General features: G+C 65.5%; 211 protein-coding genes and 4 tRNA genes (1 of these 215 cut by a window edge). 99 read left to right on the top strand and 116 right to left on the bottom strand.

Annotation, left to right across the window (positions count from 1 at the left end):
* A protein-coding gene (gene gyrA, locus ACGHN1_RS13890) for a DNA gyrase subunit A (protein WP_390551458.1) crosses the window boundary here: on the bottom strand, positions 1–645 show its start. It extends 2,199 nt beyond the left edge of the window; the window shows 645 of its 2,844 coding nt (coding positions 1–645); it begins with the start codon at positions 643–645; its stop codon lies beyond the left edge, outside the window.
* 371 nt (positions 646–1,016) lie between these two features.
* On the opposite strand from gyrA, the gene ACGHN1_RS13885 reads away from it, so the two are divergent.
* Positions 1,017–2,225, top strand: coding sequence for a hypothetical protein (locus tag ACGHN1_RS13885; RefSeq protein WP_390551457.1), 1,209 nt, complete (start codon positions 1,017–1,019; stop codon positions 2,223–2,225).
* A 63-nt stretch (positions 2,226–2,288) separates the two neighbouring features.
* Here the strand turns inward: ACGHN1_RS13885 and ACGHN1_RS13880 are convergent, their stop codons facing one another.
* Positions 2,289–3,005, bottom strand: coding sequence for an NYN domain-containing protein (locus tag ACGHN1_RS13880; protein ID WP_390551456.1), 717 nt, complete (start codon positions 3,003–3,005; stop codon positions 2,289–2,291).
* A gap of 36 nt (positions 3,006–3,041) precedes the next feature.
* On the bottom strand, positions 3,042–3,692 hold the full coding sequence (locus ACGHN1_RS13875; RefSeq protein ID WP_390551455.1) for a carbonic anhydrase: 651 nt from the start codon (positions 3,690–3,692) through the stop codon (positions 3,042–3,044).
* A gap of 61 nt (positions 3,693–3,753) precedes the next feature.
* Here ACGHN1_RS13875 and lipA point away from each other — a divergent pair, with 61 nt between their 5' ends.
* Together lipA and ACGHN1_RS13865 are read left to right on the top strand one after the other, a co-directional pair.
* Positions 3,754–4,698 carry a lipoyl synthase gene (lipA, locus tag ACGHN1_RS13870; protein ID WP_390551454.1) on the top strand — a complete coding sequence of 315 codons (945 nt, stop codon included), beginning with the start codon at positions 3,754–3,756 and terminating at the stop codon, positions 4,696–4,698.
* Entirely contained in the window at positions 4,698–5,165 is a 468-nt protein-coding gene (locus tag ACGHN1_RS13865; protein WP_390551453.1) for a type II toxin-antitoxin system RatA family toxin, read from the top strand. Before lipA ends, ACGHN1_RS13865 begins: the two co-directional genes overlap by 1 nt.
* Here the strand turns inward: ACGHN1_RS13865 and ACGHN1_RS13860 are convergent.
* Positions 5,120–5,683 (bottom strand): CinA family protein, encoded by a 564-nt coding sequence (locus ACGHN1_RS13860; RefSeq protein ID WP_390551452.1) that lies wholly within the window; start codon positions 5,681–5,683, stop codon positions 5,120–5,122. The genes ACGHN1_RS13865 and ACGHN1_RS13860 overlap by 46 nt on opposite strands.
* Entirely contained in the window at positions 5,680–6,828 is a 1,149-nt protein-coding gene (locus ACGHN1_RS13855) for a bifunctional 2-C-methyl-D-erythritol 4-phosphate cytidylyltransferase/2-C-methyl-D-erythritol 2,4-cyclodiphosphate synthase (protein ID WP_390551451.1), read from the bottom strand. The genes ACGHN1_RS13860 and ACGHN1_RS13855 overlap by 4 nt, the downstream gene beginning before the upstream one ends.
* Positions 6,829–6,901: 73 nt before the next feature.
* Between ACGHN1_RS13855 and dusB the strand changes: the two genes are divergently transcribed.
* From dusB to hflX, 7 genes are all read left to right on the top strand, one after another.
* Positions 6,902–7,921: a tRNA dihydrouridine synthase DusB gene (dusB, locus tag ACGHN1_RS13850; protein ID WP_390551450.1), complete on the top strand. Its 1,020-nt coding sequence runs from the start codon at positions 6,902–6,904 to the stop codon at positions 7,919–7,921.
* On the top strand, positions 7,918–8,988 hold the full coding sequence (locus ACGHN1_RS13845; RefSeq protein ID WP_390551449.1) for a nitrogen regulation protein NR(II): 1,071 nt from the start codon (positions 7,918–7,920) through the stop codon (positions 8,986–8,988). The genes dusB and ACGHN1_RS13845 overlap by 4 nt, the downstream gene beginning before the upstream one ends.
* Positions 8,985–10,397 carry a sigma-54-dependent transcriptional regulator gene (locus tag ACGHN1_RS13840; RefSeq protein ID WP_390551448.1) on the top strand — a complete coding sequence of 471 codons (1,413 nt, stop codon included), beginning with the start codon at positions 8,985–8,987 and terminating at the stop codon, positions 10,395–10,397. The genes ACGHN1_RS13845 and ACGHN1_RS13840 overlap by 4 nt, the downstream gene beginning before the upstream one ends.
* 61 nt (positions 10,398–10,458) lie before the next feature.
* A complete protein-coding gene (locus ACGHN1_RS13835) occupies positions 10,459–12,699 on the top strand; it encodes an ATP-binding protein (protein ID WP_390551447.1) in 2,241 nt (746 codons plus the stop codon).
* A 9-nt stretch (positions 12,700–12,708) separates the two neighbouring features.
* Complete coding sequence (locus ACGHN1_RS13830; RefSeq protein ID WP_390551446.1) at positions 12,709–14,094, top strand: sigma-54-dependent transcriptional regulator; 1,386 nt, start codon at positions 12,709–12,711, stop codon at positions 14,092–14,094.
* Between the two features lie 153 nt (positions 14,095–14,247).
* Positions 14,248–14,811: an RNA chaperone Hfq gene (hfq, locus tag ACGHN1_RS13825; RefSeq protein ID WP_390551445.1), complete on the top strand. Its 564-nt coding sequence runs from the start codon at positions 14,248–14,250 to the stop codon at positions 14,809–14,811.
* On the top strand, positions 14,796–16,139 hold the full coding sequence (gene hflX, locus ACGHN1_RS13820) for a GTPase HflX (RefSeq protein WP_390551444.1): 1,344 nt from the start codon (positions 14,796–14,798) through the stop codon (positions 16,137–16,139). The genes hfq and hflX overlap by 16 nt, the downstream gene beginning before the upstream one ends.
* A 9-nt stretch (positions 16,140–16,148) precedes the next feature.
* On the opposite strand, the gene mazG is transcribed toward hflX, so the two are convergent.
* From mazG to ACGHN1_RS13770, 10 genes are all read right to left on the bottom strand, one after another.
* Positions 16,149–16,919 (bottom strand): nucleoside triphosphate pyrophosphohydrolase, encoded by a 771-nt coding sequence (mazG, locus tag ACGHN1_RS13815; protein ID WP_390551443.1) that lies wholly within the window; start codon positions 16,917–16,919, stop codon positions 16,149–16,151.
* A gap of 64 nt (positions 16,920–16,983) precedes the next feature.
* Positions 16,984–17,154 carry a hypothetical protein gene (locus tag ACGHN1_RS13810; RefSeq protein ID WP_390551442.1) on the bottom strand — a complete coding sequence of 57 codons (171 nt, stop codon included), beginning with the start codon at positions 17,152–17,154 and terminating at the stop codon, positions 16,984–16,986.
* Positions 17,151–17,918 (bottom strand): MBL fold metallo-hydrolase, encoded by a 768-nt coding sequence (locus ACGHN1_RS13805; RefSeq protein ID WP_390551441.1) that lies wholly within the window; start codon positions 17,916–17,918, stop codon positions 17,151–17,153. Before ACGHN1_RS13805 ends, ACGHN1_RS13810 begins: the two co-directional genes overlap by 4 nt.
* Positions 17,915–18,691 carry a TatD family hydrolase gene (locus ACGHN1_RS13800; protein ID WP_390551440.1) on the bottom strand — a complete coding sequence of 259 codons (777 nt, stop codon included), beginning with the start codon at positions 18,689–18,691 and terminating at the stop codon, positions 17,915–17,917. The genes ACGHN1_RS13805 and ACGHN1_RS13800 overlap by 4 nt, the downstream gene beginning before the upstream one ends.
* Entirely contained in the window at positions 18,691–20,250 is a 1,560-nt protein-coding gene (metG, locus tag ACGHN1_RS13795; RefSeq protein WP_390551439.1) for a methionine--tRNA ligase, read from the bottom strand. Before metG ends, ACGHN1_RS13800 begins: the two co-directional genes overlap by 1 nt.
* Complete coding sequence (locus tag ACGHN1_RS13790) at positions 20,243–21,196, bottom strand: DNA polymerase III subunit delta' (protein WP_390551438.1); 954 nt, start codon at positions 21,194–21,196, stop codon at positions 20,243–20,245. Before ACGHN1_RS13790 ends, metG begins: the two co-directional genes overlap by 8 nt.
* Complete coding sequence (gene tmk, locus ACGHN1_RS13785) at positions 21,193–21,831, bottom strand: dTMP kinase (protein ID WP_390551437.1); 639 nt, start codon at positions 21,829–21,831, stop codon at positions 21,193–21,195. Before tmk ends, ACGHN1_RS13790 begins: the two co-directional genes overlap by 4 nt.
* Positions 21,828–23,003, bottom strand: coding sequence for a D-alanyl-D-alanine carboxypeptidase family protein (locus ACGHN1_RS13780; protein ID WP_390551436.1), 1,176 nt, complete (start codon positions 23,001–23,003; stop codon positions 21,828–21,830). Before ACGHN1_RS13780 ends, tmk begins: the two co-directional genes overlap by 4 nt.
* Before the next feature lie 33 nt (positions 23,004–23,036).
* Positions 23,037–23,975: an SPOR domain-containing protein gene (locus ACGHN1_RS13775; protein WP_390551435.1), complete on the bottom strand. Its 939-nt coding sequence runs from the start codon at positions 23,973–23,975 to the stop codon at positions 23,037–23,039.
* Positions 23,976–24,051: 76 nt separating this feature from the next.
* A complete protein-coding gene (locus ACGHN1_RS13770; protein WP_390551434.1) occupies positions 24,052–25,074 on the bottom strand; it encodes a lytic transglycosylase domain-containing protein in 1,023 nt (340 codons plus the stop codon).
* Positions 25,075–25,185: 111 nt separating this feature from the next.
* Between ACGHN1_RS13770 and ACGHN1_RS13765 the strand changes: the two genes are divergently transcribed.
* A tRNA-Ser gene (locus ACGHN1_RS13765) sits at positions 25,186–25,275 on the top strand.
* 4 nt (positions 25,276–25,279) lie between these two features.
* Here the strand turns inward: ACGHN1_RS13765 and ACGHN1_RS13760 are convergent.
* The 6 genes from ACGHN1_RS13760 to ACGHN1_RS13735 all read right to left on the bottom strand — a co-directional run bounded on the left by ACGHN1_RS13760 (position 25,280) and on the right by ACGHN1_RS13735 (position 31,220).
* Positions 25,280–25,462, bottom strand: a complete 183-nt coding sequence (locus ACGHN1_RS13760; RefSeq protein WP_390551433.1) for a hypothetical protein — start codon at positions 25,460–25,462, stop codon at positions 25,280–25,282.
* Between the two features lie 91 nt (positions 25,463–25,553).
* Positions 25,554–27,413 (bottom strand): cation:proton antiporter, encoded by a 1,860-nt coding sequence (locus ACGHN1_RS13755; protein ID WP_390551432.1) that lies wholly within the window; start codon positions 27,411–27,413, stop codon positions 25,554–25,556.
* 30 nt (positions 27,414–27,443) lie between these two features.
* Positions 27,444–28,871 carry a dihydrolipoyl dehydrogenase gene (lpdA, locus tag ACGHN1_RS13750; protein WP_390551431.1) on the bottom strand — a complete coding sequence of 476 codons (1,428 nt, stop codon included), beginning with the start codon at positions 28,869–28,871 and terminating at the stop codon, positions 27,444–27,446.
* Between the two features lie 165 nt (positions 28,872–29,036).
* A complete protein-coding gene (locus ACGHN1_RS13745) occupies positions 29,037–29,450 on the bottom strand; it encodes an acyl-CoA thioesterase (protein ID WP_390551430.1) in 414 nt (137 codons plus the stop codon).
* The gene (locus ACGHN1_RS13740; protein WP_390551429.1) at positions 29,443–29,895 is read right to left on the bottom strand and encodes a hypothetical protein; all 453 of its coding nucleotides are present in this window, start codon (positions 29,893–29,895) and stop codon (positions 29,443–29,445) included. Before ACGHN1_RS13740 ends, ACGHN1_RS13745 begins: the two co-directional genes overlap by 8 nt.
* Positions 29,892–31,220 (bottom strand): pyruvate dehydrogenase complex dihydrolipoamide acetyltransferase, encoded by a 1,329-nt coding sequence (locus ACGHN1_RS13735; RefSeq protein ID WP_390551428.1) that lies wholly within the window; start codon positions 31,218–31,220, stop codon positions 29,892–29,894. The genes ACGHN1_RS13740 and ACGHN1_RS13735 overlap by 4 nt, the downstream gene beginning before the upstream one ends.
* A 132-nt stretch (positions 31,221–31,352) precedes the next feature.
* Between ACGHN1_RS13735 and ACGHN1_RS13730 the strand changes: the two genes are divergently transcribed.
* The gene (locus ACGHN1_RS13730; protein WP_390551427.1) at positions 31,353–31,826 is read left to right on the top strand and encodes a universal stress protein; all 474 of its coding nucleotides are present in this window, start codon (positions 31,353–31,355) and stop codon (positions 31,824–31,826) included.
* On the opposite strand, the gene rnr is transcribed toward ACGHN1_RS13730, so the two are convergent.
* The 8 genes from rnr to radA all read right to left on the bottom strand — a co-directional run bounded on the left by rnr (position 31,823) and on the right by radA (position 41,669).
* Positions 31,823–34,186: a ribonuclease R gene (gene rnr / locus ACGHN1_RS13725; protein WP_390551426.1), complete on the bottom strand. Its 2,364-nt coding sequence runs from the start codon at positions 34,184–34,186 to the stop codon at positions 31,823–31,825. The two genes, ACGHN1_RS13730 and rnr, sit on opposite strands and share 4 nt — an antisense overlap.
* 46 nt (positions 34,187–34,232) lie before the next feature.
* The gene (gene proS, locus ACGHN1_RS13720; protein WP_390551425.1) at positions 34,233–35,774 is read right to left on the bottom strand and encodes a proline--tRNA ligase; all 1,542 of its coding nucleotides are present in this window, start codon (positions 35,772–35,774) and stop codon (positions 34,233–34,235) included.
* Between the two features lie 158 nt (positions 35,775–35,932).
* Positions 35,933–36,511, bottom strand: a complete 579-nt coding sequence (phaR, locus tag ACGHN1_RS13715; protein ID WP_390551424.1) for a polyhydroxyalkanoate synthesis repressor PhaR — start codon at positions 36,509–36,511, stop codon at positions 35,933–35,935.
* A 63-nt stretch (positions 36,512–36,574) separates the two neighbouring features.
* Positions 36,575–37,609, bottom strand: coding sequence for an alanine racemase (alr, locus tag ACGHN1_RS13710; RefSeq protein ID WP_390551423.1), 1,035 nt, complete (start codon positions 37,607–37,609; stop codon positions 36,575–36,577).
* A gap of 19 nt (positions 37,610–37,628) precedes the next feature.
* Positions 37,629–39,278: an MFS transporter gene (locus ACGHN1_RS13705; RefSeq protein ID WP_390551422.1), complete on the bottom strand. Its 1,650-nt coding sequence runs from the start codon at positions 39,276–39,278 to the stop codon at positions 37,629–37,631.
* Between the two features lie 34 nt (positions 39,279–39,312).
* Positions 39,313–39,753, bottom strand: a complete 441-nt coding sequence (locus ACGHN1_RS13700) for an iron-sulfur cluster assembly scaffold protein (protein ID WP_390551421.1) — start codon at positions 39,751–39,753, stop codon at positions 39,313–39,315.
* Positions 39,750–40,286: a CvpA family protein gene (locus ACGHN1_RS13695; RefSeq protein WP_390551420.1), complete on the bottom strand. Its 537-nt coding sequence runs from the start codon at positions 40,284–40,286 to the stop codon at positions 39,750–39,752. The genes ACGHN1_RS13700 and ACGHN1_RS13695 overlap by 4 nt, the downstream gene beginning before the upstream one ends.
* Before the next feature lie 15 nt (positions 40,287–40,301).
* On the bottom strand, positions 40,302–41,669 hold the full coding sequence (radA, locus tag ACGHN1_RS13690) for a DNA repair protein RadA (protein ID WP_390551419.1): 1,368 nt from the start codon (positions 41,667–41,669) through the stop codon (positions 40,302–40,304).
* Between the two features lie 71 nt (positions 41,670–41,740).
* Here radA and ACGHN1_RS13685 point away from each other — a divergent pair, with 71 nt between their 5' ends.
* Positions 41,741–44,059, top strand: coding sequence for a patatin-like protein (locus ACGHN1_RS13685; RefSeq protein WP_390551418.1), 2,319 nt, complete (start codon positions 41,741–41,743; stop codon positions 44,057–44,059).
* Here the strand turns inward: ACGHN1_RS13685 and dnaJ are convergent, their stop codons facing one another.
* Together dnaJ and dnaK are read right to left on the bottom strand one after the other, a co-directional pair.
* Positions 44,060–45,175, bottom strand: coding sequence for a molecular chaperone DnaJ (gene dnaJ, locus ACGHN1_RS13680; protein ID WP_390551417.1), 1,116 nt, complete (start codon positions 45,173–45,175; stop codon positions 44,060–44,062).
* A gap of 74 nt (positions 45,176–45,249) precedes the next feature.
* Entirely contained in the window at positions 45,250–47,181 is a 1,932-nt protein-coding gene (gene dnaK / locus ACGHN1_RS13675; RefSeq protein WP_390551416.1) for a molecular chaperone DnaK, read from the bottom strand.
* Between the two features lie 167 nt (positions 47,182–47,348).
* Between dnaK and ACGHN1_RS13670 the strand changes: the two genes are divergently transcribed.
* Positions 47,349–47,831, top strand: a complete 483-nt coding sequence (locus ACGHN1_RS13670) for a copper chaperone PCu(A)C (RefSeq protein ID WP_390551415.1) — start codon at positions 47,349–47,351, stop codon at positions 47,829–47,831.
* A gap of 73 nt (positions 47,832–47,904) precedes the next feature.
* Positions 47,905–48,357: a vgr related protein gene (locus ACGHN1_RS13665; RefSeq protein WP_390551573.1), complete on the top strand. Its 453-nt coding sequence runs from the start codon at positions 47,905–47,907 to the stop codon at positions 48,355–48,357.
* 111 nt (positions 48,358–48,468) lie between these two features.
* Here ACGHN1_RS13665 and ACGHN1_RS13660 read toward each other — a convergent pair whose 3' ends face one another.
* The 3 genes from ACGHN1_RS13660 to hrcA all read right to left on the bottom strand — a co-directional run bounded on the left by ACGHN1_RS13660 (position 48,469) and on the right by hrcA (position 50,488).
* Positions 48,469–48,759 (bottom strand): hypothetical protein, encoded by a 291-nt coding sequence (locus ACGHN1_RS13660; protein WP_390551414.1) that lies wholly within the window; start codon positions 48,757–48,759, stop codon positions 48,469–48,471.
* A gap of 74 nt (positions 48,760–48,833) precedes the next feature.
* Positions 48,834–49,418, bottom strand: coding sequence for a nucleotide exchange factor GrpE (locus tag ACGHN1_RS13655; protein WP_390551413.1), 585 nt, complete (start codon positions 49,416–49,418; stop codon positions 48,834–48,836).
* Positions 49,415–50,488 (bottom strand): heat-inducible transcriptional repressor HrcA, encoded by a 1,074-nt coding sequence (gene hrcA / locus ACGHN1_RS13650; protein ID WP_390551412.1) that lies wholly within the window; start codon positions 50,486–50,488, stop codon positions 49,415–49,417. Before hrcA ends, ACGHN1_RS13655 begins: the two co-directional genes overlap by 4 nt.
* Before the next feature lie 80 nt (positions 50,489–50,568).
* Here hrcA and rph point away from each other — a divergent pair, with 80 nt between their 5' ends.
* Positions 50,569–51,285, top strand: a complete 717-nt coding sequence (gene rph / locus ACGHN1_RS13645; protein WP_390551411.1) for a ribonuclease PH — start codon at positions 50,569–50,571, stop codon at positions 51,283–51,285.
* The gene (gene rdgB, locus ACGHN1_RS13640; RefSeq protein WP_390551410.1) at positions 51,282–51,920 is read left to right on the top strand and encodes an RdgB/HAM1 family non-canonical purine NTP pyrophosphatase; all 639 of its coding nucleotides are present in this window, start codon (positions 51,282–51,284) and stop codon (positions 51,918–51,920) included. The genes rph and rdgB overlap by 4 nt, the downstream gene beginning before the upstream one ends.
* Positions 51,921–51,923: 3 nt before the next feature.
* Here the strand turns inward: rdgB and ACGHN1_RS13635 are convergent, their stop codons facing one another.
* A complete protein-coding gene (locus ACGHN1_RS13635; RefSeq protein ID WP_390551409.1) occupies positions 51,924–52,427 on the bottom strand; it encodes a CAP domain-containing protein in 504 nt (167 codons plus the stop codon).
* Positions 52,428–52,539: 112 nt separating this feature from the next.
* Here ACGHN1_RS13635 and hemW point away from each other — a divergent pair, with 112 nt between their 5' ends.
* Together hemW and ACGHN1_RS13625 are read left to right on the top strand one after the other, a co-directional pair.
* Positions 52,540–53,691 carry a radical SAM family heme chaperone HemW gene (gene hemW / locus ACGHN1_RS13630; protein WP_390551408.1) on the top strand — a complete coding sequence of 384 codons (1,152 nt, stop codon included), beginning with the start codon at positions 52,540–52,542 and terminating at the stop codon, positions 53,689–53,691.
* Positions 53,688–54,581 carry a tyrosine recombinase XerC gene (locus ACGHN1_RS13625; protein ID WP_390551407.1) on the top strand — a complete coding sequence of 298 codons (894 nt, stop codon included), beginning with the start codon at positions 53,688–53,690 and terminating at the stop codon, positions 54,579–54,581. Before hemW ends, ACGHN1_RS13625 begins: the two co-directional genes overlap by 4 nt.
* On the opposite strand, the gene ACGHN1_RS13620 is transcribed toward ACGHN1_RS13625, so the two are convergent.
* Genes ACGHN1_RS13620 through rsmI form a run of 4 tightly spaced genes read right to left on the bottom strand, consistent with a single transcriptional unit; the run spans position 54,578 to position 57,403 of the window.
* Positions 54,578–55,183, bottom strand: a complete 606-nt coding sequence (locus ACGHN1_RS13620) for a DedA family protein (protein ID WP_390551406.1) — start codon at positions 55,181–55,183, stop codon at positions 54,578–54,580. The genes ACGHN1_RS13625 and ACGHN1_RS13620 overlap by 4 nt on opposite strands.
* Before the next feature lie 22 nt (positions 55,184–55,205).
* Positions 55,206–56,174, bottom strand: a complete 969-nt coding sequence (gshB, locus tag ACGHN1_RS13615; protein ID WP_390551405.1) for a glutathione synthase — start codon at positions 56,172–56,174, stop codon at positions 55,206–55,208.
* A 30-nt stretch (positions 56,175–56,204) separates the two neighbouring features.
* A complete protein-coding gene (locus ACGHN1_RS13610; protein ID WP_390551404.1) occupies positions 56,205–56,555 on the bottom strand; it encodes a YraN family protein in 351 nt (116 codons plus the stop codon).
* Positions 56,552–57,403 carry a 16S rRNA (cytidine(1402)-2'-O)-methyltransferase gene (rsmI, locus tag ACGHN1_RS13605; protein ID WP_390551403.1) on the bottom strand — a complete coding sequence of 284 codons (852 nt, stop codon included), beginning with the start codon at positions 57,401–57,403 and terminating at the stop codon, positions 56,552–56,554. The genes ACGHN1_RS13610 and rsmI overlap by 4 nt, the downstream gene beginning before the upstream one ends.
* A gap of 38 nt (positions 57,404–57,441) precedes the next feature.
* Here rsmI and ACGHN1_RS13600 point away from each other — a divergent pair, with 38 nt between their 5' ends.
* Genes ACGHN1_RS13600 through ACGHN1_RS13580 form a run of 5 tightly spaced genes read left to right on the top strand, consistent with a single transcriptional unit; the run spans position 57,442 to position 63,826 of the window.
* A complete protein-coding gene (locus tag ACGHN1_RS13600; RefSeq protein WP_390551402.1) occupies positions 57,442–58,620 on the top strand; it encodes a penicillin-binding protein activator in 1,179 nt (392 codons plus the stop codon).
* A 56-nt stretch (positions 58,621–58,676) separates the two neighbouring features.
* Positions 58,677–60,656: a DNA topoisomerase IV subunit B gene (gene parE, locus ACGHN1_RS13595; RefSeq protein ID WP_390551401.1), complete on the top strand. Its 1,980-nt coding sequence runs from the start codon at positions 58,677–58,679 to the stop codon at positions 60,654–60,656.
* A complete protein-coding gene (locus ACGHN1_RS13590) occupies positions 60,649–62,334 on the top strand; it encodes an ATP-binding protein (protein WP_390551400.1) in 1,686 nt (561 codons plus the stop codon). Before parE ends, ACGHN1_RS13590 begins: the two co-directional genes overlap by 8 nt.
* Entirely contained in the window at positions 62,331–62,774 is a 444-nt protein-coding gene (locus ACGHN1_RS13585; RefSeq protein ID WP_390551399.1) for a response regulator, read from the top strand. The genes ACGHN1_RS13590 and ACGHN1_RS13585 overlap by 4 nt, the downstream gene beginning before the upstream one ends.
* The gene (locus tag ACGHN1_RS13580; RefSeq protein WP_390551398.1) at positions 62,663–63,826 is read left to right on the top strand and encodes a sensor histidine kinase; all 1,164 of its coding nucleotides are present in this window, start codon (positions 62,663–62,665) and stop codon (positions 63,824–63,826) included. The genes ACGHN1_RS13585 and ACGHN1_RS13580 overlap by 112 nt, the downstream gene beginning before the upstream one ends.
* Here the strand turns inward: ACGHN1_RS13580 and ACGHN1_RS13575 are convergent.
* Positions 63,792–65,024, bottom strand: a complete 1,233-nt coding sequence (locus tag ACGHN1_RS13575; protein ID WP_390551397.1) for an alpha/beta fold hydrolase — start codon at positions 65,022–65,024, stop codon at positions 63,792–63,794. The two genes, ACGHN1_RS13580 and ACGHN1_RS13575, sit on opposite strands and share 35 nt — an antisense overlap.
* Before the next feature lie 90 nt (positions 65,025–65,114).
* Here ACGHN1_RS13575 and ACGHN1_RS13570 point away from each other — a divergent pair, with 90 nt between their 5' ends.
* Positions 65,115–65,993: an AAA family ATPase gene (locus ACGHN1_RS13570; protein WP_390551396.1), complete on the top strand. Its 879-nt coding sequence runs from the start codon at positions 65,115–65,117 to the stop codon at positions 65,991–65,993.
* Between the two features lie 15 nt (positions 65,994–66,008).
* Here the strand turns inward: ACGHN1_RS13570 and ACGHN1_RS13565 are convergent, their stop codons facing one another.
* Positions 66,009–67,403, bottom strand: coding sequence for a methyl-accepting chemotaxis protein (locus tag ACGHN1_RS13565; protein WP_390551395.1), 1,395 nt, complete (start codon positions 67,401–67,403; stop codon positions 66,009–66,011).
* Positions 67,404–67,539: 136 nt separating this feature from the next.
* On the opposite strand from ACGHN1_RS13565, the gene ACGHN1_RS13560 reads away from it, so the two are divergent.
* Entirely contained in the window at positions 67,540–68,721 is a 1,182-nt protein-coding gene (locus tag ACGHN1_RS13560) for a VWA domain-containing protein (RefSeq protein WP_390551394.1), read from the top strand.
* A gap of 26 nt (positions 68,722–68,747) precedes the next feature.
* A complete protein-coding gene (locus ACGHN1_RS13555; RefSeq protein WP_390551393.1) occupies positions 68,748–69,122 on the top strand; it encodes a hypothetical protein in 375 nt (124 codons plus the stop codon).
* 9 nt (positions 69,123–69,131) lie between these two features.
* Here the strand turns inward: ACGHN1_RS13555 and ACGHN1_RS13550 are convergent, their stop codons facing one another.
* A complete protein-coding gene (locus ACGHN1_RS13550; protein WP_390551392.1) occupies positions 69,132–70,328 on the bottom strand; it encodes an exo-beta-N-acetylmuramidase NamZ domain-containing protein in 1,197 nt (398 codons plus the stop codon).
* A complete protein-coding gene (locus ACGHN1_RS13545; RefSeq protein WP_390551391.1) occupies positions 70,325–70,870 on the bottom strand; it encodes a DOMON-like domain-containing protein in 546 nt (181 codons plus the stop codon). The genes ACGHN1_RS13550 and ACGHN1_RS13545 overlap by 4 nt, the downstream gene beginning before the upstream one ends.
* Positions 70,871–70,902: 32 nt before the next feature.
* On the opposite strand from ACGHN1_RS13545, the gene tyrS reads away from it, so the two are divergent.
* From tyrS to cysK, 4 genes are all read left to right on the top strand, one after another.
* Complete coding sequence (tyrS, locus tag ACGHN1_RS13540; RefSeq protein WP_390551390.1) at positions 70,903–72,129, top strand: tyrosine--tRNA ligase; 1,227 nt, start codon at positions 70,903–70,905, stop codon at positions 72,127–72,129.
* 110 nt (positions 72,130–72,239) lie between these two features.
* Positions 72,240–72,578 (top strand): PilZ domain-containing protein, encoded by a 339-nt coding sequence (locus ACGHN1_RS13535; RefSeq protein ID WP_390551389.1) that lies wholly within the window; start codon positions 72,240–72,242, stop codon positions 72,576–72,578.
* Positions 72,579–72,638: 60 nt separating this feature from the next.
* A complete protein-coding gene (locus ACGHN1_RS13530; RefSeq protein WP_390551388.1) occupies positions 72,639–73,961 on the top strand; it encodes an MFS transporter in 1,323 nt (440 codons plus the stop codon).
* Complete coding sequence (gene cysK / locus ACGHN1_RS13525; protein WP_390551387.1) at positions 73,958–74,878, top strand: cysteine synthase A; 921 nt, start codon at positions 73,958–73,960, stop codon at positions 74,876–74,878. Before ACGHN1_RS13530 ends, cysK begins: the two co-directional genes overlap by 4 nt.
* Before the next feature lie 64 nt (positions 74,879–74,942).
* On the opposite strand, the gene ACGHN1_RS13520 is transcribed toward cysK, so the two are convergent.
* From ACGHN1_RS13520 to ACGHN1_RS13505, 4 genes are all read right to left on the bottom strand, one after another.
* Entirely contained in the window at positions 74,943–76,748 is a 1,806-nt protein-coding gene (locus ACGHN1_RS13520) for an acyl-CoA dehydrogenase C-terminal domain-containing protein (protein WP_390551386.1), read from the bottom strand.
* A 22-nt stretch (positions 76,749–76,770) separates the two neighbouring features.
* Positions 76,771–77,220, bottom strand: coding sequence for a MerR family DNA-binding transcriptional regulator (locus tag ACGHN1_RS13515; protein ID WP_390551385.1), 450 nt, complete (start codon positions 77,218–77,220; stop codon positions 76,771–76,773).
* A 31-nt stretch (positions 77,221–77,251) separates the two neighbouring features.
* The gene (gene hisI, locus ACGHN1_RS13510) at positions 77,252–77,623 is read right to left on the bottom strand and encodes a phosphoribosyl-AMP cyclohydrolase (RefSeq protein WP_390551384.1); all 372 of its coding nucleotides are present in this window, start codon (positions 77,621–77,623) and stop codon (positions 77,252–77,254) included.
* A gap of 328 nt (positions 77,624–77,951) precedes the next feature.
* On the bottom strand, positions 77,952–78,725 hold the full coding sequence (locus ACGHN1_RS13505) for a double zinc ribbon domain-containing protein (RefSeq protein ID WP_390551383.1): 774 nt from the start codon (positions 78,723–78,725) through the stop codon (positions 77,952–77,954).
* A 47-nt stretch (positions 78,726–78,772) separates the two neighbouring features.
* Between ACGHN1_RS13505 and ACGHN1_RS13500 the strand changes: the two genes are divergently transcribed.
* On the top strand, positions 78,773–79,525 hold the full coding sequence (locus ACGHN1_RS13500; RefSeq protein ID WP_390551382.1) for a methyltransferase: 753 nt from the start codon (positions 78,773–78,775) through the stop codon (positions 79,523–79,525).
* Here the strand turns inward: ACGHN1_RS13500 and ppdK are convergent.
* Genes ppdK through ACGHN1_RS13485 form a run of 3 tightly spaced genes read right to left on the bottom strand, consistent with a single transcriptional unit; the run spans position 79,522 to position 85,252 of the window.
* Positions 79,522–82,179: a pyruvate, phosphate dikinase gene (gene ppdK / locus ACGHN1_RS13495; protein WP_390551381.1), complete on the bottom strand. Its 2,658-nt coding sequence runs from the start codon at positions 82,177–82,179 to the stop codon at positions 79,522–79,524. The genes ACGHN1_RS13500 and ppdK overlap by 4 nt on opposite strands.
* 59 nt (positions 82,180–82,238) lie before the next feature.
* Positions 82,239–84,350 carry a glycine--tRNA ligase subunit beta gene (glyS, locus tag ACGHN1_RS13490; RefSeq protein WP_390551380.1) on the bottom strand — a complete coding sequence of 704 codons (2,112 nt, stop codon included), beginning with the start codon at positions 84,348–84,350 and terminating at the stop codon, positions 82,239–82,241.
* On the bottom strand, positions 84,350–85,252 hold the full coding sequence (locus ACGHN1_RS13485; RefSeq protein WP_390551379.1) for a glycine--tRNA ligase subunit alpha: 903 nt from the start codon (positions 85,250–85,252) through the stop codon (positions 84,350–84,352). The genes glyS and ACGHN1_RS13485 overlap by 1 nt, the downstream gene beginning before the upstream one ends.
* 141 nt (positions 85,253–85,393) lie before the next feature.
* Between ACGHN1_RS13485 and ACGHN1_RS13480 the strand changes: the two genes are divergently transcribed.
* From ACGHN1_RS13480 to pth, 4 genes are all read left to right on the top strand, one after another.
* Entirely contained in the window at positions 85,394–86,329 is a 936-nt protein-coding gene (locus ACGHN1_RS13480) for a TraB/GumN family protein (RefSeq protein WP_390551378.1), read from the top strand.
* Positions 86,330–86,398: 69 nt separating this feature from the next.
* Positions 86,399–87,280 carry a TraB/GumN family protein gene (locus ACGHN1_RS13475; RefSeq protein ID WP_390551377.1) on the top strand — a complete coding sequence of 294 codons (882 nt, stop codon included), beginning with the start codon at positions 86,399–86,401 and terminating at the stop codon, positions 87,278–87,280.
* Positions 87,281–87,400: 120 nt separating this feature from the next.
* Positions 87,401–88,099 (top strand): 50S ribosomal protein L25/general stress protein Ctc, encoded by a 699-nt coding sequence (locus ACGHN1_RS13470; protein ID WP_390551376.1) that lies wholly within the window; start codon positions 87,401–87,403, stop codon positions 88,097–88,099.
* A gap of 90 nt (positions 88,100–88,189) precedes the next feature.
* Entirely contained in the window at positions 88,190–88,759 is a 570-nt protein-coding gene (gene pth, locus ACGHN1_RS13465) for an aminoacyl-tRNA hydrolase (RefSeq protein ID WP_390551375.1), read from the top strand.
* Here the strand turns inward: pth and ACGHN1_RS13460 are convergent.
* Together ACGHN1_RS13460 and ACGHN1_RS13455 are read right to left on the bottom strand one after the other, a co-directional pair.
* Positions 88,756–88,971 (bottom strand): hypothetical protein, encoded by a 216-nt coding sequence (locus ACGHN1_RS13460; protein WP_390551374.1) that lies wholly within the window; start codon positions 88,969–88,971, stop codon positions 88,756–88,758. The two genes, pth and ACGHN1_RS13460, sit on opposite strands and share 4 nt — an antisense overlap.
* 29 nt (positions 88,972–89,000) lie before the next feature.
* Entirely contained in the window at positions 89,001–90,035 is a 1,035-nt protein-coding gene (locus ACGHN1_RS13455; protein ID WP_390551373.1) for a magnesium transporter, read from the bottom strand.
* 145 nt (positions 90,036–90,180) lie between these two features.
* On the opposite strand from ACGHN1_RS13455, the gene ACGHN1_RS13450 reads away from it, so the two are divergent.
* Positions 90,181–91,182 (top strand): SDR family oxidoreductase, encoded by a 1,002-nt coding sequence (locus ACGHN1_RS13450; protein WP_390551372.1) that lies wholly within the window; start codon positions 90,181–90,183, stop codon positions 91,180–91,182.
* 9 nt (positions 91,183–91,191) lie between these two features.
* Here the strand turns inward: ACGHN1_RS13450 and ACGHN1_RS13445 are convergent, their stop codons facing one another.
* Positions 91,192–93,540, bottom strand: a complete 2,349-nt coding sequence (locus ACGHN1_RS13445; protein ID WP_390551572.1) for a zinc-dependent metalloprotease — start codon at positions 93,538–93,540, stop codon at positions 91,192–91,194.
* Between the two features lie 131 nt (positions 93,541–93,671).
* On the opposite strand from ACGHN1_RS13445, the gene ychF reads away from it, so the two are divergent.
* From ychF to ACGHN1_RS13425, 4 genes are all read left to right on the top strand, one after another.
* Complete coding sequence (ychF, locus tag ACGHN1_RS13440) at positions 93,672–94,772, top strand: redox-regulated ATPase YchF (protein ID WP_390551371.1); 1,101 nt, start codon at positions 93,672–93,674, stop codon at positions 94,770–94,772.
* A 70-nt stretch (positions 94,773–94,842) separates the two neighbouring features.
* Positions 94,843–95,640 (top strand): DUF1206 domain-containing protein, encoded by a 798-nt coding sequence (locus ACGHN1_RS13435; RefSeq protein WP_390551370.1) that lies wholly within the window; start codon positions 94,843–94,845, stop codon positions 95,638–95,640.
* Positions 95,637–96,413 (top strand): MauE/DoxX family redox-associated membrane protein, encoded by a 777-nt coding sequence (locus tag ACGHN1_RS13430; RefSeq protein WP_390551369.1) that lies wholly within the window; start codon positions 95,637–95,639, stop codon positions 96,411–96,413. Before ACGHN1_RS13435 ends, ACGHN1_RS13430 begins: the two co-directional genes overlap by 4 nt.
* 14 nt (positions 96,414–96,427) lie before the next feature.
* Complete coding sequence (locus ACGHN1_RS13425; RefSeq protein WP_390551368.1) at positions 96,428–96,904, top strand: MaoC family dehydratase; 477 nt, start codon at positions 96,428–96,430, stop codon at positions 96,902–96,904.
* Between the two features lie 42 nt (positions 96,905–96,946).
* Here ACGHN1_RS13425 and ACGHN1_RS13420 read toward each other — a convergent pair whose 3' ends face one another.
* On the bottom strand, positions 96,947–97,444 hold the full coding sequence (locus tag ACGHN1_RS13420) for a hypothetical protein (RefSeq protein ID WP_390551367.1): 498 nt from the start codon (positions 97,442–97,444) through the stop codon (positions 96,947–96,949).
* Positions 97,444–99,270, bottom strand: coding sequence for a DNA mismatch repair endonuclease MutL (mutL, locus tag ACGHN1_RS13415; RefSeq protein WP_390551366.1), 1,827 nt, complete (start codon positions 99,268–99,270; stop codon positions 97,444–97,446). The genes ACGHN1_RS13420 and mutL overlap by 1 nt, the downstream gene beginning before the upstream one ends.
* A gap of 197 nt (positions 99,271–99,467) precedes the next feature.
* On the opposite strand from mutL, the gene ACGHN1_RS13410 reads away from it, so the two are divergent.
* From ACGHN1_RS13410 to ribH, 8 genes are all read left to right on the top strand, one after another.
* The gene (locus tag ACGHN1_RS13410; RefSeq protein WP_390551365.1) at positions 99,468–100,511 is read left to right on the top strand and encodes a rod shape-determining protein; all 1,044 of its coding nucleotides are present in this window, start codon (positions 99,468–99,470) and stop codon (positions 100,509–100,511) included.
* Positions 100,512–100,533: 22 nt separating this feature from the next.
* Complete coding sequence (gene mreC, locus ACGHN1_RS13405) at positions 100,534–101,469, top strand: rod shape-determining protein MreC (protein ID WP_390551364.1); 936 nt, start codon at positions 100,534–100,536, stop codon at positions 101,467–101,469.
* Positions 101,470–102,024 (top strand): rod shape-determining protein MreD, encoded by a 555-nt coding sequence (gene mreD, locus ACGHN1_RS13400; protein WP_390551363.1) that lies wholly within the window; start codon positions 101,470–101,472, stop codon positions 102,022–102,024.
* An 8-nt stretch (positions 102,025–102,032) separates the two neighbouring features.
* On the top strand, positions 102,033–104,171 hold the full coding sequence (gene mrdA / locus ACGHN1_RS13395) for a penicillin-binding protein 2 (protein ID WP_390551362.1): 2,139 nt from the start codon (positions 102,033–102,035) through the stop codon (positions 104,169–104,171).
* Complete coding sequence (rodA, locus tag ACGHN1_RS13390) at positions 104,168–105,283, top strand: rod shape-determining protein RodA (RefSeq protein ID WP_390551361.1); 1,116 nt, start codon at positions 104,168–104,170, stop codon at positions 105,281–105,283. The genes mrdA and rodA overlap by 4 nt, the downstream gene beginning before the upstream one ends.
* Positions 105,284–105,393: 110 nt before the next feature.
* A tRNA-Lys gene (locus ACGHN1_RS13385) sits at positions 105,394–105,469 on the top strand.
* A gap of 81 nt (positions 105,470–105,550) precedes the next feature.
* Entirely contained in the window at positions 105,551–106,792 is a 1,242-nt protein-coding gene (gene ribB, locus ACGHN1_RS13380) for a 3,4-dihydroxy-2-butanone-4-phosphate synthase (protein WP_390551360.1), read from the top strand.
* Positions 106,793–106,796: 4 nt separating this feature from the next.
* Positions 106,797–107,216, top strand: coding sequence for a 6,7-dimethyl-8-ribityllumazine synthase (ribH, locus tag ACGHN1_RS13375; protein WP_390551359.1), 420 nt, complete (start codon positions 106,797–106,799; stop codon positions 107,214–107,216).
* Positions 107,217–107,219: 3 nt separating this feature from the next.
* Here the strand turns inward: ribH and ACGHN1_RS13370 are convergent, their stop codons facing one another.
* Together ACGHN1_RS13370 and ACGHN1_RS13365 are read right to left on the bottom strand one after the other, a co-directional pair.
* Entirely contained in the window at positions 107,220–108,305 is a 1,086-nt protein-coding gene (locus tag ACGHN1_RS13370) for a hypothetical protein (RefSeq protein ID WP_390551358.1), read from the bottom strand.
* A complete protein-coding gene (locus ACGHN1_RS13365; RefSeq protein WP_390551357.1) occupies positions 108,299–109,360 on the bottom strand; it encodes a phosphotransferase family protein in 1,062 nt (353 codons plus the stop codon). Before ACGHN1_RS13365 ends, ACGHN1_RS13370 begins: the two co-directional genes overlap by 7 nt.
* 79 nt (positions 109,361–109,439) lie before the next feature.
* Here ACGHN1_RS13365 and ACGHN1_RS13360 point away from each other — a divergent pair, with 79 nt between their 5' ends.
* Positions 109,440–109,694 carry a hypothetical protein gene (locus ACGHN1_RS13360; RefSeq protein WP_390551356.1) on the top strand — a complete coding sequence of 85 codons (255 nt, stop codon included), beginning with the start codon at positions 109,440–109,442 and terminating at the stop codon, positions 109,692–109,694.
* A 1-nt stretch (position 109,695) separates the two neighbouring features.
* On the opposite strand, the gene eno is transcribed toward ACGHN1_RS13360, so the two are convergent.
* Positions 109,696–110,982, bottom strand: a complete 1,287-nt coding sequence (eno, locus tag ACGHN1_RS13355) for a phosphopyruvate hydratase (protein WP_390551355.1) — start codon at positions 110,980–110,982, stop codon at positions 109,696–109,698.
* Between the two features lie 176 nt (positions 110,983–111,158).
* Between eno and ACGHN1_RS13350 the strand changes: the two genes are divergently transcribed.
* The 6 genes from ACGHN1_RS13350 to ACGHN1_RS13325 all read left to right on the top strand — a co-directional run bounded on the left by ACGHN1_RS13350 (position 111,159) and on the right by ACGHN1_RS13325 (position 113,962).
* Complete coding sequence (locus tag ACGHN1_RS13350) at positions 111,159–111,785, top strand: hypothetical protein (RefSeq protein WP_390551354.1); 627 nt, start codon at positions 111,159–111,161, stop codon at positions 111,783–111,785.
* Positions 111,685–112,248 carry a phage holin family protein gene (locus ACGHN1_RS13345; RefSeq protein ID WP_390551353.1) on the top strand — a complete coding sequence of 188 codons (564 nt, stop codon included), beginning with the start codon at positions 111,685–111,687 and terminating at the stop codon, positions 112,246–112,248. Before ACGHN1_RS13350 ends, ACGHN1_RS13345 begins: the two co-directional genes overlap by 101 nt.
* Positions 112,245–112,547: a hypothetical protein gene (locus ACGHN1_RS13340; protein WP_390551352.1), complete on the top strand. Its 303-nt coding sequence runs from the start codon at positions 112,245–112,247 to the stop codon at positions 112,545–112,547. The genes ACGHN1_RS13345 and ACGHN1_RS13340 overlap by 4 nt, the downstream gene beginning before the upstream one ends.
* A gap of 59 nt (positions 112,548–112,606) precedes the next feature.
* Entirely contained in the window at positions 112,607–113,125 is a 519-nt protein-coding gene (locus ACGHN1_RS13335) for a hypothetical protein (protein WP_390551351.1), read from the top strand.
* Positions 113,126–113,246: 121 nt separating this feature from the next.
* Positions 113,247–113,477 carry a DUF4170 domain-containing protein gene (locus ACGHN1_RS13330; RefSeq protein ID WP_390551350.1) on the top strand — a complete coding sequence of 77 codons (231 nt, stop codon included), beginning with the start codon at positions 113,247–113,249 and terminating at the stop codon, positions 113,475–113,477.
* Positions 113,474–113,962 carry a GNAT family N-acetyltransferase gene (locus tag ACGHN1_RS13325; protein ID WP_390551349.1) on the top strand — a complete coding sequence of 163 codons (489 nt, stop codon included), beginning with the start codon at positions 113,474–113,476 and terminating at the stop codon, positions 113,960–113,962. The genes ACGHN1_RS13330 and ACGHN1_RS13325 overlap by 4 nt, the downstream gene beginning before the upstream one ends.
* On the opposite strand, the gene greA is transcribed toward ACGHN1_RS13325, so the two are convergent.
* The 4 genes from greA to carA form a co-directional block, all read right to left on the bottom strand.
* Positions 113,955–114,422, bottom strand: a complete 468-nt coding sequence (gene greA / locus ACGHN1_RS13320) for a transcription elongation factor GreA (RefSeq protein ID WP_390551348.1) — start codon at positions 114,420–114,422, stop codon at positions 113,955–113,957. The two genes, ACGHN1_RS13325 and greA, sit on opposite strands and share 8 nt — an antisense overlap.
* A 103-nt stretch (positions 114,423–114,525) precedes the next feature.
* Entirely contained in the window at positions 114,526–117,849 is a 3,324-nt protein-coding gene (carB, locus tag ACGHN1_RS13315; RefSeq protein ID WP_390551347.1) for a carbamoyl-phosphate synthase large subunit, read from the bottom strand.
* Complete coding sequence (locus ACGHN1_RS13310; RefSeq protein WP_390551346.1) at positions 117,849–118,229, bottom strand: hypothetical protein; 381 nt, start codon at positions 118,227–118,229, stop codon at positions 117,849–117,851. The genes carB and ACGHN1_RS13310 overlap by 1 nt, the downstream gene beginning before the upstream one ends.
* The gene (carA, locus tag ACGHN1_RS13305) at positions 118,226–119,404 is read right to left on the bottom strand and encodes a glutamine-hydrolyzing carbamoyl-phosphate synthase small subunit (protein ID WP_390551345.1); all 1,179 of its coding nucleotides are present in this window, start codon (positions 119,402–119,404) and stop codon (positions 118,226–118,228) included. The genes ACGHN1_RS13310 and carA overlap by 4 nt, the downstream gene beginning before the upstream one ends.
* A gap of 176 nt (positions 119,405–119,580) precedes the next feature.
* On the opposite strand from carA, the gene ACGHN1_RS13300 reads away from it, so the two are divergent.
* From ACGHN1_RS13300 to rpoD, 4 genes are read left to right on the top strand one after another with little or no spacing between them, the layout of a single operon-like run.
* Positions 119,581–120,033: a GatB/YqeY domain-containing protein gene (locus ACGHN1_RS13300; protein ID WP_390551344.1), complete on the top strand. Its 453-nt coding sequence runs from the start codon at positions 119,581–119,583 to the stop codon at positions 120,031–120,033.
* A complete protein-coding gene (locus tag ACGHN1_RS13295) occupies positions 120,030–120,725 on the top strand; it encodes a hypothetical protein (RefSeq protein WP_390551343.1) in 696 nt (231 codons plus the stop codon). The genes ACGHN1_RS13300 and ACGHN1_RS13295 overlap by 4 nt, the downstream gene beginning before the upstream one ends.
* 33 nt (positions 120,726–120,758) lie before the next feature.
* Complete coding sequence (dnaG, locus tag ACGHN1_RS13290) at positions 120,759–122,630, top strand: DNA primase (protein WP_390551342.1); 1,872 nt, start codon at positions 120,759–120,761, stop codon at positions 122,628–122,630.
* 18 nt (positions 122,631–122,648) lie between these two features.
* Positions 122,649–124,685 carry an RNA polymerase sigma factor RpoD gene (gene rpoD / locus ACGHN1_RS13285; RefSeq protein ID WP_390551341.1) on the top strand — a complete coding sequence of 679 codons (2,037 nt, stop codon included), beginning with the start codon at positions 122,649–122,651 and terminating at the stop codon, positions 124,683–124,685.
* A 102-nt stretch (positions 124,686–124,787) separates the two neighbouring features.
* Here rpoD and ACGHN1_RS13280 read toward each other — a convergent pair whose 3' ends face one another.
* Positions 124,788–126,452, bottom strand: a complete 1,665-nt coding sequence (locus ACGHN1_RS13280; RefSeq protein ID WP_390551340.1) for a hypothetical protein — start codon at positions 126,450–126,452, stop codon at positions 124,788–124,790.
* Positions 126,453–126,665: 213 nt separating this feature from the next.
* Between ACGHN1_RS13280 and rpiB the strand changes: the two genes are divergently transcribed.
* Genes rpiB through ACGHN1_RS13255 form a run of 5 tightly spaced genes read left to right on the top strand, consistent with a single transcriptional unit; the run spans position 126,666 to position 129,877 of the window.
* The gene (gene rpiB, locus ACGHN1_RS13275) at positions 126,666–127,130 is read left to right on the top strand and encodes a ribose 5-phosphate isomerase B (RefSeq protein ID WP_390551339.1); all 465 of its coding nucleotides are present in this window, start codon (positions 126,666–126,668) and stop codon (positions 127,128–127,130) included.
* A gap of 39 nt (positions 127,131–127,169) precedes the next feature.
* Positions 127,170–128,447, top strand: a complete 1,278-nt coding sequence (glyA, locus tag ACGHN1_RS13270) for a serine hydroxymethyltransferase (RefSeq protein ID WP_390551338.1) — start codon at positions 127,170–127,172, stop codon at positions 128,445–128,447.
* Positions 128,448–128,460: 13 nt separating this feature from the next.
* The gene (locus tag ACGHN1_RS13265) at positions 128,461–128,679 is read left to right on the top strand and encodes a hypothetical protein (RefSeq protein ID WP_390551337.1); all 219 of its coding nucleotides are present in this window, start codon (positions 128,461–128,463) and stop codon (positions 128,677–128,679) included.
* 8 nt (positions 128,680–128,687) lie between these two features.
* Positions 128,688–129,152, top strand: coding sequence for a transcriptional regulator NrdR (gene nrdR, locus ACGHN1_RS13260; RefSeq protein ID WP_390551336.1), 465 nt, complete (start codon positions 128,688–128,690; stop codon positions 129,150–129,152).
* The gene (locus ACGHN1_RS13255; RefSeq protein ID WP_390551335.1) at positions 129,149–129,877 is read left to right on the top strand and encodes an RNA methyltransferase; all 729 of its coding nucleotides are present in this window, start codon (positions 129,149–129,151) and stop codon (positions 129,875–129,877) included. Before nrdR ends, ACGHN1_RS13255 begins: the two co-directional genes overlap by 4 nt.
* Here the strand turns inward: ACGHN1_RS13255 and ACGHN1_RS13250 are convergent.
* Entirely contained in the window at positions 129,867–130,178 is a 312-nt protein-coding gene (locus ACGHN1_RS13250; protein WP_390551334.1) for a chorismate mutase, read from the bottom strand. The two genes, ACGHN1_RS13255 and ACGHN1_RS13250, sit on opposite strands and share 11 nt — an antisense overlap.
* Positions 130,179–130,386: 208 nt before the next feature.
* On the opposite strand from ACGHN1_RS13250, the gene rpsD reads away from it, so the two are divergent.
* On the top strand, positions 130,387–131,001 hold the full coding sequence (gene rpsD / locus ACGHN1_RS13245) for a 30S ribosomal protein S4 (RefSeq protein ID WP_390551333.1): 615 nt from the start codon (positions 130,387–130,389) through the stop codon (positions 130,999–131,001).
* A 74-nt stretch (positions 131,002–131,075) separates the two neighbouring features.
* Here the strand turns inward: rpsD and ACGHN1_RS13240 are convergent, their stop codons facing one another.
* From ACGHN1_RS13240 to ACGHN1_RS13195, 10 genes are all read right to left on the bottom strand, one after another.
* On the bottom strand, positions 131,076–133,055 hold the full coding sequence (locus ACGHN1_RS13240; protein ID WP_390551332.1) for an alpha/beta fold hydrolase: 1,980 nt from the start codon (positions 133,053–133,055) through the stop codon (positions 131,076–131,078).
* A gap of 89 nt (positions 133,056–133,144) precedes the next feature.
* Entirely contained in the window at positions 133,145–134,323 is a 1,179-nt protein-coding gene (gene tgt, locus ACGHN1_RS13235) for a tRNA guanosine(34) transglycosylase Tgt (RefSeq protein ID WP_390551331.1), read from the bottom strand.
* Positions 134,320–135,264, bottom strand: coding sequence for a YdiY family protein (locus ACGHN1_RS13230; RefSeq protein ID WP_390551330.1), 945 nt, complete (start codon positions 135,262–135,264; stop codon positions 134,320–134,322). Before ACGHN1_RS13230 ends, tgt begins: the two co-directional genes overlap by 4 nt.
* Positions 135,265–135,281: 17 nt before the next feature.
* Positions 135,282–136,046 carry an ABC transporter permease gene (locus ACGHN1_RS13225; protein WP_390551329.1) on the bottom strand — a complete coding sequence of 255 codons (765 nt, stop codon included), beginning with the start codon at positions 136,044–136,046 and terminating at the stop codon, positions 135,282–135,284.
* On the bottom strand, positions 136,043–137,023 hold the full coding sequence (locus ACGHN1_RS13220) for an ABC transporter ATP-binding protein (RefSeq protein ID WP_390551328.1): 981 nt from the start codon (positions 137,021–137,023) through the stop codon (positions 136,043–136,045). The genes ACGHN1_RS13225 and ACGHN1_RS13220 overlap by 4 nt, the downstream gene beginning before the upstream one ends.
* A complete protein-coding gene (queA, locus tag ACGHN1_RS13215) occupies positions 136,995–138,023 on the bottom strand; it encodes a tRNA preQ1(34) S-adenosylmethionine ribosyltransferase-isomerase QueA (RefSeq protein ID WP_390551327.1) in 1,029 nt (342 codons plus the stop codon). The genes ACGHN1_RS13220 and queA overlap by 29 nt, the downstream gene beginning before the upstream one ends.
* Before the next feature lie 53 nt (positions 138,024–138,076).
* Positions 138,077–138,745 carry a peptidylprolyl isomerase gene (locus ACGHN1_RS13210; protein ID WP_390551326.1) on the bottom strand — a complete coding sequence of 223 codons (669 nt, stop codon included), beginning with the start codon at positions 138,743–138,745 and terminating at the stop codon, positions 138,077–138,079.
* Between the two features lie 88 nt (positions 138,746–138,833).
* A complete protein-coding gene (gene coaD / locus ACGHN1_RS13205; protein ID WP_390551325.1) occupies positions 138,834–139,346 on the bottom strand; it encodes a pantetheine-phosphate adenylyltransferase in 513 nt (170 codons plus the stop codon).
* The gene (locus ACGHN1_RS13200; protein WP_390551324.1) at positions 139,343–140,251 is read right to left on the bottom strand and encodes a polyprenyl synthetase family protein; all 909 of its coding nucleotides are present in this window, start codon (positions 140,249–140,251) and stop codon (positions 139,343–139,345) included. Before ACGHN1_RS13200 ends, coaD begins: the two co-directional genes overlap by 4 nt.
* A gap of 4 nt (positions 140,252–140,255) precedes the next feature.
* The gene (locus tag ACGHN1_RS13195) at positions 140,256–140,519 is read right to left on the bottom strand and encodes an exodeoxyribonuclease VII small subunit (protein ID WP_390551323.1); all 264 of its coding nucleotides are present in this window, start codon (positions 140,517–140,519) and stop codon (positions 140,256–140,258) included.
* 65 nt (positions 140,520–140,584) lie between these two features.
* Here ACGHN1_RS13195 and ACGHN1_RS13190 point away from each other — a divergent pair, with 65 nt between their 5' ends.
* The 3 genes from ACGHN1_RS13190 to purL are packed head-to-tail and all read left to right on the top strand — an operon-like array spanning position 140,585 to position 143,947.
* Positions 140,585–140,986: a DUF2177 family protein gene (locus tag ACGHN1_RS13190; protein WP_390551322.1), complete on the top strand. Its 402-nt coding sequence runs from the start codon at positions 140,585–140,587 to the stop codon at positions 140,984–140,986.
* A gap of 7 nt (positions 140,987–140,993) precedes the next feature.
* Complete coding sequence (locus tag ACGHN1_RS13185) at positions 140,994–141,674, top strand: hypothetical protein (protein WP_390551321.1); 681 nt, start codon at positions 140,994–140,996, stop codon at positions 141,672–141,674.
* 11 nt (positions 141,675–141,685) lie between these two features.
* Complete coding sequence (gene purL, locus ACGHN1_RS13180) at positions 141,686–143,947, top strand: phosphoribosylformylglycinamidine synthase subunit PurL (protein ID WP_390551320.1); 2,262 nt, start codon at positions 141,686–141,688, stop codon at positions 143,945–143,947.
* Positions 143,948–143,974: 27 nt separating this feature from the next.
* Here the strand turns inward: purL and ACGHN1_RS13175 are convergent, their stop codons facing one another.
* Both ACGHN1_RS13175 and serB read right to left on the bottom strand, forming a co-directional pair.
* Entirely contained in the window at positions 143,975–144,808 is an 834-nt protein-coding gene (locus ACGHN1_RS13175) for a Coq4 family protein (RefSeq protein ID WP_390551319.1), read from the bottom strand.
* Between the two features lie 57 nt (positions 144,809–144,865).
* Positions 144,866–145,750 carry a phosphoserine phosphatase SerB gene (serB, locus tag ACGHN1_RS13170; protein ID WP_390551318.1) on the bottom strand — a complete coding sequence of 295 codons (885 nt, stop codon included), beginning with the start codon at positions 145,748–145,750 and terminating at the stop codon, positions 144,866–144,868.
* On the opposite strand from serB, the gene miaA reads away from it, so the two are divergent.
* The 4 genes from miaA (at position 145,743) to ACGHN1_RS13150 (ending at position 149,330) form a co-directional block, all read left to right on the top strand.
* Positions 145,743–146,687, top strand: coding sequence for a tRNA (adenosine(37)-N6)-dimethylallyltransferase MiaA (gene miaA, locus ACGHN1_RS13165; protein WP_390551317.1), 945 nt, complete (start codon positions 145,743–145,745; stop codon positions 146,685–146,687). The two genes, serB and miaA, sit on opposite strands and share 8 nt — an antisense overlap.
* Before the next feature lie 59 nt (positions 146,688–146,746).
* Entirely contained in the window at positions 146,747–147,187 is a 441-nt protein-coding gene (locus tag ACGHN1_RS13160; protein ID WP_390551316.1) for a hypothetical protein, read from the top strand.
* A 67-nt stretch (positions 147,188–147,254) separates the two neighbouring features.
* On the top strand, positions 147,255–148,298 hold the full coding sequence (locus tag ACGHN1_RS13155; protein ID WP_390551315.1) for an amidohydrolase family protein: 1,044 nt from the start codon (positions 147,255–147,257) through the stop codon (positions 148,296–148,298).
* A gap of 63 nt (positions 148,299–148,361) precedes the next feature.
* Positions 148,362–149,330, top strand: coding sequence for an NAD(P)H-dependent flavin oxidoreductase (locus ACGHN1_RS13150; protein WP_390551314.1), 969 nt, complete (start codon positions 148,362–148,364; stop codon positions 149,328–149,330).
* 36 nt (positions 149,331–149,366) lie between these two features.
* Here the strand turns inward: ACGHN1_RS13150 and ACGHN1_RS13145 are convergent, their stop codons facing one another.
* Positions 149,367–149,852, bottom strand: coding sequence for a flavodoxin family protein (locus tag ACGHN1_RS13145; RefSeq protein ID WP_390551313.1), 486 nt, complete (start codon positions 149,850–149,852; stop codon positions 149,367–149,369).
* An 83-nt stretch (positions 149,853–149,935) separates the two neighbouring features.
* Here ACGHN1_RS13145 and recJ point away from each other — a divergent pair, with 83 nt between their 5' ends.
* The 10 genes from recJ (at position 149,936) to phoB (ending at position 159,258) form a co-directional block, all read left to right on the top strand.
* Positions 149,936–151,720, top strand: coding sequence for a single-stranded-DNA-specific exonuclease RecJ (gene recJ, locus ACGHN1_RS13140; protein ID WP_390551312.1), 1,785 nt, complete (start codon positions 149,936–149,938; stop codon positions 151,718–151,720).
* Between the two features lie 92 nt (positions 151,721–151,812).
* Positions 151,813–151,887: transfer RNA gene (locus ACGHN1_RS13135), tRNA-Glu, on the top strand.
* A gap of 40 nt (positions 151,888–151,927) precedes the next feature.
* A tRNA-Glu gene (locus tag ACGHN1_RS13130) sits at positions 151,928–152,002 on the top strand.
* Positions 152,003–152,068: 66 nt separating this feature from the next.
* Positions 152,069–153,244 (top strand): ATP-binding protein, encoded by a 1,176-nt coding sequence (locus ACGHN1_RS13125; protein ID WP_390551311.1) that lies wholly within the window; start codon positions 152,069–152,071, stop codon positions 153,242–153,244.
* Positions 153,245–153,341: 97 nt separating this feature from the next.
* Positions 153,342–154,388: a substrate-binding domain-containing protein gene (locus ACGHN1_RS13120; protein WP_390551310.1), complete on the top strand. Its 1,047-nt coding sequence runs from the start codon at positions 153,342–153,344 to the stop codon at positions 154,386–154,388.
* 16 nt (positions 154,389–154,404) lie between these two features.
* Positions 154,405–155,787 (top strand): phosphate ABC transporter permease subunit PstC, encoded by a 1,383-nt coding sequence (pstC, locus tag ACGHN1_RS13115; protein ID WP_390551309.1) that lies wholly within the window; start codon positions 154,405–154,407, stop codon positions 155,785–155,787.
* On the top strand, positions 155,780–157,042 hold the full coding sequence (gene pstA / locus ACGHN1_RS13110) for a phosphate ABC transporter permease PstA (RefSeq protein ID WP_390551308.1): 1,263 nt from the start codon (positions 155,780–155,782) through the stop codon (positions 157,040–157,042). Before pstC ends, pstA begins: the two co-directional genes overlap by 8 nt.
* 38 nt (positions 157,043–157,080) lie before the next feature.
* Positions 157,081–157,827 (top strand): phosphate ABC transporter ATP-binding protein PstB, encoded by a 747-nt coding sequence (gene pstB / locus ACGHN1_RS13105; protein WP_390551571.1) that lies wholly within the window; start codon positions 157,081–157,083, stop codon positions 157,825–157,827.
* Complete coding sequence (gene phoU / locus ACGHN1_RS13100; RefSeq protein WP_390551570.1) at positions 157,824–158,501, top strand: phosphate signaling complex protein PhoU; 678 nt, start codon at positions 157,824–157,826, stop codon at positions 158,499–158,501. The genes pstB and phoU overlap by 4 nt, the downstream gene beginning before the upstream one ends.
* Positions 158,502–158,571: 70 nt before the next feature.
* The gene (gene phoB, locus ACGHN1_RS13095; RefSeq protein WP_390551569.1) at positions 158,572–159,258 is read left to right on the top strand and encodes a phosphate regulon transcriptional regulator PhoB; all 687 of its coding nucleotides are present in this window, start codon (positions 158,572–158,574) and stop codon (positions 159,256–159,258) included.
* 13 nt (positions 159,259–159,271) lie between these two features.
* Here the strand turns inward: phoB and ACGHN1_RS13090 are convergent, their stop codons facing one another.
* The 6 genes from ACGHN1_RS13090 to ACGHN1_RS13065 form a co-directional block, all read right to left on the bottom strand.
* On the bottom strand, positions 159,272–160,006 hold the full coding sequence (locus ACGHN1_RS13090; RefSeq protein WP_390551307.1) for an extensin family protein: 735 nt from the start codon (positions 160,004–160,006) through the stop codon (positions 159,272–159,274).
* Positions 160,007–160,008: 2 nt separating this feature from the next.
* Entirely contained in the window at positions 160,009–163,860 is a 3,852-nt protein-coding gene (locus ACGHN1_RS13085; RefSeq protein WP_390551306.1) for an error-prone DNA polymerase, read from the bottom strand.
* 1 nt (position 163,861) lies between these two features.
* On the bottom strand, positions 163,862–165,304 hold the full coding sequence (locus tag ACGHN1_RS13080) for a UdgX family uracil-DNA binding protein (RefSeq protein ID WP_390551305.1): 1,443 nt from the start codon (positions 165,302–165,304) through the stop codon (positions 163,862–163,864).
* On the bottom strand, positions 165,301–166,548 hold the full coding sequence (locus ACGHN1_RS13075; RefSeq protein WP_390551304.1) for a putative DNA modification/repair radical SAM protein: 1,248 nt from the start codon (positions 166,546–166,548) through the stop codon (positions 165,301–165,303). Before ACGHN1_RS13075 ends, ACGHN1_RS13080 begins: the two co-directional genes overlap by 4 nt.
* 72 nt (positions 166,549–166,620) lie before the next feature.
* Positions 166,621–168,144, bottom strand: coding sequence for a DUF6504 family protein (locus tag ACGHN1_RS13070; protein WP_390551568.1), 1,524 nt, complete (start codon positions 168,142–168,144; stop codon positions 166,621–166,623).
* Positions 168,145–168,190: 46 nt separating this feature from the next.
* Positions 168,191–168,952, bottom strand: a complete 762-nt coding sequence (locus tag ACGHN1_RS13065; protein ID WP_390551303.1) for an ImuA family protein — start codon at positions 168,950–168,952, stop codon at positions 168,191–168,193.
* A gap of 116 nt (positions 168,953–169,068) precedes the next feature.
* Between ACGHN1_RS13065 and ACGHN1_RS13060 the strand changes: the two genes are divergently transcribed.
* Positions 169,069–169,554 (top strand): pyridoxamine 5'-phosphate oxidase family protein, encoded by a 486-nt coding sequence (locus ACGHN1_RS13060; protein ID WP_390551302.1) that lies wholly within the window; start codon positions 169,069–169,071, stop codon positions 169,552–169,554.
* 61 nt (positions 169,555–169,615) lie between these two features.
* On the opposite strand, the gene ACGHN1_RS13055 is transcribed toward ACGHN1_RS13060, so the two are convergent.
* Together ACGHN1_RS13055 and ACGHN1_RS13050 are read right to left on the bottom strand one after the other, a co-directional pair.
* Positions 169,616–171,196 (bottom strand): amino acid permease, encoded by a 1,581-nt coding sequence (locus tag ACGHN1_RS13055; protein WP_390551301.1) that lies wholly within the window; start codon positions 171,194–171,196, stop codon positions 169,616–169,618.
* A gap of 96 nt (positions 171,197–171,292) precedes the next feature.
* Positions 171,293–172,723, bottom strand: coding sequence for a sodium-dependent transporter (locus ACGHN1_RS13050; RefSeq protein ID WP_390551300.1), 1,431 nt, complete (start codon positions 172,721–172,723; stop codon positions 171,293–171,295).
* 131 nt (positions 172,724–172,854) lie between these two features.
* Between ACGHN1_RS13050 and panB the strand changes: the two genes are divergently transcribed.
* On the top strand, positions 172,855–173,724 hold the full coding sequence (gene panB, locus ACGHN1_RS13045; protein WP_390551299.1) for a 3-methyl-2-oxobutanoate hydroxymethyltransferase: 870 nt from the start codon (positions 172,855–172,857) through the stop codon (positions 173,722–173,724).
* A 7-nt stretch (positions 173,725–173,731) separates the two neighbouring features.
* Positions 173,732–174,808: a DUF475 domain-containing protein gene (locus ACGHN1_RS13040; protein WP_390551298.1), complete on the top strand. Its 1,077-nt coding sequence runs from the start codon at positions 173,732–173,734 to the stop codon at positions 174,806–174,808.
* Here ACGHN1_RS13040 and ACGHN1_RS13035 read toward each other — a convergent pair.
* The 7 genes from ACGHN1_RS13035 to ACGHN1_RS13005 all read right to left on the bottom strand — a co-directional run bounded on the left by ACGHN1_RS13035 (position 174,756) and on the right by ACGHN1_RS13005 (position 184,180).
* Entirely contained in the window at positions 174,756–175,757 is a 1,002-nt protein-coding gene (locus tag ACGHN1_RS13035) for a bile acid:sodium symporter family protein (RefSeq protein ID WP_390551297.1), read from the bottom strand. The genes ACGHN1_RS13040 and ACGHN1_RS13035 overlap by 53 nt on opposite strands.
* 38 nt (positions 175,758–175,795) lie before the next feature.
* Positions 175,796–177,400 carry a tetratricopeptide repeat protein gene (locus ACGHN1_RS13030; RefSeq protein ID WP_390551296.1) on the bottom strand — a complete coding sequence of 535 codons (1,605 nt, stop codon included), beginning with the start codon at positions 177,398–177,400 and terminating at the stop codon, positions 175,796–175,798.
* A complete protein-coding gene (prsR, locus tag ACGHN1_RS13025) occupies positions 177,384–178,760 on the bottom strand; it encodes a PEP-CTERM-box response regulator transcription factor (RefSeq protein WP_390551567.1) in 1,377 nt (458 codons plus the stop codon). The genes ACGHN1_RS13030 and prsR overlap by 17 nt, the downstream gene beginning before the upstream one ends.
* Positions 178,760–180,868, bottom strand: a complete 2,109-nt coding sequence (gene prsK / locus ACGHN1_RS13020) for an XrtA/PEP-CTERM system histidine kinase PrsK (RefSeq protein ID WP_390551295.1) — start codon at positions 180,866–180,868, stop codon at positions 178,760–178,762. Before prsK ends, prsR begins: the two co-directional genes overlap by 1 nt.
* A 4-nt stretch (positions 180,869–180,872) precedes the next feature.
* Complete coding sequence (locus ACGHN1_RS13015; protein WP_390551294.1) at positions 180,873–182,258, bottom strand: TIGR03013 family XrtA/PEP-CTERM system glycosyltransferase; 1,386 nt, start codon at positions 182,256–182,258, stop codon at positions 180,873–180,875.
* A 157-nt stretch (positions 182,259–182,415) separates the two neighbouring features.
* A complete protein-coding gene (locus ACGHN1_RS13010; protein ID WP_390551293.1) occupies positions 182,416–182,715 on the bottom strand; it encodes a hypothetical protein in 300 nt (99 codons plus the stop codon).
* A gap of 70 nt (positions 182,716–182,785) precedes the next feature.
* Positions 182,786–184,180, bottom strand: coding sequence for a short-chain fatty acyl-CoA regulator family protein (locus ACGHN1_RS13005; protein ID WP_390551292.1), 1,395 nt, complete (start codon positions 184,178–184,180; stop codon positions 182,786–182,788).
* Between the two features lie 145 nt (positions 184,181–184,325).
* On the opposite strand from ACGHN1_RS13005, the gene ACGHN1_RS13000 reads away from it, so the two are divergent.
* Both ACGHN1_RS13000 and ACGHN1_RS12995 read left to right on the top strand, forming a co-directional pair.
* Positions 184,326–185,924, top strand: a complete 1,599-nt coding sequence (locus ACGHN1_RS13000) for an isocitrate lyase (protein WP_390551291.1) — start codon at positions 184,326–184,328, stop codon at positions 185,922–185,924.
* A gap of 20 nt (positions 185,925–185,944) precedes the next feature.
* Complete coding sequence (locus ACGHN1_RS12995) at positions 185,945–186,127, top strand: hypothetical protein (RefSeq protein WP_390551290.1); 183 nt, start codon at positions 185,945–185,947, stop codon at positions 186,125–186,127.
* 106 nt (positions 186,128–186,233) lie between these two features.
* On the opposite strand, the gene ACGHN1_RS12990 is transcribed toward ACGHN1_RS12995, so the two are convergent.
* The 3 genes from ACGHN1_RS12990 to ACGHN1_RS12980 form a co-directional block, all read right to left on the bottom strand.
* A complete protein-coding gene (locus ACGHN1_RS12990) occupies positions 186,234–186,860 on the bottom strand; it encodes a hypothetical protein (RefSeq protein WP_390551289.1) in 627 nt (208 codons plus the stop codon).
* 100 nt (positions 186,861–186,960) lie between these two features.
* Entirely contained in the window at positions 186,961–187,995 is a 1,035-nt protein-coding gene (locus ACGHN1_RS12985) for a 2-oxoacid:ferredoxin oxidoreductase subunit beta (RefSeq protein ID WP_390551288.1), read from the bottom strand.
* On the bottom strand, positions 187,992–189,977 hold the full coding sequence (locus ACGHN1_RS12980; RefSeq protein ID WP_390551287.1) for a 2-oxoacid:acceptor oxidoreductase subunit alpha: 1,986 nt from the start codon (positions 189,975–189,977) through the stop codon (positions 187,992–187,994). Before ACGHN1_RS12980 ends, ACGHN1_RS12985 begins: the two co-directional genes overlap by 4 nt.
* Before the next feature lie 200 nt (positions 189,978–190,177).
* On the opposite strand from ACGHN1_RS12980, the gene ACGHN1_RS12975 reads away from it, so the two are divergent.
* Together ACGHN1_RS12975 and ACGHN1_RS12970 are read left to right on the top strand one after the other, a co-directional pair.
* Entirely contained in the window at positions 190,178–191,131 is a 954-nt protein-coding gene (locus ACGHN1_RS12975; RefSeq protein WP_390551286.1) for an alpha/beta hydrolase, read from the top strand.
* Positions 191,132–191,175: 44 nt separating this feature from the next.
* Positions 191,176–191,613, top strand: coding sequence for an RNA pyrophosphohydrolase (locus ACGHN1_RS12970; protein ID WP_390551566.1), 438 nt, complete (start codon positions 191,176–191,178; stop codon positions 191,611–191,613).
* Between the two features lies 1 nt (position 191,614).
* Here the strand turns inward: ACGHN1_RS12970 and ACGHN1_RS12965 are convergent, their stop codons facing one another.
* From ACGHN1_RS12965 to ACGHN1_RS12945, 5 genes are all read right to left on the bottom strand, one after another.
* Positions 191,615–192,121 carry a tetratricopeptide repeat protein gene (locus ACGHN1_RS12965; protein WP_390551285.1) on the bottom strand — a complete coding sequence of 169 codons (507 nt, stop codon included), beginning with the start codon at positions 192,119–192,121 and terminating at the stop codon, positions 191,615–191,617.
* A gap of 59 nt (positions 192,122–192,180) precedes the next feature.
* Entirely contained in the window at positions 192,181–193,362 is a 1,182-nt protein-coding gene (locus tag ACGHN1_RS12960; protein ID WP_390551284.1) for an RsmB/NOP family class I SAM-dependent RNA methyltransferase, read from the bottom strand.
* A 6-nt stretch (positions 193,363–193,368) separates the two neighbouring features.
* Complete coding sequence (gene guaB / locus ACGHN1_RS12955) at positions 193,369–194,844, bottom strand: IMP dehydrogenase (protein ID WP_390551283.1); 1,476 nt, start codon at positions 194,842–194,844, stop codon at positions 193,369–193,371.
* Positions 194,845–194,905: 61 nt separating this feature from the next.
* A complete protein-coding gene (locus ACGHN1_RS12950; RefSeq protein ID WP_390551282.1) occupies positions 194,906–195,274 on the bottom strand; it encodes a hypothetical protein in 369 nt (122 codons plus the stop codon).
* Positions 195,271–196,026 carry a 3-hydroxybutyrate dehydrogenase gene (locus tag ACGHN1_RS12945; protein ID WP_390551565.1) on the bottom strand — a complete coding sequence of 252 codons (756 nt, stop codon included), beginning with the start codon at positions 196,024–196,026 and terminating at the stop codon, positions 195,271–195,273. The genes ACGHN1_RS12950 and ACGHN1_RS12945 overlap by 4 nt, the downstream gene beginning before the upstream one ends.
* An 80-nt stretch (positions 196,027–196,106) precedes the next feature.
* Here ACGHN1_RS12945 and ACGHN1_RS12940 point away from each other — a divergent pair, with 80 nt between their 5' ends.
* Positions 196,107–196,961 (top strand): neutral zinc metallopeptidase, encoded by an 855-nt coding sequence (locus ACGHN1_RS12940; RefSeq protein ID WP_390551281.1) that lies wholly within the window; start codon positions 196,107–196,109, stop codon positions 196,959–196,961.
* A gap of 6 nt (positions 196,962–196,967) precedes the next feature.
* On the opposite strand, the gene ACGHN1_RS12935 is transcribed toward ACGHN1_RS12940, so the two are convergent.
* Complete coding sequence (locus ACGHN1_RS12935; RefSeq protein ID WP_390551280.1) at positions 196,968–198,668, bottom strand: M56 family metallopeptidase; 1,701 nt, start codon at positions 198,666–198,668, stop codon at positions 196,968–196,970.
* On the bottom strand, positions 198,665–199,054 hold the full coding sequence (locus ACGHN1_RS12930) for a BlaI/MecI/CopY family transcriptional regulator (protein WP_390551279.1): 390 nt from the start codon (positions 199,052–199,054) through the stop codon (positions 198,665–198,667). Before ACGHN1_RS12930 ends, ACGHN1_RS12935 begins: the two co-directional genes overlap by 4 nt.
* Before the next feature lie 144 nt (positions 199,055–199,198).
* Between ACGHN1_RS12930 and ACGHN1_RS12925 the strand changes: the two genes are divergently transcribed.
* The gene (locus tag ACGHN1_RS12925; protein ID WP_390551278.1) at positions 199,199–199,765 is read left to right on the top strand and encodes an ATP-dependent Clp protease proteolytic subunit; all 567 of its coding nucleotides are present in this window, start codon (positions 199,199–199,201) and stop codon (positions 199,763–199,765) included.
* Positions 199,766–199,796: 31 nt separating this feature from the next.
* Here ACGHN1_RS12925 and sdhA read toward each other — a convergent pair whose 3' ends face one another.
* The 3 genes from sdhA to sdhC are packed head-to-tail and all read right to left on the bottom strand — an operon-like array spanning position 199,797 to position 202,526.
* Positions 199,797–201,719, bottom strand: a complete 1,923-nt coding sequence (gene sdhA, locus ACGHN1_RS12920) for a succinate dehydrogenase flavoprotein subunit (protein ID WP_390551277.1) — start codon at positions 201,717–201,719, stop codon at positions 199,797–199,799.
* Positions 201,719–202,138 (bottom strand): succinate dehydrogenase, hydrophobic membrane anchor protein, encoded by a 420-nt coding sequence (gene sdhD / locus ACGHN1_RS12915; protein WP_390551276.1) that lies wholly within the window; start codon positions 202,136–202,138, stop codon positions 201,719–201,721. The genes sdhA and sdhD overlap by 1 nt, the downstream gene beginning before the upstream one ends.
* Positions 202,139–202,145: 7 nt before the next feature.
* Positions 202,146–202,526, bottom strand: a complete 381-nt coding sequence (gene sdhC, locus ACGHN1_RS12910; RefSeq protein ID WP_390551275.1) for a succinate dehydrogenase, cytochrome b556 subunit — start codon at positions 202,524–202,526, stop codon at positions 202,146–202,148.
* Between the two features lie 103 nt (positions 202,527–202,629).
* On the opposite strand from sdhC, the gene ACGHN1_RS12905 reads away from it, so the two are divergent.
* Genes ACGHN1_RS12905 through ACGHN1_RS12895 form a run of 3 tightly spaced genes read left to right on the top strand, consistent with a single transcriptional unit; the run spans position 202,630 to position 204,891 of the window.
* Entirely contained in the window at positions 202,630–203,340 is a 711-nt protein-coding gene (locus tag ACGHN1_RS12905; RefSeq protein ID WP_390551274.1) for an SDR family NAD(P)-dependent oxidoreductase, read from the top strand.
* Positions 203,330–204,238: a 50S ribosomal protein L11 methyltransferase gene (locus ACGHN1_RS12900; RefSeq protein WP_390551273.1), complete on the top strand. Its 909-nt coding sequence runs from the start codon at positions 203,330–203,332 to the stop codon at positions 204,236–204,238. Before ACGHN1_RS12905 ends, ACGHN1_RS12900 begins: the two co-directional genes overlap by 11 nt.
* Entirely contained in the window at positions 204,211–204,891 is a 681-nt protein-coding gene (locus ACGHN1_RS12895; protein ID WP_390551272.1) for a DUF2459 domain-containing protein, read from the top strand. Before ACGHN1_RS12900 ends, ACGHN1_RS12895 begins: the two co-directional genes overlap by 28 nt.
* 44 nt (positions 204,892–204,935) lie before the next feature.
* Here the strand turns inward: ACGHN1_RS12895 and ACGHN1_RS12890 are convergent, their stop codons facing one another.
* Positions 204,936–206,030, bottom strand: a complete 1,095-nt coding sequence (locus tag ACGHN1_RS12890) for a serine hydrolase (protein ID WP_390551271.1) — start codon at positions 206,028–206,030, stop codon at positions 204,936–204,938.
* Positions 206,031–206,128: 98 nt separating this feature from the next.
* On the opposite strand from ACGHN1_RS12890, the gene ACGHN1_RS12885 reads away from it, so the two are divergent.
* The gene (locus ACGHN1_RS12885) at positions 206,129–206,935 is read left to right on the top strand and encodes a sterol desaturase family protein (RefSeq protein ID WP_390551270.1); all 807 of its coding nucleotides are present in this window, start codon (positions 206,129–206,131) and stop codon (positions 206,933–206,935) included.
* On the opposite strand, the gene ligA is transcribed toward ACGHN1_RS12885, so the two are convergent.
* Genes ligA through ACGHN1_RS12850 form a run of 7 tightly spaced genes read right to left on the bottom strand, consistent with a single transcriptional unit; the run spans position 206,932 to position 215,146 of the window.
* Complete coding sequence (gene ligA, locus ACGHN1_RS12880) at positions 206,932–208,950, bottom strand: NAD-dependent DNA ligase LigA (protein WP_390551564.1); 2,019 nt, start codon at positions 208,948–208,950, stop codon at positions 206,932–206,934. The two genes, ACGHN1_RS12885 and ligA, sit on opposite strands and share 4 nt — an antisense overlap.
* 42 nt (positions 208,951–208,992) lie before the next feature.
* Complete coding sequence (recN, locus tag ACGHN1_RS12875) at positions 208,993–210,657, bottom strand: DNA repair protein RecN (RefSeq protein WP_390551269.1); 1,665 nt, start codon at positions 210,655–210,657, stop codon at positions 208,993–208,995.
* Between the two features lie 60 nt (positions 210,658–210,717).
* Positions 210,718–211,518, bottom strand: coding sequence for an outer membrane protein assembly factor BamD (locus ACGHN1_RS12870; protein ID WP_390551268.1), 801 nt, complete (start codon positions 211,516–211,518; stop codon positions 210,718–210,720).
* A gap of 57 nt (positions 211,519–211,575) precedes the next feature.
* On the bottom strand, positions 211,576–211,899 hold the full coding sequence (locus ACGHN1_RS12865) for a hypothetical protein (RefSeq protein WP_390551267.1): 324 nt from the start codon (positions 211,897–211,899) through the stop codon (positions 211,576–211,578).
* 30 nt (positions 211,900–211,929) lie between these two features.
* Entirely contained in the window at positions 211,930–212,544 is a 615-nt protein-coding gene (locus ACGHN1_RS12860) for a TadE/TadG family type IV pilus assembly protein (protein ID WP_390551266.1), read from the bottom strand.
* A gap of 32 nt (positions 212,545–212,576) precedes the next feature.
* Positions 212,577–213,185 carry a TadE/TadG family type IV pilus assembly protein gene (locus tag ACGHN1_RS12855; RefSeq protein ID WP_390551265.1) on the bottom strand — a complete coding sequence of 203 codons (609 nt, stop codon included), beginning with the start codon at positions 213,183–213,185 and terminating at the stop codon, positions 212,577–212,579.
* Entirely contained in the window at positions 213,182–215,146 is a 1,965-nt protein-coding gene (locus tag ACGHN1_RS12850) for a pilus assembly protein TadG-related protein (protein WP_390551264.1), read from the bottom strand. The genes ACGHN1_RS12855 and ACGHN1_RS12850 overlap by 4 nt, the downstream gene beginning before the upstream one ends.
* A 163-nt stretch (positions 215,147–215,309) precedes the next feature.
* Here ACGHN1_RS12850 and ACGHN1_RS12845 point away from each other — a divergent pair, with 163 nt between their 5' ends.
* The 3 genes from ACGHN1_RS12845 (at position 215,310) to ACGHN1_RS12835 (ending at position 219,311) form a co-directional block, all read left to right on the top strand.
* Positions 215,310–216,131, top strand: a complete 822-nt coding sequence (locus tag ACGHN1_RS12845; RefSeq protein WP_390551263.1) for a hypothetical protein — start codon at positions 215,310–215,312, stop codon at positions 216,129–216,131.
* 75 nt (positions 216,132–216,206) lie between these two features.
* Complete coding sequence (locus tag ACGHN1_RS12840) at positions 216,207–217,349, top strand: N-6 DNA methylase (RefSeq protein ID WP_390551262.1); 1,143 nt, start codon at positions 216,207–216,209, stop codon at positions 217,347–217,349.
* Between the two features lie 96 nt (positions 217,350–217,445).
* A complete protein-coding gene (locus tag ACGHN1_RS12835) occupies positions 217,446–219,311 on the top strand; it encodes a type ISP restriction/modification enzyme (RefSeq protein ID WP_390551261.1) in 1,866 nt (621 codons plus the stop codon).
* 194 nt (positions 219,312–219,505) lie between these two features.
* Here the strand turns inward: ACGHN1_RS12835 and lepA are convergent, their stop codons facing one another.
* The 3 genes from lepA to ACGHN1_RS12820 all read right to left on the bottom strand — a co-directional run.
* Positions 219,506–221,341, bottom strand: coding sequence for a translation elongation factor 4 (gene lepA / locus ACGHN1_RS12830; RefSeq protein WP_390551260.1), 1,836 nt, complete (start codon positions 221,339–221,341; stop codon positions 219,506–219,508).
* A gap of 76 nt (positions 221,342–221,417) precedes the next feature.
* Positions 221,418–223,628, bottom strand: coding sequence for a putative bifunctional diguanylate cyclase/phosphodiesterase (locus tag ACGHN1_RS12825; RefSeq protein ID WP_390551259.1), 2,211 nt, complete (start codon positions 223,626–223,628; stop codon positions 221,418–221,420).
* A gap of 73 nt (positions 223,629–223,701) precedes the next feature.
* A partial coding sequence (locus ACGHN1_RS12820) for a putative bifunctional diguanylate cyclase/phosphodiesterase (RefSeq protein ID WP_390551258.1) occupies positions 223,702–224,956 on the bottom strand: 1,255 nt, incomplete at its 5' end.

The raw sequence follows: 224,956 nt of genomic DNA, 5'->3' as shown, positions 1-224,956 counted from the left end.
TTCCGAACTGATCGCGGGATTTTCGATGTAGGCCAGGCATCCATCGATGACTTCGCCCAAGTTGTGCGGCGGGATATTGGTCGCCATGCCGACCGCGATACCGCCGGCGCCGTTGACGAGCAGGTTCGGAAACCGGGCCGGGAGAACCGTGGGCTCGCGGCGCGACCCGTCGTAATTGTCGGCGAAGTCGACGGTGTCCTTGTCGAGATCGTCGAGCAGGGAATTGGCGACCCGGGCGAGCCGTGCCTCGGTGTAACGCATGGAGGCCGGGGGATCGGGATCCATGCTGCCGAAATTGCCCTGGCCATCGACCAGCGGTACGCGCAGAGACCAGTCCTGGGTCATCCTCGCGAGCGCGTCGTAAATCGCGGAATCGCCGTGCGGATGGTAATTGCCCATCACGTCGCCGACGATCTTGGCGCTCTTGCGATAGGGCCTGCCGGCGACGAAGCCGCCTTCCTGGCTGGCGAAGAGGATACGGCGATGAACTGGCTTCAATCCGTCGCGCACGTCGGGCAGGGCGCGGCTCACGATCACGCTCATTGCGTAATCGAGGTAGCTCGTCTTCATTTCCTCGACGATGTCGATACGGTTGTAGTCGTCGCCGGGCGCGGGGCGGTTCAGCAATTCGGTGTCGTCGCTCAAAACGTCGGTCTTTTCTCGATAGCGGGCAGGGGCCCTTACCAGCCCGCAATGTAGGAGCGACTTGTCGCAAAAGCCACCGAGGCGGGGAACCCGAGGGCGGCTTCGCGCACTCTTTTCCACATATCGCGCCGATTGCCTTGCCGAACCCTGCCAGGTCGGCAAGGAACGGCATTCAATGGCGGTTCAGCGACAGTAGTCTAGAAAGTCGGACATATCCAAATTCAAAAGCACATTCATCGGCAAGCGGTTTCGTTGCTTGAGAGTGGCCGGTCGTCAGCCTTTATGGGAGATCACACATGATTTTTGCGCGTTTCAAACCTCACCGCGGCAGCGTGTCTGCCTTGGCGACTGCGATTGCCCTCATGGGCGGTATGGCTCTGGCAGCAACCGCGCTGGAAGCACCTGCGTACGCGCAGAAAAAGGACGGCGAGGCGGCGGCCAAGAATTACTCGAAGGGGTTCATCGCGGCATACAACCCGGTCAAGGAACTGCAGGATGCGGCGACCCCCGACACCGCTGCGCTCACCGCTGCCGTGCCTTCACTCGTCGCGGCGATTGAGACCGAGGACGATCGCTTCGTCGCAGGCAATACGATCTTCTCGATCGGACGCACCACGGAAAACCCCGAACTGCAGTATCAGGGCGTGACCATGATGTTGCAGAGCGGCAGGGTTCCAGCCGAAAATCTGGGACAATACAATATGGTCGCTGGCCAGCTGGCCTATAACAGCAAAAATTTTGCGGACGCCCGCACATATTTGCAGGCTGCCTATGACGCGGGCGAGACGGATCCCGACCCGCGGATGCTGATAGCGGAATCCTATTTCGCGAACGATCAGTACGCCGAAGGGCTCGCCATTCTCGATGGCGCGATAGAAGAGCGCAAGGCGGCCGGGCTGCCGGTCGAAGAATCGTGGCTGAAGCGCGGTCTCACGATAGGCTATCAGAACGATCGGGCGGCCGATGCGATGCGCTATGCCACCTGGTATGCGCAGGACTATCCGAGCCAGGCGGTATGGTCCGATGTGGTCGCCGTCGCCCTCAACATGAGCGACTATCAGGCACCTGAAGTGCTCGATTTGCTGCGCCTTGCACTTCGGCTCGACGCGATCCAGCAACCGCAGTTGTATCACGAATACATCGAGGCGGCCGATCCGCGGCGGCTTCCCGGCGAAGTCGTCGCCGTGATCGATCGGGGCTGGAATTCCGGTGTGCTCGAGCGCGACAATACCTTCGTGACCACCTCGCGCGCGGAAGCGGCGGCACGTGTCGATGCTGATCGTGCCGACCTCCCGGCGATTGCCAGCGAAGCGCGCGCGGCCGATGCATCGCTTACGACCGTTCTCGCTGCTGGCGACGCTTTTCTCAGCTACGATCAATCGGCCGAGGCCGAAGAATTCTATGCCAAGGCGCTGGGAATGGCCGGGGCTGACAAGTCTATGGTCCTGACCCGCCTGGGAATAGCTCAGCTGAATCAGGGAAAGACCGCCGAGGCAAAGGCTAACTTCGCTCAGGTGGAAGGTCAGCGGCAGCCGATCGCGCGCTTGTGGAGTGTCTACGCCGACCAGCAGGGCGTTTGATACCCTCGCCGGTCCATTTGGAGACAGAGGCGCGGAGCGAAGAACTCCGCGCCTCTTTTCGTTTCAGCGCAACCGTTTGACGTAGATCTGGTTGTCGTCGCGCCGTTCCAGCTTGAAATTGTCGAGCGAACGGAAGAGGTCGCTGAGGCTCTTGAAACCGTAGTTGCGCACGTCGAAGCTCGACCGGTTCCCTGCGATCTGGCCGACCTGCTGGAGCTTGGCGAACCCCTCGTCATCGCGCTTCGCTTCCTTGTAGGCGGCGCCGATGAGATCGGTGAGATCGGCGTCCAACGTACGCGCGCTCTGGCTGGAGCCGCCGCTGTCTTCCTCGGCGGCGTTGGAGATCAGCTGGTTGATGTCGATGAACCGCGTGCAGACCGATTTGAACGCCTGCGGTGTCTTGGACTCGCCGAAGCCGTAGACCACGATGCCGTCCTGCCGCAGCCGGGTCACGAGTGGCGTGAAGTCGCTGTCGGACGTCATGATCCCGAAGCCGTCGACTTTGCCTTGGTAGAGAAGATCGATCGCATCGATCGTCATCGCCATGTCGGTGGCGTTCTTGCCCTTCGACACGTCGAACTGCTGTTGCGGCCGAATGCCGAACTTGTTGGTGATCTTGTCCCAGCGCGCCAGATTGTCCTTGGCGAAATTGCCGTAGGCACGGCGGATGTTGACCTGGCCCAGTTCGGCCATGACGGTCAGCACCGGATCGATCCCCTGCGGCGTGGTGTTGTCCGCATCGATCAGCAGGGCGATGTTCTTGAGTGTCAGGTCGGTCATCGCGGAACCATGACCTGCCCGACCGGCCGGGGCAAGTCAGGAGACTGGGGCGAACTCTCCGGTTGCTTCGTCCAGCAGGTGGAGCAGGCCGTCGGATATGGCGAAATAGGCTCCCCTAAGAGTAACTTCGCCTGACGGTTCCTTGTCCTTGATACAGGGAAAGGTCCGCAGATTGGCGAGGCTCACCTTGACCGCGGCAAGCTCCATAGCCCGTTCCGCTTCGCGCCCCGTGGTGCCGAGGCTTTCGGCGATCGCATCGCGCACCGGGTCGAGCATGTCGATCCAATTGGCGACGAAGCCGCCTTTGCCGAGTGGGTTGCCGTGCAGATCCTGCGTCAGCGCGGCCTGGCAGCCACCGCACATGCCGTGGCCCATGACCACCACCTCGCGCACCTTGAGAAACTGGACGGCGAATTCGAGCGCCGCCGAGACACCATGCTGGCCTGGTGTCGTCTCGTAGGGTGGAACCAGCGCGGCGACATTGCGGACCACGAAGAGTTCGCCCGGCGCGACGTCGAAGATCTGCGCCGGATCCACCCGGCTGTCGGAACAGGAAATGACCATGGTCTGCGGCGACTGGCCTTCGCTCAGCGCGCTCCAGCGTTCGCGCTCTTCCTGCCAGTGTCCTTCGCGAAAGCGCCGATATCCGTCGATCAGCGTGTCGAGGGCGGGGGAGGGTTTCTGCATGGGGTTGCTCTGCCGCGCGGCATTGCCACTGGCAAGGGGCATCCCTAAGTGGTGGACAGCAATGAACGATCTATCTTCCGCACCATCGCCCCAGGACAGCCGTCGCGAACCGCGCCAGCGCAAACCCGACTGGATCCGGGTCAAGGCGCCCGTCAGCAAAGGCTATCACGAAACGCGCAAGCTGATGCGCGAGCTCAATCTCAACACTGTCTGCGAGGAAGCGGCCTGCCCCAACATCGGCGAATGCTGGGACAAGAAACACGCCACCGTGATGATCCTGGGCGATGTCTGCACCCGCGCTTGCGCCTTTTGCAACGTGAAGACCGGCATGCCCCGCATTGTCGATCCGCTGGAGCCGGACAATGTCGCCGTGGCCGCGGGCGAGATGGGGTTGAAGCACATCGTGATCACCAGCGTCGACCGGGACGATTTGCCCGACGGCGGCGCGGGCCAGTTCGTCAAGGTGATCAAGGCGCTGCGGCGTGAGACCCCCGAGACGACGATCGAGATTCTGACACCCGACTTTCGCGGGAAGATGCGCGCCGCGGTCGAGGCGATCTGTGAGGCGGGGCCCGATGTCTACAACCACAATCTCGAGACCGTTCCACGGCTCTATCCGACGATCCGGCCCGGTGCGCGATATTACGCCTCCCTGCGGCTACTGGAGGAGGTGAAAAGCCACGATCCGATGATCTTCACCAAGTCCGGCATCATGTTAGGGCTCGGCGAACAGCGGCTCGAGGTTCATCAGGTGATGGACGACATGCGCAGCGCCGATGTCGATTTCATCACCATGGGGCAGTATCTCCAGCCAACCCCCAAGCACGCGGCGGTCGAAGACTTCGTCACGCCCAAGGCCTTCGCGGCCTTCGGGTCGATCGCACGCGCCAAAGGCTTCCTGCAGGTGGCCTCAAGCCCGCTGACCCGGTCGAGCTATCACGCGGGCGACGATTTCGCCGAAATGCGCGCCGCGCGGGAGGCAAAGCTGGCGAAGCAGGCCCGCTGATGCCCGGCATCCGCGAGACGCGCAAGCTCCCCTACAGCTGCGAGCAGATGTTCGATCTGGTCGCCGATGTCGGTCGCTACGGCGAATTCCTGCCCTGGGTCGTTGCGACGCGGGTACGCTCGGAGAGCGAGACCGAATTGGTTGCCGACATGCTCGTCGGATTCAAGGCGATCCGGGAGAAATTCACATCGCGCGTGGCGAAGGATCGGCCGCGTCAGATCGACGTCCACTATGTCGACGGGCCGCTGCGCGATCTCGACAACAATTGGACCTTTTCCCCGACCGCGGACGGTGGGTGCGAGATCGACTTCTGTGTCGACTTCACCTTTCGCAACGCGGTGTTCGAGGCGTTGGCGGGGCAGTATTTTGACCGTGCCTTCCGCAAGATGGTCGCCGCCTTCGAGCAGCGGGCGCACGATCTCTACGGGTTGGAATCGGCGCCCGGTGCGTCATCCGAAGCGACTTGATCCGGCAGTAGCAGTTCAAGAGCGCACAGCGTCGCCTGCCGCCGTATCGCGGCCCGCGATCCGCCGTCGAAATGCCGAAGCTCGCCGTCGGGCTTGCTGCCGTCGCCGCGCTCCACCTTGGCGAAGACCACCGTGCCGACAGGTTTCAGCGCCGTGCCGCCCTCGGGTCCCGCCACGCCGCTGATCGCCACCGCGACATCGGCGCCGCTTCGATCGAGGGCGCCTTTGGCCATAGCCCAGACGCAGGCGATCGAGACCGCGCCGAAGGTCTCGATGATCTCGCTCGATACCCCCAGGCATTCCATCTTTGCACCGTTCGAATAGGTGACGTAGCCGCGGTCCAGCACCGCCGAGGAACCGGGGATTTCGGTCAGTGCCGCTGCAACCAGCCCGCCGGTGCAGCTTTCGGCCAGCGCGATTGTGCGACCGGCAGCGCGGTTTTCTTCCACCACCCTGAGGGCGAGAGCCTCGATCTCGTCGGGCAGGAGAGCGCCTTGCTCCATGGGGGCCTCCGTCATTTGCGGACCACCGTGGCGACGGCCTGGGCGGCGATCCCTTCTCCACGACCGGTGAACCCGAGCCGCTCGGTGGTGGTGGCCTTCACGCTCACCGCGGCTATGTCAACGCCGAGCAGCTCGGCGATCCTTGCGCGCATCGCGTCGCGGTGGGGGCCGATCTTGGGTGCTTCGCAGATGATCGTGAGATCGATATTGCCGATCCGGTATCCCGCCTTTGCCACGAGTTGGACGGCATGGACGAGGAAGCGATCCGATCCCGCCCCCTTCCATTGCGGGTCGGACGGGGGGAAATGGGTTCCGATGTCACCAGCGCCGACCGCACCGAGCAAAGCGTCGACCAGCGCATGGAGTGCAACGTCCGCGTCGCTGTGCCCGGCGAGCCCCTTGTCGTGATCGATGCGGATTCCGCCGAGCCACAACTCCTCGCCGGTAGCGAGGCGGTGCACGTCGAACCCCGTCCCGGTGCGTATGGCAGGCAGATCGTCCATGAAATCCTCCGCGAAAGTCAGTTTCTTGAGCCGTTCGTCGCCCGAGACAAGCGCGACCGTCCCGCCAGCCGCAATGAGAACCTGGGCGTCGTCTCCCGCTGTGAAGCTACCTACCCATACGCGGTGGGCGTCGAGGATGGCGTCGAAGCGGAAAGCCTGGGGGGTCTGTACGCGACGCAGTTCGTCGCGCTCGGCCTTGCCCTGCATCAACCCGTCCCGCGCTACCGCCAGACTATCGACGACGGGCAGCACCGGGATCGCCCCTTCGGCATCCTCAAGGGCGTAGAGCAGCTTTTCGACGACCTCTCGTGAAAGATCGGGCCGAGCTGCATCGTGGATCAGCACGAATTCATGCTCCTGCGCCGTCAGAGCAGCGAGCGCGTTCCGAACCGAGGCTTGCCGCGTGTCGCCCCCCCCGACGAGAACGATGCGCGGATCGGTACCGGCCGCGGAGATGGCCGTGTCCACCATCCCTGGCGGCGCCGCGACCACGACTGTCCGAGCGCCGTATTCGAGCAGCGCATCGACCGAATGGCGCAGGACCGGCTTTCCCCGCCAGTTCGCGAATTGCTTCGGCACGCCCCGGCCGGCGCGCTCGCCCTTCCCGGCGGCGACGACGATGGCTGCGAACGGGGGCAGGGGAGGGGCCTCGGCCATGGCGTCGCGGGCTAGCGGCTTGCCCGAATTGCTGCAATGCACTAAGTGCCTGCCCAATTCTTAGGCAACCAAGATGACCCAGCCTCCGCGCCCTCCCATGCCGCCGAAGCCTATCGCCGTCGGCCCGGTCACGATCGACACGCCGGTGATCCTGGCGCCGATGACCGGCGTTACCGATCTGCCGTTCCGGCGGATGGTGCGGCGCTATGGCTCCGGCCTCAACGTCACCGAGATGATCGCCAGTGAGGCTGCGATCCGCGAGACGCGGATCAGCATTCAGAAGGCCGAATGGGACCCGATCGAGGAGCCGGTGTCGATGCAGCTGGTCGGCTGCGATCCCGCCAGCATGGCGGAGGCTGCCAAAATCCAGCAGGGCAAGGGCGCGGCGATCATCGACATCAATTTCGGCTGCCCGGTTCGCAAGGTGGTCGGCCAGCTGGCGGGCTCCGCCCTGATGCGTGAAGTCCCGCTGGCAACGAAGCTGATGGAAGCGACCGTCAAGGCGGTGGACGTGCCGGTAACGGTCAAGATGCGGATGGGCTGGGACCACGCCGATCTCAACGCGCCCGAACTCGCACGGATTGCCGAGGATCTCGGCGTAAAGATGGTCACCGTCCACGGCCGCACGCGCAACCAGATGTACAAGGGCTCGGCCGACTGGGCCTTCGTTCGCAAGGTCAAGGATGCGGTGTCCATCCCTGTGATCGCCAATGGCGACATCTGCACCGTCACGGACGCGGCGAAGGCGCTCGATCAATCGGGTGCGGACGGGCTGATGATCGGGCGCGGGGCCTACGGCAAGCCGTGGCTGCTCGGACAGGTGATGCATTGGTGGCGCACCGGCGAGACGCTCGATAGTCCGGACTTCGACGAGCAATACGCCACCCTGATCGAACACTACCGCGACATGCTCGAACTTTACGGCCCAGAGGTCGGGACCAAGATCGCGCGCAAGCATCTGGGCTGGTACACCAAGGGCCTGCACGGATCGGCAGAGTTTCGCAATCGCGTGAACTTCATCGACGATCCGCTTGAAGTCGTCGGTGAACTCGAACGCTTCTACGAGCCGTTCCTGCGTCGGCGAGCCGCGTGATCTCCCCGATCCAACCGCCCGATGCGGCGGTGCAGATCGCGGCGCTGATCTTTGCCGTATTGCTGGTCGACGAAGAGCTCACGGTGCGCGAGGCCAATCCGGCCGCGGAAGACATGTTCGGTCGAAGTGCTGCCCGGCTGGCCGGCGTACCGCTGTTCGACCTCTGCCACTCGGGCGACACCCGGATCGTCGAAAGCCTGAAAGAGGCCGAAGGGCAGTTCATCGCGCGCGGCACGACGCTTTCGTGCTCCGGCCGCGACATCTTCGTCAATCTTACTGCCTCACCGATCGCGTCCCACCCCGGATGGCGCGTCATAACCATGTCGGAAGTCGGTTCGGCCCAGGCGCACGAAGAAATTGTCGGCAGCGAGACCGGGGCGCCATCGATCCTTGCGCACGAGATCAAGAATCCGCTGTCGGCGATACGGGGCGCCAGCCAGCTTCTGGCGCGGCGGTCCGAACCGCAAAACCTGCCTTTGGCCGAGTTGATCGGTTCCGAGGTCGATCGAATCGCGGGCCTCGTCGATCGCATGCAACAGCTCGGCCGCCGCACCGTCGAGCCACTCGGTCCGGTCAATCTGCACCAGGCCGTGCGCAACGCCATGGCGACGGTCAGGGCCGGGCGGCCCGAGGGGCCGGCGCTGACCGAGGAATTCGATCCCTCGCTTCCCGCGGTTCTCGCCAACCGGGAGGTGCTGGAACAGGTACTGATCAATCTGCTCGCCAATGCCTGCGACGCAGCGGGCGCGGGCGAGGGCGCGGTGGTCCAGGTACGCACCCGTTTCGTCAGCGACCTGGTGATCAAGGCGATGACCTTCGGACGGGCACTGCGCCTCCCGATCGAGATCACGGTGAGCGACAACGGCGCAGGTATCCCCGCCGAACTTCGCGATCATCTGTTCCGGCCGTTCGTGACCAACAAGCCGCAAGGACAGGGCCTCGGGCTCGCCTTGGTGCGCAAGCTCGTGAGCGACATGGGTGGGCGGATTGCCCACCGACGCGACGATGCGGCGGGGCTTACGCAATTCCGCATCAATCTGGCCGCAGCGACGGAGGAGACGACATGAGCGGACGGGTGCTTCTGGTCGAGGACGATGTCGGGATCGCCACCGTGATTCGCGAGGCTCTGCAGGACGAAAAATTCGAAGTCGTCGCCTGCGACAGCATCAAGACGCGCGACGCGCTGCTGGCACGCGAACGTTTCGACGTCATGCTGACCGACGTGGTCCTGACCGATGGCGACGGTCTGGAAACCATCGCGGCCGTGCGGGACGCGGCGCCGGACATGCCGGTGATCGTGTTGTCGGCGCAGAACACGCTCGATACCGCCGTGCGTGCGAGCGATACCGAGGCTTACGAATATTTTCCCAAGCCCTTCGATCTCGACGAGCTGGCCCGCGCGGTCTTGCAGGCGACGTCCAGCCGGGCTGGTCCGTCGGAGGAAGTGCAAGAGGATGGCGATGGGCTTCCCTTCATCGGCCGCAGCATGGCGATGCAGGGCGTCTATCGGATGATCACCCGCGTCCTGCGCAACGATCTGACCGTGCTGGTTACGGGCGAATCCGGTACGGGAAAGGAACTGGTGGCCGAGGCAATCCATCAGCTGGGGTCGCGTAAGACCGGACCGCTAATTGCCGTGAACGCGGCCGCCATCCCGCGGGACCTGGTCGAGAGCGAGCTGTTCGGCCATGAAAAGGGGGCCTTCACCGGCGCGGTTTCGCAAGCGATCGGGAAATTCGAACAGGCCCATGGCGGAACGCTGTTCCTCGACGAAATCGGGGACATGCCGGCCGAGGCCCAGACGCGATTGCTGCGCGCACTGCAGACGGGAAAGATACGCCGTATCGGCGGGCGGCAGGAAATCGCCGTCGATGTCCGCATCATCGCCGCCACCAACCACGCGCTCGAACCCTTGATCGCAAACGGCAGCTTCCGCGAGGATCTCTATTATCGCCTTGCCGTCGTGCCGATCCATCTACCGCCCCTGCGCGATCGCAAGGAAGACATCGGTGCTCTTGCGCATCATTTCCTGGAAGAGGCGCAGCGGGTAGGTCTGCCCCGCCACACGATCGACCGGGCCGCGATCGAGGCGCTGGCCAGGCATCGCTGGCCGGGCAATGTTCGCGAATTGCGCAACGTGATCTTCCGGCTCGCATTGGTGGCGCGGGCCGACGCCATAAGCGCGCGCACGGCAGAAACGATGCTGGAAGGCGACCCAAGGCCCGAGACCGTCGCATCCCAGGACGGTTTCGAGCGGGCGCTACGCGAATGGCTGGAGGGCCGTTCGGTCTCCCAAGGTTCGCTCTATCAGGAAGCATCGGCGGCGTTCGAGAAACCGCTTTTCGAGCATGCCCTCCGCTCGACCGACGGTAATCAACTTCGTGCAGCACACCTGCTCGGCATCAACCGCAACACGTTACGCAAGCGTCTGGGGGAGCTGGAGATCAACCCAGGCGATTTCACCAGCCGGGGATAAAGGGCAACTCGTCGAATAAATACTTGCACGAAAGCAACACGAGCGTTGTAAGTGTGCCACGATGGCGACCCAGACGCAGTCAGGAGAGCAACGAGATCAACCGGCGCAGACTCCGCGCTGGTTGCGGCGCTTCGTGGTGACGTCGCGGCGGTCGAACATTTTTTTGTGGTTGGAGATCAGCGCGGCTGTCGCGTTCCTGTTGATGGTCGGCAGCACCTATGCGGCTTTCACGACCGCTCCGCCGGACGGGCAGTTGCTTCCGTCGGGCCAAGTCGCCACCCTTCTGGTCGGCACCCTGGTTCCCGCGATGGCTTTGCTGGTCCTGCTTGGGCGCCGACTGGCCTTGCGCCGCGCGGCGGGGAGCACCGCGCGACTCCATGTCCGCCTCGTCTTCCTCTTTTCGCTTATCGCGGCGGTTCCCACTCTGATGGTGGCGGCCTTCGCGGCCTTTCTTTTCCAGTCGGGGGCGGATTTCTGGTTTTCCGACGCGTCCCGCGGGCTGATGGAGAATGCCAACGAACTCGCGGAGAGCTATTACGAGCAGAACCAGGTCGATGTCGGCGACAACACCATCGCGATGGCAGGAGATCTCCGGTTCTACCTCGAGCGGGGCGAATCCCTGGTCAGCGAGAACTGGCCCTCGCTCTACCGCTATCAGGCCGAGCCGCGCGACATCACCGAAAGTGCAATCCTCCAGGCGATGCCCGACGGCAGTCTGCGCACCGCCTTTCTTTACGGCATCAGCGAAGGCAACGATCCGACGCGGTTCGTCGAACAGTCGCTTGGCGCGCTCGATAGCGGTCAGCTGGTGGCGATCCGGGGCGGGCCGGTGCGGATCGAGGCGGTCGCGCCGATCGACCGGGCAAGCGGAATTTTTCTCTACAACGCGCGGAGTTCGGAGGCGGAATCGTTTCGCAGTTGGGAAAGCGCCAAGTCGATATCTTCGGCCTACGACGTGTTGACCCGCCGGGCTCGCGCGCTGCAGCTGCGTTTCAATCTCGCACTGTTCGTGGTCAGCCTGGCCCTCGTCGGGCTCGCGGTGTGGTTCGCTTTGCGCTTCGCCGACCGGCAGGTCGAGCCTCTTACCGACCTCGTCGCCGCCGCGCGCAAGGTGGGTGCCGGCAATTTCGCACTGCGGGTCGAGGGGCGCACGGGAGGCGACGAGATCGGCCTGCTCAACCGCGCATTCAACCGCATGACGGCGCAGCTCGAGAAGCAGACGGATGCGCTGGTGACCGCCAACAGGCAGATCGAAGAGCGGCGCAGTTTCATTGAAGCCGTGCTTGAATCGGTCAGCGCCGGCGTCGTCTCGATCGACAGGGACGGCCGCATTCTGCTGATGAACGGCCCGGCCCAGGCGCTTCTCATTGCCGATGGGGAAGGGCAGGGAGCTTACCCGCATCTTTCGGACCTCGTTCCGCAAATCGCGGCGATGGTCGAAGCCGGCCTGCCGCAGGGGGTGGTCAGCTATTCGAAGGGAGGCGATCTGCTGACCCTCGCCGTCAAGATCGGGGCGGAGCGCGATGGGTACGTCATCACCTTCGAGGATATCACCCGACAGCTGCTCGACCAGCGGCAGGCTGCCTGGTCCGATGTCGCGCGGCGGATTGCCCACGAGATCAAGAACCCGCTTACTCCGATCCAGCTCGCTACCGAGCGGCTCAAACGCCGCTACCGCAAGCAGATCGAGCAGGACGGCGAGCTGTTCGACGAACTGACGAACACCATCGTGCGGCAGGTCGGTGATCTCAGGAAGATGGTTGACGAATTCTCCAGCTTCGCTCGCCTGCCCAAGCCCGTTTTTAGGACCGAGGACCTGCTCGACCTCGTGCGCCAGTCGCTGTTCCTTCAGGAAGTGGGGCATCCGGGGATCGACTATCGTCTGGCGGGAGAAACCGACGCGGCGATCAGGGTGAATTGCGATCGCCACCAGGTCGGACAGGCGATCACCAACGTGCTCAAGAACGCCGCCGAGGCGGTCGAGGCCCGCGCGCGCAGCGCGGAGCCCGATTATCGCGGACGCATTACCCTGACAGTCGAAAACGACGACAATCAGACCAGGGTCAGCGTCGAGGACAACGGCATCGGCCTTCCGGCCGACCGCGAGCGGATCGTGGAGCCCTATGTAACCACTCGCGAGAAGGGGACCGGCCTCGGCCTCGCGATCGTCAACAAGATCGTCGAGGAACATGGGGGCGAAATGACCTTCGGCTCGCTGGAAGAGGGGGGCACGCGGGTTACCCTGTCCTTCGCCCACGATCCGCTGCTCCGCGGTAGCAACAACGCCAAGCGCAACATCTGAGGTAGGACGATGGCACTCGATATCCTGATCGTCGACGACGAACGCGACATCCGCGAACTGGTGAGCGGGGTCTTGAGCGACGAAGGCTACGAATGTCGGACCGCCGGCGGCAGCGTGGAGGCGCTGGAGCTTGTCGATGCAAAGCGGCCCAGCCTCGTCCTGCTCGACGTCTGGCTACACGGCAGCCCCATGGACGGGCTCGAGATCCTCGACGCGATCAAGGCTCGCGAACCCAACCTGCCCGTCATCATCTTTTCGGGGCATGGCAATATCGACACCGCGGTGTCGGCGGTCGGGCGCGGAGCGATGGACTTCATCGAAAAGCCTTTCGAGGCCGAACGCTTGCTGCACCTGGTCGAGCGCGCCACGGAGACCGAGCGGCTGCGGCGGGAGAACTCCCGGCTGAAGAGCGACGTGTCGGCGGGCGAGGAATTCACCGGAAATTCGGCTGCAATTACCGCCGTCCGGGCAACGTTGAAGCGGGTGGCGAACACTGGCAGCAGGGTGTTGATTTCAGGACCGGCGGGGGCGGGCAAGGAAGTTGCGGCCCGCCTCCTTCATGCATGGAGCCCGCGTGCCGACAAGCCCTTCGTCATCGTCAACTCGGCACGAATAACCGCAGAGCGCTTCGAACACGAATTGTTCGGCGAAGAGGCGGAAGGCAAGCTGGTCCGCGCAGGGCTTCTCGAAATGGCCGACGGGGGCACGCTTTATCTGGACGAAGTCGCCGACATGCCGCTCTCGACCCAGGCACGCATTCTCAGGGTTCTGACCGAACAAAGCTTCGTGCGGGTCGGGGGCACGCGACAGGTCGGGGTCGATGTCCGGGTGGTCTCCTCCACGGCGCGCGACCTCCAGGCACAGATGGAAGAGCAGCAATTTCGCGAGGACCTCTTCTACCGCCTGAATGTGGTCCCCGTGACCATTCCCTCGCTGGCCGAGCGGCGCGACGATATCCCGGCGCTCGCAGAACATTTTTTCACTCGCTATGCCGCCGAACAGGGGTTGCCGGCGCCGACCATCGGCGAGGAAGCGATGGCTGCGCTTCAGGCCTACGATTGGCCCGGCAACGTCCGCCAGCTGCGCAACGTGGTCGAACGCACCATCATCCTCACTCCGCGCGAGGAGCTCGAGACCATCGAGGTCGACATGCTGTCGGGAGAGGTCACCGGTGGCAAATTGGGCGGTGGAAGTGCCATGACCACGCTGATGGGCGCTCCCTTGCGCGAAGCGCGGGAAAATTTCGAGCGCGAGTATCTCTCGGTGCAGATCCGCCGCTTCTCCGGGAATATTTCGAAGACCGCGAGTTTCATCGGCATGGAACGATCGGCACTGCACCGTAAGCTCAAGCTGCTCGGCATGGTGGAACGCAAGGCCGGGCAGAGCAAGAATTGAGAGAATGACCTGCGGAACGCTACGCCGGGCAGCACGTTTGACGCTCGGGGAAACAATCCACATCCCTGGCTTCAACCGGAAATGCGCAGGGCGCCTGCCGTTTCCAGACCGCGGAACTCGGCGACAATCCGCCAACAATCGGGAGGCAGTTCAATGCCTGGTGAAAGAACGCTAACGGCGCGGCCCAAGCCGCCGAAGCCCGAAGCGAGCGAGCAGCCCCAAAGCAAGGGCGGGGGCAAGGGCGGGGGCAAGCCCCCGAGCCTGCAGGATGCATTTCTCAACCTGCTGCGCAAGAACAAGGCGCCGGTGACCATGTTCCTCGTCAAGGGCGTGAAGCTGCAGGGCATCGTCACCTGGTTCGACAATTTCTCGATCCTGCTGCGGCGGGATGGGCAGTCGCAGCTGGTCTACAAGCATGCGATCTCGACGATCATGCCGGGTTCGCCGGTCGATGCGAGCCAGTTCGCGAGCCAAACGCAGAATTCCAAACAGCGGCTGCTGCAGGACGTTTTCCTGACTCGCGTCAGCGAGGCGGAGGCTCAGGTCACCATGTTTCTGGTCAATGGTGTCATGCTGCAGGGCAAGATCGCGGCATTCGATCTCTTCTGCATGCTTCTCGAGCGCGAAGGCTTCGTGCAGCTGGCCTACAAGCACGCGGTTTCGACAATCCAGCCCGAAACCGCGGTCGATCTGTCCGACGATTGGGAAGGCGATTAAAGCTGAGTTTCGACCAAGACGATCTGCTGGGTGAGGTCACCCGCGGCGCGCGGGCGGTGGTCGTGTGTCCGCATATTCGAGCCGTACGCACCGATCTGGGGATCGATGCGCGTCTCGAAGAGGCGCGCGGGCTTGCGCTGGCGATTGGAATCATCGTCGCGGACAGCTTCGCGCTGCCGATCCGGGACGTTCGACCGAATACGCTGTTCGGCGCCGGACAGGTCGAGAAGATCGGTACGGCGTGCGAACTGTCGGATGCCGAACTGGTCATCGTCGACGGGGCCCTCAGTCCCATCCAGCAGCGCAATCTCGAAGAAAAGCTCGGCCGAAAGGTCATCGACCGGACCGGTCTGATCCTAGAAATCTTCGGCGAGCGCGCGGCGACGGCGGAAGGTCGACTGCAGGTCGAGCTCGCCCATCTCGACTACCAGCAGAGCCGCCTCGTGCGCAGCTGGACCCACCTCGAGCGGCAGCGCGGCGGATTCGGCTTCCTCGGCGGGCCGGGCGAGACCCAAATCGAGGCCGACCGGCGGATGATCCGTCAGCGCATGGCCCGGCTGCGCAAGGAATTGGAACAAGTGCGCAAAACCCGCGCGTTGCATCGCGAACGGCGGGGCCGGGCCCCTTGGCCGGTGGTTGCCCTGGTTGGCTACACCAACGCCGGCAAATCCACCCTGTTCAACCGGCTCACGGGGGCCGAAGTGATGGCAGAGGACTTGCTGTTCGCCACGCTCGACCCGACGATGCGGGCGATCTCTCTGCCGGGGGTGGAAAAGGCGATCCTTTCCGACACGGTCGGTTTCATATCCGATCTGCCGACCCAGCTCGTCGCCGCTTTCCGCGCGACGCTCGAGGAAGTGACCGCCGCCGACGTCATTCTCCATGTCCGCGACATGAGCAACCCGGACGCTGCGGCGCAGAAGGCGGAGGTGCTGGACATCCTTCGCGATCTCGAAATCGTCGACGAGGAAGAGAGCCGCATCCCGATTGTCGAGGTCTGGAACAAATGGGACGCCCTGTCGGCGGAGCAGCGAAACGAGCTCGCACCATCGCCTCGCGATGCAAAATCGACCGTGGCCTTGTCGGCCCTGACCGGGGAAGGGGTGGAGGAGCTGACGACATTGCTGGGAGAGCTGCTCACCGAAGAGGCGGAAACGCACGAATTCTCGATCCCGGCATCGCAGGGCCGCCGGATCGCGTGGCTGTATTCGCACGGCGAGGTCCTCGACGACGAGGATGGCGGGGTGGGCGAGGACGGACCGCTGCGAGCCATCAGCGTGCGGCTGAACCCCAAGGAGCTCGGCCAGTTCGAGACGATGGAGGGGTAAGCTGCCCGCTCAGGCCTCGTCTCGTTTCACCCTCTGCCAATAGTCTTCCTGGTCCTCGAGCGAGAGGTCCGCAAAATCCAGTCCATCCGCCTGGGCCAGTTCTTCCATGCGGCGGAAACGTCGTTCGAACTTGTCGTTGGAAGCCCGCAATGCCTGTTCGGCATCGACGCCGTAGCGCCGGACGATGTTGACCGTGACGAACAGCACGTCGCCCGCTTCGATCAACTGTTCCTCGGGCGTGCTGGCGGCGTCGAGTTCCGCGAGTTCCTCTTTCAGCTTTTCGAGCGGACCGGCCGTATCTTGCCATTCGAACCCCACCCGTGCGGCGCGCTTCTGCAGCTTTTCGGAACGGAGCAAGGCCGGGAGTGCTCTGGCGACGCCGTCCATCGCGCCGCTGCTGCCTTTCGAAGCGCGCTCTTCCGCCTTAAGCGTTTCCCAGCGCGCAATGTTCATCGTACCGGTTTCCGAGCCGAAGATGTGCGGATGGCGGGCTTCCATCTTGTCGGCGATCGACCGGACGACGTCGTCGAAATCGAAATGGCCGGCTTCCTCGGCCATGCGGGCGTGGAAAACGACCTGGAGCAGGAGATCGCCGAGCTCGCCGCGTAGTTCGGCCATATCATCGCGCTCGATCGCGTCTGCGACCTCGTATGCCTCCTCGATCGTATACGGCGCGATGCTGGCAAAATCTTGTGCAATGTCCCACTCGCACCCGCTTCGGGGGTCGCGCAGCCGGGCCATGATGGAGAGGAGGCGGTCGATGGGCGAAACGTCGGTCATGTCAGAATGATAATATATATTATGTTAAATAATGGGTCGTGAAGATGGTCGTTCGTGCGCGGCATCATGTGCCGACCGCATCGATGAACAACACGACCATTGCGAAGATCGCTCCCCACGCGAGCGCCGTAACGAGACCCTTTTTCAGCGACAGTCGGTGCGCGGACAGCGCGCTCACGGCCAGGACCAGGAAGCCCAGCAGAGAAATGATCGAGACTATCGAATATTCGGTCACAGCGCGATCTCCAGGCCGTCGAAGCCTACGGTCACGTGGTCGGGAACCTCGGACGCCAGAGCCCGGTAGTCCATGCTCTTGTCGAGATGGGTCAGAACTATGCGTTCGGCAGCGCACCGATCGCCAAGATCGAGCGCCATCGCAAGATGCGCATGGGTCGGATGCGGCTTGCGACGAAGGCAGTCGCAAACCAGCAGGTCGACGCCCTCGAAGCAGTCTACCATTTCCGACGTTATTTCGCTGAAATCCGTAGCATAGACCAGACTCTTGCCATCCGCCTCCAGCCGGAAGGCAGTCGAAACAGCCGGCCCGTGCGGCATTTCGACACTGTCGATCCCAAAGCCGGCTGTCATCCGCACGCTTTCGACGGGTCTGATCTCGACCAGTGTCGGATAGCCGAATTGACCGGCGAAAATGTAATCGAAGCGTCGCTTCAATCGAGTCATCGTGGCTTCGCTGGCAAAACCGGGAAGCGGATTGCTGCGGTCGTATCGCATGACCCTGAGATCATCGATGCCATGGCAGTGATCGGCATGATCGTGGGTCCACAGGACCGCATCGACCCGGTCGATCCTGTTGGCGAGCAGCTGCTGTCTGAGGTCGGTCGAGGTGTCGATGAGAATCCGGCTGCCGGAATCGCTTTGCACCACGATCGAAACGCGGGTCCGCCGGTTGCGCGGCTCGTCGGGATCGCATTCGCCCCAATCGTCCCCGATGCGCGGGACCCCCGTCGAGGTGCCCGAGCCGAGCATGATAAGCTTCACGCCGCCGCTTTCGCGAACAGCGCGTAGAAGTTGCTGGTCGTGGCTTCGGCCAACTGCGCAGGATCGACACCGCGCAATTCGGCCACGAACCGCGCTGTGTCGCTGACGAAGGCGGGTTCGCAAGGTTTCCCGCGGTGCGGCACCGGCGCGAGGAAGGGGCTGTCCGTTTCGACCAGCAGGCGGTCCGCCGGCACCGTCCTGGCGAATTCCTGGAGGTCCTTGGCGTTCTTGAACGTCACGATCCCCGAGAGCGACACCGACAGACCGAGATCGAGCACCGCTTCGCCGAATTCGGCCGAGGCGGTGAAGCAATGGATCAGCGCGGGGAACGCGCCCTTCTCCATCTCCTCGGCAAGGATCGCGAGCGTATCCTCCTCCGCGTCGCGGGTGTGGATGATGATCGGCAGGCGGGTCTTCCGCGCAACCGCGATGTGCCGGCGGAACAGGCGCTGCTGCACCTCGCGATCGGAATGATCGTAATAATAGTCCAGCCCCGTCTCGCCGATTCCGATCACGCGCGGGTCGCCGGTGGCCTCGAGCAGCTCGTCCTCGGTCAGATCGACATGATCGTCGGCATTGTGCGGATGGATGCCCACGCTGGCGAAGACGTCGGGCTCGCGATTGGCGGTGGCGACCACTTGCTTCCACTCGGAGCGTTTGGTCGAGATGTTGAGCATCGCCCCCACCCCTGCCCCCCTGGCGCGATCGAGCACCGCTGCCTGATCCTCGACCAAGCCTTCGTATTCGAGGTGACAATGGCTATCGACCAGCATCACTTTGGCTCCGCTTCGGGCAGTTCGAGGCGCGGAAACACAGGGGTCGGCGCCGCAATCCGATGGCCCTTGGCGGCCAGCTCCCCGAACCAGCCTTCGTCCGCGAAATGGGCATAGCTGCGCCGCTCGGTGTCCAGGCCCAACCGATCGAGCACGGCGGCTGCTTTCTCCGGAATGACGGGCTGAATGGCGACGGCGAGGTCCCGGATGGCGATGAACAGCGTCAGCAGCACCGCCCGCATCCGCGGCTCGTCGGTCTTGCGGAGCGCCCAGGGCGCCTGTTCATCGATATAGGCGTTGCAGGCCCAGACCGCCTCGATCCATGCTTCGATCCCCTGGCTGAAAGCCAGCGCCTCGAACTCGCGCGGCAGGTCGTCTCGGCATGCGGTCTGAACTCCGGACAGCAGCGCCTTGTCATCACCATTAGGCTCGAACGCCTCGATCTCGCCGTTCATGTTCTTGGCGATCATCGAAAGCGAGCGCTGGACGAGGTTGCCGAAACTGTTGGCGAGTTCCGAATTGCACCGGTTTACAATTGCTTCGGGTGAATAGCTCCCATCCTGCCCGAAAGCGACCTCGCGCATCAGGAAGTAGCGCAGATTGTCCACCCCGAAAGTCTCGGCGAGCAGCAGCGGGTCGGTGACGTTGCCCAGCGACTTCGATTCCTTCTCCCCGCGATTGAGGATGAAGCCGTGGCCGAACACCTTCTTCGGTACCGGGAGTCCGGCGCTCATCAGGAAGGCTGGCCAGTAGACCGTGTGGAAGCGGACGATGTCCTTGCCGATCAGGTGAAGGTCGGCGGGCCAGAATTTGCGCCATTCCTCGGTATCGTCGGGGTAGCCGAGCCCGGTGATGTAATTGGTCAGCGCATCGACCCAGACATACATCACGTGGCTGTCGCTGCTGGGGACCTTCACGCCCCAGTCGAAGCTGGTCCGGCTGACCGAAAGATCGCGCAGCCCCGATGAGACGAAGGCGATCATCTCGTTGCGGCGGCTCTGCGGTTCGAGAAAGCCGGGGGTCTCCAGCAATTCGAGCAACCGGTCCTGATAGTTCGACAGGCGGAAGAACCAACTCTCTTCCACCGTCCATTCGACCGGCGTGCCCTGGGGGGAAAGCCGCTCCTCCCCTTGCCCGGCGACCAGTTCGCTCTCGTCGTAATAGGCTTCGTCGCGGACGGAATACCAGCCCTCGTAGCGATCGAGATAAAGATCCCCATTGGCCTCCATCGCCCGCCAGATCGCCTGGCTGGCGCGATGATGGTCCTCGTCGACGGTCCGGATGAACCGGTCGAAGGAGATGTTGAGGGCCTCGTCCATCGCTCGGAACCGGCCCGACATCTCGTCTGCCAGTTCGCGCGGGGTCTTGCCCTGCTCCTCGGCCTTGCGCGCCATCTTGAGCCCGTGTTCGTCGGTCCCGGTCTGGAAGCGCACTTCGCGCCCGCGCAGGCGCTGGAATCGCGCGATGACGTCCGCGGCGATCGCCTCGTAAGCATGGCCGATATGGGGCGGACCGTTGGGATAGTTGATCGCCGTGGTGATGTAGAAAGGCTCAGGCATCGGCGCGCTCGCTAGCCGCGCCGGCGCGGGCAAGCAAGGTGCCCACTTCCATCACCAGCAGGCCGGGATCGTAATTGTAGGTCGGCATCTCGCCGGTCAGCCTGACCAGCGCCTGATGGGCGTCTATTCGCGCTGGAAGGCGATCGCGCGGACAATCGTCAAGCTCGGTCGCGAGAGTCCCGCGGGCAAGGTCGAGCATGGCGCGCAGGCGTTCGCGATCGGGACGGTTGCCGATCGCGGTCGCTAGCCGGCCACGAAGGACGAAAGTGGGGTCCCCTTCCCTCACGATCTGCCCCATCAGTTCGGACAGCGGGCCGAGGTCCTGATCGATGAAGGCAAGCGCCGCGCCTGGCGATCCACCGGCGGCACGCACGGCCGCGCGGCGCTCGTCGGCACCGGTCGAGGGTGCCCGGTCGACGAGGATCGCCTCGATCTCGGCATCGCCGAGCGAGGGGAACCGCAGCATCCGGCAGCGCGAACGGATCGTCGGCAGGAGCCGTGCCGGCCGGTGGCTCACCAGCAGGAACACGGTGCCGCGCGGCGGTTCTTCCAGGCTCTTAAGCAGCGCGTTGGCGGCGTTGCGCTCCATGTCGTCGGCCGGGTCGATGATCACCGCGCGCCGCTCGCCCAGCGAAGGCCGCGTGGTCAGCCGCCGCTGCATGGTCCGCACCTGGTCGATGCGGATGCTGCGGGCCAGCTCGAAGGCTTTGCCGTCGGCGCGCTTGCGGTCCTCCTTGTCGTCCTTCGGCCCGTAGGTCAGCACCATGATGTCGGGATGATCGGACATCGCAGGGTCGGCACCGACGAGTTCGCGCGCGGCCGCGAGGGCGAAATGCATCTTTCCCAGCCCGGCCTTGCCGGCGAGCAGCCAGGCGTGGTGCATCCGCTCGCCTGAAAGGGCAGCGTTCCACGCCGCGCTGGCTGACTCGTGACCGAAGAGTTTCATCCGCGCAGACCCAGCCGATCAGTGACCGCTTCGACGATGCGCGCGTGCACTTCCGCCGGGGTCGCATCGCTGGCGATAACGACGAAACGATCCGGATCTTCTCGGGCGATCGTGCGGAAGGCGGCGTTGACGCGGGCGTGGTAATCGCCGTCGCGGCCGCCGATGGCATCGGCGGTCCCTCCGTCCCGCCGCGCGAGCCGTTCGGCAATGCGTTCGGCGGGTGCTTCCAGGACAATCGTGAGGTCGGGCCTCAGCCCCTCGCTTCCGAGTTCGTGGAGTGTACGGATCGCATCGTCGCCGAGCCCTCCGGCAAACCCCTGATAGGCCCGGCTCGAATCGATGAAGCGGTCCGATACGACCCAGTCCCCGCGTTCGAGGCCTGGACGGACCAGTCGCTCGACATGGTCGCTGCGAGCCGCCGCGAAGAGCAGGGCTTCGGCTCGCGCGCCCCAGCCCTCCCCCGGCGGATCGAGCAGCAACGTACGGATCGCCTCGGCGCCGTCCGTACCTCCGGGCTCGCGGGTCAGGAGAACGGTCTTGCCCTCGGCTTCGAGGGCTTCGGCCAGCAGCCTGGCCTGGGTCGATTTTCCCACGCCCTCCCCGCCTTCGAAGGCGATGAAACGTCCCAGTGTCACGACACCCAGCCCGCCATGCCGTTGAACACCCGTTGCAGCACGGTCGCCTCGAGAACCGGGTGCCGCGCGACCAGGGGCACGGTGTTGATCGCCCGCCCGTCGATCGAAACAACCAATTGCGCAACCCTGGCGCCTTCCTGGATCGGTGCCTTGAGCGGCCCTTCGTAGCGGATCGCAAGATCGATGCGCGGTTTCGCCCCTGCGGGAAGCGCGATGCGCACGGGGGATTTTGCCACCAGCGGGACCCGAGGCAGCGACCCGTCCTGCACCTCGGCATATCCGATGGGCTCGTTGGCGTTGAACAGGATCCGGTCGTCGAACGCGGCGAAACCCCATTCCATCAGTGCCCGCGCCGCATCGTTGCGGGCGCTGCCGGTCGGGCTCGCGGCGACCACCATCACGAGGCGGCGTCCGTTCCGCTGGGCGCTGCCGAGAAAGCCGTAGCCAGCCTGGTTCGTGAAGCCGGTCTTGATCCCGTCCGCCCCCTCGACGACGCCGGAGATCGGGTCGTGATTGCGCTGGACGATACCGTTGTATTCGAGCCCTTCGGCACCGATGAAATGGCGGTACTTGCCGGGATGCCGCGTGATCATTGCTTGCGCCAGCGTGGCAAGATCATGCGCGGTGACGAAGGTCCGCCCCTCGTCCATCCAGCCGTTGGGGGTGCCGTAGTGGCTTTCGTGCATGCCGATCTCGCGCGCCTTGGCATTCATCGCCGCCAGCCAGTCCGGAACCGATCCCGCCGCACCTTCGGCCAGCACCACCGAGGCATCGTTCGCCGAAACCGTGGTGATACCGTGGATCAGCTCGTCCGCCGTGACTCGGGCATCGGCGGGAAGGTACATGGTCGAGCCGACCGCGTGCCATTTGCGAAAGGTCTCGGGCCTGATGGTGAAGACCTGCTGGGGGAACAGCCGACCCTCCTCCATCCACTCGAAGGCGAGGAAAGTGGTCATGACCTTGGTGATCGATGCCGGCATGAAACGCCGGTTTTCCTGCCGCGCGAACAGGGTCTGGCCGGTCGACAGATCCACGAGCAGGGCGATCGGCGCGTCCTCCCGCGAGGGAATGGCCGGCTCGATCGCCGGTCCCGAGGTGCGCGCGGAGAGAGCCGGGCAGATGGCGACGCAAAGCGCCGCCAAACCCACCAGCCAATTCGGAACTTTCGTCAATTGCGCTCCCGTGCGGCGGGAGTGCCCGGCCGCCTAACGTATCGGATAGACCTGTGCAGCCCTATAGCCCGCTCCGCGTACCTTGGCGAGCGCGGCATCGGCCTGTCCACGGGTGGCATAGGGTCCGCTGCGAACTCGCCAGAGACGACCGACGGGCTCGACGAAACCGCCGATTTCCCGGGCGATACGCTCGGCGGTGGATTTCGCCGAGAATGCGCCGGCCTGGACGATCCAGTCGCCGGCGCTCGTATTCGGGATCGCATCGGCAGCGGACGCGGGTTCGGCTGAAGGTTCAGCGGCGGGTTCGGGTACTGGGTCAGGTTGCGCGGACACGGACGGCTGAGGTTCGGCGTCGGACAGCGTGACCCCATCGTCGAGCGCAAAATCGGTCGCGGCTTGGCCAGTGTCGGGATCGACCGAGGCGATGGCGTCGGATTTTCCGACATCGGCGGTTCCGTTCTCGCGAGACGCGGCGAGCGATGCGGACCCGACGGCCGGCAGGTTGCGGCGCAGAACCGCCAGCAGGCCTTCGGGTGTTTCCATGCGCAGCGGCGCTTCGGCATCGGCGCGCAGTTCCGCCCGCTGATCTTCCGGCGGATTGACCCGCCGCACCCGAACGGGGGTCCCCTCACGCGCCCCGAGTTGTGTCAGCGCGGCGGGCGAAAGCGCCACGAGTCGCGCATTCGTCATCGGCCCGCGTCGCTCGACACGGGCGAGGATCGTCCGGCCGCTCTCGAGATCGGTGATCTCGACATAGCTCGGCAGGGGCAGGGTTCGGTGCGACACGGTGATACCCGTCGCGCCGTCCTCGTCGAGGGTCGCATAGCCGACCTCGTCGTAATTCATCGAATCGCTGGGCGTGTAGGTGATGCCGTCGACGGTGAACGGTTCGCCGATGACGACGGGATAATCGGCCTCGGGTCCGTTGGGGATGGTGCGCGCCGAGCCGCCGCCTCCGCTCGCACTGGCCACGCCCCCGGAATAGGGAGCCGGCGCGCAGGACGCCGCGGCGAAGCCCAGGGCAATCGCAAAAAACGTCCGGTTGTGCCTAACGGGCAATCTCATCGGCCAGCAGCCCCACACTCATCGCGTAATAGTTCGAACAGTTATATTCGAGGATAACCCGATAATTTGTGGTTAACAGCCATGCCGGGGTGCCCGGACCGTCGGGCTGGAAAAGCGAGACGAGGGTGTCGTCGGCGAGCGGAGTCTGCGGTTGAACACCCAGTTCGCGCCACTCGCGCGCGGTCTTGAACTGGCTGTGCCGCTCGTGGACCCTGCTGCAGACCGGCGAGTCGAGCTTGCTGGCATAGCGCGCGGCCGTAAAGCCGCCCGGGACATAGGCGCGCACGCCCCAGGGCTCGCCGCTGCGCCAGCCGGCATCGCGGAAGTAGTTAGCGATCGAGGCGAGCGTATCGGCGCGGTTGGTGAAGATGTTGGCCCGGCCATCGCCGTCGCCGTCCGTGGCGAGGCGCAGGTAGACGCTGGGCAGGAACTGCGGATTGCCGAAGGCGCCGGCCCAGCTGCCCTTGAGCTCGGAGCGCGCATATCCCTTGTCGGCGACCTTCATCAGCGCGACGAACTCGTCGGAGAAGAGCTCCCGCCGCCGTCCTTCCCAGGCCAGGGTCGCAAGTGCCTGGGAAAGGTCGAAGCTGCCCCGCACGGCTCCATAGGCGGTCTCGTGACCCCAGATCGCGGTCAGGATCTCGCCGGGCACCCCATAGTCGCGCTCTATGCGGCCAAGCTCGCCCTGCGCCGCATTGAACACCCGTCGACCGCCGTTGATCCGGGCATCGTCGACATGGGTTGCGATGTAGGGTGCGAGCGGGGGAAACCCGCTTCCGCTCGAGGACCCGCCCGGCTGGCCGCGATCGAGTTCGACCACGCGCGAACTCGCAGTAAGCCCGGACGTCATGCGATTGATCGTATTCTCGCTGACCCCTTCGGCGCGGGCGCGGGAGATCAGGATCTGCAAATAGCTGTCGAACGACATATCCTGCGCGGAGGCAGGAACGCTGGGGGCGGAAAGGGCGATGGCTGCGACGGCAGCGAGGAGTTGTCGCTTGAACATGGGGGCCTTGTGTCACACCATGTTTGAACCACAAGTGACTTTGTATCCGACCCCGCACGCAAGAGGCAAAGCGTGACAGGGTTGCGATACGCGGCTAATCGCCGGGCGCGCGGACAGGTGGCAGAGCGGTTGAATGCACCGGTCTTGAAAACCGGCAAGGGTGCAAGCCCTTCGTGGGTTCGAATCCCACCCTGTCCGCCACAAATCAGTCGTTCGCCGCTTCTACCTCGGTCAGTCTCTGAGCCCGACGTTCTTCGGCCGGATAGTCGCCCGGCTGGACCGACGACTGGTTGCGCAAAGCGCGGTGGTCGGCGACCACGCCGCCATCCCGGTCGCCTTCGTGTTCGTCCCAGGAGCCCTGCGGATCGTCGCGAATTTCGAATTCCATGGCACATCTCCTCGATGGGAGAACGCGCGGCGTGGAAAATGGCGTTCCGCATGTCGACCAAGCGATTGATTTTCGCGCCGATCCGCCGGCTTCAGCGCCGCGCGATCTCGTCCATCGCATCGCGCAGCTTCGGGTCCCATTCGGCCCGCAGCTCGCGGATCTTGGCGAGCAGTTCCTCGTTCTCGTGCGCCGGAATGTCGAGCCGGTAGACGTCGGCGATCGCGCGCATGGAAGTGCGGTCCATTTCCTCCCAGGCGCTGGCCATGGCGACGGCGGCCTGGCGGTCGTGACCCAGCGCCTCGTAGACCGAGCGCCCCATCCGGATCGCGGCGTCGTAGGTCTCGCGCACGATGTCGCGGCAGCCCATTGCCCACAGGTGGAACACGTGGTCGCGGTCCTTGGCCCGCGCGACGACATGGAGATCGGGAAAATTGGCGCAGGCATAGCGGACCAGACGGTCGATCTGCTCGCGATCGTCCAGCGCCACCACCAGGATCCTCGCGCGGGCGATACCGGCGCTCGCCAGCAGGTCGGGACGGGTGGCATCGCCGAAGTAGGTCTTGATGCCGAACTTCTTGAGATTCTCGAGGTGCTCGCTGTTGTAGTCGATCACCGTCGCGCGATGTCCCGCGGCATCGAGCATCCGGTCGACGATCCCGCCCACCCTTCCGCGCCCGGCGATGATGATGGGGTTCTCCTCGGGGATCGGATCGGGCTCGCGCTCGGCCTGGCCTTCGCAATAGGCACGGGCGATGACGCGGTCGTAGAGGATGAACAGCAGCGGGGTCACCAGCATGGTCAGCGCCACCACCAGCAACAGCAGATCCGCCATCGTCTGGTCGAACACCGCATTGCCGAGCGCGAAGGCGATCAGCACGAAGGCGAATTCGCCCGCCTGCGGCAGGCTCAGCGCGAACAGCCACAGGGCCTGGCGCCGCAGCCCGTAGAGCCGGCCGACGATCAGCAGCACCGCGAGTTTGGCGAGGATCACGACCACCGCCCAGAACACCACCTCGCCCAGGATCGCGCCGGCGATGCCGAAGTCGATCCCCGCGCCGACGGTGATGAAAAACAGGCCGAGGAGCAGGCCCTTGAACGGGTCGATGTCGCTGGCCAGTTCGTGGCGGTATTCGCTGGTCGCCAGCACGACGCCGGCGATGAAGGCGCCGAGCGCGGGCGACAGACCGACCAGGCTCATCAGCAGCGCGATGCCGATCACCACCAGCAGGCCCGCGGCGGTGAACAGCTCGCGCAGGTGCACCGCGGCGATGTAGCGGAACAGCGGGCGGATCAGGTAGATGCCGATCGCGACAACGGCGGCCACCGCGCCGATGCGGGCAAGACCGGCGAGCCACAGCGGCATCGCGGCGGTCAGGTCGATTCCGCCATGCGCACCCTCCGCGCCATGCGCCGCGCCGACTGACGCGCCGTGGAGTTCCGGCATGGCGAGCAGCGGCAGCAGCGCCAGGATCGGGATGACGGCGACGTCCTGCACCAGCAGGACCGAGAAGCTCGCCTCCCCGCCCTCGCTCTTCATCAGGTTCTTCTCGGCCAGCGACTGGGCGACGATGGCGGTGGAGGAGAGCGCCAGTACCATGCCGATGGCGAGCGCGGTCTGCCAGGGATTGCCGGCCAGGAGGCCGAGGGCGAAGATCGCCAGCGTGGTCAGCAGCACCTGCCCGCCACCCAGCCCGACGAGCTTGCCGCGCATCTCCCACAGCCGCGCAGGTTCCATCTCCAGCCCGATGACGAAGAGCATCATCACCACGCCGAATTCTGCGAAGACCTGGAGCGATTCGACATCGACGTTCAGCGCCGCCAGCATCGGGCTGATCGCCATGCCCGCCAGAAGGTAGCCGAGCACCGAGCCGAGCCCGAAACGGCTCGCCAGCGGCACCGCCACCACCCCGGCGACGAGGATCAGGAAGGCGAGGATCAGGAAGCCGGTCATCTCGTCCTGTCCTCCGTTGCCCGCCCGGGATCAGATATGCAGCGCGCGCCCGTAGCTAGCAAGCACGCTCTCGTGCATCGATTCGCTGATGGTGGGGTGCGGAAAGACCGCCTGCATCAGTTCGGCCTCGGTCGTTTCCAGGGTCTTGCCGACGACGAAGCCCTGGATCATCTCTGTCACTTCGGCCCCGACCATGTGCGCACCGAGCAGTTCGCCGGTCTTGGCGTCGAACACGGTCTTGCAGAAGCCCTCGGCCTCGCCCAGCGCGATGGCCTTGCCGTTGCCGATGAAGGGGAAGGTGCCCGCCTTGACCTCGTGCCCCGCTTCCTTCGCCTTCGCCTCGGTCAGCCCGACGCTGGCGATCTGCGGGTGGCAATAGGTGCAGCCGGGGATGTTGGCGCGGTCGAGCGGGTGCGGGTGGACATCTGTGTTGCCCAGTTCCTTCGCAATGGCCTCGGCGGTGGTGACGCCTTCGTGGCTCGCCTTGTGCGCCAGCCAGGGGCCGGGCGTGCAGTCGCCGATAGCCCACAGGCCCTTCGATTTGGTGCGCCCGTAATCGTCGATCTGGATGAAGCCGCGGTCCAGTTCGGCCAGCTTGTCGATCCCGATGTCTTCGGTGTTCGGCACGATGCCGATGGCGACGATGCAGTGCGAGAACTCGCTCTCCGAAACCTTGCCGTCCTTGGCCTTGATCTTCGCCGTGACGCCCTTGTCGGAGACCTTGAGGTCCTCGACGCCTGCGCCGGTCATGATCGTCATGCCCTGCTTGGTCAGGCTCTTCTCGAGGAAGGTGGAGACGTCCTTGTCCTCCACCGGCACGATGCGGTCGAGCATCTCGACCACCGTCACCTCGCAGCCCATGTCGTTGTAGAAGCTGGCGAACTCGATCCCGATCGCGCCGCTGCCGATCACCAGCAGCTTCTTCGGCATTTCGGGCGGGGTCATCGCGTGGCGATAGGTCCACACGCGCTTGCCGTCGGCCTTGGCGAAGGGCAGGTCGCGCGCCCGGGCGCCGGTGGCGACGATGACGTGTTTGGCGGTGAGCTTCTCTTCGCCGTTGTCGGACTTCACCGTCAGCGAGGTCGGGCCGGTCAACCGCCCCTCCCCCATATGCACCGCGATCTTGTTCTTCTTCATCAGGTGCGTGACGCCCTGATTGAGCTGTTTTGCGACGCCGCGGCTGCGCTTCACCACCGCCTCCAGATCGGCCTCGATCGCGCCGGCGATCTTGAGCCCGTAATCCTTGGCGTGCTGCGCGTAGTGGAGGATCTCCGCCGAGCGAAGCAGCGCCTTGGTCGGAATGCAGCCCCAGTTGAGGCAGATGCCGCCGAGCAGCTCGCGCTCGACGATCGCGGTCTTCAGCCCCAGCTGCGCGCAGCGGATCGCCGCGACATAGCCACCGGGGCCGGAGCCGAGCACGATGACGTCGTATCGGGAGGCGTTGTTCGATTGTGGCATTCAGTTTGAGCCTTTCCAGCCTGAACAAGTGTTACAGGTGTTACACGGTCCAAGGGCAAAATGTCCCGCTCGCTTTTGAGAGGTGCGCGATCGCCGCGGCATGGGGTCGAGGGGACTGTTCATCCCGCGATATTGCCACGGGACCGGCGCTGTAGGACAGCGCGATCACGCATCGTTTTCCGGCACCTGCACCGGCGCCGCCACCTCCGCCGCGATCCGCACCGGGCGCGGCCGGTCGTCGTCGCCGAGCATGACGAACTTGAACGTGCCGCGCGCGACCTGTGTGGTGGTCTCGCCATTGCGCTCGCGCGCGATGGCCTCCGCGGCGATAGTCAGCGAGGTGGTGCCGGTTTCGGCGACGTCGCAATAGACCGACAGTTCGTCCCCCACCGCCATCGCGCCGGGGAAGGCGAAATCGGTGGCCGAGACGACCACCGCCTTGCCCTGCCCCACCCGGCTCGCCAGCGCCCCCGCGCCGAGCGCCATCTGGCTCATCAGCCAGCCGCCGAAGACGCCGCCATAAGGGTTGGTGTCCGCCGGCATGGCAGTAGCGCGAATGAGGGGTGAGCGGTCAGGCATTGTCGAATGCAAAGCGAGCAAGTTCTCGGCGGACTACGAAAACCCAAGCCACGGCAAAACCAACACCGACTGTCGGACCTGACCAGAAATCGCCCGGTCCACCGCGCAGATCAAAAAAGTTCAATAGAAATCCGAATGCGGCTCCGAGCAATGAGCAAATTACGGCGGCCAATGCAGGGTAGGAAATCGTCAAGCGGCGGAACGGCCAGCTGAGAATCGCCGCAACGGGGAAGACGAGGCTTCCGACCACTGTAACGGCAATCAGAATTACAAAGAAGATAGCTCCGTCACCGATGGCACTAGATGTCCCTGCGCCTCCGGGCGCGATGATCGAAATTGCAACGTGCAAACAGAGCGCGGAAAAAACACTTCCGACCAAAAACGCCTTGAAAAGCGTTGGTCCGAAATGCGGCGGAAGCCTCTTCGTCGATATTTGCGCTGTCAAACCACCAGCCCCATCGGGTTCTCGACCAGCTGCTTGAACGCTTCCATCAGCTGCGCGCCGTCGGCGCCGTCGATGGCGCGGTGGTCGAAGCTGCCGCTCGCCGTCATCACCGTTGCCACCTGCAGCGCGCCGTCCACCACATAGGGCCGCTGCTCGCCCGCGCCGACGGCCATGATCATTCCCTGCGGCGGGTTGATCACCGCGTCGAACTGCTTGATCCCGAACATGCCGAGGTTGGAGAGGCTGGCGGTGCCGCCCTGGTATTCGTGCGGCTGCAGCTTGCCGTCGCGCGCCTTGCCGGCGAGGTCCTTCATCATGGTGGAGATGCTGGCGAGACCGCGCGTGTTCGCCTCGGTGATGATCGGGGTGATCAGCCCGCTGGGGGCGGCGACCGCCACCGACACGTCGGCGCGCTTGTAGCGGTGGATCGTGTCGCCCTGGTAGCTGACGTTGCACTGCGGCACCCGCATCAGGGCGCGGGCGAGCGCCTTGATCAGCAGGTCGTTGACGCTGAGCTTGACCCCGTCCGCCTCGAGGCTGGCGTTGAGCTGCTTCCTCAAATCCAGCATCGCATCGAGCCGGACATCGACCGCGAGATAGTAATGCGGGACCTGCTGCTTGCTCTCGGTCAGGCGCCGGGCGATGACCTTGCGGACATTCGAGAGCTTCTCCTCCTCGTAGGGCGCGCCGAATTCGCTCTCCGCCGGGGTCTTGGCGGGCTTGCGCGGCTCGGCCATCTCGGCGTCCGGCTTGGCGGAGGGCGCGCCTTCGGCACCCTCGACATCCGCCTTCACGATACGGCCGTTGGGGCCGGAGCCTTTGATACCGGACAGATCGATCCCCTTCTGCTCGGCGATCCGCTTTGCCAGCGGGGAGGCGATGATGCGGTCGCCCGTTCCGACTTCATGCGTCACCCCAGCGGAAGCCGGGGTCTCTTTCGGCCTGGTGGAAGCGCTCGAACTGCCAGAGGTCCCAGCTTGCGCTGGGACGACGTCTTGCCTTCCAGGCCTTGGCGTCTCGTCCTTCGCCGGTTTCTCATCATCCGCAGCCGGAGCCGCCTTGGCCGCCTCCTCGACATCCTCGCCTTCCTCGACAAGCATGGCGATCACGGTGCCGACCTTGACGCCCGCGGCGCCCTCCTCGACCTCGATCGAGGCGATGGTGCCTTCGTCCACCGCTTCGAACTCCATCGTCGCCTTGTCGGTCTCGATCTCGGCCATGATGTCGCCCGAGCTGACCGTGTCGCCGACCTTCACCAGCCATTTGGCGAGCGTCCCCTCTTCCATGGTGGGCGACAGGGCGGGCATCTTGATCGGCGTGGGCATGGGTGTTCCGTAGCGTCCTCGCTGGGAGAGAAGTGGCTCGCACCTCTGGCCAATATGGGACGTACAGGCAAGGTCCCTTGCGCCCGCCGCGCTTTGCCGGGATAATCGCCGCCTGCAACCAGGGGGTCAGGCTTGCGAATTTATCTTGTGGTGATGGACGAGACCGAGGAGGCGAAGAAGGCGCTGCGCTTCGCCTCGGTCCGCGCGCGGGAGACCGGGGGCGCGGTGCATATCCTGGCGCTGGTGCCGATGCAGAACTTCAACGCCTTCGCCGGCGTGCAGGCCACGATCGAGCAGGAAGCGCGCGAACGCGCCGAGGTGATGGCCAATGCCGCGGCCGGCAACATCTTCGCCGAAAGCGGCAAGATGCCGACGATCGCGGTTCGGCCCGGCAAACCGACCGAGGTGATCCGCGAATATATCGCGCAGCACGAGGGCATCGCCGCGCTGGTGCTGGGCGCGGGCGAGGACGGGGGGCCGGGGCCGCTGGTCAACCATTTCGCCAGCGGGGCGCATGCCCTGCCCTGCCCGCTCTACGTCATACCCGGCAAGCTCGACCAGGATCAGCTCGACGATCTCGCCGGCGTAGGCGGCACCGAGGGCTAGCGCTTCTTGCCGCGCCCCTGGTGGCGGATGTTCTTCGGCCGCCCGCGCTGCCCGGCCTCGTGCTGCTGCCGCGGCGCTCCGGTGCCTTTCTTGAGGCCTTTCGGAGGCCCCTTCTTCTGGTGCGAGCGTTTCCTGGGCGGCGGCCGGTCGCCGCGCTTCTCGATCCCCTTGCCGTCGCTGTCGGGCACCTCGAACTTGAGCGCGCCGGTCAGCGCATTGGCCTCGGCGAGTTTCAGTTTCAGCCGGTCGCCGACCGCATATTCGGTGCCGCTGCTTTCGCCGACCAGCTTGCGCGCAGCCTCGTCGTAGCGGAAATATTCGCGCCCCAGCGTGCTCACCGGCACCAGCCCGTCGCCGCCGAGCTTGTCGATCGTTGCGAAGAAACCGAAGCCCTGGACCCCGGTGATCCGGGTGTCGAAGGTCTCGCCCACGCGACCCGATAGCCAGGCGGCGACATAGCGGTCGATCGTGTCGCGCTCCGCCTCCATCGCCCGGCGTTCGGTCTGGCTGATGGCGTCGGTGATGTTTTCGAGCGCCGATTTGTCCCGGTCGGAGAGGCCGGTGCCGTCGGGCAGGTCGCGCCCCGTCTTCGGCCCTTTTGATTTTTTGGGGGTCTGCTCCAGATGGTAGGCATCGACCAGCGCGCGGTGGACAAGCAGGTCGGCATAGCGGCGGATCGGCGAGGTGAAATGCGCGTAGCTGCCGAGCGCCAGGCCGAAGTGCCCGGCGTTGGCGGGCCCGTAATACGCCTGTGTCTGGCTGCGCAGCACCGCCTCCATGATCAGCGCCTTTTCCGCCGGGTCGGAAATGTCCTTGAGCATCCTGTTGAACAGACCTGGCGTGATCACCTGCCCCATGGCGAATCTGCGGCCCTGGCTGGCGAGATATTCCTTGAAGGCGAGCAGCTTCTCGCGGCTCGGGGTCTCGTGGATGCGGTAGACGACCGGGGCGGTCTTGGCTTCGAGCGCCTTGGCCGCGGCGACGTTGGCGGCGATCATGAAATCCTCGACCACGCGGTGCGCGTCGAGCCGTTCGCGCACGGCGATCTCCTCGATCACGCCTTCGTCATTGAGGCGGACCTGCCGCTCGGGCAATTCGAGATCGAGCGGATCGCGGGCCTCGCGCGCCTTGTGGAGCAGCGCCCAGGCCCCCCACAGATGCTTGAGGTGATCGGGCGCGGAGCCATCGTCGATCTGCGCCTGCGCGTCCTCGTAGGCGATGTTCTGCGCAAGGCGGACTGTCGCGCGGGTGAAGCGCCAGTCGGCGATCTTGCCGTTCTTGTCGATGCGCATGTGACAGGCCATCGCCGCGCGGTCCGCGCCTTCGACCAGCGAACACACGTCGGCGCTGAGGATTTCCGGCAGCATCGGAACGACGCGGTCGGGGAAATAGACGGAGTTGCCGCGCTTCCTCGCCTCGCGGTCGAGCGCGCCGCCCGGGCGGACGTAATAGGAGACATCGGCGATGGCGACGATGGCCTTGTAGCCGTCCTTCCCGTCGGGTTCGGCCCAGATCGCATCGTCGTGATCGCGTGCGTCGGCGGGATCGATCGCGACGATGGGCACATCGCGCAGGTCCTCGCGCTTCTCCTCGCTCAGCGGCAGGTCGGCGGCTCTCCGCGCTTCCTCGAGCGCCTCGGGCGGAAAGACGTGCGGGATGCCGTGCTTGGCGATGGCGATCAGGCTGAAGGCCTTGGGGGCCAGCGGGTCGCCGATCACCTCGACCACCTTGACGCCCGAACGGTCGGACTTGCCGGTGCGTTCGGCGAGGACCAGTTCGCCCTCCTTGGCCTCGCCGACATCGGAGATCGGCGCGGAATTGCGCACCCGCTTGTCGACCGGGGCGAGCCAGGGTTTGCCGGCGCGATCGAACTCGACGACACCCATCAGCCCCTCCGTGCGTGCGGGCAGCTTCTTCATCGGCGTGGCGCGCCAGCCGCGCTCGGTCTCCTCGTTGCGCGCGAGAATGCGGTCGCCGCGTTTCAGCGCCGACATCTTCTTCGATTCACGCACCAGCAGGCGCGGCGGTTTCTCGTCACCGTCGGGCGACCAGTTCTCGGGCTCGGCGAAGACCTCGCCGTCGTCGATCGCGACCACCTTGAGCACCGTGACCTTGGGCATCCCGCCCATGCGGTGATAGGCGGTGCGCCGGCCGTCGATCAGGCCTTCCTCGGCCATGTCCTTGAGACGCTTCTTGAGCGCGATCTTTTCCTGGCCTTTGAGGCCGAACGCCTTGCCGATTTCCCGCTTGCCCGCGGGGCCATCGGCGGTCTGGATAAATTCGAGTATCTGTTCCTTGGAAGGCAGGCCCTGAAACGCTTTTTTCGAGGGCCGCTTCTGCTTCGTTTTCTTGTTTTGCATGGCCCGCCATATCGTGACGGCGGGCCTGCCTATCAATAGGCGGCGCTCAATAGGCCTTGGCCAGCAGGACCCGTTCGGTCGCCGGTTCGCCGGTGAAGATGCAGGACCCATCGACCGGGGCAGCGTCCATCGGTACGTTGCGGATGGTGAGGCGGTGCGCCTTGAGCCGCTCGACCACATCGTCCAGCGCCGCCCCGGTCGGCTTCGACCATTGCACCTCGACCCAGCCGGGATAGCGCGATGCCGCGAAGTGCCTTTCGACCTCGGCGAAATCGGCGAGGCCGCGGGTGATGTTCGCATCGCGCCGCTCGCGGGCCTGGGCCAGCAGCGCGGCCTGCATGTCGGCGAGGATGTCGGGCACCGTCTGGCCGGCGACTTCGCGCAACGGCGTCTCGAAGGCGGGCTTTCCGGTCGCCGTGTCCCACAGCCGATCGCGGCGCAGCAGGCTGACGACGCCGTTCTCCATGTCGCGCCCGCCGACCTCGATGATCACCGGCGCGCCCTTGCGCACCCAGTCCCAGCGCTTGGCCGCGGCCTTGCCCGGCCTCGTATCGAGCTGCACCCGCAGCGGTTCGCCGAGCGCCGACTGGCCGGCAAGCGTCGCGCGCAACGTCTCGCAATAGTCGATCAGCGCCTCGTCCTCCGGCTTGTCGCGGAGCATCGGCAGGATGACGACCTGCCAGGGTGCGACCCTGGGCGGGACGCGCAGCCCGTCGTCGTCGCCATGGGTCATGATCACCCCGCCGACCATGCGGGTGGACAGGCCCCAGCTGGTGGTGTGGGCCAGAGCCTGCTGCCCCTCGCGGTCCTGATAGCGGATGCCGCTCGCCTCGGCGAAATTGGTGCCGAGATAATGGCTGGTGCCGGCCTGGAGGGCCTTGCCGTCCTGCATCATCGCCTCGATCGACCATGTCTCCACCGCACCCGGGAAGCGCTCGTTTTCCGGCTTCTCGCCCGCGACCACCGCCAGCGAGAGGTCCTCGTCGGCGAAGGCGCGATAGACCTCGAGCATCCGCAAGGTATGCTCCTTGGCCTCCGCGGCATCGACGTGGGCCGTGTGGCCTTCCTGCCAGAGGAATTCGCTGGTGCGGAGAAACATGCGGGTGCGCATTTCCCAGCGCACGACATTGGCCCACTGGTTGAGCTTCAGCGGCAGGTCGCGCCAGCTCTGCACCCAGCGCGCCATGGCATCGCCGATGATCGTTTCCGAGGTCGGCCGCACGACCAGCGGCTCTTCCAGCCTGGCTTCGGGATCGGGGACGAGACCGCCGTCCTCCCCGGCGATCAGCCTGTGGTGGGTGACGACCGCCATTTCCTTGGCGAAGCCTTCGACGTGCTCTGCCTCGCGGGCGAAATTGGACAGCGGGATGAAGATCGGGAAATAGGCATTGTCGTGGCCTGTCGCCTTGATCCGGTCGTCGAGCAGCCGCTGCATCCGCTCCCAGATGCCGTAGCCCCAGGGCTTGATGACCATGCAGCCGCGCACGCCCGATTCCTCGGCCATGTCGGCGGCGGTGATCACCTCCTGGTACCAGGCGGCGAAATCGTCTTCGCGTTTGATTTGCAGGGCGTGGCGGATGGTGGACATTGTCTTGGAAAGCCTCAATCGTCGCGCGAACGCTGGACACGAACCCGGATACGCCGGGCATTTCGAAGCACCGATCTGCTTCGCGATCAGGCCCTAATGCGAAGGGCGACCCTTCGACAAGCTCGGTGCTGAAGGTCGCAAAAAATCTGTCGCGAAGATCAGTCGCCGAGCGTGTCGAGCTTCTTCTGCATCGCGGCCATCTGCTCGCGCAAGGCGGCTATCTCGTCGTCTTTGCGCGCTTCCGGGCGCGCTTCCGGGCGCCCTTCCGAACTCGCCTCCGGCTTTCTTCCGGCACCGGGTATGAACGCCTCGGTGGCGGCGCGCATCATGGCCATGTTGGTCTCGGCGATCCTGGCCAGCGGATTTCCCGCCATTCCCTGCTGGAAGGCGCTCGCGAGCTCCTCGCGGTTCTTGCGGAAATTGGCCATGCTGGTTTCCAGATAGGTCGGCATCAGCGCCTGCATCGAATTGCCGTACATGCCGATGAGATCGCGCAGGAAGCTGACCGGAAGCATCTGCTTGCCGCCCGAATTCTCGCGCTCCATGATAATCTGGGTGAGGATCTGGTGCGTGATGTCCTCGCCGGTCTTGGCGTCGACGACTTCGAACTCCTTGTTGTCGCGGACCATGGTGGCGATCGCGTCGAGCGTGATGTAGCTCGAACTCTCCGTGTTGTAGAGACGGCGATTGGCGTATTTCTTGATGACGATCGGTTCGCCGGGGGCGCGTTTGGCCATGTTCGACACTCCTCATGCTGCGCAGCATTCGCGCTTAGCACCTGCACAATGTGCGGCGCAACATCAGCCGAAGCGATGGCCGAGAACCGTCAGGAGTTCGTATTGCGACAGGCCGGTGTGCGCTGCGGCTTCCGGCAGGCGATAGGGAAGCGAGACCCAGTCCCCCTCGCGCAATTCGTCTGCAGCGGTCAGATCGACCACGATCATGTCCATCGAGACCTTGCCCAGGATGGGGAGCGCTCGCCCGCCGTGCTCGAAATGCCCGCCCGCCCATGCGCGCAAGATGCCGTCGGCGTAGCCCAGCGACACCGTACCGACCTTCAACGCGTTCGGCGCGGTGAAGCCGGCGTTGTAGCCCACGCTCTCCCCGGCGGGGATCGTCTTTACGGACATCAGCGCGGCCTCGGGATAGGCGACCTGGCGGATGTGCTCCGCCAGTTCGGCGCGCGCAATCCCGCCGTAGACCGCGAGGCCGGGCCGGGTGCAATCGAAATGGAAGTCGGACCCCAGTGCAATGCCGGCGCTGTTTGCCAGGCTGGCCTCGCGATGGGGGATCATCGGGAGAATTTCGCGAAAGGCCCGCAGCTGCCTTTCGTTCATCGGGCTGTCCTCGTCGGCGCATGCGAGGTGGCTCATAAGCAGCGCGACGTCCAGTGCCTGCACCGCCGGGTCGCCTGCTTCTTCAGGGAGAATGCCGAGCCGGTTGATGCCCGTGTCGACCATCAGGTGGCACGGCCCGGCGCCGGATTCGGTCCAGACTTTGGCCTGACGAAGCGAATCGATCACCGGTCGCGCGCCGACCGCGCGGGCGTAGTCCGCTTCCTCGTGGGTCAGAGGCCCGTGGAGAACGGCGATCCGTTCGGCCGGCACATGCGCTGCGAGGCCGGCGACTTCGGACCAGTGCGCCACGAAGAAGTCGCGGCATCCTGCATCGCGCAGGACCGGGACGCAGTCATCGACCCCGAGCCCATAGCAATCGGCCTTCGCCGCGGCGCCGGCGCGCGCCCGGCCGCTCAGCCGGTCGAGCGCGCGCCAGTTGCCGGCGAGTGCGTCGCGGTCGATCGCCAGGCGCAGATTGGGCGGCGGGGGAGTGATCATCCGGTCGGGGAGATGCCGGTCATGGCAGGGACGGCGCCACCGGCGGCTGCTCGCCCTCCCTGGCGGAAAAATCGCGCGGCGGGCCGTTCGGAATGCCCCACCAGCAGATCAGCAGGCCGATGGCGACCACCGCCCAGGTGTACCACAGCCCGGCGAAGGGATTGCCGGTCATCGCGATGATGTAGGCGGCGATCAGCGGCAGGAAACCGCCGAGATAGCCCGCGCCGATATGGTAGGGGATCGACATCGAGCTGTAGCGGATCTGCGGCGGAAAAAGTTCGGCGAGCAGCGCCGCGACCGAGCCGTAGGTCAGCGCCGAGAGCGCACCCATCGCGACCACCAGCGCCACGATCCCGAAGATAGTCGTGGCCGAGGGCTCTTGCGTGCCCAAATCGTAGCCGTTGTTCGCCAGCAGTGCGCGCACGGCTTCTGCCCGCTCGTCGTCGGGCATTCCGGAATAGTCGAGCACTTCGGTTCCGACGGCGATCGTCGAACCGGCGACGTTCGCCTCGCCCCCGCGAAGATCGTAGGTTACGCCGAGCCCGGTGAGATTGGCGATCAACCGACCGCATTCGGTGTCCTGCGCTTCGGCGAAGGGATCGTAGGCACACCCCTCGCCCGAAACGACCACGGGCGCGGTGCGCGCGGCCTCGCTCAATCCCGGATTGGCGAGCGCGCCCAGCCCCCAGAAGATCGGGAACATCAGCGCCAGCGTCAGCCCGCCGCCGAGGATGATCGGGAGCTTGCGCCCGACCCTGTCGGACCATGCGCCGACCAGCGGGTAGAAGATCATCGAGATCGCGCCGCCCGCCAGCATGATCCACTCGACCGTGCTCTCGTCCACCCGCATCGGACCGCGCAGGAAGCTCAGCGCCGAGAAGAAGGCGGTGTACCAGATCGTCGTCAGCACGCCGGTCACCCCGAAAGCGGTCAGGATGCGTCGCTTGTTCCCGGGATAGGTGAAGCTCTCGACGAAGGGATTGCCCGCGGTCTGGCCCGCCGCCTTCATCTGCTGGAACACCGGGCTCTCGTTGAGCTTCAGCCGCATCCATAGCGAGATCGCGAGCAGGACGATGCTGAGCAGGAAGGGCACGCGCCAGCCCCAGGCGACGAAATCCTCCGGAGGAATCAGCGCGCGGCAGGCCAAGACCACCAGGATCGACATGACGAAACCGCCGACCACGCTCGCCTGGATGAAGCCGGTGTAGAAGCCGCGCTTTTCCGGCGGGGCGTGCTCCGCGACATAGATCGCCGCGCCGCCATACTCGCCGCCGAGGGCGAGCCCCTGGAAGATGCGCAGCAGGAGGACGATGGCGGGCGCGGCAAGGCCGATGGTTTCGGCGCTCGGAACCAGTCCCACTCCGGCGGTGGCGACCCCCATCAGGGTCACGGTGACGAGGAAGGTGTATTTGCGCCCCAGCCGGTCGCCGAGGAAGCCGAACAGGATCGCACCCAGAGGTCGGAAGCCGAAACCGACTGCGAAACCGGCCCAGACCAGCAGTACCTCGAGGGTCTCGTTGTCGCTGGGGAAGAAGGCGGCGCCGATCAGCGCGGCGAGCGTGCCGTAGATGAAGAAATCGTACCACTCGAAAATCGTGCCGGCACTGCTCGCGGCGATGACCAGACGGATTTCCCGTGCGCTCGGTTCGCGCTGGATCGCTTCTGCCATTTCCGGCCTCTCCCTCCCGAATGGAGAACGCGGTCTAGCGCGGGGTACCGGTGTTGGAAAGCGCGTCCAGTGCCGCTCTCCACGGGAGGAGGATCGCCTCGTGACGCCCCGAATAGGCCAGCGCCGGCGCGAGAAATTCGAGCCGCCGCCAGCCGGGCTGCATGCCCTGTCCGGCAAGCCAGTTTTCGAGCCCGTCGAGAGTCTCGCCGATGTCCGCGTGGTTGCGACCATGCGCATCGCCAGCGAAGATCGCGGCTGCGGCTTGTCCGACCGCGCAGGCCGATACCCGCATGCCCACCCCCACTACGCGACGATCCTCGTCGATCCGGAGGCCGAGGCGCAGGGTGCTGCCGCAGGTCCGGCTGCGCAGTTCCGCCTCACTTCGCATGTCGTCCGCGAGCGGATGCTCTGCAAGCTCGACGGCGAGCGCCAGCATCTGCGGCGTGTAGAGCGGCGCGGCGCGAACGGCGGTCATTCGGCCGGGGATGCCGGGTCCTCCGACCCCTCGCCGCGCAGGACCGCGCGCCGCTCGGCGATCATCTCGACCAGGCTGCGCGAACTTGCATCGATCAGGTCGTAGCTGCGCGCCTGGGTGATCCAGTCGGGACGGCCCTTGAAGCCCCACACCGTGTCGTACCCCAGCACCAGCAGCGAGAAGGCAAGGACCACGATGACCATGCCCTTCAGCGCGCCGAATCCGAAGCCGAGCACCCGGTCGATCGGGCCGAGCACCGAGTTTCGCGAAGCCTGCCCGACATTGTTGGCGATGAGCTTCATTGCCGCATAGGGAATAAGCAGCAGCAGGGCGAAAGCGAAAACGGCGGTGGCGATGCCGTAACCGATCTGTTCCTGAAGCGCGCCGGTCAGCGGGGTATGGAGATAGCGGATGGCGAAGACCGCGAGCATCCATGCCGCGAGCGACAAGATTTCCTGCACGAAACCGCGCAGGAAACCGCCGACGGCGGCGACCCCGACAACGCCGAGGACGATGAGATCGAAGCCCGTCATGACCCGGAGCGAGGATTATTCGCTCGCCATTACCCGGTCAACGAGATTGCTCAATTGTCCCACACCGCTGAATTTCAGCGCGGACGGATCGCTCTTGGTGTCCGATGGACCATATCCGCGCGTGAAACCGAGCTTTGCCGCCTCGCGCAGGCGCAGGCCGGCGTGGGCCACCGGACGCACTTCACCGGCCAGCGAAACCTCCCCGAGCCACACGCTGCGATCGGGCAAAGGCCTGTCCGCCAATGCGCTGACCAGCGCCGCACCCACCGCGAGGTCCGCGGCCGGATCGGCAAGGCGATAGCCGCCGGCAACATTGAGATAGACCTCCGCCGCGCTGAAGTTGAGCCCGCAGCGCGATTCGAGCACGGCGAGCAGCATGGCGAGACGTCCGCTATCCCACCCCACCACTGCACGGCGCGGGGTCGCACCGGACTGGAGGCGGACGATCAGCGCCTGAATTTCGACGAGCACCGGCCGGGTTCCCTCCATCGCCGGGAACACCGCGCTTCCGGCAAGAGGTTGATCGCGGCCGGAGAGGAACAGCATCGACGGATTCTCGACCTCCTCCAGACCTTCCGAGGCCATCGAGAAGACGCCGATCTCGTCGACCGCGCCGAAACGGTTCTTGAGCGCGCGCAGGATGCGGTACTGATGGCTGCGTTCACCCTCGAAGCTCATCACCACGTCGACCATGTGTTCGAGCACGCGCGGTCCGGCGATGCTGCCATCCTTGGTGACGTGGCCGACCAGCACCAGCGCGACGCCGTTCTCCTTGGCATAGCGAATCAGTTCGAACGCGCAGCCGCGGACCTGGCTTACGGTGCCGGGCGCGCCTTCGATCGTGTCGGAATGCATGGTCTGGATCGAATCGACCACCAGCAGGTCTGGCGCGTCCATGCTCCCCAGCGTGGTGAGGATGTCGCGCACGCCCGTCGCCGCCGCCAGTTTCACCGGTGCGTCGGCTAGTCCGAGCCGGGCCGCGCGCATCCGCACCTGCGCGGTTGCCTCCTCGCCGCTGACATAGACCGCGGACCGGCCCGCGCGGGCCAGCCGCGCCGAGGCCTGGAGCAGCAGGGTCGACTTGCCGATACCCGGATCGCCGCCCATCAGGATCGCCGAGCCGGGGACCAGTCCGCCGCCCAGCGCCCGGTCGAATTCGGCGAGACCCGTCGTCCGGCGGGCCGGCAGTTCGCCCGGTTTGTCGAGCGAGACGAATTCGACGGCCCTGCCGCCGCTCGACAGATCGTGTTTCTGCGAGAACACCGTCGCCGGGGCATCCTCGACCAGCGTGTTCCACTCGGCGCAATCGGCGCATTGCCCCTGCCAGCGATGGGCGACGCTGCCGCAGGCCTGGCAGACATATCGGCGTTTGGGCTTGGCCATCCCCGGGCGATAGACAGAACATTTGTGGAACGCAATTGCCTTCCGGTTGCACCTGCGCCACTGTCGTGGTCATGCGGCAGAAGGAGCTCAGGATCGCGCTGGTCTGCTATGGCGGAGTCAGCCTGGCGGTCTACATGCACGGGGTCACCAAGGAACTGTGGCATCTTGCCCGGGCAAGCCGCGATGTCCACGCCGGGCGAGATCCTGCGGGACCGGTCCAGCGGGCCTATGCACAGATATTCGACGCCATTCGCGAGGATCGCGGGCTCAGGCTGCGCGTCCTGCCGGACATACTCTCGGGTGCCAGCGCCGGCGGGATCAACGCGGTCTTCCTCGCCCAGGCTGTCCATTCGGGTCATTCGCTCGAGCCGCTGACCAAGCTCTGGCTGGACAAGGCCGATGTCGACGAGCTGACCGATCCCGATGCGCGGCCGCTGTGGCGGTTCGCGAAGATCTGGGCGCAGCCGCTGGCCGGCTGGCTGCTCGACCGGCCCGGCAACATGGTCGACGAGAGCGTCGCCCCGGAAACCCGCGAGGAAGTGCGTCGCAAGGTCTCGCGCCTCGTGCGCGGCCGGTGGTTCGCGCCCCCGTTTTCGGGCAGCAATTTCTCGGCCTTGCTCGAAAAGGCCTTCGCGGCGATGGCGCAAACCCCTGCCGAGCCGCCGCTGCTCCCCGCCGGACACCCGCTCGACCTGTTCGTCACCGCGACCGATTTCCGCGGCTACCTCTCGCTGCTGCGGATCAACAGCCCGCCGGTGGTCGAGGAGAGCGAGCATCGCATGCCCATCGCCTTTCGCGAACGCACACCGGGTGCCGCGGGCAAGGATCTCGCCGACCCGCTCGAACTGGTCTTCGCCGCGCGCGCGACCGCGAGTTTTCCCGGCGCCTTCCCCCCGATGCGGCTCGACGAGATCGATCGTCTGGCCGACAGGACCGGGCGCAATTGGCCGGGGCGGGAGGCGTTCCTGAAGCGCATCATGCCCATCCATCTCAAGCACGAGACATCGCAGGAGGTTTCGCTGATCGACGGATCGGTGCTGGTCAACAAGCCGTTCGAGGGTGCGATGGACGCGCTGCGCGGGCGGCCCGCCCAGCGCGAGGTCGACCGGCGTTTCATCTATATCGATCCGCGCCCGGACCGCACCACCGCGCTGCGCGAGCGGGATGCCGAACCGGTGGGTTTCTTCGGTGCCATCTTCGGTTCGCTCTCGACGATCCCGCGCGAACAGCCGATCCGCGACAATCTCGAGACGCTGGAGCAGCAGAGCCGCGAGGCGCGGCGGCTGAGCGAAATCGTCAATCGGCTGCGTCCCGAAGTGGAGGACGCGGTCGACCGTCTGTTCGGGCGCACGCTGTTCCTCGACCGGCCGACACCCCGGAGGCTCAAGAACTGGCGACAACGCGCACAGCAGGCCGCGGCCGAGCAGGCGGGCTATGCCTTTCAGGCCTATGCCCAGGCCAAGCTGGCCGGCATTCTGGTCCGCCTGGCGCGCCTCGCGCATGAAGCCGCGCCGCAACTCGGCCTGCCCGACGAGATTTCCATCGAAGCATCCCTGCGCGAGGAAATCGGGCGGCGGGGTCTGGACACGCTGTCCGCTCCTTCCGGCGGAGCGCATTTAGAGGCGATCTCCTTCTTCCGCTCGCACGACATCGGTTTTCGCATTCGCCGGCTACGGTTGCTCGCCCGCCGACTGGCGCGCGACTGGGAAGCCGATCCGGACATCTCCGAAACCGCGCTCGAAGCGGCGCGGGACGCGGTCTACGACATTCTCTCGCTTTATTTTGAGCGCGAGGGCCTTGCCAATCTCGGCGCGGACTTCGCGGACGCCGCGGGCGACGTGCTTTCCGATCCCGGCACCATGCTCGATCTGCTGGCCGAGAAGCGCGGACTGCCCGAAGCCGACGAGGCAGCCGAGGAGATGCTGGCCCAGGCCCTCGAAGCGATGCCGAAGAACCTCAAGCGGCGAATGCTGCTGACCTATCTCGGCTTTCCCTATTACGACGTCGCCACGCTGGCGCTGCTGCGCAACGAGGGGCTGACCGAATTCGACCCGGTCAAGGTCGACCGCATCTCTCCCGAGGACGCCAGGAGCATCCGCGAAGGCGGCACTCAGGCAACGCTGAGGGGAACGGAGTTCTACAATTTTGGCGCCTTCTTCAGCCGCGCCTATCGCGAAAACGACTATCTATGGGGCCGGCTGCACGGAGCCGAACGGATGGTCGACCTGGTCTGCTCGACCGTGGAAGAGGGGATCGAAGATACCCGCAGTCGGGCATTCAAGCGCCAGCTGTTCCTTGCGATACTCGAGGAGGAGCAGGAGGCGGGTCGCTGCAACGGCGGCTTGCTCGACCGGCTGCGAGAGGAGGTCGAGGCCCGGCTGGGCGCCTGATCAGGACGCGAAGGCGGTCTTCAATTTTTCGAAGAAGCCGCGGCTTTCGGGGCACTCCTCGCCCGTTTCGGTGTCGCGGAACTGCTGGAGCAGCGCTTTTTGTTCCTTGCTGAGCTTGGTCGGCGTTTCGACCGCGATCTCGACCACCAGATCCCCGCGGCCCCGGCCCTGGAGCACCGGCATGCCGCTGCCGCGCTGGCGCAATTGCCGGCCCGATTGGAGGCCTGCCGGAACCGACAGGGTGACCGGTTCGCCCGCGAGATCGCGCAACTCGATCTCTCCGCCGAGCGCGGCGGTGGTGAAGCTCACCGGGACCCGCGTCGCCAGAGTGGTCCCTTCGCGCTGGAAGATCGGGTGCGGCTTGAGATGGACGAAAATGTAGAGATCGCCGGAAGGTGCGCCGCGCGGCCCGGCCTCGCCCTTGCCCGACAAGCGGATGCGGGTGCCGGTGTCGACACCGGGCGGAATCTCGACATCGATCCGCTGTTCCTTGTCGACCCGCCCTTCCCCGCGGCAGTCGCGGCAGGGCGAGGTGATGACTTCGCCGCGCCCGTGGCAATTGGGGCATGGCCGCTCGACCACGAAGAAGCCCTGCTTGGCGCGGACCTTGCCGTGGCCGGCGCATAGGTTGCAGGTGCGCGCGCTGGTCCCGGGCGTCGCTCCGGAGCCGTGGCAGGTGTCGCAGGTCTCGCTGACCTCGATCGCGATCTCGGTCGATTTGCCGTGGAAGGCATCCTCGAGCGTGATCTCCATGTCGTAACGCAAGTCGGCGCCGCGGCGCGGACGTGCGCGTCCGCCGCCACCGAAGGCTTGGCCGAAGATGGTCTCGAAGATATCGCCGATATCGCCGAAGTCCTGCGGGCCGCCACCGCCGCCCGCGCCCTGCATGAAGGCCTGGTGGCCGTAACGGTCGTAGGCTGCACGCTTCTGCGGGTCCTTGAGGCAATCGTAGGCGACGCTGATCGCCTTGAAGGTCGCCTCGCTCTCGCTGCATCCCGGGTTGCGGTCCGGATGATGCTTCATCGCGAGCTTGCGATAGGCGGACTTGATAGTCCCCCCGTCCGCATCGCGCGACACGCCGAGAAGCTCGTAGAAATCGATATCCATTGCCGACATGATGTTCGTATCGCCCGAACGCTAGCCGCCACCGGAGCTATAATGCACCGGCGGCGGGCAGCGTTTCATCGGGCTCAACCCTTGTTGTCTTCGTCGACTTCGGAGAATTCGGCGTCGACCACGTCGTCGTCGGCAGGCTTTCCATCCGTGCCGGAATCGCCGTCCGGAGCGGCGTCGGCGCCCTTGGCCTGCTCCTGTTCGTAGATCTGCTGACCCATCTTCATCGCGACGTCGGTCAGTTCCTTGGCCTTCGCCTCGATGGCTTCGGCATCGTCGCCCTCGAGCGCGGTCTTGACCTCGGCGATCTTGGCTTCGACCTCGGACTTGAGGCCGGCGTCGATCTTGTCGCCATGCTCCTCGATCTGCTTCTCGGTCGCGTGGACCAGGCTGTCCGCTTGGTTGCGAGCTTCGGCCGAGGCGCGCCGCTTCTTGTCCTCCTCGGCGAATTTCTCGGCGTCCTGGACCATCTGGTCGATGTCGCTGTCGGATAGGCCACCCGAGGCCTGGATGCGGATCTGCTGTTCCTTGCCGGTGCCCTTGTCCTTGGCACTGACGTTGACGATCCCGTTGGCGTCGATGTCGAAAGTGACCTCGATCTGCGGGACGCCGCGCGGCGCGGCGGGAATGCCGACCAGATCGAACTGGCCGAGCATCTTGTTGTCCGCCGCCATCTCGCGCTCGCCCTGGAACACGCGGATCGTCACCGCCTGCTGATTGTCCTCGGCGGTGGAGTAGGTCTGCGTCTTCTTGGTCGGGATCGTGGTGTTGCGGTCGATCATCCGGGTGAACACGCCGCCCAGCGTCTCGATACCGAGCGAGAGCGGGGTCACGTCGAGCAGCAGCACGTCCTTGACGTCGCCCTGCAGCACGCCCGCCTGGATCGCCGCACCCATGGCGACGACCTCGTCCGGATTGACGCCGGTGTGCGGCTTGGAGCCGAAGAACTCCTCGACCACCTGTCGCACCTTGGGCATGCGGGTCATGCCGCCGACGAGGATCACCTCGTCGATGCCGTCCTTTGTGACGCCGGCATCCTCGAGCGCCTTCTTGCAAGGCTCGAGCGTACGCTTGATCAGGTCGCCGACCATCTTTTCGAGATCGGAGCGGCTGATCGTTTCGACGAGGTGCAGCGGCGTGGAGCTGCCGCCTTCCATGCGGGCGGTAATGAAGGGCAGGTTGACCTCGGTGGTCTGCGAGCTCGACAGCTCGATCTTCGCCTTCTCGGCCGCTTCCTTGAGACGCTGCAGCGCGAGCTTGTCGCTCCGCAGGTCCATGTTTTCCTTCTTCTTGAACTGGTCGGCGAGATATTCGACGATCGCCTGGTCGAAATCCTCGCCGCCCAGGAAGGTGTCGCCATTGGTCGACTTCACCTCGAAGACGCCGTCGCCGATTTCCAGCACGGACACGTCGAAGGTGCCGCCGCCGAGGTCGTAGACCGCGATCGTCTTGCCGTCTTCCTTGTCCATTCCGTAGGCGAGCGCGGCCGCGGTCGGCTCGTTGATGATGCGCAGAACCTCGAGACCGGCGATCTGGCCGGCATCCTTGGTCGCCTGGCGCTGGGCGTCGTTGAAATAGGCGGGCACGGTGATCACGGCCTGCTTCACGTCCTCGCCGAGATAGCTCTCGGCGGTTTCCTTCATCTTCTGGAGAATGAAGGCGGAAACCTGGCTGGGGGAGTAATGCTCGCCACCGGCCTCGACCCAAGCGTCGCCGTTCTTGCCCTTGACGATGTCATAGGGGACGAGGTCCATGTCCTTCTTGGTCATCGGATCGTCGAAGCGGCGGCCGATCAGGCGCTTGATCGCGAACAGGGTGTTGTCGGGGTTGGTGACCGCCTGGCGCTTGGCCGGCTGGCCGATGAGCCGCTCTCCATCCTTGGTGAAGGCGACGATGGAAGGCGTGGTGCGCGCGCCTTCGGAATTCTCGATGACCTTGGGTTTGCCCCCATCCATGACGGCCACGCAGCTGTTGGTGGTGCCGAGGTCGATACCGATTACTTTTGCCATGGTTTCCCCATCTCGTTCAGTTCGTTGGACGCCGCACTTTCGGTCTCCCGTCCTTGGCAAGATCGGTCGGCGGCTCGGTTGACGCAGGGGATATAGGAGCGCATTTCCTTGGCACAAGGGACGCCAGCGGGTAGAAAATCGCCCGCAGAGAAGAGGGGCCAGCAACCATGTCGAAACAGTTTTCCATCGCCGCCGCACTATCGCTTTCGTGTCTCGCCATCGCCGCCTGTTCGAGCGAACCGGAGGAGACGGCGGTCTCGGCGGAAGAGGGAATTCCGGGCCTCTCCATCAGCAATGCCCGGCTGATGCTGCCGCCGGTGGCGGGCAATCCGGCGGCGATCTACATGGACATCGCCTACGACGGGGAGCGCGGGGTCGCGATCCGCAGCGTCGATGTCGCGGATGCCGCACGGGCCGAGCTTCACGACGTGATGGAATATGATTTCGAGATGACGATGATGGAGATGCCGGGCCTTACGCTCCAGCCCGGCGATCGGGTCAGCTTCGAACCCGGCGGCAAGCACGTGATGGCGTTCGAACTTTCGCCCGAACTTCAGGCCGGGGGCACCACGGAGGTGACCTTCACCATCGCCGGCGGCGACAAGCAGAGCTTCGATGTCCCGGTGATGGCCGCCGGCGAAGAGCGCTGAACGAGCCTTGAGCCCGGCTCTCGGCGCCGAGGACGAGACGCCCCCGCCCTGCCCCGTCGGCGGCGAGCGGGCGATGACGGCGGGCGAGATCGCGCTCGCCCGCGGCGTCTTCGGTACGGCCATCGATTACGACCGCGTCGCCCTGCGTCGGCGCAAATGGGCGTTCTTCCAGCCGCGCAAGGTCACCATGGCCCCGCGCGGCCACCTTCACTTCCACCCGCGCGGCGAGAGCTATTGCGACGATTTCGCGCGCGAGAGCGTTATTCGCCAAGGCTTGCTGATACATGAGCTCACCCATGTCTGGCAGGTCCAGAACCGCGGGGACTGGTACCTGGTGCTCAACCGAATGCCGTGGGCGCGGTACGACTACAGCCTCAAGCCCGGATGGCCGCTCACCCGCTACGGCATCGAGCAGCAGGCCGAGATCGTGAAGCATGCCTTCTGGTTGAGAAACGGCATCAGGCTGGCCGGCGCGCCGGACGTTTCCGCCTACGACATGCTGGTGCGATTTCCCGGAGCGAGGTGAAAGGGAAGGTTCGCTCGCAAATCGGCATTGCGGGGGCGCGTGCTTTGGCTTCCGCACGAAAAAGGCCGCCCGAAACCACGGACGGCCCTTGTCGTTTCTAGCGCCGAAGGCTTACCAGTAACGGGCGTAGCGATCGTCGTAACGGCAGTCGTCGTCGACATACCGGCCGTTGTCGTAATATCCGTCGCAGCGATCGTTCTTGTCGGTGGCGTAACCCACCACGCCGCCGATCGCGGCACCGGCGAGCGCGTAGGTTTCGAAATCACCTCCGGTGATGGCGGCAAGACCGGCACCGGCGGCGGCACCCAGACCAGCGCCCTCGACGGCGTAATTTTCGGCGCAGGCACCAAGGCCCAGCGTGGACATGGCGAGCGCGGGGGCGAGCAAGAGTTTCGTTTTCATCGATGTTCTCCGAAGTGGTCCCTGATCCCAGGACTACGGACGGAATCGGCCGATGTTCCCGCGTCCCGCTTTGATCAGCCGGGCTTCTTCGCCACGCCGACCATGGCCGGGCGCAGCAGCCGGTCCTTGATCATGTAACCGGCCTGCATTTCCTGGACCACCGTGCCGGGCTCGTGCTCGTCGGTCGGAATCTCGATCATCGCCTGATGCTGGTTGGGATCGAGCGGCATGCCTCTGGCGGCGATGCGGGTGATGCCGTGCTGGCCGAAGACCTTGTCGAGCTCGCGCTGGGTGGCCTCGATCCCGGCGATGAACCCCTTCATCTTGTCGTCCTTGCGGAATTCGGCCGGGACCGATTCGACCGCGCGGGCGAGATTGTCGGCAACGCTCAGGATATCGCGCGCAAATCCCGTGGCGGCGTAATTGCGCGCGTCCTGCACGTCCTTTTCCAGCCGCCGGCGCACGTTCTGCGTTTCGGCGCGGGCATAGAGCACGTCCTGCTTGGCGGTTTCCAGATCGCCGCGCAGCGCAGCCAGCGCATCGTCCAGCGCGCCGTCGGCGTCATCGTCGCTTTCCTCGTCCTCGAGCATGTCCTCGGGGACGCCTTCGAGTTCCTTTTCCGCCGCTTCGTCACGCGGCTGTCCGTTTCCGTCGATCACGATTGTTCCAGTTTTCCGATACGCTTGCCCAGCTGGCGGGCGGTGAAATCAACCATGGGGACGACACGCGCGTAATTCAACCGAGTCGGCCCGATCACGCCAAGGACACCGACCACCCGTCCCTCGCGATCCCGATAGGGCGCGGCGATGACCGAGGAGCCGGAGAGCGAGAACAGCCGGTTCTCGCTGCCGATGAAGATGCGCGTCGCCTCCGCCTTGCGTGCGCGTTCGAGCAGCGAGGCGAGCGATTCTTTCGATTCGAGATCGTCGAGCAGGGACCGGACCCGCTCGATGTCGGTCAGTGCGGCATCGTCGAGCAGCTTGGCTTGGCCGCGCACGATCAGGACCGGCCGCTTGGCCGTGTCCTCTGTCCAGGTGGCGATGCCCCGGGCAACCAGGTCGCGGCTCGCCTCGTCGAGCGCATTGCGTTCGCTGGAAATCTCTTCCGCCACCGCCTTCGCCGCTTCGGCGAGCGTGCGCCCACGCGCGCGGGCGGTGAGGAAATTGCTGGCCTGTTCCAGCGAAGTGCCGACCGCTTCGGCGGGAAGCGCAAGGATGCGGTTTTCCACCTGCCCATCCTCCGACACCAGAACTGCCAGCACGCGCTGGGCATCGAGCGCGGTCAGCGAGACTTGCGCAAGGCGCGGCTCGCGGCCTGGCACCATGACCATCCCGGCAGCGCCCGAGAGGTCGGACAGCAGCGCGCTCGTTTCCTCCAGCGCCTGTTCGATCGGACCCGGTTCGCCCAGCCGCTGCTCGATAGCAGCGCGTTCCTCCGCCGTGGGTTCCGCCACCTGCATCATCGCATCGACGAACAGCCGCAACCCGCTTTCCGTCGGCATCCGCCCGGCGCTGGTATGCGGCGCGGCGAGCAGGCCACGCTGTTCGAGCTCGGCGAGGACCGAGCGGATCGAGGCGGGCGACAGGTTGAGCCCGCCCCCGCCCTCCGTGCGCGATCCCGCCAATGCCTTGGAGCCGACCGGCTGACCGCTGGCGAGATAGCCTTCCACCACCAGGCGGAAGATGTCGCGCGCCCGGTCGGTCAGTTCGGTGAGAGGAGGAGAGGCCATGCGCTTTATCTAGACCATCCCCTTGCCGCCTCAACCCTCCCGCGCCTATCGCGCGCCACGACACCATCGCGGAGACCGAAATGAGACCTTCCGGACGTGCGCCCGACGAAATGCGCGCCATCACCATCGAGACCGGCTTCACCAAGCATGCCGAGGGATCGTGCCTGATCAGCTTCGGCGAGACTAAGGTGCTGTGCAACGCCAGCATCGAAGAGCGCATCCCGCCGTGGCTGCGCGGCAAGGGCGAAGGCTGGGTGACCGGCGAATACTCGATGCTTCCGCGCTCCACCCACACCCGCGGCATGCGCGAGGCGGTGAAGGGCAAGCAGGGCGGCCGGACGCAGGAAATCCAGCGGCTGATCGGCCGGTCGCTGCGCGCCGTGGTCGATCTGAAAAAGCTCGGCGAGCGCCAGATCACACTCGATTGCGACGTGCTTCAGGCCGACGGCGGCACGCGGACCGCGTCGATTTCAGGCGCCTGGGTCGCGCTGCGTCTCGCGGTGAACGGGCTCCTGGAGCAGGGTCTGATCGCCGAGGATCCGATCTCCTCCAAGGTCGCGGCCATCTCCTGCGGGATCTACAAGGGCACGCCGGTGCTGGACCTCGATTATCCGGAGGATTCCAATGCCGAGGCGGATGCCAATTTCGTGCTGATGGAAGGCGGCAAGATCGCCGAGGCGCAGGCGACGGCGGAAGGCGCGCCCTATGACGAGGAAGCGCTGCTGCGCCTGCTCCGCCTCGCAAGAATGGGCTGCGACCGCATCTTCGCCGCGCAGGAGGAGGCGGTCTCGAAATGACCCCCCAAAACGCGGGACGCCTCGGCTCCGGCTCGCTGGTGATCGCCACGCACAATGCGGGCAAGCTCAAGGAGATTTCCGCGCTGCTGGAACCGTACGGGGTCAAGTGCCTCTCCGCCGGATCGCTGGGCCTGCCAGAACCGGCGGAAACGGGCACGACTTTCGTCCAGAACGCGATGATCAAGGCGCGGGCCGCGGCGGAGGCGGCTGGCCTCCCCGCGCTGGCGGACGACAGCGGGCTGTCGGTCGAAGCGCTCGACGGACGTCCGGGGGTCTATACCGCCGACTGGGCGGAGCGGCAGTGGTTCGAAGGCGATCCGGGCCGGGACTGGTACATGGCGATGGGCAAGGTCGAGGGGATGTTGCAGGCCAAGGGACCCGACACGCCGCGCGGCTGCGCCTTCCATTGCGTGCTCGCGGTCGCCTGGCCCGACGGGGACAGCGCGGTCTACGAAGGCAAGGCGCCCGGCACGCTGACCTGGCCCCCGCGCGGAGAGATGGGCTTCGGTTACGATCCGGTCTTCGTGCCCGAGGGCATGGACAAGACCTTCGCCGAGATCGACCCGGCGGAAAAGCACCGCATCAGCCACCGCGCCGATGCCTTCGCCAAGCTCGTTGCCGAACAGTTCGGCTAGGCGTCAATAGGCGCGCGCGCCCCAGACGTTGCCGGCCGGCCAGTAACGACAGACAAGCACGTCGTTGCCGCGTTCGGTGTGGACCGCGCAGCCGACCTCCCTGGTGTCACGCCAGACGATCTGGGTGTAATGGCCGACATCGGCCCAATTGCCGGTGCGCGAGATCTCGGGAAAATTGTCGTGGCGGTAATGGCGGCGCTCATCGAGGAACATGCCGACCATGCGCTCGACGTCCCAGACGCCGGCGGTTCCCATCCACAAATTCTCGCCGGTCCCGTTGCGGACATCGCGGGAAGCATGTTCGAGCGTGCCGCGACGGCTCAGTTCGCGGGCCCATTCGGCGGCCTCGCTCTGCAGATGGCGGTTCCATTTCAGCGGCTCCAGCCCGAGCCGTGCGCGTTCGCCATTGTGCGAGGCGAGGAGGCGGCGCTCGATCGAGGCGTTCGCGTGGGTGTGAATTACCGGAGGTGCCGGCTCGCGCGCACCTGCGCTTGCGGCATGCGGCAAACCCGTGGCAAACAGACACCCGAACGCGCTCGCAAGGCATGCGCCCCTCTCGATCCATCCCTTCATGCATTCAGGTTTGTGCCAATTTTCCTTAACGAATTCTTAAGCCGGTATGGTTGACGCCCTCTACATCCACTGGCCCTTCTGCCTGGCCAAATGCCCTTATTGCGACTTCAACAGCCATGTCCGGGAGCGCACCGACACTTCGGCGTGGGAAGCGGCGCTGCTGGCCGACCTGCGCCACGAAGCGGGCTTGGTCGAAGCCCGGCCGCTGCGGAGCGTGTTCTTCGGCGGCGGCACGCCGAGCCTGATGCCGCCCTCGCTGGTCGCCGCCCTGCTGCGCGAGGCCGAAGCGCTGTTCGGTTTCGCCGACGACGTCGAGGTGACGCTGGAAGCCAATCCGTCCTCGGTCGAGGCGGAGAAATTCGCCGATCTCGCTGCGGTCGGTATCAACAGGGTTTCGCTCGGAGTGCAGTCTCTCGACGATGCGGCGTTGCGTTTCCTCGGGCGGCTGCACGGAGCCGAAGAAGCGCTGCAGGCCGTCGAGATCGCGCAAAGCCATTTCGCCCGCGTGTCGATCGACCTCATCTACGCCCGCCCCGATCAAGCCGAGGACGCCTGGAGCGACGAACTCGCCCGGGCGCTGGCGCTTGGGACCGATCACCTCTCGCTCTACCAGCTCACCATCGAACCCAACACGCGCTTCGCCACCGATGTCCGTCGGCGCCTGTTCGATCCGCTGGCCGACGATCCGGCGGCCGACCTCTTCGCCCTCACCCGGCAGATGACCGCGGCGGCGGGGCGTCCGGCCTACGAGATCAGCAACCATGCGGTGCCTGGGCAGGAGAGCCGCCACAACCTCGCCTACTGGCGCTACCGCGACTATCTCGGCATCGGTCCCGGGGCACACGGACGCCGCGGCGGCGTGGCGACGACCCGGCTCAAGAAGCCCGAGAACTACCTCGCACGGATCGCGGAAAGCGGCCACGGCATCGCCGAGGAGCGCACACTCGGGCACCGCGAGCAGGCGGCCGAGGCGCTGCTGATGGGGCTGCGGCTGACCGAGGGAATCGATCTCGGCGCGATCGAGACCCGCTTCGGGATCCGGCACGACCATCTGGTCGATGCCGACAGGACCAGGCGCTACGCCGATGCCGGGCTGGTCTGGCGGGACGGCGACCGGCTCAGCGTTACCGAGGCGGGGATGCCCCTGCTCGACGCGTTGCTCGGCGAGATCGTCGCCGACGAGCTGGTCGCAGCGTGAGCACTGCCGATCTGCTGGAGGAATGGCGGGCGTATCTCGAAACCGGACGGCGCCGTTCGCCGCACACCGTGCGCGCTTATTGCGGCGCGGCACGGCGGCTCTTCGCCGTTCACGATCCGCAAGGTTGGCATGACATCGCCGCGCTCGGGACCGCGGAGTTGCGCGCGCAGCTCGCCCGGCGCCGCGCGGAGGGCCTGTCCAACGCCTCGGCCGCGCGCGAGCTGTCGGCGCTGAAAGCGCTGCTCGGCTTCGCGCGCGACCGGACCGGGCGCGACGGCGAGGCGTCGCGGCTGCGCGGCCCGCGGCTGAAGAAAGGCCTGCCCCGCCCCGTCACCCCCGACGATGCCCGCAGCCTGGCCGAAGAAGTCGCGGAGCAGGCGAGCGAGGAATGGATCGGCGCGCGCGACCGGGCGGTGCTGCTTTTGCTCTATGGCTGCGGCTTGCGGATCGCCGAGGCTCTGTCGCTGACCGGCGGCGATCTGCCGCTGGGCGAGCGGATCACCGTTACCGGCAAGGGCGGCAAGCAGCGGGTGGTGCCGATCATCCCGCTGGTGCGCGAGGCGGTGGCGGATTACGCCGCGCACTGCCCCTGGCCGATCGAGCGCGATGGCCCGCTGTTCTGCGGGGCCAAGGGCGGCCCGTTGTCGCAGGGCATGGTGCAAAAGGCGACCGCGCGGGCGCGCGCCGCGCTCGGCCTGCCCGCCACCGCGACCCCCCACGCGCTGCGCCACAGCTTCGCCACCCACCTGCTCGGTGCGGGGGCGGACCTCAGGAGCCTGCAGGAACTGCTGGGCCATGCGAGCCTGGGCTCGACGCAGATCTACACCAAGGTCGATGCTGCGGCCTTGCTGGAAACCTATCGCACCGCCCATCCGCGGGAGCAGGACTAGCCCTCCCCGCGCGGTTTCCAGGTGACGACGCGGTAGACGTACCAGATCACCCCCACCGCGATCAGCCCGCCGACCGCCCAGGTCGCTGCCGCCTCGTATTCGGTGATCAGCCCGGCGAGCATCTGTCCCCCGAACAGCAGCGCACCGTTCCAGATCAGCGATCCCAGGAAGGTGAACAGCAGGAACCGCCACAGCTTCATCCTCGCGAGGCCGGCGGGGAGCGAGATGATCGTTCGCAGGAAAGGCGAGAAGCGCAGGGTGAAGACGATCCACTCCCCGTGCCGGCGGAACACCTTGCGGGCGCGCTGGAAATCGTCCCAGTCCATCGTCAGCCAACGGCCGCGCCGCTCGACGAAGCGCTGGACCTGCGCCTCGCTCCAGCGCACGCCGAGCCAGTACCAGAAGAGATTGCCGGTCACCGTGCCGAGCGTGCCGATCGCCAGCACCGGCCAGAAGTCCATCTGGCCGCGCGCGACCAGCACGCCGGCGAAGCCCATGATGACTTCTGACGGCATCGGCGGGAAGATGTTCTCCAGCGCCATCAGTACGAAGATGCCGAGCAGCCCGCCCTGCCGGATCGCCTCGATGATGAATTCGTTCATGTCCGCCCAACGCGCGGAAGCGCTATCGGTTCGAAAGCCGCCGCTCGATCGCATCCCAGATCAGCGCGCCGGTGTCGGTGCCGTTGAACCGGTCGATGGCGACGATGCCGGTCGGGCTGGTGACGTTGATCTCGGTCAGCCACTTTCCGCCGATCACGTCGATGCCGACGAAGACGAGGCCGCGCCGTTTGAGCTCCGGACCCATGGCGGCGCAGATTTCCTCCTCGCGCGCGGTCAGGCCGGCGGCTTCGGCATGGCCGCCCTGCGCGAGATTGGAGCGGAACTCCCCCTCGCCCGGAAAGCGGTTGATCGCGCCGGTGACCTCGCCGTCGACCAGCACGATCCGCTTGTCGCCCTCGCTGACTTCGGGGAGGAAGGGCTGGACCATGTGCGGTTCGGGCCAGATTCGGTTGAACACCTCGAACAGCGCCGAAAGGTTGGTGCCATCCGCCTCGATCCGGAAGATCGCCTTGCCGCCGTTGCCGTGCAGCGGCTTGACCACCACCGCGCCGTGGGTGCGCTGGAAGGTGCGCACTTCGTCCAGCGAGCGCGCGATCAGCGTGGGCGGCATGAAATGCGCGTAATCCAGCACGAACATCTTTTCGGGCGCGTTCACCACCTCGCGCGGATCGTTGACCACCAGCGTCTCGCCCCGCAGCCGGTCGAGGATGAAGGCGGCGCTTATATAGCCGAGGTCGAAAGGCGGGTCCTGCCGCATCAGGACGACATCGATGTCGCGCGCCAGGTCGATGCGGCGCGCTTCTTCGGCAGTAAAGTGGTCGCCCTCAACGCGCCGCACCGTGACGGGGGTACCCTTTGCAGTGATGCGGCCGCGCGGGCTGCCGTCGCTTTCCCAGGCGAGCGTGCCGACATCGTAGTGGAACAGCGAGTGCCCCCTCGCCTGCGCCGATTCCATCAGCGCAAAGGTCGAATCGCCGGCGATCCTGATCGATTCCATCGGGTCCATCTGGACGGCGACGCGGAGGGTCATGGGCGTTCCTTGCTTACTGAGGCGGCAGTCTCAGGGCTGCCAGGCGTTGGCGATGTGGCGGGGGAAGGCTCCCGGCGCAAGGAGGAGCACGTCGATCCGTATGTCCTCGCCCTGTTCGGCATAGCGGTGCGCAACCGCTTCCGCTGCGGCCGCCACCCGCGAAAGGCGGTATTCGTCGATCGCATGGTCGAGGTCCTGCTTGCGCCGCCGCCACTTGACCTCGACGAAGGCGACGATGCCGCCGCGTCTGGCGACGAGGTCGATCTCGCCCGCAGGCGTCTTCACGCGGGTGTCGAGCACCTGCCAACCTTTCGCTTTCAGCCAGAAGGCCGCGCGTCTTTCGCCCTCGCGCCCGCTCTTCTCGGCGAGCTGCCGCTTCATTTCTCGCGCAGTTCCAGCGCCCGGCCATAGAGCGCGGATCGCTCGCGGCCCGTTTGCTTGGCGACGAGCGCCGCGGCGCGGGAGGGCTTTTCCGACTGCATGGCGTCGAGCAGCAGGCGGTCGACATCGTCCCCGCTGGCCGTCGTTTCCGGCGGCGGCCCGACCAGCAGGACGATCTCGCCCTTGGGCGGATGCGCCTCGAACCAGGCGATCAGACCCGCCGCCAGCCCGCGCCGGCATTCCTCGTGCATCTTGGTCAGCTCGCGCGCGACGGCGATGTCGCGATTGGGGAGGCTCTGCTCGATCTGCGCGAGCGATTTGAGCAGGCGCGGCGCGGTCTCGTAGAACACCAGCGTCGCGTCGATGCCGGCGAGTTCCTCCAGCGTTTCGCGCCGCGCCTTGTCCTTTCCCGGTAGAAATCCCGCGAACAGGAAACGGTCGTTGGGCATTCCGCTCACCGTAAGTCCGGCAATCGCCGCACTCGCGCCGGGAATCACGGTCACCGGCACGCCCTGCGCGCGCGCATCGTTGACGAGGCGATAGCCGGGGTCGCTCACCAGCGGGGTGCCCGCATCGCTGACCAGCGCCACCGAACGGGTCGCCATCGAATCGACCAGCCGTTCGCGGTCGCGGGGCTCGCTGTGATCGTCGTAGCGCCACAGCGGGCGCGATATGCCGAGATGCTTGAGGAGCTTTCCGGTGACGCGCGTGTCCTCGCAGGCTACCCCGTCGCAGCGCCGCAGAATATCGATTGCCCGCAATGTGATATCGCCCAAATTGCCAATCGGGGTGGCAACGATATAGAGACCGGGAGACAGGGGTTCGGGATCGGGTGCGGGCGCGCTCACTCCGCATCCATGAACGCGAACAGAGGGACGGGGCAAGCATGAAGCGATTTTCGATCACCCATTCGATCACCAGAAGGGGCCTGGCGATCGGCGGAATGGCCGCGCTGCTCGGCGCCTGTTCGGTGATTCCGCGCGGGGCCGAACCCGCGAGCCGGCCGGTCGAACCCGCGCCCACCCCGACCCCGAGCGCCAGCGACCTGCCAGAGGACCAGACGCGTCACCGTGTCGCGCTGCTGGTGCCGATGTCGGGCAGCAACGGCGCGGTCGGGCAGGCGATCGCCAATGCGACGACCATGGCGATCCTCGACACCAGCGCCGACAATCTGCGCATCACCGCCTACGACACCGCGGCCGGAGCCCGCGATGCGGCGCGGCGCGCGGTGGCCGATGGCAACAAGCTCATCCTGGGGCCGCTTATGGGCGAGAACGTCGGACCGATCCTGGCCGAGGCGCGGCCGGCCGACGTGCCGCTGATCTCCTTTTCCAACAACGCCTCGGTCGCCTCGCCCGACGTCTTCGTCATGGGCCAAATACCCGAACAGTCGATCGCGCGCTCGGTCCGCTATGCCAACGCGCAGGAGGGAGCGAACAACTTTGCCGTGCTCGCGCCGGATGGCGAATACGGTCGGCGCGCCGAAGCTGCCTTGCAGCAGACCCTCGCCGGCTTCGGCGGGCGCCTCGTCGGGAGCGAATTCTACGACCGCGGCAACACCTCGATCACCAGTGCCGCGCAAAGGCTCGCCGATCGCGGGATCTACGACGCTGTGATCGTCGCGGACGGCGCGCGGCTTGCCGCCCAGGGGGCCGCGGCATTGCGATCGGGGCCGCAAAAGCCGCTCATCGTCGGCACCGAACTGTGGAGCGGCGAGGCCTCGGTGACCCGCTCGGCCGCGCTCGAGGGCGCGATCTTCTCGGCGGTGTCCGACAGCCGCTACAAGCGCTTCGTCGACAGCTACGAGGCGCGCTTCGGCAGCCAGCCCTATCGCATCGCGACGCTTGGCTACGACGCCGTGCTCCTCACCCTGCGGATCGCGCGCGACTGGCGTGTCGGGACCGACTTTCCGACGAGCGAACTCTACGATACCGGCGGCTTCCTCGGGCTCGACGGGGCGTTCCGCTTCGGTCGCGACGGCGTGGTTCAGAGAGCGATGGAGGTACGCGAGGTTCGCGGCGATCAGGTGGTCATCGTCCAGCCCGCGCCGCAAGCCTTCGACTGAGGACAATAATCCGCGAGCGCTTGCCGCCGTGGAATCGCGCGCGATATAGCCGGGCAATGTCCGACGACCTGTTCGAAAACGCGCCCGCCACCTCCGGCGGCGACTACGATGCCTCATCGATCGAGGTGCTCGAGGGGCTCGAGCCCGTCCGTCGCCGGCCCGGCATGTATATCGGCGGGACCGACGACCGGGCGCTGCACCACCTCGTTGCCGAAGTGCTCGACAATGCAATGGACGAGGCAGTGGCGGGGCACGCCAACCGCATCGAGCTGAGGCTGGAAGAGGGCAACCGCGTGACCGTCAGCGACAACGGCCGCGGCATCCCGGTGGCCGAGCATCCGAAATATCCGGGCAAGTCCACGCTCGAAGTGATCATGACCACGCTCCATTCGGGCGGCAAATTCTCGGGCAAGGCCTATGCCACCAGCGGGGGGCTGCATGGCGTCGGGGTGAGCGTGGTCAACGCGCTGTCCAGCCATACGCGGGTCGAGGTGGCGCGCGACAAGCAGCTGTGGGCGCAGGAATTCGCGCAGGGCCATCCGACCGGCGGGATTGATGGACCCGAACCCACCCCCAACCGCCGCGGCACCACCGTTTCCTTCACGCCCGACCCGGAAATCTTCGGCGAGCGGAGTTTCAATCCCAAGCGGCTGTTCAAGCTCGCGCGGTCCAAGGCCTACCTCTTCGCCGGGGTCGAGATCCGCTGGAAATGCGATTCCGCGCTCGCGAGCGACGATGTGCCCGAGGAAGCTTCGTTCAAATTCCCTGGCGGTCTGGCCGATCACCTTGCCGAACAAGTGGGTGAACGAGAATGCGTGACCGCCCAGCCCTTTACCGGAAGGCAGGACTTTTCGGAGGAGATGGGCCGGGTCGAATGGGCAATCGCCTGGCCGCTCTATTCGGACGGCTCGACCAGCTGGTACTGCAACACCGTCCCCACGCCCGACGGCGGCACCCACGAACAGGGGCTGCGCGCGGCGCTGACCAAGGGGCTTCGCGCCTTCGGCGAGCTCACCGGCACGAAGAAGGCGAAGGACATTTCCGCCGACGACGTGATGACCGGAGCCGAGGTGATGCTGTCGGTCTTCATCCGCGATCCGCAATTCCAGTCGCAGACCAAGGACCGGCTCACCTCGCCCGAGGCGGCGCGCCTGGTCGAGAATGCGGTGCGCGACCATTTCGACCATTTCCTCTCCGACAACATGGACCGCGGCAAGGCGCTGCTCGGCGAGGTCATGGAGCGCATGGACGAGCGGCTCCGGCGCAAGCAGGAACGCGAGGTCAAGCGCAAGACCGCGACCAACGCCAAGAAGCTGCGCCTGCCCGGCAAGCTCACCGATTGTTCGGGCGAGACCGATGCTGAAACCGAGCTTTTCATCGTCGAGGGCGATTCCGCCGGAGGCAGTGCCAAGCAGGCGCGAGACCGCAAGACCCAGGCGATCCTCCCGATCCGCGGCAAGATCCTCAACGTCGCCAGCGCCACGGCGGACAAGATCCGCGCCAATTCCGAGATCGCCGACCTGATCCTCGCCATGGGCTGCGGCACGCGCAAGGACTGCGATCCGGAAAGCCTTCGCTACGACCGCATCATCATCATGACCGATGCCGATGTCGACGGTGCGCATATCGCGACGCTGCTGATGACCTTCTTCTTCCAGGAAATGCCCGAGATCGTCCGCAAGGGGCATCTGTTCCTGGCCCAGCCCCCGCTCTATCGCCTGACCGCGGGCAAGGAGAGCCGCTACGCCCGCGACGATGCCCACCGGGCGGAACTCGAAACGACGGTGTTCAAGGGCAGGAAGGTCGAGGTCGGACGATTCAAGGGTCTGGGCGAGATGAATCCGGCGCAGCTGCGCGAAACCACGATGAATCCCGAAAGCCGCAGCCTTATTCGCATTACCCTGCCCCAGGAATTCGAGCAGCGCGCGGTGGTCAAGGAACTGGTCGACCAGCTGATGGGGCGCAATCCCGAACACCGCTTCAACTTCATCCAGAACAATGCGGGCGAATTCGACCGCGAGCTGATCGATGCCTGACCGCCGGGCGTCGCGCTGGCGGTCGCTTTACGAGAACCGGGGCCGCCAGCTGTTCGCTGCCGGACTGATCGTGGGCGCGGTGCTGCTGGTGATCGCCATCACCGCAGCGACGATGACGCTCGGCCGGATCACCGAAGAGACGGAGATGGTCGAAAACACCCTGCGCCGCCAGACCGCGCTCAACCGGCTATCGACCTTCAACGAGCAGATCGAGAACGGACGCCGCGGCTTCCTGATCCAGCCGGACCCCGTCTTCGCGCGGGTGATCCGCGAGGCGACCACGGGTTTCGATCGCGAGCTGAATGGGCTCCGGTCGCTCTTTGCCAGCGACTACGAAGGGAGGGAATCGCTCGATCGCATCGCCGAACTCCAGGCCGACCGAATCGACCTGATCGACGAGACCTTCGCCGATCCCCGTCGGGTCGCGGCGCGCCTCCTGATCCCCGATCGGCCACCGACAGAGCCCACCGGGTCCGAAGGCGGCGAAACCCGAGATTTCAACCCCTTCGAACTCGACTCTCCTGGCAGCGAGCCGCTCGACGACAACCCCCCCTCTGTCAGTGAAACGGCCGATCCTTCCGACGAAGCTGCGGATACCGCCCCGGCATTGCCCGAACTCGACCTCGATGCCGATCCCGGCGTGCTGATCCTTCGAGAGATCCGCGCCATCACCGGGAGCCTCGCGCAGGGGCAGGAAGAGCAATTGCGCGTGCGCAACCGCAACCAGCTCGATTCGCTGGTGCAATTCTATGTCGTCGGCGGCCTCGCCTTCTTCGTCCTGTTGGCACTCATGGGCACGGTGATCGTCCTGGTGCTGCGCTACAACCGCGACCTCACCGCTGCGCAGGTCGGCCTGCGTCGTGCCAACGACACGCTGGAAAGCACGGTCGCCGCACGGACCGCAGCGCTGAGCCGCGCCAACGAGGAAATCCAGCGCTTCGCCTATATCGTCAGCCACGATCTGCGCTCGCCGCTGGTCAACGTGCTGGGCTTCACCGCCGAGCTCGACGAGGCACGCAAGCTCATTCACGCCCATCTCGAAGAGATCTATCGCGATCATCCGGAGCTGCGCGACGAAGGTGCCTGGCTGGCGGTCGATGAAGACCTTCCCGAAGCACTCGGCTTCATTCGCACCTCGACCGAGAAGATGGACCGGCTGATCAATTCGATCCTCGAACTGTCGCGCCAAGGCCGGCGCACGCTCAAGCCCGAGCAGCTCGAGATGGAAGCGCTGGTCGAGGGCATCGTCGCGTCGCTGCAGCAGCGGATCGAGGAGGCCGGGGCGCAGGTGACGGTAGGCCGCATTCCCGATCTCGAAAGCGACAGGATCGCGATCGAGCAGATCCTTCAGAACCTGATCGAGAATGCCCTCAAATACCTCAGCCCCAAGCGCGCCGGCGAGGTGACCATCGAGGGTAGCCGCAGTTCGGGGATGGTGCGGATCGACGTGACCGACAACGGACGCGGGATCGCACCCGACGACCACCAACGCATTTTCGACCTGTTCCGGCGCGCAGGCGCGCAGGACCAGAAGGGTGAAGGCATCGGCCTCGCCAACGTCCGCGCCCTTGCCTACCGGCTCGGCGGAACGGTCGAGGTCGAATCCGAACTTGACCAGGGGGCCCGTTTCAGGCTTTTGCTCCCCGCCGATTTCTCTCCCCAGGAAAGCGCCACATGAACAACCAGATGACCGTCAACATCGTCATGATCGAGGATGACGAGGGGCACGCGCGCCTCATCGAGAAGAACATCCGCCGCGCTGGCATTTCCAACGACATCAAGCATTTCGCCGAAGGAACCAGCGCGCTCGACTATCTGTTCAACGATCCGGAAGGCCCGGCCAGGAATGGCCCCGCACTGGTGCTGCTCGATCTCAACCTGCCGGACATGTCGGGGACGTCGATCCTGGAGAAGATCAAGGGCGACGAGCGCCTGCACGCCACTCCGGTGGTCGTCCTCACCACAACCGACGACAAGGTCGAGATCCAGCGCTGCTACGATCTGGGTTGCAACGTCTACATCACCAAGCCGGTCAATTACGAAAGCTTCGCCGATGCGATCCGGCAGCTCGGCCTGTTTCTGTCGGTGATCCAGGTTCCCGAGGTTCCCCGGCAATAGCCGACCCGCGCATCCTTTATGTCGACGACGACGACGGCCTGCGCCGTCTGGTTCAGCGTGCGCTGAAGCGGCGCGGCTTTGCGGTCGAGACCGCTGCCAGCGCCGAAGAAGGTCTCGCCGCGCTCGCCAGCGGCGATTTCGCTTTGGTCGCGATCGATCACTACATGCCGGGCAAGAACGGGCGCGAGATGCTGGACGAAATCGTCTCCCGCGCCGACCATCCGCCCGTCGTGTTCGTGACCGGGAACGACGACACTGCGGTGGCTGTCGAGGCGATCCACGCCGGGGCCTCGGATTTCGTGGTCAAGACGGTGGGCGAGAGCTTCTTCGATCTTCTCGCCGGCCGGTTCCGCCAGGCGCTTGCGCGCAATGCTCTCGAACTCGAGAAGCGGCGGATGGAGCTCGATCTTCGCGCGGCCAACGAACGGCTCGAAATGCTCATTCGCGAAGTCCATCACCGGGTATCCAACAGCCTGCAGATGGTCCTCAGCTTCGTCGGCATGCAGGCCAACCAGACCGAGGTTGCCGAGGCGCGCGACATCCTCGCGTCGACGCAGAACCGCATCAAGGCGATCAGCAAGGTTCATCAGAACCTCTACACCCGCGGCGACATCCAGACGATGGATCTCGACGAATACCTCGCCAGCCTGATTGCCGAGCTGCGCGGCAGCATTTCCGAAGGCAGCACTGCGATCGCGATGACCTTCGCCGCAGACCCGGTCGAAGTCTCACCAGACGAGGCGGTGTCGATCGGCGTCGTGGTCAACGAACTGGTGACCAATGCCGCCAAATACGCTTTCGCCGATCGTACGGAAGGGACCATCGCCGTGTCGCTGACCGACGAGGGAGAAGGGAGCTACACCGTTACCGTCGCCGACGACGGGGCGGGAATGGGCGATGCTCCGGAGCCGCAGGGAACCGGGCTCGGCATGCGCATTGTCGCGGCGATTTCCCGCAGTCTCGACAGCGAACTCGATCGGGTGCCGTGCGAGAACGGAACCGCGCAGCGCCTGCGGGTCAGGAAGAGACAGGCGGCTTCCCCCGCTTCGTGATCACTTCGATGTGACCCTCGAGGGTCCGGTGTACCGGACAGCGATCGGCCATTTCGACGAGCTTCGCGATCTGTTCTTCGCTCAGGTCGGGGCCATCCACCGCGATCTCGCGCACCAGCGCCTGCGCGGCCATGCCGGTTTCCTCCAGGCAATCCTTGCAATCGGTCACGTGATCGCGCTCGTGCGTCAGGTGGATGGTCGTGCCTTCCAAGGGCCAGCCCTTGCGTTCGGCATACATCCGCATGGTCATCGCCGTGCAGGTCCCCAGCGCCGCGAGCAATAGGTCGTAGGGCGTCGGACCGCTATCGTCGCCGCCGTAGCTGCGCGGTTCGTCGGCAAGGAAGCGGTGACTGCCGGTGTGGACCTCGGTGCCGAACTTGCCGTGGCCGGTCTTCACGACGACGCCCTTCTCCGGCATCGGCCAGTCGTCGCGCAGCGGCAGGTAGCGGTGCGCCCAGGCGGCGATCACTCCCGCGGTGAATTCGGCGTCGGCGGGGTCCAGCAGGAGGTGATCGGCATGATCGAGGCTGACGAAGCTCTTGGGATGTTTGGCCGCCTCGAACAGCGCGCCGGCATTCTCGATCCCCACCACGCGGTCGGTGGGCGAATGGAGGAACAGCAGCGGCTTGCGCAGCTTCTCGACCTCGGCAAGCAGGTCGACCGCCTCGACCCGTTCGAGGAATTCCCGGCCGAGCTGGAAGCTGCGCCCGCCGATGCTCACCTCGCCCTGCCCCGACTTGCGGATCGCCGGGAGGTCGCCATCGATGTTCTCGAGCACATGAGGCACGTTCGAGGGCGCGCCGATGGTGGCGATTGCGGCGACCTTCGCGTCACCCAGATCGTCGGCCGCGGCGAGCACCGCCGCCCCGCCGAGGCTGTGACCGACGAGGAGCAGCGGCTGCCCGAACCGTTCGACCAGATGCTCTCCAGCCGCGACGAGATCGCCGACGTCGGCGGCGAAGCCGGCCCGACCGAATTCGCCCTCGCTCTCCCCCAGGCCGGTAAAATCGAACCGCAGGGTCGCAATGCCCTCGCGCGCCAGCGCCCGAGTCACCTCCACCGCCGCCCGGCTCTGCTTGGTGCAGGTGAAGCAATGAGCGAATAGCGCCGCCCCGCGGACCAGCCCGGTCGGCAGTTCGAGCGCGCCGGAAAGCGTATATCCTGCGGCGGTTTCGATCGAAATATCCTGGGTCGGCATTCGCCCTCCTGAGTGTCTGGTCTGACAACGCCCCCTTGCACGCCTCGTGCCCGCACCCTAACGCCGGGCACGAGTTTCAAGGGAAAACCCATGTCCGAAAAGACGCCAGAGAAGACCTCCGAGCCGACCCGTTTCGAGGGCACCCGGTCCTACATCGCTACCGAAGACCTCAAGGTCGCGGTGAATGCGGCGGTGTTGTTGCGCCGTCCCCTGCTGGTCAAGGGCGAGCCGGGGACCGGCAAGACCGTGCTGGCGCACGAAATCGCCAAGGCGATCGGCGCGCCGCTGATCGAATGGAACGTCAAGTCGACGACCAAGGCGCAGCAGGGGCTCTACGAATACGACGCGGTGGCGCGGCTGCGCGACGGTCAGCTTGGCGACGAGCGGGTCCACGACATTTCGAACTACATCAAGAAGGGCAAGCTGTGGGAGGCCTTCAGCGCCCCCGAACTGCCCGTGCTGCTAATCGACGAGATCGACAAGGCCGACATCGAGTTTCCCAACGATCTGCTCCAGGAACTCGATCGGATGAGTTTCGACGTCTACGAAACGCATACCCGGATCGAAGCCAGGGAACGCCCGATCGTGGTCATCACCTCGAACAACGAGAAGGAACTGCCCGACGCCTTTCTGCGCCGCTGCTTCTTCCATTACATCAAGTTTCCCGACCGGGAGACGATGCGCGAGATCATCGAGGTCCACTTCCCGGACATCCAGAAAAGCCTCGTCACCAAGGCAATGGAGATCTTCTACGAGTTGCGCGAGGTTCCGGGTCTGAAGAAGAAGCCGAGCACCAGTGAACTGCTCGACTGGCTCAAGCTGCTCCTCAACGAGGACATGCCCATCGAGGTGCTGCAGGACACGAACCCGAACAGCGCCATCCCGCCGCTCCACGGTGCGCTGCTCAAGAACGAGCAGGACGTGATGATGTTCGAACGCCTAGCCTTCATGGCCCGCCGACAGAGCTAGGCAAGCGACCGCGCTTCAGTCGAACGAATAGGCCAGTTCGAAATCGCCCCAGCGTCGTCCGGCGACGAACAGGGGGATGTAGACGTTGCGGACCACCCGGTAGGTCTTGCCGTCGCCCTCCTGGCGATAGACGGCCATCATGTACGGTGCCTCGCTCGCCTTGGCCTTGCGGTCGACCGGCGCGAAGATGATGCGGCCGTTGCGGCAGAATTGCGTGTCGTAGGCGATGTCCCCGGTCGGGGCCTGCGAATGCTTGGTCAGATGGGTGGGCAGGTACCCGTTGCGATCGGTGCAGGCCGCAGCCATCACCGGGCCGATTTCGGCAGCGGCGGCATCGAGCAGCGGGCGCCAGTGCGTGTGCGCCCAGTCGGTCAGTTTGGTGCGGTAGCGCTCCGGATTGGAACCGGGGATCGGTTCGTAGGCCGTATCGAAGATTTGGGATGCGTCCAACGCTCTCGCGGCGATCGCGGCTTCGATCGCATCGCATGCCTCCCGCGCGCGGTTCTGGGCCTCCTCGACCATGGCGCTGTCCTGCGGCGACAGCCCGGCCTTGACCAGTTGGTCGAACATTTCGCTGGCGGTGAGTTCGAGACCCTGCATCCTATCCTGCGCGGTCTCGAGGCTGGTTTCGTTGGCGCGGACCGCATCGTCGAAACCGCCGAGCACGCCCCGGACCTTGTCGACATGGGTGGAAATCGTGGCGGTGTTACGGGCAATCTGCTCCTGCTGCTGGTCGACCTCGCCGATCAGTCCGGAGACGCCGTCGAGCGTGTCCTGGATGGTGGCGACCTGAAGCTTGGCGCGGCCGCTCGCGGCGCTGCCGGTTTCGATCTTCTCGATGACCATCTGGGCCTCGCCGCCCAGCGTGTCGATCGTGCGGCCTATCTCCTCGGTCGCCCGGCGGGTGTCGCCAGCCAGAGATTTGACCTCGTTGGCGACCACCGCGAAGGTCCGTCCCTGCTCGCCGGCGCGCATGGCTTCGATGGTGGCGTTGAGCGCAAGGATGTTGGTGGTCTCGGCGATCCGGTCGATCTCCTGTGCCGACCGGCGCACCTGGTCCATCGCTGCCGCGAAGCCGGTGACATGCGCAGACAGCGTCTCGACGAGATCGATGAGATTGCCGATCTCGGCCAGCGAGGATTCGATCATCTCGGTCCCGTCGGCCAGCCGGGCGATCGCCCGTTGCGACAACAGGCGCGCTTCCTCGCTCGCTTCCAGAACGCGGTCCTGATCCGAATTGAGGGCTTCGACCGTGCCCTGCAGCTCGACATGTTCGGCGCGCAGGCGGCCGAAGGAATTGATCACCTTCTGCACCAGGCCGGCCACGTCCGAACAGCCGACGGTCACCTTGCCGATGGCTTCCGGGATACCGTCAATCGCCGTGGCATCCCGAGATTGGATCTTTGCCATTTCCATAAATTTGCACAGCCCCCTGTCGCGTTCGACGCCTAATCCCGAATGGTTAGCGGCAGCTTAAACGCCCCATCTGTAGGACCGTCCTAGTCGGGGCTGGAACTCCCGGTCGGGCGCGCGTAGGTAAGCCCACATGTTCTTCCAGTTCGTCGACGAGTTGCGCGCCGCCGGTATCCCAGCGAGCCTCAAGGAGCACCTCACCCTGCTCGAGGCGCTCGACCGCGATGTCATCGAACAGTCGCCCGAAGCCTTCTACTATCTCAGCCGCGCGACCTTCGTAAAGGACGAAGGCCTGCTCGACCGTTTCGATCAGGTCTTCTCCAAGGTCTTCAAGGGCATTCTCACCGATTACGGACAGAACCCGGTGGAAGTGCCCGAGGACTGGCTGAAGGCGGTTGCCGAGAAGTTCCTCAGCCCCGAGGAGATGGAGCAGATCAAGAGCCTGGGCGACTGGGACGAGATCATGGAGACGCTCAAGAAACGTCTGGAGGAGCAGAAGGAGCGGCACGAGGGCGGGAGCAAGTGGATCGGCACCGGGGGCACCTCGCCCTTCGGCCATTCGGGCTACAACCCGGAAGGCGTGCGGATCGGCGGCGAGAGCAAGCACAAGCGCGCGATCAAGGTGTGGGACAAGCGCGAGTTCAAGAACCTCGACAACACCAGGGAGCTCGGCACGCGCAACATCAAGATGGCGCTGCGCCGGCTACGCCGGTTCGCGCGCGAAGGCGCGGCGGACGAGCTCGACATCGACGCGACGATCGAAGGCACCGCCAAGCAGGGCTGGCTCGACATTCACATGCGGCCGGAGCGACACAATGCGGTCAAGTTGCTGCTTTTCCTCGATGTCGGCGGGTCGATGGATCCGTTCATCAAGCTGGTCGAGGAGCTGTTCAGCGCCGCCACCGCGGAGTTCAAGAACCTCGAATTCTTCTACTTCCATAATTGTCTCTACGAGGGCGTGTGGAAGGACAATCGCCGTCGCTGGACCGAGCGCACCAAGACCTGGGACGTGCTCCACAAATACGGTCACGACTACAAGGTGATCTTCGTCGGCGATGCGGCGATGAGCCCCTACGAGATCACTCATCCGGGGGGCAGCGTCGAGCATATGAACGAGGAAGCGGGGACGACCTGGATGGAGCGGGTGACCAACACCTATCCGGCGACAGTCTGGCTCAATCCGGTTCCGGAAAAGCAATGGAATTATTCTCAATCGACCAAGGTGATGAAGCATCTGGTCAACGACCGGATGTATCCGCTCACTCTCGACGGGCTGGACGACGCGATGCGCGAATTGAGCCGCAAGCAGGGTTAGGGTAGCTTCCCGCCAAGGAGAGCAACATGCCGACTTCGATCACCATCGCCGGATTGCTAACCTTCGCCACGGCCGCGGTTGCGAGCATCGTTCCGCCGGGGCCCGCTCCGCTGGCGCTCGACCAGCCCGCCTACGAGCGACCTGCCGCGCAGTGGCGCGATATCGAGGACGCCAATTCCAGAAAGCGCCACTGCCGCGATGCTGTCCGTCGCGTGCGTGCCGAAAGCGGACTGCCGGACCTCGACCGTCGCCCGGCAAGCCCCGAGGAGCCGTTGTTCGTCAAGGCGGTCGATCAGCGGATCGAGGGGTGTCCGGCGCTGGTGATGGCGCGCGATACCAGCGATGTCCGCCCGGTGCCCGAGATCGAACAAAACCCGGCACTGCTGATCCCGGCTAACTGATCGCAGTGTTCAGTAAAGCAACAGGTTACGGGTTTCCTCCCGCCAGCGGTTCTCGCCGGCGGTCGCAACACGATCAAGGTCGGCGGGCTTTGCCGCGGCATCGTCGACCCACTCGCGCAGCGACGATCCTCCGTTGATCACATCGATCGCGAGACGCTCAAGCTCGTATTCGTAGGGAAAGTCGCGCCACAGATCGTAATCGGGATAAAGCCGGCGGATCGCCTTGAGGGCCAGGGCCTGAAGCCGCCAAGGGCGGAAGGCATCGTGCCGATAGAACGGCCCTTCGGCATGGATCATCAGCGCGCTGCACAGCGTACCCGCATGCTTGTGGAAGGTCGGCTCGAACCAGCATTCGCGCAGAGCGCAGCCTGACAGCCAGTCGGGTGCAACGCGGTCCATTTCCGCCAGCACCGCCTTCGCGTCGAGATCGGGCGCGCCGAACAGGACTTCGAGTGGGCGAGTGGTCCCCCTGCCCTCGCTCAGCGTGGTTCCCTCGAGCATCACCGTCCCGGCGTAGGCGCGGGCCATATTTACGTTGGCAGCGTTGGGGCTCGGGTTGATCCATACCCGGTCGCTCGGCCAGCCATGCCCGGGGCCCTCCGGCTGCCAGCCCTCCATCTGGATCACGCGGTAATCGACGTCGAGGCCGAAATGGCCGACAAACCAGTGCCCCATCTCGCCCAGGGTCAGGCCATGGCGCATGGGCATGGGTGCCGCACCTACGAAGCTTTCCTGCCCCGGTTCGAGCAATGTCCCCTCGACTGGGCGGCCCGCGGGGTTGGGGCGATCCAACACCCAGACCGCCTTGCCGTGCTTCGCCGCTTCCTCGAGCAGGTAGAGCAGTGTGGTGACGAAGGTGTAGATGCGGCAGCCCAGATCCTGCAGGTCGAACAGAAATATGTCCGCGCTGGACATCATTTGTCCGCTCGGGCGGCGGACCTCGCCGTAGAGGCTGAACACCGGGATGCCGTATTGCGGATCGGTCTCGTCCGCAGTCTCGACCATGTTGTCCTGCTTGTCGCCCTTGAGCCCGTGCTGCGGGCCAAAAGCGCTGGCAACGTTGACCCCGGCCGCGATCAGCGCGTCGAGGCTATGGGTCAAATCTGCCGTCACCGATGCGGGATGCGCGACCAGTGCGATCCTTTTGCCCTCGAGCGGTCTGCGAAGTTCCGGGTCTGCGAGGAGCCGGTCGATGCCGAATTTCATGGGCCCCGGGGTGCCTCAAGCTTGGCCGCGAAGCAAGATTGGTCGTGGAAATCGGGCTTTTCGGCATCGGGATGGGACAGCGCCCAATAGCTCAGCCGTCCGCCCTCTTCCTCGATCACGGCGGCGAGGTTCATCGCCGCCACGCCCGTGGGAACGCCGGCTGCGGGGATGGCGACGTCGAAGATCGCCATCGCCTGGCCGAGCCGGATGACGCAGTCGGGCTCGCGCGGCATCGCGCGTTCGCGCATCCCCTCGCGCACGGCGTCGAAATCGTAAGCCGCCCAGCGTTCGGACGGGCTGAAATTGAACTCGCAATAGGCCTCGGCGCCCCGCGGCCGCAGGAAAAGCTCGAAACAGGTCGTCCGCCACAGACCGTCCTGACGGCCCTTGCCGGCGAACTGGGGCACGACGAGCTTGCCGACCCCGTCGATCCGCCACCTCACGCGCAGCCATTGATGATTGCGGCCGATCACTTTCGCCTCGACCCGGCGAATCGCGACCGGCGGATGCGCCGGATGCGCGAGCAACTCATGCGTTTGCACGCTCGTTCCCTCATGCTAGCGGCGCTCCCATCATGAGCGCCTATAAATCAGAGCTGCTGCGCGTGCTGGAAACGCGCGGCTATGTCCATCAGGCAACCGACGCGGAGGGACTGGACGCCCTTGCCGCGCGCCAGATCGTTCCCGGATACATCGGTTTCGATGCCACCGCCCCCAGCCTCCACGTTGGGAGCCTGGTCCAGATCATGATGCTGCGGCGGCTGCAACAGGCCGGGCACAAGCCGATCGTGGTGATGGGCGGGGGCACGACCAAGGTCGGCGATCCCAGCGGGCGCGACGAAAGCCGCAGGATGCTGACCGATGCCGACATCGCCGCCAACATCGCCTCGATCAGGACGGTGTTCGAGCGGTTGCTGCGCTTCGACGACAGCGAGACCGGCGCGGTGATGATCGACAACGACGAATGGCTCTCCGGGCTCGGCTACATCGAGCTGCTTCGCACCGTCGGGCCGCATTTCACCGTCAACCGGATGCTGACCTTCGATTCGGTGCAGCTCCGCCTGTCGCGCGAACAGCCGCTGACCTTTCTCGAATTCAACTACATGATCCTGCAGGCCTATGATTTCCGCGAGTTGGCCCAGCGCTACGGCTGCCGCTTGCAGATGGGCGGCAGCGACCAGTGGGGCAACATCGTTAACGGCCTGGAGCTGGCGCGGCGAATGGACGGGCGCGAGCTGTTCGGCCTGACCACCCCGCTGCTGACCACCGCGGATGGCGCGAAGATGGGCAAGACGGCCGCGGGTGCGGTGTGGCTCAACGAGGATCAGCTGCCGGCCTATGATTTCTGGCAATATTGGCGCAACACCGACGATCGCGACGTTGGCCGCTTCCTGAGGCTGTTTACCGACCTGCCGCTGGAAGAAATCGCTCGCTTCGAAGCGCTGGAAGGTGCCGAGATCAACGAGGTGAAGGCACTTCTCGCGACAGAAGTGACCACGCTGGTGCGCGGCGCGGATGCGGCACAGCAGGCCGCGGCGACGGCGCGCGAGACCTTCGCCGGCGGCCGCGGGGGCGATCTGCCCGTTCTCGAACTGGGGGCCGAGGGAATGCGCGTGGGCGCCGCGCTCACCGCGCTCGGCTTCACCGCATCAAACGGAGAAGCGAAGCGCAAGCTGGCCGAAGGTGCGGTAAAGCTCGACGACGCGGTTCTTTCCGACCCCGGGATGCTGCTCACCCTTGCCGAGGGCGTGGAGGCCCGGTTGAGCCTGGGCCGGAAAAAGCACGCGATTCTGCGAAGGTGAAGGCGCCGTAAACCGCACAATTGTGCCGTTTCGGGACGATCGCCTTAACCCCTTGTCAGCCTTTTTCGGGCACAAGCTTCCCCACGAAATCGTATGGAGGGAAGCGCATCATGACCGCCGGAGCCCAGCTCAGCGTCACCGACCAGCGGCGTATGGCACGCCATCCTGTCGACCATCCGGTGATCGCCGAGCATTTCCGCAGCGGCGACGTGCGGATGCATATCGCCAATCTCTCCGCCAACGGCTTCATGATCGACGATGCCCGCGACCTGGCGCGCGGCGACCGCGTGATCGTCCGTCTGCCCGTCATCGGCCGCATCGAGGCCTATTGCATCTGGACCCGCGACAACCGCGCCGGATTCCAGTTCGAACGGATCATCCGCATCGACGATTTCCTCGCGCTGATCGACACGCTGCAACCCAACCCGCGCCTGCGCCGCCCGCGCTGAGAATTCGGGAAATTTGAAAGACCCGGGCGCGACTCCTTTCCAAGTCGAGTCGGGGCTGCCATGCGTGCGCCGGTGAGCGACGCCAAAGCCATCGATCCGGACCCCTCCCCCCTCCGCATCCACAATTTCCGCGCTTATCTGGTCGCGCGCTTTTCGATGGTCGTCGGTCAGTATGCGATGATCCTGATCATCGGGTGGCAGACCTACACGATCGCCCGCGAAAGCGGCATGGATGCATTCGGCGCGTCGGGCCAACTGGCGCTGATCGGCCTGCTCCAGTTCCTGCCGCTGTTCGTGCTCTCGCCCTTCTCCGGCCTCGCGGCCGACAGGTTCAATCGCAAGACAGTCGCGCGGTTGACGATTCTCTTGCAACTGGTGGGAGCGGTCGTACTGGCCTGGCTCACCTGGTCCGAGACGATCGAGCTTGCATCGCTGTTCGCCGTCGCGGTCCTGCTCGGCGTCGTGCGCGCGTTCAACGGGCCCGCCCTGTCCGCGCTCGCGCCCAATCTCGTGCCCAAGGCGATCCTGCCCAACGCCATCGCGCTGTCCTCGATTGCCTGGCAGACGGGGATGATCATCGGCCCGGCGATCGGCGGATACGCCTACGATGCGCTGCCTGCCCTGCCCTATGCAATCGCCAGCCTGCTGTTCGTTATCGCGATCCTGGCGATCAGCATGATCGGCAAGGTCCCGCGCTCGCCCATCACGGGCGCTCAGCGCCCGATCGGACAAGTGATCGACGGATGGCGTTACGTGATTCGGAACAGAATGGTACTTGGAGCCATCACGCTCGATCTCATGGCCGTGTTCCTCGCCGGGGCAACGGCGCTGTTTCCGCCGTTCGCCTACGATATTCTCGAGGTCGGGGAGACCGGCCTGGCGCAACTGGCGATGGCCCCCGCGATAGGCGCTGCGCTCACCGCGGCGTGGTTCAGCTTCCGCCCGCTGAAGACGGGCGTCGGCCCGAAGATGCTGTGGGCGGTCGCCGTCTTCGGCATCGCAACCATCGTATTCGGGCTTTCCACTTCCATGCCGCTCAGCCTGGCGATGCTCGTCGTCGTAGGCGCAGCGGACATGTTCAGCGTCTATATCCGCCAGTCGTTGATCCAGTTACACACGCCGGACGACAAACGCGGGCGGGTCTCCTCCGCAAGCCTCCTGACGATAAGCGCCTCGAACGAAGGCGGCGATGCCTTCTCCGGTTTCCTCGCCAGCCTGTTTGGCCCGATCGCGGCGGTGGTTGCCGGAGGCATCGGCGCGATCGTAACGGTGGCTCTGTGGTCCCGCCTGTTCCCGGTTCTGCGAACGACCCGGACCTTCGACCCGCCCGATGAATTGGTAGAAGAGACCCCCGAAGAAAAACTGCAGGAGCAACTGCCATGAAAGCCGCCAACGTTCTCGAAACCATCGGCCGTACGCCGCACATTCGCCTCGCCAACCTCTTCCCGGACCACGAGGTCTGGGTGAAGTCCGAACGCGCCAATCCCGGCGGGTCGATCAAGGACCGCATCGCCCTTGCCATGGTCGAGGATGCCGAAAAATCCGGCAAGCTCTCGCCGGGCGGCACGATCGTCGAACCCACCAGCGGCAACACCGGGATCGGGCTGGCGATGGTCGCCGCGGTCAAGGGCTACAAGCTCGTCCTCGTCATGCCGGAAAGCATGAGCGTGGAGCGCCGGCGGCTGATGCTCGCCTATGGCGCGACATTCGACCTCACCCCCAAGGAGGGCGGGATGAAGGGCGCGATCGCACGCGCCAAGGAGCTGGTCGAAGAGACCGAAGGTGCCTGGATGCCGAGCCAGTTCGACAACGAATCCAATTGGAAGGTCCATGCGCGCACCACGGCAGCGGAGATCCTCGAGGACTTTCGCGATGCGCCATTCGACCTGCTGATCACCGGTGTGGGCACCGGCGGCCATCTGACCGGCTGCGCCGAGGAACTCAAGAAAGCCTGGAGCGGGATGAAGGCCTATGCGGTCGAGCCCGCCGGATCGCCGGTGATTTCCGGTGGCGAACCCGGTCCGCACCCGATCCAGGGAATCGGCGCCGGCTTCGTGCCGGACAACCTTCACACCCAGGCGATCGATGGAGCGATCAAGGTCGATCCCGAAGATGCCAAGGAGATGGCGCGCCGCTCCGCCGCCGAAGAAGGGCTGCTGGTCGGCATCTCCAGCGGTGCGACGCTGGCGGCAATCAGGCAGAAGCTCGCGGAATGCGACCCCGGGACGAAGGTGCTCGGCTTCAACTACGATACCGGCGAGCGCTATCTCTCGGTGCCGGACTTCCTTCCGGAAGAATAGGGCGAGGCAACCCGCATGGCAGGCCGGCGCGGGGGCAGCCCGCGCCGGGTACCGATAAACCGGGTCACGCCGCGGTCGCGAAAGCCTCTTCGCCGAGCGCCATCATGCTGTCCGCGCCGCTTTCGAGCTTGCGGCGCAGCGCACCCGCATCGGGCACGAACCGATCCATGTAATAGCGCGCGGTCCCGATCTTGGCTTCGTAGAACGCCTTGTCCTCGGGCGATCCGGCGAGCTTGTCCTGCGCCACCCTGGCCATGCGCAGCCACATCAGGCCGAGCACGACGATGCCCATGATGTGCATGTAGTGATGCGCACCCGCGCCAAGGTGATTGGGGTTCTGCATCGCGTTCTGCATGAACCACATGGTCGCGGCCTGCTGTTCGTTGAGGGCCTTCTCGAGGCTCTCGGCGAGCGGACCGAGAACCTCGTCGCCCTTCGCCGCGGCGATGTCCTCGCCGACCAGCTTGAAGAACGCCTGGATCGCCGCGCCGCCGTTCTGCGCGAGCTTGCGGCCGCAAAGGTCCATCGCCTGGATGCCGTTGGTGCCTTCGTAGATCTGGGCGATGCGGGCGTCGCGCACGAACTGGCTCATGCCCCATTCCTCGATATAGCCATGGCCGCCGAAGACCTGCTGCATGTTGGTCGCGACCTCGTAGCCCTTGTCGGTGCCGTAGCCCTTGATCACCGGGGTCATCAGGCCGAGGATCATGTCCGCCTCGGCGCGTTCCTCCTCGGTCTGCGCCTTGTGCGTCAGATCGACCAGCAATCCGCCCCACAGCGCCAGCGCGCGCATGCCCTCGGTGAAGGCCTTGGCGTCCATCAGCATGCGGCGAACGTCGGGATGGACGAAGATCGGATCGGCCTGCGCCTGCGGATCGGCGGGGCCGGTGAGCGCCCTGCCCTGCCGACGGTCGAGCGCGTAGGCGACCGCGTTCTGGTAGGCGACCTCGGCCTGGCTCAGGCCCTGGATGCCCACCCCGAGCCGCGCGGCGTTCATCATGATGAACATGGCGGCAAGGCCCTTATTTTCCTCGCCGACCATCCAGCCCTTGGCACCATCGTAATTGAGCACGCAGGTCGAATTGGCGTGGATGCCCATCTTGTGCTCGATCGAGCCACACATGACCCCGTTCCGCTCGCCTGGATTGCCATCCTCGTCGAGCAGGAACTTGGGCACGACGAAGAGCGAGATGCCCTTGGTGCTGTCCGGCGCGCCGGGGGTCTTGGCGAGCACGAGGTGGATGATGTTCTCGGCAAGGTCGTGCTCGCCTGCGGAAATGAAGATCTTGGTGCCGGTGATTGCATAGCTGCCGTCGGCCTGAGGCTCCGCCTTGGTCCGGATCATGCCCAGGTCCGTGCCGCAATGCGGCTCGGTCAGGTTCATCGTGCCGGTCCACTGGTTGGAGATCATCTTGGGCAGATACATTTCCTTCTGCTCCTGCGACCCCTTGGCGATCAGCGCGGAAATCGCGCCGTTGGTGAGGCCCGGATACATGCCGAAGGCCTGGTTGGCGCTGGAGATGAACTCCTCCATCACGAAGCCGAGAACGTGCGGCATGCCCTGCCCGCCGAACTCCTCGGGCGCTGCGATGGTGCCCCAGCCGGCTTCGCGGAACTGGTCGAAGGCCTCCTTGAAGCCATCGGGCGTGGTCACCGAACCGTCCTCGTGCCGGGTGCAGCCCTGCTGATCGCCGGACTGGTTGATCGGTGCGAGAACCTGGGCGCAGAACTTGCCGCCCTCGTCGATCACCGCGTCGGTGACGTCCGGGGTCGCCATCTCGAAGCCGGGCAGGTTGCCGAAGCTGGCGAGATCGAGCAGTTCGTTGACGATGAAGCGGGTGTCGCGGGTGGGCGCGGTGTAGCTGGGCATTCCGGTATGTCCTTGGCTGTCGTTACTTGGGCAGATCGAGCGCTTCGACGTGCTCGACGAATTCGGTGAGGTCGGCGATCGAGCTGTCGATGTCGTCGCGCTGGCTCTTGAGCTTGGCGATATGCGCCCGGCATTTCTCCAATGTGACACGTCGTTGTTCGACCCGTCCGTCGCCGAGATCGTACAGGTCGATCATCTCGCGGATCTCGCCGAGCGAAAAGCCGACGTTCTTGGCGCGCATGATCCATGCAAGGCGGGCACGGTCGCGCGTCGAATAGATGCGAGACAACCCGACCCGCGCGGGAGCGATCAGGCCCTCGTCCTCGTAGAAACGCAAGGCGCGCGCCGTGCAATCGAACTCGCTGGTAAGATCGGAGATGGAGAACTGTTCGCGCTCCAGCTCGTCGGGTCGATCGAGAAGCGCGCCGGAATTGCCTTTGCGCAGCCCAGTCTCGAGATTGGTGCTCGTCATGCGCTCGGCCTAACGGACGTTTACGTAAACGTCAACTGTCGACGAAGGTCAGTCGACCGTCGTCGAGCCGGCGATAGAAACAGGATCGCGCACCGGTGTGGCAGACCGGTCCGCCGGGCTCGACTTTCAGAACGAGCGCGTCCTGATCGCAATCGACGCCGATTTCCGCGACCCTCAGGATATTGCCCGAGGTCTCGCCTTTCTTCCACAACCTCCCGCGCGAGCGCGAGTGGAAGTGAGCCTCTCCAGTCTCCAGCGTGGCATCGAGCGCTTCTCGGTCCATGAAGGCGACCATCAGCACGTCCTTGCTCGACCGATCGATCACGACCGCGGTCAGCAGCCCATTGGCATCGAATCGCGGGAGAAACTCGGTGCCCTGCTCCCGGTCGGTATCGTCGATCATGCTTCGCGCCCTTGTTGCAACTTCACCACAACCATGGCGCAAAATCGATCCGTTCCAAAGTTCCCTGTTTGAGATTTCCTCCAAGTGTTCGAAACCCTTCCCTGCAGCCGCTCGCGGTTGCCAAACCGGATCACCGGCGTCGAGAGGCCCGGGTTCAGGGGGAACCGGATCCGCAGCCCGCACATAAGAGGCGCGGCGCATCCGGCACGATGAGGGATAGGACCGAAGCCGGCATTGGGGGATGTCCGGCGGGCCCGTGAGGGAGGTCCATTCGATTTCGTCACGTGGCGCCCGGAGCCTTCGCGGCTCCGGGCGTTTCGTTTTCGCCTCAACCCGACAATTGACCCGTGGGCAAGCTTTCGTCGAGAACGCGGGCGAAGCAGGCGAGTGTTACCGAAGCTGCACCGGCGCGCTTGAGCACGACGACGCAGGTGTCGCTCGTGGCGCCACTGGTCAGGACATCGTCGACCAGGATTACATGGCGGCCCGCAATCCTGGCCGTGGCGGCAGGTCGTGTCGAGATCGCTCCAGCCAGCGCGCGTTTGCGTGCCCGTGCCCCCATACCGCCGAGCGGCGGGGTGCGCTTGCGGCGCTCCAGCGCATCGACCAGCAATACGCCCCTCCCCAGCCTCTCGAGTTCCCTCGCCAGCAGGGCGGCCTGGTTGAAGCCCCGCCGCCAGAGACGGAAGCGATGGAGAGGTACAGGTACCAGCAGCGGCGCGCCGTCGACCGTGGGGAGTTTCGCTGCGATCATGCGCGCCAGAAGCGGCGCAAGCGCCAGCTTGCGTCCGTGCTTGAAAGCAAGGACCAGCTTTCGCGAAGTCGCGGTGTAGAGCGTTGCGGCGGCGATACCATCGTGCCGCGGGGGCGAAGCCATGCAGGGTGCGCAGATCGCTTCGCTCGCCGTCCACTCGCTCCTCATCGGTCGCATGCAGCTTGCGCAGGCGGGTTCGCCGGGAATGACCAGGTCCTCCCAGCAGTCGCGGCACAGCCCGGTTTGCGCCCCGATCGCGTTGCCGCATGCGGGGCAGCGCGGGGGATAGATCGCGTCCACCAGCGGAACCAGGGCCTCTCCGGCACCCCTGCGGATCGCGCTCAGCATGAAGGAGCGCCCTTGCCAGCCTGCGACGTGGCGGGCACGGCGCGCACATGGCCGCACCCGTCGTTCCACAGATATTCTCCCCTGATCGCCTGCGGATGCGGACCGAGCGCGCTGCGCACTCGGGGGTTCACCGAGCCGAGCCTGCGAGCTGGTTCGTGGACGCAATGGTCGAGGATGTCGTCGAACGCATCGGTTTTATGCGGATCGAGCCGGATCGTGCCCTGCTGCACGGACCCGGCGCGGACGTGCTCGCCGCAGTCCTGCCCAAGGACTGCCACGTCGTTCAGGAGCCGTGCCCCGATCTCGATAGTGTTCTGACCCCGGACGCCTTCGATCTGATCGTCAGCCTCGCCCAGCTCGATACGGTCAACGACCTGCCCGGTTTGCTGCTCCGCATGCGCCTGTCGCTTTCGCACGGAGGCATCCTCATGGCCGTGATCCCCGGCGCGGGAAGCCTGCCCAAATTGCGGCGGGCGATGATCGCCGCCGATGGCGATCGCGCCTTCCCGCGCATCCACCCGCAGATCGACAACCGCGCGGCCACCATGCTGCTCGAACGCGCCGGTTTCGCGAGGCAGGTGGTCGACAGCTTCGGGCTCGACGTACGGTACCTCTCCTTCACGAGGCTGGTGCAGGACCTGCGGGACCAGGCCCTCGGCAGCGCCCTGGCCAACCCCGCCCCGGCACTGGGCAAGACGGCCCACGCCCGCGCTCGCGCCGCTTTCGACGCCTTGGCAGACGAGGACGGTAGGGTTTCCGAGCATTTCGCCCTTCTCGCCCTGACGGGCTGGAATTCCTAGCGCAAACTCGCCTGTGCCGCCGCCAGCCGTGCGATGGGGACACGGTAGGGCGAGGCGCTGACGTAATCGAGACCGACCTCTTCGCAGAAGGCGATGCTTGCCGGATCGCCGCCGTGCTCCCCGCAGATGCCGAGCTTGATGTCCTCACGCGTTCCTCTTCCCCGTTGGACCGCGAGTTCGACCAGCTGGCCCACGCCTTCGATGTCGAGGCTGACGAAGGGGTCGCGGGCGAAGATGCCGCGGTCCACATAAGGAGTGAGGAACCGGCCCGCATCGTCGCGGCTGACGCCGAGCGTGGTCTGCGTGAGGTCGTTGGTGCCGAAGCTGAAGAAGTCGGCCTTTTCGGCGATCTCGCCGGCCATCAGAGCGGCGCGGGGCAGTTCGATCATCGTGCCGACGAGATAGTCGACCTTGCCGCCGGTTTCCGCGAACACCTCTCCCGCCACCTGGTCGACCAGGGCGCGCAGGATCTCGAGCTCCCGGCGCGTGGCGACCAGAGGGATCATGATCTCGGGCACCGGCGCTTCGCCATCGACGGCGACCTTGCAGGCGGCCTCGAAGATGGCACGCGCCTGCATCTCGTAGATTTCGGGATAGGTGATGCCGAGCCGGCAACCGCGATGGCCGAGCATCGGATTGAACTCGTGCAGTTCGGAAGCCCTGCGCCGCAGCTTCTCGATCCCGATCCCGCTGCTTGCCGCGAGCTCCTCGAACTCGCCGTCGGAATGCGGGAGGAACTCGTGCAGCGGCGGGTCGAGCAGGCGGATCGTGCAGGGTAGCCCCGCCATGGCGCGGAAGATGCTTTCGAAATCGCCGCGCTGTTCGGGCAGCAGTCTGGCGAGCGCGGCGCGCCGGCCCTTCTCGCTGTCGGCGAGGATCATCTCGCGCACCGCGCTGATCCGTGCGGCATCGAAGAACATGTGCTCGGTCCGGGCGAGGCCGATGCCCTCGGCCCCGAAGCGGCGGGCGGCCTGGCAGTCGGTCTCGGTTTCGGCATTGGTGCGCACCTTCATGCGGCGGTGCCGATCGGCCCATTCCATAAGCGTGGCGAAATCGCCGGCAAGCTCGGGCTCGATCGTCGCGACCTCGCCCGCCATCACCTCGCCGGTGGAACCGTCGATGGTGATGGTGTCGCCTTCCTTCAGTTCGCGATCGCCGATGGTGAGGGTGCGTCCTTCGCGGGGGATGGCGACCTGCGAGGCTCCGGAGACGCATGGGCGGCCCATGCCGCGCGCCACCACGGCGGCGTGGCTGGTCATGCCGCCGCGCGCCGTGAGAATGCCGGCGGCGGCGTGCATGCCGTGGATGTCCTCCGGACTGGTCTCCACGCGGACCAGGATCACCGTCTCGCCGCGATGCGCCCATTTTTCGGCGGTGTCGGCATCGAGTACGATCCGGCCCGAAGCCGCGCCGGGAGAGGCGGGCAGGCCCTGGGTCATTACGTCGCGCGGCGCACCGGGGTCCAGCGTGGGATGGAGCAGCTGGTCGAGCGCCATCGGATCGACGCGCAGGATCGCCGTCGTCTCGTCGATCAGCCCCTCGCCGACCATGTCGACCGCCATCTTCAGCGCGGCCTTGGCGGTGCGCTTGCCGGTCCGGGTCTGGAGCAGCCACAGCGTGCCCTCCTGCACGGTGAACTCGATGTCCTGCATGTCGGTGTAATGCCGTTCGAGCAGATCGAAGACCCGGGCGAGCTCGGCGAAGGCTTCGGGCATCGCCTCTTCCATGCTCGGCTTGTCGGCCCCCGCTTCCTCGCGCCGGACCTTGGTGAGATACTGCGGCGTACGGATGCCGGCGACCACGTCCTCGCCCTGGGCATTGACCAGCCATTCGCCGTAATAGGCGCGCTCGCCGGTCGAGGGATCGCGGGTGAAGGCGACGCCGGTGGCGCTGGTCTCGCCCATGTTGCCGAACACCATGGCCTGCACGTTGACCGCTGTGCCCATGTCGTGGGGGATGTCGTTCAAGCGGCGGTAGACCTTGGCGCGCTCGGTGTCCCAGCTTTCGAACACGGCGCGGATCGCGCCCCAGAGTTGCTCGGCCGGATCCTGCGGAAACGGCTGGCCGAGCTCTTCGGCGGCGATGCGCTGGAACTCGGCGACCAGCGCCTTCCAGTCGTCGGCGCTCATTTCGGTGTCGGTGTAGTAGCCCGCATCCTCCTTGGCGATCTCGAGCGCTTCCTCGAACAACCCGTGGTCGAGACCGAGCACGACGTCGGCGTACATCTGGATGAAGCGGCGATAGCTGTCCCAGGCGAAGCGTTCGTCGCCCGAGGTTGCGGCAAGGCCCTGCACCGTCTCGTCGTTGAGGCCAAGGTTGAGGACGGTGTCCATCATCCCGGGCATCGAGACGGCCGCGCCCGAACGCACCGAGACCAGCAGCGGGTCGGAGGTGTCGCCGAAGCGCTTGCCGACGGTTCGCTCGACATGGCGCATCGCTGTGTCCACCGCTTCGCGCAGGCCATCGGTGAAGTCGCCGCGATCCAGGAACCGCAGGCATTCCGCGGTGGCGATGGTGAAGCCGGGCGGCACCGGAAGGCCGATGCTCGCCATCTCGGCGAGGTTCCTGCCCTTGCCGCCGGTCACGGTCTTGTCCTTCTGCCGCGGATCGTCGTGCGGTGCGTCCCCGCCGAAGGGGAAGACGGTTTCGTTCATCTCAGCGTGCCCTCAGCTTAAGGGTGTTACAGGTGTTACACGGTACAGGGATCAAAAACTCACCCTTCGATCCGCGAGAAATCGGCGACCCGGTGGACCGCGTCGCGGAAACGGGTGAGCAGCGCGAGCCGCGCCTGTCGCCGGGCGGGATCGGGATCGTTCACGGTCACAGTGTCAAAGAACGCATCGATCGGCCCGCGCAGCGAGGCGAGCGCCGACATCGCCGCGGCGAAATCCTCCGCCGCGATGGCTGCCTCGGCCTCGGGCCCGCTCGCATCGAGCGCGTCGATCAGGTCCTTTTCGGCGGGTTCCGGCGTGTAGGAAAGCGGTTTCGCCCCGCGCTCCGACATCTTGGCATCGACCACCGCGCGCAGTTCCGGATCGTCGACGAGCGCCAGCGGGTCTTCCTCGCCGGTCTGCGGTATTTCGCCCTCGATGCCGTGCCAGTCTTCCTTCCGGAGGATGTTGGCGGCGCGCTTGTAACCGGCGAGGAGGTTGGTGCCGTCGTCGGTTGAAACGAAGGATTGCAGGGCTTTCACGCGGGCGAGCAGGCGGACGAGATCGTCCTCCCCGCCGAGCGCGAACACCGCGTCGATCAAATCGTGGCGGACGCCTGCCTCGCGTTGCTGGACCTTGAGGCGGTCGGCGAAGAAATCGAGCAGATCGCCCGATGCGATCGGCAGACGAAGCGAGTTGTCCTGTACGATCCGGATAATACCGAGCGCCGCACGCCGGAGCGCGAAGGGGTCCTTCGATCCGGTCGGCTTCTCGTCGATCGAGAAGAAGCTTCGAAGCGTATCCAGCTTGTCCGCCAAGCTCACCGCCACCGTCACCGGCGCGGTGGGCACCTCGTCTCCCTGCCCGACCGGCTTGTAGTGGTCGCGGATGGCGTCGGCGACTTCGTCCGGCAGGCCCTCGGCGCGGGCGTAGTAGCCGCCCATCAGGCCTTGCAGTTCAGGAAATTCGCCGACCATCTCGGTGACGAGGTCGGCCTTGGCGAGCCGAGCGGCCTGTTCGGCCATGGCGGGGTCGGCGTCCTTGACAATGCCTTCCTCGACCAGCCAGCGGGCGAGCTTGGCCACGCGTTCCACCTTGTCGGCGACGGTACCGAGCTTTTCGTGGAAGGTGATCCGCGCCAGACCCTCGGCATGCTGGGCGAGCGTCTTCTTGCGGTCGACGTACCAGAAGAAGCGCGCGTCCGAAAGCCGCGCGGCGAGGACTTTGCGGTTCCCGTCGACGATCGCCGCGCCGCCATCGCTGCCCTCGATATTGGCGGTACAGACGAAGGCATTGGCGAGCTTTCCGTCGCCATCCTCGCAGACGAAATACTTCTGGTTCACTCGCGCGGTGAGCTGGATGACTTCGGGCGGGACGGTCAGGAATTCCGCATCGAAGCGGCCGAGCAGCGGCACCGGCCATTCGGTGAGCCCGGCGTTCTCGGTCACCAGCCCCTCGTCCTCGACCAGCACGAGACCGGCTTGCTGCGCAACATCGTGCGCGCCCTTGCGGATCAGCGCGCCGCGTTCCTCGTGATCGACGATCACATGCGCGGCGCGCAGCTTCACCGCATAGTCGCCGGCATTGCCGATGGTGATGTCGCCCGAATGGTGGAACCGGTGGCCGAGCGTGACGGCCCCGCTGGTAACGCCGTGCACCTCGCACTCGACCAGTTCGTCGCCCAGCAGCGCGACGATACCTGAGAGCGGGCGGACCCAGCGCAGGCTTTCGGTGGACAGCGAGGCCGCACCCCAACGCATCGACTTGGGCCAGCTGAAATCGCGGACGATCGCCGGGATCGCCTCGGCCAGCAAGTCGCGAGTGGCGCGGCCCGGCGTCTCGATCACCGCGAACCAGGTCGCGCGGCCTTTCACGTCGCGAAGTTCGAGCTGATCGCGGGTGACGCCGGCCTTGCGGCAGAAACCGTCCACCGCCTGATCCGGCGCGCCCTGGGGCGGGCCCTTGGCTTCCTCGCTCACCGCTTCGGTGGCCTCGGGCAGATCGCGCGCGATCAGAGCCAGGCGGCGGGGCGTGGACCAGACAGTCAGGTCGCCGAATTCGACTCCTGCCGCTTCCATCTCGCGGCGGAACAGCTTTTCCAGTTCCGCGCGTGCCCCGGCCTGCATCCGCGCGGGGATTTCTTCGGAGCGCAGTTCGAGCAGGAAGTCCGCCATCAAAGCGACCACTCCGGATAATTCTCGGCCCATTTCGGGGCCATCAGCGCCGCGTATTTCTCGCAGGACCCGCGCGCCAGATCGCGCACCCGGCCCATGTAGCTCGCGCGCTCCTGCACGCTGATCACGCCGCGCGCCTGCAGCAGGTTGAAGATATGGCTGGCTTCCACCGCCTGTTCGTAGGCCGCGATCGGAACGTCGGCGGCGAGCGCGTTCTCGCACTCCTTCTCGGCCTTGGCGAACAGGTCGAACAGCGCGGCCGTGTCGGCGACCTCGAAATTCCACTTCGACATCTGCCGCTCGTTCTCGAGGAACACCTCGCCGTAAGTCGTCCCGCGACCGTTGAAATCGAGATCGTAAACGTTGTCGACGCCCTGGATGTACATGGCCAGGCGTTCGAGCCCGTAGGTCAGCTCGCCCGCCACCGGCTTGCAGTCGAACCCGCCCATCTGCTGGAAATAGGTGAACTGCGTCACCTCCATCCCGTCGCACCAGACCTCCCAGCCCAGCCCCCAGGCGCCGAGCGTGGGGCTTTCCCAGTCGTCCTCGACGAAGCGGATATCGTGCTTGAGCGGATCGATCCCGATCACCCGCAGGCTTTCGAGATACAGGTCCTGGATATCTGGCGGGCTCGGCTTCAGGATCACTTGGTACTGGTAGTAGTGCTGCAGCCGATTGGGGTTGTCGCCGTAGCGCCCGTCAGTGGGGCGGCGGCACGGCTGGACGAAGGCGGCGTTCCACGGCTCCGGACCCAGCGCGCGCAGCGTGGTGGCGGTGTGAAAGGTCCCGGCCCCCATCCGCATGTCGTAGGGCTGGAGGATCAGGCAGCCACCCTTGCTGCTCCAGAAATCATGGAGCGAAAGGATCATGTCCTGGAAGGATTTGCGGGGCTCGCGGTCCATGTTGCAGCGCGCAATGGCGCAAGGGTGAGTGCGGGTCAACACGGTGGAACAAGGCGCGGATTTGCCGGACGAATGGCTAGCCGGTGGGACCGGCACGCTGTAACCCTTGGTGCGCAATCCAAGCCTATCGGGGGGACAATCATGTTTTCGAAGTCGCATCTGGCGAAATTCGCCGCCACCACCGCCCTTGCGTTCGGGCTCCAGGCCTGCGCCACCACGCCCGCCGAGGAGGTCTCTGCGGCTCTTGCCCCTGCGCCGGTCGCCGCAACCACCGCCAGCGGCCCGGCGCTTTGGAAGGTCTCCGACGAGGACACCACGATCTACCTGTTCGGTACGGTCCATGCCCTGCCCGAGGATACCGACTGGCTGCGCGGACCGATCTCGCAGGCGCTCGCATCCTCGCAGACGCTGGTGACCGAGATCGAGGATGCCGCGATGAGCGATCCGGCGATGCAGCAGAAGACCATGGCGCTGGGCATGCTGCCCGAGGGGACAACGTTGCGCTCGTTGCTGAACGCCGAGCAGACCGCGACCTACGAAGCGGCATTGGCCAAGGTCGGCGTGCCCCCCCAGGCCTTCGATCGCTTCGAGCCGTGGATGGCGGGGATGACGCTGTCCATCCTGCCGATCATGCAGGCCGGCTACACCCAGGAAAGCGGTGTCGAGAAACGCATCGAGGCCGAGGCCGGCGCCGACAAGGCGCGCGGTTCGCTCGAGACGGTCGAGGAGCAGCTCGCCCTGTTCGACACGCTGCCGCGCGAGGCGCAGATCGCCTTCCTGATGTCCTCAGCCGAGATGATCGACGAGATCGTGCCGATGATGGACCAGATGGTCGCCGAATGGCTCGAGGGCGATGCCGACGGGCTGGCGGAACTGATGAACCGCGGCCTCACCGACCCGGCGCTGGCCGAACGGCTGCTCTACGAGCGCAACCGCAATTGGGTGGAATGGATCGACACCCGTCTGGACACCCCGGGTACCGTCTTCATGGCGGTCGGCGCCGGCCATCTCGCGGGGACGAACAGCGTGCAGAACTATCTCGACCAGCGCGGCATCGCCGTCACTCGCGTCCAGTAGCTGTCCCGCAGCCGGGCGGAGGGAGGATCGGCCTTGCACCGCCCGCGATTGTGCGCATGGGAGGGAGCGATGATCGCGCGCTTCCTCCTGATTTTCGCTGCCCTGATCGGTCTTGCCGCCTGTCAGGACGAACCCGACTCTCGGGCCGCCGCCGGACCGGGCCCCGCCATATGGGAGGTCCGGGGAGCGGACGGGGCGGTCGAGGGCTGGCTGTTCGGAACCATCCATGCCCTACCCGACGGGGTCGCCTGGCGCACCGCCACGCTCGCGGCTCTGCTCGATCGGGCCGATACGCTGGTGGTCGAGGTCGCCGGGCTGGAGGACGGGGACGCGCTCACCCGCACCTTCTCCGAACTCGCCTTCGACACGCCCGGCCCCGCCCTCGCCCGAAGGATCGAGCCGGGCCTGCAACCCCGGTACGAAGAATTGCTGACCAGCGCCCGTGTGAGCCGCAACCAGCTCGACCGCATGGAAAGCTGGGCCGCAGCCCTTTCGCTTGCCCAGGTGGCGCAGGCCGGGCGGACCGAGAACGGCGTCGACAAGGCGCTGCTGCGCGATTTCGCAGGCGGCGAGGTGATCGAGCTGGAGGGCGCGGAAGCGCAGCTGGCGATTTTCGACGGTTTGCCGGAAACCGACCAAAGGGACTTGCTCAACGCGGTGATAGAGGAAAGCCGCACCGCCGGCGAGGAAATGGGTCGGCTCGCGCGCAGCTGGAGCACGGGCGATCTCGCCGGGCTCGAGGAAGTGACCGGCTCCGGCATGCTCGCCGACGAGGAGCTCTACGAGGCGCTCCTCGCCCGCCGCAACCGCGCCTGGGCGGCGCAGCTCGAGAACCTGCTGTCCGCGCCCGGCCGCCCCTTCGTGGCCGTCGGTGCCGGGCACATGGTCGGCGAGGATGGCCTTCCGCGGCTGCTCGAAGAACGCGGCTTCACCGTTCGCCGCATCCAGTAGCGCGGGGGCCGGGCTTGCTTTTGCGTGCATCGGCGTTATAGGCGCGCGCTTCGGCGCCATGGTCATCCCTGGAGGCGTGGCGGACCGAAGCACACAACCCGCACTTGAAAGGCAAGACCCATGAGCGATGCTCTGACCCTGCCGGCCGAGACGCGCGAACGGGCTGGCAAGGGAGCCTCCCGTGCACTGCGTCGCGATGGCCGCGTTCCCGCCGTGATCTACGGCGGCAAGGAAGAACCCACACTGATTCACGTCGAGGCCAAGGAACTGGTCCGCCAGCTCGGCACCGGCCACTTCATGAACTCGATCGTCGAGATCGAGCTCGGCGGCAAGACCGTGCGCACCCTGCCCAAGGATGTCGCGCTGCACCCGGTCAACGACCGTCCCGAGCATGTCGACTTCCTGCGCCTTGCCAAGGGTGCCAAGGTCGAGGTCGAGATTCCGGTCGTGTTCGCGAACCACGAGAAGTCGCCCGGGCTCAAGAAGGGCGGCGTCCTCAACGTCGTGCGGCACGAACTCGAACTGGTCTGCGAGGCGGACAAGATCCCGAGCGAGATCGTGATCGACGTCACCGGCAAGGAAGTCGGCGATTCGATCCACATCAGCGAGATCGATCTTCCCGAAGGCAGCGAAAGCGCCATCACCGATCGCGACTTCACGATCGCCACGCTGGTCGCACCGTCGGCGCTCAAGAAGAGCGAAGGCGAGGAAGGCCAGACCGGCGAAGGCATGGAGCCTGGCGAGACCGCCGCGACCGAACAGGGCGTCGACGACGATGCCGCGCAGGAACAGGAAGACAAGGCGCCCGACGGCGAGTAAATCTTCCGTTCGAGTGCAATCACCAAGGCGCCGGGCTGGGAAACCAGTCCGGCGTTTTGCTTTTCCGCGTCACGAAGCTAGAGGCGCGCGATGCAGATTTGGGCAGGCCTTGGAAATCCCGGACCGCAATATGCGATGAACCGGCACAACGTCGGCTTCATGGTAGCCGATACCATTGCCGAGATGCACGGTTTCGGCGCGGTGCAGAAGAAGTTTTCCGGCTGGCTGCAGGAAGGGCGCATCGGGGCCGAGAAGATCCTGCTGCTGAAGCCAGCGACCTTCATGAACCGGTCCGGCGAGGCGATCGGCGAGGCGCTGCGCTTCTACAAGCTCGAGCCCGAAGCCGTGACGGTGTTCTACGACGAGCTCGATCTCGACCCATTCCGCATCAAGGTGAAGCGCGGCGGCGGCGCGGCCGGACACAACGGCATCCGTTCGACCATCCAGCACATCGGCGAGAATTTCCGCCGCGTGCGGATCGGCATCGGCCATCCCGGACACAAGGACCGCGTCACCGGATACGTGCTGGGCAATTACGCCAAGACCGAGCAGGACGATCTGGTCCAGATGCTGGGCGGAATCGGCGCCGAGGCGGGCTGGCTGGCAGCGGGCGACGATGCCCGCTTCATGAGCGATTACTCGCTCAGGTTGCAGGACTAGAGATCGATCGAGGCGCCGGCCCGCGGTTGCCAGCCCAGCGCAGCCATGCAGCCGATGAAAACCTCGCGCCGGTTTTCCTCTTCCGAAACAAATTCCAGCTGTTCGCGACAGCTGCGCTCGGCCTGCGCGAACGGCGTCGTCGCTCCTCCGGTCCATTCGTCCGAATTCGTCGTTTCGCAGGCGGTCAGCGCGAACAGCGGCGCTGCCAGCATCAATTTCGCGATTCCGGCCACCCGGCGCATCACAGCAGGATCGTCGCCAGCGAAAGGAATATCCCCATGCTGGCAACGTCGCTGGCCGTGGTCAGGAATATGCTCGATGCGGTGGCCGGGTCCGCGCCCAGGCGTTTCAGCGTCAGCGGGATCAGCGCCCCGGCGATGCCGCTGATCGTGCAGGCGACGACCATGGCGACGAGGACGACGATGCCGAACCGCACCGGCTCCGCTTCTCCCTGCATCAGCGCATAGGCGAACATGCCCGTCCCCGCGGTCAGTCCGACCAGAAGGCCGTTGGCGAAGCCGAGCATCCCTTCCTTGCGGACCAGGGTGCGGGCGCTGCCGGCCTTCACCTCGCCCAGCGTCATTCCCCGCAGCGCGACCGCGAGCGCCTGGCAGCCGGTGTTGCCGGTCTGCCCGGCCATCACGGGCAGGAACACGGCGAGGATGACGAGGCGGCTCAATGTATCCTCGAAGATGCCGACGACGGCGGCGGCGACGAAGGCGGTGAGCAGGTTCACCTGCAACCAGGGATGGCGCAGCTTGAGGCTTCGGAGCAGCGGCGTCGAAAGCCGTTCTTCCTTTTCCACGCCGACCATCGCCCCCGCCTGCGCGCTGATTTCCACCGCGCGATTGGCGAACAGGTCGGCCCCGCGCACGAGCCCGGCGAGGCGATCTTCCGAATCGACCACCGGATAGACCGGGAAGTGGCGCTTCAGCGCCGCGCTCAGCGCGTCGGCCAGGGTCATGTCCTTGCGCAGTACGAATGGATTGGGGATCATGATCTCGGCCAGCGGAGTCTCGGGCGTCGCGAACAGCATCTCGCGCATCACCACCAGGCCGATCAGCCTGTCCTCCGGGTCGACGATGTAGCAATAGGTGATGAACGCGCTCTGGGTCGCTTCGCGGAGCACTTCGATCGCCTCTCCGACCGTCGTTCTCGCCGAGAATATGCCGACGGGTTCGGTCATCAGATCGGCGACCGTCTCTCCCGCCGGTGCCGCCAGCGTGCCCTCAGAACTCTGTTCCGCCATGGGCGGAGCTACCGCTGCCACATTCATGATCGACCCCCATCAATCCGCCGAATCGGGCAATCCCGCGCCCGAACTGCGATGGTTACCGGGAAAAAAACCGCTGGCAATCTGTATCGAACGCTCTGGTATCGCGCGCCAAACTGGGTCACTGTCGTGCATGAAGGAGACCACCATGCCCGCACTGACCCGCCGCACCCTCCTGGCCGGAGCCGCCGCCACCGGGGCGCTGGCCGCCACCGCTTCGCGCGCCCGGCAGGACACCGTCGCAGCGCCCCCGCCCGACCTCGGCGGAAAAGCGATCCTGATCACCGGCACTTCCTCCGGCTTCGGGCGGCTCGGGGCGCAATATTACGCAGAGCGCGGGGCGAAGGTCTTTGCAACCATGCGCGGCATTCCCAGGCCCGAGGCGGAAGAACTGCGACAGCTCGCCGCCGACGATCGGCTCGACATCCACGTCATCGAGATCGACGTCCTTTCCGACGAGCAGGTCGCCGCCGGTGTCGCCGAGGCGGAGCGGATCAATGGCGGTCCGCTCGACGTGCTCGTCAACAATGCGGGCGTGGGCATCAGCGGCCCGGCCGAGGTGCAGGACATGGAAGCGACCATGCTCGCCTTCGACACCAACGTGTTCGGTTATCACCGCATGGCCCGCGCCGTCCTGCCGGGGATGCGGTCGCGCAAATCGGGCCAGATATTCCAGGTCTCGAGCCAGCTCGGCCGGGTGATCGTGCCCTATGGCGGGCACTACAGCGCGACCAAGTTCGCGGTCGAGGCGATGGGCGAGCAGCTCGCCTACGAGCTGGTGCCGCACGATATCGAGGTGACCATCATCGAGCCGGGCGGTTACCCGACCGAGGTCTGGGTCAACCGCAACATCTACACCGGCGCGCTCAAGGAACGCGCGGCCGAAATCCACAAAGCCGGCTATCCGCAGGTGGTGGCGGCGATGGGCACCGAGGACGGTTCGGGCCGCAGCGCCGATCCGATGGACGTGCCGCGCGCCATCGCCCGGACCATCGCCATGCCGGCCGGGACGCGGCCGTTGCGCCTGCCGGTGAGCGGCGGGGCGATCCCCCAGACCGCGATCAACGAGGTGACCGCGCGGACCCAGGTCGAATGGCTCGGCCGTTCGCCCACGCTCGGCCCGGTCATGCGCGCGGTCCACAACGTCTGAGCGATTGCCTCAGCCGATCGGCATGCCCGGCGGCACCTCGGGAAGCAGGTTGCGATCGGCGAGCGCCGCCGTCAGCGCGTCGCGATCGGCGAGCAGCGCCGCCATCCCGCGCGACCAATCGGATGCGGCATCATTGCCCCGCGCCCTGCCCAACTCGGCGGCGAAACCGGCCAGCTGCCCGTCGATCTGCATCGCCAGGGTCCGCGACAGATCGCCGCGCCGGGCCGTGCGCGCGGTCGCCAGGAGAATTGTCGTCGCGATCCGCCGGCCGACTTCCCCGGCCTCCGCAGAAGTGCTTGCGTGTTCGAGCAGGCGCGCGACCACCTCGTGCGGCGAAGGCACCGCCCCGTCGCTTTCGTTCTGCATCGCGAGCCGGTTGAGACGCTGCGGGTCGAGCAGGCTGTCGAGAACATGGACCGCGCCGATCTCGGTCGCGCGGAGCGTGTCGAAGACAGGGCCGCCCGCCGTTGGCATGATCTCGATAGCGGTCGCGTAATCGCCGTCGGACCCGGGGCCGTAGCTCAGTAGTGGCTGCAACCGGGGGGGCACGCTGAGCGCGCTTACCGAAAGCGCTGCCAGCAACGCTTCGAGCGCTGCCTCCTGCTGCGGGCCGCGCACGTTCTCGACCAAAACATCGTCCCCCGCCAGCGCCACTGGCGAGACCACCCCGCCCAGGGCCTTGGCCGCGGCTTCGGTCTGGTAGCGGTGGAGCAGCCAGATCGGTACGAATGCGCGACGCAAGCTGGCGAGGTCCTGGCCTGCGGGTATGGCATCCGCATCGAAACGGGCGAGCGCCGCCTCCCGCACCGCCATGACCCGGGCCAACTCGGCGACCGGATCGCCGAAATCGTCCCACAGCGCGCCTTGGGGATTGGGACCCTCGGTGCCGCGTGCGTCGTTGTCGCCCACGAAGCGCAGGCCCCGGGCCTGCGCCTCGCGCACCATGGATCGCGCCTCCTCGTCGCTGCGGGCAGCGTAGAGATAGCGGATCGCGAACTTGTCCCACTCGCCGACGCCGGTGCCATAGGCATCGGACAGATCGATCGCGCCGTCGGTCAGCTTCACCCGCGGCGCGGGATAGTCCATCACCGAATAGCGACCCTGCGAACTGGATGCGAAATTGTGCGACAGGCCGAGCGTGTGCCCGACCTCGTGCGCGCCGAGCTGGCGGATGCGGGCGAGAGCCGCGGCGACCGGATCGTCGGGCTCGCCGGTGTCGGTCAGCCCTGCCCCGACCAGCGCCTGGAAGATCAGGATGTCCTGCCGCACGCGGAGCGAGCCGAGCATGACGCTGCCTTTGAGGATTTCGCCGGTGCGCGGATCGGTGATGCTGGGGCCGTAGGACCACCCGCGCGTCGCCCTGTTGACCCAGTTGACCACATTGTAGCGCATGTCGAGCGGATCGGCGCCCGCAGGCAGCACCTCGACCCGAAAGGCGTCGACGAAGCCGGCCTCGTCGAAGGCTTCTGCCCACCAGCCCACGCCGTCGATCAGCGCCTGGCGCACCGGTTCCGGGGCGGCCGGGTCGACGTAATAGACGATCGGTTCCTTCACCGGCGAGCGCGCCGCGGCGGGATCGGTCTTCTCCAGCCGGTGACGCGCGGCGAGCTTGACCAGCATCGAACGGCCGAGAGGCGCGGAAAAATCGTATTTGTATTCGCTGAAGGCAAAGCCGTATGGATCGGTGCGCACCGGCATCGGATCGTCCGGAAGGGCGACCAGCGAGTGCCGAACCCACAGCGATATGTCGCGTCCGGTGGGCGAGACGTTGCGCAGCGAGGCGTCCGGGTTCTTGGCCATGAAACTCAGCATGGCGGAGAATTCGGCGTTCTCGGGAAAGACCTTCACCCGCGACGGGTCGGCGAGCGAATAATCCTTCTGCAGCGCGAAGCCTTCGCCCAATTGCTCGGCGAAACCGAAATGATCCATCGCCAGGAACGGCGCGAAATCGAAAGTGAAGCTGCCGTCCTTCGCGGTCGAGTCGATCGCGCCGACCCAGAGCACTGCGTTGGTGAAGCTGTTGGCGACCGATTCCTGCTGCGCGGCCGAGCCCGCGGGAGCGACGAAGGTGGTGTTCTCGAGTTCGGCAACGACCCGGTTGCCGACCCGGCGAAAACGCAGGATACCGGTCCGCAGCGGCGCGCCGCGATCGACCCCGGTGACCGCCGAGCCGACCCCGGTCTCGATCTGAGCGACGTAAAGATACCGCCCGGCAATCCCGTCTTCCCCGGCGCGCGGCAGGGTCAGCCGAATCTCGCCCTCCTCGTTGCCGGCGTCGACCGCAATCAATTCGTCGGCGGCATGCAGCGGCGCATGGGCCGCAAGGGCGGTCGAAGCCAGCATGGCGGCGAGCAGCATTGTCTTCACGTGCGAATTCCTCCCTGATCCCGCGCGACCTTAGCGTGCCCGCCCTTCCTGTCGAGCGCCGCCTTTCCACTTCGCCGCCGAGGCGCTAAGGCGCGCGCCAATTCGCTACATCGGAGTATTTCATGGGTTTCCGCTGCGGGATCGTCGGCCTGCCGAATGTCGGCAAGTCCACCCTGTTCAATGCACTCACCGAAACGCAGGCCGCGCAGGCCGCGAACTATCCCTTTTGCACGATCGAACCGAATGTCGGCCAGGTCGCGGTGCCGGACGAGCGGCTGGAGAAGATCGCCGCGATCGCCAAGTCGGCCAAGGTCGTACCCACCCAGCTCGCATTCGTCGACATCGCCGGTCTGGTGAAGGGCGCGAGCAAGGGCGAAGGGCTCGGCAACCAGTTTCTCGGCAACATCCGCGAGGTCGACGCCATCGTCCATGTCCTGCGCTGTTTCGAGGACGACGATATCCAGCACGTCGCCAACAAGGTCGATCCGCTGGCCGATGCCGAGGTGGTCGAGACCGAGCTGCTGCTTGCCGACATGGAGAGCCTGGAAAAGCGGGTCGAGAACGCCCGACGCCGCGCCACCGCGGGCGACAAGGAGGCGAAGGCGCTGTCGAGCGTCCTCGGCCAGACGCTCGAACTGCTCAAGGATGGCAAGCCGGCCCGGCTCATCGAGCCGAAGGACGACGAAGAGGCGCGCCTTTTCGAACAGGCGCAGCTGCTGACCGCCAAGCCGGTGCTCTACGTCTGCAATGTCGCGGAAGAGGATGCGGCGAGCGGCAATGCCCTGTCCGCGCAGGTTTTCGCCAAGGCCGAGCGCGAGGGCGCGGAAGCCGTGGTGGTCTCCGCCGCGATCGAGAGCGAACTGGTGGCGATGGAGGCCGAAGAACGCGCCGAATATCTCGCCGAGCTGGGACTGGCCGAAAGCGGTCTCTCGCGCATCATCAAGGCCGGCTACAAGCTGCTCGGGCTCAAGACCTTCTTCACCGCCGGACCCAAGGAATCGCGCGCCTGGACCTTTCCCGAAGGCGCGCGGGCCCCGCAGGCCGCGGGCGAGATCCACACCGATTTCGAACGCGGCTTCATCCGCGCCGAGACCATCGCCTACGACGACTACGTCACGCTCGGCGGCGAGAGCCCGGCCCGCGAGGCGGGCAAGCTGCGGCAGGAAGGGAAGGAGTATCTCGTCCAGGACGGCGACGTGATGCTGTTCAAGTTCAACGTGTGAACCATTCGCGCCCTCGTCCGTTGGCCCGACAACGATTGGGGTTCAACATTCGATAGACAGGGGGCGCGGCATGGTCGACAAGTCGGAAAAGTTCAATTGGCTGGTGCGCGTCGGCTATTTCAGCCGCGCGATCCTCTATTCCGTGCTCGGCCTGGTCGCACTGACCAATGCGAGCCAAATCGCGGAGGGTACCGACGGGATCTTCCGCGCGATCGAAGATTACCCGGCAGGGATCGCGATCCTATGGATCATGGTCGTCGGCCTCGCCGCCTACGCCGCGTTCCGCTTCTGCTCGTTGTTGTTCGATATCGAGAACAGCGGCTCGGACGCGAAAGGCTGGGGCAAGCGGGTCGGCCACGCGGGAAGCGGCATCGCCCACCTCGCGCTCGCCTTCTCCGCCTACCAGTTCGCCTCTGCTGCGGGCGGATCGGGCAATGGCGCGGAGGAAGCGGCGGCCGGCATCCTTTCGGTCCCGTTCGGCGGTGCCGTCCTCGGACTGCTGGGCTTGGCATTCTTCCTCGCGGCAGCCCATCAGGCAAAGAAAGGTATCAGCGGCGAGTTCATGCACCGGATCAGCAGCCGGGCACCCGATGCGACGCGGTGGCTCGGCGCTGCCGGCTACCTCGCCCGCGGTGTGGTCTATCTCGTGATCGGTTGGTCGCTGGTGCAGGCGGGCTTCATGTCGGGCGGCGCTGACGAGATCCGCACGCTCGGCGATGCGGTGGCGAGCCTGGCGGGTGAAGGCTTCGTCTTCACGCTCACCGCGCTCGGACTGATGCTGTTCGGGCTCTTCAGCCTGGTGCTCGCCCGGTACCGGATCATTCCCGACATGGGCGCGCACGGCAAGGTGCCCGCCTTCCGGGCATGACGGAGCGGGCCGAAACCGAGCGGGTCGCCACGAAGGGCAGGACCGCCCGGCTCTACCGCATGGTGATGGACAAGCATGTCTGTCCCTACGGCATCAAGTCTAAGTGGTTGCTGGAACGCGAAGGCTTCGCGGTCGAGGACCACCACCTGACCACGCGCGAGGAGACCGACGCCTTCAAGCGCGAGCACGGCGTCGAAACCACGCCCCAGACCTTCGTCGGGGGTGAACGGCTCGGCGGATACGATGCGCTCCGCAAGCGCTTCGGCCGGGACGAAAGCGATGACGACGGTGCGAGCTACCGTCCGGTCATGGCGGTGTTCGCCGTCAGCGCGCTGCTGGCGGTGGCGCTGAGCATCTTCGTCTACGGTTCCCCCTTTACCATTCGCACCGCCGAATGGTTCGTGACCTTCAGCATGGCCATGCTCGCCATGCTCAAACTGCAGGATGTCGAACAGTTCTCGACCATGTTCGTCGGCTACGACCTGCTCGGCCGGCGCTTCGTGCCCTACGCCTATGCCTACCCCTATCTCGAGGCCACCGCGGCAATCCTCATGGCCGGACGGCTGTTGCCCTGGCTTGCGATCCCTATCGCGCTCGTCATCGGGACGATCGGCGCAATCAGCGTGTTCTACGCGGTTTACATCCAGAAGCGCGACATCAAATGCGCCTGCGTGGGTGGCAGCGGCAACGTCCCGCTGGGCTTCGTTTCGCTGACCGAGAACCTTGCGATGATCGGCATGGCGATCTGGATGTTGCTCCGCCCGATGGTCTGAGGCATCAGCATGCGATGATCCATTACGAAGACATCGCCATCGGCACGCACCAGTCCTTCGGCCGCTACGAAGTGAGTGCCGAAGAGGTCCGCGAATTCGCAGAGAAATACGACCCCCAGCCGTTCCATCTCAGCCAGGAAGCGGCGGCGAAAACGCATTTCGGGCGTATCTCGGCGAGTGGGTGGCACACCTGCGCGATGACCATGCGGATGCTGGTGGAGAACATGTCGGTCGTCGAACAGGCTGGCTTGGGCTCGCCGGGCATCGACAGCCTTCGCTGGATCAGGCCGGTCTATCCCGGCGACGTGCTTCGCTGCGAGACCGAGATCGTCGACAAGCGCCGCAGCAAGTCCAAACCCGATCTGGGGCTTTTCAAGTCACGCGTGCGCACCTTCAACCAGGACGATACCATGGTGCTCGAGATGGTCTCCAACGGCCTGATCCGCGTCCGCGACCCCGACGCGCCGATCGAAGATACCTCCGCTGGCTAGAAGACCGGTCGGGACTGATCCCTTTCCTCACTCGAGCGACGATCAGGTGCCACACAGCGCCTGGCCACTCGCGTCATAGACGGTCCGGTCGCGTCCGTCCTTCACGGTCAGCCGGGCCTCGTGCCCCACCGTGTCGGTCCCGGCCTTCTCGCCCTCCCCCTCGGCAAGTTGGAGCCGCAGCGAGTGGCGGGTGCCGTCGTATTTGACCCGCGTGGCGAGCGCCGATTCCGCACTGCCCATGTCGGCCGCGAAACGCTCCACTTCGTTGTCGATTTTCATGAACGCCGTCCGGGCACGGGTGATCGCCACCGGGTCCGGGCCTCCGCCGTCGGGCACGAAGCTGCAGCCCATGCCGCGGATGTCGCTCCGCTCGAACTCGGCAAAGCTCAAGCCCCGCGGTTCCAATCTTTCCGGGGGAACGATCTGCGCCGCCTCGACCTCGGCGATCGCCGCCTCGTCGAGCCGCGCCTTCTCCTCCGGAGTGATCTCGGTATCGCAGGCGGCGAGCGCGCCCAGCGCCAGGAGGATCGTCACGCGCATCAATGTCTCCCGAACAGCTTCTCGACATCGTCCATGGACAGTTTCACCCAGGTCGGGCGGCCGTGGTTGCACTGGCCTGAACGCGGAGTGCGCTCCATCTCGCGCAGCAGGGTGTTCATCTCTTCCACCCGCAGCGTCCGACCGGCACGCACCGAGCCATGGCAGGCCATGGTCGCGAGCACGAGATCGAGCTTCTCGCCCAGCAGCAGCGCGCCGCGTTCCGCATCGAGCCCATGCTTGACCAGATCGTCGTCGATATCGCGAAGAAGCTTTCCGGGATCGGTGCGTGCCAGCGCATGCGGCAGGCTGCGAACCAGCATGGCGCCGGGTCCGAAACGCTCGATCTCCAGCCCCAGGTCGGCAAGCTTTTCCGCGGCTTCCTCGAGCCGGTCGCAGGCATCCTCCTCCAACTCGACGACGTCGGGCATCAGCAGGGCCTGCGCCCGCGTGGTCGCTTCCCCCGCCCCGGCCGCGCGCAGCCGTTCGAGCACCAGGCGCTCGTGCGCCGCATGCTGGTCGACGATGACCAGACCATCCTTCGCTTCGGCGACGATATAGGTGTTTGCGACCTGTCCCCGTGCGATCCCCAGCGGGTACTCGGGCGCATCTTCCTCCACGGGGATCGCTTCCTCGGCACGACCCTGTATCGGAGCGAGAGCTTCCCGCTCGTCGCTCCGCCATACGGGCGCTCTCTCGGCCACGCGCGGTTTGGGCGCGGACCAGTCCCGCCCTTCGAAGATCGAGCGCAGCGCGGCAGGCTCCTCGCGCACCGGTTCTGCCTGCCAGCGGCCCATCGCCGCGGCATCGGGAGACTGGGCGCTGCGCCGGTCGCCGGTGTCGAGCGCGCGGCGCAGGCCCGAGACGATGAAGCCGCGCACCCCCGGGGCATCGCGGAAACGCACCTCGGTCTTGGCCGGATGGACATTCACGTCGACCTCCTCGGGCGGAAGTTCGAGGAACAGCGCCAGCACGGCGTGGCGATCACGCGCCAGCATGTCCGAATAGGCACCGCGCACCGCACCCGTCAGCAGGCGATCCTTCACCGGACGCCCGTTGACGAAGAGATACTGGTGATCGGCGACGCCGCGATTGTAGGTCGGCAGGCCGGCGATGCCGGTGAGGCGCATCGTGCCCGTATCGGTCGGCCTTTCGAGATCGATCCCGACGCCATTGTCCTTGAGCTCCCTTGCCACGATCTGGGCCACCCGGTCGGCGAGATCCTGGTCCTGCTGAAGGCCGAAGATGCGCCTGTCGCCATGTTCCAGCGTGAAGGCGATGTCGGCCCGCGCCATCGCCAGGCGTCGGACGACATCGAGCGAGGCGGCGTATTCGCTGCGCGGCGTACGCAGGAACTTGCGGCGGGCGGGGACCCTGGCGAAGACCTGTTCGACCCGGACCCTGGTGCCGGCCGGCAGCGCTGCGGGACCGCTCTCGATCTCGACGCCGTGATCGACCACGCGCCGCCATCCCTGGTCGCTGCCCCGGGGGCGGCTTTCCAGGGTGAAGCGCGATACGCTGGCGATGCTCGGCAGCGCCTCGCCGCGGAAGCCGAGAGTGGCGACCCGTTCGATTTCCTCGTCCGGCAGCTTGGAGGTGGCGTGACGTTCGAGCGCCAGCGCCATTTCCTCGGGCGACATTCCGCAGCCGTCGTCGATCACCTCGAGCGCGCCCAGCCCGCCTTCGGTCAGCTTGACGGCGATCCGCTCCGCGCCGGCATCGATGGCATTCTCGACGAGCTCTTTCAGTGCTGCCGCCGGGCGTTCGACCACCTCGCCCGCAGCGATGCGGTTGACCAGATGTTCGGGCAGGCGGCGGATGTTCGGCATGGTGCAGGTGCCGGGTTAGCGGCGAAGCGGCGCGAATTCGAGACGGCAGGCAGCAGTTTCCCCCTCATTTCCCCGCGAATCCTTTGGCAATTCGCCTTGTGCTTGTCTAAGGAACGCGCCTTCCCACCACCCGGGTAGCGGACCGCGACGCGATTGCGGCGCGCGCACCCGTCGCAAGATCACGGATACAGGCAAGAATGGGCTTCTGGAGCAATCTGTTCAAATTCGGTTCGCAGAACATGGCAATCGATCTCGGGACCGCGAACACGCTGGTCTATGTCGAGGGTCAGGGCATCGTGCTCAACGAACCGTCGGTGGTCGCGATCGAGACGATCAACGGGATCAAGCGGGTCAAGGCGGTGGGTGACGACGCCAAGATGATGATGGGCAAGACTCCCGACAGCATCGAGGCGATCCGTCCGCTGCGCGACGGGGTGATCGCCGACATCGAGATCGCCGAGGAGATGATCAAGCATTTCATCCGCAAGGTGCACGGCCGCAAGAGCCTGATGCGCTATCCGGAGATCACGATCTGCGTTCCCTCCGGTTCGACATCGGTCGAACGCCGCGCCATCCGCGATGCCGCGAGCAATGCGGGCGCCAGCCAGGTTTTCCTGATCCTCGAGCCGATGGCCGCGGCGATCGGCGCCGACATGCCGGTGACGGAGCCGGTGGGTAGCATGGTGGTCGACATCGGCGGCGGCACGACCGAGGTCGCGGTGCTCAGCTTGCGCGGGCTGGCCTACACCACGTCGGTCCGCACCGGTGGCGACAAGATGGACGAAGCGATCGTGTCCTACGTCCGCCGACATCACAACCTGCTGATCGGCGATGCCACCGCCGAGCGGATCAAGAAGGATTACGGGATCGCCACCGTGCCGGAAGACGGCGTTGGCGAGGCGATCACGCTCAAGGGGCGCGACCTGGTCAACGGCGTCCCCAAGGAAATCACGATCAACCAGGGCCATATCGCCGAGGCGCTGTCCGAACCCATCGGCGCGATCGTCGAGGGTGTGCGCATCGCGCTGGAGAACACCGCGCCCGAGCTTGCCGCCGACATCGTCGATCAGGGCATCGTGCTGACCGGCGGCGGCGCGCTGATCCAGGGGCTCGACGAATACCTTCGCGACGAAACCGGCCTTCCGGTCACGATCGCCGAGGATCCGCTTTCCTGCGTCGCGCTGGGCACCGGTCGGGCGATGGAGGACGAGGTCTATCGCGGCGTGCTGATGACCGCGTAACAGCTAGAGACGAGGGGCCGACATGGCGCCGACAGGGCAACGGCGTTCGGGCTATTCGCGCAGGGCGCAATTATCGCAATTCACCGGCTACATCGTGGCCGGGGTCGGTGCCATCGTCGGCGCCGTCCTGCTGGCCCTGTCGATCTGGCAGCCGACCCTGTTCTCTGCCCCCCGGGGCGCGGCGAACGATGCGGTTGCGCCCGCGACCCGCGCGGTCGCCACCGGCCGCACTGAAAGCAAGGGACTGATCGCCAGCCTGCGCGGCTATTTCCGCGCCGGATCGCAGAACGCACGGCTCAAGCGCGAGGCGGAGCTTGCCCGCATCCGCCTCAAGGAAGCCGAAGCCGTGGCGCAGGAGAACGTCCGGCTGAAGAAACTTCTCGGCCTCCGGGATGCCGAGACCCGGCCGGTCGCCGTCTCACGGCTGGTCGGTTCCACCGCGGCAAGCACGCGGCGTTTCGCCTATGTCGGGGTGGGTCGCAACCAGGGTGTGGGCGTCGGCATGCCGGTCCGCTCTCCGCGCGGGGTCGTCGGGCGCGTCCTCGAGGTTGGGGCAGACAATGCCCGCGTACTGCTGCTGACAGACAACGAGAGCGTGCTTCCCGTGCGCCGTTCGAAAGACGAGGTCGTCGCTTTCGCGGAGGGTCGCGGCGACGGCTTGCTGCGCATCCGGCTGATCAACCTCGGGGTGAATCCCCTGGAACCGGGCGATGTCTTCGTGACCAGCGGCGCCGGGGGCTACTATCCCCCCGGCATCGCGGTGGCGATCGTAACCGAAATTACCGACGACGGCGCACTCGGACGCCTTATCAGCGACCCGGCAGCGACCGATTTCGTCGCAATCCTGCCCATCTTCGAACCCGATGCTGCGATCGGTGCCGAAACCCCGATCGAACAGACGTTGGGCGGCGAGGCGGCAACCGGCGAGGGCCAGGACGAGCCGGAGCAGGGCGAATAGATGGAGCGGATCGACCCGCGATCCCGCAGCGATGCCTATGGCAGTCGTATCAATCGCACGCATTCGCCGTTGCTCGCGAATGTCGTGCCGTGGATCTCGATCCTGGCCGGTTCGCTCCTGCCGATCTTCTTCATCGCTACTGCCCTTCCCCTAGTACCGCCGACCGGATTCCTGATGCTGCTCGCGTGGCGACTGGTCCGCCCCGGCCTGCTTCCGGTCTGGGCCGGATTCCCGCTTGGCCTGTTCGACGATCTGTACAGTGGCCAGCCCTTCGGCAGCGCGATCTTCCTGTGGTCCGCCACCCTTCTGGCTCTCGAGGCGATCGACCTGCGTTTGCCTTGGCGCAGCTTCGCACAGGACTGGTTCACGGCAGGTATAGCGCTGACCCTCTATTGCCTCGTGGGCCTGGCGCTGTCGGGCGCCTCGCCTTCCTTCGCCGCAATTATCGCCCTGGGACCGCAAATCTTGCTTTCGATCCTACTCTTCCCTCTCGCCGCGCGGATCGTCGCGGGGCTCGACCGGTTGCGCCTGTCTCGCTGGCGCAGCCAGGGATAGGTCCGCCGATGCGCCTCGGAAAGAACCGCAAACGCGATCACGTCACCGCGTCGAGCCTCGATGCCGCGTTCTCGCGGAGAAGCTTCGTGATTGGCGCGGGCATGGGCGGGCTTGGTGTGCTGCTCGCGGCGCGGATGGGCTACATCGCCATCGCCGAGAACGAGAGATACGAGCTGGAATCGGAAAGCAACCGGGTCAATCTCTCGCTAATCCCCCCGCGGCGGGGCTGGCTGCTCGACCGCAACGGCGCTCCCCTCGCCTCCAACCGCGCGGATTTCCGCGTCGACGTCGTCCCCGACCGGATGAGCGACAGCAGCGCCACCATCGCCCGGCTGGGGGAAATCCTCGGCCTCGGCGACACCCAGATCGCCGATATCAACCAGCGGATCGAGGAATCCCCGGGTTTCCAGCCCGTCGAAGTCGCCACCGGGCTCGATTACGAACAATTCGCGGCGATCAGCGTGCGATTGCCCGACATGCGCGGCGTCGTGCCGCAGCGCGGTTTCTCCCGCTTCTATCCCACCGGTCCGGCCGTCGGCCATCTGGTCGGCTATGTCGGCCCGGCCAATGCCGAGGAATATGCCGAGCAGGACCGCAATCCGCTGCTGATCACCCCGGGCTACAAGATCGGCAAGGACGGGCTGGAGAAGGAATTCGAACAGGAATTGCGCGGCATTCCCGGCGCGCGCCGCGTCGAGGTGACTGCGTCTGGCCGCATCGTCCGCGACCTTGAGACCCGCGAAGATGTCCAGGGTGATCCGGTCCATCTGACCATCGATGGGCCGTTGCAGGATTATGCCGCGCGGCGGATCGGGCTGGAAAGCGGTTCCGTCGTGGTGATGGATTGCGAGACCGGCGACATCCTGTGCATGGCGTCGATGCCCAGTTTCGATCCCAACAGCTTTTCCGCCGGCATCGGCCGTGTCGAATACGCCATGCTGCGCGAAGACGAGCGGGTGCCGCTGCGAAACAAGGTGCTCAAGGGCCTCTATCCCCCGGGATCGACGGTCAAGCCGATGCATTCGATGGCCTTCCTGCAGGCCGGGATCGACCCCAACCACACCATCACCTGCGGTGGCGGCGTGCGGGTGGGCAATCGGTTCTTCAACTGCTGGGGCAACCACGGCACGGTCGACATGGCCAAGGGCATCTATCAGAGCTGCGACAGCTATTACTACCGCATGGCGCAGGAGGTCGGGTTCACCCGCGTGGCGGACTTCGCAAAGACCCTGGGCCTCGGCAAGCAGTTCGACCTGCCCGTCCTGAGCCAGTTCTACGGCACCGTGCCCTCGCCCGCCTGGCTCGAGGAGAAGTACGATCGCGAATGGCAGCCCTATGACACGGTCAACGCTTCTATCGGCCAGGGTTATTACCTGACCAATCCGCTGCAATTGGCGGTGATGTCGGCCCGGCTCGCCACCGGCAACCACGTGACCCCGCGCCTCAACCGGGCGGTCCAGCCCAAGTCCTTCCATATGGCGAATTTCCGTGACGATCATGTGGCCTATGTCCGCCAGGCAATGAGCGACGTGGTCAACGGCCCCGGCACGGCCGGCCGCGCTCGGTTGCCGTTCGACGACATCCTGATGGCCGGCAAGACGGGTACGGCCCAGGTGGTCTCGCTGAGCAAGTCGGACGGTCGCTCGGGTCCGTGGAAATATCGCGATCACGGACTGTTCGTGTTCTTCGCCCCGTTCGACAAGCCCAAATATGCGGGCGTGGTGGTCATCGAACACGGCGGCGGTTCGGGTTCGGCCTATCCCATTGCCCGCGACGTGATGACCTTCATGTTCGATCCGGCGAAGGGTATGGAGGCACTGCGGGCGCTCGAGGAGCAATGGGGCGGGAACGCGCAGGAACGTCTGGCCGCGAAATATGCCGCCTATGCCGCCGCCGCCGGCGAAGCGGTGCCACCGGTACCGAGCCGCACCGAGGAGATCGCCGACCTCGTCGAGGCCGAGGCGCGCCTCGCCGCGAGGCAGAGCGAGGAGATCGCCGACGAGGTCATCACACCGCGATCGGAAGCAAATCCGACCGCCGAGGGCCCGCCGCCTGATTCAAGTGTCGCCGGCCCCACCGGCGCAGGCAATTTCGCCGCCCCGACACCCTCTCCTTCCCCCTCGTCCGCGAACGGACCGAACCGATGAGTTTCGTTCCGGCGCCGGTCGCACGGCAGCCCTGGCAGATGCTGGGTCCGCTGCTGGTCCTGGTCGGGTTCGGTGCGCTGGTCCTCTATTCCGCGAGCGGGGGCAGCTGGCAGCCCTATGCGGCTTCGCACCTCGTCCGCTTCGGCGTCTTCCTGGCGATGGCTACCGTGATGACGCTGTTCTCGCCCGCGCTGGTGAAAATGGCGGCCTATCCGATCTACGTCGTGGTGCTTTTCCTCCTGGTGCTGGTGGAGGCGATCGGGGCGATGGGCGGTGGCAGCCAGCGCTGGCTCAACCTCGGCTTCATGCAGTTGCAGCCTTCCGAACTGATGAAGCCTGCGGTGGTGCTCGCCCTTGCGCGGTTTTACGGCGATCTGCCGGTTGGCATGGTTCCGAGCTGGCGCGGACTGGTGCCGGCGGGCGTGCTGATCCTGATCCCGGTGGCGCTCGTCCTGGTCCAGCCCGATCTCGGCACCTCGCTGGCGATCCTGTTCGGCGGAGGGCTGGTGATGTTCATGGCTGGCCTGCCGCTGCGCTGGTTCGCCATGCTCGGGGCCGCCGGTGCCGTCCTCGCACCTCTCGCCTTCTTCTTCGGGCTCAAGCCCTACCAGCAGCGCCGCGTCCTGACCTTCCTCGACCCCGAGAACGATCCGCTCGGTTCGGGCTACCACATCACCCAGTCGAAGATTGCGATCGGCTCGGGCGGTATCACCGGCAAGGGTTTCAACGAAGGCTCGCAAAGCCATCTCAACTATCTTCCCGAGCCTCACACCGATTTCGTGTTCGCGACGATGGCTGAAGAATGGGGGTTCCTCGGCGGAATGCTGATCATCGCCATCTTCGCGGTGATCTTCCGCTGGGGTCTCGGCGTATCGAGGGACGCCAACGACCGGTTCTCCAAGCTCCTCGCCGCGGGAATGACGGTAACAATCTTCTTCTATGTCGCGATCAACCTGATGATGGTCATGGGCCTTGCACCCGTGGTCGGCATCCCGCTCCCCTTCGTCAGCCACGGCGGCAGTTCGATGATGACCAACATGATCTGCATCGGTGCGCTGATGATGGTCTATCGCTGGAACCGGCGCAACCGCCCCGGCGGGCTGGTCACCTGAGGGGCAAATCGAAATTCGGGAAAGGCCTTTCATCGACGGCAAAGGTCGCTATATGACGCGCCTCCCCCGAGTCGGACTCTCCGCTCGGCGCCGCGATTTTCCCGGCATGTGGACGCATAGCTCAGTTGGTAGAGCAGCTGACTCTTAATCAGCGGGTCCTAGGTTCGAGCCCTAGTGCGTCCACCATTTCCTTCTGTCGGTCAGCGCAATCACATTCGGTGTGATCTCGATGCTTGTCAGCACATTTCGATGTGATATGATCGCCAGATGGATACGATCGAAAAGGTGCGCAAGCTCGTCGCCGAAGGATTGATGACCCGCGCGGGGCTTGCGCGGGCCGCCGGCCTCCACGCGAATACGCTGCGCGACTGCGGCGACGAGGGGTGGAACCCCACCGCGGACACTCTCGCAAAGCTCGCCGGCTTCCTCGAGGCCAACGACGAGACTCCGGTCATCGTCGGGGCGGAGGAGATCATCGACGAGGCCCGCAACGGCCGAATGTTCGTCCTCGTCGACGACGAGGATCGCGAGAACGAAGGCGATCTGGTCATCCCCGCCCAGATGTCCACGCCCAATGCCATCAATTTCATGGCCACGCACGGGCGGGGCCTCATATGCCTGGCGCTGGATCGCAGGCGGGTCGAGAAGCTGGGCCTCCAGCCGATGAGCCGCGACAACCGCGAGAGCATGCAGACCGCCTTCACCATCTCGATCGAGGCGAAGACCGGCGTGACCACTGGGATCAGCGCGGCAGACCGCGCGCGTACCGTCTCGGTGGCGATCGATGCGACCCGGGGACCGGACGACATCGTAACGCCGGGCCACGTGTTTCCGCTCGCGGCGCGCGACGGCGGCGTGCTGGTCCGGGCCGGCCATACCGAGGCGGCGGTCGATATCTCCCGGCTGGCGGGGCTCAACCCCTCGGGCGTGATCTGCGAGATCATGAACGAGGACGGCACCATGTCGCGCCTCGACGATCTCGTCGCCTTCGCCCGCAAGCACGACATGAAGATCGGCACCATCCGCGATCTGATCGAATATCGCATGCGCCACGACCATCTGGTCGAGCGGATCGCGGAGCAACCGCTGATGTCCGATTACGGCGGCGACTGGCGGATGCTGACCTATCGCAATACGATCGACGGCAGCGAGAGCTACGTGCTTCAGAAGGGTCATGTCGTCGAGGGTGAGCCCACCCTCGCCCGTGTCCATCCGATCTCGCTGTTCGACGATGTCCTCGGCCGGCCCGGCGAGCGCAAACGCACGCTGCAACGCGCGATGGAGACGGTGGGACGCCACGGGTCCGGGATCATCGTGATCATTACCGGTCGCCCGGCCTCCTCCGCCGGTCACAGCAGCGAGGCGCAGCGCAATGTCGGGATCGGGTCGCAGATCCTGGCAGACATGGGCGTCGAGGACATGATCTACCTGTCCAATTCCCAGCCCAACGTGGTGGCGATCGAGGGCTACGGCCTCGACATCGTCGATCACATGCCCATCGGAGACTGAACATATGGCCCGCTTCCTGATCGTCGAGGCACGCTTCTACGACCAACTCAACGATATGCTGGTCGAAGGCGCGCGCGCGGCGATCGAGGCGGCGGGGCATGGGGCCGAGGTCCTGACCGTTCCCGGCGCGCTGGAGATTCCCGGCGCGATCGCGCTGGCATTGGAAAGCGAACGATACGACGGTTTCGTCGCCATCGGCGTGGTCATCCGCGGGGAGACCTATCATTTCGAAATCGTCGCCGGAGAAAGTGCGCGCGGGATCATGGCGTTGACCATGGACGGTGTGGCCATCGGCAACGGCATCCTCACGGTCGAGAACGAGGATCAGGCCCTGGTTCGCGCCGATCCGAAGCAGAAGGACAAGGGCGGCGAGGCTGCGAAGGCGGCAATGGCCATGCTGGAGCTTTCCGCGCGCTTCCGCTGATCGTCAGGCCGATCCGTCGAGAAACTGGGTCAGCCCCAGCGGTGCGAAAGGGCCGATGATCAACTGTTCGAACACCCCGATCCCTTCCGACGCTCCACCGGTGACCGCAACCGGAATCTGGACGTGAAGGTTTTCCGGCAGCAGCGGATCGAGCCCGTCGAGGTCGATATCCTCGCGTTCGATCTTTTCCCTACCTTGATAGACCCCGTGTCCCCAGCTCGGGTGTGTGTAGCCGATCCCGCGCATCTGGAATCGTCCCAGCGGTTCGAATTGCACCGTCTCGGGCGCGCCCGGTAGCGCCAGCGCCAGCCGGCCGCCGCCGGGCCAGCGGGTGGCGCTTGCCAAACGCGTGCGCATGCTCCCCGCCCCTTCGGCGATCCCGCCGCGATCCGCGCCCTCCCCCGCCCAGGCCGCACGGGTGTTCCAAGGGTTGCCATGCTCGTCGTTGTTGACGTGGAAGAACAGGCTGCCCTCGGGGAAGTTCACCGGCGTCCATTGCCAGAAGAAACCGGGCAATGGGTGACCCGGAATGGGCTGCATGTCGCGCGTGCCGATCGGGCGGGTTCCCCAGCTGCGATCGCGGGTGCCCATGGTGCCCTCGGCCAGATCGCGGCGATCCCCGTCGACCTCGATCCACCCGTTCCATCGGCCGTTCTGCGTCATCCGCGTGTAGTCCATGAAGGCACGGGTCCCGATGCGATGGGTGAAGCGCGGCTCGAGAATGGGAAAATGCCTGCCGGTGAAATGCAGCTCGGCGCTCATCCCCTCGGATGGGCTCAGCCGTACCTCGAGGCGGTCGAGCGGTTCGACGATGGCGATTTCGATCGGTCCGCAGGTCAAATCCATGCGCTCCACGCCGAGCTCGCGACTGGCGTGGAGGCAATGCTGGACCCCGCCGCGCACGACGCTGACATGCGCATCGACCACGCCGAGATGGGGATAGACTCCGAAAGCGACGGCGAAGAAGCCGCTGCCGTCGGGGGCATAGCCGTTGAAGAAATAGCGGTCGTAGAAATTGCGGTCGGTCCCGGCGAAGGCGACCGGTTCGGGCGTCTGGTGGATCGGGAAATCGTCGCCCCGGCTCAGCATCTCTCCGTCTCCTTCAGCGCGGCGATGCTTCCGTGTTCCAGCGCCAGCCCGCAGGCTCCGCGCGCCATCGACAGGAAGTTCTCGTCGCCGCGCGCGGTCCTCTCGACGAACGCGGCGCTGAACACCGCGGTCGACACGCCTTGGAGCGCACCGAGGCGGTAATTGTGGCGGAAGCGCTCCTCCTCGAAGCTCACCCCGTATTCTCCCATCGCATCGCGATAGAGCGACAAAAGGTCATCCTCGTGACGTCGCCGCATCGCCTCGCCGAGCCCACAGCCGAGGAAATAGGCGACATCGGTCAGCGGATTGCCCACGGCAACGGTCTGCCAGTCGAGGATCGCGACGGGTTCGCGGCCCCCGCGTATGTCGAACAGCATGTTGTCGAGCCGGAAATCGCCGTGGAGGATGCAGTTCCTGTCCTGCGGACGGCCGAACCACAGATCGGCATGCGCCGCCAGGTCCTCGCAGACCTCCATGTATTCGGATTCGAGCGTATCGACATAGCGATCGCGGAAGATCGCCTGCGCCTGGCCGTAGAGCGCACGGACCTGTGCGGTCGCTTCGGGCGAGAGGCACAGCCAGTCGCGCCCGGTGAGATCGTTCCTCTGCCAACTCGGCCCGTGGATCGCCGCCGCCTGCCGGATCGCGGCGCGCGCGTCCTCGAGCGTGCAGCCGGAAATCTGGTCCCCCTGTCGCGCCGGGCCCAGATCCTCGAACAAGAGCAGGAACTCGCTGCCATCGCTGCTCAGTTCGGCGGCGAGGATCGAAGGTACTCTGACTTCGAGCTTGGGCGCGATCTCGCGGTAGAAGCGCACTTCCTTCGCATAAAGGCCGAATGCGGTGGCGGTGCCGCGGCTCGTGGCATCGGCGGCGGGGAATTTGCCCGCAAGGGTTGCCGGGCAATGGGCGTCGGCGCAATCGAGATGGAAGCGCACGCTGTCCCCGACCTGTCCGGTCCCGATCGGCTCCCAACGCACGGCGTCGACCTCGCGTCGGAGTGTCGCCGAAAGCCATTCGGCCGTCACCGCATCGGGATGAGCCGGAAACGCCGCCACTGATCCTCTCCCAGCAAAGGCTTGTATGGGAACGCTAGGCCCACGCGGACGTCGTGGCAATCATGCAGGGAAGCAAGCCATGAACGGACCGTTCGAATGGGTCGCCTCGATCGGCACGGTGATCGCGGCATCGATGATCGCCTTCGACATGGGACGTCGGGCGACTGCCTGGGGTTTCGTGTTGTTTTGCCTGGTCGCGATGATGTGGATCTACATCGGCCTGACCAGCAATGCGCTGCCGCTCGCAGCGATGAACGCGGTCCTGCTGGCAATCAACGCCTGGGGGGTGTGGCAGTACTGGTTCCACCCGAAGAACCGGGAGCAGCAATCCTAGCTCAATCCCTCAGCTTGGCGAGGCTTTCCCGTCCCGCATAGACGGCGCTGTCTCCCAATTCTTCCTCGATCCGGATCAGTTGATTGTATTTGGCCAGCCTGTCGGAGCGGGCCAGCGAACCGGTCTTGATCTGCCCGCAATTGGTAGCGACGGCGAGATCGGCGATGGTGGCGTCCTCGGTCTCGCCGGAGCGATGGCTCATGACGCTGGTGTAGCCGGCCCGGGTGGCGATGCCGACCGCGTCGAGCGTTTCGGACAGCGTGCCGATCTGGTTGACCTTGACCAGAAGCGAGTTGGCCAGCCCTTGGTCGATCCCTTCGCGCAGGCGCTGGGGATTGGTGACGAAGAGGTCGTCGCCAACCAGCTGGATGGTGTTGCCGATCCGGTCGGTCAGCGCCTTCCAGCCTTCGAAATCGTCCTCGGCCATGCCGTCCTCGATCGAGCGGATCGGATAGTCGCGACACAGCCGGTCGAGATATTCCGCGAAGTCGGTGCCGTCGAGCGACAGGCCTTCGCCGGTAATTTCGTAACGTCCTTCGCGATAGAATTCGGTCGAGGCGCAGTCGAGCGCCAGCACGATGTCCTTGCCGGGCTTGAAGCCCGCCTGCTCCACCGAACGCATGATGAAGTCGAGCGCGTCGCGGGTGGAGGCGAGGTCCGGAGCGAAGCCGCCCTCGTCGCCCACGGCAGTGGACAGGCCCTTCTCGCTCAGGCCCTTCTTCAGCGTGTGGAACACTTCCGCGCCCCAGCGCACAGCCTCGGCCAGGCTGTCGGCGCCGACCGGCATGATCATGAATTCCTGAATGTCGATCGGGTTGTCGGCATGTTCGCCGCCATTGATGATGTTCATCATCGGTACCGGCAGGACGTGCGCGGCAACCCCGCCGATATAGCTGTAGAGCGGCAGGCCCCGCGCATTGGCCGCTGCCTTGGCCACCGCGAGGCTGGTCCCGAGGATGGCATTGGCGCCAAGCCGGCCCTTGTTCGGTGTCCCGTCCAGAGCGATCATCGCATGGTCGATGTCGCGCTGGTCCTCGGCGTCGAGGCCGAGAATGGCATCGGCGATCTCGCCATTGACGGCTCCAATCGCCTGGCCGACCCCCTTGCCGAGATAGCGCTTCGCATCCCCGTCGCGCAGCTCGACTGCCTCGTGCGCGCCGGTCGAGGCACCGCTGGGCACCGCCGCGCGCCCGAAGCTGCCATCGTCCAGAAGCACATCGACTTCGACCGTGGGATTGCCCCGGCTGTCGAGAATTTCGCGGGCGTGGATGTCGATGATCGCGGTCATGAGGGGGAAAACTCCGGGCGGGGTGTTGTATCCAGGTAAGTCACCCCCATGTCGAGAGTGCGACGCGGGCTCTATGCGGCGGAACATCCCGGTGCAAGTTGCGTTGCAACACGTGAGACCGGCCGGAACCCTAGCGGTTCCACCGGGGAGGCAACACGAACCAAGGCGAGACGACCATGGCCGACAACACCACGACGACTCCCGGCAAGGGGCAAGGCAACAAGGCCAAGGCCGCAAAGCCCAAGAAGACCACCAACAGCAAACCGCGCAAGGCCGTGGCCAGCACGGCCAACGCGAAGGAGACGACACCCGTGACGAACACCGCGAACACGACCACCACCGGCGACAACCGTGCCGAAGCCAAATCGCGTTTCAACGCCGCGCTCGAAGAAGCCAAGGCGGGGGCCGCCGCCCTGCGCGCCGAAGGCAAGGAACGGGCGACCGCCTATCGCGATACGGCCAAGGGCAAGGGCGAAACCTATGCCAACGACGCCAAGGCGAAAGGTCGGGACCTCGCCAATCAGGGCAAGGCGAAGGCCGGAGAAGGGCTGCGCGCCTTGAGCGGTGCGGTCTCCGAGAACGCGCACTACGTCGACGAAAAGCTGGGTGCGAAATACGGGGACTATGCCCGCACCGCCTCGCGTTCGCTCGACGAATATGCCGGCAAACTCGACGAAAAGAGTATCGAGGAACTGGGCGAGGATGCGCGCGAATTCGTGCGCAAGAGCCCGGGCCTGGCCGTCGGCATCGCCGCGGCGTTCGGTTTCATGCTCTCGCGCCTCTTCGGCGGCTCGCGTCGCTGACGCTGCTGCCGGGCCGCAAGGGGTGAGGGAACAACCAGGCGAAACAGCGGACATCGGCTCGGGAAAAATCCCGGCCGATATTCCGTCGGAATTCGATCCGGACAACGACGAATTCCCCGAGGAGCGGCACACGCCGTCGCTCCTCGAGGATGTCGTTCACCTGTTCGAAGACACAAAAACCTATCTCGAGGCCGAAACTGCGTTCCAAAAGAGCCGCGGCGGCTATGTGGCCAACCGGCTGAAGTCCGCCGTCGCCTATGGTGCGGCGGCCTTCGGCGTGTTCCACCTGGCGCTGATCGCGTTGACTGTAGGCCTTGTCATCGCGCTTTCTCCGCTTGTCGGGCCGTGGCTGGCGACTTTGATCGTCGGCGGTCTTCTCATCGTCGTCGGTCTGGTCCTTCTGCGTGGCCTCAAGAGCAAGATAGACGACATCCGCAGCGCCTTCGACCGGGAGGAACCGTGACCGATCGCCGTGCCCTCATGATCGCCGATCGCCGCGTGCGCGACACCGCCCGCGCGGTGGTCGAAGCGGATTTCGCCCATCTCAAGGCCAATCTGTCGCGCAAGGGGCTGTCCGAGCGAGCCATGGATCGCGTCGCCGAAGGGGCGCAGGAGGTTTACGACGAAGCCGTCGAGGTGGCGAGCGACAATAAGGGCGCGCTTGCCGCCATCGTCGCCGCCCTGGTCCTGTGGTTCGCCCGCAACCCGATCCTCGATGCGGTGTTCGGCGATGAGGACGAAACCGACGCCGAGGACGATTAGGAACATCGCGGCGACATCGGCCGTTGCAGTTACAGATTCATCTTTCGAAAGGCATATCCATGAGTGAAGAGACCGGCACCAAGATCGTCACCGATCAGGAGAAGCGCGAGCAGCTGCGCGAGAAGATCGAGGCGGCCGAAGCCCGTAACGAAGAGCGCACCCTTGCCGACCAGGCGCGGGATGCGCTCGAGTCCGCGACCCAATTCGTCAAGGAGCGCCCGCTCACCGCGGTTGCCGGCGTTGCTGTCGTTGCACTCGCCATCGGTGCCCTGTCGCGCCCGGGCCGCCGGCTCGGTCGCCGTGGCGGCGTAATCGCTGCGGCGGCTGCGGATGCTGCAATGGTCTACGCCATGGGCCTCGCCGATCGCGCCGGAACGGCCGGTTCGGCTGCGCTGCGCGGCGGTTCCGACGCATTCGAGGACGTCAGCGACACGCTCGGCAAGAGCGCCCGGAAATTGCGGCGGGATGCCGCCTATCGTGCCGATGTCGCCGGCGATGCGCTGCGCAGCACGAAGCGCAAGGCAGGTCGCAAGACCTCGCGCGGGCTTCGCGATCTGCGTTCGCGCTTCGCCCACTGATCGACACCATAACCAAATCGCGAACGGCGCGGCGGGCCTTGCCAGTCGCGCCGCTTCCTTTATGGGGCGCCGCAACTCTGGCAATACCCGGAGACCCCTGCCCGCATAGAAAGCCGCGACCATGGAAGAGACCACCAGCAAGCAGACGCTCTACCTCGTTATGGGCGGCCGCGTGACCGACCCGCGCGGGTCCGAATTCCAGGACCCCGAGAGCATCCATGTCGCCGGCGTCTATTCGACCTACGAGGCGGCTGAGGAAGCTTGGCGCGCCAATGCCCAGCGCACCGTCGACGATGCCGAGATGAAATACGTGGTCGTTCACCTCCACAAAATGCTCGAACCCGCGGGATGAGCTGTCGCATCCGTCCGTTCCGTGCGGAGGATGCCGAAGAACTGGTTCGGGTGACAGGCGCCGCAATCGCGTTGATCGGAGGACGGGCCTATACGTCCGAGCAGACGGCGGCCTGGGCAGGCAGGCACCTTTCGCCGGACCGGTTCAGGGAACGGGTCCGCAGTGGCCACGCGATCCTCGTCGTCGCCGATGTTGCGGATATCCCGGTCGCCTACACACTGATCGAGCCGGGAGGGCATCTCGATCAGCTCTACTGCCACCCCGATCACACCCGTCGCGGACTGGCCGACAGATTACTGGACGAAGCCGAAACGCTGGCGCGTCTGTGGAATGAAGAGCGGCTCTTTACCGAAGCCAGCGAACTGGCACGCCCGGCGTTCGAACGCGCCGGCTATCGGATGATCGGGCGTCGCGACTTCACGATCGCGCACGGAAAGAAAGCCGTGCCGATCCACAATTATGCGATGGAAAAGCCGCTCAGATGAATTCGATCTTGTCGACGAGATAGAACTTGTCGCCGCTGGGCACGGTGACCTCGATCTCCTCCTCGACCTGCTTGCCGATCAATGCACGGCCGATGGGCGAGTTGTAGCTGATGCGGCCCTTCTTGGCATCCGCCTCGGTCTGGCCCACGATCTGGTATTTCACCGGCTTGTCGTTCTCGTCGAGCAGGGTCACGGTCGCGCCGAACTGGATGCGATCACCCGACAGCGTGGTCGGGTCGATGATCTGCGCGCGGGTTATCTTGTCCTCGATCTCGGCGATCTGCGCCTCGACCTGGCCCTGGCGTTCCTTGGCCGCATGGTATTCCGCATTCTCGGAAAGATCGCCATGCGCGCGCGCTTCCTCGATCGCATCGACGATCAGCGGGCGCTCGGCTCGCAATTGCTTGAGATCGGCCGTGAGCTTCTCGTAGCCTTCGGCCAGCATCGGCACCTTTTCCATGTCGGACCTTCCTGTTTCCACCGCCCCCGGCAATTCGAGCCCGTTCCGCGCGGCTCGCGGACCCTTGGTCTGTCGATTGTCAGGAGGGGTACGTCCTAATTCGTCAGCTATAATAGTCTTGCAGCGAGCGCACTTCAAGCTGATCGGTACTAACCTGTGATATGGCTTGCGCGGCGGCGCGACTGGCGGCGGCGGTCGTGTAATAGGGCACCTTCTTCTCCAGCGCCGAAGCGCGGATCGACTGGCTGTCGAGCAACGACTGCCAGCCCTCGGTGGTGTTGAAGATCAGATCGACCTCGCCGTCGATAATGGCATCCACGATGTGCGGGCGGCCCTCTGCCACCTTGTTGACCCGCGCAACGTCGAGGCCGTTCTCGCTGAGAAAGGCCTGTGTGCCTCCCGTGGCGATGGCGGTGAAACCGTCTTCGATCAGTGTGCGCACGGCGGGTAGGATCTGCGCCTTGTCGCCGTCCTTGACCGATACGAACACGGTGCCGGAGCGCGGCAGGTTCATCCCCGCCCCGATCTGCGACTTGAGGAAGGCGGCGGGGAAATCGGCATCGATCCCCATTACCTCGCCGGTCGATTTCATTTCCGGGGTCAGCACCGGGTCGGCTCCCGGGAAGCGGTTGAAGGGGAACACCGCTTCCTTCACCGCCATGTGCTTCGGGCGAATGTCGAAGGGTTCGAAGCTCGTCAGCGGTTCGCCCGCCATCACCCGCGCGGCGATCTTGGCGACGGGGCGGCCGATCGCCTTGGCGACGAAGGGCACGGTGCGACTGGCGCGCGGATTGACCTCGATCAGGTAGACCTCGCCGTCTTTGACAGCGAACTGGACGTTCATCAGCCCGCACACGTCGAGCGCCAGGGCCAGTTCCTTGGCCTGCCGCTCCATTTCGGCGACGATGTCGTCGGGCAGGCTGTAGGGCGGCAGCGTGCAGGCGGAATCGCCCGAATGGACTCCCGCCTCCTCGATATGCTGCATCACCCCGGCGATGCGGACCTCGCTGCCGTCGGAGATCACGTCGACGTCGCATTCTATCGCGTCGCGCAGATACTGGTCGACCAGCACCGGGGAATCGCCCGACACATTGACCGCGGTGGCGATGTAATTGTCGAGCTGGGCTTCGCTGTCGACGATCTCCATCGCCCGCCCGCCGAGGACATAGGAGGGGCGCAGCAGCACCGGGTAACCGATCATGCCCGCAACCGCCGCCGCCTCGTCGCGGCTCTTGGCGATGCCGTTCTCGGGCTGCTTCAACTTCAGCTTGTTGACCAGGCGCGCGAAGCGTTCGCGGTCTTCGGCGAGGTCGATGGCGTCGGGGCTCGTGCCGAGGATCGGGACTCCCTCGCGCTCCAGCGCGGCGGCGAGCTTGAGCGGGGTCTGCCCGCCGAGCTGGACGATCACGCCCACCAGTTCGCCGCGCGAAGCCTCGACCCGCAGGATTTCGAGCACGTCCTCCTCGGTCAGCGGCTCGAAATAGAGCCGGTCGGAGGTGTCGTAATCGGTGCTGACCGTCTCCGGGTTGCAGTTGACCATGATGGTCTCGAACCCCGCTTCGCGCAGCGCGTAGCAGGCGTGGACGCAGCAATAGTCGAATTCGATGCCCTGCCCGATCCGGTTCGGCCCACCGCCGAGGATGACGATCTTGCGCCGGTCGCTCGGGTCCGCCTCGTCTTCCGGCTCGCCGAAGCTGGGGGCCTCGTAAGTGGAATACATGTAAGGCGTGATCGCCTCGAACTCGGCGGCGCAACTGTCGATGCGCTTGTACACGGGTTCCACGCCGAGCGTGCGGCGCAGCTTGCGGACCTCTTCTTCCGACGTCGCCCCGGCCATGGCGCGCAGGGCATCGTGAAGCAGGCCGCTGCGCCGCGCCTGCGTTTCGGCCATGCCGCCCGCCACGCCGACCGAGCGCACCGCCAGCGTGGCGAGGCGCTTGTCCGAAAAGCCCATCGCCTTCAGCCGCCGCATCTCCGCCGCATCGCGCGGCAGGCCGTTGTGGCCGAGCATGTTCTCTTCGTAGATGATCGCCTGGATCTGGCGCAGGAACCACGGGTCGTAGCCGGTGAGTGCCTGGATTTCCTCGACGGTGAAATCCTCGCGGAAGGCTTGGGCGATGTTGAGAATGCGGGTCGGCGTGCGCTGCGAAAGCGCGGCGGTGATCGCCTCGCGGTTCTTGCCCTCCAGCTCGACCACGCGGTTGAACCCGTCGAGCCCGGTCTCGAGGCCGCGCAGGGCCTTCTGCATCGATTCCGCGAAGCAGCGCCCGATCGCCATCACCTCGCCGACGGATTTCATCGCGGTGGAGAGCTCGGGCTTGGTGCCCTTGAACTTCTCGAAGGCGAAGCGGGGAATTTTGGTGACGACGTAGTCGATCGTCGGCTCGAAACTGGCCGGCGTCGCGCCCGTGATCTCGTTCTGGATCTCGTCGAGCGTGTAGCCGACCGCCAGCTTGGCGGCGACGCGGGCGATGGGAAAGCCGGTGGCCTTGGATGCCAGCGCCGAGGAGCGCGAGACGCGCGGGTTCATCTCGATCACGATCAACCGGCCGGTCTTGGGATCGACCGCGAACTGGACGTTGGACCCGCCCGTTTCCACGCCGATCTCGCGCAGCACCGCGATGCTCGCGCTGCGCATGATCTGGTATTCCTTGTCGGTGAGCGTCAGCGCGGGGGCGACGGTGATCGAGTCGCCGGTGTGGACACCCATCGGATCGACGTTCTCGATCGAGCAGACGATGATGCAATTGTCGCGTGCGTCGCGCACCACCTCCATCTCGAATTCCTTCCAGCCGAGGAGCGATTCCTCGATCAGGACTTCGGTGGTTGGGGAGGCATCGAGCCCGTCGCGCACGATCCGCTCGAACTCGGCGCGGTTGTAGGCGATGCCGCCGCCGGTGCCGCCGAGCGTGAAGCTGGGGCGGATGATCGCCGGCAGTCCGGTGCGCTCGAGTACCTCGTAGGCCTGGTCGACGGTGTTGGCGACGCCGCTGCGCGCGCTTTCCAGCCCGATGGCATCCATCGCCTCGCGGAAGCGCTGGCGGTTCTCGGCCTTGTCGATGGCATCGGCATTGGCGCCGATCATCTGGACGCCGAATTTCTCCAGCACGCCCTGGTTGGCAAGGTCGAGCGCGCAGTTCAGCGCGGTCTGCCCGCCCATCGTCGGCAGCACCGCGTCGGGGCGCTCCTTCTCGATGATCTTGGCGACGATTTCGGGCGTGATCGGCTCGACATAGGTCGCGTCGGCCATTTCCGGATCGGTCATGATCGTGGCGGGGTTGGAGTTGACCAGGATCACCCGGTACCCCTCCTCCTTGAGCGCCTTGATCGCCTGCGTGCCCGAATAGTCGAACTCGCAGGCCTGCCCGATGATGATGGGCCCGGCGCCGATGACGAGGATCGAGGAGATGTCAGTGCGTTTGGGCATTATCGACCGACCCCTTCGATGAAAGCGAGCACATCGACATCATGGGCGCGAGCCTGGACCCCGCGCCACTCCGGCGACTGCAAGTTGGGGCGGCCCACTGGGCCTACCGCATCATCGAAAGTAGTGAACATATCCAAGAATTCCGCGAGTGCTTCTTTGAGGTCGGCAGACACCGAGATAGTGGGGATGGCTGTAAGCTGGGCATCGAGCGGAACATCAAGAACCTGCTCGACCAATTCGTCGTAGCTCACAACCGACGTCCAAAGCTTTCCTCCCGGTTGCTCAAACGCTTTCTCAAGCTTCCGGTCATCAGCAATAAGCCTGCAATACCAAACAATCTGAGGCAGCCAGACGCGGTCATAATCGACGCCCTCGCTCACCCCAACATCCCCACGAATTTCTCGAACAGGTAGAAGCTGTCCTGCGGGCCGGGGCTGGCCTCGGGGTGGTACTGCACCCCGAACGCCCGCTTGCCGGTAATCGCGATCCCGCAATTGGTGCCATCGAACAGCGAGACGTGGGTCTGCTCCACACCCTCGGGCAGAGTCTCGCCGTCGACCGCGAAGCCGTGGTTCATGCTGGTGATCTCGACCAGACCCTCGCTGTCGCCCCAGCCGCCGCCGACGCGCTGGACGGGGTGGTTGGCGCCGCGGTGACCCTGAAACATCTTGGCGGTCTTCGCTCCCGCGGCGAGGCCGAGCATCTGGTGGCCGAGGCAGATACCGAAGATCGGCATGTCCGCCTCCAGCAGCTTGCGGATCACCGGCACCGCGTATTCGCCCGTCGCCGCCGGATCGCCGGGGCCGTTGGAGAGGAACACGCCCGCGGGCTTCAGCCGCATGATCTCGTCGAACGAGGTGCGCGCGGGCACCACCGTCACCTTCGCACCGGCGCGGGCGAGGCTGCGGAAGATATTGTCCTTGGCGCCGAAATCCATGGCGACGACATGCGGTTTCTCGTTGCCGTGGTCGGCATAGCCGTGGCCGAGCTGCCAGTGCCCTCCCCGCCAGTCCTCCAGCACGCCGCGGGTGACGCCCGGCGCGAGGTCCAGCCCTTCCAGCCCGCTCCATTCCGCCGCCTGCCGCTGCAGGGCCTCCAGATCGAACTGGCCGTTCGGCGCATGGGCGATCGCCACGTTGGGTGCACCCTCGGTCCTGATCTTGCGGGTCAGCGCCCTTGTATCGACACCCGAAATGCCGATCCGGCCATGCGCGCGCATCCAGTCGGCGAACTGGTTCTGGGCGCGGAAGTTGGAATGCGGGGTCACCTCCTGCCGCACCACGCAGCCGACAGCGCCGAGGCCGCGGCTCTCCACGTCCTCCTCGTTCGCGCCGACATTGCCGATGTGCGGGAAGGTGAAGCAGACCACCTGGCTGTCGTAGCTCGGGTCGGTCATCACCTCCTGATAGCCCGTCATGGCGGTGTTGAAGCACATCTCGCCGACCTTCGAGCCGGAAACGCCGAAGCCCTTGCCCCAGACGATGGTACCGTCGGCGAAGACGATCGCGCCGGTTGCGCCTTCCGGGCGCGCAGAGGAATTCGCGGAACGGGCCATAAGGGGGGCTTTCCGAGTGAGTGTTGCCGGCGATGTCGCTAAGTCTCGGCTGCTAGGGATGGCTGTCCTTCACGTCAACAGGGCCGTCAACAGGAACGCTTGGCTTTGCGGCGCACTGTTCTATCGAGCCGGTGGACCATCCTACGGATTCGCCATCCACAGATTTGAAGGCAGCCATGCTGAGAGACGATATCAAGAGCGAAACCATCGCCGCGATGAAGGCCGGCGACAAGGACCGCACCGCCGCACTCCGCCTGATCGGCGCGAAGATCAAGGACCGCGACATCGAGCTGCGGACATCCGACAAGAAGCCCGAAGACGATGCGCTGGTGACCGACGTGCTGCTCAAGATGGCCAAGCAGCGCCGCGAATCGATCGAGATGTACGAGAGCGGCGGTCGGCAGGAACTGGCCGACAAGGAAAAGGCCGAGCTCGGCGTAATCGAGGAATTCCTGCCCAAACAGATGAGCGAGGACGAGACCCGCGCCGCGATCGAGGCCATCAAGGCCGAGACCGGAGCGAGCGAGCTCAAGGACATGGGCCGGGTCATGGCCGAGCTGAAATCGCGCCACGGTGCCTCGCTCGACATGAGCCGGGCGAGCGCGCTGGTGAAGGAATCGCTCCAGTGAAGCGGCTGCTGCCGATCGCGGCGCTGCTGCTCGCCGCTTGCGGCGAAGAGCCCAGCCCCGAACCCACGCCCAGCGCCGAGCCGACCGTCGCCGCGCCCCGCACGCTGATCGCCGCCGATTTCGATCCGGCGATGCTGGGGGCGAAGATCGAGGGGCCGGAAGGTCCCGAAGTCGAAGCCGCAATCATGGCCGAGGGCCGCGAGATCGGCCGCATCCGCAGCTTCGTCGCCTGCCCCGAAGGCACCGCCGAATGCGTGCCCGGCGAACTGCCCGCCGACACCGTCTACACCTATGTCCACGAAGTAACGCTGGCCGAGGACCTCGATCCCGTGACGGCCGAAGCGCGCGAAACCGAAGGCGCGCTCGCCGAAACCTCGGGCGCGCTGTTCCGCATGACCCGGCCCGCGACCGGCTTCAACCGGTCGGTCGGCTATTCGCGCGCCCAGGCCGAGACCGCGCTGGGCCTCGCCGATGCCATCACCGTGACCAGCGATGCGGACCAGATCATCTGGCGCGTCACCGGCGGCAGCGGATGGAAGCGCGGGACCGCGATCACCTTCTGGTGGCAATCGGTCCTGCCGCCCGAAGGCCCGGCGGAAGCCTACCAGCTGGAAGTGCGCGGCATGAGCGCTCCGGCGCGCGGGCCCTTCCCTCCGGCCGAAATGCCTGTGGAGGGCGAGGCCGCGAACTAGCGGCGGGGGGCTTCGCGCGTTAGGGTAGCGCCCATGGCGCTATCCCCCCAATGGCTGGACGAGCTGCGTGCACGGATCACGCTGTCGGCGGTGGTCGGGCGCGACGTGCGGCTGACCAAGGCGGGACGCGAGTTCAAGGCGTGCTGCCCGTTCCACAACGAGAAGACGCCGAGCTTCTACGTCAACGACGCCAAGGGCTTCTACCACTGCTTCGGCTGCGAGGCGCATGGCGATGCGATCGGGTGGATGATCGAGCAGCGCGGCATGCCTTTCATGGACGCGGTGAAGGAACTGGCGGCGATCGCCGGAATGGAGGTGCCTGCCCCCGACCCGGTCGCGGCGCAGCGGGCGGAGAAGCGCGCGAGCCTGGTCGACGTGACGCAGGCGGCGCAGGAATGGTTCGTCGGCAGGCTTCGTTCCGCCGAGGGGGCCAAGGCGCGGGACTATCTGGCGAAGCGCGGCTTTTCGGACGCCACGATCCGCGCGTTCGGCTTCGGCTACGCGCCCGACGACAAGCAGGCGCTCAAGCGCGACCTGTCGTTCGACGAGGACATGCTGCTCGAAAGCGGCATGCGGACCGAGACCGAGGACGGCAGCCGCTACGACCGCTTTCGCGACCGGCTGATGCTGCCGATCCAGGACCAGCGCGGCCGGGTGATTGCCTTCGGCGGGCGCATCCTTTCGGATCGCGACGGGGTCGCGAAATATCTCAACTCTCCCGACACCCCGCTCTTCGACAAGGGCCGCACGCTCTACAACCTCCACCGCGCCGCCCCCGCCGCGCGCCAGACGGGCCGGATCGTCGTCGTCGAGGGCTACATGGACGTGATCGCGCTGGTCGAGGCGGGGATCGGAGAAGCGGTCGCCCCAATGGGCACCGCGCTGACCGAGCAGCAGATCGAACTGCTGTGGCGCCAGTCGGAGCGTCCGATCCTGTGCTTCGACGGCGACAAGGCCGGGCAAAAGGCGGCGATGCGCGCCATCGTCCGCGCCCTGCCGCTGCTGCGCCCCGCCCATTCGCTCGCCATCGTCCGCCTGCCCGAAGGGCTCGATCCCGACGATCTGATCCGCCGGCAGGGTGCGCGGGCGATGGAGAAACTGCTGAGCGAGCCTGCCGGTCTGCTCGACACGCTGTGGCGGTTCGAGCGCGATGCCGCGCCGCTCGACGGGCCGGAGGCCAAGGCCGGCCTCAAGGCCCGGCTGCTCGCCCATGTCGAAACCATCGAACATCCCGATATCCGGGCGCTCTACAAGCGCGAACTGCTCGAGCGCTTTTCCGCCTTCGCCTTCCCGCCGCGCCAGCGCAGCGAATGGAAGGGCAAGGACTGGAAGCGCCCCATGCCGGTGCTCTCACCCGAGATCGCCGCGCGTCTCAAGCGGGCAATGGCAGGCGGTGCGCGGGATGCATTCGCCGCCGCGGTCGTCGCCGGGCTGGCCCGCTATCCCGATCAGATCGCCGCCCACGAAGAGGCGCTTTCGCGCTTCGCGGCGCGTGACGAAAATGTCGGCCCGGCCATCGATTCTCTGATCGATGCGGTCGAGTCGCTTGATTTTAACGGCGATTCGCCCATATCGCTCGAACCAGGCCTTCCCGCCCCGCCGGAAAACTCTCGATACGCCTTTCTTCTCGAAGGCACAGACCCAGGCGAAGCGCGCGAGGAACTGGCCGAAGCCGTGTCGCTGCTGGTCGAAAGGCCCGCGCTGGAAGCTGCAATTGCCGCTGCCACCGCGCGTTTCGATCAGGACCCGGAAGGTTCATTCGCCGAACAGGCCCGGCTGCGCGAGCGGCTCCTGGCACTGAACGAGCGATTGAAGCGTTTCGGACGAAGGCGGGCCACGGCTGGCACCCAGGAACACGCGCCCGATGTGGCGAACGGACCGGCGAGCGAGCCGGCCCTCGGATGACAGGACTGACAGGTATTCATGGCGACCAAGAGCAAGACAGGCGATGATGGCGATGCGCCGCTGATCGATCTCAACGAAGCGGACATCAAGAAGCTCATCACCAAGGCCAGGAAGAAGGGCTACGTCACCTACGACGAGCTCAACAAGGCCTTGCCTTCGGGCGAGATGAGCCCCGACCAGATCGAGGACATTCAGACCGCGCTGTCCGAAATGGGCGTGCAGATCGTCGAGAGTGACGAGGAAGCGGAAGCCGAGGCCGAGCAGGAGGCCGAGGTCGAAGCGATGCAGGTCGGCCCCGACGGCAAGAAGGAAGGCGTCAAGAAGGACGCCAAGACCGCTCCGGCCGCGAAGAAGGCGGCTACAGAGGGCCGGACCGACGATCCGGTGCGGATGTATCTGCGCGAGATGGGCGCGGTCGAATTGCTCAGTCGCGAGGGCGAGATCGCCATCGCCAAGCGCATCGAAGCCGGGCGCGACATGATGATCATGGGGTTGTGCCAGTCGCCGATCACCTTCCACGCGATCATCCAGTGGTCGGACGCGCTCAATGCAGAGGAGATGCAACTGCGCGAGATCCTCGATCTCGACGCGATGTTGTCGAAGGAACCGCCTGCGGACAAGATGACCGACGACGCCGAGGACGACGACGACGGCGAGATTTCCGAGGAGACCGCCGGGCCGACGATCCGCGACGAGGACGAGGTCGAGGACCACGACGAGGATTCCGACGAGGAGGACGAGGAAGGCGCGTCGAAGAAGAAGGACGACGAGGACGAGGAAGAGGACAACACCATGTCCCTGGCGCAGATGGAAGCTGCGCTGAAGCCCGAATCGCTCGAACGCTTCGCCCGCATCGCCGACCTCTTCAAGAAATTCGAGAAGCTCCAGAAGGAGCGGGTCGAGGTCATGGGTCGCGGCGAGGCATTCACCAAGGCGAAGGAGCAGAAGTACGAGGACCTTTCGGACCAGCTCACCGCCGAGGTCGAGAGCGTCCAGTTCCATGCGACCAAGATCGAATTCCTGGTCGACAATCTCTATGCCTTCAACCGCCGACTGACCGCGCTCGGCGGCCAGATGCTGCGCCTCGCCGAACGTCACAAGGTCAAGCGGATCGATTTCCTCGATGCCTACATCGGCAACGAGATGGAAGACGGCTGGCTGACCGAGCGCGCCAAGAAGGACAAGAAGTGGGCGGCCTTTGCCGAGAAGGAGGCCGATGCGGTCGACCGTATCCGTACGGAAATCGCCGATATCGCCAGCGCCACCGGCATGGCGCTCCCCGAGTTCCGCCGTATCGTCAACATGGTCCAGAAGGGCGAGCGCGAGGCGCGCATCGCAAAGAAGGAGATGGTCGAGGCGAACCTGCGCCTGGTGATCTCCATCGCCAAGAAGTACACCAATCGCGGGTTGCAGTTCCTCGACCTGATCCAGGAAGGGAACATCGGCTTGATGAAGGCGGTCGACAAGTTCGAATACCGCCGCGGCTACAAGTTCTCTACCTATGCCACCTGGTGGATCCGCCAGGCGATCACCCGCTCGATCGCCGACCAGGCGCGCACCATCCGCATCCCGGTCCACATGATCGAGACGATCAACAAGCTGGTCAGGACGTCGCGCCAATTCCTCCATGAGGAAGGCCGCGAACCGACCCCGGAAGAGATGGCGGCGCGCCTTTCGATGCCGCTTGAGAAGGTTCGCAAGGTTCTAAAGATCGCCAAGGAGCCGATCAGTCTGGAAACGCCCATCGGCGATGAAGAGGACTCGCACCTCGGCGATTTCATCGAGGACAAGAACGCGATCATCCCAGTGGATGCCGCGATCCAGGCGAACCTCAAGGAAACCGTCACTCGTGTGCTGGCCTCGCTCACGCCACGCGAGGAGCGCGTGCTGCGCATGCGCTTCGGCATCGGCATGAACACCGATCACACGCTGGAGGAAGTCGGGCAGCAGTTCTCGGTCACCCGCGAACGCATTCGGCAGATCGAGGCGAAGGCGCTGCGCAAGCTCAAGCATCCGAGCCGCAGCCGCAAGATGCGCAGCTTTCTCGACCAGTAAGCCCGGAATGCCAAAGCCGGCGCGGTACCGTAAAGGTGCTGCGCCGGCTCCGTGGTCCCGGACCCGTAAGACGCGTCCGGGGGTCGGGTTCCTGAATTACGATCAGAAGTGGATGCCGGCGGCGACGTTATAGGTCGCGCTGCTACCGCCGAGGTCGAGCGCGAGCCCGGCGCGCACCACCGGTGCGAGGTCGCCCATAAATGCCTTGCCGACTCCGATGGCGATGGCGGTCTCGTCGCCGCGGCCGCCGAAGCTGACTGCGGCCATGCCCCGCCCCGGTACGATCGCCTGTGGCAGGCCGGAAATGGCGGCGGTCCCGGCGCCGACCCGGTCAATCTCCTGCCGCAACGCGCGGTTGTTGTGGTTGAACGCTACCATGACTTGATCGAGTTCGGCGAACATCCGGTCGGTATAGGTCATCGCGCTCTGCAGCACCTGCATGTCGCCGGCCTGCATCTGGCTCACGTTGACGGCATCGTTGGCCCCGATGCCGTTGGCAACACCGGTCAGACGACGGTTGCCGTCACTGCCCTGGAAGTTCACCAGCGTTCCGCCGCGATCGGAGGCGACGACGACGGCCTGCTCCGCCCCCACGCGAACCAGACCGATGCGCCCGTTCTCGACATCGCCGCGCAGGGCCGCGTTGGCATCCAGCGCGGTCTGACTCTGGGTTAGCGCGCGGTTTGCGACCGTGCTGTTCCGGGCGATCACGACGTCCTGCGCATCGTTGCGCGCGGTGTTGTCGGCAATCGCCACATCCTGCGCATCGTCGCGCGCGTTGTTGGCGGCGATCGCATCGGCGTTTAAACCGATCCGGGTGGTGTTCGAATCGACATCCACCCGAAGACCGTCGACTTCCTCGTCGAGCACGTCGATCCGGACACCGTTGGCTGCAATTGCGGTTGTGTTCGCGACGATCGAGGTGGTGCTGGCGACGATGTCCGAGGTGTTCCGGATGATCTGCGTGGTGTTGCTCGCCACATCGCCCTGAAGTTCGGTGACGTCGATCTCGAGATCGCCGATGGCGATGCTGTTGCCCGCAACCGCACCCTCCAGCACGTCGACATCCAGCGATAGCCCGTCGATCACCGTGGTGTTGTCAGCAAGGGTACCGACGACGCCTTCGAGCGCATCCAGATCCAGCGAAAGACCATCGATCAGCGAGGTGTTGCTAGCGATATCCAGCGCGTTGCCGGCAACCGCCCCTTCCAGAGCGTCGACGTCGAGCCCGAGATCGCCGATCAGCGATGCGTTGTCGGCGATGTCCAGGGTGTTGCTTGCGACCGCGCCCTCCAGAACATCCACGTCGACGGCAAGGTCGCCGATCAATCCGGCATTTTCCGCGATGTCGATCGTGTTGTCGGCCACCGCCCCCTCGAGGACATCGACGTCGAGCCCGACGTCGCCAATCAACGCCGTGTTGCCCGCGATATCCACCTCGGCATCTGCCAGCGCGCCCTCTAGAAGATCGACGTCCACCGTCAGCCCGTCGATCGAAGTGGCGTTGTCCGCTATATCCAACGCATTGGCCGCCACCACGCCTTCCAGCGCATCGAGGTCGAGATCGATCTCGGCAAGATCGAGTTCCAGAGCATCGAGATCCGCCTCGATATCGAGAAGGTCCCCTTCGACCAAGGTTAGACGATCGTCCAGCAAGTCGATATCCGCATCAAGTTCGATGAGAGTAAGCTGAGCGATTGCCGAGGTGGACATTATGGTCCCGGTCAGAAGTATCGCCGTGCGAAAGATAGTTCGTCCGATTTTCATGATCTTCTCCTTCCAGATGCGAGGATCATGATCCAATCCGTTCAATTTTCTCCGAGGTCGCGATTAGGCAGGATTACCTAAGGACTGGATTTACCAACCCTTGTGTTCTCTGGCCCCGCCCCACGTTGGAAGAAGCGGGACCCCCAAGCCGTCGGCGCATTTTGCTCTCGCGCGGACTGGAACCTAGCCGAACCTGCGGCTAAGGCTCGGGCCATGCGCATCGCCATCGCCTCCGACCATGCCGCCGTGGACCTCAAGGCCGAACTGCGCGACTGGCTCATCGAGCTGGGCCACGAGGTCGCCGACCTCGGTCCGGATACCAGGGACAGCGTCGATTATCCCGATTTCGGATACAGGCTGGCCGGGGTCGTCGCGGATGGAACGGCGGAACGGGGGATCGCCCTCTGCGGCTCCGGAATCGGTATTTCGATGAGCGTGAACCGCAACCCCGATGTGCGCTGCGCCCTGGTCTCGGAACCGCTTTCCGCCAGGCTCGCCCGCGAGCACAACGACGCCAATTGCGTGGCGCTGGGCGCGCGGCTGACCGGCAGCGACATGGCCAGGGCCTGTGTCGCCGCCTTTCTCGAAACGGACTTTGCCGGCGGGAGGCATCAACGGCGGGTCGACAAGCTCTCCACCCCTCCGGTGGTCCTCAAATCCCAGACGGAAGACGCCTGACCCATGGCCACCCAGCCCAAACCCGATAGTCGCGAGCCAATGGATCGCTTCTGGCACGATACCCTGGCCGAAGCCGATCCCGAGATCCACGCCGCAGTCCGCAACGAGCTGAAGCGGCAACAGGACAAGATCGAACTGATCGCGAGCGAGAACATCGCTTCAAAGGCGGTGCTCGAAGCGGCGGGTTCGGTCTTCACCAACAAATATGCCGAGGGCTATCCGGGCAAGCGCTATTACGGCGGGTGCGAATATGCCGACGTCGTAGAGACATTGGCAATCGAGCGGGCGAAGCGCCTGTTCGGCTGTGAATTCGCCAATGTCCAGCCCAACAGCGGTAGCCAGATGAACCAGGCGGTGTTCCTGGCGCTGCTGGAGCCGGGCGACACCTTCATGGGCCTCGATCTCAATTCCGGGGGCCACCTGACTCATGGCTCGCCGGTCAACATGAGCGGGAAATGGTTCAATCCCGTCAGCTACGGCGTCCGCCGCGAGGACGAGCTGATCGACATGGACGCGGTGATGGCGACCGCGAAGGAGCACAAGCCGAAGCTCATCATCGCCGGTGGCACCGCCTATTCGCGGATCTGGGATTGGGAGGCCTTCCGCAAAGTGGCGGACGAAGTGGGCGCCTGGCTGATGGTCGACATGAGCCACATCTCTGGGCTCGTCGCCGGGGGCGCCCACCACTCGCCCTTCCCCCATGCCCACATCGTTACAACCACCACGCACAAGTCGTTGCGCGGTCCGCGCTCGGGCGTGATCCTGTGGAACGACGAGGAACTGAACAAGCCGATCAACATGGCCGTGTTTCCGGGCCTGCAGGGCGGCCCGTTGATGCACATCGTAGCCGCCAAGGCGGTGGCCTTCGGCGAGGCGCTGCGGCCCGATTTTGCCGATTATGCGCACGCGGTGGTCGCCAACGCCCGCGCGCTCGCCGCCAGTCTGGACGAGAACGGTCTGCGCGTCGTATCGGGCGGCACCGACAACCATTCGATGTTGGTCGATCTGACCGCGAAGGATGTGACCGGGAAGGCGGCGGAAGCGGGCCTCGACCGCGCCTGGCTGACCTGCAACAAGAACGGCATTCCATACGACACGCGCAGCCCCTTCGTAACCAGCGGAGTCCGGCTCGGCACGCCCGCGGGAACGACACGCGGGTTCGGGGAAAATGAATTCCGCACGATCGGCAAGCTCATCGCCGAGGTGGTCGAAGGGCTGTCGGCGAACGGACCGGAGGGCGATGCCCAGGTCGAGGAAAGCGTGCGCCGCCGGGTCGGCGAATTTTGCGAGAGGTTCCCGGTCTATCCGGGCCGTTGAGGAGACAGGCGAAATGGACGAACGCGATCCCAAGCGCAACGACTGGGTCGAGGATGCCAAGACCGAGATGTCGGGCACGGCCAAGGGCGGACTCAAGCATCCATCGACCAAGCCGGTGCTGGCCGGCGCGGCAATCGGCGCGCTCGCGGGCGCGCTGTTGCCGGTTGTCACGCTGCCGCTGGGCGCGATCGCCGGTGCAGGCTTCGCATTCTACAACAGGATTAAGAAATAACCACCTGAATGCGTTGTCCGTTTTGCGCTCACGAAGACAGTCAGGTCAAGGATAGCCGCCCCACCGAGGACCACTCGGCGATCCGGCGGAGGCGCCAGTGCACGAGCTGCGGGGCGAGGTTCACCACCTTCGAACGTGTGCAGCTGCGCGAGATCACCGTGGTCAAGTCGGGTGACCGACGCCAACCCTTCGAACGCGGCAAGCTGGAAAAGTCCATCACACTCGCCTGTCGCAAGCGCAGCATCGAGGCGGAGCGGATCGACCAGCTGGTTTCCGGGATCCAGCGCCAGGTGGAAACCGCGGGCGAAGCGGAGATCCCCTCTTCCCGGATCGGAGAAATGGTTATGGACGGCCTGCGACAGATCGACAGCGTCGCCTATATACGCTTCGCCAGCGTTTATCGCGATTTCAGCGAAGCCCGCGATTTCGAGGAATTCGCCAGTACCGTACAGGAAGCGGCGCGAGGGGAATGAACACGGTCCGGGGCAGCACGCCGATCATCGTCCTCGTTCGCCCGCAACTGGGCGAAAACATCGGAAAGGCCGCACGGGCGATGCTCAATTTCGGGCTCGACGAGTTACGGCTGGTCGCCCCGCGCGACGGTTGGCCCAATCCGAGTGCCGGACCCGCCGCTGCCGGGGCCGATGTTGTGCTGCAGAAGGCGCAGGTCTTCGACAGCCTCGCCGAGGCGGTGGCGGACTGCGCGCATGTCTACGCCACCACCGTCCGCAAGCGCGGGGTGACCAAGCCCGTCGTCACGCCGCAGGAGGCGGCACAGGAGATTGCGGCGGCCACGGCCCGTAGTGCCATCGTCTTCGGCCCCGAGCGCAGCGGGCTGGAGACCGAGGACGTGGCCCTGGCTCGCGCGATCCTGACAGTGCCGATCAACCCGGAATTCGGCTCGCTGAACCTGGCGCAGGCGGTGATCCTGTGTGCCTACGAATGGTCGAAAACCCGGGAATTGGTGCAGCCCACGGCCAGTGACGAGCTGCCTCCCGCCCCGCAATCGGAACTCGACGGGCTGGTCGCCCATCTCGAGGGGATGCTGGAGCCGAAGGGCTACTTCCTGCCCGAAAGCCGGGCCGAGGCGACCCGGCTGACCCTGCGCAACGTGCTGACGAAGCCAGGCTGGAATCACTTTGAAGTGCGCACGCTGCGCGGCGTCTTGTCGTCGCTGCAGCGCGGACCTAGGCCCTGAGCCGGTCCCATTCGCTGAGTTCGTAGGCGATCGAGCTTTCCACCAACCGGTCCCATAATTGCGCGATGTCGTCGGACGGCAACCGGCGCGCCTCGGCATCGGTGCGGGCATTGGTGATGACCCAGGCCTTGCGCGCCTCGTCGCGCACCGCCCCGCGTTCGACCTTTATCCGTGCGGCGGCGCGCATGTAGCCGTAGCGGCGGTCGAGCAAGGCCATGAGTTCGCGATCGGTGGCATCCACCCCGGCGCGGACCTCCGCCATGTCGTTGCAGTCTTCGGGGAGTAGGATGCCATCTGTCATGGGGTTTGCACTGGCGGGACCGGCTTCGCTTGTCGAGCCCGGACGCGCCGCCTTGACCGCAGCGCGAAAATCGCTACATGCGCGCCTTCGCGAATTGGCTCCGCACCCCGGTGAAGCGGCGGCCACGCATGACGCAGTCGGTCATGCGGTGCGATGCCGGGTTGGATGGCCGCGAATGGCGCGGTCCAGCAAATCGAAGGACTATCTCATGTCGAAGCGCAAGAGCGCCAAGTACAAACTCGACCGCCGGATGGGCGAGAACATCTGGGGTCGCCCGAATTCCCCGGTCAACAAGCGCTCCTACGGCCCCGGCCAGCATGGCCAGCGTCGCAAGGGCAAGACGAGCGATTTCGGCCTCCAGCTGCGCGCCAAGCAGAAGCTCAAGGGCTATTACGGCGACGTCACTGAGAAGCAGTTCAAGCGCACCTATCAGGAGGCGTCGCGCATGAAGGGCGACACCGGTCAGAACCTGATCGGCCTGCTCGAGCAGCGGCTCGACATGGTCGTCTACCGCGCCAAGTTCGCGCCGACGATCTTCTCCGCGCGTCAGATCGTGAGCCACGGCCACATCTATCTGAACGGCGTGAAGACCAACATCGCCAGCGCTCGCGTGAAGGTCGGCGACGTCGTCAGCCTGGGCAGCAAGGCCAAGGACATGGCACTGGTGATCGAGGCGCAGAGCCTGCCCGAGCGCGAGATTCCGGATTACGTATCGCCCGACGGTAACGACAAGATCACCTTCGCCCGCGTGCCGACGCTGGACGAGGTGCCCTACCCGGTGACGATGGAACCGAACCTGGTGGTCGAGTTCTACTCGCGCTGACCCCGGCAGTTCGTTCGAGGATCGAGGGCGGCCTCCCAACGGGGGCCGTCCTTTTTCTTTCTCCTACGGGTGCCTTACATTCCCAGATGTTCGCGCAGGAACGCGTCGCTTTCGGTCAAGAGAGTATAGCGAGCCCGGGAATTCTCGAGGCTGTGCGCAAGATCAGGGAATTCGATCAGCCGAACCGTCTTTCCTGCGGAGCGCAGTTCGTGCTCCATCCTGCGGGATTGGGCGATCCCGACGTTGAGATCCTCCTCCCCGTGAATGAGTAGAACCGGGGACCGAAACTGCCCAGGGTGACGCGCAGGCGATCCCGCCGCAACGTGCGGTCCAGAGCCGACGAATTGGGCCACCAGCCCCCAGTTGGTGTATTCGCGGGCTTCGTCTTTCACCATGTCCAGATCGGTGACCGGCGCGATGGCAACGACTGCGCGATAGAGTTCCGGATCGACAACCTGAGACTGCAGCGCCGCATAACCGCCGTAAGACCATCCGACGACTGCCAGCTTGTCCGGCTCGGCAATTCCTTCCGCGACGAGCCAACGACCGGCATCGTTGACATCGCCGATCGCGACCGGCCAATCGCGAAAGCCGTTGCCACCGAACCAGTTCGTTCCGTAGCCGGAGGAGCCGCGATAATTGGGTTGAAGCACAGCGAAGCCTCGATGGACGAAGTACTGGACAAGCCAGTCGAAGCCCCATTCGTCGCGAGCGCTGGGGCCGCCGTGAGGCATTACGATCGCGGGAAGTCCCCGCTTGGGGCCGTCGGGGGGAAGGGTCAGATAGGCCGGAATTTCGGCCCCGTCCCGCGCGGTATAGGTTACCGGTGTCATTTGACCCATGGCCGCGCCGGCAAGGGGCTCTCGCAGCGGTAGCACCTCTTCCAGGCGCTTGGTGTTCTTGTCGTACAGATAGACCATGCCGGGGTCCGTGTCTCCGGAGGCGATGATCAGGAGTTTGCTTCCGTCACGGCTCGCATCGGCGAATTCGATGAGCGGATTGCCCGGCAAGGCCTTGCGAAAGGCTTTTTGCAAAGCCGACAGCTCGGGGTCGAAGAATTCGATCGTGCGGCGGTCCGTGGCGTAGCTTGCACCGACCACCTTGCCTCCCGGTCCGGTTCTTACTAGACGGTCTACGTCGATACCGGGACGTGACAGCAGGAGCTTGCTCGATCCGCTCCCGTCCAGCTTGACCTCGAAGATCGAATTGAAGCCGTCATGATCGGCAAAGCCGTATGCCACGTTCTTCGTGCTATCGACGGCCACCGGGACAAAATCGCTAGGCCCGGGGCTGGCGACTTCCAGAGGCCGCCAAAATCCGCCCTCGAGCGGGCGATACATATACCGCACCGAATCCAGCAGGCGGCCGGCGTTGGTGATATCGCGTTCGTGGAGGATGCGGACTTGCCCGGCGTCGTCGGCTACGTAGCGGGTCGCTTCCTTGCGAGCCTTTTCGACCACTCTCCGACGCAGCGTGTTCAAGTCGATGTAATCGACGCCGAGACCCTCCTCGTCGCTGGCCAACCGCGAGCCGGTCGAGAACTCCTTGATGAACTGCCGGGTCATGAGAACTGCGTCTTCATCCTCCCCACCTCGCCATGAAATGATCGAGCCGCCATCTTGCGCGATCCCGAGAGCGCGTGAATCCTGCTCGGCACTGAGCATTTGCGCATCGCTGCCATCGGCATTCACGATCAGCATACGACTGAACATCACGTCGGTCGCGTCGATCACCCCCCGCAGCGCGACATCGCAGAGGAGCCGTTCGTCCGAAGCCCAATCGCACCAGGCAATGTGCGTGCCGACTTCCTTGTTCTGCATGATCGGCACCAGCTTGATCGTCGGCCCTGTCAGATCTGCCGTCAGGATAAGCTGAGTATCGGCGGGGCCGGGCTGCACGACGGCGAGGCGCTTGCCCGAGGGTGAAAGAGCTATGTCCTCGACCGTGGGCATCGCGGCATAGCGCGCCGCCATCTCGTCCGGCGCTTGTGCGAACGCGCCCCCCGCGAGCCCGGCCACCGCGATGGCCGCAGCACATATTTGCCTGTTTTTCATGAACGACCCCTCGTTGACCCTGTGTCGAAGGCTATTCGCCTTAGCCAGTCAAAGCAAGATGGTGGGCCGGACAGGCCCGATCGCGCGCTCTAGGACGGGGCTTGTTTCCCTCTGGTAGTCGCCCGCTCCCGACCGCAAGTGGAACCGTATTCGGAAAGGAAATCTACCCGAAACTTCTCGAAGGCCCCTTCCGCGATCGCCTTGCGCATTGCCGCCATCAGCTGCTGGTAGAAGGCAAGGTTGTGTTCGGTCAGCAACATCGCACCGAGCATCTCGCCGGCCTTCGTCAGGTGGTGAAGGTAGGCCCGGGAATAGGTCCCGCACACCGCGCATTCGCACCGCTCGTCCAGCGGCGCGGTGTCTTCCGCGTGGCCGGCGTTGCGCAGGTTCAGCGGGCCGCTCCAGGTGAAGGCCTGTCCGTTGCGGCCCGACCGGGTCGGCAGAACGCAGTCGAACATGTCCACGCCGCGCGCGACCGCGCCGACCAGATCGTCTGGCTTGCCCACGCCCATCAGATAGCGCGGGGCGTCCTCGGGCAGCTGGCCCGGCGCAAAATCGAGCGTTGCGAACATCGCCTCCTGCCCTTCCCCCACGGCAAGGCCGCCGATGGCATAGCCGTCGAAGCCGATCGCGCGCAGGGCTTCGGCGGAACGGGCGCGCAGACTCTCGTCGAGGGCACCTTGCTGGATGCCGAACAACGCTGCGTTCTCCGCATGCTCTCCGCCCGCGTCGAAGGCATCGCGGCTCCGCTGCGCCCAGCGCATCGACATTTCCATGCTCGCCTCGATCTCGGCCATCGGCCGGTCGGCGCGTGGGCATTCGTCGAAGGCCATGACGATGTCGGAGCCGAGCAGGCACTGGATCTCCATCGAGCGCTCGGGGGTCAGCATATGCCTCGAACCGTCGATATGGCTGCGGAATTCGACGCCCTTCTCGGTCAGCTTGGTCAGGTCCGACAGGCTCATGACCTGATAGCCGCCGCTGTCGGTCAGGATCGGCCGGTCCCAGTTCATGAAGCGATGCAGCCCTCCGAGCCTTGCGACCCGCTCCGCCCCTGGCCGCAGCATCAGGTGATAGGTGTTTCCGAGAATGATGTCCGCCCCGGTCGCCCGGACGCTCTCCGGCTTCATCGCCTTTACCGTCGCCGCCGTGCCGACCGGCATGAAGGCCGGCGTGCGGATCTCGCCCCGACGCATGGCGATGCGTCCCGTCCGCGCCTTGCCGTCGGTCGCCTCGATACGGAAATGGAACCGGGGCTGCTGCGTCAAAAGCCGTAGACCAGCGTGAAGCGCGTCAGCGTATCGGTTTCGACGGCACCGGCTGGCGGCTTGCTGTCGTAATCGAGCGTGAAGGCGAGCCGGGTGGTCAGCCGGTCCGTAACCTTGGCGTCGAGGCCGGTCACCAGCGTGACCGATGTGCTGCGCCCGCCGATGATCGCCACCGCCTCGCCGCCGGCCGCGGCGACGAGATTGGCATCCTGGGTCAGCGCCAGCCCTTCCGCGAACCGCCAGTCGAAATCGAGGCCGACCAGCGCATTGAGCGAATCCTCGGTGCCGCCGGCGATGAAGCGCGTGTGGCGGTAGGCGGGTCCGGCCTTGGCCGACAGGTCGAGCGCCGGTCCGTCGAAGACGGTGACCCCGAGCCCGCCCGACAGCGCGTAACGCCCGGAATAGCCCTGGAATCGGTCGCGCTCGTATTGCGCCAGACCGTAGGCGAACAGATTTTCGCCGATCTGATATCTCGGTTCGTAGGCACCGAAGAACTGCTCGCGCGAGGTGCGGCCGTTGTCGCGCTGGTAGTCCGCCCGCGCGCGCAGGCTGTGAGTCCATTCGTTGCCTGCACGCATCAGTTCGACCGCGGCGGTCAGGCCGGTGCTGCTGCTGTTGCCCGATGCGGTGAAGGCGCCGATCTCGCCCTTGCCCGACCAGCGATCGAGAGGGCCGGCTTCCTCGATCGCCAGGCGTTCGGCCTCTGCAGCCTTGGCCGCAGCGGCCTGTCTTGCGGCGTGGACTTCGCCAACCAGTGCGTCGATCTCAGCCGCATCGTCGGGATTGGTTTGCCGGGCGGTAGCTGCCACTGCGTCGAAGACGGCCGCATCGCCGCTCGCGCGGGCGGCCTCGAGCATTGCGCGTACGGGCTCGGGCAGTTCCGCCGCGGCAGGCGTGGCGAGGAACGGCAGAAACAGGAAGGCTCTGACGAATTTGGGCATAACCCGCCGCTAGCAATTCAGGCGCGCAGTCGCCAGCCCGTCCTGAAGATGGTGGCGATCACCGCGACACAGGCTGCAAGAAACGCCAGCGTGATTCCGAAACTGATCCAGATGTCGACGTCGCTCGAACCGTAGAAGGTCCAACGCAAACCGCTGACGAGGTACACGATCGGGTTGGCGAGCGCGAGTGTGTCCCACGGCTTGGGCAGCATGTCGATCGAGTAGAACGTGCCCCCGAGAAAGGTCAGCGGCGTCAGGAACAGCATCGGGATGATCCCGAGCTTCTCGAAATTGTCTGCCCAGATGCCGAGGATAAATCCGAACAGGCTGAATGCCGCGGCCACGAGCATGATGTAGATGATCGCCAGCAAAGGATGGGCGATCGAATAATCGACGAACAGTCGCGCGGTGACGAGGATGATCGCGGCGAGGATCAGGCTCTTGGTCATCGCCGCGCCGACGAAGCCGATCAGCGTCTCGCCCACGCCGACCGGCGCGCTGAGCAGCTCGTAGATCGTGCCGGTGAAGCGCGGCATGTAGATCCCGAAGCTCGAATTGCTGGTCGTCTCCCCGAGCAGGGTGAGCATCAGCAGTCCGGGAATGATGAAGGCGCCGTAATCGACCCCGCCGAGATCGGGCATCCGTCCGCCGATCGCCGCGCCGAAGACGATGAAATAGAGCGAGGTCGTGAGCACCGGAGCCAGCACCGACTGGAACGCCGTGCGCAGGAAGCGCATCAGCTCGCGCGTGTAGATCGACCAAGTGGAGCGCCAGCCGATCATGCCGCCTTATCCTCTCCCAGAAGAGAGACGAAAATCTCTTCGAGGCTGCTCTCGCGGACATCGATGCCGGTGTAGTCGATCCCCGCCGCGGTAAGCGCCTTGGTGATCTCGGCGACTTCGGTCTTGCCCCTCCCGGTTCCGTCGCCGCCGCGATAGCACAGCGCGCGTCCGTCGTTCTCGAGCTCGATCGGATAGGGAGAAAGAGCCGGCGGTATCGCCGCGAGCGGTTGCGCGAGGGTAATATGCGCTTCGGTACGTCCGAGCCGGGCCATCATCGCCTCCTTCTCGTCGACCATCAGCAGTCGGCCCTTGTCGATGACCCCGACGCGGTCGGCCATCAGCTCGGCCTCCTCGATGTAATGGGTGGTGAGGATGATGGTCACGCCGCGAGCGCGCATCTCGTCGACGATCGCCCACATGCCCTTGCGCAATTCGACATCGACGCCCGCGGTCGGCTCGTCGAGAAACAGCAGGTCGGGCTCGTGCGCCAGCGCCTTGGCGATCAGCACCCGGCGCTTCATCCCGCCCGACAGCGCCATGATCCGCGCATCGCGCTTGTCCCAAAGGCTGAGCGAACGCAGGATCTGCTCGATCCGCGCCGGATCGGGTGCAAGGCCGAACAGACCGCGCGAATAGCTCACCGCGCGCTCAACCGGCTCGAACATGTCGGTCGCCAGTTCCTGCGGGACCAGGCCGATCCGCCTTCGCGCCTGTCGCCATTCCCTGGCCATGTCGTGACCGAAGGCACGGATCGTGCCCGATGTCGGCCGGACAAGCCCGCAGACCGCGCCGATCAATGTCGTCTTGCCCGCCCCGTTGGGGCCCAGCAGCGCAAAGATCTCGCCTCTGCGGATCGTCAGATCGACATTCTCGAGCGCCTTGAGCCCACCGGGGTAGACCTTGGTCAAACCGGAAATGTCGAGAATGGCGTCGCTCACGATCCGCCGATTACGGCAGCAGAAGCGAGGAGTCACCATAGGAATAGAAGCGATACTCCTCGGCGATCGCATGGGCATAGGCATCGAGCATCCGCTCGCGCCCCATCATGGCGCTGACCAGCATGAAAAGCGTCGATCGTGGCAGGTGAAAATTGGTCATGAGGCCGTCGACCGCGCGGAAGGCATAGCCGGGCATGATGAAGATGTCGGTATCGCCTTCGAAGGGGCGGATCGTGCCGTCCCGATCGGCCGCGCTTTCGAGTAGACGCAGGCTGGTGGTTCCCACAGCGATCAGCCGGCCGCCCGCGCGCCGTGCCGCGTTGAGCCGCTCCGCCGTTGCCTCGTCGATCCGGCCCCACTCGCTGTGCATTGCGTGGTCGTCGGTATCCTCGGCCTTGACCGGCAGGAAGGTCCCCGCGCCGACGTGGAGGGTCAGCGTTTCACGAGCGATGCCAGCACTATCCAGAGCGGTCACCAGTTCGGGTGTGAAATGCAGCGCGGCCGTAGGCGCCGCCACCGCACCGTCCTGCGCCGCGAACATCGTCTGATAATCCTCGCGGTCCTGTGAATCGGTCGTCCGGCGCGAGGCGATATAGGGCGGCAGGGGCATGGTCCCGGCGCGTTCGAGCAGCCATTCGACCGGCTCTTCCCCCGGGAAGGAAATGGTGAAGCTGCCGTCCTCGTGCCGCCGCTCGGCGACCGCCGTCACTCCGCCACCGAAGGTCAACAGATTGCCCTCCTTCACGCGCTTGGCGTTGCGAACGAAGGCCTGCCAGCGCCGCAGCCCTTCGCGCTTGTGCAGCGTGATGCCGATCTTCGCCTCGCCGCGCCGTCCCTCGAGGCGGGCGGGGATGACCTTCGTGTCGTTGAACACCAGCACGTCGCCCGCGCGAAGTTGCGCGGGCAAATCGCTCACGCCGCGATCCTCGAAAGGACCGTCCGAACGCACCACCAGCATCCGCGCGGCATCGCGCGGCCGCGCCGGACGCAGCGCGATCCGCTCCGGCGGGAGCGCGAAATCGAAGAGATCGACGTTCATGACCGGCCCGATAACGCCCGGAAAGCGCCAGGCAAACCCGGTTCGTTAAGGGTCTAGTTGGTGATCGGCGCGTTGAGTTCGTCGGCGCTGATGTCGAGGCTGCGGTCCGGCGACGGCGCGGCCGGAACGGGTGCGTTCTCGCTGGCGATCGAAGCCTGCATGATCCGCGTCGGGTTCTCCGGCGGTTCGCCGCGCTGGATGGCATCGACCGCTGCCATGTTCGCGATCACACGGCCGAAGACGGTGTAGCGGTTGTCGAGGCTGAAGCGCGGGTAGAAGACGATGAAAAACTGGCTGTTGGCGCTGTCCTCGCTGGCGGCGCGGGCCATCGACAACGTGCCACGAAGATGCGGTTGCGGATTGAATTCGGCGGCGAGATCGGGAAGCTGCGAACCGCCCTGCCCGGTCCCCGTCGGGTCGCCGGTCTGGGCCATGAACCCGTCGATAACGCGATGGAAGATCACCCCGTCGTAAAATCCTTGGCGCGCCAGCGTCTTGACCCTTTCGACATGGTTGGGCGCCCATTCCGGCATCAGCCGGATGGCCACCCGCTCGCCGTTCGACAGGTCGAGCAGCAGGATATTGTCGAGATCCTCGGTCGTGCTGAAATTCACCGGAGCATTGACGCCGGCCGAAGTGGCGGGCGTGGCCGGCGCCTCCTGCGCCAGCGCGGCCGGGGCGGCGAGGACAAGCGCGGCAAGGGCGATCGATTTCCTGATCATCGAAATTCCGTATGTCTGTTTGGGAGAATTCGTGAAGCGCGCTCTAGCCGCGGCGGGCTGACGAGGCAATGAACGGGCCGGGGGCCTTTCAGTAATCGCCGCGGCGTCCGATCTTGTCGACCCGCGCGATGATCTCGTCGCACACCGCCGGACTGACGAAGGGCGCGATATCGCCGCCGTAGAGCGCGATTTCCTTCACCAGCCGCGAGGCGATCGGCTGGAGCGAGACGTCGGCCATGAGGAACACGGTCTCGATCCCGTCGTCGATCTGCTGGTTCATGCCCGCCATCTGATATTCGTATTCGAAATCCGCCACCGCGCGCAGCCCGCGCACGATCATGGTTGCCCCCTGCGCTCGCGCGAATTTCATCAGCAATGCATCGAAGCCGACAACCTCGACATTGCCTAACGCCATTGCCGCAACCTCGCGTTCGACCATGGCTAGCCGTTCTTCGGTCGAGAACATGGGGTTCTTGGAAGGGTTGGTCGTCACCCCGATGATCAGCCGGTCGACCAGCTTGCTGCCGCGGCGGATGATGTCGGCGTGCCCCAGCGTGATCGGATCGAAAGTGCCCGGATAGACGCCAATTCTCTCTGTCATCGGTCCCTCTCAACGATATAGCGCGCGAGCGCGGCGAGCAGAGCTGCATCGTCGCCATAGCCCGCGAGATGGCCCACGGCTTGTTCCACCAACATGCGCGCCTGGGCGCGCGCCTTGTCGATCCCCATCAGGGTCACGAAAGTAGCCTTGCCCTGCCCCTCGTCCTTGCGCAGCGCCTTGCCGGCGCGTGCCTCGTCACCCTCGATGTCGAGCAGGTCGTCGGCAATCTGGAAGGCGAGCCCGATATCGCGCGCGTAGCCGCGCAGGGGAGCACGGCCGTCGGGCGGGACCCGGCCCAGGATCGACCCCATCTCCACGCTCGCCGCGAGCAAAGCACCGGTCTTCAACTGTTGGAGCCGAGTGACCTGCCGCAGATCGTAGTTTTGTTCCTCGGCCGCCATGTCCATGACCTGCCCTCCGGCCATTCCCTCGTGGCCGCTGGCGAGGGCAAGGCAGCGAACGAGCTCGGACTGAACGAAGGGATCGCTGCTGGTGTCGGGCCGCGTCAGGATATCGAAGGCGAGGGCATGAAGGCTATCGCCGGCAAGCACCGCGGTCGCCTCGTCGAAGGCCTTGTGCAGCGTCGGCTTGCCATGCCGCAGATCGTCGTCGTCCATGCAGGGCAGATCATCGTGGATCAGCGAATAGGCATGGATCGCCTCCACCGCACAGCCAGCGTTGACCGCCGCCTCCCGGTCTACCCCGAACAGGCTCGCGGTCGCGACCAGCAGCAGCGGGCGCACCCGCTTTCCACCGCCGATCGCGGCATAGCGCATGGCTTCGACCAGAGGCGCGCGCGCATCGTCAGGTGCCGGGAGGAATGCGTCGAAGGTCTCGTCGACTTCGGCCTGTATGCGCAGCAGCGCACTCTTGAGAATATCGTTCTCGACCGCGACGAGACCCACGGGTTCAATTCTCGGCGTCGAAGGGGGCGGTGCCCACGGGCTTGCCGTCGGCGCCCTGCACGATCTTCTCGATCCGCGCCTGCGCCGCATCGAGCCGGGCCTGGCAATGGGCACGCAATTTCTCGCCGCGCTCGTAAAGATCGATGCTCTCGTCGAGCGGAACGTTGCCGCTCTCGAGCCGCCGCACCACCGTTTCGAGCGCCTTCAGCGCGTCCTCGAAACTCATTCCGGAAATGTCGGGAGCCGCGCCCGTGTCAGCTTCTGCCATATCGCGGCGACCATTGACCATGCGCACCCACCGGGTCAAGAACAGCCGCCGGGGGGAGAACGGGAATGAAGTGGATTGTCGCCTACGTCGCCGCCGCGATTGCCTTCGGCGTGCTCGATGCCCTGTGGCTGCGCTGGGCCGGACCCAATCTCTACCGCCCGGTGATCGGCGAGATCATGGCGGCGGAGTTCCGCAAGGGCGCCGCCATCGCCTTCTATCTGATCTACCTTGCCGGCATGGTCTGGTTCGCGGTTCGCCCGGGGCTGGAATCCGGCAGCGTGGCCACGGCTGCGCTCAACGGCGCGCTGCTCGGAGCGCTCTGCTACGCGACTTTCGATCTCACCAGCCAGGCGGTGATGAAGGTCTGGGCTACGCATATCAGCCTCGCCGACATCGCCTGGGGCGCCTTCGCCACCGCCGTCGCCGCCAGCGTTGCAACCTGGGCCGCGATGCGGTGGGCGGGATAACCCGGGGATGTTCATCGGGCATTGGGCTCCGGCCTTCGTCGCCGGCGCGGTGTCGCCGGAAAGCCCTCGCCTGGGAACGCTGTTCATCGCCGCCCAGCTCGTCGACTGGGCCTTCGTCGCTTTCGCCCTGACCGGCATCGAGGGTTTGCGAATCGTCCCCGGCATCACCGCGATGAACCCGCTCGATCTCTATCACATGCCCTATACGCACAGTCTGCTGGGAACGGCAGTCTTCGCCGCTCTGTTCGGCCTCATTGTCGGGGCCGGGCTGCGCAATGCGGTCGCCGGAACACTGGCAGGCGCGGTGGTGCTCAGCCATTGGTTCCTCGACCTGCTGGTTCATCGGCCGGACCTGACGCTCGCCGGCGGCGACAGTAGGTTCGGCTGGGGCCTGTGGAACCGGCCGCTGATCGAAATGCCGCTCGAGCTGATCCTGCTTTGCGGTGCATTCGCCTGGTATGTCCGTTCGACCAAGGGCCCGCTGGGGCCGCCCCTGATCCTGCTGGGAGTGCTCTTGCTCCTCCAGGCGATCAACTGGTTCGCGCCCGATCCTAGGGAATATTCGGCGCTGATCCCGATCATGGGCTTCGTCGGCTTCGCCATTCCAACCGCCCTCGCCTTCTGGGTCGGGCGGACCCGGTGGCACAAGCGGCAGGTCGGGCTGGCGGTGGCGAGCGCGCGCCGCTAATCGCACGGGCCATGTCGAGCTCATCCGATTCCATCACTCCCGAAATCGTCGAACAGCACGGCCTGTCGCCGGAAGAATACGAACGCGTGCAGCATGCGCTGGGCCGCGAGCCGAACCTCGTCGAACTCGGCATCTTCTCGGTGATGTGGTCCGAGCATTGCAGCTACAAGAGCTCGCGCCTGCATCTGAAGAAACTGCCGACCGAGGCACCTTGGGTGATCTGCGGCCCGGGCGAGAATGCCGGCGTGATCGATATCGGCGACGGCCCAAATGGAGTAAGGCAGGCCGCCATCTTCAAGATGGAGAGCCACAACCACCCCAGCTACATCGAACCCTATCAGGGCGCAGCGACCGGCGTGGGCGGCATCCTGCGCGACGTCTTCACCATGGGCGCGCGGCCCGTGGCCAACGCCAACGCGCTGCGCTTCGGGCGCCCCGACCACCACAAGATGCAGCACCTGGTCAAGGGCGTGGTCGCGGGGATCGGCGGCTACGGCAATTGCGTCGGCGTGCCGACCGTCGCCGGCGAGACCAATTTCCACCCGGCCTACGACGGCAACATCCTCGTCAATGCGATGACGGTCGGCGTCGCGGATGCAGATCGCATTTTCTATTCCGCCGCGACGGGCGTGGGCAATCCGATCGTCTACGTCGGCTCCAAGACCGGGCGCGACGGAATTCACGGCGCGACCATGGCCAGCGCCGATTTCGAGGAGGACGCCGAGGCCAAGCGCCCCACGGTGCAGGTGGGCGATCCCTTCACCGAGAAACTGCTGATCGAGGCCTGCCTCGAGCTGATGGCCACCGATGCCATCGTCGCAATCCAGGACATGGGCGCGGCGGGGCTGACCAGCTCCAGCGTGGAGATGGCGACCAACGGCAAGGCCGGCATCCGGCTCGACATGGACAAGGTGCCCTGCCGCGAAGAGGGCATGACGCCATACGAGATGATGCTGAGCGAGAGCCAGGAGCGCATGCTCATGGTGCTGAAGCCCGGCAAGGAAGACATGGCGGCGGCGATCTTCCGCAAGTGGGAACTCGATTTCGCGGTGATCGGCGAGGTTACCGACACCCAGCACATGGTGCTCGAATTCGGCGGCGAAGTCGTGTGCGACATCCCGCTGGGCCCGCTCGCCGCGGATGCCCCGCTCTACGACCGGCCGTATCTCTCGAAGGAGGAATACACCGCTTGGGCGCAGGTGCGGCCGGTCGAAGGCGTTCCCGAATGCGCCGATCCGGGCACCGACCTTCTCGCGATGATGGCCAGCCCTGCTCTCGCCTCGCGCCGCTGGATCGCCGAGCAGTACGACAGCCAGGTCGGCGCCGACACGCTCCAGACCGGCGGCGATGCGGGCGTGGTCCGCGTCCACGGCACGGGGAAGGCGCTGGCGATCACCACCGACTGCACCCCGCGCTACGTCCATGCCGACCCCTACGAGGGCGGCAAGCAGGCGATCGCGGAAGCTTATCGCAACCTTTGCGCGGTCGGGGCGCGGCCGCTGGCGGTGACCAATTGCCTCAATTTCGCCAATCCGCAGCGGCCCGAGATCATGGCGCAGCTGGTCCACGCGCTCGACGGCATGGGCGATGCCTGCCGTGCGCTCGACTTCCCGATCGTCAGCGGCAACGTCAGCCTCTATAACGAGAGCAAGGCCACCGGCGGGGGTTCGGCCATCCTGCCCACTCCGGCGATCGGCGGTGTCGGCCTGATCGATGATTACGAGCGCATGATGACCATGCCCTTCAAGGCCGAAGGCGATGCGATCTATCTCGTCGCACCGGAATTCTGGGCCCGGCCCGATCCGACCCGCTCGCATCTCGGCAAATCGCTCTGGCTCGACATCGTCCACGGGCGCGACGAGGGCCGTGCGCCACCCGTCGACCTGGCGGCCGAACGCGGTGCGGGCGATATCGTCCGCAAGTTGATTGCCGAGGGCCTGGTGAATGCGGTCCACGACATTTCCGACGGCGGGCTGGCGGTCGCGCTGGCCGAAATGGCGCTCGCCGGGGGTCTGGGCGCGGATGTCTCGCGCAACGAGGCCTACACCCCGGCACAATGGTGGTTTGGCGAGGACCAGGCGCGTTACGTCGTGACGACGAGCGATGTCGATGCGTTCAATGCGATCGTCGCCGAGGGCCCCGAAACCGAGGAGGCGGCCCAGGTCGGCTTCCTTCGCCTGGGCACGGTGGGAGGCGATCGGCTGCTGGGCGTGGACATCGCGAAGCTGCGCGAAGCCCACGAAAACTTCTTCCGCGAGTGGATGGAACGCTAGAGCTCCATCCGGCTCGATTGTCCTGCCTTAAGCGGCGACCGCTTCCGGCTGGCTCTTCTTTGCCAGCAGATCGTAGGGGTCGATTCCCTCTTCGCGCCAGATGCGGTGGCATTCGCGGTACCAGTGCGGATCGGGAATGTTCAGCTCGGCACGTGCCTCGTCCAGATCCTTCGCCAGCAGCTCGCGGATCGACATGGCGACCAGCGGCGGGCAGGCGACCCCGGTCCTGTGCGCCTGGCGGCAGGCCTTCCACACCGGCGCGCGGCTCTTCACCGTCTTCATGATGTTGAGCGCGCCGGCATAGCCGATCAGCAGGTGGCCGTGGCTGGGCGACTGGCCGTGGGTGAACAGCAGCACGCATTGCTCGCCGAGCCCGTCGCGGCCGTAGCCGGTGAGAACGTGCATCAGATCGTGCGTGTCGCGCTGGCGGAAGCCGAACCATTCGACCAGATCGCCGTATTTCGGATTGCCGAGCTTGTCCGCCTCGGCGGCGAGGCCGGCGGCGGACAGGCCCTCGCTCTCCATGAAATCGCAATAGGCATGCGCGACCGAGCCGCGCGGCAGTCTGCGCAGCGCATCGTGATCGTCGAGGATCGGCGGCAGGAACGGCTCTTCGGCGCGAAGCTGTTCGCCGCGTTCGCTCAGCGTCAGAGCGCGGACCCGCGGCAGGAAGTGCTTCGAAGGCAGCGATTCGAAGATCTTGAAGACGTGGCTGGTCTCTTCCTTGTCCTTCAGCAGATCGCGGAAATGGCCATAGGCCTTGCGCAGCGAATATTTCGGCTGGGGACGGCGCGGATCGCGCAACAGCGTGCCGTCGCTCGCGCTTTCGGTTCCGGCGATATCGGTCTGATAGGCGGTCATGTTCGCACCCTTACTGACAGGATTGTCAATATAGCGTTGCCGAACCACGAAGGAAAGCTAACCTGCTATCCATTCGTTCTCGGGGATGTCGAAGAGCTTGAGCAGACCGGTAAGATCGCCGTGCTCTATCCACCCGTCGGCGGCCTCGCGGGCCTTGGGCTTGGCGCGATAGGCGACGCCGTAGTCGGCGGCTTCGAGCATCGGGATGTCGTTCGCCCCGTCGCCCGTCGCCAGCACCCGGGCGCCCTCGCCCAGCAAGCCGCGCTCCTGTTCCAGGGTCGCGAGCTTGGTCGCGGCGTCGCTGATCGGCCCTGCCAGCTCGCCGGTGAGCCTGCCGCCTGCGACCGCGAGGCGGTTGCCGAGGACGTGATCGAAACCGAGCATTGCCGCGACCGGGTCGGCGAAATGGTGGAATCCGCCGGTCACCAGCACCGTGCGGCAGCCCTTGGACTTGAGCGTTTCGACGAGGGTTCGGGCGCCGGCGGAGGGTTCGATCCGCTCCGCCAGGCAGGTGTCGACCGCCGCCTCCTCGAGCCCCTCCAGCAATCCCACCCGCTCCTTCAGCGCGCTGGCGAAGTCCAGTTCGCCGCGCATCGCCCGTTCGGTGATCGCCGCCACCCGGTCCTTGATCCCGGCGAAGTCGGCCAGTTCGTCGATGCATTCCTGCGCGATCATGGTCGAATCCATGTCCGATACGAACAGCCGCGGCACCTCGAATTCGCGGTCGCCGACCAAGAGGTCGCACGGTCCGAAATGGCGTTCGAGCGCGCTGCGCAATTTGGCGGCGTCGCCATGAGGCAGCGAAATCTGCAGCACGTCGCCGCAGAAATCGAGCATGCCCGCCATCGCCACCGGCATGCCCGCGCGGTCGAGGTCGGCACGCGCCGCCTCCAGGCGTGTTTCCAGTCCCGCAGGGTCTGCTATCAGCCGCGCGATGAGCAAGATTGGGTCTCCCGTGAAGCCACCGGTGGCGCTCATTGCAGGGCCCACTGCAAGCGGCAAGAGCGATCTGGCGGTGGCGCTCGCCGAGCGGATCGCGGCGGACGGGCGGCGCGCCGTGGTGCTCAATGCCGACAGCGCCCAGGTCTACGCCGATCTCCAGGTGCTCTCCGCCCGGCCGGCGCCGGAGGATATGCGCGGGATCGACCACCGCCTGTTCGGATCATGGGACGGGGCCGACTCCTGTTCGGCAGCGGACTGGGCGGCGGCGGCTCGCAATGAAATAGCCGCGGTCCATGCCGGCGGCGGAGTGCCGATCCTGGTTGGCGGGACAGGGCTCTATCTGCGCACTCTGCTCGACGGGATCGCCGATATTCCTGCGATCGCGCCGACGGTGCGCGAGGCCGTCCGCGCCCTTCCCGCCGCCGAAGCCTACGCCGCTCTCGAGTCGGAAGATACCGAGAGTGCCGATCGCCTTGCGCCGGGGGATCGCCAGCGGATCGCCCGCGCGCTCGAGGTCGTGCGTTCGACCGGCAAGACCCTTGGCGCTTGGCAGGCCGAACCCTCCGGAGGCATCGCGCATGCGATCGACCTGCACCCGCTGATCCTCCTCCCGGACCGCGAATGGCTCAACGCGCGCTGCGACCGGCGCTTCGCCGCGATGCTCGACGCTGGCGCAGCAGAGGAAGTAGAAGCGCTGCTCGTGCGCCGTCTCGACCCATCCTTGCCGGTCATGCGGGCGATCGGCGTTCGCGAGATCGCGGGCATGCTTGGCGGCGACCTTGCGCGCGAGGAAGCAATCGCAGCCGGCCAAACGGCCACCCGCCAATACGCCAAGCGGCAATATACCTGGTTCCGCAACCAGCCCCCGCCGCACTGGCCGCGTACTGCCGAAACAGAGCCGGAGATCGACCGAGTTTTCGCCAAGCTTCTGTCATGAAGCTGCAAGAATTTGCGCCACAAGACCGGCCCACCATTCCTTTTGCGCCGGAGTTTCCCATGGTTATCCGAACTGCTCTCGCTCTTGCCGCCGCTCTTGCCCTCGCCGCTTGCAACCAGGCGAGCGAAGAGACCGAAAACGCCGACGATTTCGCCTCGCGCATCGGCGGTGCGGACGCTGCCACGCAAGGTGCCACGCCCGGCCCCGACGCGACGCCCGCGAACGTCGCGACACCCGCTCCCGGCGCTGCCCCCGGCCCCTACAGCCCGGGCACCGCAACCGATCCGAACTCGCGCAATTGCGGCGCACCCAAGGTCGCGCCGTTCTACGGCCGCATGGCCGACGATGCGACCCGCGCGGAGGTGATGCAGGCGATCGCGCCCCAAACCAACATCCGCTTCCTCGCCGCGGGCTCGACCGTGAACGCGGATGCCGGCTCGGACCGACTGAACGTCATGCTCGACAGCTCCGGCGTGATCCGCGACGCGCGCTGCGGCTGACGAGCTTCTTGCCATCGCGACCGACTTCCATGCATTCTCTCGCGAAAGAGAGGCAAGGGAGAGCCGCGTGACCGAAGAGATACTCGAACCCGATCTGCCGATCGTCGACCCGCATCATCATCTGTGGGATCTGCGTCCGCTGTTGCCGGCCTTTCCGGAACCGCGGCACGATTTCCTCGAGGCGATCGCGGGTGCGGCCTATTACGCCTTCGATCAGCTTCACACCGATACACACAGCGGTCACAACATCGTCGCCACCGTGTTCATGGAGTGCGGTGCCTTCTACGATCCCTCGCGCGGGGATGCGATGAAGCCGGTGGGCGAAGTCGAATTCGTCAACGGCGTTGCCGCCCAGGGCGCCAGCGGGCTTTACGGTGCCTATCGCCCCTGTGCGGGGATCGTCGGTCATGCCAATCTGACGCTGGGGGACGCGATCAAGCCGGTGATCGAAGCACTGATCGCGGCGGGCAACGGCCGTTTTCGCGGCATCCGCCACACCGCCGCCTGGGATGCCGATCCCGACGTGCTCGGACCACCCTTTCACGCACCGGAGGGGCTCTACGGCTCGGACGGCTTTCGCGCCGGGATGGCGGCCTACGCCGATTACGGGCTGACCTTCGATGCCTGGGTCCTCGAGCCGCAACTGGGCGATGTGCTCGACCTTGCCCGCGCCTTTCCCGACCAGCAATTCGTGCTCGACCATTGCGGGACGCCGCTCAACATCGCCAGCTATCGCGGCAAGCTCAATGCCAATTTCGACCGCTGGCGGGGCAATATCCGGTCCATCGCCGAATGTCCCAATGTCGCAATCAAGCTCGGGGGGCTGGGCATGGCGTTTTGCGGGATGCCGGAGAAGGGCCCTGCCGGGGGCTGCGGCTCGGAGGAGCTGGCCGAGCAATGGGGGCCCTACATCGCCGAATGCATCGAAGCCTTCGGACCGGAGCGAGCAATGTTCGAATCGAACTATCCGGTCGATCGCTGGGGCGCGAGCTATCCGGTGCTGTGGAACACGTTCAAACGGCTTGCGAGCGGCGCATCGGATGAGGAAAAGCGCGCGCTGTTCGCCGGCGCCGCCGCGCGCATCTACGGCATCGAGCACGTCCTTCCGTAACGTCAATCTCGACTCGATATGTTGCCCTGCCTAGTCCGGGCGCGACAACTTCCGGAGAAGCGCATGCCCCTGCCCGCCCCGTTCGACCGCTTGCGCATTCCCGTGATCGGATCGCCGCTGTTCATCGTTTCGGGGCCGGAGCTGGTCATTGCCCAGTGCAAGGCGGGGATCGTCGGCGCGTTTCCCGCGCTCAATGCCCGCCCGCAGAGCGAGCTCGACGAATGGCTCCACCGGATCACCGAGGAGCTGGCGGAGCACAACCGAGCCCATCCCGAACGGCCCGCCGCGCCCTTCGCGGTCAACCAGATCGTCCACCGCTCTAACGACAGGATCGAGGCCGACATGGCCACCTGCGCCAAGTGGCAGGTGCCGCTTGTCATCACCTCCCTCGGCGCGCGCGAGGAGATTTTCAACGCGGTGCGCGGCTGGGGCGGGATCACCCTGCACGATGTGATCAACAACCGCTTCGCCCACAAGGCGATCGAGAAGGGCGCCGATGGGCTGATCCCCGTCGCCGCAGGCGCCGGTGGCCACGCGGGAACGCTCAGCCCCTTCGCGCTGATGCAGGAAATCCGCGAATGGTTTGGCGGTCTGGTGGCGCTGTCGGGCTCGATCGGCCACGGTCGCTCGATCCTCGCGGCGCAGGCGCTGGGCGCGGATTTCGCCTATATCGGCAGCCCCTGGATCGCGACCGAAGAGGCGAACGCGATGGAAGGCTACAAGCAGGGCATCGTCGAGGGCAGCGCCGACGGGATCGTCTATTCCAACCTCTTCACCGGGGTACACGGCAATTACCTGCGCTCCTCCATCGAAAATGCGGGGTTAGACCCGGACAATCTGCCGACTAGCGACCCGAGCAAGATGAACTTCGGCAGCGGCGGCAACACCAAGGCCAAGGCGTGGAAGGACATCTGGGGTTCGGGCCAGGGCATCGGCACGGTGAAAGCGGTCGCCCCGGTCGAGAACATGGTCGCACGGCTCGAGAGCGAATATGTGGCGGCAAGGGAAGAACTGGCAGCGAAGACCGGTTAAGCCCCTCCTTCAACTCTTGCGGAGCCAAATAAGGATTTACAGGATTCCGGCGCGCAATCCTTCCGCCAGCGCTTCGCCGATCTCCTGACATTTCGCCAGCGTCTCGTCGGGGACGCTCTTCGGCGCCCAGATTTCCTCTGCTGTCTGCGCCTGGAAATTGACGATCAGCGGTTCCGTCGCTCGCTTCAGCCGCCATCCCGTCGCGATCCGGTCGATCTGACGCTGGGCCCCCTCCCCGTCCGATCCTGCCGCGATGATCGTGGCATAGGCACGGCCCTCGATCCGTCCGAGCACGTCGTAATAGGTGCGGTCGAACATGTCCTTCATCATCCCGCTCATGCTGGCGAGATTTTCCGGGCAGACGAATAAATATCCCTTCGCGGCGAGGATATGCCCGGCTTCGGCATCCGACGCCGCGATCAGCCTGGCCTCGACGCCCGCTCCCTCGGCAGCTGCGCGGGCCATCGCTTCGCTCGCACCGGTGCGGCTGTGCCAGACGATCAGGAGCGCGGGATCTTCCATTGCTCCCCAGTCAGCGCAGGCACATGTCGATTGTCAATGCGGCAGGCTATGCCCTGCACGCGGCGCGCGGTAGGGTGCGGGCGATGGCTACCCGCACTTCTCCCGCAGTCTTCGGTGTCGAACGCTCGCTTTCGGGCAAACGCTGGCGCTGGCGCGGCGGCAACATGGCGCTCGGCGGGGGCGCGACGCTCGACCACGATATCGTGACGCAGCTGCTGCTCGCCCGCGGGATCGCACCCGACGATCTGGCCCGTCAACGCGAGCCGACTCTGCGCGCCTTCCTTCCCGACCCCTCCGAATTCAACGACATGGATGCGGCCGCCGACCGGATCGCACAGGCAATCCTGTCGGGCGAGACCATCACGATCTACGGCGATTACGATGTCGACGGGGCCACCAGTTCGGCGCTGCTGATCCGCCTCCTGCGCATGCTCGGCCACGATGCCGGGCACTACATTCCCGACCGCCTGCTCGAGGGTTACGGACCGTCGGGAGAGGCGCTGGTCCGGCTCGGAGAGGAAGGCAGCAGCCTGGTGGTGACCGTCGATTGCGGGGCGATGGCGCACGAGGCACTGCAAAAGGCGCACGATGCCGGAGTCGACGTGATCGTGGTCGATCACCACAAATGCGCCGCCGATCTGCCGCGCACGGTGGCGCTGGTGAATCCCAACCGGCTGGACGAGAACGACACCGCCGCCGGGCACGGCCATCTCGCGGCGGTCGGCGTCGCTTTCCTCCTTGCCATCGCCCTGGTGCGGACATTGCGCGAGCGCGGGTTCTTCGCGGATCGCGCGGAGCCCGACCTGCTTTCGCTGCTCGATCTCGTGGCGCTCGGCACCGTCGCCGATGTCGCTGCGCTGCACGGACTGAACCGCGCCTTCGTTGCGCAGGGACTCAAGGTGATGTCGCGGCGCGCGAACATCGGAATGGCCGCGCTGATCGATGCCAGTCGATTGAAGCGCGCACCCGTTTGCAGCGATCTCGGCTTCGCTCTTGGCCCGCGAATAAACGCCGGCGGCAGAGTCGGGCAATCGACGCTCGGCGTGCGCCTGCTGACGACCGAAGACCCCGAGGAAGCGCGAGGGATCGCAGCCCAACTGTCGCAGCTCAACGACGAGCGGCGCGCGATCGAGGCCGAGGTGCAGGAGGCCGCCGAGGCGCAGATCGCCGCCCAGCACAACCGCGCGGTCGTCGTCTGCGCCGGCATGGGCTGGCATCCGGGCGTGATCGGCATCGTTGCCGGGCGGATCAAGGAAAAGACCGGGAGGCCGGCAATCGTGATCGCGCTCGATCCCGACAGTGGCGAGGGCAAGGGATCGGGCCGCTCGATCGCCGGGGTCGATCTCGGCGCTGCGATCATCGCCGCGCGCGAGGCCGGGCTGCTCGCGGCGGGCGGCGGGCACGCCATGGCCGCCGGCCTGACCGTCGCTGCCGATGGAGTGGCTTCCCTCGCCCACTGGCTGGACGAGAGACTCGGCGAGAAAGTGGCGCTGGCTTCCGCCCAACAGGAAACGATCCTCGACCTCGCCGTGGCACCGGGCGGGCTGGCCCCCGACCTCGTGCAGGCAATGGAAGCCGGCGGACCTTATGGGGTCGGCTGGCCCGGGCCACGGATCGCCGTGGGGCCGGTGCGATTGATCAAGTGCGACGTCGTGGGAAGCGACCACCTTCGCCTGATGGCCGCAGGCGAGGATGGGCGCAGCATCAAGGGCATCGCCTTTCGCGCCGCCGAGAGCGAGATGGGCCAGCAATTGCTGCACGCGGTGCCCGGCCGGCGAGTCTGGCTCGCGGGTCGCGCCAAGATCGACGATTGGGGCAATGTCCCTCGCGCCGAACTGCACCTGGAAGACGCCGCCTGGGCGGATTGATCGGCCCGGAACCAAGGCGGCAAGGCGAGGGTTGACGGGTCCTGCACCCCGCCCTAGATGGCCCGCCACGCTGCCGCAGCCGGAAACGGCAAGGCCCCTTCGTCTAGCGGTTAGGACGCGGCCCTTTCACGGCTGAAACACGGGTTCGATTCCCGTAGGGGTCACCAGCGGCGGCGCTTGCTTTTCCGGTTGTTTCGGCAGCGGAACGGCCCCTTCGTCTAGCGGTTAGGACGCGGCCCTCTCACGGCTGAAACACGGGTTCGATTCCCGTAGGGGTCACCAGCACACGGATTCGTTCACGACCATCCCCGCTGGCAATCCTTCGATGCCGCCGATAGAGCGCTCGCGATGCGACGGAACACTTCCCTTCCGTGGACCGGTTTCGGGTTGGCGGCGATCGCCGGGATCGTCATGCTCACCGCCGGCATATCGTTTTGGCTGGTGATGCTCGTCATGCTGATCTGGGTGGGATCGTTATGGCTCGTGGGCGCGCGACCGCCTGACATCGCTCCCGATTCCACGCCGACCCCTTTCACCGCCGACCGCGTCGGCGACCTCATCGAGCATTCGGACACTCCGATCCTCGTCACCCGGCGAAACCGCATCTCCATCGCCAATGCGGCCGCGCGTCGCTTGTTCGGGACCCATGTGGTCGAACAGGATATCCGTATGGCCCTTCGCCACCCGGAGGCGATCGCGCTCCTCGAGAGCGGCGAATCGGGAAGCGCGGTGATCCGCGGGCTGGCTCGCCGCCGGGACATCTGGCGGGTCAATCGCAAGGATATCGACGGCGAACTGGGCGTCCTCGAATTCATCAATCGCACCAACGAGGCGGACATCAGCCGGGCGCACACCGATTTTGTCGCCAATGCGAGCCACGAATTGCGCACGCCGCTCGCCGCGATCATTGGCTATGTCGAAACCTTGCGGGACGATGCCGGCAAGCTCGACAGCGAGCGTTCGGCCAAGTTCCTCGACACCATCCACCGCGAGGCGCGGCGGCTTCAGGACCTCGTTAGCGACCTCATGTCGCTCTCGCGAATCGAGGCGGAGAAGCACGACCGGCCCGAGGACCTCCTGGCCTTGGGCCCGTTGGTCGAACGCGCCGCACGGGATGTTGCCGGGGGCGAGCGGGGCGATCGGCTCGAGCTGGCCGTCGCTGGCGAATTTCCGATTCGCGGCGATGCCCAGCAACTCGAGCAAATGGTCCGAAACCTCGTCGACAATGCTTTCAAATATGGCGACGACGATCGCCCCGTCACCGTGAACCTGGAGGTCGAGGGCGAAAGCCGCGTCCGCCTTATGGTGCACAACGAGGGCGAAGGGATCGCCGCCGAACATCTCCCGCATCTCACCCGGAGGTTCTACCGCACCGATCCCGGCCGTAGCCGCGCCTCCGGGGGCACCGGGCTTGGTTTGGCGATCGTCAAGCATATCGTCGAACGCCACAGGGGGCGGCTAGGAATAGAAAGCAAACTCGGCGAAGGGACCTCCGTGAAAGTCCTGCTTCCGCTTTCCGAGTGAGAAATCGGGGACTTACGGGCGACTGTCAAACAACTGTCGTTATCGTGTAACAAACTCGCGCTTTTGCGGCCCTATTTGCTATCGGGGAATCGTAGACATGATCGAATTTCGCAATCTCGCCATCGCTGCCGTCTCGGCGCTTGCCCTCGCTGCCTGCGGCGGAGGTGCGGGCGCGGGCGGATCGCGCGACCAGATCCGGGCAGTGGGCTCGTCTACCGTCTTCCCCTTCGCCAAAACGGTGGCCGAAAGCTTCGTCCGCTCCAATCCCGATTTCAGTTCGCCGATCATCGAATCGACCGGAACCGGTGGCGGGATCAACCTCTTCTGCCAGGGCGTCGGGGCGGATACGCCCGACATGGTCAATGCCAGTCGGCGCATGAGCGCCAGCGAATTCGCGACTTGCCAGCAGAACGGCGTGAACGAGGTCATCGAGATGCAGGTCGGCCTCGACGGGATCGCCTTCGCATCGGCGCAGGGCGGCATCCAGATGAACCTCACCCCGCAGATCGTCTACGAGGCGCTCGCCGCCAATCCCTATGGTGAAGCGCAGACCGCGCGGACCTGGGCCGATGTCGATCCTTCGCTGCCCGACATCCCCATCCTCGTCTACGGCCCGCCCTCGACCTCGGGCACGCGTGACGCGCTCAAGGAGCTGGTGCTCGAAGTCGGCTGCGCGACCAATCCGGAAATGGAGGCGCTCGAGGAAAGCGACGAGGACCGCTACGACCAGGTCTGCACCGAAGTTCGCTCGGACGGGGCCTATGTCGATCAGGGGGAACAAGACAATCTGATCGTCCAGAAGATCGAAGGCAATCCGAATGCGGTCGGGGTTTTCGGCTATTCCTACCTTGAGGAGAATGCGGACAAGGTGCAGGGCCTGCCCATGAACGGGGTGGAGCCAACCTACGAGAATATCGCGAGCTTCGAATATCCCGGCGCCCGTCCGCTCTACGTCTATGTCAAGAAGGCCCATCTCGAGGCCATTCCCGGGCTCAAGCAGTACCTCACGGAATGGACGAAAATGTGGTCCGAGGACGGACCGCTGGCGAAGATCGGCCTGGTCGCCTCGCCCCCGGACGTGATGGCCGTGAACCAGCGCGCCGCGACCGAATACACCACGCTCGACGCTGCGCAGCTCAAGTAGGATACCGACCGAGCGCATGTCCCCCACCATCCTGCTCCTCCTCGCCATCGGGCTCGGGCTTGCCGGATGGTTGGCGGGCCGCGCCCGTGCCTGGTCCTTCCGCAAGAGCGGCGCGACTGCCCTCGCCAGTCTCCCGAACTACCACGGCTGGTACGTCGCCCTTTGGATCGCGATTCCGGTTCTGGTGTTCGTCGCGGCCTGGAGCGCGATCGCGCCCGGGCTGATCATGCAGCACGTGCTCGCACAGCCGGCAGCCTCTGACCTTCCCGCCTTCGGCTTCCAGCGGCAGACGATCCTCAACGAAGCGCGCGCGGTGGCCGCCGGCGATGCGATGGGCGTGTTCAACGAACAGGCCCGCGCGCTCGTAGAACCCTATCGCGAGGCAATCGGGCGTTACAACATCATCGGCGTGACGGTGACACTGGTCATCGCCTTCGCCGCCGGGGCCTTCGCCTTCCTGCGGCTGAGGCCCGACTTCCGCGCCCGCAACCGCGTCGAAAAATGGGTCATGGGCATCCTGCTGATCGCCTCGCTCGTCGCCATCCTGACGACGCTCGGCATTCTCGCCAGCCTGGTGTTCGAGACCGTGCGGTTCTTCTCCATGGTCTCTCCGCTCGATTTCCTGTTCGGGACCTTCTGGGGGCCGGACCCGATGAGCAGCGCCGAAAACCCGGACGGCAGCCGCTACGGGGCGATCCCGCTTTTCTGGGGCACGATCTTCATCGGCGCGATCATCGCCATGATCGTGGCCATTCCGCTGGGGTTGATGAGTGCCATCTACCTCACGCAATATGCACCGGGCGGTCTGCGCACATGGGTCAAGCCCGCGCTTGAGATACTCGCGGGCGTCCCGACCGTGGTCTACGGCTATTTCGCCGCGCTGACGGTGGCGCCGTTCATCCGCGACGTGGCGCTGGCCGCGGGCGTCTCCAACCCGTCCAGCGAGAGCGCACTTGCAGCCGGTCTGGTCATGGGTGTGATGATCATTCCCTTCGTTTCCTCCATGGCCGACGACAGCATAGCCGCAGTACCCTCAGCCATGCGCGACGGCAGCCTGGCGATGGGCGCGACCCAGTCGGAAACCATCAAGCGCGTGCTGATCCCGGCCGCGTTGCCGGGGATCGTCGCAGGTGTCATGCTGGCCATCAGCCGTGCGATCGGGGAGACGATGATCGTGGTGATGGCCGCCTCCACCGCCGCCAATCTCAGCGCCAATCCGCTCGAGGCGATGACCACGGTGACCGTGCAGATCGTCGCCATGCTTACTGGAGAAGGCAGTTTCGACCATCCGGCGACGCTCAGCGCCTTCGCGCTCGGCTTCGTTCTGTTCATGGTGACGCTGGCGCTCAATTTCATTGCCCTGCGCGTCGTCAAGAGGTTCCGCGAAGCCTATGAGTGAGACCGCCGCAGCCAAGCGGGCGCCGACCCGTACCGAAGCGTTCGAGAAACGCCTCAAGCAGCGTTACGCCGCCGAGAAGCGCTTTCGCTACGTCGGGCTTGGTGCGATCATCTTCTCGATAATCGTGCTGCTGTTTCTTCTCGGCAATATGACCATCAACGGGATCGGCGGCTTCCAGCGGGCCGAACTCGAGGTCCAGATCGACTTTACCGAGGCGGGCCTGGCCAGCGATCCGGCGGCACTGGCGCTGCCCAATGCGGCACAGAGCCTCGAATTGCAGGGCTTGCCGCAGGTGGTCGAATTCTTCGCCGAACGGGAACTGGGCGAGGAAGGGGGAAGCCAGCTCGATCCCCAGGCCTGGCGCGAAGTGGCCGAGGCGGTGATCGAAGACCCCGCACTGCTCCGCGGGCAGGCGACGTTCTGGCTTCCCGCGAGCGCCGGCCTTGCCTCCGGCCTCGCCGACGAAGGATCGCAGGAGATGCAGGCACTCGCCGATCGCCTGGAAGCGCAAGGCCGCCTCGAAACACGGCTGGACCCCGGCTTCCTGGTCCGTTCCGATGCGACCAATCCGCAGCAGGTCGGCATCTGGGGCGCGCTCAAGGGCTCGATCCTGACGATGATCGTGACCCTTTTGCTGGCCTTTCCTATCGGTGTGCTGGCCGCGCTCTATCTCGAGGAATATGCGCCCAAAAACCGCTGGACCGATCTGATCGAGGTCTCGATCAACAACCTCGCCGCGGTGCCATCGATCATCTTCGGACTGCTCGGCCTCGCCGTCTTTCTATGGATCTTTCCCAACATGCGTTCGGCACCTCTGATCGGAGGCATGACACTGGCACTGATGACCATGCCGGTCATCGTCATCTCGGGCCGCAATGCGATCAAGGCGGTGCCGCCCAGCATTCGCGACGGCGCCCTTGCCATCGGCGCCTCACCCGTGCAGGTGGCATTCCATCACGTCCTGCCACTGGCGCTCCCCGGAATCCTGACCGGCACGATCATCGGCATGGCACGGGCACTGGGCGAAACCGCGCCGCTGCTGCTGATCGGCATGCGCGCCTTCGTCGCCACGCCGCCCGACGGGTTCACTTCGCCCGCTACGGTGCTGCCGGTGCAAATCTTCTTGTGGTCGGACGAAATCGACCGCGGTTTCGTCGAGCGCACCAGCGCCGCGATCATCGTACTACTGGTCTTTCTTCTGCTGATGAACGGCCTCGCCATCTACCTGCGCAACAAATTCGAGAAGACCTGGTGACTGTAATCCACGACAATCTCGAGCCCACCGAAGCCAAGATGAGGGCCAAGGACGTATCCGTGTATTACGGGGCCAAGAAGGCGATCGACGACGTTTCGATCGACATTCCGACGGAATACGTCACTGCCTTCATCGGCCCCTCGGGCTGCGGCAAGTCGACTTTCCTGCGCACGCTCAATCGCATGAACGATACGATCCCCTCGGCACGGGTCGGCGGCTGCATCGAACTCGACGGCGAGGACATCTATGCCAGCGGCATGGACGTGGTCCAGCTGCGCGCACGGGTCGGCATGGTCTTCCAGAAGCCCAATCCCTTCCCCAAGTCGATCTATGACAACATTGCCTACGGCCCCAAGATCCACGGCCTTGCGGAAGGCAAGGACGAGCTGGATGCGGTGGTCGAGCGATCGCTGCGCCGCGCCGGCCTGTGGGAAGAGGTGAAGGACCGGCTGCAGGACAGCGGCACCGCGCTCTCTGGGGGCCAGCAGCAGCGCCTGTGCATCGCCCGCGCGATCGCGGTCGATCCGGAGGTCATCCTGATGGACGAGCCCTGCTCGGCGCTCGACCCGATCGCCACGGCCAAGATCGAGGAACTGATCGACGAGCTGAACGGCCGCTATGCGATCGTCATCGTCACCCATTCGATGCAGCAGGCAGCCCGCGTGTCGCAGCGGACCGCTTTCTTCCATCTGGGCAAGATGATAGAATACGGTCGCACGACGGACATATTCACGACGCCGCTGGAACAGCGAACTCAAGATTACATCACCGGAAGGTACGGCTGACTATGGAGCATACGGTCAAGGCCTTCGACGAGGACATCACCAAGCTGCGCGGTCTCATCGCGGAGATGGGTGGCCTCGCCGAAGTCGCCGTGCAGGAATCGATGGATGCTCTGGTCAAGGGCGACGAAGAACTCGCCGAGAAGGTTATTCGCGGCGACAAGCAGATCGACGCGCTCGAAAGCCAGATCGACAAGCTGGCGGTGCGCATCATCGCCCTGCGCGCCCCGATGGCCGACGATCTGCGCGAGGTCATCGCGGCGCTCAAGATCGCGGGCGTGGTCGAGCGGATCGGCGATTATTCGAAGAACATCGCGAAGGCGAGCCGCGAGATTCCGACCGCCAACCGCAAGCAATTCGAACCGCTGACGCTGCTTCCGGCGATGGCCGAGGTCGCGGCCGAAATGGTCCACGACGTGCTCACCGCCTATGCCGCGCGCGATGCGCAGCAGGCCCGCGAGGTCATCGCCGCGGACGAGCGGGTCGATGCCTTCTACAATTCGATCTTCCGCAACGTCGTCAGCCACATGGTCGAGAACCCCTCGACAATCTCGAGCGCAGCGCAACTGCTCTTCGTCGCGCGGAACATTGAGCGGATCGGCGACCATGCCACCAACGTTGCCGAGATGGTCCATTTCGCGGCGACCGGAAACTATCCGCCGGACGAGGATGTTTGACACGGAACTGTAGCTTGGCGGTCATAGTAGCGTGACGAATCTCGAGAAACCTTCGCAGGACGATGCCCGCGTGACCGCTGCCAAACTGCTTCTCGTCGAGGACGATCCCGCTCTCCTCGAACTGCTCGAATACCGGTTCCAGAACGAGGGCTACGACGTCCGTGCCACGCCCGACGGGGACGAGGCGTTGGTGATGGCCGCCGAAGACGTGCCCGACCTGGTCATCCTCGATTGGATGGTCGACGGCACCAGCGGGATCGAGGTCTGCCGCCGCCTGCGCCGTGACAAGACCACCGCCCATGTCCCGATCATCATGCTCACCGCGCGAGAGGCCGAGGACGACCGCATTCGCGGGCTCGACACCGGGGCCGACGATTACATCACCAAGCCCTTTTCGCCGCGCGAGCTGATGGCGAGGGTCGGGGCGGTGATGCGTCGCATTCGCCCGGCGCTTGCCGGCGAAACCATCGAGGTCGGCGACATCGCGCTCGATCCGGTGGCGCACAAGGTGACGCGCCGGAGCAAGACGCTGCAACTCGGGCCGACCGAATACCGTCTGCTCAAATTCTTCATGGAAAGCCCTGGCCGGGTATTCAGTCGGACCCAGTTGCTCGACGGGGTATGGGGAACCGGTAGCGACATCGAATTGCGCACGGTCGACGTCCACATCCGCCGCCTGCGCAAGGCGATCGAGATGCCCAATGCCAAGGACCCGATCCGCACCGTGCGCAGTGCCGGTTACGCCTTCGAAAGCTGAGCGGCCCGCCGGTTCAACGGCACAACCCGTTCCAGCGACCGCTCATGTCGAGATGGAAATGGTCCGCGTGCGCCGCGTTGTAATCGGGTGAGAGGACGGTCGAGAAGCTGTCGCAGGCGCCGTCGCGGACGCGGCGCAGAAAGTCCTGCCGGTCCCCGCCCTCGTCCCAGTCTCGCAGCACGCTGATCCGGGTCCCGTCCTCCAGTACGAAGCCCGCGATGTCGATGGCGTTGCCGGTCGCATGCTCGCTCCAGTTGCCGCTCGATCTGCCATAGAGGCGGCGGCAGGAATAGGCCCCAAGGTGTTCTACCTGCGCGATTTCGCTGTCGAAAATCTCCTCGGCAGCGGGTGTTAGAACGTCGCGCTGCCATAGCGCCAAAGCGATCGCGACAGGGCAGGTGGTCGGCGGACGATCGGGTGCGAGGGGATAGGCATCGAGCCGTGTCCGGTCGGGCCGGGCGCATGCCCCCTCGCCTTGCGGATCGAGAGCAGTGAAAGCCACTTCCGATCGTTCCAGCACGGCGCGGCAGGCGGGCACGTCGTTGCGCAGCGCCAGCAGCTTGGCCTCGGTCGCCCAGCCCGGCGGATCGTTCAGATCGAGGGGTGCCCAAGGATCGTGCTGCGGATGTTCGGCGAGCCAGGCCCGCCCACCGACGAACAGCGAGACCAGCAACAGGAAGGCGAGCGTCCGCCGGTCGCTCGAGAATTCTCCGATACGCTTCGATATTCCGGACTTTCGTTTGACCATGCCTAATGAAAGTCGCGCGAGGCCGGGAGTATCCGGGGAATGATCCGCACGTCCCTTGGATGTCCGCCGGACTGCGGCCCGTGGAACCCGCATTCGCGATTGCCCGCCGACGGCTTCTCCCACGGCTCGACCGGCTGATAGGGATCCTCTACCCCCTCGCGCAGATCGTCGCGCGGGTTGAGTTTGCCTGGCAGCGGGGAATTGACATGGTCGGCGCGGGCGACCGGTGCGTTCAGCATATCGTCCGACAGCTTGTAGAGCTCGTGGCTGGCGTCGGTCATGTGGTGCGCGATGACGTGGATCACCTCGTCATCGTATTCGACCCGGCCGCGCACTTCCATCAGCCGCGCGCCCATCACCACGCGGCGCTGTTTCTCCTTGAGATCGGGCCAGACGACGAGGTTGATCACTCCGGTCTCGTCCTCCAGCGTGATGAAGCACACGCCCTTGGCGCTGCCGGGCCGCTGGCGGATCAGCACCACCCCGGCGACATAGACCATGCTCCGGAACTTGCGCTCCCTCAGATCGCAGGCGCGCACGAAACCGCGCTCGGCGAGGCTGGCTCGCAGGAACGCCATCGGGTGCGCCTTCAGGCTGAGGCGGGTGGTCTGGTAGTCGGCGACCACCTCTTCGGAGAGCGGCATCTGGGGGAGCTGCGTTCGGGAGCGCTCCGCTCCCTCGTCGCGCGCGGCGGCGGCGGCGAACAGCGGCAGATCCTCGCCGCCGATCAGGCTGCGCGCGTCCCACAGCGCCTGCCGTCTCGAAAGGCCGAGCGATCCGAAACCGTCGGCCTGCGCGAGCCGCTCGATATGCGATGGCGAAATGCGGGCACGATCGCGCACCGCCCTGACGTCGTGGTAGGCCCCGCCCTCCTCGCGCTCGGCGATCAGCCTGGCCGCCACCGCTTCGGGCAGGCCGTCGATCTGCCTGAGGCCGAGCCGCAAGGCGATGTGCTTGTCTAGGCGGCCGGTGTCCTGCGGATTTGTTTCGCGCAGAGGCGCAGAGGAAAGGAGAGGCGCGGAGAGGTTATGTTGGCGGCGCAGCCGCGCTTCACCTTCGACATCCCGAGAAGAGCCTGCGGCGCTTTCGCCCTCTCTGCGCCCTCCGCTCCCTCCGCGCCTCTGCGCGAAACCAACTTCCTCCAGCGTGCAGTCCCACTGCGACAAGTTCACGTCGGCAGGCAGAACGCGCACGCCATGCTCCACGGCGTCCCGCACGATTTGCGCCGGGGCGTAGAAGCCCATCGGCTGCGAGTTGAGCAGCGCGCAGCCGAAGGCCGCGGGGAAGTGGCATTTGAGCCAGCTCGAGACATAGACCAGATGGGCGAAGCTCGCCGCATGGCTTTCGGGGAAGCCGTATTCACCGAAGCCGCGGATCTGGTTGAAACAGCGCTGGGCGAAGTCGCGGTCGTAGCCGCGATTGACCATGCGCTCGACCATCATGTCCTGCAGTTCGTCGACCATGCCGCGGCTGCGGAAAGTGGCCATGGCCTTGCGCAACCGGTTCGCCTCCTTCGAGGAGAACTTTGCCGCGTCGAGCGCGATCTTCATCGCCTGCTCCTGGAAGATCGGGACGCCCAGCGTGCGCTCGAGGATGCTGGAAAGCTCGTCGGGCGGGCCGTGTTCGGGCGATGGCGCCGGGATGACCACCTGTTCCGCGCCGCGGCGGCGCTTCAAATAGGGGTGGACCATGTCGCCCTGGATCGGCCCGGGGCGCACGATCGCGACCTGGATCACGAGGTCGTAGAACTGGCGCGGGCGCAGGCGCGGCAGCATGTTCATCTGCGCGCGGCTCTCGACCTGGAACACGCCGAGCGAATCCCCGGTGCGGAGCATGGCATAGGTCTCCGGATCCTCCCGTGGGACACTAGCGAGCTCCAGCGGCCTTTGATGATGATTTTCAAGAAGATCGAAGCACTTCTTGATGCAGGTCAGCATGCCCAGCGCGAGCACGTCGACCTTGAGGATGCCGAGCGCCTCGATATCGTCCTTGTCCCATTCGACGAAGCTGCGATCGGGCATCGCCCCGTTGCCGATCGGCACCGTCTCGGTCAGCGCGCCTTCAGTGAGGATGAACCCGCCGACGTGCTGAGACAGGTGGCGAGGCATCCCGATCATCTGCTGGGTCAGCTTGAGCACGCGCTTCAAGTGCGGATCGGTTACGTCCATGCCCGTTTCGCCAGCGTGGCGCTCGCTGATCTCCTTGCCCCACCCGCCCCATACGGTCTTGGCGAGCGCGGCGGTGACATCCTCGGTCAGCCCCATCGCCTTGCCCACCTCGCGGATCGCCATGCGCGGGCGGTAGTGGATGACGGTGGCGGTCAGCCCGGCGCGGTGGCGGCCGTACTTGCGGTAGAGGTACTGGATCACCTCCTCGCGCCGCTCGTGCTCGAAATCGACGTCGATATCGGGCGGCTCCTTGCGCTCTTCCGAAATGAAGCGGTCGAACAGCAGCTGGTGCTGCGCCGGATCGACTCTGGTGATGCCGAGGCAATAGCACACCGCCGAATTGGCCGCGCTGCCCCGTCCCTGGCAAAGGATCGGCGGCTCGACCTTGTAGCGGGCGAAATCGACGATGTCCTTGATGGTGAGGAAATAGCGCGCGAGATCGAGCTTGGCGATCAGCGCCAGCTCGCGCTCCAGCGTGTCGACGATGTGGTCGGGCACGCCGCCCCCTGGCTTGTCGGACGGGTAACGATCCACCGCACCCCACCATGTCTCCACCTCGAGAAATTCCTGTGGCGTCATGCCGTCGGGATATATTTCCTCGGGATATTCGTAGCTTATCTCGTCGAGCGAAAAATTGCAGGCATCCGCCACCTCCCGCGCGGCGGTGACGGCATGAGGCCAGCGGGCGAACAGGCGAACCATGGTCTCGGGCGATTTGAGGTAGCGTTCCGCATTGGCAGCAAGCAGGTGACCCGCCGCGGCCACCGTGGTCTTGTGCCGGATCGCCGTCATCACATCCTGCAGCGGCCGCCGGTCGGGCGTCGCATAATGCACGTCGTTGGTGGCGAGAATCGACAGGCCATGTGCCTTCGCCAGCGCGTCGAGCGTCTCGATCCGCGCGATGTCGTCACCGGTATGGAGATAGGCTGCGGCGATATGGCGCAAGGTGGGAAGCTGGGCCACGAGGTGGGGAAGAAGCTTCGGGAATGTTTCGCGCAGAGGCGCAGAGGGAAAGGAGGGCGCGGAGATATCCTTCGTGCCACAGGCACCTTCCATCGCCTCTGTTTTCGGACGTGACGCAGCGGGAGCGGAAGAATGCGGCCTTGCCGCTGCTACAATCCCTCTGCGCCCTCCCTTCTCCTCTGCGCCTCTGCGCGAAACCGGAAACGGCACCACATTGCTCGGCATCTCTATGGTGAAGCGCTGATCGAGGTCGCGGGGCGGGAGCAGAATCAGCTGCACACCCTCGCTATGCTCGGCCAGCATCACCAGGCTGATGTCGCATTCGCCCTTGGCCTGCCACTCGCCGTCGAGCGTTGCCATGCGGCCGGCGCTGATGAGCTTGCACAACCGGCCATAGGCGCCACGATCGCAGGGATAGGCGAGAAAGGAGAAACCCTCGACAGTTTCTATCCTGCACCCGATAACCGGCTTGAGCTTAAGCGTTTTCGCCTCGGTGTGAATGCGCACCACCCCTGCCATGGAATTGGCGTCGGCGATCCCGATCGCATCGTAGCCGAGGGCGCGCGCGCGCATCGCGAGGTCCACCGCATCCGAGGCGCCGCGCAGGAAGCTGAAGCAGGAGACAAGCCCGAGCTCGACGAAGGGCGCGCGTGGCGGCGCGTCGATCAGGTCGGGATCGAGCTCGATCGTCCGCTTGGGTATCTGAAGATCGCTTTCGGGCATTTCACCCGACCAACTCCCCGAGCCGCTCCTTCACCGCGGCGAGGTCGGCGTCGAACAGCCGCTCTTGCTCGACGCGCGCGGTGCCGTCGAGGCGCAGCAGATAGGAGGGATGCGCGGTGATCCACAACTCGCTGCCGTCTTCGAGCGGGATCGGGCTGCCGCGCGCCTTGGAGATACTCACCGTCTTGCCGAGCATCCCACGTGCCGCGCTGGCGCCCATGGCGAGCACCAGCTTGGGCTGGACGATCGCGCGCTCGCTCTCGATCCACCAGCGACAGGTGTCGATCTCCTTGGCCGCCGGCGACTGGTGCAGCCGTCGCTTGCCGCGCTGGACATATTTGAAATGCTTCACCGCATTGGTGACGTAGCTCGCCTGCCGGTCGATCCCGGCCTTCTCGAGATGCACGTCGAGCAATTGCCCGGCCGGACCGACGAAGGGCCGTCCCACCTGATCCTCCTGGTCGCCCGGCTGCTCGCCGACGATCATCAACGCAGCATCCTGCGGGCCCTCGCCCATCACCGCGTGGTTGTCGAGTTCGCCGATCGGGCATTTGCGGCAGGCGTGGATCGCCTTGTCGATCGCCGCCAGCGTCTCGGGCCGTTCCTCGAATTCGCCCAGGAACTTTGATCTGCCTGCCTCGACCATGGTGCTTTCCCGCTTCTGCGCGCCGGCCACGAGCTGGGGGATGAGCGCGGCTTCGGGCATGTTCTTCCAGTATTTGCGCGGCATCTCCTTGAGCATCGCCCCGATCTTCAAACGCGCGGGATTGAAGATCGATGCGTAATAGCTGCGCCACAGATCCTCCATCGGGTCGCCGCCGGGCGCATCGCCGCGCTGGGCGGGCGGGCCTTCCTGCATCGTTTCGGTGTCCCAGTGCAGCGAGCCGCGCGGGGTCAGGATCGACCAGCGCATGTTGGCGAAGCGGCGCATGAAGAAGCCGGCATTGGCACGCAGAATGTGATGCTCGGGCTCGAACCAGGCGACATAATGCTCGCCGTCCTCTTCCTCGATCAGACGAAAGCGGACGAAGGCATGCATCTTGTGGCTGTCGCGGCGCACGTTCTTGTCCAGTTCCTCGATCCGCCGCACGTCGGGGTCGGCCTTGTCCTCCATCATCCGCGGCCTGGACTGGAGCCGCCACAGCAGGCGATAGAGCAGCGCAAACCGCTCGGGGTCGGAATGGAGAATGGCGTTCTTCGCCAAGCTCACGAACCGCTTGTTGGCACGCACCGGTTTCGCATCGGGTTCGGGCGTGGGTGATCGCCGCTCTCCGTGCGCGAACAGGTCGCCAGTGCCGCCCGGTTCCACCCAGGCGATCCGGTCAGGCGGCACGTCGCACTGAACCATCGCTCGCGCCCGCTCGCGCCAGAACTCGAAATCGTCGGGCTCGGGCATCTGCACCACGTAATAGGTGCCGAGCTTGACGTGCTGGAGCGCGGTCATGCCGCAAACAGCTCGAGCTGCTCGGTCTTCGGCGCGAGCAGACTGCGCAGATCGGCGCGGTCGGTCAATGTCAGCGGCCGCCAGTCGACCGTGCAGATGAACGGCCGGACCTTGGTGATCGACAGCGTCAGCCGCGCGACATCGTCGAGCCGCAGGGTCCGATGCCGCCGGCTCGCCAGGATCTTGTGCACCGCCTTCACCCCCAGCCCGGGCACGCGCAGCAATTGCTCCTTGGTGGCGCGGTTGACGTCGACCGGAAAGCTGTCGCGAAACTTCAGCGCCCAGGCGAGCTTGGGATCGATGTCGAGCGGCAGATTGCCATCCGCCTCGGTCGCCTGCATCACCTCGGCCGGCTTGTAGCCGTAGAAACGCATCAGCCAGTCGGACTGGTAGAGCCGGTGTTCGCGGATCAGCGGCGGGCGCTTCAGCGGCAGCACCGCGCTGGCGTCCGGGATCGGGCTGAAGGCGCTGTAATAGACGCGGCGCAGGCGGAAATTGTCGTAGAGCCGGCTGGCCTTGCCGACGATGTCGGCATCGGTGGCGGCATCCGCCCCCACGATCATCTGGGTCGACTGGCCGGCGGGCGCGAAGCGCGGCGCGTGGCGGAAACGTTTCTTCGCATCCTTCGCCTCGGCCAGATCGCTCCGCACCTTGCCCATCGCGCCTTCGATCTGCCGCGCATCCTTGTCGGGCGCGAGGCGAGTCAACCCGGCATCGGTCGGCAGTTCGACATTGATCGACACGCGGTCGGCATAGAGCCCCGCCTGGTGGACGATCTCGGCCTCCGCCTCGGGGATGGTCTTGAGGTGGATATAGCCGCGAAAATCGTGCTCTTCCCGCAGGATGCGCGCGACTTCTACGATCTGCTCCATCGTATGGTTCGAATTCTTGACGATGCCTGAGGAGAGGAACAGCCCCTCGATATAATTGCGCCGGTAGAAGGCCAGCGTCAGGTCCACCACCTCCTGCGGCGTGAAGCGCGCCCGCGCCACGTTCGAACTCTTGCGATTGACGCAGTAATGGCAGTCGAACACGCAGTGATTGGTCAGCAGAATCTTGAGCAGGCTGATGCACCGCCCGTCGGGCGCATAGGCGTGGCAGATGCCCATCCCCTCGGTCGAACCGATGCCCTTGGCCGAACCCAGCGAGCTCTTCTTCGCCGTGCCCGACGAGGCGCAGGAGGCATCGTATTTCGCCGCGTCGGCGAGAATCTCGAGCTTCTGAAGGATGGTCTGCGATGCCATTTGTTCCATATATGTTCTAGCGTTGGATTTGCCTAGGCCTTTTGGCTTCAAGATCGTGCGCTTCGCCGTGTTTCAGGCACACAGGCCCTGCAGATACCAGTCGGGCGCGCCGCCGCGGCCATCGCCGACGATGCCCAGGCGATAGATCCAGAACCGGCGGCCGGCATCGTCCTCGATCCGATAATAGTCCCGCAAGCGCGCCGAGCCCCGTTCGCGCCACCATTCGGGGGCGATCCGTTCGGGCCCCTCCACCCGCGCCACTTCGTGTACCCCGCCGCGCCAGCGGAAGCGGCGGGGATAGCCATCGGGTGTCGCGTAGAGCACGGCGATCCGTTCCGGATTTTCAAGTATTTTCAGCGGTCTGCCATGGAAATCCAACAGTTCCTGCGAAGTCTTTTCCGGTTCCAGCGGCGGCTGCCAGCGCTGGGCGCGTTCGGGGATATGGCTGGCGAAAGGGACCGGGCGGCGCACCGCGCGAGCGCCCAGGCGAACCGTCAGCCGGTCGATGCAAGTCGAAAGCGAGGTGCCATGGCGCTCCGCCGCCGCCTCGAAATCGCTCTGTTCGAGCGCCAGCGGCTCGGCCCAACTCGCGCGCAGCCGCACCATCTCGATCCCGAACCCGGCATCGACATCGTCGAGCCGGGCGGCGAACAGGCGGCAGATGTGCTCCGCATCGCGCGTGGCGGCGGCGAATTCGAGGCGGCGCTGCACCACCTCGCCATCGACCCGCCACAGGCCGAGCTCGAGCCGCCGCGCGCCCTCGGCCCGTCCCTCCAGCTCCCGCACCATGTCGAGAGCGAGATCGCGCAGCACCTGGTCGAGCAGCGGGCGGTGGCGGATCGGCTCCATCAGCCGCCGCTGGACCAGCGGCATTTGCTGCGGCACCACCGGCAGCAAGGGCTCGGGCACGCGACCGAGCAGCTGGTCGAGCCGGATCAGCGGGTTGGCCGCGGGCGACCGGCGATTGCGGAAGCGCCGCTGTATCGCGTCGCGGCCACCCCCTTCTTTCTGGATCGTGGTGAGATCGCCGATCCGCTTGAGGCCGAGGCGGCGGAGCACCCCCACCACATCCTCGTCGAGCCGCAGCGCCGCGACGGGCAGGTCGGCGAGGCGCGCTTGCATATAGTTCTCCGCCAACGCGGGAGGATTGAGGATGGCCCGCCCGGATCCGAAATGTGCCAGCGCCCAGGCCGCGCCTGCGGTGGGCGCAATCGCGGCGCGCACCGCCAGTCGGCGTGCGGCGAAGGCGGTATGGACATCCTCCAGCAGCTTCGCCTCGCCTCCGAACAGATGCGGCACCGCGGTAACGTCGACCAGCAGCCCGTCGGGTGGGTCCATCGCCGACCACGGCCCCCAGCGCAGCGCCCACACGGCAAGCCTCTCGAGAAAATCGAGATCGCCCGCCGGGTCGGAAGGCGCGGTGACGATCTGCGGGCACAGCGTGCGCGCATCGGCGAGCATCATGCCGCGCCGTGCTCCCGCCGCTGCCCCGGCCGCGCTCACCGCCTCGATCCGTGGCCCGTGCGCGGTGTCGGCGATCAGGACCAGCGGGCGCGGATCGCCAGGCGCGTCATTGCACAGCCGCCAGCGATCCATCGCCAGCGAGCGGAGCCAGATCGAGAGGATGCGGCGAGCAAGCACGCTAATGCGCGGGAACGACGGCCTTTCGCGCGGCCGAAGGCCCCGGCGTCCCGGACCAGCGCGATGCCTTCAGATTCTCTCCTTCCCAGCGCAGCAGCCACTCGCCCGGCGCATGGGCACGGGCGCGGAACAGTTCGGCCCGCCATGCTGGGGCGCCGGGGGCTTGGGCATTCCAGCGCGGTGCGGGCGAAGAGGCGGCCGCCACCTCCCACCGCATCCGTGCCGAAGACAGGTCCCTTCCCGCATCGAGCCGGACCAGATAGAGCGGCACCCCGTGCCGTTCGGCGGCCAGAGTCAACCGGCGCGAGGCGGTGAAATCGAGCGCGCGGGGATTGCCCGCCAGCTCGCCGAGAACGAAGGCGATCTCGCGGCAGCGCACCCCTTCTTCCATGGCGAACAGGGCATCCTCGGGCTTCTCCGCCAGCACATGGATCACCCGGTGACGCAGATCGCGCGGCAGGCCGGGGCGGTAGGGCAGGCCCGTGCGCCGCGCCGCCTCGCGTGTCTGCACCCACAGCACCGCACGGCGATCTTCCGCCTCCTGCCCTTCACCACGCGGCGTGCTGCGCCAGTCGTCGAGCGCCAGAGCCAGCGCCGCCCCCGCCCCGCTGGCTTCGTTGCCGCAGGCGAAAACCTCGCTGTGGCAGGGCGGACCGTGGCTTGCCGCCAGGCCGACGCACCAGCGGGTGCTGCGCCGGGCGGCCAGTGCGGCGAGGTCGCAGGTCTGCGAAAGGGTTTCGAAGGGCATGGCGGAACGACTCATCTGTTCCACTTATGTTCCATCGCCCGACGATTCGCAACGCCCGCTTCGACTGCCGTGCGGGAGCGAAACCGCCCGCGGTTCATTGGTGACTCAGACCCTAAAGAGGAGACCCCACCATGAAATACAACGAAGGCGATCCGGACGAGCTGAAGAAGAAGTTCTGGAAAGCACTGGCCGATTCGCCATTCCTGTTCCTTCAGCTCGACGGGAAGCCGGGAACCGCCGTGCCGATGAGCCCGCAGCTCGACAAGGACGCGAACTCGGCGATCTGGTTCTTCACCCATACCAAGAGCGATTTCCGCACGCTCGGACCTGCCACCGCCACCTTCCAGAGCAAGGGCCACGACATGTACGCCCGTTTCAATGGGACGCTGGTCCAGGAGACCAGCCGCGAACGCTTCGACCAGTTCTGGAACAATTTCGTCGCGGCCTGGTACGACGGCGGCAAGGACGATCCCGATATCTTCTTCATGCGCATGGATCTGGGCCAGGCAGAAATCTGGGACGGCGACATGGGCCTGCTCGATACCGCCAAGATGGCGCTCGGCATGAACGTCCACGAGGATGCCGAGGAACAGCACGTCAAACGCGCCGATCTCTGATCCATTCGAAGACTAACGAGGAAGGGCCGCCCCATCGGGCGGCCCTTTATCATTTCATCGATCAGCGCTGCGAAGGCGGATCGATCGGCACCATGGTCTCGTCGCCGGCGATGTCGTCGACCACTTCGACGACGCCCAGCCCGAGATGACTGCGCCGGCGGCTGTAGAGCAGGTAGATGGCGATGCCGATCACGCCCCAGATCGGCAGGAACAGCATCGCCATGGTCGGCAGGTTCACGAACAGGAAGATACAACCGATGATCGTCAGCGGCGCGATCAGCCACACCGCCGGGACCCGGAACGAACGCGCCCTTCCCGCATCCTTGCGCCGCAACACCATCACCGCCACCGCCACCATCAGGAAGGCGTAGAGCGTGCCGGCGTTCGAGATGTCGGCAAGCTGGCCGACCGGGAAGAAACCCGCCCCCAGTGCGACCACCGATCCGGTGATCGCGGTCACCACATGCGGGGTCTTGAACCGCGGGTGGATTCGGCTGAGCCGGGCGGGAAGCAGACCGTCGCGGCTCATGACGAAGAAGATGCGCGTCTGCGCGAAAAGCAGCACCAGGATGACCGAGGGCAGCGCCAGGAAGGCGGCGACGCCCAGCGTGTTGCCGATTCCCGAGAAGCCGATCTCGCGCAAGACATGCGCCAATGCCTCGTCCGAGCAGACCAGCGCGTCGGCATATTGCGGCATCGCGCATTGCCGCGCGAGTTCGACCGATCCCGCCTCCACCGGCAGGCCCCCTGCACCCATGATAGGCTGCCCGCCGATGGTGCCGATCGCACCGGCGGCGACGAGGATGTAGAATACGGTGCAGAACAGCAGCGAGCCGATCAGGCCGATCGGCACGTTGCGCTGCGGGTTCTTGGTTTCCTCCGCTGCGGTGGAGACCGCGTCGAAGCCGACATAGGCGAAGAACATCGTCGCAGCGGCACCGACCGCGCCGGTGCCCGATCCCCATTCACCGAAGACGCCGGCGGGCAGAAAAGGATTGAAACGCGCCGCATCGAATTCGGGGCTGGTGAGCGTCAGCGCGATGAACGCCGTCAGCGCGGTCACCTTGATCGCCACCAGGACCGCGTTGACCTTGGCGCTCTCGCTTGTTCCGATGATCAGCAGGCCGGTGACCAGGAGGGCGATCAGCACCGCCGGCAGGTTGATAAATCCGCCTTCCTCGCCCCCCAGGGCCAACGGACCTGCCGCCAGCCATTGAGGGAGGTATATGCCGAGGAATTCCTCCAGGATCGTTCCCGAGAAATAGCCCGACCACCCGACCGAGACGGCGCTGGCCGCGATCGCGTATTCCATGATCAGCGCCCAGCCCACGGTCCAGGCGAGGAATTCGCCCATCGAGGCGTAGCTGTAGGTGTAGGCGGAGCCCGCGACCGGGATCATCGAGGCGATCTCGGCATAGCAGAGCGCGGCGACGATGCAGACTGCGCCGGCAATGGCGAAGGCCAGCATTAACCCGGGCCCGGCCTTCTGTGCGCCGACGCTGGTGAGTACGAAGATGCCCGTGCCGATGATGCAGCCGATGCCGAACAGCATCAATTGCAAGGGGCCGAGGGTTCGCTTGAGGGATTTCCTTTCCGCCGTCGCCAGAATGGCGTCGAGCGGCTTTACGCGGTCGAGCAGCATAGTGCGGGCACTCTCCAGGTCCGCAGCGAGACCTCCCCGCCCTGCCAGCCGGCCGTGATCATTACAGCGGGGTGACAGGGCTGGAAAGCGGGAAAATCAGCTGCCTAGAATTGCCGGAAATAGCCCGGTTACGAGGATCACCGTCACGGCCAGCGGGCACAGCCAGGCGATCAGGAATCGCCACAGGCCGAACATCGCGGGCGAAAGGCCGGTGGTGGTCCGCACCAGGTTGCGGTCGGCCTTCCAGCCGACGAACAGCGAGGTCAGCAGGGCGCCGACGGGCAGCATGATTTTGCCCGTGAAGCCGTCGATCGTGTCGAAGATATTGGTCTCGGCGAAGATGTCCCAGAACCCCAAGATGCGGACATCCGACCAAAGGTTGAAGCTCAGAAGGCTGAAGATGCCGAAGACGAAGGCTCCGCCCCCGAAGATCGCGGCCGATTTGGTCCTGCTCCATCCACGCTCGCCGATGCCCCAGGCGGTCGGCACCTCGAGCAGCGAGATCGAACTGGTGACAGCGGCGACCAGGATCAGCATGAAGAACAGGAAACCGATCAGCGCCCCGCCCGGCATGGTCTGAAAAGCGAAGGGCAACGACTGGAACACCAGCGTCGGGCCCGAAGCGGGATCGAGACCCACCGAGAAGACGATCGGGAAGATCATCAGGCCCGCCAGCAGGGCGACGCTGGTATCGGCCATGGCGATCATCGCCGAGGTCGGCCCCAGCCCGCCGTCGCTCTTGATATAGGAACCGTAGGTGATCAGCCCGGCGACCCCGAGCGACAGTGAAAACAGCGCCTGGCCGAGCGCGGAGTTCATCACCGCCGGTGTCAACTTGCTCCAGTCCGGCGTGAAGAGAAAGGTCATCGCCTCGCCCATGTCGCCTTCGATCGCGCCGTAGATCACCAGGCCTACCAGCAGCGCGAAGAAAATCGGCATCAGGATCGTTGCGGCCTTTTCGATCCCTGCGTGAACCCCGCGCGCGACGATGAACAGCGTCAGGCCCATGAAAAATAGGTGGACGACCAGCAGCAGGCCGACATTGGCGAACATGTCGTCGAGCCGCTGCTGGATCTGCGCCTGGCTCTCGCCTGCCAGAGCACCGCGGAACGGGTCGCCCGCCAGCAGAGCCTGGACGAAGTCGGCCCCAAGGACACCCGCGTAGTAGAGCACCCAGCCCGCGACCACGGAGTAGAAGGAGAGGATCAGGAAGGCGGCGAGCGCACCGATGCCTCCGAAGATCGACCAACCCGGCGACGCCTTGGATTGCGTCGCGACCCGGCGGATCGAGCCTACCGCGTCGGTCTGACCTGCGCGGCCGATGAAGATTTCGGACAGCACCAAGGGCAAGCCGAGAAGGAAAACGCAAGCGATGTAGACGATGACGAAGGCTCCGCCCCCGCTCTCGCCCGCAAGCGTCGGGAAGCGCCAGATATTGCCGAGCCCGACCGCGGCGCCGACCGCGGCAAGAATGAAGGCGGTACGCGAGGACCAGCCCTCGCCTGTGGTTTGCGATGCGGCGACCATTTGTATTCAGCTCCTGTCCTCGCGCGCCTCGCAGGCGACCGGCACGCTTCTCCCTGGTCGTTGTGGAGGGTTTGGCCACGCGCGTCGAGTGTGCTTTGCCTTTGTGTCGACAGGCGGCTAACCGCTGATCCATGTCGACATACCAGCTAGACACATCGACCAGCCGGGCCACACCCACGCCGCAGCCGATGAAGCGGCTGACCGTGCCCAGAATCCGCGCACGCAAGAAGGATGGCGTTACCCAGGAGCCGCTGGTGATGCTGACCGCCTACACCGCGCGCCAGGCGCAATTGCTCGATGCGCATTGCGACCTTCTGCTGGTGGGGGATTCGCTGGCCCAGGTGATTTACGGCCTGCCCTCCACCGTCCCGGTGACGCTGGAGATGATGGCCAACCATGCCGCTGCGGTGGTGCGTGGCAGCTACCATCCGGTGGTGGTCGTCGACATGCCTTTCGGTTCCTACGAACAGTCGCCGCAACAGGCTTTCGAGAGCGCCGCCATGCTGATGAAGGCGAGCGGCGCGGCGGGCGTCAAGCTGGAGGGCGGGGAAGCCATGGCCGAGACCGTGCGTTTCCTCTCGCAGCGCGGCATCCCGGTGATGGGCCATGTCGGGCTGACTCCCCAGGCGGTCAACGTGCTCGGCGGCTACATGGCTCGCGGACGCAGCGATGCCGAGGCGGACAAGATCGTCGGTGACGCCAGGGCGCTCGACGAGGCTGGCGCCTTCGCGATCGTGATCGAAGGGGTCGTCGAACCTATCGCGATCGCGGCGACCAAGGCGGTGTCCGCCCCGACCATCGGAATCGGCGCGTCGGCGCAATGCGACGGCCAGGTGCTCGTCACCGACGACATGCTCGGCATGTTCGAGCGCGTCCCGCGCTTCGTGAAGAAATACGGCGATCTGGCCCAGACCATTTCCGACACCGCCGCCCGCTATGCCGCGGAGGTTCGCGACCGCAGCTTCCCTGGCGAAGACCAGACTTACCAGCCAAAGGATTGAGCGCCCGATGAAGACGCTTCTCGCCTTCTACAAATTCTCCCTCGTCTTCACCGTGATCTGCCTCGGACTGGCCGCATGGTACGGCTGGAGCGCCTCCGGTACCCTCGTCGGGGTGGTAGAGATCCTTTGGATCGTCGCGATCCTCTCGGTGCTCGAGATCTCGCTCAGCTTCGACAATGCCGTGGTAAATGCCTCGGTGCTGAAGGAAATGGACGAGGTCTGGCAGCGACGCTTCCTTACTTGGGGGATCGCCTTCGCCGTCTTCGGCATGCGCATCGTCTTCCCGCTCGCGATCGTCGCCATTGCCGCCGGGCTCGGGCCGATCGAGACCATCCGCCTGTCGCTCAACCAACCCGAGGAATACGAGCGCATAGTCAGCGCCGCGCATGTCGGGATCGCGGGTTTCGGCGGCGCGTTCCTGGCGATGGTCGGCCTCAAGTTCTTCTTCGACCAGGACAAGGACGTCCACTGGATCCGGGACATAGAACGTTTCCTCGCGAAATTCGCCGCGTTGCCCGCGGCCGAAATCGCAATCCTGTTGCTGGTGCTATGGGGTATCTCGTCGATGCTCCCGGCGGACGACGCGCTGACATTCCTGGTCGCCGGCATCCTCGGCCTGGTGACATTCATCGCCGTCGAGGGGATCAACGCGCTCCTGGAAATCCACGAGGAAAAGAAGCGGCTCGCCGGTGCCGCGGTGCGCAGCGGGCTTGGCGGATTCCTTTATCTCAACGTGCTCGACGCGAGCTTCAGCTTCGACGGTGTGATCGGCGCCTTCGCGCTCTCCAACAACATGGTGGTGATCGCGCTCGGCCTGTCGATCGGTGCGATGTTCGTCCGTTCGATGACCATTCATCTGGTCAAGAAGGGGACGCTGGCCCAGTACAAATTCCTCGAGAACGGGGCGTTCTGGGCGATCATCGCGCTCGGGCTGATCATGCTCTTCTCCGCCCGCTTCCACATTCCCGAAACGATCACCGGATTGATCGGGGCGACGCTGATCGGGCTGTCGCTGTGGTGGTCCATCCGCGTCAACCGGAACGAGCCGTCGCTTGCGGAGGGAGCTCAGCCGCCGCCGGCCTGACTCGCAACCTGCCTGCCACCGGCGCCGCGACGACCAGCTGGAACAGGTGATAAAGCAGCAACGGCACCACGATGAATCCGGCCGCCTCGGGCGCGAAGAGGATCGTCGCCAGCGGCACGCCGATGGCCGCGCTTTTCTGCGCCCCGCCGAACAGAAAGGCGATGCGATCCCGGCGCGGCAGGGCGAGCATGCCGCCGACTATCCACGCCCCGAGATTGCCGACCAGCAGGAAGAGCGCGACCAGTCCGGAAAGAACGGCCCAGGCGGCGGCATCCACCCGGCTCCAGATCCCCTGCTCGACCGCGCCCGAAAATGCGACGTAAACGGCGATGGCGATCACGAAACGGTCGATCCAGACGATCTTGGGCTTGTGCCGAGCGATGAAGCCGGTCGTCCATCCTTGGACAAGCTGGCCGATGGCGAAGGGCAAGAGCAGGATTAGTGCGATCTTGCGAACCGTCTCGAAGCCGACCGCCCCCTCGCCCGACCCGCCCAGCGCGAGGAAAATCGGCACGGTGACGAACACGCCGAGGATGTTGAGGAGAGCCGCACCGACGACCGACAGCGCAATGTTTCCGCCCGCGAGCGAGGTGTAGGAGGTCGCCGACTGCACGGTCGAAGGCAGCGCCCCCAGATAGAGGAAACCGACCGCGACGAGCGGGGGAAGGACGCCTTCCCCTATCCGGGCGAGGCCCAGTCCCGCCAGTGCCATCGCGCCGAACACCCACAGTACGAGCGGGAGGAGAAACCTCCAGTTGGCGAGGCCGGCGGCGATGTCCGAACGTGCGATCCGCATGCCGTTCAGAAGGAAAAGCGTGAAGATCGCCGCATTCACCACCCATTCCGCCGCCACTCTCCCCGCACCCGTTGCCGGAAGAATGGCCGCCAGAGCGATCGCACCGGCGAGCATCCGCAACATGGGGTCGGAAAGGACGGATCGGATCATCATCGCGCGCGCCTGCCCGCCCGGGCCCCTCTTGTCGAGCGTCAGCGGCGTCCGATCCGGTCGAGCTTTTCCGTCAGCCGCGCCTTAAGCGCCGGATCGTCGGTGGCTTCGGCCAGCGCCGCAATAGCGGGGACATACATCGGCTGCGCGCGGTAGGCCCGCCAGGCCCGGTCGAGCGCGACCTCGCGATCTCCGAGCCGCAACGCCACCTGGCTGCGCAGCGCGAGAATACGGGGGTTGTCCGCGCCGTTCTCGATGGCGGTGTCGAGCACGCGGGCCGCGGCCGTCCACGCGCCGCTCCTCGCGAGCATGCGACCGTAAAGTTCTACGGCTTCGGGCGCATCGCCGCCCTGTGCGAGGTAACTCGCCACGAGCTCTTCCGCACGGTCCGGGCGACCGGCCAGCCGTTCCGCCGCCACCAGTCGCAAGGTGAGGGGCCATCCGCGGCGGATGCGCGCCGCGCGCGTATAGGCATCGATCGCGCCCTGCGCGTCGCCCGCCGCCAGCAGCGCATCGCCGAGCAGATTGAGCGCATCTCCCGAGCCCGGCGCGTCGTCCAGATAGCGCCGCGCCCGCGCCCCTGCTTCGTCGACAGACGAACCGTCCAGGCTCGCGCGGACGAAGTCTCTTGCGGCGATCCCACCCCCTTTCTCATCGAGCAACGCGGCCTCCAGAGGCGCCGACGGAGGCAAGGGCGTGAGCGTCCTAGCGTCCTGCCAACCGGCGGAATCGAGAAAGTCGGCAGCTTCCCCTCGGCGCCCCAAGGCTTCGAGCGACCGTCCCACCAGTGTCTGCAGATATGGAGACGCGTTGCCACGCAGAGCTTTCTCCTCGAACCGCGCGACGAGCTGACGATGCGAACCGCCCAGATACAGCGATCGGGCAAGCAGGCGCTGAATTCGCGAATTGTCCGGTTGTTGCCGAAGCAGAGCGTCGAAGATTTGCGCTGCGCTCGCATATTGCTCCTGCTCGAGAGCGATGATGCCGTCGAGCATCCTGGCCGATGGTCGTTCGCGAGTCGCCGGACCGACGCGCTGAAACAGCGTCCGGGCGAGAACGAAATCGCCCCCACGCGCGGCGATCACCGCCTGGAGGTAGGGCAGTTCGGGTGTTGCCGGCGCCACCCGCGCCAGATGGCGGAGCGAGACCAGCGCTTCCTCGGCGCGGTCGAGATCGATCAGCGTGGCGGCGTGGTCGAGCAACAGTGCCGGATCGTCCGGCCGCACATCCAGGCCGCGATCGAACCAGGCGAGACCGGCCAGAAGCCCGTAGGCGTCGCGTGCCAGTTGCCCTTGGAATAGCAGCGCCTGCGGATTGGCCGGATCGATAGCGAGCGCGCGTTCGGCCGCTGCGATCGCCAGTTCCTGCTGGCCGCTGCGATAGCGCATGCGCCCGATATCGACCCACAGGCCGGCATCGTCCGCGTCCGCCGCCAGAGCACGATCGAACGCGTCCGCCGCCCGCGCAAGATCGCCCTGCGCCAACCGCTCTCGACCAAGCTCGCGCCAGCGTGCGAGTTCGCCTCCCTCCGTTGCGGTCGCAACTGTTCGATCCACGGGCGCACTGTCGTCGGCGCCGGCAGAGCAGCCCGCGAGCGCCAGCAGGATCGCGATGGACGCGCCGATCCAGTCAGGTCTGGAGATCATACTGCTTGAGCAGGTCGTAGAGCGTCGGTCGGCTGATCCCGAGCAGCCTGGCGGTGTTCGAGATATTTCCCTCGCTGCGCGCCAGGGCCTTGCGGATCATGCGGCGGTCGGACTGCTCGCGCGCGGTCTTGAGATTGAGGGCGGTCTCGGCCTCTTCGGATCCATCCTGCAGATCGAGATCCTCGGCCCCCACGAGCTTGCCATCGGCCATGATCACGGCGCGCTTCACCCGGTTCTCCAGTTCGCGGACATTGCCGGGCCAGGGCCATGCGTCGATCGCGGCCAGAGCGTCGGGGGCGAAACCGGTGACGCCCGGGTTCATCTCTCTGGCGAAGCGGTTGAGGAAATGCCGGGCCAGCAGCACGGCATCCCCGGGCCTCTCGGCAAGCGCGGGAATTTTCACCACGATCTCGGCGAGGCGATAGAACAGGTCCTCGCGGAACGTCCCCTCGCCGATCATCGCTTCGAGGTTCTGGTGCGTGGCGCAAACGATCCGCGTGTCGACCGGGATCGACCTGCGGCCCCCGACCCGCTCGATGGTACGCTCCTGCAGGAAGCGCAGCAGCTTGACCTGGAGGGGAGCTGGAATGTCGCCGACCTCGTCGAGGAACAGCGTTCCGCCATCGGCCAGTTCGATCTTGCCCTCCGTGGTCTTGACCGCACCGGTGAACGCGCCCTTCTCGTGACCGAACAGCTCGCTTTCGAGCAGGTTTTCGGGAATCGCCGCGCAATTGATGGCGACGAAATTGCCGTCGCGGCGATCGCTGACGTTGTGCAGGCCCCTTGCGAGCAGTTCCTTGCCCGTGCCGCTCGCACCCAGGAGCATCACCGACACCCCGGTATCGGCGACCCGCTCGATCATCCGGCCGACCTTGGCCATCTCCGGGGCGGCGGTGATGATCGCGCCCAGCACGGTGCTTTCCGAACCCACCCTTGCCGCCAGCCGGCGATTTTCCTCTTCGATCGCGTGAAGCCGGAACGCCCTGTCGACGATCAGGCCGAGCCGCTCTATGTCGACCGGCTTCTGGTAGAAATCGTAGGCGCCCCGGGCGATCGCCTCCAGCGCACTCTCCCGCGCCCCGTGCCCTGAGGCGACGATGATCTTGGTATCGGGCTTGAGCTCGACGATCGCGTCCAGAACGGCGAAGCCCTCGCTGACGCCGTCGGGATCGGGCGGCAGGCCGAGATCGAGCGTGACGACGGCGGGTGCCTCGGCCCGCAGCGCCGCAAGCGCGCTCTCGCGATCCCCGGCGATCACCACCTCATAGGCATCGTAGGCCCATTTGAGCTGCGCCTGCAGGCCTTCGTCGTCCTCGACGATCAGCAATTTGGGCAGACTGTCGGTCTTCGCTTGCGCCATCATGCGGCCTCGCTTTGGTTGTGAGAGCCGCCACGGCCATTACCGATCAGGCGCGCCGCTTCGGCCATCGGCAGGCTTATGCTGAACCGGGTGCCGAATCCCTCGCGCGAATCGACGTCGAGCCGCCCGCCCATCCCGCGGACGAGTTCGCGCGCTTCGCAGGCCCCGATCCCGAAGCCCCCGTCCTTGGAAGAGACGAAGGGGCGGAAAAGCCCGTCGCGAACGAAAGCGGGGCTCATCCCCGGCCCGCTATCGGCAATCGTGACGACGGCACGAAGGGCGTCGCAGTCGACCGTGATCGAGACCGGTGCAGCGGTAGGGCTGGCGTCGATTGCATTCTGGACGAGATGCGACAGCGCTTGGTCGAGAGCATCGCGTATGCCGACCACCTGGCACACCCGCGGCAGGTTCAATTCGATCGGATGCTGGCGTTCGAATCGGGTCTTGAGGTCGCGAGCGAGCGTTCCGAGGTCGAACGCTTCCGCCATTTCGGTCTTCGCTGTGCCGTAGCGGCCAAGACGTGAGAGCATGGTGTTGAGCTTGTCGACGCTGTTGCGCAGCGTGACCAGCATGTCCTTGCGAAATTCAGGATTGTCGGCATGCCGTTCAGCGTTGCGTAGCAGCAGGCTCATCTGGCTCGACAGGTTCTTGATGTCGTGCATCACGAACGCCATCCGCCGGTTGAATTCGTCGAAGCGGGCGACCTCCTCCAGAGCGTGCTGGCCCGACTGTTCGGCCAGATAGCTCGCCACCTGCCGCCCAGCGATGGAAAGAAGGTCGAAATCCTCCCAGTCGAGCCGACGGGATACCGGCGGACGAACCAGCACCGCCACTCCGACGAGCCGGTCGTGATGGATCAGCGGAACCGCTGCCCAGGCACGCTGCTCCGCGAGCAGCCAGTCGGGCAGATGTCCCACCTCCCCGTGATGATCGATCCCTTGGCGAGCTTCATCGAAATCGAGGATCAACCCTTCGCGTTCGAGCAGTCGCGCGAGCTCTGCGGACATCGCTCGCGGCGGAACCTCCGCACCCGGCCAGCGCCAGTCGGCACCCAGGACCAGCCCACCATCGCCATCCATCAACAGCAGCAATCCACCGGGAGAATCGGTAATATCCGCGAGCGACTTCACCGCGCGTTCCGAAAGCGGCGTTTCGCCGTCCGGGGCCCTGCCGATAGTGTGGGTGAAGCGGATCCATTCGCTGCGGTAGTCGAAGCGGTGGCGGAAGAAGTGCTTCAGAACCGTGACCCGCAACCAACCGCGCATGCGGCGCGAGGGCAGCCACAGCAGCGAGAGCGCGCCCGCCACCAGCAGGAACCCGACCTGTGCGATGCGCGCAAGATCGCCGGAATAGCGCGCCACCCACTGCGACAGGAGGACCATCGCGACCAGATAGATCGCAATCAGACCGAGCGAGAGCATGCTGAAGGTTACCGAGCGCGAGGTACGGAACCGGAGCTGCGCACTCCCCCGGACATAGCCGAGCGCGAACACCGGCGCCGCCACCCCGACCACCAGAGCGCGAAGGCCAGTGAGTTCTGCCGAGGCCGATCCGGTGAGGAAGGCGACGGTGTGGAAATTCAAGAAGAATCCCCACAGAAGCGTCAGTCCGCCGGCGTTCCATGCGAGCAGACGCCGGGAGCTCTCCGCAGCGCCTGCGACGAGGTTGTGCAGCAACACCAGCGCTCCGATTCCCAGGAGAATCCGCAGCAGCGCCGACGTCTCGAAAGCGAATTGGGGTGCTTGCGGCGATGACGTTGCCCCGAATGCGATCAATATCAGTACCAGCTGGAGTGCCTCGACCACGCCGAGAGCGGCTGCCAGTGGCCGTACGGCCCGGACGGTCTCGTCGCGCCCGTCGTTGCCGAAAAGGCGAAACAGGACATAGAGCCAGGCCAGATTGCGCGCGACCTCGGCAAGGTGGACGAGGGCGCGATCGGTGCCCAGCGCAGCCGCCGCACAGGCCCACAGCGCCGTCAGCGCCAAAGCCGCGCTCGCCGGCCGTCGGTCGGACCGCTCGATGCCCTTTCCACGCGCAACCACCACCGTGGCGAGACCGCTGGTCAGCGCCGCGAACCCGAACAAGACGAAGGCGATCATGCCCTCCATCGGCTCAGCGCGCTCCTTCCGGCCAGAGGATGACGCGCAGGGTCTGCAGCAGGATCAGCAGATCGAGAAACGGCGTGTAGTTCTTCGCGTAATAGAGATCGTATTCGAGCTTCTCGCGCGAATCCTCGATCGATGCGCCGTAGGGGAAATTGATCTGCGCCCAGCCGGTGATACCCGGCTTCACCATGTGCCGCTCGGCATAATATGGCAGCTCGGATTCCAGCTCGGCGACGAAATTGGGGCGTTCGGGGCGCGGTCCAACGAAGCTCATCTCCCCCTTGAGCACGTTCCAGCATTGCGGCAGCTCGTCGATCCTGACCTTGCGGATGAAGCGCCCGATGCGGGTGACGCGGGGATCGTCCTTCTGCGCCCATTGCGCGCCGCCCGCTTCGGCATCCTGCCGCATCGAACGCAGCTTGGTGAGCACGAAGGGCTCCCCGTAGAGACCGATGCGCTTCTGGCGAAAGAACGGCGAACCGGGGCTTTCGAGCCTTACGAGTAATGCGAACAGAAGAATCACGGGGGCAGTGATCACCAGCAAGGCGAGGCTGACGACCACGTCGAACGTGCGCTTGGCGCCGCTCGAGAGAAGGCGGCCCGACGAAAACCCGTCGGAGAAGATCAGCCAGCTGGGATTGAGCGTGTCGAGATCCACTCGTCCGGTTTCACGCTCGATGAAGCTGCTGAAGTCGTTGACGTAGACGCCGCGGGTCTTGATCCGCAGGAGATCCTTCAGCGGCAAAGCATTGCGCCGCTCTTCCAGCGCCAGCACCACTTCACCGGCCCGCGTCCGGTCGACGTGAAGTCCGAGGTCGTCGATCTCATGGCGCAAGACCGCGCGATCGACGCGAATTTCGGCATCGCTCATCGCAACGAAGGAAGTGATCACGAAGCCGCTGCCCGGCTTCTTCGCAAGATCGGCCAAACGCCGGGCGCGGGCACCCGCGCCGAGGACGAGGATGCGCCGCTGGAACCGCGAGGTTCCCAGCATCGGCCCCAGCAGCAAGCGGTTGCCGATAAGCAGAGCGATCGCGAACAGCATCGCGTAAAGCAGGATGGAGCGCCACAGCAACTCGCCCGGCAGCATGAGGTCGAGGATCGATATGCCGATGACCCCGAGGCTTACAGCGACCAGCAGGCGCGCGATCGCAAAGCGCATCGATTGCAGCGCCGCGACGCTGTAGCTGCCGACCGCCGCCATGGCGGTGAACACGATGCCGGCGAAAATGCAGAGCTCGGCGATCCGTTCGCGCCAGTCCCCCGGTGAGGTGGCGATCTGATAGGTCCGCATACGCCACGCCAGATCGACCGCCAGCAGCAGCAGGACGATATCGACGAGGGCAAGCACCATCACCGCGTAGGGAATGTAGTGCTTGAACATGCGGATCATGCTTGAAGGGTCCGGACAGCTTCTGAACCTGCCGGATAGCACCAAACGGTGAACTGTCGGTAAATCTTACACCGCGGGATGAAAACAGGGCGACGAAGCGTTCGAAGCCTGGCCGCCCTGTTCAGATATCCGACACCGGTTTCCCGCCACCGCGCGATCAGTTTCCGTCTGCGGCGCCTTCGATGGCTTCGCCGGCATTTTGCGCCGCATCGCCGACCTGCCCGGCGGCATTGCCGACTTCCTCGGCGGCCCCGGCGACGGCATTGTCCTTGGCGATTTCCGCGCCGCTTTGCTGGCTGAAGAACCAGAAGGCGGCTACCGCGAGGACGACAACCAGCAGCACGAGCAGCCAAGTTCCTCCGCCGCCGCTGCGCCGTCCATCGTCGTGGATGACGGTGTGCGTGGTATGGGTATCGCCGCTCGGCGTGGTTGTTTCGGTAATCCGTTCTTCGGTCATTGGCTTACCTCGCGATGGGTTCGATGCGGCGGAAGCGACGCGGAATTCGCCGCGGTTCCCCGGCGCGTGGTCAACGGGCGGCGAATTCGAACGGCGTGTTGCCTCGACGCATCGGATCGAACTGCAACGGGCGCCTGTGCGGGGGCAGCGAGCGCTGGACGCAACCTTCCCGATAGCACGACGGGCAACCGGGCCCGATGCCCGTTGCATCGGCCGTTCGCAGCGATATCCCGCGCGCCTGCGCCAGATCGCCGCCCAGCACCGCCTCGATCCCCAGCGCGACGACGAAGCGCGCTTCGCCAGGGGCGCCGCTGCCCTCGACGCTGCGCATCATCGTCAGCCAGCCACCGGGCTCGTCGCTCTCGTCGCCGGAGATCGCGTCCATGGCAACGAACTGGACGATCAGTTCGCCGCCGCGCTCGAAGGCTCGGTGCGCGTCCCACAGGGGACAGGCGATGTCGCTATCGGCGAAACGCGCGGTGCTGGCGCCGACGAAATTTTTCGAGAACTGCCCTGCCCGATCGATCCGCACCATGAAGAAGGGAAGCCCGCGCTGTCCCACCCGCTGCAGCGTGGTCAGCCGGTGCGCCAATTGCTCGAAACTCACGTTGAAGCGCCGCTCGAGCACCGGCAGATCGTACCCTGTCGCCTCGCAGGCGCGCAGGAAGCGGCCATAGGGCATGATCAGCGCTGCCGCGAAATAGCCTTCGAGATGGCGGCGGAAGAGGCCCCGCGCCGCTTCGTCTTCCAGCCCCGCGCCTTTTGCCAGTGAATCGATTTCGCCTCGCTGTTCGAGCTGCGTGACCTGCAGGGCGAGCTGGAAATTGCGCGATGCCGGCGTAAGCATTTCCGAAAGCTGGACCTGCCGCGCATGGAGATCGAGCCGGCGGAGGCTGTCGGGCATGACCTCGCGGGGCAGGATGCGGACCGAAAGCTGGTGGCGTTCGCGCAGTCGTTCCGTCAGGGCCAAGGCAATGTCGCCGCGCGACAGCCGCATCTCGTCCGCCATTCTCTCTGCTGCGGTATCGAGGTCGGCGAAATGGTTGCGCCAGCGTTCGATCTCGGCGCGTGCCTGCGCCATCGGGTCTGCTTCGGTGAGTGAGCGTGGCGCCGCACCGTCGTAAAGGCGTGCGAAGGCCGCGGCGACATGGGGCGCGCCGGCAAGAAATTCCTCGGCCTCCTCGCGATCGATGGCCAGATCGGCGAAACGCTCGTCGGCAAGCCGCCGCATGAGGCCCGATACGCCTCCGATCGTCTCGTCTTCCCGCAGGGTTCGGGGATCGAATGCGAACTCCTCGACCAGCGCCATCACCACCCGCGCGCTGAGCGATCTCTGATTGCGCTCGATCAGATTGAGATAGCTCGGCGATATAGACAGGCGCGCGGCCATCGCAGCCTGCGTGAGCCCTTCGCGTTTTCGGACGCGCCGCACGGAGGGACCGACCATCAGGGCGTCGTCCGCCATTGTAAATTCCTTTACATCTTTACATGCCCTGTATGCCTTCAAGAACAGGTTTGACAAGTTTTCGTGTGAATTTTCCTGTCAATCTGGCCGCAAGCGCGCTTCATGAAGCGCAAGGCACCACGCCAGCACGGACAGGAGAACTCGAATGACCTATCAGAACAGCATCGCTCAGATGCGCGACACAATCGGCAGCAAGGGTGCTGGCTGGGCCGCCATCGACAGCGAAAGCGCTGCACGGATGGCGGTCCAGAACCGGTTTCCGACCGGTCTCGACATTGCCCGCTACACCGCCGGAATCATGCGCGCCGACATGGACGCCTACGATGCCGATCCCGCTAACTACACGCAGTCGCTGGGCTGCTGGCACGGTTTCATCGCGCAGCAGAAGATGATCGCGATCAAGAAGCATTTCGGCAGCACCAAGGGCAAGTATCTCTACCTGTCCGGCTGGATGATCGCCGCTCTGCGCAGCGAGTTCGGCCCCCTGCCCGACCAGTCGATGCACGAAAAGACCTCGGTCCCCGATCTGATCGAGGAGATCTATACCTTCCTGCGTCAGGCCGACGCACGCGAACTCGGCGGTCTGTTCCGCGAGCTCGACGCGGCGAAGGAAGCCGGCGACGCGGTCAACACGCATCGCCTGCTCCACAAGATCGACGAGCATCAGACGCATATCGCCCCGATTATCGCCGATATCGACGCCGGTTTCGGCAATGCCGAGGCGACCTATCTGCTCGCCAAGAAGATGATCGAGGCCGGGGCCTGCGCGATCCAGATCGAGAACCAGGTTTCCGACGAAAAGCAATGCGGCCATCAGGACGGCAAGGTCACCGTGCCGCACGAGGATTTCCTCCAGAAGATCCGCGCGATCCGCTATGCCTTCATCGAGCTGGGCGTGCCGGACGGTATCATCGTCGCGCGTACCGACAGCCTCGGTGCCGGTCTGACCAAGCAGATCGCCTATTCGACCGAGACCGGCGATCTCGGTGATCAGTACAACGCCTTTCTCGACTGCGAGGAAGTCGATCCTGCCGGGATCACCAATGGGCAGGTCTTCATTAGCCGCGACGGCAAGCTGCTGGCGCCCAAGCGCCTGCCGAGCAATCTCTACCAGTTCCGCTCCGGAACCGGGGAGGATCGCTGCGTCCTCGATTGCATCACCAGCCTGCAGAACGGCGCCGACCTGCTGTGGATCGAGACCGAGAAGCCGCACATCGGCCAGATCGGCGGCATGGTCGATCGCATCCGCGAGGTCATCCCGAATGCCAAGTTGGTCTACAACAATTCGCCCAGCTTCAACTGGACCCTCAACTTCCGCCAGCAAGTCTTTGATGCATGGACCGAAGAAGGCCGCGATCTGTCGGAGTACGATCGCGCCAGACTGATGAGCGAGGATTACGACGGCACCGATCTAGCCATCGAGGCCGACGAGCGTATCCGCACCTTCCAGAAGGATGCGGCGCGCGAGGCGGGGATTTTCCACCACCTCATCACCCTGCCGACCTATCACACCGCGGCGCTCAGCACCGACAATCTCGCCAAGCGCTATTTCGGCGAAGAAGGCATGCTCGGCTACGTCAAGCCGGTGCAGCGCGAGGAGATCCGCCAGGGCATCGCCTGCGTCAAGCACCAGAACATGGCCGGCTCCGACATCGGCGACGACCATAAGGAATATTTCGCCGGCGAAGCCGCGCTCAAGGCGGGCGGCAAGGACAACACCATGAACCAGTTCGCAGCCGCCTGAGGAGAGGAAAGGTGACCATCATGACCGAAGAAGCCCCGAAGACGGAACCGGGCCGCGCCCGCGCCCTGTTCTCGACCGCCGACTTTCGCCTGCTGCGCGCTGCGCTGACCAGCCATGCGCGGCAGACCGACGATCGCGAGGAACTGGCGAAGATCAACGCCCTTCATCACCGCCTCGGCAATTACGTGTCCGATAGCGAATGATGCCCCGCTAGACAGTTCTCCTGGGGAGGAGAAACGGCCGCCGGAGGATCCCCAAACCTCCGGCGGCCGTCATTGTTTCTTGCTCCGTCGAAACGGCGCGCGGCGATCAGGCCCCGGCCTGCGGGTCCAGATCCTCGCCGCGACGCGCGGAGGTGAACTCGCGGCGGCTGAGATAGGTGTCGCCGTCGATGTCGTAATAGAAGAAGCTGTCGGCCGCCTTGTTGGCCTGATCCGCCGTCAGTTCTGGCTGGCCCTGATCGTTTGGCGCGGTAGCGTTGGGATCGAGCGGGATCGCCCAGATCGCATATTCGGCGACCGAAAGCTGGTCGTCGTCGTTCCGGTCGAGATAGCCCCAGGTCATGTTGGCGCGGGTGCGCATGTTGGTGGCGGCATCGCGCGGCTGGCTCGCCGCCTCCATCTCGGCACGATCATCGTCGGTCATGTCGGCCTCGGCCTCCATGTCCGCACCCATGCGGACCTGCTCGCTGGTGATCTCGTCGCGAAAGCCCGAATACTCGTTCTGGAAGGCGTCGCCGTCGAATTCGTCGCGCCGGGTCTGGGCATCCTCCGAAAGCGTGTAGTCACGCGTCATAGGATCGTATTCTGCCTGCTGGTTCGCCGCCATGTCCGCTTCCGGATTGGCCTCGATCGGTTCGGCGTCGTTGCTGTCGCCGCAGGCCGCAAGCGCGAGCGCGAGACCGGAGGCAAGGGCGAGGTTCGTCTTGAATGTCATAGGTTTCTCCATCGAATGGCTGGGCTTCCCGGCAGGGAAGCGTCACATCACCAATGGACGAGCCGCGAGTTTGTTCAAAAAGAGGCGGTTTGTCCCAATCCTAGACCGGATCGGCCGCGGTGCCTCCGACAGTCCAGGTCTGACCCGAGCCGAGCAGCCGGGCGAGATCGGCGGTCTTGCCTTCGCTGGCCTTCTTGCGCTCGGCGATCACCGCCGCCTCGAACGTGGGACGCGGATCGTCGTAGAGGACGCCCAATGCCATCGGAAACTCGCCGAAGGGCATCTCGACCAGCATGTGCGCGATCGAGCGGTTGGTGACGTCGTGGACGATCACGCCCGCGGTCTGCCAATCGCCATCGGCCACATCGACCACCTTGAGCGTGAGCGTATCGGTGTCGAGCGCAATGCCCTTCGTGTCGCCCGCGAACAGCATCGGCTTGCCGTCCTCGAGCCAGAGCTGACGATCTTCCGCCCCCTTGGGCGCGGCGAAATCGTCGAACACGTCCTTGTTGTAGACGATGCAGTTCTGGAAGATCTCGATGAAGGCAGCGCCCTGGTGGGCATGCGCGGCGGTGAGAACCTCGGGCAGCTTCTTCGACACGTCGAAGCCGCGCGCCACGAAACGCGCGCCGGCGCCCAGCGCGAAGGCGGCGGGCCGCGCCGGGTGATCGTAGCTGCCGATCGGCGTCGAGGGCGATTTGGTGCCCTCGCGGCTGGTGGGCGAGGCCTGCCCCTTGGTGAGGCCGTAGATCTCGTTGTTGAACAGCATGATCTGCATGTTCACGTTGCGCCGCAACACATGCATCAGATGGTTGCCGCCGATCGAGAGCCCGTCGCCGTCGCCGGTCACCAGCCAGATGTCGAGCTCCGGATTAGCCAGCTTCGCGCCGGTGGCGAAGGCGGGCGCGCGGCCGTGGATCGTGTGGAAGCCGTAGCTCTCGATGTAGTACGGAAAGCGGCTCGAACAGCCGATGCCGGAAATGAACACCGTCTTCGCCGGGTCCGCGCCGAGCTGCGGCAGCGTGCGCTGCACCGCCTTGAGGATCGCGTAGTCTCCGCAACCCGGACACCAGCGAACCTCCTGGTCGGTTTCCCAGTCCTTGAGCGTGGTTTCGATTTTAACGGGTGCGTTCACGCACTGTGCTCCTGCGATTGCGGCGAAGACCCACGGCGCAGCGAACCGTCGTCGTGCCCCGCCTCGAGATTGGGCAGCTGGTCGTCGTTGACCTCGACCTCTCCGCCCTCGTTGCCCGGAATCCCATCGAAATACTTGCCGATCGCCTCGACCAGTTCGGCGATCTGGAAGGGCTGGCCGCTGGTCTTGGTGAGAGGCTGCGCATCGACGAGGAACTGGTCGCGCAGCACGGTCTTGAACTGGCCGGTGTTCATCTCGGGCACGAGGATGTTGTCGAAGCCGCGCAGCAGCGCGCCCAAATTCTTCGGCAGCGGCCAGATGTGGCGGACATGGATGTGGCTGACGTCGCAGCCGTTTGCGCGCGCCTTGCGCACCGCCTGGTGGATCGGCCCGAAGGTCGATCCCCAGCCCACCACCGCGAGCTTGCCCGAGGACTCGCCCAGCGCGACCTCCTGGTCGGGGACGTCGATGTTCTCGACCTTGGCCTTGCGCAGATCGGTCATCCGCTGGTGGTTGTCGGGCGAATAGTCGATATTGCCCGTTTCCTCGTGCTTCTCGATCCCGCCGATGCGATGCATCATTCCGGGCGTACCCGGCTTGATCCAGGGCCGCGCGCCGTGCGCATTGCGCTTGTAGGGGAGCAGCTGCTCGCCGCGCGGCTCGGTAAGGAACTCGGCCGGGAACGGCGCGAATCCGCTCGGGTCCGGCACTTTCCACGGTTCGGCGGCATTGGCGATGTAACCATCGGTCAGCAGCATCACCGGGGTCATGTATTTCACCGCGATGCGGCAGGCCTCGATCGCCACCTCGAAGGCATCCGACGGGCTGCGCGCCGCGATCACCGGCATCGGCGCGTCGCCGTTGCGGCCATAGACCGCCTGGTAGAGATCGCTCTGCTCGGTCTTGGTCGGCAGGCCGGTCGAAGGGCCGCCGCGTTGCGAATTGACGATCACCAGCGGCAGTTCGGTCATGATGGCCAGGCCCATCGCCTCGGTCTTGAGCGCGATGCCGGGACCGGAGGAGCTGGTGATGCCGAGCTGCCCGGCATAGCTCGCCCCGATCGCGGCGCAGATCGCGGCAATCTCGTCCTCCGCCTGGAAGGTGGTGACGCCGAATTCCTTGAGCCGCGCGAGGTGATGCAGAATCGCGCTGGCGGGCGTGATCGGATAGCCGCCAAAGAACATCGGCAGCTCGGCGAGCTGCGCCCCTGCTACGAGGCCGAGGCTGACCGCCTCCGCGCCCGTCACCGTGCGATAAAGCCCCGGCTCGCTCGGCACCGGCGGCACGGTAAGCTGCTTCAGCGGCCCGGCCAGTTCCGCCGTCTCGCCATAGGCATGGCCGGCATCGAGCGCGGCGATATTGGCATCGGCGATGTCGGGCTTGGTCTTGAACTTGGCGCGCAGCCACTGGTGGATCGGATCGCGCGGACGGTCGAACATCCACAGCGCCAGGCCCAGCGTCCACATGTTCTTGGACCGCAGCGCGTCCTTGTTGCCGAGGCCGAAGGGCTTGACCGCCTCGATCGTCTTTTCGCTGATGTCGAAGGCCAGCACATCGTATTTGGCGAGGCTGTCGTCCTCGAGCGGGTTCGCCTCGTACTGCGCCTTGTCGAGGTTGCGCTTGGTGAAGGCGCCGGTGTCGGCGATCACCAGGCCGCCCGGCTTGAGCGCGCTGATGTTGGTCTTCAGCGCCGCGGGGTTCATCGCCACCAGCACGTCGGGCGCATCGCCCGCGGTGTTGATCCGGCGGCTGCCGAAATTGATCTGGAAGGCGGATACTCCGAACAGCGTGCCCTGCGGCGCGCGGATCTCCGCCGGAAAGTCCGGGAAGGTCGCCAGGTCGTTGCCTGCAAGCGCGGTCGACAGGGTGAACTGGCCGCCGGTCAGCTGCATACCGTCGCCGCTGTCCCCCGCGAACCGCACCACAACCGTTTCGGGAATATCCGCCGCCGGAGGCGGGCTTTCGACCGTCTGGGTCGCCATCGACTTACCTCTTCGCGCGCTGCCTAAAGCGCACTTTTTATTGCAAGGCAGCGGAAGTAGGAGCCGTACCGGCTTCGGGCAATGGTTTTCGACGGATATCGGCGAGAACAGCCGGTCCCGCAGTGGGGCGCGCCGAAATGGCGTCTGGTAATGGAGCGCGGAGCCGCTAATTCTGGCCAGGCTAGCAAGGGGAGCGAAGCTTGGCCGATTCCGAACATTACGTCCGCGACGACGTGCGCGGGTTTCTCGATATGCTCGAACAGATCGGAGGCAAGGGTGTCGAGGAAGTCGGCGCGGTGGCCGGGCGCGAGCAGATGCGGGCGATGAAGGGTCTGGCCGAAGCCCCCGCTCACGACCTGCCGATCAAGCGCGACCTCACCTGTCCCGGCCCGGCCGGGGACATCCCACTGCGATTCTACGACACCAGGGCCGAACGCGGCCCGGGGCCCTGCGTGCTCTTCATCCACGGCGGCGGCTTCGTGATCGGCGACATCGAGGTCTACGACGCGCTGTGCACCGAATTCGCCGTCCAGCTCGACCTGCCGGTGGTATCGGTCGAATACCGCCTCGCCCCCGAACATCCCTTCCCCGCCGCGCCCGACGATTGCGAGGCGGCGGCGCGCTGGCTCGCTTCTTCTCCGGCGGAACTGGGCCGCGAGATCACCGGGCTCGTGATCTCGGGCGACAGCGCGGGGGGCAATCTGACCATCGTCACCACCAATCAGCTTACGAACGAGCCGGCCGGCGTGCCGGTCCTGGTCCAGGCGCCGATCTATCCCGTCGCCAGCGAGGTCTCGAAGCACGACAGCTTCTCGCTCTTCGGCGAGGGCTTCCTGCTGACCGGCGCGGCGATGGCCTGGTTCACCAAGCAATATGGCGGCGATGCTAAGGATCCGCGGCACACGCCGATGGTGGGCGATTGCGCCAACACCCCGCCCACGGTGATCTGCACCGCCGGGCTCGATCCCCTGCGCGATTCGGGCCGCGAATACGCCGCCCATCTGATCGGCCAGGGAACGGAGGTGAGCTATTTCGAATTTCCCGGCATCGTTCACGGTTTCACGACGTTGAGGAAGGCGATCCCCAGCGGTCAGAAGGACCTCGAAGCCTTTCTCGGCGCGATCCGCCTCAAACTGGAGAGGCTGGCTTCGTGAGCGACCCCTACCGCAATCTCGGCTACCGGCCCTGCGTCGGGGTGATGCTCGTCAATGCGGACGGCAAGGTCTTCGTCGGCCGCAGGATCGACAACAAGGAAGGCGACTGGTGGCAGATGCCCCAGGGCGGCGTCGACGAGGGCGAGGACCTGAAGGATGCGGCGCTGCGCGAACTCGCCGAAGAGACCGGTGCCCGCAGCGAACACGTCACCATCCTCCAGAGAATGGACGAAGCGATGCGCTACGATTTGCCCGAGGAGCTGATCGGCAAGCTCTGGGGCGGCCGTTTCCGCGGCCAGGAGCAAGTCTGGTTCCTCGCGCGCTTCACGGGCAGCGATGAAGACATCGATCTCGAGGCGCACGATCCGCCCGAATTCTGCGACTGGAAATGGGTCGATCCCGACCAGCTTCCCGAGCTGATCGTCCCGTTCAAGAAACGCGTCTATCGCTCGGTGGTCGAGGCGTTTCGCGCGCTGGTCTGACTCAGTTCGACTGCACCACTTCGGCGTCGGGCATCACCGCTTCCGCGGTCAGCACGCGCTCCGCCGGGCCGGTGGCGATCGCGGTGGCGAGTGCCCGCGTCTCGTCGCAGCCATCGCCGCACAGCGATTCGAGCTTGGCGAGATTGAGCCGGGCCCGCTCGAGCGCGCCCTTCTCGACCAGCGCCGCCCCCTCGCCCGAGATCGCGGCGAAATTGTCCGGATCGCGGGTCAGCGCTTCGCGATAGAAACCGATCGCCTTGCCCTGCAGCCCGTCCGCGCGGGCCGCTTCGGCAAGGCGTAGAAGGGTGGGCGTGTAGGCCGGATCGACCGTCAGCGCTGCCTCGAAGGCATCGATCGCCTTCTGCGTATCGCCCGCATCGAGCGCCGCCTCGCCCTCCGCGATCAGCATCGCCGCACGCGGGCTCGGCGCGGGCTCGGCGCCTTGGCCTACGCTCGCGGTAATTGCGAGGGCCAGCGAAAGGGCGGCGGCAGCGGGGGCGAAACGCATGATCGTCTCCTGGAAACTCGGTCGGGCAAGAGGTGGCTGATCGGCCATCGGTGTTCGAGTTAACACGCCAAGCCTGCACGCGCGATGAAAAATCCGTCGGTCGAATCATGGTGCGGCGTCAGGCGGATCCCCTTCGCGCGCTCCCGCCCGGCCGGCAGCGCAAGCGGTTGCGACGACAGCTGCGGATGGCGAGCGAGCAAGGCATCGAACTGATCCGGGCCCTCCCCGTCCAGCAGCGAGCAGACCACGTAGATCAGTCGCCCGCCGGGTCGCAGCAGCCGCACCGCATTGTCGAGGATGAGCGCCTGGGTCTCGATCAGCCGGTCCAGCATGTCCGGCGTCAGCCGCCAGCGCGCCTCGGGATTGCGCCGCCAGGTGCCGGTGCCCGAACAGGGCGCGTCGACCAGGACGGCGTCGGCCCGGCCCTCGAATTCGCCGAGCGCCTCCATCTCTCGCCCCGGATCGAGCAGGCGGGTGTCGACATTCGTCGCGCCCGCCCGCTCGGCGCGGGGCCCGAGCTTCGAGAGTCGAGCACGCTCGGTGTCGCAGGCGATCAGAACCCCGAGATTGTCCATCGCGGCAACCAGCGCCAGCGTCTTGCCCCCGCCCCCGGCGCACAGATCGACGATCGTCTCCCCGGGCTGCGCCCCCACGGCAAGGCACGCCAGCTGCGAGCCCGTGTCCTGAATCTCGACGAGACCCTCGCGATATGCGGGCCACGGTTCGACCTGCGTTCCCGCCGCGATCCTGAGGCCGTTCGGAGCCTGGGTGGGCTCGGCATCCACCGGCAGGACCAGCGAGGCGCGCTCGGCCTTGAGCGTATTCACGCGCAGGTCGAGCGGCGCGCGATCGAGCAGCACCTTGGCCTCCACGTCATCGATGCCGGCGGAAACGAGGCGCTCCACGACCCACGCGGGCGCGACCCCACCTTCGGCGACGACCTCGCCCGGTTGGATCGGAGCAGGGCCGTATTGCGATCCGTCGAACAGCGGACGGATGGCCGGATCGGTCTCGGCCAGTCGCAGCATGGCCGCCCTTCCGCTCTCTGGAAGCGGCCCGCAGGCCCGGATTGCCGCATAGACCAGCTCGCGAATCGCGCGGCGGTCCTTCGACCCGGCGAAACGGTTGGCACGAAACCAGTCGGCGAGAATGCGGTCGGCCGGAGCGCCCTGATGGCGCGCGGCCTCGGCTATCGCGTCGAGCAATTCGATCGAAGTCTGGACGCGCGCGGCCGGGGTCATGGTCCCTCAGCGCGTCGGATAGTTCGGCGCCTCGCGGGTGATCGCGACGTCGTGGACATGGCTCTCGGCAAGCCCGGCGTTGGTAATCCGCACGAACTGCGCCCGCTTCCTCAGATCCTCGATCGAGGCGCTGCCGGTGTAGCCCATCGCCGCCTTGATCCCGCCGACCAGCTGGTGGACCACGGCCGCGGCCGGGCCCTTGTAAGGCACCTGACCCTCTATGCCTTCCGGCACCAGCTTCTGCTGGCTGACATCGGCCTGGAAATAGCGATCGGCGCTGCCGCGCGCCATCGCGCCGACGCTGCCCATGCCGCGATAGGCCTTGTAGCTGCGGCCCTGATAGATGAAGGTCTCGCCCGGTGCTTCCTCGGTGCCGGCGAGCATCGATCCGATCATGATCGTCGAGGCCCCGGCGGCAAGCGCCTTGGCGGCGTCGCCGCTGGTCCTGAGACCGCCGTCGCCGATCACCGGCACGCCCGCCTCTTCCGCGGCCTCGGCGCAATCCATGATCGCGGTCAGCTGCGGCACACCGACCCCGGCCACCACCCGCGTCGTGCAGATCGAACCCGGCCCGATGCCGACCTTCACCGCATCGGCACCCGCAGCCACCAGCGCCCTGGTCGCCTCGCCGGTCGCCACATTGCCCGCGATGACCTGAACGCTGTTGGAGAGTTTCTTCACTCGCTCGACCGAACGCGCGACATCCTTGTTGTGGCCATGCGCGGTGTCGATCACAACCACATCCACCCCGGCGTCGATCAGCGCCTCGGTCCGCTCGAACCCCTTGTCGCCTACCGTTGTGGCGGCGGCGACGCGCAGTCGCCCCTGATCGTCCTTGGTGGCCTCGGGATAGGCGACCGCCTTCTCGATATCCTTGACCGTAATCAGGCCGACGCACTTGCCGTCGCCATCGACCACCAGCAGCTTCTCGATCCGGCGTTGGTGCAGCATGCGGCGCGCCTCTTCCTGACCGGTGCCGAGCGGAACGGTGGCGAGGTTGTCGACCGTCATCAGTTCGCGCACCGGCTGGCGCGGGTTCTCGGCGAAGCGGACGTCGCGATTGGTGAGAATGCCGGCCAGCCTGCCGTCGCGGTCGGTCACCGGAATGCCGCTGATCCGGTTTTCCGCCATGATCGCCTGCGCCTCGCCCAGCGTGGCGTCGGGGTGGATGGTGATCGGGTTGACCACCATCCCGCTTTCGTAACGCTTGACTGCGCGCACCGCGGCGGCCTGATCTTCGATCTCGAAATTGCGATGGAGCACACCGATGCCACCGAGCTGCGCCATGGCGATCGCCATGTCCGCCTCGGTCACCGTGTCCATCGCGCTGGAGATCACCGGAATGTTGAGCCCGATTTCGCGCGTCAGCCGCGTGGCGGTGTTCGCCATGCTCGGCAGGATCTCGCTCTCGGCGGGGACGAGCAGCACATCGTCGAAGGTCAGCCCCAGACGGATTTGGTCGGAAAGATCGGAATGTGCCACGTCGAGAATCGCCTGCCGGAGGGAAAGTGGCGGTCCATGTAACGACGCATCTTGAAACGCGCTAGTGCGGCGGGGATCGGTCAGGGTCCGAAACGGCGGTACGGGCCGTCCGAGCATGGATGAACAGGCGAACCAGCACGATAATCGCCCCTGTCGGTACGAGGCAGCGAACAAGCGCCGGCTCCCAACCCCCATCGATAGCCGCATAGGATACGGTCGGCGTCGCCACTCCGAAAAACCAGTAGGCCGGTGCCTCGGCGGACCACACGATGGCGGCACCGCCGGTCCCGACCAACGCAAGGAGAGCCCAGAAGGGCTTCCACGACAGCGCTGGAATGCGGAGCACCGAAACGAAGGCAGTCAGGCTCACGGCGAGACTGAGCGCGCATGCTGCGAGCACAAGCAACTGGTTCGAGGAAAGGTCGATCAATCCGCCGTCCAGCCGCCGTCGACGCTCCAGTTGGCGCCGTTGACGTTCTGCGCCTCGTCGCGGCACAGGAACACCGCCAGCGCGCCGATCTCCTCGGGCTGCACGAATTTCTTCGTCGGCTGTTTCGCCAGCAGGACGTCGTTGATGACCTCGTCGCGGGTCAGGCCGCGCGCCTTCATGGTGTCGGGGATCTGGTTTTCCACCAGCGGCGTCCAGACGTAGCCGGGGCTGATGCAGTTCGCCGTTACGCCGTGTTCGGCGAGTTCCAGCGCGATCGTCTTGGTGAACCCGTCGAGGCCGTGCTTGGCCGAATTGTAGGCGCTCTTGAACGGGCTCGCGACCTTGGAATGGGCGCTGGCGGTGTTGATGATCCGGCCCCAGCCGTTCCGCTTCATGCCCGGCACGGCCAGTCGCGTGGTGTGGAAGGCGGCGGTCAGGTTGAGCGCGATGATCGTGTTCCACTTCTCGACCGGGAATTCCTCCACCGGCGCGACATGCTGCATGCCGGCGTTGTTGACGAGAATGTCGATCTCGCCCGCCTCCCGCATCATCGCCTCGATCTGGGCAGCGTCGGTCAGGTCGGCGCCCGAGTGCGTGGCGCCGAGTTCCTCGCACAGCCCGGCGATCTCGGCCTCGTCGCCGAATCCGTTGAGCACCACTTCGGCGCCCGCGCCGTGCAGCGCTTGCGCCACCGCCAGACCGATGCCGCTCGTCGATCCGGTCACCAGCGCGCGTTTTCCTTCGAGAAACATTTCTGCCACCATGCGTTAGGGTTCCAGTTTCGTGCGCCATCGCGGAGGCGGGCGGCGCGGTCAATCATGGGGGATGCAATATGCGGCTCAATCCGTTCGACACCGGCAGCATCGACGTGCGCTCGAGCGGCGGAGGCCTTCCGGGCGGCAAGGCGGGCGGGCTCGGCTGCGGCACGATCATCCTCGCCGCGGTCGGCTATTTCGTGTTCGGCATGGACCCGTTCCAGACCGCAGCCGTGGTCGAGGGCGTGCAGCAGAATTCCCAGGCCGCGGGTCCGGCCAGCACCGACGAACAGGAAATCTGCACCAGCAGCGAATACGCGACCGAGGCCTGCAACGCGCTGACCTCGCTCAACCAGACCTGGGCGCAGACTTTCGAACAGCAGGGCTTCGGCGACCGGTTCCGCCAGCCCACGCTCGATCTTTACGGTGGCGGCGGCGTGCGCACCGCCTGCGGTAGCGGGTCGTCGGCGATGGGGCCGTTCTATTGCCCGGGCGACACCACGATCTACATCGACACGAGCTTCTACGACACGCTGGCGCAGCAATTGGGCGCGCGCGGCGATTTCGCGCGCTACTACGTCCTCGCCCATGAATATGGCCATCATATCCAGGCGCTCACCGGCGTGCTCGACCAGATGGACAGCGCCCAGCGCGCCAATCCGCAGATCGCCAACCAGCTCCAGGTGCTGGTCGAACTCCAGGCCGATTGCTACGCCGGGGTCTGGGCCGGCAGGAACCGCAATCTGATCGAGCCCGGCGATATCGAGGAAGGCATGAACGCCGCCGCCTCGATCGGCGACGATCGCCTCTCCGGGGGCCGGGTGTCGGAAGAGGATTTCACCCACGGCACCAGCGAACAGCGCAGCCAGGCTCTTCGCCTCGGGCTGCAGGGGGACGACCGCCGCTGCGACGCGATCACCCGGCTGCGCTGAACGCGCTCAGCTCTGGCCGATCTCGCGCATGGCCTCGTCGAGCGATTCGAGCGCCTCGCGGCGTTCCTTGTCCGACAGGTTCCGATCGCGTTCCACGGCGGGACGCGCCTGACCGATGGCGGCGCGGGCAGTGCCCATTGCCGCGCGGGCCGTCTCCATGGCGGCGCTCTGACAAAAGACCATCGTCTTCTTGCCGTCCTTCCCGACCGTCTCGCGAACCGTCTGGCCGCTGCCATCGCAATGTGAAATCATGCGCGGTATACCGGCGTGGGCGGAACTCAGCGCAGTCTCCAGCTCCCGGCGAAAATCGCCATCCTCGGCAAAGTGCTTGCGCAGGTTTTTCATTTCCCTCGCGAATTCGCTGTTCTCGCCGAGGCTTTCGCGCAGTGCTGTGGCGAATTCGCCGCTCTCCCCGAATGCCTCGCGCAGCTCGGCCATTTCGGCCTCGAACTCGGCGCGCTCTTCGGCGCTCATTTCATCGCCGCGAAGGCGGATGACCATGGGGTCGTTTTGATCCCCGACCGCACCGTCGCGGCTGCGACGGACGCGAAACGCCTGCGGCCCCTCACCGGCAACGGCCTCGCCGTCGGGATCGATCCTTATCACCTGCACGCTCTCGTCATTCGCCGCAGACGGCTCCGCCGGCTCGCTCAACGAGGTGAGCGGAGCCGCGAGTTCATCTGTCGGAGCCCGCGCTTCGGCCTCGAGTTCGGCCGGGCCGCCGTCCACCTCGACCTCCTGCGCGGCGTAGCTGATCGTCGCGGTGAGCGGCAGGGCCAGCACACCCGCGCCTATCAGGGCCCGGCCGGCCAGGCGGCGGCGGCGCGAAATGTCCGTCATGGTCAAACTCCTCAATCTGTGAACGATGGATTTGTCGCCGAGGACCGGGCAGGCCATCGGGGCCGCGAGCGCGTGGCGCGGCATGGCCTTGGCGGTGGTGGCGAAACCGGCGATGATCGCGGCGTAGCGCGTGCGGTCCTCGCGCGGCCGCGACGCGATCACCCGCGCATCGCAGGCCGCCTCCTGGTCGCGCCGCAGCGCCTTCCACCCGGCCCAGCCCAAGGGGTTGAACCAGTGCAGCGCGAACAGCGGCTGGACCAGGAAATTGACCAGCAAATCGCCACCGCGGTGATGCGCAAGCTCGTGCGCGATGGCGAGATCGCGCGCCGCACGGTCGCGACTGGCCATCAGCCCCACCGGCAGCGCGACGACCCTGTCGAACACGCCGAAGGCCACCGGGCCCTCGGCCTGCGGCGTCTCGACCATGCGGATCCGTCCCACGTCGCCCACCGGCCGCGCATGTTCGAGCAGGTCGCGCCGCATTGCGAAGTAGAGCGCAAAACGGCGGACCAGGAAAATGCCCGCTCCGAACAGCCAGAGTATCAGCAGCGGCGTGACGAAATCGATCGATGCCTCCGGGATGGAGGAGGCCGGCGCGATCAGAGCCGCATCGGACAAGGGCTGCGACGCGGGGATTCCCGCGTCCGAAGCCGGGAAGAGAGCGACCGGCGCTTCGGCCACCGGTTCGGCGGCCCGCATCCACGCCGGAAGCTCCACCGGCGGAATCACCAGCCGCAAGGCGGGCAAGGCCCAGAGCGCGTAGGCTGCGCGAGCGCCGAAATGCCGTGCCACCGGACGCCTCAGGACGAGGACCAGGGCGATCAGGGCACCGGTCCACGCCAGCGTATCGAGCAGAAAGTCGGTCATTTCCGCATCTCCCCCAGCAGCTTTTCGATTTCGGCGAGATCCTCGTCGGTCAGCGCCTCGCTTTCGGCGAGCTGCGCGAACAGCGATGCCGGCCGGCCGCCGAACAGCCGATCGACGAGCCGGCGCGATTCGCCGCCGACATAATCGGCACGCGCGATGAGCGGCGAATAGAGGAACCTGCGCCCCTCGGCCTCGGTGGCGACGGCCCCCTTGCCGACGAGCCGCGAAAGCAGGGTCTTCACGGTCGGCATCGACCATCCGCGCTGCTCGCAAACCCGGTCGCAGACCTCGACGGCGGTCAGCGGGCTGCGATCCCACAATGCCTCCATCACGGCGTGCTCGGCATCGCTGATGCGTTCTTCCGGAGCGTTCTTCCCTCGTGGCATGGCGGTTACCTCCCTGGTCTCGCCCATCCGTTCCAATTTTCGATTACGCTTGTAAACCTTTCGCGTCAATGAATGCTTTTTCGGGAACGGGATCGCATCGCGGGCGCTCATGCAGCACGCATCGACCGAGGAAATCCCCCGCCCATGACGAACGAAAAAAGCGACCGCCAGACGGTCCTTACCGCCCCGCAACTGCGTCTGATCGGATCGGTGGACGAAGCGATGTACGCCGAATTCCGCAATCAGCTTAGCGCCGCACCGACCGAGGGCCCGCTGGTGATCGCACTCACCACGCTGGGCGGCAATCCCGAAATCGCCAGAGCGATGGCAGACGACGTGCGCCTGCTGCGCGATGCCGGCCGGACGATCTATTTCCTCGGCAAGGCGAGCGTCTATTCGGCAGGCGCGACCTTCATGGCAGGCTTTCCGGTCAAATGCCGCTTCCTGACCAAGGACACGACGCTGATGGTGCACGAGCGCCAGATCGCCAAGACCATCAACCTGTCGGGCCCGCTCAGGAGCTGCACCGCGCAGCTGAAGGCCGCGCTCAACGAGATTGAGCAGTCGATCGCGATCGAGGAAGCGGGCTTTCGCGCCTTCGTCGAGGGGTCGGATGTCGAGTTCGAAGAACTCCAACGCCGGGCACCCGACAATTGGTACATCGGTTGCGAAAAGGCGCTGGACCTGGGCCTGATCACCGAGATCATCTGAGACCCCGGCGTGCGGCCTGCCTATTGCTGCGTCAGTAGACCCGCTTCTTGGGCTTTATGTAGTCGACATCGTCGGTGAGCGTGTATTCGTGGACCGGGCGATAGGCGATGCGCACGTCGCCGGTGCCCTTCCCGCCCCAGCCGTCGAACCAGGCGATGGTGTGCTTCATCCAGTTGGCGTCGTCGCGCTCGGGATAATCCTCGTGCGCATGCGCGCCGCGGCTTTCCTTGCGGTTTTCCGCGCTGGCGATGGTGACGTTGGCCTGGGCCATGAGATTGTCGAGCTCGAGCGTCTCGATCAGGTCGCTGTTCCAGATCAGCGAGCGGTCGGTGACGTGGATGTCCTCCATCCGCTTGTTGATCCGCGCCAGTTCGGCCTTGCCTTCGGCCAGCAGCTTGCTGTCGCGGAACACCGCGGCGTGCCGGGTCATCGACTTTTGCATATCCGCGCGGATCTCGGCCGTCGGCGAGCCGCCGTTCGCATTGCGGAAATGGTCGAGACGGGTCAGCGCGAGATCGGCGCTGTCAGCAGGCAGTTCGTCATGCGCCGTGCCCGGCTTGATGATGTCGCGCAGCCGGTGCCCGGTGGCGCGGCCGAAGACCACGAGGTCGATCAGCGAATTCGAGCCCAGGCGGTTGGCGCCGTGGACCGAAACACAGGCCGCCTCGCCCACCGCGAACAGGCCGGGGACGGTCTTTTCCGGATCGGAAGCATCGCCCGCCATCACCTCGCCGTGGAAGTTACAGGGAATGCCGCCCATGTTGTAATGCACCGTCGGCGTAACCGGCAGCGGTTGCCGCGTCAGGTCGACCCCGGCGAAGATCTTGCCGCTCTCGGTGATGCCCGGGAGCCGCTCGGCCAGGATCTTGGGATCGATGTGGTCGAGGTGAAGGTAGATGTGGTCCTTCTCCGCCCCGACGCCGCGCCCCTCGCGCATTTCCAGCGCCATCGAACGGCTGACGACGTCGCGCGATGCAAGGTCTTTGGCCGAGGGGGCGTAGCGTTCCATGAACCGCTCCCCTTCCGAATTGGTGAGGTAGCCGCCCTCGCCGCGCGCGCCTTCGGTGATCAGCACGCCCGCGCCGTAGATGCCGGTGGGGTGGAACTGGACGAATTCCATGTCCTGCAGCGGGAGCCCCGCGCGCAGCACCATGCCGCCGCCGTCGCCGGTGCAGGTATGGGCGCTGGTGGCGGTGTAGTAGCAGCGGCCATAGCCGCCGGTCGCCAGCACCACCGCATGCGCGCGGAAGCGGTGGATGCGCCCGTCGTCGAGGCACATGGCGATCACGCCGACGCATTTGCCGTCCTTCATGATCAGGTCGAGCGCGAAATATTCGATGAAGAAATCGGCGTCGTACTTCAGGCTCTGCTGGTAGAGCGCGTGGAGCATGGCGTGGCCGGTGCGGTCCGCCGCGGCGCAGGTGCGCTGGACCGGCGGCCCCTCGCCCATGTTCTGCATGTGCCCGCCGAAGGGGCGCTGGTAGATCGTCCCGTCCTCGTTCCGGCTGAAAGGCACGCCCGCGTGCTCGAGTTCGTAGACCGCCTGCGGCGCCTCGCGCACCATGTATTCGATCGCATCCTGGTCGCCGAGCCAATCGGAGCCCTTGACGGTGTCGTACATGTGCCACGACCAGTGATCGGGCGAATTGTTGCCCAGGCTGGCGGCGATCCCGCCCTGCGCGGCGACGGTGTGGCTGCGCGTGGGGAAGACCTTGGAGATGTTGGCCGTCTTCAAGCCGGCTTCGGCCGCACCCATCGTGGCGCGCAGCCCCGATCCGCCCGCGCCCACGACCACGACGTCGTAGGTATGGTCGATGATCTCGTAGGCGCCCCAGCGATCGGCCGACTGGCCGGGCTGCGTGCTGCGCGTTTCGGCCGTCGCCTCGGGCGGCGCTTCGGCCGGCGCTGCGTCGCGCTGGTTGGCGTCCTCGGTCTGGGCTTTGGGATCGACCATCAGACGGCACCCCCGGAAAGCGCGAGACGGGCGATCGAGAACAGGCCGAAGGCGATGCCGCCGACCGCGAACAGGTTCAGCGCCGCGATCGCCGCGAACTTGTTGCCCGGGGTGTGGACGTAATCCTCGATCATCACCTGCATCCCCAGACGCGCATGCCAGAAGACGCTGACCGTCATCAGGGCCAGCGCGGTGGCGGGAATTGCGCCGCCCGCCCACTCGCTCATCGCCGCATAGTCGTAGGCCGGAAGCAGGGCGAGGCTGACCGCCAGGAACAGCACGGTGACCAAATTGCCGATCGCGGTAAAGCGCTGCAACAGCCAGTGATGCGCGCCGGCATGAGCGGAGCCGAGGCCGCGGACATGGCCGATGGCCGTGCCCTTGGGACCATAGCGTTCGAGTGTCGTGCGTCTGCCCATAAGTGCCTCAGATGAAGAGAACCGCGATCCAGAAGAGCGCGGTGAGAACGATGCCGGAAATCACCGAGACCACGGAAAAGGTCTTGTTGGTGTCGAGTTCGTAACCGGCTCCGATGTCGAGGACGAAGTGTCTCAGCCCGCTCGACATGTGATTGAAGAAAGCCCAGCTCAGGCCGACGAGGACGATGAGCCCCAGGGGCGACCCCATGACGAACCGGAAGGTCTCGTATGCCTCGGGCCCGCTGGCAAGCGCGCCGAGCCACCACAGGAACACCGCCAGCCCCACCGTCGCCATCCCGTCGCCGCTCACGCGGTGCAGGATGGACGTGAGCATGTGCGGGCCCCATTTCCAGATCGACAGATGCGGCGATAGCGGGCGGTGCGCCATTGGATCCCCCTCGGACAATTGGCGCCTCCTTATGCCCAGCTTGCGCCACGTGCAAGGCGGGCGGGGTCGACAAACGATGCGAAATTGCGAATAGCCGTGCCGCATGACGACAGTCCTTCTCACCGGATCGAGCCGCGGGATCGGTGCCGCCGCCAAATCGGCACTCGAGGCGCGCGGCGTCAGCGTGATCGGCCAGGCCACCAGGAGCGATGCGATCGACACGGTGCCCGCCGATTTCGCCGAACCCTTCGGCGCCGCGGAGCTGTGGGAAGCCGCCCTCGCCCGCGCCGGCGGGAGCATTGACGTACTGGTCAACAATGCCGGGCTGTTCGCGGCCAATCCGATCGCGATGTCGGACATGCAATGGCTCGACGCGTGGGAGGATACGCTGCGGATCAACCTCACCGCCGCAGCCCAGCTTTCGCGCTTCGCCGTGCGGCACTGGCAGGATCGGGGGGTCGGCGGCCGTATCGTCCATGTCGCCAGTCGCGCCGGGCACCGGGGCGATAGCCCGGACCACTGGCACTACGCGGCGAGCAAGGGCGGCATGCTGGCGCTGCACAAGACCATCGCCCGCGCCTACGCCGGCGAGGGAATTCTCAGCTTCGCGATCACGCCGGGCTTCACCGACACCGCGATGGCCGGCGACTATCTCCAGAGCCGGGGCGGCGACGGCCTGCTCGCGGACATTCCCCTCGGCCGGGTCGCCGAACCCGAGGAAATCGCCGCGATGATCGCCTGGTGCGCGCTCGACGCCCCGCCCAGCATGACCGGCGCCACTCTCGACGCCAACGGCGCGAGCTATGTCCGCTGAGGTCTGGAAGCTGTCGGCCGCGGCGGACCGCGCGCGGATAGAAGCGGCGCTCGACCGGCAGGCGGAGGCGGAGGACTGGGACGCCGACATTGCCGTCTCCGGCCAGGAGATCGAGGAACAGCGACCGGACGAATGGATGTTCGAAGCCTGGATGCCACGCCGCCCGCGCAAGGCCGATCAAGAGGCGATCGCGGCACTGTTCGAGACGCCCGCACCGACATTCACCGCCGAAAAACTGCCCGAGACCGACTGGCTGGTCGAGAGCCAGAAACGCGTCCAGCCGATCCGTGCCGGTCGGTTCCATGTCCACACCCCCGATCATGATCCCTCCCCCGCCGCCGTGAATTTCGCAATCCCGGCGAGCCAGGCCTTCGGCACCGGCCACCACGAGACCACCGCCGGTTGCCTCGCCATGCTCGATCTCATGCGACGGGAGGGAGTCGCGGCGCGCGACATCGCCGATATCGGCACCGGGACGGGCCTGCTCGCCTTCGCCGCCATGAATCTCTGGCCCGCCGCCTACGCCACCGCGTCCGACAACGACCCGGTATGCCTGCCGGTGGTGGAGGAAAACGCCCGGCTCAACGGCATCGCGCTCGGCACCCGCCGGGGCGAACTGGCCATGCTGGTGGCGGGGGGGACCGACCATCCGCTGACCCAGGCGCGCGCGCCCTACGATTTGCTGATCGCCAACATCCTCGCCCGCCCGCTGATCGATCTGGCGCAGGATTTCGCGCAGGTGGTCGCACCCGGCGGCAGCGTGCTGCTCGCGGGATTGCTCGAAACGCAGGAGCCCGCGGTGCGCCGCGCCTACCGTCGGGCCGGGTTCCGCCTCGCCCGTCGCCACGTCAGGGGAGATTGGTCGATCCTATGGCTGCGCAAGCGCCGCGCCGGCTGAAACCCTGGCAGCGCTGGGGGCTCGGCTTCGTCGCCGCACCCTTCGCGCTCGTCGCGCTGGCATTGCTTGCCGGATGGATCGGATCGGCGATCCCGCGCAACGCCGACTGGACCGAGCCCGACGACGGCATAGAGATCATGGTCGCCACCAACGGCATCCACACCGAGTTGATCCTGCCGATCGTCAGCCCGGTGAAGGACTGGCGCGAGACCTTTCCCACCGCCGCGCAGCCACGGCGCGACGGACAGGTCCCGACCCATGTCGCCATCGGCTGGGGCGAGAAAGAGGTCTTTCTGGAGACCCCGACATGGAGCGATCTGAAGCTTGCCACCGCGCTCAGGATCGCGACCACCGGCGGCGAGGGACTGATGCGGGTGGGCCATTACGTCCGACCCGCGCCGGACGAAAACCACCGCCCGCTGCGGCTGCGGCCCGCCGAATACCGCCGGCTGGTCGCCAGGGTGGAGCGGACGCTGCCGCCCCTCCCCCCGGGCGCAACTCGGAGAACCTACGCCGGTTTCATGCCCGAGGATGCGAATTACGACGCGGCGGGGAAATACACTCTCGCCAACACCTGCAACCAGTGGACCGCCGACACGCTTGCCGAGGCCGGGTCGAGATCGGGCTGTGGACGCCCTTCGCAGGCGGCGTGATGAAATGGATCGACGAGCCCGCGCCGAGACCGGTCGGCTGACGATCACTCCTCCGCCAACAGTTTCGCCTCGTGATAGGCCGCCGCGGCGCGGGTGACTTCCTGCATCATCGCCATGCGTTCCGCATAGGATGCGCGCGTCCGGGCGATCATCACCGCCAGCGCATATTGCGCACCGTCGGGGGCGGTGAGGATACCGATGTCGTTGTAGCCCGATTGCTCGCCGTCGAAGAATTGTCCGGTCCCGGTCTTGTGCGCCATCGTCCAGCCCGGAGGAGTCCCGCCCTTGAGCCGCCGGGGCCCGCTGCGGGTCCGTTCCAGCACGCCGAGGATATAGGCGGTCGACTGGTCCGACAGCAGCCGTCCGCGCGCCAGCTTGCCGAGAGCGGCGACGATGCCGACCGGGCTCGCCCCGTCGATCGGATCGGCGAGATAGGCTTCGAACGCCTGCCGGCGGCGCTCCACAGGAACCTCTTCGCGCGCCTCGAAGAAGGCATCGTCAATGGAATAATCCTGTTGCCAGTCGAGCCCGGCGATGGCGCTTTGCTTGCTGCGTTCGTCGGTGCCGAAGCGGACGCTCTCCAGATCGTTGTCTTCGAGGAAGTCCTGCACTTCGGATGGCCCGCCGACGCGGCGCAGGATCGTGTCGTTGGCGGTGTTGTCGCTGCGGGTCAGCGCGCGCATCATCAGGTCGTCGTAATCGGTGACGAAGCTCCCCCGCGCCGCGACGATGTCGCTGAGCGGCTGGTGGAACAGCGTCAGGTCCTGGGGACGGATGCGAACCGTATCGTCCAAATCGAGTTCGCCCCGGTCGACCAGGTCGAGTGCGGTGAGTGCGACCCACAATTTGCTGACGCTCTGCTGCGGAAAATATTCAAGTCCGTTGAAATGGAAGCTGCGATCGTCGGCGATGTCGCGCACCGCGATCCCGACATGGCCGGGGAAAGCACCGCCGATGGCGCTGAGGCGGATGTCGAGCGCTTCCTGCTCGGGGGTCAGCGGATCGTCCTCGACGATCTTCTCCGCTTCCTCCACCACCGGATCCTCGCCCCCGATCTCGCCTCCGCCGAATGCGGCGGAGAGAACGAAGAAACCGGCGGCGATCAGCAGGCTGAGGATGAGGATCGGGCTGCGCGACACTGGGTGGGCAACGGGCTTGCGGGGCGAGGTTTCCAAGAATTTCCTGCTTATATTCGTCGCGGCGATGGGATAGACGTCAATGCACAGGAGCCGCCGCAATGCCCGAGATGTTCGACAAGATCGCCCAGCACATGATGCATGTGCTCTATTTCGATCTGTCGCGCTACCTCATCGCGGCGGGCGGGATGACGCTGGTGCTCTGGCTGTTCGGACGCTGGCTGACCTTCCGCCGCATCCAGGATCGCCGCGCCGGCCGGGCCGACTACAGCCGCGAGGTGCTGAGCTCCTTGCGCACGGTCTTCGTGTTCGGGATCACCACCATCAGCACGCTGGTCCTGCGCGAGGCGGGGATCGTCAAGCTCACCCTGGATGAATTCGCCGCCTGGCAGCTGGTGCTGCACGCGGCCATCATGATCCTGGCGCACGATGCCTATTTCTACTGGATGCACCGCGGCCTCCACCTCAAGCGGCTGTTCCGCGCCACCCATCTCCACCACCACAAGTCGCGCACACCCACGCCCTGGGCGGCTTACAGCTTCTCGAGCTGGGAGGCGGTGACCGAAGCCGCCTTCGTGCCGCTGTTCCTGCTGGTCACCAGCCTCCTCGGCCAGGCCTGGGTCGGCTGGGCCATATTCATTTTCCTGTGGCACATGATCATCCGCAACGTGATCGGCCATTGCGGCACCGAGATCTACCCGCGCGGCTGGGTCGACAACCGCTGGACGGGCTGGTGGAACACGGTCACCCATCACGATCTGCACCATCAGGCCGGGGCCTCCAATTTCGGGCTCTATTTCACCTGGTGGGACCGCTGGATGGGCACCGAACACCCCAAATACCGCGCCGAATTCCGCCGCGTGACCGAGCGCGGGCGCGAGAAAGCGGGCGAGGCGGTGACCGCCTAGCCGGCGCTGTTCACGATCGCGGCCCAGGCGGCTTCGTCGATCGTTTCGATGCCGAGTTCGGCGGCCTTCTTGATCTTGCTGCCCGCGCCCGGCCCGGCGACGACGAGGTCGGTCTTCGCGCTGACCGACCCGCTGGCCTTGGCGCCGAGCCGTTCGGCTTGCGCCTTGGCCTCGTCGCGGCTCATGGTTTCGAGCTTGCCGGTGAAGACCACCGTCTTGCCGGCGACTGCGCTGTCCTTCGTCTCGACCTCGTAGCGCGGTGGCGAGACTTCGGACAGGATGTCGTCCCAGACATCCCGGTTGTGTTCCTCGTGGAAGAAGTCCCCCAGCGCCTCGACCACGGCGGAGCCGATCCCGTCGATCGCGGTGAGTTCGGCCGCGGCGTCCCCGTCGCCCGCCCGCGCCTTTTCCGCCGCCTTCCGTAGCGCCGGCAATTCGTGAAAATGCTTCATCAAATCGCGCGCCGTCACCGCGCCGACATGGCGGATGCCGAGTCCGAACAGCAGCCGGGCCGCGTCCGGCGCACGCCGGGCCTCGATGCTTGCCAACAGGTTCTCCACCGACTTGTCCTTCCAGCCCTCCAGCGCGAGGATGTCCGCGCGGCGCTGCTTGAGGCGAAAGATGTCGGCCGGGCTCTCGAGCCAGCCTAATGCGAAGAACTGGTCGATGGTCTTTTCGCCCAGCCCGTCGATATCGAGTGCGCCGCGGCTGACGAAATGTTTCAGCCTTTCGGTCCGCTGCGCCGGGCAGATCAGCCCGCCGGTGCAACGCACATCGACCTCGCCCTCCGCCGCCACCGCCTCGCTGCCGCATTCGGGGCAGTGATCGGGAAACCTGTAGGGCGGGCGCTTTTCCTCGCGAGTGAGGTTCTCGACCACCTGCGGGATCACGTCGCCCGCGCGCTGTACCACCACCCGGTCGCCCGGCCGCACGCCGAGCCGCGCGATCTCGTCGCGGTTGTGGAGCGTGACGTTAGTCACCGTGACACCGCCCACCAGCACCGGCGCAAGCCGCCCGACCGGGGTCAGCTTGCCCGTCCGGCCGACCTGGATGTCGATGCTCTCCAGCGTCGTCTCGGCGCGTTCGGCGGGGAATTTGTGCGCCAGCGCCCAGCGCGGCGCCTTGCCCACTGCGCCGAGCCGCTGCTGGTAGTCGAGCCGGTCGACCTTGTAGACGACGCCGTCAATCTCGTACGGCAAATCGGGCCGCGCGGCGGCGATGGTTTCGTAATGGGCGAGCAGACCCTCGGCATCGTCCACGCGCCGGAACTGCGGCGAGACCGGCAGTCCCCATTCCTCGATCCGGCGGACGACCTCCTCCTGCGTTGCGCCCGGCACCTCGCTCGCCGCGCCCCAGCCATGCGCCCAGAACTTCAGCGGGCGCGCGGCGGTGACGCTGGCATCCTTCTGGCGGAGCGACCCGGCGGCGGCGTTGCGCGGATTGGCGAAGAGCTTGCCGCCACCCTTTTGCTGCGCAGCATTGAGTGCAGCAAAATCCTCCTTCGCCATGTAGATTTCGCCACGCACCTCGAACACGTCCGGCACCGACCCGGCAAGCTGTTGCGGAATGTCCGCGACATGCGCGACGTTCGCGGTCACGTCCTCGCCCACCTGCCCGTCACCCCGGGTCGCGGCGCGGACCAGCGCGCCGTTCTCGTAGCGCAGCGAGCAAGACAGTCCGTCGATCTTGTCCTCCGCGGTGAAGCCCAGCGGAGCCTTCTCATGCAGGGCTAGGAACCGCCGCACCCGCGCCACCCATTCGTGCACCTCCTCGGCAGAAAACGCGTTGTCGAGGCTCATCATCCGCACCGCATGCGTCACCTTAGACAGCGGCGAGGCGGCGACCGCGTGCCCGACGTCTTGCGATGGCGAATCCGAGCGCACCAGGTGCGGAAACGCCGCCTCCAGCTCGGCATTGCGCTTCACCAGCGCATCATATTCCTGATCGGTTATCTCGGGCGCGTCCTCGGCATGATAGAGCCGGTTGTGCTTCGCGATCGCTTTCGCCAGCCGCATGAGTTCGTTCGCGGCCTCGGCCTCGGTTAACTCGCTCACAGCCTATACGCCTTCCAGCAACCGGTCCGCCTGCGCCCGCGCTTCGGGCGTCACCTCGGCTCCCGACAGCATCCGGGCGATCTCCTCCTGCCGGCCGACATCGTCGAGCAGGGCGACGCTGGTGCGGGTCACCGTACCCTGGCTGCTCTTGGCGATCAGGTAATGCCGTCTGCCGCGCGCGGCGACCTGCGGGCTGTGGGTCACCGCCAGCAACTGTCCCCCGTCGGCAAGCCGCGCCAGCCGCTCGCCGATCGCGCTGGCCACCGCGCCGCCGACGCCGCGGTCGATCTCGTCGAAGATCACCGTTGCCGCCCCGCCCTTCTCCGCCAGCGCGACCTTCAGCGCCAGGATGAAGCGCGACAATTCCCCACCGCTGGCGATCTTGGCGAGTGGGGCTAAATCGGCCCCGGGATTGGTGGATATGAGGAATTCCGCGGAATCGATGCCATGCTGTCCCCACCGTTCCTCGGGCAGTTCGACGACATCGGTGCGAAAGCTCGCCGCGTCGAGCTTGAGCGGCGCGAGTTCGGCGGCCACCGCCCCGTCGAGCCGCCTTGCCGCAGCCAAGCGCAGGTCGTGAAGTGCCCGCGCCCGCGCTTCGTATGTTGCACGCGCTGCCTTCGCCGCGTCCTGAAGCGCGTCGAACTGCGCTTCCCCACCCTCGATGCTTTCCAGTGCCGCGCGGAATTCGCGCATCTTCTCGGGTAGCTCGTCGACCTCGCAGCGATGCTTGCGAGCCAGCGCCCGCAGTTCGAACAGCCGCGTCTCGGCCGCGTCGAGCGCGGCAGGATCGTGCACCAGCGCCTCGGCGGCGCCCTGCAATTTCTCTTCCGCCTCTCCCGCCTCGATCACCGCGCGGTCGAGGCTCGCCAGCGCATCGGCCAACAGCGGATGTTCGGACGCGATCCGGTCGAGGCGCCGCGCCGCCACGCGCAGCGCCGCCAGCGGCGAATCCGACCCTTCCCAAAGATGTCGCAGTTCCTCGAGATCGCCCGAGAGCTTCTCGCCCTTCTGCATCGCAGCGCGTGCTTCGGCGAGACGCAGCTCCTCGCCCGCCTGCGGCTCCAGCGCAGTGAGTTCGGCCAGATGCGCAAGCAACAGGTCCTGATCGGCCTTGGCCGCCTCCAGCGTTTCCTGCGCTTCGGCAAGCCGCTCCTCGGCCGTGCGCCATTCCCGCCAGGCATCGGCCACCACCGCACGGTCAGCCCCCGCATACCGGTCGAGAAGCTCGCGGTGGCCGCGCGGATTGACCAGTCCGCGGTCGTCGTGCTGCCCGTGCAGTTCGACCAGGTGGGGCGAAAGTTCGCGCAGCAGCGCCACGCCCACCGGTTGATCGTTGATCCAGGCCCTCGATCCTCCGTCGGCCTTCAGTTGTCGACGGATCAGCAGCGGCTCGCCCGCCTCGATCTCGACGCCGGCATCATCCAGCGCTTCCCCGACCGCTTCGGGCAAGGCAGCGAATTCGAAACTGCCGGTGACGCTCGCCTTGTCCGCCCCGCCGCGAACCAGCGCGCTGTCGGCGCGGTTGCCGAGCACCAGACCCAACGCGTCGAGAAGGATCGATTTGCCAGCCCCGGTCTCGCCGGTGAGCACACCGAGCCCGCGCGCGAATTCGAGATCGAGTTCCTCGATCAGGACGATGTTGCGGATGGACAGCCTGGTCAGCATCCCGGACTGCTTAATCGACCGCGATGGGCGCGTCACCTCGCATGCGAGGCTTGCGAACAGCTAGCTCGCGGTGGTCCCGGCAGCGTGCTCCTGGACCAGATCGTAGGCCTTGTCGTACCATTCGTTGCCCGGATAGTTCGCGCCCAGCACCGCAGCGTATTTCCGTGCCTCGGACGGGATGCCCAGCGCCAGGCTGCTTTCGGTCAGGCGATAGAGCGCTTCTGCGGCGTGGCTGGTGGTCTGGAAATTGTCCACGACGTTCTGGAAACGGATCTGCGCTGCGATCCAGTTGCCGCTGCGCTGGTAGAAACGGCCGATCTCCATCTCCTTGCCGGCGAGATGGTCCTGCACCAGATCGATCTTCAGTCGCGCGTCGCTGGCGTATTGGCTCGCGGGGAAACGCCGTTCCACCTCGCGCAGCGCGACCAGCGCCTGTTCGGTGATCTGCTGATCGCGCGTGACGTCGCTGATCTGCTCGTAATAGGAAAGCGCGATGAGATAATAGGCGTAGGGCGCATCCTTGTTGCCCGGATGGATCGACAGGAAGCGGCTCGCCGAGGCGATCGCCTTGTTGTAATCCTGACCGACGTAATAGCTGAAGGCGCTCATCAACTGGGCGCGGCGCGCCCAGGGCGAATAGGGGTGTTGGCGCTCGACCTCGTCGAACAGCGCCGCGGCCAGCTGCGAATGACCGAGATCGAGCCGCGTCTTCGCCTCACTGTAAAGCGATTCGACATCGCGGGCGACATAGGCGGTGTCGGACGGGCGGCCCCCGGCACCACCGCCGCAACCGGCGATGGCGAGGGCGGCGGTGGCGATCACGGCGGCGCGCAGCGTGCGCGAAACGGGGGAAACGTTCATGGCCCGGCCTATAGCCCCCGGGCGGGTGAACGCCAAGTGAAACCCGGACCCCGCCGGTCAGCGTATCTCGCTGGCCGCGGCGACGGCCGGATCGACGACCTGTTGCGGGACCTCGATATGCACGTCTCGATATTCGTAGACGGGGATCGAGGGAGCCGAGGCCGTGTCCTTGAAAGCGCCGGCTTCGGAAGGATCGGCAACATAGGCCCCGAACACCGGTTCGGCGTTGCCTGCCTCTCCCCGAGGGGAATTCTCGACCAGAGCCGGTTCGCCAGGTTCGCCGTCGCTGGCAAGGCGGCCCACCGCACCGTCGCTGTCCATCACCAGGGCGACGATCGCCAGGACGACCAGGGACATCATCAGCGCCAGTTTCGTGTTCATCTTCGCGGGCTTTCGCTACCAGTCGGATCGTCAGCAGGAATTGACGGCAAGATTCTGGGTATTCGTGATGTCCTGGTTGGTCCGCTCGCGCACGTTGAACGCGCTTTCGTAACGCATGGTTAGACCGTTGTTGACGATGCTCGGCACCAGGGTCGGCGTATAGCGATAGGTGACCTCCACGAACATCACCGCGGTCCCATCCGCCGCTCGAATCCTCTGGCCGGCCGGGCCCATGCCCGCTGCGAGGCTGCTGTTCGTCCGGCCCTGCCCCTGGCGACCGTAGGAAGGGGCCACGTTCATCGATCCGTAGCAGCGCTGCCAGTTGATCATCTGCCCGGCATTGCCGCCGCTCTGCCGGTTCGGCTCGAGTGAAGACAGGACGATCCTACCGTTCTGGGCGAAATTTATCATGTTGCCCATCTGATCGGCACCGGCGAAGGTCTCGTATATGTCGGCCTCGTCGATGCCCTGTCGCACGCGCCCGGCATTGTCCGCCACGGTGATCGCGATCTGGCTGACGCGCATGTGGGCCATCACCAGGTTGATCACTTCCAGCCCGCCGAACAGCAAGGCCACGAAGATCGGCAACGCGAAGGCGAACTCCACCATTGCCAGCCCGCTGGAAGAACGCAGCAGGCGGCGCATGAGGCGCGAACGCCGGGATGTGCGTTTCCTGATCATACGCAGATCGTCGGGGGCTGGCGCTGCGAAGCGTAGGGCTGGTTGCGCACGGCGGTGGTGGCTTCGATCCGGTAATTCGGCGTGGTGTTGATCAGCTTGTGGATCGGGAACATGCGCGGCATGCTCACGGTTACGCGGTAGAACACGACGTCGTCGGCACCGCCGATACCCGTACGGCCCGCGCTGGCATCGAAAGAACCGTTCTCGTTCAGGTCCACGAAGCAGTCGCCGGCGTTGTAGGCACCGTTGCCATTGTGATCGGTGACCAGCCGCTCGCTGCGACCGATCGTCGAATAGTCGAAGAAGTTCGTCATGCTGATGGTGTAGGTCGCGTTGCGCGCGATGATGTTGGACCGCGCTTCGATGGCGCAGCGCACCCTGTCCTCGAGCTGGGCGCCGGGGCAATCGATGGTGGGCCCCTCGAGCGATCCGGTACGCGCAATGTCGTTCAGCGCGCCCTGCACCACCGAACGCAGATAGGCCTGATAACCCAGGTCCAGTCCGCCCATGAGGAACAGCAGCAACGGCAGGAGGACGAAGCCGAACTCGGGGATCGCCGCACCGGTTTCCTCGACCGCAAGTTTCCGGATGAAACGCCGGTTCATCGCGTCAGCCTCAGTGCACCGATCTGGTTTCCGATCTCGCGAAACCGGGCGATGAGGGCGGCCCTGTTCTCCGCCGTGTCGGCCTGGCTCGGATTGCTCGCGCAGCCCCTGAGATTGTCGTTCAGCGCCGTATCGAAGCCGATCACCCAGACCGAGGCACCAAGGTTCCTGGTCGCGTTGCAAGCCATGCGGAAACGCTGCTCGTGACGCGAAAGGAGAGCCTGGGTGGTGCCGTTGGTCTGTGAGTCCGACGTGCAGTTCGTCGAGCCCATGACCCGCATGTCGTTGCGTTCGAGGCCGTAGGCCCCGTAGACATTGCAATAGGCGGTCTGCGCCCCGTCGGTCATGAAGATTACATGGCGGTTGCACGGCATGTTGTTGAAGAATTCGCAGCCGTCGGAGAAGATGCCACCGGTCGAGATGAACCGCGCGCCCCAGATCATGCCGATGTCGTGATAGGTGCCACCGACCGTCTCGAGGTTCTGGACATAGGTGTTGAGAGCGGAACGCTCCCACTCGGCAAGCCGGCGCGCCTCGCTGGGGCAGGCCCAGTAACCGGAGCTGTAGGAATTGTTCATGATCCAGCCGCTGGTGTTGGTCGAACCATCGTTGGTGTTCATGGTGGTCGAGCCCGCGTTGCGCTCGAAGATCACATGCGGCACCATCGGCCGCCAGCGCGACGCATCCGAATTCGGGATCCGGTTGATGTTGAGATCCAGCGCATCATTGGGGATTGCCAGGCTGGTGCCGCCGTTGATCGAGGTGGTCGTGTCGCGCTCCTCGATGCAGCCGTTCCAGATCGCCGACGAAGTGCTGGTACCCGTGCCCGCGGCGGCCAGTTCCTGGGCGTTGTAGCTGCCGCGCACGGGGACGGTGCCATTCGCGCTGGTGGCGAAGAGCATGCTGCCGGCAGGCTGGATGTAGTTCGAGACGTCGTATTCTTCCTGCTGGTAGGTCCAGTCGTCGAATTCGTAGCTGGTCTCGTAGGTCGTCGTCTCGACGATCCGCCAGCGGCGGCAGCTGCGGTAAGTGCCCCCGGTATCCGACGCCCCGGACCAGCCCCAGTTCTGCGACTGGTTGTACGAGTTGCTGGAGGAGGTGCCCCGGTAGATGTAGCGATAAGTGGGATTGGGCGCGGGGCCGCCGCCGCTGTCGTTGCTTGCGCCGACATAGCTTTGGCACTGGCTGTTGCTGAGCGTGTCCCGGTAGACTTCCCAGTCGCCGCCGTCCCGCGTCGGCGAGTTCGCGGTGTAGACCGCATCGTCGAAATTCGCGACGCGCGAGGGGACGGTGGTCGTGTTGCGCATGTAGGATGCGTTCTGGGCATAGATCAGCCGTCCGACGTTCACCGTGCTCGAATAGGGCACGATACCGTAGCGCAGCCGCAGGCCCTGCGCGCGCAGCTGCGCCTGGACCGGCGCCAGTTCGTCGTAGAGCGCCATCACCGCGTCGCGCAGCGCTTCGATCTTGACCGATCCGCCGGCGGTGTCGGCCATCGATCCGGTGACGTCGAGCACCAGCACGATGTCCGTGTTGACGAAGTTGAGCGAGGCGTCGCAGGTCACCGCCACCGGCAGGGTGGTGTAGCCGAACAGCTGCATCACCGAGGTCGGCATCCGGGTCGACGCGGTCACCCGCACGATCCCCGGCGAAGGTTGCGTCACCGTGGGCGTGAAGTTCTGCGAGCCGTAGAGCCCCTGCGGATAGTTGAAGCCGAAGAATTCGCGCCCGGTCGTCTCCACCTCGGTGGTCAGCGCATTGTTGCGCATCACCCGGCGCGCGGCGAGTGAGGCGGCGTCGCAGGCGCTCTGCATCTTGCTCTTGGCCATGTAGGCGCGGCTGATGTCGACGCCGCTGCCGATCATGATGGCAAGCGGCACCAGCCCCGCGCCGACGATGGCGAGCACGTTGCCCCGGTTGTCCTTCAGCAGGCGGGCGATCAGCCGACGCAGGAATGCCATAGACGCGAAACTTTCCAAGCCTGGAGGCGGCCGATGCCGGATGCGCCGGTTCCCCCCGCCTGTGCCTTATGAGCGTGCGGTTAAGAAAAGCTTGAAAGCGCGCGGTTTCCTACAGGCCCCCCGATGTGCTTGATCCTGGCCGGTTCGCCTCAGGAGACACGCGATGACCCGCCGCAAGGACCCCACCGAAATCCGCACCCCCGTCGCCCGCGACGATCTACCCGCCTTCGAGACCGTCCAGGTCAAGCCCCGCCACGACGGCTGGACCCCGGCGCGCCAGCGCGCCTTCATCGCCGCGCTGGCCGACACCGGCAGCGTCAGCCGCGCCGCGCGCCACGTCAACATGAGCCCCGAGGGCGCCTATTACCTGCGCCGCCGCCCGGGCGCTGAGAGCTTCCGCCGCGCGTGGGAGGCGGCGATCGACATGGGGGTGACGCGCCTGCGCGACGAGGCCTTCGACCGCGCGCTGAACGGCCAGCTCTCCCCCGTCTTCGTCGCCGGCAAGCTGAAGGGCTTTCGCCGCATCAAGAACGACCGGCTGCTGATGTTCTGCCTCAGGATGAACGCCCGCGCGCCCGACGGCCGCCGCTATTCCGCCAGCTATTTCGACAGCGGCGCGGACAGGCTGAGCGGGTCCTCAAGCAGCGAAGCGGTAGGACAGATAAGAAACTTCAATCCCGCAAGCTACACCATCCCCGCGCTCTCCAAGGCCGAGAAGGACGACATGAACGCCGCGATGGTCGAGCACTTCGACCCCGTGGACATGACGCTGGCCGAGATCGAGGCGATGCAGGCCGACCTCGCCCGCATCGCCGAAGCCAAACGCGCCGAGGAGGACGGCCCGCCGGATGGCGATGTCGGCGCGGATTTCGTGGCGGTCGGCGAGGAGAGGGACTGGGCCGCGGTGGGGGAGCTGGTGGATCTGTATGGCGGGGAGGAGGATGAGTTGGGTGAGTTCGAGGAGGGGGAGGAGAAGGACGTCTGAGGGGACAAAGGCAGATAATAAAAATGCGTTGCCATTTGCGCCGATTAGCCGAAGGCTTTCCCGTATGGAGGATGGATGAGCCGGCAGTTAATCAACGAATATCGCAGTGAGTTAGACCGGATTATTAAGGTCGGCGGCACCGTGAACGAAGGCACGGTGCGCGATGCGTTCCAGACCTTGCTCAAGAGCTGGGGCCGATCCCACGACCTCACCTATCTGTCCGAACACAAGATCGTCACCCCCAAGGGCAACACGATCTGGGTCGATGGCGCGCTAGTTTACGATATCCGTGTGCCTTTCGGCTACTGGGAGGCTAAAGACACTCGCGACGATCTAGAGGAAGAAATTCGCAAGAAGGAAGCCAAGGGCTACCCGCGCACGAACATCATCTATGAGGATACCAAGCGCGCAATCCTGATCCAGGACCGCAACCGTGTGGCCGAGGCCGACATGGCCGATACGGATCAGCTCTATGATTTGCTGACGAGGTTCTTCGCTTACGAACAGCAGGCGATCCGCGATTTCCGCAAGGCGATCGCCAAGTTCGCCGAGGACCTGCCCGCGATCCTCGATGCGCTGCGCAGCCGCATTCGCGAGAAGCGCGATGCCAGCACGGATTTCGCAGCAGCGGAAGAGGCTTTCCTCAAGCAAGTCAAGGAGACGATCAACCCCGCGCTGGAGCGGGCCGACGTCACCGAAATGCTGATTCAGCACATCCTGACGGCGGACATCTTCAACCGCGTGTTCGACATGCGCGATTACCACCACGACAACAATATTGCGAAGCGGCTCGACACCCTCGACAAGAAGCTATTCGAATATGGCGATCGGCGTTCGCTACTACAGGCGCTGCGGCCCTATTACACGGGGATCGAGGAAACCGCGCACCTGATCCAAAGCCACTCGGAAAAGCAGAACTTCCTGAAATCGCTCTACGAGAATTTCTACAAGGTCTATAACCCCAAGGCTGCCGACCGGCTGGGCGTGGTCTACACGCCGGGAGAAATCGTCCGCTTCATGATCCGCAGCGCGGACTGGCTGTGCGAAAAGCACTTCGGCAAGAACCTCGTCGATCCCGGCGTCGAAATCCTCGACCCGGCGACGGGCACCGGCACCTATATCGTCGAACTGCTCGAATATTTCCGCGGCCAGCCGGACAAGCTCCGGCAGAAATACAAGGAGGAACTGCACGCCAACGAGGTGGCGATCCTGCCCTAATACGTCGCCAACCTGAACATCGAGGCGACCTATCAGGCGATCACCGGCCAGTTCGCAGAGTTTGAGGGGCTGTGCCTGGTCGATACGCTCGACAATGTGGATGGACTAGGCATCCATTCGGGACACCAGTTCGACTTGTTGGGCGGTCTGAGCGACGAGAATATCGAGCGCGTGAAGCGGCAGAACCGGCGCAAGATCAGCGTAATTATCGGCAATCCGCCTTACAACGCGAACCAGCAGAATGAGCGCGAGAATAACAAAAACCGGACCTATCCGCATATCGATGACCGGATAAAGCGCACCTATATCAAAGAAAGTACGGCGCAGAAGACCAAGCTCTACGATATGTATTCTCGATTTTACCGCTGGGCGAGTGACCGGCTTGGTGACGAGGGCATTATCGCCTTCATTACAAATAGAAGCTTCATCGAAAGTCGAACCTTTGACGGATTCCGCAAAGTGGTGGCCTCAAACTTCGATGATATTCGTATTGTCGATTTAGGCGGCGACGTAAGAGCCAATCCCAGCCTTTCGGGGCCAACCCACAATGTATTTGCGATCCAGACGGGGGTCGCGATAATGTTTCTCGTTAGAAACAAGGTCAGAGGTGGTTCAGAGCTGAAATATGTTCGTCGGCCGGAAGAAGAGCACGCAGAAGATAAGCTTTCGTGGCTTGGTCGAAATCGAATTGATGAACTCGCCACCCAAACAATCAAACCAAATGACAAAGGCACGTGGCTGAACCAAATAGCCCCGAGCGAATGGGACGATTTTCTTCCTATCGCTGACAAGAAAACTAAATCTGACGTTACCGGGCGTGCGGAGCGAGCTATCTTCAAGTTGTTCTCCCTTGGAGTCGTTACTGCCCGCGACGAATGGGTGTATGCTCGCGAGAAGGCCGACTTGGAAGAGCGCCTTCCGTATTTCCTTGAAAGATATCAGGGAATCAGAACACGCCTTGCGGACCTGCCCAAAAATAGGCGTCGCGACGCTATTGGCGAGACCGAGATTAAGTTGACGCGAGCGCTCAAGAACAATTTGGTAGCTGGGACCAGCCTGCGCTTTTCGAGTGACCGACTGCGAAGGTCGCTTTATCGCCCTTTCCAGGCGAGATGGCTGTATTTCTCCTCAGCTCTAAACGAAATGCCTTATCGAAACCGCGAATTTTGGCCGGACGCAGGCTCTCGCAACAGGTGCATCGCGTTCTTGTGTGGGAATCGGCTAGATTTCGCTGCGATCGGGACTGATATAACTCCCGCCTACTCGCTTATGTCGTTGGATCCCAATCAAGGGATTGCCCGCTACCGCTATACCAAATCCGGCGAGCGCATCGACAACATCACCGACTGGGCGCTGAATCGGTTCACCAGGCACTACGGCAAGAAAGCAGGCGTCACCAAGGACGCGATCTTCGCTTATTGCTACGCCATCCTCCACGATCCGGTCTATCGCGAGAAATACGCGCTGAACCTCAAGCGCGAGTTTCCGCGCATCCCCTTCTACCCTGACTTTGTCCAATGGGTGGAGTGGGGGGAGAAACTGCTCGACCTGCACATCGATTACGAGGAGGTCGATCCGTATCCGCTGGAGCGGGTCGAGACGCCCAATCCCAAGCGCGCCGAGGGGTCGCATCCCAGGCCCAAGCTCAAGTCCGTCCTCGCCGAAGGGGCCGAGACGGGCAGCGTGGTTGTGGACGAGGATACGCAGATCACCGGCATTCCGGCAGGCGCGTGGGACTATCGCCTCGGCAATCGCAGCGCGATCGACTGGGTGCTCGACCAGCACAAGGAAAAGAAACCGCGCGACCCGACGATTGCCGCCAAGTTCAACACCTATCGCTTCGCCGATTACAAGGAGAGCATGATCGACCTGCTCGCCAAGGTCGTGCGCGTAAGCGTGGAAACCAACGCCGTCACCGATGCAATGGCGACACTTGATAGGAGCAAGTGGGATTCGCCATGAAACGCAGTGGAGGCAAGGTAGGGAGGCCACTTCAGCATTGGTCAATCGACCAACTCGAAGCACACGCCAAAGCGCACGAATTCGACTTCGGCGAACTCATCGTTATCAAGAACGAATTAGGGCTAAGACAATCGAGGCGAGCTAGGGACTTGAGTGACCTTGTTTCGCGCTTGCTCCGCAATCCCGATCACTAGTCACTCCTCGCCCATCCGCAGCGCCGCGATAAACGCCTCCTGCGGAATACTCACGTTCCCATACTCCCGCATCCGCGCTTTGCCCTTCTTCTGCTTCTCCAGCAGCTTCTTCTTGCGCGTGATATCCCCGCCGTAGCACTTCGCCGTCACGTCCTTGCGCAGCGCGGCGATCGTTTCCCTCGCGATGATCTTGCCGCCGATCGCGGCCTGGATGGGGATCTTGAACAGGTGGCGCGGGATGAGGTCCTTGAGGCGCTCGCACATGCCGCGGCCGCGCTCCTCCGCCACCGCGCGATGGACGATCAGCGACAGCGCGTCGACCGGCTCGTTGTTGACCAGGATGTTCATCAGCACCAGGTCGCCTTCGCGCAGGCCGATCTGTTCGTAGTCGAAGCTGGCATAGCCGCGGCTGATGCTCTTCAGCCGGTCGTAGAAATCGAACACCACCTCGTTCAGCGGCAGCTCGTAGCTCACCTGCGCGCGGCCGCCCACGTAGGTGAGGTCGGTCTGGATGCCGCGGCGATCCTGACACAGCTTGAGGATCGGGCCGAGATAGTCGTCGGGCGTGTAGATCACCGCCTTGATCCACGGCTCCTCCACCATGTCGATCCGGTTGACGTCGGGCCAGTCGGCGGGGTTGTGGATGTCGACGACCTTGGCATCCTCGGTCTTGGTGTGCGCGAGGTGGACGCGGTAGACCACCGAGGGCGCGGTGGTGATGAGGTCGAGATCGTATTCGCGGCTCAGGCGCTCCTGGATGATCTCGAGGTGCAGCAGGCCGAGAAAGCCGGCGCGGAAGCCGAAGCCGAGGGCTGCGCTGCTCTCCATCTCGTAGCTGAAGCTCGCATCGTTGAGCCTGAGCTTGCCGATGCTCTCGCGCAGCTTCTCGAAATCCGCCGCGTCGACCGGGAAGAGGCCGCAGAAGACCACGGGCTGGACTTCCTTATAGCCCTTGAGCGGGGCGGGCGCGCCGTTCTTGACCGTGGTGATGGTGTCGCCGACGCGGGCCTGCTCCACCTCCTTGATCTGCGCGGTGATGAAGCCGATCTCGCCCGGCCCGATCTCCGGCAGGTCGACGCGCTTGGGGGTGAAGGCGCCGACCCGGTCGACGAGGTGCTGGGTGCCCCCTTGCATGAACTTGACCTGGAGGCCCTTGTGCAGGAATCCGTCGATCACGCGCACGAGGATGACCACGCCGAGATAGGGGTCGTACCAGCTGTCGACCAGCATGGCCTTGAGCGGGGCGGCGCGGTCGCCCCTGGGCGGGGGGATGCGGGCGACGAGCGCCTCGAGCACGTCCTCGACCCCGATGCCGGACTTGGCGCTGGTGAGGACCGCCCCGCCCTCCTGCCAGGGGCCGGTCGCCTCGATGCCGACGATCTCCTCGATCTCTTCCGCGACGCGCTCGGGTTCGGCGGCGGGGAGGTCGATCTTGTTGATGACGGGGACGATCTCGTGGTCGTGCTCGATCGACTGGTAGACGTTGGCGAGCGTCTGCGCCTCGACCCCTTGCGCGGCGTCGACGACCAGCAACGCGCCCTCGCAGGCGGCGAGGGAGCGGGAGACCTCGTAGGCGAAATCGACATGGCCGGGCGTGTCCATGAGGTTGAGCTCGTAGGTCTCGCCGTCCTTCGCAGTGTAGGAAAGGCGCACGGTCTGCGCCTTGATGGTGATCCCGCGCTCCTTCTCGATGTCCATGTTATCAAGCACTTGCTCGGACATCTCGCGATCGCTCAGCCCCCCGCAAAGCTGGATCAACCGATCCGCCAGCGTCGATTTGCCGTGGTCGATGTGGGCAATGATGGAGAAATTGCGGATATGGGACAGTTCGGTCATCGCCGCGCCCATACATGCGGTTTTCAGGGCTGTCAGCAGGTGCGCGAACACCGAGGGCGTTTATCGGCCAGCGCCGTCACGGGTTCGGTCCCACCTGCACCGGTGCGTTGCTGGACAGCTTGAATTGCGGGTAGGTCTGCGGGTGGCCGGTGTTCTCGCGATCCATGGCGTAGCGCCCCGCCGGGAGAGCCGCGAGCGGCGCGCCGGCAGCGGCAAGCGCATAGGGGCTCACGCGGTGGCGGGTGCACAGGCCTCCCGCGCCGTCGTCGACCAATTCGTGCTCGAATTCGACACCCTGCGTGTCGTCCATCGCCCGCCGGACGGTGCATACTGCGAGCTGCCCCCCTCCGAAATCGAGCACGAATTGCGTCCCGGCCGAGACACCCTCGATACCTTGGATCATGGCCCCCGAGCGCGAAAGGTTGCGCAGGGTGACGTCGTAATAGTGATCCTCGTGAATGAGCCCGATCCTGCGGAACACGGTGCGTCGACCGGCACGCTGATTGCCCGAATCGGTCGGTGCGATCGTCCACTCGCCGCCGGTGATGGCGGTTGCGACCTCGGTCGAGGAAAGGGGTTGCGAAAAGACATGACCCTGGATCGTGCCGACGCCGTGCGTCTTGAGCTTTTCGAGCAACGAAAGAGCATGAACTCCGCTGGCGTAGGTTTCCATCGCCATCGCCCGCGCGAGCGAAACGATCGCGCCGACCATTTCCATGTCGCCGTGCTCGTCGCCCACCGTCGGCTCGAAGAAATTGGCGCCGATCCGCAGACCGGCGAACGGCGCGCGGCGGAGGTAGGCGAGCGAGGTGAAACCGGTGCCGAAGCGATCCAGCGAAAGTCTTACGTCCGCCTTGAACAGCTCTGCCATGGTTTTGTCGATCGCGGCGGGATCGCCCTGGAGCACAGCCTCGTCGATAAGCAGTTCAAGCCGGCGCGGTTCGAGCCCGGTCTCCTCGAGGATCGACATCACCATGCCGGCAAAGCCGTTGGACCCGAACTGTACAGCCGACACCTTCATCGCCAGGCGTACGGAATCCGGCCAGTTCCGTGCATCGGTGCAGGCAGTCCTGAGGCCCCATTCACCGATCGGCACGATCAACCGGCTTCCTTCGGCCACCGGGAGAAAGGTTGCGGCATCCACTCGGCCGCGTTCCTCGTCTTTCCAGCAATATTGCGCTTCGAGTGCAATGACTCGGTTTCCGCTCAGTTCGACCAGCGGCTGGTACTCGAGCCGGAAATGCCCTGCCTCGATCGCGTCGGACAGGTCCTGTTCCATGCGCTTTCGCAATTGCGCTTCATGCTCCAGATCCGAGGCGTAGAATCGGAACTGACCGCGACCGCCGTTCTTCGAAGCATAGAGCGCAAGGTCGGCGGCGCGGGTCAGCTCGTCGCGCTCGATACCGTCGTAAGGCGCAATGGCGATGCCCACAGAGCAGCCGATGGTGCAACGCCCCTCTTCGACCGAATAGGGTTGCGAGAGCATCTGGATCACGCGCTTGGCGATGGCGCCCAGCTCTCCGCGATCATCCATGTCCGGAATCAGAACCTGGAACTCGTCTCCCCCCAGCCTGCCGATCTCGCCGCGACCGTTGATGGCCGCTTTCAGTCGCTCGGCGACCTGCTGGAGAAGCTGGTCTCCGGCAGCATGGCCGAGCGTATCGTTCACTGCCTTGAAGCGATCGAGATCGAGCATCAGCAAGGCACAATTGCGCTTCGCATTGCGAAAGGCCTGCAGGGTGGAACCGATCCGGTGTTCCATCCGGTGCCGGTTGGCGAGGCCGGTGAGGGAATCGAATTGTGCCAGGCGCGCGGCTTCTTCCTCGGCGCGGAACGCATCGGTGATGTCGATCGCACTGCCGCGGAAACCGGCGAATTCACCGGCATCGTCAAACAGCGGACGACCGGACAACTTCATTACCAGATCGCCCTTGTCCCCGGCAAGCTCCACGATCAGGCCCTGGAAGGACTTGTGGCTCCGCAAGCGCAGCCCCAGCGATCTCGAGTCGCCGTCGCTCTGAACAGGCTTGAGAAGTTCCTGGAGCGGCATTCCCGATCCATCGGGTTTGGCACGTTCGACCAGAGCCTCGATCGCCGGGCTGAGATAGACGACATGGCCGTGAACGTCGGTCGCCCAGAACCATGTTACCGCCGCGGTTTCGAGCTCCTGGACGATCGCGGTCTTGGCGGCACGATCGATGACAGGGGCTCGGGTGGTTTCGGCCTCCGGGGTGTTCGAGCCGTCCCGCCGTGCCTTGAAAAACTCAGAGAAGGGCATTGCCCCCATCGCGAACCCCTCCGCTTTGACCGGTATGCTGCGGCTTAGGAGCGAATGGTTAGCTTTGCGCTAATGGAGCGCGCTATGCCGCCTTCCGACCGGTTCCGGCAATGGCCCACGGTGCGCCGACGTCCACCTCGATGAAGCGACGGTTCGATTTCGGAGCCGCGGCATCGTCGCGCAGCAGACTGTAGGCATCGTGGGGCAAAGCAGCAAGCGGTCGGCCCGCGGCCTCGATCTCATAGGGAGACACCCGGTGGCGGGTGCAGAGCCCGTCCGCCCCATCGCTGATCAGAGGCGTTTCGAATTCGACTCCTTGGACGGTCCCCTGCGAGCGGCGGACGGTACAGATCGCCAGCTGCCCGCCTCCCAGGTCTAGAACGAACTCCGTTCCCTCTGGCACATCGGCCAGACCCTCGATCATCGCCCCCGTCTTGGACAGATTGCGCATCACGGCCCTGTAGCGATGATCCCCGTGGATGACCCCGATCCGGCGGAACATCGTTCGCCGATCGGCACGATATTTTTCCGGTCCCCGCGGTTCGTATTTCAGTTCGCCGCTCTGCAACTTGGCGACGACTTCGGCCTGCGGCATGGCGGCAGCGAAGATGAAGCCCTGGATGTGACTGGCGCCACGCTCCGTCACCAGATCCAGTTCGTCCTTGGTCTCCACGCCTTCGGCCACCGTGCTCATGTCGAGAGCATTCGCCAGACCGACGATCGCGCTCATGATCGCCGCGTTGTTGTTGCCGGTCTCGGTGGCACCGCGGACGAAGCCCTGATCGATCTTGATCTTGTCGAACGGGGCTGTCTGCAGATAGCTGAGCGAGGAATATCCCGTGCCGAAATCGTCGAGCGCCAGCTTGACCCCGAGCGCCTTCAGTTCTTCGAACGTATGCTGCGCTCGCCCCGTGTCCCCCAAGAAGACACTCTCGGTGATTTCGAGCACGAGACGTCTCGGATCGATCCCGGTCTCCTTCAGCGCCTTGCCGACGATAGCCGGAAAGTCTTCCTGCACGAACTGGAGTGCGGAGACATTGATCGCGACACCCAGAGGCACAGGCCATTCTGCAGCCTCCTTGCAGACCTGATGCAGGGCCCATTCGCCCAGCGGCCTGATCATGTTGATGTCTTCGGCGATGGGAATGAACTGCGAGGGGGGGACCAGTCCCCGGTCGGGATGCTCCCAGCGCATCAGCGCTTCGAAGCTGGATACTTCGTGCGTGTCCGCATTGACGATGGGTTGGTAATACATCGCCAGCTCGTCGTTATCGACGACGTCGCGCAATTCGCTTTCGATCTGGCGCCGAAGGGCGGCGCCGTCTTTGAGGTCGCTC

The sequence above is a fragment of the Qipengyuania sp. MTN3-11 genome (genome assembly GCF_042851825.1).
Classification (GTDB): Bacteria; Pseudomonadota; Alphaproteobacteria; order Sphingomonadales; family Sphingomonadaceae; genus Qipengyuania.
This window is presented reverse-complemented; position numbering and strand designations above follow the sequence as displayed.

Bases quoted from the DNA above. Each gene is read 5' to 3' on its own strand.
- ACGHN1_RS13885 (WP_390551457.1), top strand. From the start codon at position 1,017: ATGGCTCTGGCAGCAACCGCGCTGGAAGCACCTGCGTACGCGCAGAAA.
- ACGHN1_RS13880 (WP_390551456.1), bottom strand. From the start codon at position 3,005: ATGACCGACCTGACACTCAAGAACATCGCCCTGCTGATCGATGCGGAC.
- ACGHN1_RS13875 (WP_390551455.1), bottom strand. From the start codon at position 3,692: ATGCAGAAACCCTCCCCCGCCCTCGACACGCTGATCGACGGATATCGG.
- lipA (WP_390551454.1), top strand. From the start codon at position 3,754: ATGAACGATCTATCTTCCGCACCATCGCCCCAGGACAGCCGTCGCGAA.
- ACGHN1_RS13865 (WP_390551453.1), top strand. From the start codon at position 4,698: ATGCCCGGCATCCGCGAGACGCGCAAGCTCCCCTACAGCTGCGAGCAG.
- ACGHN1_RS13860 (WP_390551452.1), bottom strand. From the start codon at position 5,683: ATGACGGAGGCCCCCATGGAGCAAGGCGCTCTCCTGCCCGACGAGATC.
- ACGHN1_RS13855 (WP_390551451.1), bottom strand. From the start codon at position 6,828: ATGGCCGAGGCCCCTCCCCTGCCCCCGTTCGCAGCCATCGTCGTCGCC.
- dusB (WP_390551450.1), top strand. From the start codon at position 6,902: ATGACCCAGCCTCCGCGCCCTCCCATGCCGCCGAAGCCTATCGCCGTC.
- ACGHN1_RS13840 (WP_390551448.1), top strand. From the start codon at position 8,985: ATGAGCGGACGGGTGCTTCTGGTCGAGGACGATGTCGGGATCGCCACC.
- ACGHN1_RS13835 (WP_390551447.1), top strand. From the start codon at position 10,459: ATGGCGACCCAGACGCAGTCAGGAGAGCAACGAGATCAACCGGCGCAG.
- ACGHN1_RS13830 (WP_390551446.1), top strand. From the start codon at position 12,709: ATGGCACTCGATATCCTGATCGTCGACGACGAACGCGACATCCGCGAA.
- hfq (WP_390551445.1), top strand. From the start codon at position 14,248: ATGCCTGGTGAAAGAACGCTAACGGCGCGGCCCAAGCCGCCGAAGCCC.
- mazG (WP_390551443.1), bottom strand. From the start codon at position 16,919: ATGACCGACGTTTCGCCCATCGACCGCCTCCTCTCCATCATGGCCCGG.
- ACGHN1_RS13800 (WP_390551440.1), bottom strand. From the start codon at position 18,691: ATGCTGGTCGATAGCCATTGTCACCTCGAATACGAAGGCTTGGTCGAG.
- metG (WP_390551439.1), bottom strand. From the start codon at position 20,250: ATGCCTGAGCCTTTCTACATCACCACGGCGATCAACTATCCCAACGGT.
- ACGHN1_RS13790 (WP_390551438.1), bottom strand. From the start codon at position 21,196: ATGAAACTCTTCGGTCACGAGTCAGCCAGCGCGGCGTGGAACGCTGCC.
- ACGHN1_RS13770 (WP_390551434.1), bottom strand. From the start codon at position 25,074: ATGTTCAAGCGACAACTCCTCGCTGCCGTCGCAGCCATCGCCCTTTCC.
- ACGHN1_RS13760 (WP_390551433.1), bottom strand. From the start codon at position 25,462: ATGGAATTCGAAATTCGCGACGATCCGCAGGGCTCCTGGGACGAACAC.
- ACGHN1_RS13755 (WP_390551432.1), bottom strand. From the start codon at position 27,413: ATGACCGGCTTCCTGATCCTCGCCTTCCTGATCCTCGTCGCCGGGGTG.
- lpdA (WP_390551431.1), bottom strand. From the start codon at position 28,871: ATGCCACAATCGAACAACGCCTCCCGATACGACGTCATCGTGCTCGGC.
- ACGHN1_RS13745 (WP_390551430.1), bottom strand. From the start codon at position 29,450: ATGCCTGACCGCTCACCCCTCATTCGCGCTACTGCCATGCCGGCGGAC.
- ACGHN1_RS13735 (WP_390551428.1), bottom strand. From the start codon at position 31,220: ATGCCCACGCCGATCAAGATGCCCGCCCTGTCGCCCACCATGGAAGAG.
- rnr (WP_390551426.1), bottom strand. From the start codon at position 34,186: ATGCAAAACAAGAAAACGAAGCAGAAGCGGCCCTCGAAAAAAGCGTTT.
- proS (WP_390551425.1), bottom strand. From the start codon at position 35,774: ATGTCCACCATCCGCCACGCCCTGCAAATCAAACGCGAAGACGATTTC.
- phaR (WP_390551424.1), bottom strand. From the start codon at position 36,511: ATGGCCAAACGCGCCCCCGGCGAACCGATCGTCATCAAGAAATACGCC.
- alr (WP_390551423.1), bottom strand. From the start codon at position 37,609: ATGATCACTCCCCCGCCGCCCAATCTGCGCCTGGCGATCGACCGCGAC.
- ACGHN1_RS13705 (WP_390551422.1), bottom strand. From the start codon at position 39,278: ATGGCAGAAGCGATCCAGCGCGAACCGAGCGCACGGGAAATCCGTCTG.
- ACGHN1_RS13700 (WP_390551421.1), bottom strand. From the start codon at position 39,753: ATGACCGCCGTTCGCGCCGCGCCGCTCTACACGCCGCAGATGCTGGCG.
- ACGHN1_RS13695 (WP_390551420.1), bottom strand. From the start codon at position 40,286: ATGACGGGCTTCGATCTCATCGTCCTCGGCGTTGTCGGGGTCGCCGCC.
- radA (WP_390551419.1), bottom strand. From the start codon at position 41,669: ATGGCCAAGCCCAAACGCCGATATGTCTGCCAGGCCTGCGGCAGCGTC.
- ACGHN1_RS13685 (WP_390551418.1), top strand. From the start codon at position 41,741: ATGCGGCAGAAGGAGCTCAGGATCGCGCTGGTCTGCTATGGCGGAGTC.
- dnaJ (WP_390551417.1), bottom strand. From the start codon at position 45,175: ATGTCGGCAATGGATATCGATTTCTACGAGCTTCTCGGCGTGTCGCGC.
- dnaK (WP_390551416.1), bottom strand. From the start codon at position 47,181: ATGGCAAAAGTAATCGGTATCGACCTCGGCACCACCAACAGCTGCGTG.
- ACGHN1_RS13670 (WP_390551415.1), top strand. From the start codon at position 47,349: ATGTCGAAACAGTTTTCCATCGCCGCCGCACTATCGCTTTCGTGTCTC.
- ACGHN1_RS13665 (WP_390551573.1), top strand. From the start codon at position 47,905: ATGACGGCGGGCGAGATCGCGCTCGCCCGCGGCGTCTTCGGTACGGCC.
- ACGHN1_RS13660 (WP_390551414.1), bottom strand. From the start codon at position 48,759: ATGAAAACGAAACTCTTGCTCGCCCCCGCGCTCGCCATGTCCACGCTG.
- hrcA (WP_390551412.1), bottom strand. From the start codon at position 50,488: ATGGCCTCTCCTCCTCTCACCGAACTGACCGACCGGGCGCGCGACATC.
- rph (WP_390551411.1), top strand. From the start codon at position 50,569: ATGAGACCTTCCGGACGTGCGCCCGACGAAATGCGCGCCATCACCATC.
- rdgB (WP_390551410.1), top strand. From the start codon at position 51,282: ATGACCCCCCAAAACGCGGGACGCCTCGGCTCCGGCTCGCTGGTGATC.
- hemW (WP_390551408.1), top strand. From the start codon at position 52,540: ATGGTTGACGCCCTCTACATCCACTGGCCCTTCTGCCTGGCCAAATGC.
- ACGHN1_RS13620 (WP_390551406.1), bottom strand. From the start codon at position 55,183: ATGAACGAATTCATCATCGAGGCGATCCGGCAGGGCGGGCTGCTCGGC.
- gshB (WP_390551405.1), bottom strand. From the start codon at position 56,174: ATGACCCTCCGCGTCGCCGTCCAGATGGACCCGATGGAATCGATCAGG.
- ACGHN1_RS13610 (WP_390551404.1), bottom strand. From the start codon at position 56,555: ATGAAGCGGCAGCTCGCCGAGAAGAGCGGGCGCGAGGGCGAAAGACGC.
- ACGHN1_RS13600 (WP_390551402.1), top strand. From the start codon at position 57,442: ATGAAGCGATTTTCGATCACCCATTCGATCACCAGAAGGGGCCTGGCG.
- parE (WP_390551401.1), top strand. From the start codon at position 58,677: ATGTCCGACGACCTGTTCGAAAACGCGCCCGCCACCTCCGGCGGCGAC.
- ACGHN1_RS13590 (WP_390551400.1), top strand. From the start codon at position 60,649: ATGCCTGACCGCCGGGCGTCGCGCTGGCGGTCGCTTTACGAGAACCGG.
- ACGHN1_RS13585 (WP_390551399.1), top strand. From the start codon at position 62,331: ATGAACAACCAGATGACCGTCAACATCGTCATGATCGAGGATGACGAG.
- ACGHN1_RS13575 (WP_390551397.1), bottom strand. From the start codon at position 65,024: ATGCCGACCCAGGATATTTCGATCGAAACCGCCGCAGGATATACGCTT.
- ACGHN1_RS13570 (WP_390551396.1), top strand. From the start codon at position 65,115: ATGTCCGAAAAGACGCCAGAGAAGACCTCCGAGCCGACCCGTTTCGAG.
- ACGHN1_RS13565 (WP_390551395.1), bottom strand. From the start codon at position 67,403: ATGGCAAAGATCCAATCTCGGGATGCCACGGCGATTGACGGTATCCCG.
- ACGHN1_RS13560 (WP_390551394.1), top strand. From the start codon at position 67,540: ATGTTCTTCCAGTTCGTCGACGAGTTGCGCGCCGCCGGTATCCCAGCG.
- ACGHN1_RS13555 (WP_390551393.1), top strand. From the start codon at position 68,748: ATGCCGACTTCGATCACCATCGCCGGATTGCTAACCTTCGCCACGGCC.
- ACGHN1_RS13550 (WP_390551392.1), bottom strand. From the start codon at position 70,328: ATGAAATTCGGCATCGACCGGCTCCTCGCAGACCCGGAACTTCGCAGA.
- tyrS (WP_390551390.1), top strand. From the start codon at position 70,903: ATGAGCGCCTATAAATCAGAGCTGCTGCGCGTGCTGGAAACGCGCGGC.
- ACGHN1_RS13535 (WP_390551389.1), top strand. From the start codon at position 72,240: ATGACCGCCGGAGCCCAGCTCAGCGTCACCGACCAGCGGCGTATGGCA.
- ACGHN1_RS13530 (WP_390551388.1), top strand. From the start codon at position 72,639: ATGCGTGCGCCGGTGAGCGACGCCAAAGCCATCGATCCGGACCCCTCC.
- cysK (WP_390551387.1), top strand. From the start codon at position 73,958: ATGAAAGCCGCCAACGTTCTCGAAACCATCGGCCGTACGCCGCACATT.
- ACGHN1_RS13520 (WP_390551386.1), bottom strand. From the start codon at position 76,748: ATGCCCAGCTACACCGCGCCCACCCGCGACACCCGCTTCATCGTCAAC.
- ACGHN1_RS13515 (WP_390551385.1), bottom strand. From the start codon at position 77,220: ATGACGAGCACCAATCTCGAGACTGGGCTGCGCAAAGGCAATTCCGGC.
- hisI (WP_390551384.1), bottom strand. From the start codon at position 77,623: ATGATCGACGATACCGACCGGGAGCAGGGCACCGAGTTTCTCCCGCGA.
- ACGHN1_RS13505 (WP_390551383.1), bottom strand. From the start codon at position 78,725: ATGCTGAGCGCGATCCGCAGGGGTGCCGGAGAGGCCCTGGTTCCGCTG.
- ACGHN1_RS13500 (WP_390551382.1), top strand. From the start codon at position 78,773: ATGGCCGCACCCGTCGTTCCACAGATATTCTCCCCTGATCGCCTGCGG.
- ppdK (WP_390551381.1), bottom strand. From the start codon at position 82,179: ATGAACGAAACCGTCTTCCCCTTCGGCGGGGACGCACCGCACGACGAT.
- glyS (WP_390551380.1), bottom strand. From the start codon at position 84,350: ATGGCGGACTTCCTGCTCGAACTGCGCTCCGAAGAAATCCCCGCGCGG.
- ACGHN1_RS13485 (WP_390551379.1), bottom strand. From the start codon at position 85,252: ATGGACCGCGAGCCCCGCAAATCCTTCCAGGACATGATCCTTTCGCTC.
- ACGHN1_RS13480 (WP_390551378.1), top strand. From the start codon at position 85,394: ATGTTTTCGAAGTCGCATCTGGCGAAATTCGCCGCCACCACCGCCCTT.
- ACGHN1_RS13475 (WP_390551377.1), top strand. From the start codon at position 86,399: ATGATCGCGCGCTTCCTCCTGATTTTCGCTGCCCTGATCGGTCTTGCC.
- ACGHN1_RS13470 (WP_390551376.1), top strand. From the start codon at position 87,401: ATGAGCGATGCTCTGACCCTGCCGGCCGAGACGCGCGAACGGGCTGGC.
- pth (WP_390551375.1), top strand. From the start codon at position 88,190: ATGCAGATTTGGGCAGGCCTTGGAAATCCCGGACCGCAATATGCGATG.
- ACGHN1_RS13460 (WP_390551374.1), bottom strand. From the start codon at position 88,971: ATGCTGGCAGCGCCGCTGTTCGCGCTGACCGCCTGCGAAACGACGAAT.
- ACGHN1_RS13455 (WP_390551373.1), bottom strand. From the start codon at position 90,035: ATGAATGTGGCAGCGGTAGCTCCGCCCATGGCGGAACAGAGTTCTGAG.
- ACGHN1_RS13450 (WP_390551372.1), top strand. From the start codon at position 90,181: ATGCCCGCACTGACCCGCCGCACCCTCCTGGCCGGAGCCGCCGCCACC.
- ACGHN1_RS13445 (WP_390551572.1), bottom strand. From the start codon at position 93,540: ATGCTGCTCGCCGCCATGCTGGCTTCGACCGCCCTTGCGGCCCATGCG.
- ychF (WP_390551371.1), top strand. From the start codon at position 93,672: ATGGGTTTCCGCTGCGGGATCGTCGGCCTGCCGAATGTCGGCAAGTCC.
- ACGHN1_RS13435 (WP_390551370.1), top strand. From the start codon at position 94,843: ATGGTCGACAAGTCGGAAAAGTTCAATTGGCTGGTGCGCGTCGGCTAT.
- ACGHN1_RS13430 (WP_390551369.1), top strand. From the start codon at position 95,637: ATGACGGAGCGGGCCGAAACCGAGCGGGTCGCCACGAAGGGCAGGACC.
- ACGHN1_RS13425 (WP_390551368.1), top strand. From the start codon at position 96,428: ATGATCCATTACGAAGACATCGCCATCGGCACGCACCAGTCCTTCGGC.
- ACGHN1_RS13420 (WP_390551367.1), bottom strand. From the start codon at position 97,444: ATGCGCGTGACGATCCTCCTGGCGCTGGGCGCGCTCGCCGCCTGCGAT.
- mutL (WP_390551366.1), bottom strand. From the start codon at position 99,270: ATGCCGAACATCCGCCGCCTGCCCGAACATCTGGTCAACCGCATCGCT.
- ACGHN1_RS13410 (WP_390551365.1), top strand. From the start codon at position 99,468: ATGGGCTTCTGGAGCAATCTGTTCAAATTCGGTTCGCAGAACATGGCA.
- mreC (WP_390551364.1), top strand. From the start codon at position 100,534: ATGGCGCCGACAGGGCAACGGCGTTCGGGCTATTCGCGCAGGGCGCAA.
- mreD (WP_390551363.1), top strand. From the start codon at position 101,470: ATGGAGCGGATCGACCCGCGATCCCGCAGCGATGCCTATGGCAGTCGT.
- mrdA (WP_390551362.1), top strand. From the start codon at position 102,033: ATGCGCCTCGGAAAGAACCGCAAACGCGATCACGTCACCGCGTCGAGC.
- rodA (WP_390551361.1), top strand. From the start codon at position 104,168: ATGAGTTTCGTTCCGGCGCCGGTCGCACGGCAGCCCTGGCAGATGCTG.
- ribB (WP_390551360.1), top strand. From the start codon at position 105,551: ATGGATACGATCGAAAAGGTGCGCAAGCTCGTCGCCGAAGGATTGATG.
- ribH (WP_390551359.1), top strand. From the start codon at position 106,797: ATGGCCCGCTTCCTGATCGTCGAGGCACGCTTCTACGACCAACTCAAC.
- ACGHN1_RS13370 (WP_390551358.1), bottom strand. From the start codon at position 108,305: ATGCTGAGCCGGGGCGACGATTTCCCGATCCACCAGACGCCCGAACCG.
- ACGHN1_RS13360 (WP_390551356.1), top strand. From the start codon at position 109,440: ATGAACGGACCGTTCGAATGGGTCGCCTCGATCGGCACGGTGATCGCG.
- eno (WP_390551355.1), bottom strand. From the start codon at position 110,982: ATGACCGCGATCATCGACATCCACGCCCGCGAAATTCTCGACAGCCGG.
- ACGHN1_RS13350 (WP_390551354.1), top strand. From the start codon at position 111,159: ATGGCCGACAACACCACGACGACTCCCGGCAAGGGGCAAGGCAACAAG.
- ACGHN1_RS13345 (WP_390551353.1), top strand. From the start codon at position 111,685: ATGCGCGCGAATTCGTGCGCAAGAGCCCGGGCCTGGCCGTCGGCATCG.
- ACGHN1_RS13335 (WP_390551351.1), top strand. From the start codon at position 112,607: ATGAGTGAAGAGACCGGCACCAAGATCGTCACCGATCAGGAGAAGCGC.
- ACGHN1_RS13330 (WP_390551350.1), top strand. From the start codon at position 113,247: ATGGAAGAGACCACCAGCAAGCAGACGCTCTACCTCGTTATGGGCGGC.
- ACGHN1_RS13325 (WP_390551349.1), top strand. From the start codon at position 113,474: ATGAGCTGTCGCATCCGTCCGTTCCGTGCGGAGGATGCCGAAGAACTG.
- greA (WP_390551348.1), bottom strand. From the start codon at position 114,422: ATGGAAAAGGTGCCGATGCTGGCCGAAGGCTACGAGAAGCTCACGGCC.
- carB (WP_390551347.1), bottom strand. From the start codon at position 117,849: ATGCCCAAACGCACTGACATCTCCTCGATCCTCGTCATCGGCGCCGGG.
- carA (WP_390551345.1), bottom strand. From the start codon at position 119,404: ATGGCCCGTTCCGCGAATTCCTCTGCGCGCCCGGAAGGCGCAACCGGC.
- ACGHN1_RS13300 (WP_390551344.1), top strand. From the start codon at position 119,581: ATGCTGAGAGACGATATCAAGAGCGAAACCATCGCCGCGATGAAGGCC.
- dnaG (WP_390551342.1), top strand. From the start codon at position 120,759: ATGGCGCTATCCCCCCAATGGCTGGACGAGCTGCGTGCACGGATCACG.
- rpoD (WP_390551341.1), top strand. From the start codon at position 122,649: ATGGCGACCAAGAGCAAGACAGGCGATGATGGCGATGCGCCGCTGATC.
- ACGHN1_RS13280 (WP_390551340.1), bottom strand. From the start codon at position 126,452: ATGAAAATCGGACGAACTATCTTTCGCACGGCGATACTTCTGACCGGG.
- rpiB (WP_390551339.1), top strand. From the start codon at position 126,666: ATGCGCATCGCCATCGCCTCCGACCATGCCGCCGTGGACCTCAAGGCC.
- glyA (WP_390551338.1), top strand. From the start codon at position 127,170: ATGGATCGCTTCTGGCACGATACCCTGGCCGAAGCCGATCCCGAGATC.
- ACGHN1_RS13265 (WP_390551337.1), top strand. From the start codon at position 128,461: ATGGACGAACGCGATCCCAAGCGCAACGACTGGGTCGAGGATGCCAAG.
- nrdR (WP_390551336.1), top strand. From the start codon at position 128,688: ATGCGTTGTCCGTTTTGCGCTCACGAAGACAGTCAGGTCAAGGATAGC.
- ACGHN1_RS13255 (WP_390551335.1), top strand. From the start codon at position 129,149: ATGAACACGGTCCGGGGCAGCACGCCGATCATCGTCCTCGTTCGCCCG.
- ACGHN1_RS13250 (WP_390551334.1), bottom strand. From the start codon at position 130,178: ATGACAGATGGCATCCTACTCCCCGAAGACTGCAACGACATGGCGGAG.
- rpsD (WP_390551333.1), top strand. From the start codon at position 130,387: ATGTCGAAGCGCAAGAGCGCCAAGTACAAACTCGACCGCCGGATGGGC.
- ACGHN1_RS13240 (WP_390551332.1), bottom strand. From the start codon at position 133,055: ATGAAAAACAGGCAAATATGTGCTGCGGCCATCGCGGTGGCCGGGCTC.
- ACGHN1_RS13230 (WP_390551330.1), bottom strand. From the start codon at position 135,264: ATGCCCAAATTCGTCAGAGCCTTCCTGTTTCTGCCGTTCCTCGCCACG.
- ACGHN1_RS13225 (WP_390551329.1), bottom strand. From the start codon at position 136,046: ATGATCGGCTGGCGCTCCACTTGGTCGATCTACACGCGCGAGCTGATG.
- ACGHN1_RS13220 (WP_390551328.1), bottom strand. From the start codon at position 137,023: ATGGTGACTCCTCGCTTCTGCTGCCGTAATCGGCGGATCGTGAGCGAC.
- queA (WP_390551327.1), bottom strand. From the start codon at position 138,023: ATGAACGTCGATCTCTTCGATTTCGCGCTCCCGCCGGAGCGGATCGCG.
- ACGHN1_RS13210 (WP_390551326.1), bottom strand. From the start codon at position 138,745: ATGATCAGGAAATCGATCGCCCTTGCCGCGCTTGTCCTCGCCGCCCCG.
- coaD (WP_390551325.1), bottom strand. From the start codon at position 139,346: ATGACAGAGAGAATTGGCGTCTATCCGGGCACTTTCGATCCGATCACG.
- ACGHN1_RS13195 (WP_390551323.1), bottom strand. From the start codon at position 140,519: ATGGCAGAAGCTGACACGGGCGCGGCTCCCGACATTTCCGGAATGAGT.
- ACGHN1_RS13190 (WP_390551322.1), top strand. From the start codon at position 140,585: ATGAAGTGGATTGTCGCCTACGTCGCCGCCGCGATTGCCTTCGGCGTG.
- ACGHN1_RS13185 (WP_390551321.1), top strand. From the start codon at position 140,994: ATGTTCATCGGGCATTGGGCTCCGGCCTTCGTCGCCGGCGCGGTGTCG.
- purL (WP_390551320.1), top strand. From the start codon at position 141,686: ATGTCGAGCTCATCCGATTCCATCACTCCCGAAATCGTCGAACAGCAC.
- ACGHN1_RS13175 (WP_390551319.1), bottom strand. From the start codon at position 144,808: ATGACCGCCTATCAGACCGATATCGCCGGAACCGAAAGCGCGAGCGAC.
- miaA (WP_390551317.1), top strand. From the start codon at position 145,743: ATGAGCAAGATTGGGTCTCCCGTGAAGCCACCGGTGGCGCTCATTGCA.
- ACGHN1_RS13160 (WP_390551316.1), top strand. From the start codon at position 146,747: ATGGTTATCCGAACTGCTCTCGCTCTTGCCGCCGCTCTTGCCCTCGCC.
- ACGHN1_RS13150 (WP_390551314.1), top strand. From the start codon at position 148,362: ATGCCCCTGCCCGCCCCGTTCGACCGCTTGCGCATTCCCGTGATCGGA.
- ACGHN1_RS13145 (WP_390551313.1), bottom strand. From the start codon at position 149,852: ATGGAAGATCCCGCGCTCCTGATCGTCTGGCACAGCCGCACCGGTGCG.
- recJ (WP_390551312.1), top strand. From the start codon at position 149,936: ATGGCTACCCGCACTTCTCCCGCAGTCTTCGGTGTCGAACGCTCGCTT.
- ACGHN1_RS13125 (WP_390551311.1), top strand. From the start codon at position 152,069: ATGCGACGGAACACTTCCCTTCCGTGGACCGGTTTCGGGTTGGCGGCG.
- ACGHN1_RS13120 (WP_390551310.1), top strand. From the start codon at position 153,342: ATGATCGAATTTCGCAATCTCGCCATCGCTGCCGTCTCGGCGCTTGCC.
- pstC (WP_390551309.1), top strand. From the start codon at position 154,405: ATGTCCCCCACCATCCTGCTCCTCCTCGCCATCGGGCTCGGGCTTGCC.
- pstA (WP_390551308.1), top strand. From the start codon at position 155,780: ATGAGTGAGACCGCCGCAGCCAAGCGGGCGCCGACCCGTACCGAAGCG.
- pstB (WP_390551571.1), top strand. From the start codon at position 157,081: ATGAGGGCCAAGGACGTATCCGTGTATTACGGGGCCAAGAAGGCGATC.
- ACGHN1_RS13090 (WP_390551307.1), bottom strand. From the start codon at position 160,006: ATGGTCAAACGAAAGTCCGGAATATCGAAGCGTATCGGAGAATTCTCG.
- ACGHN1_RS13085 (WP_390551306.1), bottom strand. From the start codon at position 163,860: ATGCCCGAAAGCGATCTTCAGATACCCAAGCGGACGATCGAGCTCGAT.
- ACGHN1_RS13080 (WP_390551305.1), bottom strand. From the start codon at position 165,304: ATGACCGCGCTCCAGCACGTCAAGCTCGGCACCTATTACGTGGTGCAG.
- ACGHN1_RS13075 (WP_390551304.1), bottom strand. From the start codon at position 166,548: ATGGCATCGCAGACCATCCTTCAGAAGCTCGAGATTCTCGCCGACGCG.
- ACGHN1_RS13070 (WP_390551568.1), bottom strand. From the start codon at position 168,144: ATGGATCGCTGGCGGCTGTGCAATGACGCGCCTGGCGATCCGCGCCCG.
- ACGHN1_RS13065 (WP_390551303.1), bottom strand. From the start codon at position 168,952: ATGAGTCGTTCCGCCATGCCCTTCGAAACCCTTTCGCAGACCTGCGAC.
- ACGHN1_RS13060 (WP_390551302.1), top strand. From the start codon at position 169,069: ATGAAATACAACGAAGGCGATCCGGACGAGCTGAAGAAGAAGTTCTGG.
- ACGHN1_RS13055 (WP_390551301.1), bottom strand. From the start codon at position 171,196: ATGCTGCTCGACCGCGTAAAGCCGCTCGACGCCATTCTGGCGACGGCG.
- ACGHN1_RS13050 (WP_390551300.1), bottom strand. From the start codon at position 172,723: ATGGTCGCCGCATCGCAAACCACAGGCGAGGGCTGGTCCTCGCGTACC.
- panB (WP_390551299.1), top strand. From the start codon at position 172,855: ATGTCGACATACCAGCTAGACACATCGACCAGCCGGGCCACACCCACG.
- ACGHN1_RS13040 (WP_390551298.1), top strand. From the start codon at position 173,732: ATGAAGACGCTTCTCGCCTTCTACAAATTCTCCCTCGTCTTCACCGTG.
- ACGHN1_RS13035 (WP_390551297.1), bottom strand. From the start codon at position 175,757: ATGATGATCCGATCCGTCCTTTCCGACCCCATGTTGCGGATGCTCGCC.
- ACGHN1_RS13030 (WP_390551296.1), bottom strand. From the start codon at position 177,400: ATGATCTCCAGACCTGACTGGATCGGCGCGTCCATCGCGATCCTGCTG.
- prsR (WP_390551567.1), bottom strand. From the start codon at position 178,760: ATGGCGCAAGCGAAGACCGACAGTCTGCCCAAATTGCTGATCGTCGAG.
- prsK (WP_390551295.1), bottom strand. From the start codon at position 180,868: ATGGAGGGCATGATCGCCTTCGTCTTGTTCGGGTTCGCGGCGCTGACC.
- ACGHN1_RS13015 (WP_390551294.1), bottom strand. From the start codon at position 182,258: ATGATCCGCATGTTCAAGCACTACATTCCCTACGCGGTGATGGTGCTT.
- ACGHN1_RS13010 (WP_390551293.1), bottom strand. From the start codon at position 182,715: ATGACCGAAGAACGGATTACCGAAACAACCACGCCGAGCGGCGATACC.
- ACGHN1_RS13005 (WP_390551292.1), bottom strand. From the start codon at position 184,180: ATGGCGGACGACGCCCTGATGGTCGGTCCCTCCGTGCGGCGCGTCCGA.
- ACGHN1_RS13000 (WP_390551291.1), top strand. From the start codon at position 184,326: ATGACCTATCAGAACAGCATCGCTCAGATGCGCGACACAATCGGCAGC.
- ACGHN1_RS12995 (WP_390551290.1), top strand. From the start codon at position 185,945: ATGACCGAAGAAGCCCCGAAGACGGAACCGGGCCGCGCCCGCGCCCTG.
- ACGHN1_RS12990 (WP_390551289.1), bottom strand. From the start codon at position 186,860: ATGACATTCAAGACGAACCTCGCCCTTGCCTCCGGTCTCGCGCTCGCG.
- ACGHN1_RS12980 (WP_390551287.1), bottom strand. From the start codon at position 189,977: ATGGCGACCCAGACGGTCGAAAGCCCGCCTCCGGCGGCGGATATTCCC.
- ACGHN1_RS12970 (WP_390551566.1), top strand. From the start codon at position 191,176: ATGCTCGTCAATGCGGACGGCAAGGTCTTCGTCGGCCGCAGGATCGAC.
- ACGHN1_RS12965 (WP_390551285.1), bottom strand. From the start codon at position 192,121: ATGCGTTTCGCCCCCGCTGCCGCCGCCCTTTCGCTGGCCCTCGCAATT.
- ACGHN1_RS12960 (WP_390551284.1), bottom strand. From the start codon at position 193,362: ATGACCCCGGCCGCGCGCGTCCAGACTTCGATCGAATTGCTCGACGCG.
- ACGHN1_RS12945 (WP_390551565.1), bottom strand. From the start codon at position 196,026: ATGTTTCTCGAAGGAAAACGCGCGCTGGTGACCGGATCGACGAGCGGC.
- ACGHN1_RS12940 (WP_390551281.1), top strand. From the start codon at position 196,107: ATGCGGCTCAATCCGTTCGACACCGGCAGCATCGACGTGCGCTCGAGC.
- ACGHN1_RS12935 (WP_390551280.1), bottom strand. From the start codon at position 198,668: ATGACCGACTTTCTGCTCGATACGCTGGCGTGGACCGGTGCCCTGATC.
- ACGHN1_RS12930 (WP_390551279.1), bottom strand. From the start codon at position 199,054: ATGCCACGAGGGAAGAACGCTCCGGAAGAACGCATCAGCGATGCCGAG.
- ACGHN1_RS12925 (WP_390551278.1), top strand. From the start codon at position 199,199: ATGACGAACGAAAAAAGCGACCGCCAGACGGTCCTTACCGCCCCGCAA.
- sdhA (WP_390551277.1), bottom strand. From the start codon at position 201,719: ATGGTCGATCCCAAAGCCCAGACCGAGGACGCCAACCAGCGCGACGCA.
- sdhD (WP_390551276.1), bottom strand. From the start codon at position 202,138: ATGGGCAGACGCACGACACTCGAACGCTATGGTCCCAAGGGCACGGCC.
- sdhC (WP_390551275.1), bottom strand. From the start codon at position 202,526: ATGGCGCACCGCCCGCTATCGCCGCATCTGTCGATCTGGAAATGGGGC.
- ACGHN1_RS12905 (WP_390551274.1), top strand. From the start codon at position 202,630: ATGACGACAGTCCTTCTCACCGGATCGAGCCGCGGGATCGGTGCCGCC.
- ACGHN1_RS12900 (WP_390551273.1), top strand. From the start codon at position 203,330: ATGTCCGCTGAGGTCTGGAAGCTGTCGGCCGCGGCGGACCGCGCGCGG.
- ACGHN1_RS12895 (WP_390551272.1), top strand. From the start codon at position 204,211: ATGGCTGCGCAAGCGCCGCGCCGGCTGAAACCCTGGCAGCGCTGGGGG.
- ACGHN1_RS12885 (WP_390551270.1), top strand. From the start codon at position 206,129: ATGCCCGAGATGTTCGACAAGATCGCCCAGCACATGATGCATGTGCTC.
- ligA (WP_390551564.1), bottom strand. From the start codon at position 208,950: ATGCGGCTGGCGAAAGCGATCGCGAAGCACAACCGGCTCTATCATGCC.
- recN (WP_390551269.1), bottom strand. From the start codon at position 210,657: ATGCTGACCAGGCTGTCCATCCGCAACATCGTCCTGATCGAGGAACTC.
- ACGHN1_RS12870 (WP_390551268.1), bottom strand. From the start codon at position 211,518: ATGAACGTTTCCCCCGTTTCGCGCACGCTGCGCGCCGCCGTGATCGCC.
- ACGHN1_RS12865 (WP_390551267.1), bottom strand. From the start codon at position 211,899: ATGAACACGAAACTGGCGCTGATGATGTCCCTGGTCGTCCTGGCGATC.
- ACGHN1_RS12860 (WP_390551266.1), bottom strand. From the start codon at position 212,544: ATGCGCCGCCTGCTGCGTTCTTCCAGCGGGCTGGCAATGGTGGAGTTC.
- ACGHN1_RS12855 (WP_390551265.1), bottom strand. From the start codon at position 213,185: ATGAACCGGCGTTTCATCCGGAAACTTGCGGTCGAGGAAACCGGTGCG.
- ACGHN1_RS12850 (WP_390551264.1), bottom strand. From the start codon at position 215,146: ATGGCATTCCTGCGTCGGCTGATCGCCCGCCTGCTGAAGGACAACCGG.
- ACGHN1_RS12845 (WP_390551263.1), top strand. From the start codon at position 215,310: ATGACCCGCCGCAAGGACCCCACCGAAATCCGCACCCCCGTCGCCCGC.
- ACGHN1_RS12840 (WP_390551262.1), top strand. From the start codon at position 216,207: ATGAGCCGGCAGTTAATCAACGAATATCGCAGTGAGTTAGACCGGATT.
- lepA (WP_390551260.1), bottom strand. From the start codon at position 221,341: ATGACCGAACTGTCCCATATCCGCAATTTCTCCATCATTGCCCACATC.
- ACGHN1_RS12825 (WP_390551259.1), bottom strand. From the start codon at position 223,628: ATGGGGGCAATGCCCTTCTCTGAGTTTTTCAAGGCACGGCGGGACGGC.